At 56.3% G+C, this 193,678-nt stretch carries 173 protein-coding genes, 1 tRNA gene and 3 pseudogenes; 113 read left to right on the top strand and 64 right to left on the bottom strand.

Going from position 1 to position 193,678, the window contains the following annotated elements; translation table 11 throughout:
• The 6 genes and pseudogenes from B347_RS25325 to B347_RS0122895 form a co-directional block, all read left to right on the top strand.
• The coding region (locus B347_RS25325) for a DUF637 domain-containing protein (protein ID WP_192812406.1) at positions 1 to 1,946 on the top strand (1,946 nt) is incomplete at its 5' end.
• Positions 1,943 to 2,200, top strand: a complete 258-nt coding sequence (locus tag B347_RS0122915; protein ID WP_019412033.1) for a hypothetical protein — start codon at positions 1,943 to 1,945, stop codon at positions 2,198 to 2,200. The genes B347_RS25325 and B347_RS0122915, both read left to right, overlap by 4 nt.
• A 71-nt stretch (positions 2,201 to 2,271) precedes the next feature.
• Positions 2,272 to 3,039, top strand: a pseudogene (locus B347_RS25485) (IS30 family transposase); the annotation flags it as partial.
• A gap of 215 nt (positions 3,040 to 3,254) precedes the next feature.
• Positions 3,255 to 3,920 (top strand): annotated as a pseudogene (locus B347_RS25480) (CsgG/HfaB family protein).
• A 28-nt stretch (positions 3,921 to 3,948) separates the two neighbouring features.
• Positions 3,949 to 4,308 carry a DUF4810 domain-containing protein gene (locus B347_RS0122900; protein WP_019412030.1) on the top strand — a complete coding sequence of 120 codons (360 nt, stop codon included), beginning with the start codon at positions 3,949 to 3,951 and terminating at the stop codon, positions 4,306 to 4,308.
• The gene (locus tag B347_RS0122895) at positions 4,305 to 4,955 is read left to right on the top strand and encodes a DUF799 domain-containing protein (protein WP_019412029.1); all 651 of its coding nucleotides are present in this window, start codon (positions 4,305 to 4,307) and stop codon (positions 4,953 to 4,955) included. Before B347_RS0122900 ends, B347_RS0122895 begins: the two co-directional genes overlap by 4 nt.
• 103 nt (positions 4,956 to 5,058) lie before the next feature.
• On the opposite strand, the gene B347_RS0122890 is transcribed toward B347_RS0122895, so the two are convergent.
• The 5 genes from B347_RS0122890 to B347_RS0122870 all read right to left on the bottom strand — a co-directional run bounded on the left by B347_RS0122890 (position 5,059) and on the right by B347_RS0122870 (position 11,882).
• On the bottom strand, positions 5,059 to 5,409 hold the full coding sequence (locus B347_RS0122890) for a DUF6124 family protein (RefSeq protein ID WP_019412028.1): 351 nt from the start codon (positions 5,407 to 5,409) through the stop codon (positions 5,059 to 5,061).
• A 547-nt stretch (positions 5,410 to 5,956) separates the two neighbouring features.
• The gene (locus B347_RS0122885; RefSeq protein WP_019412027.1) at positions 5,957 to 7,549 is read right to left on the bottom strand and encodes a CapA family protein; all 1,593 of its coding nucleotides are present in this window, start codon (positions 7,547 to 7,549) and stop codon (positions 5,957 to 5,959) included.
• Positions 7,546 to 8,679, bottom strand: coding sequence for a M14 family metallopeptidase (locus B347_RS0122880; RefSeq protein WP_019412026.1), 1,134 nt, complete (start codon positions 8,677 to 8,679; stop codon positions 7,546 to 7,548). Before B347_RS0122880 ends, B347_RS0122885 begins: the two co-directional genes overlap by 4 nt.
• Positions 8,680 to 8,733: 54 nt before the next feature.
• Positions 8,734 to 10,026 (bottom strand): MFS transporter, encoded by a 1,293-nt coding sequence (locus B347_RS0122875; protein ID WP_019412025.1) that lies wholly within the window; start codon positions 10,024 to 10,026, stop codon positions 8,734 to 8,736.
• A 26-nt stretch (positions 10,027 to 10,052) separates the two neighbouring features.
• Positions 10,053 to 11,882 (bottom strand): DUF1302 domain-containing protein, encoded by a 1,830-nt coding sequence (locus tag B347_RS0122870; protein WP_019412024.1) that lies wholly within the window; start codon positions 11,880 to 11,882, stop codon positions 10,053 to 10,055.
• A 317-nt stretch (positions 11,883 to 12,199) separates the two neighbouring features.
• On the opposite strand from B347_RS0122870, the gene B347_RS0122865 reads away from it, so the two are divergent.
• Together B347_RS0122865 and B347_RS0122860 are read left to right on the top strand one after the other, a co-directional pair.
• Positions 12,200 to 13,303 carry a GlxA family transcriptional regulator gene (locus tag B347_RS0122865; protein WP_019412023.1) on the top strand — a complete coding sequence of 368 codons (1,104 nt, stop codon included), beginning with the start codon at positions 12,200 to 12,202 and terminating at the stop codon, positions 13,301 to 13,303.
• Positions 13,304 to 13,515: 212 nt separating this feature from the next.
• Positions 13,516 to 14,544, top strand: coding sequence for a branched-chain amino acid aminotransferase (locus B347_RS0122860; RefSeq protein ID WP_026014366.1), 1,029 nt, complete (start codon positions 13,516 to 13,518; stop codon positions 14,542 to 14,544).
• A gap of 393 nt (positions 14,545 to 14,937) precedes the next feature.
• Here the strand turns inward: B347_RS0122860 and B347_RS0122850 are convergent, their stop codons facing one another.
• The 8 genes from B347_RS0122850 to exaC form a co-directional block, all read right to left on the bottom strand.
• Positions 14,938 to 15,696 carry a LexA family transcriptional regulator gene (locus B347_RS0122850; protein ID WP_081498342.1) on the bottom strand — a complete coding sequence of 253 codons (759 nt, stop codon included), beginning with the start codon at positions 15,694 to 15,696 and terminating at the stop codon, positions 14,938 to 14,940.
• Positions 15,697 to 15,930: 234 nt separating this feature from the next.
• Complete coding sequence (gene ppa / locus B347_RS0122845; protein ID WP_016779241.1) at positions 15,931 to 16,458, bottom strand: inorganic diphosphatase; 528 nt, start codon at positions 16,456 to 16,458, stop codon at positions 15,931 to 15,933.
• Between the two features lie 101 nt (positions 16,459 to 16,559).
• Positions 16,560 to 17,372: a zinc-dependent peptidase gene (locus tag B347_RS0122840; RefSeq protein WP_019412020.1), complete on the bottom strand. Its 813-nt coding sequence runs from the start codon at positions 17,370 to 17,372 to the stop codon at positions 16,560 to 16,562.
• A 14-nt stretch (positions 17,373 to 17,386) separates the two neighbouring features.
• On the bottom strand, positions 17,387 to 18,034 hold the full coding sequence (locus B347_RS0122835) for a DedA family protein (protein ID WP_019412019.1): 648 nt from the start codon (positions 18,032 to 18,034) through the stop codon (positions 17,387 to 17,389).
• 267 nt (positions 18,035 to 18,301) lie between these two features.
• Positions 18,302 to 19,111 (bottom strand): ethanolamine ammonia-lyase subunit EutC, encoded by an 810-nt coding sequence (gene eutC / locus B347_RS0122830; RefSeq protein ID WP_019412018.1) that lies wholly within the window; start codon positions 19,109 to 19,111, stop codon positions 18,302 to 18,304.
• A gap of 2 nt (positions 19,112 to 19,113) precedes the next feature.
• Positions 19,114 to 20,514 (bottom strand): ethanolamine ammonia-lyase subunit EutB, encoded by a 1,401-nt coding sequence (locus tag B347_RS0122825; protein ID WP_019412017.1) that lies wholly within the window; start codon positions 20,512 to 20,514, stop codon positions 19,114 to 19,116.
• 52 nt (positions 20,515 to 20,566) lie between these two features.
• Positions 20,567 to 22,015: an ethanolamine permease gene (gene eat / locus B347_RS0122820; protein ID WP_019412016.1), complete on the bottom strand. Its 1,449-nt coding sequence runs from the start codon at positions 22,013 to 22,015 to the stop codon at positions 20,567 to 20,569.
• Positions 22,016 to 22,162: 147 nt separating this feature from the next.
• Positions 22,163 to 23,683, bottom strand: coding sequence for an acetaldehyde dehydrogenase ExaC (gene exaC / locus B347_RS0122815; RefSeq protein ID WP_019412015.1), 1,521 nt, complete (start codon positions 23,681 to 23,683; stop codon positions 22,163 to 22,165).
• Positions 23,684 to 24,024: 341 nt separating this feature from the next.
• Here exaC and B347_RS0122810 point away from each other — a divergent pair, with 341 nt between their 5' ends.
• From B347_RS0122810 to B347_RS0122750, 13 genes are all read left to right on the top strand, one after another.
• Complete coding sequence (locus B347_RS0122810; RefSeq protein WP_019412014.1) at positions 24,025 to 25,947, top strand: sigma-54-dependent Fis family transcriptional regulator; 1,923 nt, start codon at positions 24,025 to 24,027, stop codon at positions 25,945 to 25,947.
• A gap of 131 nt (positions 25,948 to 26,078) precedes the next feature.
• Positions 26,079 to 27,428, top strand: coding sequence for a UDP-N-acetylmuramate:L-alanyl-gamma-D-glutamyl-meso-diaminopimelate ligase (gene mpl / locus B347_RS0122805; protein WP_019412013.1), 1,350 nt, complete (start codon positions 26,079 to 26,081; stop codon positions 27,426 to 27,428).
• Positions 27,425 to 28,054 carry a flavin prenyltransferase UbiX gene (ubiX, locus tag B347_RS0122800; protein ID WP_019412012.1) on the top strand — a complete coding sequence of 210 codons (630 nt, stop codon included), beginning with the start codon at positions 27,425 to 27,427 and terminating at the stop codon, positions 28,052 to 28,054. The genes mpl and ubiX overlap by 4 nt, the downstream gene beginning before the upstream one ends.
• Positions 28,047 to 28,337 carry a YceK/YidQ family lipoprotein gene (locus B347_RS0122795; RefSeq protein ID WP_026014365.1) on the top strand — a complete coding sequence of 97 codons (291 nt, stop codon included), beginning with the start codon at positions 28,047 to 28,049 and terminating at the stop codon, positions 28,335 to 28,337. The genes ubiX and B347_RS0122795 overlap by 8 nt, the downstream gene beginning before the upstream one ends.
• Before the next feature lie 355 nt (positions 28,338 to 28,692).
• Positions 28,693 to 29,892 (top strand): pyridoxal phosphate-dependent aminotransferase, encoded by a 1,200-nt coding sequence (locus B347_RS25645; RefSeq protein ID WP_019412010.1) that lies wholly within the window; start codon positions 28,693 to 28,695, stop codon positions 29,890 to 29,892.
• Entirely contained in the window at positions 29,889 to 30,845 is a 957-nt protein-coding gene (locus B347_RS0122785) for a 2-hydroxyacid dehydrogenase (RefSeq protein ID WP_019412009.1), read from the top strand. The genes B347_RS25645 and B347_RS0122785 overlap by 4 nt, the downstream gene beginning before the upstream one ends.
• A 331-nt stretch (positions 30,846 to 31,176) precedes the next feature.
• Positions 31,177 to 32,430, top strand: coding sequence for an FAD-dependent oxidoreductase (locus B347_RS0122780; RefSeq protein ID WP_100218059.1), 1,254 nt, complete (start codon positions 31,177 to 31,179; stop codon positions 32,428 to 32,430).
• A 287-nt stretch (positions 32,431 to 32,717) separates the two neighbouring features.
• The gene (locus tag B347_RS25305) at positions 32,718 to 33,728 is read left to right on the top strand and encodes an ATP-binding cassette domain-containing protein (protein ID WP_157786900.1); all 1,011 of its coding nucleotides are present in this window, start codon (positions 32,718 to 32,720) and stop codon (positions 33,726 to 33,728) included.
• A 73-nt stretch (positions 33,729 to 33,801) separates the two neighbouring features.
• Complete coding sequence (locus tag B347_RS0122770) at positions 33,802 to 34,524, top strand: ABC-2 family transporter protein (RefSeq protein ID WP_019412006.1); 723 nt, start codon at positions 33,802 to 33,804, stop codon at positions 34,522 to 34,524.
• Positions 34,525 to 35,295: an ABC-2 family transporter protein gene (locus tag B347_RS0122765; protein ID WP_019412005.1), complete on the top strand. Its 771-nt coding sequence runs from the start codon at positions 34,525 to 34,527 to the stop codon at positions 35,293 to 35,295.
• Between the two features lie 58 nt (positions 35,296 to 35,353).
• On the top strand, positions 35,354 to 36,976 hold the full coding sequence (locus B347_RS25300) for a PLP-dependent transferase (RefSeq protein ID WP_019412004.1): 1,623 nt from the start codon (positions 35,354 to 35,356) through the stop codon (positions 36,974 to 36,976).
• A 146-nt stretch (positions 36,977 to 37,122) separates the two neighbouring features.
• The gene (locus tag B347_RS0122755; RefSeq protein WP_019412003.1) at positions 37,123 to 38,547 is read left to right on the top strand and encodes a phenylacetate--CoA ligase family protein; all 1,425 of its coding nucleotides are present in this window, start codon (positions 37,123 to 37,125) and stop codon (positions 38,545 to 38,547) included.
• Entirely contained in the window at positions 38,538 to 40,004 is a 1,467-nt protein-coding gene (locus B347_RS0122750) for an ABC-F family ATP-binding cassette domain-containing protein (RefSeq protein ID WP_019412002.1), read from the top strand. The genes B347_RS0122755 and B347_RS0122750 overlap by 10 nt, the downstream gene beginning before the upstream one ends.
• A 144-nt stretch (positions 40,005 to 40,148) precedes the next feature.
• Here B347_RS0122750 and B347_RS0122745 read toward each other — a convergent pair whose 3' ends face one another.
• Together B347_RS0122745 and B347_RS0122740 are read right to left on the bottom strand one after the other, a co-directional pair.
• On the bottom strand, positions 40,149 to 40,790 hold the full coding sequence (locus tag B347_RS0122745) for an oxidoreductase (RefSeq protein WP_019412001.1): 642 nt from the start codon (positions 40,788 to 40,790) through the stop codon (positions 40,149 to 40,151).
• A gap of 26 nt (positions 40,791 to 40,816) precedes the next feature.
• Positions 40,817 to 42,533: pseudogene (locus B347_RS0122740) on the bottom strand (C13 family peptidase).
• Positions 42,534 to 42,718: 185 nt separating this feature from the next.
• Here B347_RS0122740 and B347_RS0122735 point away from each other — a divergent pair.
• Genes B347_RS0122735 through B347_RS0122725 form a run of 3 tightly spaced genes read left to right on the top strand, consistent with a single transcriptional unit; the run spans position 42,719 to position 44,395 of the window.
• A complete protein-coding gene (locus B347_RS0122735) occupies positions 42,719 to 43,081 on the top strand; it encodes a CidA/LrgA family protein (RefSeq protein WP_019411999.1) in 363 nt (120 codons plus the stop codon).
• Between the two features lie 2 nt (positions 43,082 to 43,083).
• Entirely contained in the window at positions 43,084 to 43,794 is a 711-nt protein-coding gene (locus B347_RS0122730) for an LrgB family protein (protein WP_192812411.1), read from the top strand.
• Between the two features lie 10 nt (positions 43,795 to 43,804).
• A complete protein-coding gene (locus tag B347_RS0122725) occupies positions 43,805 to 44,395 on the top strand; it encodes an LON peptidase substrate-binding domain-containing protein (RefSeq protein ID WP_019411997.1) in 591 nt (196 codons plus the stop codon).
• A gap of 36 nt (positions 44,396 to 44,431) precedes the next feature.
• Here the strand turns inward: B347_RS0122725 and B347_RS0122720 are convergent, their stop codons facing one another.
• Positions 44,432 to 45,748 carry a bifunctional DedA family/phosphatase PAP2 family protein gene (locus tag B347_RS0122720; RefSeq protein ID WP_019411996.1) on the bottom strand — a complete coding sequence of 439 codons (1,317 nt, stop codon included), beginning with the start codon at positions 45,746 to 45,748 and terminating at the stop codon, positions 44,432 to 44,434.
• Between the two features lie 122 nt (positions 45,749 to 45,870).
• Positions 45,871 to 46,554 (bottom strand): DNA-3-methyladenine glycosylase, encoded by a 684-nt coding sequence (locus tag B347_RS0122715; protein WP_019411995.1) that lies wholly within the window; start codon positions 46,552 to 46,554, stop codon positions 45,871 to 45,873.
• Between the two features lie 161 nt (positions 46,555 to 46,715).
• Between B347_RS0122715 and B347_RS0122710 the strand changes: the two genes are divergently transcribed.
• From B347_RS0122710 to B347_RS0122650, 13 genes are all read left to right on the top strand, one after another.
• Positions 46,716 to 47,987: a glutamate-5-semialdehyde dehydrogenase gene (locus tag B347_RS0122710; RefSeq protein ID WP_019411994.1), complete on the top strand. Its 1,272-nt coding sequence runs from the start codon at positions 46,716 to 46,718 to the stop codon at positions 47,985 to 47,987.
• Complete coding sequence (gene nadD / locus B347_RS0122705; RefSeq protein ID WP_081498339.1) at positions 47,956 to 48,678, top strand: nicotinate-nucleotide adenylyltransferase; 723 nt, start codon at positions 47,956 to 47,958, stop codon at positions 48,676 to 48,678. Before B347_RS0122710 ends, nadD begins: the two co-directional genes overlap by 32 nt.
• 70 nt (positions 48,679 to 48,748) lie before the next feature.
• Complete coding sequence (gene rsfS / locus B347_RS0122700) at positions 48,749 to 49,243, top strand: ribosome silencing factor (RefSeq protein ID WP_019411992.1); 495 nt, start codon at positions 48,749 to 48,751, stop codon at positions 49,241 to 49,243.
• Positions 49,244 to 49,252: 9 nt separating this feature from the next.
• Positions 49,253 to 49,720 carry a 23S rRNA (pseudouridine(1915)-N(3))-methyltransferase RlmH gene (gene rlmH, locus B347_RS0122695; protein WP_003444191.1) on the top strand — a complete coding sequence of 156 codons (468 nt, stop codon included), beginning with the start codon at positions 49,253 to 49,255 and terminating at the stop codon, positions 49,718 to 49,720.
• 14 nt (positions 49,721 to 49,734) lie between these two features.
• Positions 49,735 to 51,630: a penicillin-binding protein 2 gene (mrdA, locus tag B347_RS0122690; RefSeq protein WP_019411991.1), complete on the top strand. Its 1,896-nt coding sequence runs from the start codon at positions 49,735 to 49,737 to the stop codon at positions 51,628 to 51,630.
• A gap of 31 nt (positions 51,631 to 51,661) precedes the next feature.
• Positions 51,662 to 52,765: a rod shape-determining protein RodA gene (gene rodA, locus B347_RS0122685; RefSeq protein WP_192812409.1), complete on the top strand. Its 1,104-nt coding sequence runs from the start codon at positions 51,662 to 51,664 to the stop codon at positions 52,763 to 52,765.
• 17 nt (positions 52,766 to 52,782) lie between these two features.
• On the top strand, positions 52,783 to 53,793 hold the full coding sequence (mltB, locus tag B347_RS0122680; protein WP_019411989.1) for a lytic murein transglycosylase B: 1,011 nt from the start codon (positions 52,783 to 52,785) through the stop codon (positions 53,791 to 53,793).
• Complete coding sequence (locus B347_RS0122675) at positions 53,793 to 54,782, top strand: septal ring lytic transglycosylase RlpA family protein (RefSeq protein WP_019411988.1); 990 nt, start codon at positions 53,793 to 53,795, stop codon at positions 54,780 to 54,782. The genes mltB and B347_RS0122675 overlap by 1 nt, the downstream gene beginning before the upstream one ends.
• A gap of 175 nt (positions 54,783 to 54,957) precedes the next feature.
• Entirely contained in the window at positions 54,958 to 56,115 is a 1,158-nt protein-coding gene (locus B347_RS0122670; RefSeq protein ID WP_019411987.1) for a D-alanyl-D-alanine carboxypeptidase family protein, read from the top strand.
• Positions 56,116 to 56,193: 78 nt separating this feature from the next.
• A complete protein-coding gene (locus B347_RS0122665) occupies positions 56,194 to 56,469 on the top strand; it encodes a DUF493 domain-containing protein (RefSeq protein WP_019411986.1) in 276 nt (91 codons plus the stop codon).
• Positions 56,469 to 57,122, top strand: coding sequence for a lipoyl(octanoyl) transferase LipB (gene lipB / locus B347_RS0122660; RefSeq protein ID WP_019411985.1), 654 nt, complete (start codon positions 56,469 to 56,471; stop codon positions 57,120 to 57,122). Before B347_RS0122665 ends, lipB begins: the two co-directional genes overlap by 1 nt.
• Before the next feature lies 1 nt (position 57,123).
• Entirely contained in the window at positions 57,124 to 58,164 is a 1,041-nt protein-coding gene (lipA, locus tag B347_RS0122655; protein ID WP_019411984.1) for a lipoyl synthase, read from the top strand.
• 4 nt (positions 58,165 to 58,168) lie between these two features.
• Positions 58,169 to 59,122, top strand: coding sequence for a S66 peptidase family protein (locus B347_RS0122650; RefSeq protein WP_019411983.1), 954 nt, complete (start codon positions 58,169 to 58,171; stop codon positions 59,120 to 59,122).
• Positions 59,123 to 59,215: 93 nt separating this feature from the next.
• On the opposite strand, the gene B347_RS0122645 is transcribed toward B347_RS0122650, so the two are convergent.
• The 5 genes from B347_RS0122645 to leuS form a co-directional block, all read right to left on the bottom strand.
• Positions 59,216 to 60,529: a lytic murein transglycosylase gene (locus B347_RS0122645; protein WP_019411982.1), complete on the bottom strand. Its 1,314-nt coding sequence runs from the start codon at positions 60,527 to 60,529 to the stop codon at positions 59,216 to 59,218.
• A 50-nt stretch (positions 60,530 to 60,579) separates the two neighbouring features.
• A complete protein-coding gene (gene arfA, locus B347_RS0122640; protein ID WP_019411981.1) occupies positions 60,580 to 60,729 on the bottom strand; it encodes an alternative ribosome rescue factor ArfA in 150 nt (49 codons plus the stop codon).
• A gap of 172 nt (positions 60,730 to 60,901) precedes the next feature.
• Entirely contained in the window at positions 60,902 to 61,939 is a 1,038-nt protein-coding gene (holA, locus tag B347_RS0122635; RefSeq protein ID WP_019411980.1) for a DNA polymerase III subunit delta, read from the bottom strand.
• Between the two features lie 43 nt (positions 61,940 to 61,982).
• Positions 61,983 to 62,588 carry an LPS assembly lipoprotein LptE gene (gene lptE, locus B347_RS0122630; RefSeq protein WP_019411979.1) on the bottom strand — a complete coding sequence of 202 codons (606 nt, stop codon included), beginning with the start codon at positions 62,586 to 62,588 and terminating at the stop codon, positions 61,983 to 61,985.
• An 89-nt stretch (positions 62,589 to 62,677) separates the two neighbouring features.
• Positions 62,678 to 65,284, bottom strand: coding sequence for a leucine--tRNA ligase (gene leuS, locus B347_RS0122625; protein ID WP_019411978.1), 2,607 nt, complete (start codon positions 65,282 to 65,284; stop codon positions 62,678 to 62,680).
• 232 nt (positions 65,285 to 65,516) lie between these two features.
• On the opposite strand from leuS, the gene B347_RS0122620 reads away from it, so the two are divergent.
• Both B347_RS0122620 and B347_RS0122615 read left to right on the top strand, forming a co-directional pair.
• Positions 65,517 to 65,795 carry a hypothetical protein gene (locus B347_RS0122620; protein ID WP_019411977.1) on the top strand — a complete coding sequence of 93 codons (279 nt, stop codon included), beginning with the start codon at positions 65,517 to 65,519 and terminating at the stop codon, positions 65,793 to 65,795.
• A gap of 154 nt (positions 65,796 to 65,949) precedes the next feature.
• Positions 65,950 to 66,711: a YdcF family protein gene (locus B347_RS0122615; protein WP_019411976.1), complete on the top strand. Its 762-nt coding sequence runs from the start codon at positions 65,950 to 65,952 to the stop codon at positions 66,709 to 66,711.
• A gap of 49 nt (positions 66,712 to 66,760) precedes the next feature.
• Here B347_RS0122615 and lnt read toward each other — a convergent pair whose 3' ends face one another.
• The 5 genes from lnt to miaB all read right to left on the bottom strand — a co-directional run bounded on the left by lnt (position 66,761) and on the right by miaB (position 72,190).
• Positions 66,761 to 68,284 carry an apolipoprotein N-acyltransferase gene (gene lnt, locus B347_RS0122610; RefSeq protein WP_019411975.1) on the bottom strand — a complete coding sequence of 508 codons (1,524 nt, stop codon included), beginning with the start codon at positions 68,282 to 68,284 and terminating at the stop codon, positions 66,761 to 66,763.
• Between the two features lie 21 nt (positions 68,285 to 68,305).
• Entirely contained in the window at positions 68,306 to 69,145 is an 840-nt protein-coding gene (locus B347_RS0122605; RefSeq protein WP_019411974.1) for an HlyC/CorC family transporter, read from the bottom strand.
• Between the two features lie 39 nt (positions 69,146 to 69,184).
• Complete coding sequence (ybeY, locus tag B347_RS0122600) at positions 69,185 to 69,646, bottom strand: rRNA maturation RNase YbeY (protein ID WP_019411973.1); 462 nt, start codon at positions 69,644 to 69,646, stop codon at positions 69,185 to 69,187.
• Positions 69,639 to 70,658, bottom strand: a complete 1,020-nt coding sequence (locus B347_RS0122595) for a PhoH family protein (RefSeq protein ID WP_019411972.1) — start codon at positions 70,656 to 70,658, stop codon at positions 69,639 to 69,641. The genes ybeY and B347_RS0122595 overlap by 8 nt, the downstream gene beginning before the upstream one ends.
• A gap of 203 nt (positions 70,659 to 70,861) precedes the next feature.
• Entirely contained in the window at positions 70,862 to 72,190 is a 1,329-nt protein-coding gene (gene miaB / locus B347_RS0122590; protein WP_019411971.1) for a tRNA (N6-isopentenyl adenosine(37)-C2)-methylthiotransferase MiaB, read from the bottom strand.
• Positions 72,191 to 72,321: 131 nt separating this feature from the next.
• Between miaB and B347_RS0122585 the strand changes: the two genes are divergently transcribed.
• Positions 72,322 to 72,648: a DUF1820 family protein gene (locus B347_RS0122585; RefSeq protein WP_019411970.1), complete on the top strand. Its 327-nt coding sequence runs from the start codon at positions 72,322 to 72,324 to the stop codon at positions 72,646 to 72,648.
• A gap of 53 nt (positions 72,649 to 72,701) precedes the next feature.
• On the opposite strand, the gene B347_RS0122580 is transcribed toward B347_RS0122585, so the two are convergent.
• The 4 genes from B347_RS0122580 to B347_RS0122565 all read right to left on the bottom strand — a co-directional run bounded on the left by B347_RS0122580 (position 72,702) and on the right by B347_RS0122565 (position 76,229).
• On the bottom strand, positions 72,702 to 73,250 hold the full coding sequence (locus B347_RS0122580) for a tetratricopeptide repeat protein (RefSeq protein WP_019411969.1): 549 nt from the start codon (positions 73,248 to 73,250) through the stop codon (positions 72,702 to 72,704).
• Positions 73,251 to 73,475: 225 nt separating this feature from the next.
• Positions 73,476 to 74,759 carry a glutamate-1-semialdehyde 2,1-aminomutase gene (gene hemL / locus B347_RS0122575; RefSeq protein ID WP_019411968.1) on the bottom strand — a complete coding sequence of 428 codons (1,284 nt, stop codon included), beginning with the start codon at positions 74,757 to 74,759 and terminating at the stop codon, positions 73,476 to 73,478.
• A gap of 31 nt (positions 74,760 to 74,790) precedes the next feature.
• Positions 74,791 to 75,414, bottom strand: coding sequence for a thiamine phosphate synthase (thiE, locus tag B347_RS0122570; protein ID WP_019411967.1), 624 nt, complete (start codon positions 75,412 to 75,414; stop codon positions 74,791 to 74,793).
• Positions 75,415 to 75,431: 17 nt separating this feature from the next.
• Positions 75,432 to 76,229 (bottom strand): hydroxymethylpyrimidine/phosphomethylpyrimidine kinase, encoded by a 798-nt coding sequence (locus B347_RS0122565; protein WP_026014362.1) that lies wholly within the window; start codon positions 76,227 to 76,229, stop codon positions 75,432 to 75,434.
• 288 nt (positions 76,230 to 76,517) lie between these two features.
• Here B347_RS0122565 and B347_RS0122560 point away from each other — a divergent pair, with 288 nt between their 5' ends.
• The 4 genes from B347_RS0122560 (at position 76,518) to B347_RS0122545 (ending at position 82,885) form a co-directional block, all read left to right on the top strand.
• Entirely contained in the window at positions 76,518 to 78,866 is a 2,349-nt protein-coding gene (locus B347_RS0122560; protein ID WP_019411965.1) for a hybrid sensor histidine kinase/response regulator, read from the top strand.
• Between the two features lie 96 nt (positions 78,867 to 78,962).
• A complete protein-coding gene (locus tag B347_RS0122555) occupies positions 78,963 to 80,612 on the top strand; it encodes an acyl-CoA dehydrogenase family protein (RefSeq protein ID WP_019411964.1) in 1,650 nt (549 codons plus the stop codon).
• A 90-nt stretch (positions 80,613 to 80,702) separates the two neighbouring features.
• Entirely contained in the window at positions 80,703 to 82,175 is a 1,473-nt protein-coding gene (amn, locus tag B347_RS0122550; protein WP_019411963.1) for an AMP nucleosidase, read from the top strand.
• A gap of 143 nt (positions 82,176 to 82,318) precedes the next feature.
• Complete coding sequence (locus B347_RS0122545; RefSeq protein WP_192812407.1) at positions 82,319 to 82,885, top strand: pseudouridine synthase; 567 nt, start codon at positions 82,319 to 82,321, stop codon at positions 82,883 to 82,885.
• On the opposite strand, the gene B347_RS0122540 is transcribed toward B347_RS0122545, so the two are convergent.
• Both B347_RS0122540 and B347_RS0122535 read right to left on the bottom strand, forming a co-directional pair.
• Positions 82,880 to 83,089: a DUF2788 domain-containing protein gene (locus B347_RS0122540; RefSeq protein ID WP_019411961.1), complete on the bottom strand. Its 210-nt coding sequence runs from the start codon at positions 83,087 to 83,089 to the stop codon at positions 82,880 to 82,882. The genes B347_RS0122545 and B347_RS0122540 overlap by 6 nt on opposite strands.
• Positions 83,090 to 83,176: 87 nt before the next feature.
• Positions 83,177 to 83,674 (bottom strand): Lrp/AsnC family transcriptional regulator, encoded by a 498-nt coding sequence (locus B347_RS0122535; protein ID WP_019411960.1) that lies wholly within the window; start codon positions 83,672 to 83,674, stop codon positions 83,177 to 83,179.
• Between the two features lie 855 nt (positions 83,675 to 84,529).
• Here B347_RS0122535 and B347_RS25640 point away from each other — a divergent pair.
• The 4 genes from B347_RS25640 (at position 84,530) to B347_RS0122525 (ending at position 88,692) form a co-directional block, all read left to right on the top strand.
• A complete protein-coding gene (locus B347_RS25640; protein WP_237719154.1) occupies positions 84,530 to 86,863 on the top strand; it encodes an S-type pyocin domain-containing protein in 2,334 nt (777 codons plus the stop codon).
• Positions 86,864 to 86,867: 4 nt separating this feature from the next.
• Positions 86,868 to 87,131, top strand: coding sequence for a bacteriocin immunity protein (locus B347_RS26200; RefSeq protein ID WP_081498338.1), 264 nt, complete (start codon positions 86,868 to 86,870; stop codon positions 87,129 to 87,131).
• A gap of 117 nt (positions 87,132 to 87,248) precedes the next feature.
• On the top strand, positions 87,249 to 87,323 hold the full coding sequence (locus B347_RS27100; protein ID WP_337459912.1) for a hypothetical protein: 75 nt from the start codon (positions 87,249 to 87,251) through the stop codon (positions 87,321 to 87,323).
• A gap of 277 nt (positions 87,324 to 87,600) precedes the next feature.
• Positions 87,601 to 88,692 (top strand): DUF6515 family protein, encoded by a 1,092-nt coding sequence (locus B347_RS0122525; RefSeq protein WP_019411958.1) that lies wholly within the window; start codon positions 87,601 to 87,603, stop codon positions 88,690 to 88,692.
• 56 nt (positions 88,693 to 88,748) lie between these two features.
• Here B347_RS0122525 and B347_RS0122520 read toward each other — a convergent pair whose 3' ends face one another.
• On the bottom strand, positions 88,749 to 89,654 hold the full coding sequence (locus tag B347_RS0122520) for a cation diffusion facilitator family transporter (protein WP_019411957.1): 906 nt from the start codon (positions 89,652 to 89,654) through the stop codon (positions 88,749 to 88,751).
• A 12-nt stretch (positions 89,655 to 89,666) separates the two neighbouring features.
• On the bottom strand, positions 89,667 to 90,086 hold the full coding sequence (locus tag B347_RS0122515) for a hypothetical protein (RefSeq protein WP_019411956.1): 420 nt from the start codon (positions 90,084 to 90,086) through the stop codon (positions 89,667 to 89,669).
• A 90-nt stretch (positions 90,087 to 90,176) separates the two neighbouring features.
• Between B347_RS0122515 and hrpB the strand changes: the two genes are divergently transcribed.
• Entirely contained in the window at positions 90,177 to 92,711 is a 2,535-nt protein-coding gene (hrpB, locus tag B347_RS0122510) for an ATP-dependent helicase HrpB (protein WP_019411955.1), read from the top strand.
• A 150-nt stretch (positions 92,712 to 92,861) separates the two neighbouring features.
• Here the strand turns inward: hrpB and B347_RS0122505 are convergent, their stop codons facing one another.
• A complete protein-coding gene (locus tag B347_RS0122505; RefSeq protein ID WP_019411954.1) occupies positions 92,862 to 93,944 on the bottom strand; it encodes an endonuclease/exonuclease/phosphatase family protein in 1,083 nt (360 codons plus the stop codon).
• A gap of 92 nt (positions 93,945 to 94,036) precedes the next feature.
• Entirely contained in the window at positions 94,037 to 94,696 is a 660-nt protein-coding gene (locus B347_RS0122500) for a YciC family protein (protein ID WP_019411953.1), read from the bottom strand.
• 175 nt (positions 94,697 to 94,871) lie between these two features.
• Here B347_RS0122500 and B347_RS0122495 point away from each other — a divergent pair, with 175 nt between their 5' ends.
• The 5 genes from B347_RS0122495 to B347_RS0122475 all read left to right on the top strand — a co-directional run bounded on the left by B347_RS0122495 (position 94,872) and on the right by B347_RS0122475 (position 99,255).
• Complete coding sequence (locus tag B347_RS0122495) at positions 94,872 to 95,588, top strand: DUF2076 domain-containing protein (RefSeq protein ID WP_019411952.1); 717 nt, start codon at positions 94,872 to 94,874, stop codon at positions 95,586 to 95,588.
• Between the two features lie 127 nt (positions 95,589 to 95,715).
• Positions 95,716 to 96,192, top strand: coding sequence for an NYN domain-containing protein (locus B347_RS0122490; RefSeq protein WP_019411951.1), 477 nt, complete (start codon positions 95,716 to 95,718; stop codon positions 96,190 to 96,192).
• 29 nt (positions 96,193 to 96,221) lie between these two features.
• Positions 96,222 to 96,833: a 3'-5' exonuclease gene (locus B347_RS0122485; RefSeq protein WP_019411950.1), complete on the top strand. Its 612-nt coding sequence runs from the start codon at positions 96,222 to 96,224 to the stop codon at positions 96,831 to 96,833.
• 126 nt (positions 96,834 to 96,959) lie between these two features.
• Entirely contained in the window at positions 96,960 to 97,850 is an 891-nt protein-coding gene (yedA, locus tag B347_RS0122480) for a drug/metabolite exporter YedA (protein WP_019411949.1), read from the top strand.
• A gap of 67 nt (positions 97,851 to 97,917) precedes the next feature.
• Entirely contained in the window at positions 97,918 to 99,255 is a 1,338-nt protein-coding gene (locus B347_RS0122475; RefSeq protein WP_019411948.1) for a DEAD/DEAH box helicase, read from the top strand.
• Positions 99,256 to 99,344: 89 nt separating this feature from the next.
• Here the strand turns inward: B347_RS0122475 and B347_RS0122470 are convergent, their stop codons facing one another.
• A complete protein-coding gene (locus tag B347_RS0122470; protein WP_019411947.1) occupies positions 99,345 to 100,583 on the bottom strand; it encodes a TIGR03862 family flavoprotein in 1,239 nt (412 codons plus the stop codon).
• Positions 100,584 to 100,850: 267 nt separating this feature from the next.
• A complete protein-coding gene (locus tag B347_RS0122465) occupies positions 100,851 to 101,771 on the bottom strand; it encodes a histone deacetylase family protein (RefSeq protein ID WP_026014359.1) in 921 nt (306 codons plus the stop codon).
• Between the two features lie 90 nt (positions 101,772 to 101,861).
• Between B347_RS0122465 and B347_RS0122460 the strand changes: the two genes are divergently transcribed.
• The 3 genes from B347_RS0122460 (at position 101,862) to B347_RS0122450 (ending at position 103,988) form a co-directional block, all read left to right on the top strand.
• A complete protein-coding gene (locus B347_RS0122460; RefSeq protein WP_019411945.1) occupies positions 101,862 to 102,431 on the top strand; it encodes a GNAT family N-acetyltransferase in 570 nt (189 codons plus the stop codon).
• Positions 102,432 to 102,531: 100 nt separating this feature from the next.
• A complete protein-coding gene (tesB, locus tag B347_RS0122455; protein ID WP_019411944.1) occupies positions 102,532 to 103,401 on the top strand; it encodes an acyl-CoA thioesterase II in 870 nt (289 codons plus the stop codon).
• Positions 103,398 to 103,988 (top strand): HAD family hydrolase, encoded by a 591-nt coding sequence (locus B347_RS0122450; RefSeq protein ID WP_019411943.1) that lies wholly within the window; start codon positions 103,398 to 103,400, stop codon positions 103,986 to 103,988. Before tesB ends, B347_RS0122450 begins: the two co-directional genes overlap by 4 nt.
• A gap of 135 nt (positions 103,989 to 104,123) precedes the next feature.
• Here the strand turns inward: B347_RS0122450 and B347_RS0122445 are convergent, their stop codons facing one another.
• Together B347_RS0122445 and ypfJ are read right to left on the bottom strand one after the other, a co-directional pair.
• On the bottom strand, positions 104,124 to 105,107 hold the full coding sequence (locus B347_RS0122445; RefSeq protein WP_019411942.1) for a hypothetical protein: 984 nt from the start codon (positions 105,105 to 105,107) through the stop codon (positions 104,124 to 104,126).
• Positions 105,108 to 105,995: a KPN_02809 family neutral zinc metallopeptidase gene (gene ypfJ / locus B347_RS0122440; protein WP_019411941.1), complete on the bottom strand. Its 888-nt coding sequence runs from the start codon at positions 105,993 to 105,995 to the stop codon at positions 105,108 to 105,110.
• 231 nt (positions 105,996 to 106,226) lie between these two features.
• Here ypfJ and B347_RS0122435 point away from each other — a divergent pair, with 231 nt between their 5' ends.
• The 4 genes from B347_RS0122435 (at position 106,227) to pcaG (ending at position 109,651) form a co-directional block, all read left to right on the top strand.
• On the top strand, positions 106,227 to 107,255 hold the full coding sequence (locus B347_RS0122435; protein ID WP_019411940.1) for a PDDEXK nuclease domain-containing protein: 1,029 nt from the start codon (positions 106,227 to 106,229) through the stop codon (positions 107,253 to 107,255).
• Positions 107,256 to 107,286: 31 nt separating this feature from the next.
• On the top strand, positions 107,287 to 108,216 hold the full coding sequence (gene pcaQ / locus B347_RS0122430) for a pca operon transcription factor PcaQ (protein ID WP_019411939.1): 930 nt from the start codon (positions 107,287 to 107,289) through the stop codon (positions 108,214 to 108,216).
• A gap of 98 nt (positions 108,217 to 108,314) precedes the next feature.
• Entirely contained in the window at positions 108,315 to 109,034 is a 720-nt protein-coding gene (gene pcaH / locus B347_RS0122425; RefSeq protein ID WP_019411938.1) for a protocatechuate 3,4-dioxygenase subunit beta, read from the top strand.
• A gap of 11 nt (positions 109,035 to 109,045) precedes the next feature.
• Complete coding sequence (gene pcaG / locus B347_RS0122420) at positions 109,046 to 109,651, top strand: protocatechuate 3,4-dioxygenase subunit alpha (protein WP_019411937.1); 606 nt, start codon at positions 109,046 to 109,048, stop codon at positions 109,649 to 109,651.
• Between the two features lie 49 nt (positions 109,652 to 109,700).
• Here the strand turns inward: pcaG and B347_RS0122415 are convergent, their stop codons facing one another.
• Positions 109,701 to 111,419, bottom strand: coding sequence for an FAD-dependent oxidoreductase (locus B347_RS0122415; protein WP_019411936.1), 1,719 nt, complete (start codon positions 111,417 to 111,419; stop codon positions 109,701 to 109,703).
• Between the two features lie 152 nt (positions 111,420 to 111,571).
• Here B347_RS0122415 and B347_RS0122410 point away from each other — a divergent pair, with 152 nt between their 5' ends.
• The 4 genes from B347_RS0122410 to B347_RS0122395 all read left to right on the top strand — a co-directional run bounded on the left by B347_RS0122410 (position 111,572) and on the right by B347_RS0122395 (position 115,293).
• Positions 111,572 to 112,351 (top strand): IclR family transcriptional regulator, encoded by a 780-nt coding sequence (locus B347_RS0122410; protein ID WP_019411935.1) that lies wholly within the window; start codon positions 111,572 to 111,574, stop codon positions 112,349 to 112,351.
• 107 nt (positions 112,352 to 112,458) lie between these two features.
• Positions 112,459 to 113,514, top strand: coding sequence for a Gfo/Idh/MocA family protein (locus tag B347_RS0122405; protein ID WP_019411934.1), 1,056 nt, complete (start codon positions 112,459 to 112,461; stop codon positions 113,512 to 113,514).
• A gap of 11 nt (positions 113,515 to 113,525) precedes the next feature.
• Positions 113,526 to 114,341: a sugar phosphate isomerase/epimerase family protein gene (locus B347_RS0122400; protein WP_019411933.1), complete on the top strand. Its 816-nt coding sequence runs from the start codon at positions 113,526 to 113,528 to the stop codon at positions 114,339 to 114,341.
• Positions 114,342 to 114,405: 64 nt separating this feature from the next.
• Positions 114,406 to 115,293, top strand: coding sequence for a DMT family transporter (locus B347_RS0122395; RefSeq protein ID WP_019411932.1), 888 nt, complete (start codon positions 114,406 to 114,408; stop codon positions 115,291 to 115,293).
• Between the two features lie 119 nt (positions 115,294 to 115,412).
• Here the strand turns inward: B347_RS0122395 and B347_RS0122390 are convergent, their stop codons facing one another.
• A complete protein-coding gene (locus tag B347_RS0122390) occupies positions 115,413 to 116,744 on the bottom strand; it encodes an MFS transporter (protein WP_019411931.1) in 1,332 nt (443 codons plus the stop codon).
• An 81-nt stretch (positions 116,745 to 116,825) separates the two neighbouring features.
• Between B347_RS0122390 and B347_RS26630 the strand changes: the two genes are divergently transcribed.
• The 3 genes from B347_RS26630 (at position 116,826) to B347_RS0122380 (ending at position 119,739) form a co-directional block, all read left to right on the top strand.
• The gene (locus B347_RS26630; protein WP_157786899.1) at positions 116,826 to 116,969 is read left to right on the top strand and encodes a hypothetical protein; all 144 of its coding nucleotides are present in this window, start codon (positions 116,826 to 116,828) and stop codon (positions 116,967 to 116,969) included.
• A 93-nt stretch (positions 116,970 to 117,062) separates the two neighbouring features.
• Positions 117,063 to 118,973, top strand: a complete 1,911-nt coding sequence (gene quiC / locus B347_RS0122385) for a 3-dehydroshikimate dehydratase QuiC (protein ID WP_019411930.1) — start codon at positions 117,063 to 117,065, stop codon at positions 118,971 to 118,973.
• 88 nt (positions 118,974 to 119,061) lie between these two features.
• Entirely contained in the window at positions 119,062 to 119,739 is a 678-nt protein-coding gene (locus tag B347_RS0122380; protein WP_019411929.1) for a TetR/AcrR family transcriptional regulator, read from the top strand.
• 36 nt (positions 119,740 to 119,775) lie between these two features.
• Here B347_RS0122380 and B347_RS0122375 read toward each other — a convergent pair whose 3' ends face one another.
• Complete coding sequence (locus B347_RS0122375; RefSeq protein ID WP_019411928.1) at positions 119,776 to 120,636, bottom strand: shikimate dehydrogenase; 861 nt, start codon at positions 120,634 to 120,636, stop codon at positions 119,776 to 119,778.
• A gap of 5 nt (positions 120,637 to 120,641) precedes the next feature.
• A complete protein-coding gene (gene aroQ / locus B347_RS0122370) occupies positions 120,642 to 121,082 on the bottom strand; it encodes a type II 3-dehydroquinate dehydratase (RefSeq protein ID WP_019411927.1) in 441 nt (146 codons plus the stop codon).
• Positions 121,083 to 121,316: 234 nt separating this feature from the next.
• On the opposite strand from aroQ, the gene B347_RS0122360 reads away from it, so the two are divergent.
• The 7 genes from B347_RS0122360 (at position 121,317) to B347_RS0122330 (ending at position 131,073) form a co-directional block, all read left to right on the top strand.
• Positions 121,317 to 121,823 carry an RNA polymerase sigma factor gene (locus tag B347_RS0122360; RefSeq protein WP_026014357.1) on the top strand — a complete coding sequence of 169 codons (507 nt, stop codon included), beginning with the start codon at positions 121,317 to 121,319 and terminating at the stop codon, positions 121,821 to 121,823.
• A gap of 86 nt (positions 121,824 to 121,909) precedes the next feature.
• Positions 121,910 to 122,920 (top strand): FecR family protein, encoded by a 1,011-nt coding sequence (locus tag B347_RS0122355; protein WP_019411924.1) that lies wholly within the window; start codon positions 121,910 to 121,912, stop codon positions 122,918 to 122,920.
• A 142-nt stretch (positions 122,921 to 123,062) separates the two neighbouring features.
• Entirely contained in the window at positions 123,063 to 125,837 is a 2,775-nt protein-coding gene (locus tag B347_RS0122350; protein ID WP_026014356.1) for a TonB-dependent receptor, read from the top strand.
• Positions 125,838 to 125,934: 97 nt separating this feature from the next.
• Positions 125,935 to 126,564, top strand: coding sequence for a heme acquisition protein HasA (locus B347_RS0122345; protein ID WP_019411922.1), 630 nt, complete (start codon positions 125,935 to 125,937; stop codon positions 126,562 to 126,564).
• A gap of 113 nt (positions 126,565 to 126,677) precedes the next feature.
• Positions 126,678 to 128,423, top strand: coding sequence for a type I secretion system permease/ATPase (locus tag B347_RS0122340; RefSeq protein WP_019411921.1), 1,746 nt, complete (start codon positions 126,678 to 126,680; stop codon positions 128,421 to 128,423).
• On the top strand, positions 128,420 to 129,748 hold the full coding sequence (locus B347_RS0122335; protein WP_019411920.1) for an HlyD family type I secretion periplasmic adaptor subunit: 1,329 nt from the start codon (positions 128,420 to 128,422) through the stop codon (positions 129,746 to 129,748). The genes B347_RS0122340 and B347_RS0122335 overlap by 4 nt, the downstream gene beginning before the upstream one ends.
• Positions 129,745 to 131,073 carry a TolC family outer membrane protein gene (locus tag B347_RS0122330; RefSeq protein ID WP_019411919.1) on the top strand — a complete coding sequence of 443 codons (1,329 nt, stop codon included), beginning with the start codon at positions 129,745 to 129,747 and terminating at the stop codon, positions 131,071 to 131,073. Before B347_RS0122335 ends, B347_RS0122330 begins: the two co-directional genes overlap by 4 nt.
• A gap of 97 nt (positions 131,074 to 131,170) precedes the next feature.
• Here the strand turns inward: B347_RS0122330 and trmA are convergent, their stop codons facing one another.
• Both trmA and B347_RS0122320 read right to left on the bottom strand, forming a co-directional pair.
• Positions 131,171 to 132,259, bottom strand: coding sequence for a tRNA (uridine(54)-C5)-methyltransferase TrmA (trmA, locus tag B347_RS0122325; protein WP_019411918.1), 1,089 nt, complete (start codon positions 132,257 to 132,259; stop codon positions 131,171 to 131,173).
• The gene (locus tag B347_RS0122320; RefSeq protein ID WP_019411917.1) at positions 132,256 to 133,551 is read right to left on the bottom strand and encodes an NCS2 family permease; all 1,296 of its coding nucleotides are present in this window, start codon (positions 133,549 to 133,551) and stop codon (positions 132,256 to 132,258) included. The genes trmA and B347_RS0122320 overlap by 4 nt, the downstream gene beginning before the upstream one ends.
• A gap of 200 nt (positions 133,552 to 133,751) precedes the next feature.
• Between B347_RS0122320 and B347_RS0122315 the strand changes: the two genes are divergently transcribed.
• Complete coding sequence (locus tag B347_RS0122315; RefSeq protein WP_026014353.1) at positions 133,752 to 134,189, top strand: DUF4879 domain-containing protein; 438 nt, start codon at positions 133,752 to 133,754, stop codon at positions 134,187 to 134,189.
• 181 nt (positions 134,190 to 134,370) lie between these two features.
• On the opposite strand, the gene B347_RS0122310 is transcribed toward B347_RS0122315, so the two are convergent.
• Positions 134,371 to 135,588 carry an MFS transporter gene (locus B347_RS0122310; RefSeq protein ID WP_019411914.1) on the bottom strand — a complete coding sequence of 406 codons (1,218 nt, stop codon included), beginning with the start codon at positions 135,586 to 135,588 and terminating at the stop codon, positions 134,371 to 134,373.
• Between the two features lie 403 nt (positions 135,589 to 135,991).
• Here B347_RS0122310 and B347_RS0122305 point away from each other — a divergent pair, with 403 nt between their 5' ends.
• Genes B347_RS0122305 through B347_RS0122295 form a run of 3 tightly spaced genes read left to right on the top strand, consistent with a single transcriptional unit; the run spans position 135,992 to position 138,667 of the window.
• Positions 135,992 to 137,431, top strand: coding sequence for a cytochrome ubiquinol oxidase subunit I (locus tag B347_RS0122305; protein WP_019411913.1), 1,440 nt, complete (start codon positions 135,992 to 135,994; stop codon positions 137,429 to 137,431).
• A gap of 3 nt (positions 137,432 to 137,434) precedes the next feature.
• On the top strand, positions 137,435 to 138,442 hold the full coding sequence (cydB, locus tag B347_RS0122300; RefSeq protein ID WP_019411912.1) for a cytochrome d ubiquinol oxidase subunit II: 1,008 nt from the start codon (positions 137,435 to 137,437) through the stop codon (positions 138,440 to 138,442).
• A 57-nt stretch (positions 138,443 to 138,499) separates the two neighbouring features.
• On the top strand, positions 138,500 to 138,667 hold the full coding sequence (locus B347_RS0122295; RefSeq protein WP_026014352.1) for a DUF2474 domain-containing protein: 168 nt from the start codon (positions 138,500 to 138,502) through the stop codon (positions 138,665 to 138,667).
• Between the two features lie 167 nt (positions 138,668 to 138,834).
• Here B347_RS0122295 and B347_RS0122290 read toward each other — a convergent pair whose 3' ends face one another.
• Both B347_RS0122290 and B347_RS0122280 read right to left on the bottom strand, forming a co-directional pair.
• Positions 138,835 to 139,959 (bottom strand): methyltransferase, encoded by a 1,125-nt coding sequence (locus tag B347_RS0122290; protein WP_019411910.1) that lies wholly within the window; start codon positions 139,957 to 139,959, stop codon positions 138,835 to 138,837.
• Between the two features lie 167 nt (positions 139,960 to 140,126).
• Positions 140,127 to 140,840 (bottom strand): autoinducer binding domain-containing protein, encoded by a 714-nt coding sequence (locus B347_RS0122280; protein ID WP_081498337.1) that lies wholly within the window; start codon positions 140,838 to 140,840, stop codon positions 140,127 to 140,129.
• Between the two features lie 358 nt (positions 140,841 to 141,198).
• On the opposite strand from B347_RS0122280, the gene B347_RS0122275 reads away from it, so the two are divergent.
• A complete protein-coding gene (locus tag B347_RS0122275; RefSeq protein WP_019411907.1) occupies positions 141,199 to 141,975 on the top strand; it encodes a ferredoxin--NADP reductase in 777 nt (258 codons plus the stop codon).
• A gap of 62 nt (positions 141,976 to 142,037) precedes the next feature.
• Here the strand turns inward: B347_RS0122275 and mscL are convergent, their stop codons facing one another.
• Positions 142,038 to 142,451, bottom strand: a complete 414-nt coding sequence (gene mscL, locus B347_RS0122270) for a large-conductance mechanosensitive channel protein MscL (protein WP_019411906.1) — start codon at positions 142,449 to 142,451, stop codon at positions 142,038 to 142,040.
• A 271-nt stretch (positions 142,452 to 142,722) separates the two neighbouring features.
• Here mscL and katB point away from each other — a divergent pair, with 271 nt between their 5' ends.
• The 7 genes from katB to B347_RS0122230 all read left to right on the top strand — a co-directional run bounded on the left by katB (position 142,723) and on the right by B347_RS0122230 (position 150,532).
• A complete protein-coding gene (gene katB / locus B347_RS0122265) occupies positions 142,723 to 144,264 on the top strand; it encodes a catalase KatB (RefSeq protein WP_019411905.1) in 1,542 nt (513 codons plus the stop codon).
• Between the two features lie 74 nt (positions 144,265 to 144,338).
• Positions 144,339 to 144,869: an ankyrin repeat domain-containing protein gene (locus B347_RS0122260; RefSeq protein WP_019411904.1), complete on the top strand. Its 531-nt coding sequence runs from the start codon at positions 144,339 to 144,341 to the stop codon at positions 144,867 to 144,869.
• A gap of 45 nt (positions 144,870 to 144,914) precedes the next feature.
• The gene (gene radA, locus B347_RS0122255; protein WP_019411903.1) at positions 144,915 to 146,282 is read left to right on the top strand and encodes a DNA repair protein RadA; all 1,368 of its coding nucleotides are present in this window, start codon (positions 144,915 to 144,917) and stop codon (positions 146,280 to 146,282) included.
• A gap of 217 nt (positions 146,283 to 146,499) precedes the next feature.
• On the top strand, positions 146,500 to 148,566 hold the full coding sequence (locus B347_RS0122250; RefSeq protein ID WP_019411902.1) for a carbon starvation CstA family protein: 2,067 nt from the start codon (positions 146,500 to 146,502) through the stop codon (positions 148,564 to 148,566).
• A gap of 15 nt (positions 148,567 to 148,581) precedes the next feature.
• Entirely contained in the window at positions 148,582 to 148,779 is a 198-nt protein-coding gene (locus B347_RS0122245) for a YbdD/YjiX family protein (protein WP_007937254.1), read from the top strand.
• Positions 148,780 to 148,897: 118 nt separating this feature from the next.
• Positions 148,898 to 149,866, top strand: coding sequence for a GTPase (gene yjiA / locus B347_RS0122240; RefSeq protein ID WP_019411901.1), 969 nt, complete (start codon positions 148,898 to 148,900; stop codon positions 149,864 to 149,866).
• A gap of 396 nt (positions 149,867 to 150,262) precedes the next feature.
• Positions 150,263 to 150,532, top strand: coding sequence for a hypothetical protein (locus B347_RS0122230; RefSeq protein ID WP_019411899.1), 270 nt, complete (start codon positions 150,263 to 150,265; stop codon positions 150,530 to 150,532).
• A gap of 72 nt (positions 150,533 to 150,604) precedes the next feature.
• Here the strand turns inward: B347_RS0122230 and glyA are convergent, their stop codons facing one another.
• Both glyA and B347_RS0122220 read right to left on the bottom strand, forming a co-directional pair.
• Positions 150,605 to 151,858 (bottom strand): serine hydroxymethyltransferase, encoded by a 1,254-nt coding sequence (gene glyA, locus B347_RS0122225; RefSeq protein WP_019411898.1) that lies wholly within the window; start codon positions 151,856 to 151,858, stop codon positions 150,605 to 150,607.
• 90 nt (positions 151,859 to 151,948) lie between these two features.
• On the bottom strand, positions 151,949 to 155,824 hold the full coding sequence (locus B347_RS0122220) for a bifunctional diguanylate cyclase/phosphodiesterase (protein WP_019411897.1): 3,876 nt from the start codon (positions 155,822 to 155,824) through the stop codon (positions 151,949 to 151,951).
• A gap of 278 nt (positions 155,825 to 156,102) precedes the next feature.
• Here B347_RS0122220 and ettA point away from each other — a divergent pair, with 278 nt between their 5' ends.
• A complete protein-coding gene (ettA, locus tag B347_RS0122215; protein WP_019411896.1) occupies positions 156,103 to 157,770 on the top strand; it encodes an energy-dependent translational throttle protein EttA in 1,668 nt (555 codons plus the stop codon).
• Between the two features lie 372 nt (positions 157,771 to 158,142).
• The gene (gene gdhA / locus B347_RS0122210; protein WP_019411895.1) at positions 158,143 to 159,480 is read left to right on the top strand and encodes an NADP-specific glutamate dehydrogenase; all 1,338 of its coding nucleotides are present in this window, start codon (positions 158,143 to 158,145) and stop codon (positions 159,478 to 159,480) included.
• Here the strand turns inward: gdhA and B347_RS0122205 are convergent.
• The 3 genes from B347_RS0122205 to B347_RS0122195 form a co-directional block, all read right to left on the bottom strand.
• The gene (locus tag B347_RS0122205) at positions 159,465 to 159,971 is read right to left on the bottom strand and encodes a GreA/GreB family elongation factor (RefSeq protein ID WP_026014350.1); all 507 of its coding nucleotides are present in this window, start codon (positions 159,969 to 159,971) and stop codon (positions 159,465 to 159,467) included. The genes gdhA and B347_RS0122205 overlap by 16 nt on opposite strands.
• Positions 159,972 to 160,057: 86 nt before the next feature.
• Positions 160,058 to 161,911, bottom strand: coding sequence for a DUF4105 domain-containing protein (locus tag B347_RS0122200; protein ID WP_019411893.1), 1,854 nt, complete (start codon positions 161,909 to 161,911; stop codon positions 160,058 to 160,060).
• Positions 161,912 to 161,989: 78 nt separating this feature from the next.
• Positions 161,990 to 162,478, bottom strand: coding sequence for a DUF3015 domain-containing protein (locus B347_RS0122195; RefSeq protein WP_019411892.1), 489 nt, complete (start codon positions 162,476 to 162,478; stop codon positions 161,990 to 161,992).
• Positions 162,479 to 162,746: 268 nt separating this feature from the next.
• Here B347_RS0122195 and B347_RS0122190 point away from each other — a divergent pair, with 268 nt between their 5' ends.
• Positions 162,747 to 165,185 (top strand): Lon protease family protein, encoded by a 2,439-nt coding sequence (locus B347_RS0122190; protein WP_019411891.1) that lies wholly within the window; start codon positions 162,747 to 162,749, stop codon positions 165,183 to 165,185.
• A gap of 153 nt (positions 165,186 to 165,338) precedes the next feature.
• A complete protein-coding gene (locus B347_RS0122185; protein ID WP_019411890.1) occupies positions 165,339 to 165,650 on the top strand; it encodes a hypothetical protein in 312 nt (103 codons plus the stop codon).
• Between the two features lie 109 nt (positions 165,651 to 165,759).
• On the opposite strand, the gene B347_RS0122180 is transcribed toward B347_RS0122185, so the two are convergent.
• Positions 165,760 to 167,592: a hypothetical protein gene (locus B347_RS0122180; protein WP_026014349.1), complete on the bottom strand. Its 1,833-nt coding sequence runs from the start codon at positions 167,590 to 167,592 to the stop codon at positions 165,760 to 165,762.
• 152 nt (positions 167,593 to 167,744) lie between these two features.
• Between B347_RS0122180 and B347_RS0122175 the strand changes: the two genes are divergently transcribed.
• Together B347_RS0122175 and B347_RS0122170 are read left to right on the top strand one after the other, a co-directional pair.
• Positions 167,745 to 168,233 (top strand): TIGR00645 family protein, encoded by a 489-nt coding sequence (locus B347_RS0122175; RefSeq protein ID WP_019411888.1) that lies wholly within the window; start codon positions 167,745 to 167,747, stop codon positions 168,231 to 168,233.
• A 148-nt stretch (positions 168,234 to 168,381) separates the two neighbouring features.
• The gene (locus B347_RS0122170) at positions 168,382 to 168,999 is read left to right on the top strand and encodes an FKBP-type peptidyl-prolyl cis-trans isomerase (RefSeq protein WP_019411887.1); all 618 of its coding nucleotides are present in this window, start codon (positions 168,382 to 168,384) and stop codon (positions 168,997 to 168,999) included.
• A gap of 96 nt (positions 169,000 to 169,095) precedes the next feature.
• Here B347_RS0122170 and B347_RS0122165 read toward each other — a convergent pair whose 3' ends face one another.
• From B347_RS0122165 to B347_RS0122155, 3 genes are all read right to left on the bottom strand, one after another.
• Complete coding sequence (locus B347_RS0122165) at positions 169,096 to 169,368, bottom strand: hypothetical protein (protein WP_019411886.1); 273 nt, start codon at positions 169,366 to 169,368, stop codon at positions 169,096 to 169,098.
• A gap of 195 nt (positions 169,369 to 169,563) precedes the next feature.
• Complete coding sequence (locus B347_RS0122160; protein ID WP_019411885.1) at positions 169,564 to 169,905, bottom strand: zinc ribbon domain-containing protein YjdM; 342 nt, start codon at positions 169,903 to 169,905, stop codon at positions 169,564 to 169,566.
• A gap of 192 nt (positions 169,906 to 170,097) precedes the next feature.
• A complete protein-coding gene (locus tag B347_RS0122155; RefSeq protein WP_019411884.1) occupies positions 170,098 to 171,066 on the bottom strand; it encodes a polyprenyl synthetase family protein in 969 nt (322 codons plus the stop codon).
• A gap of 241 nt (positions 171,067 to 171,307) precedes the next feature.
• Here B347_RS0122155 and rplU point away from each other — a divergent pair, with 241 nt between their 5' ends.
• The 5 genes from rplU to B347_RS0122130 all read left to right on the top strand — a co-directional run bounded on the left by rplU (position 171,308) and on the right by B347_RS0122130 (position 175,075).
• Positions 171,308 to 171,622 (top strand): 50S ribosomal protein L21, encoded by a 315-nt coding sequence (gene rplU / locus B347_RS0122150; protein WP_026014348.1) that lies wholly within the window; start codon positions 171,308 to 171,310, stop codon positions 171,620 to 171,622.
• 34 nt (positions 171,623 to 171,656) lie between these two features.
• Complete coding sequence (rpmA, locus tag B347_RS0122145; RefSeq protein WP_019411882.1) at positions 171,657 to 171,932, top strand: 50S ribosomal protein L27; 276 nt, start codon at positions 171,657 to 171,659, stop codon at positions 171,930 to 171,932.
• 197 nt (positions 171,933 to 172,129) lie between these two features.
• Positions 172,130 to 173,356: an Obg family GTPase CgtA gene (gene cgtA / locus B347_RS0122140; RefSeq protein WP_019411881.1), complete on the top strand. Its 1,227-nt coding sequence runs from the start codon at positions 172,130 to 172,132 to the stop codon at positions 173,354 to 173,356.
• A 124-nt stretch (positions 173,357 to 173,480) separates the two neighbouring features.
• The gene (proB, locus tag B347_RS0122135) at positions 173,481 to 174,599 is read left to right on the top strand and encodes a glutamate 5-kinase (protein ID WP_026014347.1); all 1,119 of its coding nucleotides are present in this window, start codon (positions 173,481 to 173,483) and stop codon (positions 174,597 to 174,599) included.
• Between the two features lie 14 nt (positions 174,600 to 174,613).
• Positions 174,614 to 175,075, top strand: a complete 462-nt coding sequence (locus tag B347_RS0122130) for a CreA family protein (protein WP_019411879.1) — start codon at positions 174,614 to 174,616, stop codon at positions 175,073 to 175,075.
• 224 nt (positions 175,076 to 175,299) lie between these two features.
• On the opposite strand, the gene rpsT is transcribed toward B347_RS0122130, so the two are convergent.
• Positions 175,300 to 175,578, bottom strand: coding sequence for a 30S ribosomal protein S20 (gene rpsT, locus B347_RS0122125; RefSeq protein ID WP_003443902.1), 279 nt, complete (start codon positions 175,576 to 175,578; stop codon positions 175,300 to 175,302).
• 250 nt (positions 175,579 to 175,828) lie between these two features.
• Here rpsT and murJ point away from each other — a divergent pair, with 250 nt between their 5' ends.
• From murJ to ispH, 6 genes are all read left to right on the top strand, one after another.
• On the top strand, positions 175,829 to 177,367 hold the full coding sequence (murJ, locus tag B347_RS0122120; protein WP_019411878.1) for a murein biosynthesis integral membrane protein MurJ: 1,539 nt from the start codon (positions 175,829 to 175,831) through the stop codon (positions 177,365 to 177,367).
• 118 nt (positions 177,368 to 177,485) lie between these two features.
• On the top strand, positions 177,486 to 178,436 hold the full coding sequence (gene ribF / locus B347_RS0122115) for a bifunctional riboflavin kinase/FAD synthetase (RefSeq protein ID WP_019411877.1): 951 nt from the start codon (positions 177,486 to 177,488) through the stop codon (positions 178,434 to 178,436).
• Entirely contained in the window at positions 178,433 to 181,264 is a 2,832-nt protein-coding gene (ileS, locus tag B347_RS0122110; protein ID WP_019411876.1) for an isoleucine--tRNA ligase, read from the top strand. Before ribF ends, ileS begins: the two co-directional genes overlap by 4 nt.
• Entirely contained in the window at positions 181,257 to 181,775 is a 519-nt protein-coding gene (gene lspA / locus B347_RS0122105) for a signal peptidase II (RefSeq protein WP_019411875.1), read from the top strand. Before ileS ends, lspA begins: the two co-directional genes overlap by 8 nt.
• A complete protein-coding gene (gene fkpB, locus B347_RS0122100) occupies positions 181,768 to 182,205 on the top strand; it encodes an FKBP-type peptidyl-prolyl cis-trans isomerase (protein ID WP_019411874.1) in 438 nt (145 codons plus the stop codon). The genes lspA and fkpB overlap by 8 nt, the downstream gene beginning before the upstream one ends.
• A 64-nt stretch (positions 182,206 to 182,269) precedes the next feature.
• A complete protein-coding gene (ispH, locus tag B347_RS0122095; RefSeq protein WP_019411873.1) occupies positions 182,270 to 183,217 on the top strand; it encodes a 4-hydroxy-3-methylbut-2-enyl diphosphate reductase in 948 nt (315 codons plus the stop codon).
• On the opposite strand, the gene B347_RS0122090 is transcribed toward ispH, so the two are convergent.
• Complete coding sequence (locus B347_RS0122090) at positions 183,214 to 183,759, bottom strand: GspH/FimT family pseudopilin (RefSeq protein ID WP_050997519.1); 546 nt, start codon at positions 183,757 to 183,759, stop codon at positions 183,214 to 183,216. The two genes, ispH and B347_RS0122090, sit on opposite strands and share 4 nt — an antisense overlap.
• Positions 183,760 to 183,986: 227 nt before the next feature.
• On the opposite strand from B347_RS0122090, the gene pilV reads away from it, so the two are divergent.
• From pilV to thiO, 5 genes are read left to right on the top strand one after another with little or no spacing between them, the layout of a single operon-like run.
• Complete coding sequence (gene pilV / locus B347_RS0122085; protein ID WP_026014345.1) at positions 183,987 to 184,439, top strand: type IV pilus modification protein PilV; 453 nt, start codon at positions 183,987 to 183,989, stop codon at positions 184,437 to 184,439.
• Positions 184,436 to 185,131 carry a PilW family protein gene (locus B347_RS0122080; protein ID WP_026014344.1) on the top strand — a complete coding sequence of 232 codons (696 nt, stop codon included), beginning with the start codon at positions 184,436 to 184,438 and terminating at the stop codon, positions 185,129 to 185,131. The genes pilV and B347_RS0122080 overlap by 4 nt, the downstream gene beginning before the upstream one ends.
• A 7-nt stretch (positions 185,132 to 185,138) precedes the next feature.
• Entirely contained in the window at positions 185,139 to 185,681 is a 543-nt protein-coding gene (locus B347_RS0122075; protein WP_019411869.1) for a pilus assembly PilX family protein, read from the top strand.
• A 10-nt stretch (positions 185,682 to 185,691) separates the two neighbouring features.
• On the top strand, positions 185,692 to 186,093 hold the full coding sequence (locus B347_RS0122070; RefSeq protein WP_026014343.1) for a type IV pilin protein: 402 nt from the start codon (positions 185,692 to 185,694) through the stop codon (positions 186,091 to 186,093).
• 33 nt (positions 186,094 to 186,126) lie between these two features.
• On the top strand, positions 186,127 to 187,227 hold the full coding sequence (gene thiO / locus B347_RS0122065) for a glycine oxidase ThiO (RefSeq protein ID WP_019411867.1): 1,101 nt from the start codon (positions 186,127 to 186,129) through the stop codon (positions 187,225 to 187,227).
• Positions 187,228 to 187,350: 123 nt separating this feature from the next.
• Here the strand turns inward: thiO and B347_RS0122060 are convergent, their stop codons facing one another.
• Entirely contained in the window at positions 187,351 to 187,581 is a 231-nt protein-coding gene (locus tag B347_RS0122060; protein WP_019411866.1) for a PP0621 family protein, read from the bottom strand.
• A gap of 118 nt (positions 187,582 to 187,699) precedes the next feature.
• Positions 187,700 to 188,713: an outer membrane protein assembly factor BamD gene (locus tag B347_RS0122055; protein ID WP_019411865.1), complete on the bottom strand. Its 1,014-nt coding sequence runs from the start codon at positions 188,711 to 188,713 to the stop codon at positions 187,700 to 187,702.
• 148 nt (positions 188,714 to 188,861) lie between these two features.
• Here B347_RS0122055 and rluD point away from each other — a divergent pair, with 148 nt between their 5' ends.
• The 4 genes from rluD (at position 188,862) to B347_RS0122035 (ending at position 193,626) form a co-directional block, all read left to right on the top strand.
• Positions 188,862 to 189,824: a 23S rRNA pseudouridine(1911/1915/1917) synthase RluD gene (rluD, locus tag B347_RS0122050; protein WP_026014342.1), complete on the top strand. Its 963-nt coding sequence runs from the start codon at positions 188,862 to 188,864 to the stop codon at positions 189,822 to 189,824.
• The gene (gene pgeF / locus B347_RS0122045) at positions 189,821 to 190,555 is read left to right on the top strand and encodes a peptidoglycan editing factor PgeF (protein WP_019411863.1); all 735 of its coding nucleotides are present in this window, start codon (positions 189,821 to 189,823) and stop codon (positions 190,553 to 190,555) included. Before rluD ends, pgeF begins: the two co-directional genes overlap by 4 nt.
• A 120-nt stretch (positions 190,556 to 190,675) precedes the next feature.
• A complete protein-coding gene (gene clpB, locus B347_RS0122040) occupies positions 190,676 to 193,243 on the top strand; it encodes an ATP-dependent chaperone ClpB (RefSeq protein WP_019411862.1) in 2,568 nt (855 codons plus the stop codon).
• Positions 193,244 to 193,550: 307 nt separating this feature from the next.
• Positions 193,551 to 193,626, top strand: a tRNA-Asn gene (locus tag B347_RS0122035).
• Positions 193,627 to 193,678 lie beyond the last annotated feature (52 nt).

The raw sequence follows: 193,678 nt of genomic DNA, 5'->3' as shown, positions 1-193,678 counted from the left end.
AGAGTGGCAATGACATCGCTATAACCAGCGGAGGCGCGGTGACCCTTGAGGCGGTCAAAGACCTGCACCAGGAAAGTCACGAGAAGAGCAATAACAATGCCTTCTGGGTGTCCTCAAAAGGCAAAGGCAACACCGACGAAACACTGCGCCAGACCCAGATGATTGCCGAGGGCAACGTCGCGATCAAGGCGGTGGAAGGCCTGAAGATCGACGTCAATCAGGTCAATCAACAGACCGTCAGCCAATCGATTGAGGCGATGGTCAAGGCCGATCCGCAACTGGCCTGGATCAAAGACGCAGAGGCGCGCGGGGATGTTGACTGGATGCAGGTTAAGGAAATCCACGACAGCTTTAAATACAACAACTCAGGGCTTGGGCCTGCTTCGCAGATCATTATCGCGATTGTAATGGCCGCAGTAGTTGGGCCAGCAGCAATGGGTGCCATGACGGCAGCAGGAGCTGGGGCCGGAGTTGCTGCCGGAGCAGGTGCCGTTGCAGCTGGTGCAGCGACAAACGCCACTGCGAGTGCTGTGAATAATCGCGGCAACCTTGCTGCGGTGATCAAGGACGTTACGTCATCAGATGCGGTGAAGGGCTACGTGATATCAGGTGTTACAGCTGGTATTACGGTTGGCTACTTTGATGACTTGACGGGTACCCAAACCAATACGGGGACTAGCAAGGTCAGTGCGCCGCTAAGCACTTGGAAAGGTGTTGGGCAATTTGCCGCCAATCAGACCCTGCAGAGTGGTACCTCTCTGGCTTTGAACAAGGCTTTAGGGCAGGGTGGCAATGTTAGCGATGCGTTGAAAATTGCGTTGTTTAACACCTTGGCGGCAGCGAGTTTCAATGCCGTAGGTGATTACACAAAAGGGGTATTTAAGGACGGCTCATCCCAAAAAATCGCGATTCACGCCATGGTGGGTGGTTTGCTAGCGGAAGCGACAGGCGGCGACTTTAAAACTGGAGCTTTGGCTGCTGGCGCTAACGAAGCACTTGTGGGGCAACTGTATAACTTGGTCAAGGGCGATGAAGCGCTGCTGACCATGAGTTCACAGATTGTGGGAGTTTTGACGGCGGCGGTTCAGACGGACAGTGATGCGCCCAAAATAGAGAAAGGTGCTTGGGTCGCGAAGAACGGTACGCAGTACAACTTTCTAAACCATCAAGATGTTGAGGCGCTTCTCAAGGATGCGCGTGAATGCAGTGCGACCAACACTTGCGATGAGGTGAGAAATAAATATGCGGATCTGAATGATGCGAACGACAAGCGTCTTAGTGCTCACTGTGCAGCTGATCCTTCGGGCTGCTACGTGGCCTATCAGGATTTCGTCGCAGAGTCTAACAAGACGCTAGAGCTTCTATCCCAAGCGCGTGTATCTGGCGATATCCCGGACAGCCTGAAGAACCTGTTGGGCGCGGTACAACTGTTCAACACCAACGCCAAACTGCAACTTGTGGAAGGTGGAATCACTTTAGGCACGGCGCAGGCAGTGAGTGACGCTGCTGCTGGTTTGGGCTTTAATGTTGAATCCGAAACGGTGGGTAGCGCTTCTGAATGGTTAGCTATACTGGCTGCGGTTGGGAGGGGGAAAGGTGCAAAAGGAATTCCGTCTATTCCTAACTCAGGAGCGAGCAGTGCAGCAAACGCGGCTAAGCTCAAAATGCAGTTAGTTGCTGAACAGGCAGCAGGAACAAGGGCTCCGACACTGATCAATGGCTATTCAGCTCATGCATTAGAACAATTTGCGGGAAGAGATGGCGGTATTGGCGTTAGCCAGTCTGCTCTCAATAGCGCCTGGTCTAGTCCTCTGAAAATTGAATATGTCCCTTCAAAGTACGGCCCAACATTTAGGTATACTGGGGCGGATGCCGTCATAGTGGTCAATGCTGAGGGTAAAGTGGTAACTGGATGGGGCAAGTCCTCTTCGGGGACAGGAAAATGAGCTGCATTTTAACAAGCGCACAATGGCAGCTTTTAATTGCGTTGTGCTTTCTGGCGGGAGAAGTCCAACTAGCTCTAGCTGAGAAATTATTTTATGGTTCGTTAGCGTCGGGTGAAATTGACGAGCTATGCGAGTTGATTTCCAATGAGTTTTTGATGAGTGGTATAGAAGAGAGCTTTGAGCCGAATAGTTATGGCCTTGAGCTCGAACTGCTTCTGGATGCGGTCAATCGAGGGCGTGGCCAAGAAAGTTAACGGTTTGTAATTTCTCTGCGTTGGGGTTGGTGCAAAAGGCGCAGGTGAGGTTGCCTCTACAGGCGTAAAGCCTAGTGTCTTTAATTGCGTGGTTGATGTCTCCTGACCAAGTCGCGGGCGAGCGGCGTCTTATGAAAATCAATTTTGAAGACGCCTACTTCTGCCGCGAAACGATCTACAACGCCATCTATGCGCTGCTTGTCGGGGAGCTGCGTAAAGAACTTATTCAGTGCCTTCGCCAAGGGGAAAGCACCCGTAGACCTCGCTCTGGCGGCGTTGACCGGCGCGGGCAGATTCCTGAAATGGTCAGTATTCACGTGAGACCTCCAGAAATCGAAGACCGTTTGATGCCCGGCCACTGGGAGGGAGATCTGATTAAGGGTAAGGATAATGGCTCGTGTGTCGGCACCCTTGTGGAGCGCCCGAGCGGCTATCTAATGCTGGTGAAAATGAACGATGCGACGGCGGCTTTGCTGTTCAGGGCTTCAGTGCCGCACTGAATGGCATGCCGCTGGCGGTGCGTAAAAGTATGACCTATGACCAAGGCCGCGAAGTGGGTAAACATGCTGAAATCACACAGAACACTGGGGTGGCGATTTACTTTTGCGACCCGCCCGCATAGTCCTTGTCAGCGCGGTAGTAATGAAAATACTAACGGTTTGATTCGCCAGTACTTGCCCAAGGGCACTGACTTTTCGGTACATCGCCAAGAAGCGTTAGATGCCATTTCGTATCAAATGAATATTCGCCCTCGCAAACGCTTTGGTTATAAATGTCCGGTTGAAGTAATTACGGAGGTGATGGGCATGTATCATGCCGCGCCTGCTTTAAATCAATAGCCGTGTTGCACTCGGCTTTTACAAACGCCGTCCCTAAAGAAACCGTCACCGTCCACTGTCTGCCTATATGGGCGCCGGTTCTATTTTTGGCCAACCAAACCGCGTCTTGTATTGACTGGCGAGTTGATTGCTGGTTGCGCCGATTTTATTGCTGTAAAAACGATCAATGCTGATACTTCTCACTTTAGGAGCAACATGTGAAAAAACCGTCTCAAATTCTGCTGTCGGGCTTTACTGCCTTAGCCCTGCTGACGCTGGCCGGTTGTGCGGCTACAGAAAGCTCCCGCGCGTTACCTGTCGAATAAGTCGCCAGCGCCAATGTTGCCTATTCCGGTGCGCGCGTGCCGATTGCTGTCGGCAAGTTCGACAACCGCTCAAGTTACATGCGCGGAATCTTCTCCGATGGTGTGGATCGTCTTGGCGGTCAGGCCAAAACTATCTTAATCACTCACTTGCAGCAGACCAATCGCTTCAGCGTGTTGGACCGCGACAACATGGGTGAAATCTCCCAAGAAGCCGCGATCAAAGGCACTGTGCAGAAGCTCAAGGGCGCTGATTATGTGGTGACCGGCGACGTGACTGAGTTCGGTCGCAAGGAGACCGGTGATCGCCAATTATTCGGCATCCTCGGCCGTGGCAAGACCCAAGTGGCTTACGCCAAGGTCAACCTGAATATCGTCAACATAAGTACCTCAGAAGTGGTGTATTCCACCCAAGGCGCAGGTGAATATGAGCTGTCCAACCGCGAAGTGATCGGCTTCGGTGGCACTGCCAGCTATGACTCAACCCTCAATGGCAAAGTTCTGGACTTGGCCATGCGTGAAGCGATCAATCGCTTGGTAGACGGCATCAACGCCGGTGCCTGGAACCCACGCGACTAAAAGAAAAATGCCAAGGAGCAGTACACAAATGAGCAAGGCATTGAAATTAGCGCTGATGCTGACAGCAGCCGCTACGGTCGCCGGGTGCCAGACAGCGCCTAAATCCCTCTATCAATGGGAGAGCTACCAGCCGCAGGTTTACGAGTATTTCAAAGGTGAGCCCAAGGAACAGCAGGTCGAGGTAATGGAGCAGGATCTGCAAAAGATCAACGCCAGTGGCCACCAAGCACCACCGGGCTACCACGCCCACTTGGGCATGTTGTATTTGAGCATGGGCAAGGATGACCAGATGGTGCAGGAGTTGCGTACCGAGAAAGCGTTGTTTCCCGAGTCTGCGAGTTATATGGACTTTCTGCTCAAGAATGCCAACGCCGGAGACGTCAAATGAACTTCTTGAAGGTGTCTATAGTCTTGCTTGCCTTGGGGTTGCTGGGCGGCTGTGCGGCACCCAAAACGGTAGATTATTCGGCTTTCAAACAGGCACGGCCCAAATCGATTTTGGTGTTGCCGCCGATTAATGAATCCCCTGAAGTGCAGGCCTCGTACAGTTTGGTATCCCAGGTGACTTACCCGTTGGCTGAAGCGGGTTACTACGTACTGCCGATCGCTTTGGTAGACGAAACCTTTCGTCAGAACGGACTGACAACGGCTACCGACATCCAGGCCGTGGCACCGAACAAATTGTATGAGATCTTTGGTGCGGATTCCGCGCTGTACATCACCGTGACCGAATACGGTACCAAGTACATGCTGATCACCAGCGACACCGCCGTAACAGCGTCGGCCAAACTGGTAGATCTGCGCACTGGCACCACCTTGTGGACGGGTACTGCACGGGCTTCAAGCGAGGAAGGCAACAACAACGGTGGCGGTCTTGTCGGGATGTTGATTACCGCGGCGGTCAAGCAAGTTATCAACAGCTCCACCGATGCAGCTCACCCTATTGCTGGCGTTGCGAGTGCTCGCTTGCTATCGGCAGGCCAACCTACGGGGATCCTCTACGGGCCACGTTCGCCCAAGTACGGTTCGGACTGACTGGCGTGGGGTGATCGCTTTGAGCTGATAGTTACAGCATCCAAGCCGGTCAGCCTATGCCGCTTCATACATGACGCGCCTGCCGTCCCCAGGCGCGTGCTGCTTAGTGCGTCGTTAGACCATCCAGCGATTTATCGACATACGCCTTGGCCAGCTCCACCAGGTGCATGGCCGACAACACAAGATGGCGCGCATGCCCGCTCAACCCATTCCCCGCCTCACAGGCCGAAGCCCCCGCGCAGCGCAACAAGTCTGACGCTTGGGCCAAAGCCGCTTCTAAATTGACGCTGTCCGGGATGGCATACGTGGCCGAATCCACGTGCCGTGGAGGCTTAGAGTCGAGCAGGTAAAAGTCGAGGGCGCGATCAGTGGCGGCGCGGTCCAGCGACAGTGAATCGCACTCAGCAGTAGCGTGCTGGGGGAGAGCCGGTGGGTCTGGAACGATTTTTTTCATGGTTACAACTCCTAATCAATTGAGGAGCTGTCACCTGTCGCGACTAAACGAATAGGTGGCAGCCGTACGCAGGTTAGTCGACCGGTGATCAGGAGAACCGGCGCGCTCGAAGGCGCCCTGCGCACGGCCACCATAAAGCGTAGGCCGAAAAAAAGCGCCTCGCGGAGGTGGCGCCTTGCGCCTGATCACATTGTCGGGCGACTAAACCCAACCGCTGTTTTACAGCGATGGGCCGAGACTATTCCGCGAACTGGACAGGCGCAAGCGAACGGGATTTTCTCGGAAGCTTCGCATGATTGAAAGGGAAACGTCGTACGAAATGGCTGATTATTCGTGGCAAATCGACACCCTGTAGCAGTTGCCGAGCCTTGCGAGGCTACGTCCGATTGCGAAGCGATCGTAAATCCTGCATATCGGATTTAACTGGGGAATCGCGATAGCCGATTGACGACGGCTGCGCCGCCGGACGTAGCCTCGCAAGGCTCGGCAACTGCTACGCGGGAGAGGTGCTTGGCTCCCTGCGCGCAAGCATCTACTGCGCAATGCTCTAAAGCGGCGACAGGATGTCGTTCCACACTTTGTCGCGCAGGTGCGGCAACTGGCTTTTCTCCAGTTCTGTCAGGCCAAAGTCATCCGGTCTTTCTAGCACGTCGAAGAATTTGACGATGCGGCAGTTGAATCGCTGATTCCCCAGGTCTTCATTGACGATGTAGAGAGGCAGCGCTTGCACGTTGAACAGGCTTGTCAAACCCTTGGCCTTGCCGATGTTGAACTTGATGGCGTAGGCCAGTTTGGAGTTGCGGCTTTCGGGGTGGTAACTCACAAAGTCGCCAAAGGCGTAGATGACCAACGCAGCCTGTTTGCCGTCCCGCGGGATGAGTTGCGCAGGCTGACTGACATGCGGGTGGTTGCCCAGAATGGTGTCAACGCCGTACGCAATCACCTTGTGCGCCGCGTCCACAATATTGGCGTGGGGGTACATCTCGAACTCCCAGCCCCAGTGGCAGTACGCGATGATCCAGTCCGCGCCCTTGGCTTTCGCGGTGGCGACCTGTTGTTCGATGAGTGAGTAATCAGGCGGCGGGTTTACATCGTTGAATCGCACTTCGTTGGCGAGCCAAGGCGTGTCAGCAGGAATAGGGTGACCGTTAAGGTCGAAGGTGTAGGCCAGCAGGGCGACTTTAATGCCGTCTTTTTCGAAGATAACCACATCGTCTTGTTCGGCCTGACTAGCGGCTGTCCCGGCATAGAGGGCGCCTGATCGTTTGAGCACGTCGAGGGTGGCCAGTACGCCCGGTTCCTCATAGTCCATCGCGTGGTTGGTCGCGGTGCTGAAGAAGTTGATGTTTGCTTCGTCGCGAAACTTACGGAACATCGCCTCAGAGGTGTTCATGCACGCAGGTTTACCCGGTTCCTGATTGCGCCCAATAGGTTGGTTCTTATCAACGGTGGACTCAAGGTTAGCGCTCACAATGTCTGCGGTGCTGTAGAAGTCGGTGATGTCGTCGAACAGGTGCGGTGTGTTCTCAGGTGTTAGGACATCGACAGCGAGCAAGTCGCCCGCGCATGAAACAGACACCGAGGGCGTGTCCGGTGCGAGTAAGTCCAGTGTTTGCGAGGCGAAATAGTCCTCCAGCGCCGAGCCTTTTTCGGCCACTTCAAGCTGGTTGAACCAGTAGCGATAGACCCACTTGAGTTTTTGAAACGCACTGCCCGAGATGTTGTAAACGCCCGTCTCTGGCTGCGGGTAGTGGAACTGGTCGTAGCAGATGTAGCTCGCCAACAGCACCGCAAATCGGGCTTGGGTGCGCTTGTTTTTTAGCCATTCAAGCTGGGGGAGCAGTTTGCCAAACTCAGGATCAATGAAGATTTCGTCGGGCTTGATATCGCCTTTAGACGCGATAAGGTCGGCCAGCGCGGGCTGTATTTTTGCCCAAACATTGTGTGGCCCGACCTGGGCAACCCAGCCAAACAGTACCCGAACGTGCTCAGTTTCTTCGGGGGTGAGCGTCTCGACCATCGCCAACTCACCGTTAGCTACGCGCTTTAGGATCTCGACGGTCTGGTCGCCGTGCTCATCAAGACAGGTCTTGATCTGCTGCATGACCTGTCTTAGCGCGTTAATAAAATCTGCATTCATCCTGAATATCCTTCTGTGATTGGGGCCTGCGGTGCTGTAACCGATTTCGGGGTTGTGGCGAGCCCTTGCAGGGTCAATATCGTCACGTCCCGCGCTTGCTCCAGCACACGCCGCTTCCACGGGTCGGTATCAATGTAGAAGGCATCGCGCAGTTGGCGTTTTATTTTTACGCGCTGAGCCTCTGGGGTCTGTGGATGGTTCTGCAACCATTGATCAGCACGCAACGCGTTGAGTACCGAGGGGCCGGGTTGGGTGCCGTACTCCAAGGTCAGGCCGTTGTATTGCGCCTGTGGGCACTCTTGCATGACCGCTAAATCCAGGGTGCCGTTAAGCACGGCGGACGAGGAAGTGCCGTCTTCGCTGGTGGTGACCTGTGCGCCCCACCAGCGCCGCGCCCGCGCAATATCATCGGGGTGGGTGCGCCCTTTGTAGATGCGCTCGCCCACGCCATACGGGCCAAGCCCTGTGTGCACATCGATCCAGCCGATGCGTTGGCACTCGCGGCCTAGGCGGCGAATGATCTGGCGCAGTTGTTGGTTGCTCCAACTGGGTTCGGTGCCCGAAAAAAATAGCCCTTGAGGGTCGGTGTGTTGGCCCCGTGTGATGGCCGATTGCAGGGCTTTAGGCCCGTGGCGCAGGGCGTGCCCAGCAAGGCCGAGCGTGCTGAGCAAGGTCGGCGGTTGGCGTTTGGGCAATAACAGTGCAGCGATTGCGCTGTATTCCGGGTTTTCGGGCAGCGGCTGGTTGAAGTCAATGAAGTTGCGATTGAGGTCGACATTGCTTTCGTTAACCCGCCGCACCCACGAGAAGCCGTAAGGGTTGAGCGCATGCAGATAAAGCACCGCCAGATCATGCCGTCGGCAGTGCTCCATCCAGTCGGCGTTGCGCAAGTGATCAATCTGTACTGCTGAGCCGCAGAAGCCTTCGACACCATGCACGCCGCTGCTCACGACCAGCAGGTTAGCGGCTTTGGGTGAGCCTAAAAGTGCCACGTCAATGGCCAGTTTTTCTCCGTCGCGGCCCGGCAGCGGGTGAGGGTGGGATTGCACTTGCAGCCCTGCCTGTGTGCAGGCTTCAAGGAATTTTTGCCGAGCTTCGGCGTAGCTTTGTGAAAAGCAGGTCAGGTCCATCAAGCATTCTCTATTGATAGTCGTGAGTGAGGTGTTGGGAGCACGCGGCGTGGGCTAAGCCACGCTTACCGTCGGCAGTCCCACCGGCGTAGTGCGGGCATTGAGTTCATGTCGGGTGCGTTCGGGGTCGATCAACACAAGACCGAGTGCGGTGAACACTAAAAGGGCAATGCCGAATAGGCCGATGGCCAGCTCGAAACCGTTCACCAGGTCGCCGTTCTGCCAGCCGATGGCCTGCGCCACCAGCAGAGGGGCGAGCATTCCGGCGGTGGTCAGTAAGGCGATATGGATGGCCAGCATGCTCCCGCGTTGGCGGGCCGGGGCGATGTGGGCAACGATGCTAAAGCCAAAGGCTGAGAGCAGGTTGAGCAGGATGCTGCCCACCAGAAATAGACCTAAGGTCACGGTCAGGCTGGTGCTGGTGAACCCCATGAAGATGTAAGCCACGGCTGCGATCAAGCACGCCAGCAGGGGCGGAACAACCATTGCCTTGCGGATGCTGGCGCCACGCTTCATGGCGCGCTGTGCGAGGCTGGACACCAGCAAGTTGATGGCAATAACACCCAGGGTGGTGGCGAACACCAAGTAACCCGACTGCATGGGCGTCATGCCCAACCCTTTTTGCAGGTAGGTGGGCAACCAGCTGTAGAGCAGGGCATTGGGCAGGTAACTGCAAAACGCGACCAAGGTGATGCAGACAAACGTGCGGTTGAGCAGCAAACGGCTGTAGGGCAGCGTGGGCAAAGCGTCGCCATTGCTGCTCTTGGTGTCGTCGTGCTGGCCTTCGCGGCCATAGAGTTGCCACAGCAACAGCCAAATCAACCCCACACCGGCCAACAACACATAACCCGTGCGCCAGCCGTATTGCTCGATCAGCCTTGGCAAGGCCAGCGCGCCCGCGATGGCGCCGAGCATGATCGCGACCTGAATCAACGCCGCTGGCAACACCCGCTCACGCGTGGCGTACCACTTAAAGCAGGCGTGCTGGGTGACGGCGGTGCCGGGGCCGCAACCGGCGCCGAGCGTGACGCGGCTGGCCAGCAAGGTGACGAAGCTGCTGGACATTGCCGCGAGCAGTTGCGCAGTCATCCAGACCAAGGCCATGCCAGAGAGAATCCAGCGGCTGGGCATTCGGTTAGCCAGAAAGCCCACCAGCACGCCGGAGATCGAGTACAGAAAGAAAAACGCGCTGCTGATAAAACCGAATTGCGCGGGTGTCAGTTTCAGTTCGTCAATGATCTGCGGGCCAGCAAAGGCGAAAATGGTTTTGTCCAACACGCTGATAATGACCACTGTCATCAGCAGTGCCACCACGAACGGGCGTCGTTTATCGGTCAAAGAGTGCATGGTTATCGCCTTTTAAAAGGGAGCGGTTAGAAGCGAACGCCGACACTGGCCTCTAACATGCTTCGATCTGCCACCAGGTTGTAATCGCCACCACCGGTATTCAGGTAGCTCAGGTTGAAGGTGTAGCTGCTTTTGTAGTCGCCGCGAACGCCGAGGATTTGCGCATAGCGGCCTTCGGAAAACACGCCGTCATAGGCGTGGCCCTTAACGTCATAGACCAAGGTGAGCGAGGGCGTCAGGTCGAGCCCGGGCAACACATTCTTGTAATTGATTTCGGCTTTGGAGCGGGTGCCCCAAGAAAACGGCGTGACAAACCCATCCATCGAGCATTTTGTGGCGGGGCCTGTGCATTTGGCGCCAGGGCCATAAGGCGCGCTGCCAAAGCCTGGGCGCCCATAGCGGCGGTCGTCGGTGTCGGGCAGGTTGTGCACGTACTTAAAGCCCGCTTCGGCCGAAAGCTTCATTTCGCCACCCAATACGTTGCTGAATGGGTGGCTGGCGCCGAGGTTGAATTGGCTGACCCGAAAACGGTCGTAGCCTGGCGCCAAGTAGCCGGTGGGTGTTTTGGCCAGGTAGGCGAAGGGGCCGTTACCGGCCAGCAGGCCAGTAATAAAGTCGGCGCCGTTCCAGGCAATCGGCTGATTGGGGCGATAGCTGTACTCGGCATAGATACCCGTGCCGCCCGGTAGCCGCGTTTTAAAGTTAAGCGCGTACAGGCGCACATTAGTCGGGAAGGCGCGCAAATAATTGGCGGCAATTCCGGTAGGGACGGCTTGGCCTACGTTGGCCGCCGCGGGCGTCAGAACGCCGGGGCCGGTGCGAACTACTTGGGTAATGGCATCGCGGCTGGTGTAGTCGGCGAAGTAAAAGCCGAACAGCCCGACGTTATCCCACCGATATTGCAGGCTGGCGCCGTATTGGTTGTTGCCGGGGCGGTGGTCCGGGCCACGGGCCACGCTGTCCAGCGGGTTGTTTAGCGCTTGGCCATCAGTGGTGTAAATCGGTCGGCCAGCCACCGCGCTTAGCACGCTGCCGTTCAGCAGGAATTGATCACAGCCCGGCTGCGCATAGTCGCTGGTCGACAGATAGCTGCCGCACCCTGGGTAGGCGTTGGGGCGGAACTCAAATTGATTGAAGGCATCAACGCTCAGGTTGTCGGTCAAGGCCAGCTTGGCGTACAGCGTTGGCATGGCCACGGTACGGGCCTCGGCGATTGAGGTGCTGCGGCGTGCCGCGGCCCAATCAAACGCGTTCACCGCCTGCAAGCCTCCGCTGATCGTGGTCGGCGTGACCCATGGAATGGCCTGATCGCCAAGCCGCACCAGCAAGTCGTGGCCACCCGGCTGGAAGTTGCCGTACACATACGCATCGTTGATCACGGCGTTAGAAAACCGCGCCAGCGAGTCAAAACCGTCATCGCTCAGCGGTTCGCCTGCACGATAGCCATTGGGGACGCTGCCATAGTCGACACCCTGATGTTTTTGGGCGTAGTCGTACCAGCCTTTGGCGCTGACAAAGACGCCAAGGTTGCGATGGCTGAGGTCTGCTTGCAGGTAGGTTTCGAGCGACGTAGACACCGCATCGCCGCGCTTGTAGTTCAGGTCGCCGTCGTTGAACAGGTTCATGCCGTTTTCGGTACTGGTCAGGTGCTGGCTCGGGTTGTCCATGCGTCGCACCGTTCCGAGTGACAAGGCGCCTTTCACGTTTAGGCGTGTGTCGTCTTGTTGCCATTCGATGCCTTTGCCCAACCCGGACTTCAGGTCGCCAAAAACCAGTTCTCCGCCCGTTGCCGGAGCGGTAATGCCAGCGGTGAGCAAGGACGTGGCGAGCCCGGTCACGAGGGGTTTACCGGCCATGCCCCACTTTCTTTTTATTGTTGTTTTCACTGACTCATACCTTCGTTTTGTTTTTTTCTTGAGGATGCCAGGCGTTTTCAGTCTAGCGCCCAAGCAAGCGCCGTAATACGGCGAATACCGACAGCAATAGGGCCAATATCGCCACGAAAAACAGGCGGTGAACACACCGTTGGGTGTTTGTTGGCAACGCTGCTTTAATCAGTTTTCAAAGAGGGGTGACGCGCTGGGCTGTAAGGGCAAAAAGGCTGCTGGCAGACAGCGCACAGGAGAGGGGGCTAGTATCGCCAACAATAAATCCAATATCGCCAGGTGAGCCCATGAACGTGCGTATTGATTTACTCCACGGCCCTCACAGCATGGTCGGTACGCTTTTTAGCGTTATCGACATGTTGCGCACCTTCAACAACCTGTGGCAGATGCGTAACCCGGATAAAAGAGGTGCGTTTTTTCATTGGCGTCTGATCGATGCCTCGGGCAATGAACTGCCGCTGCCGGACTGGATGTCGGGCATGCAGTCGCCTACAGGAGGGCGTAAAACCCTGCGGCCCTCGCAGACGGCGTTATTTGTTCCGGGTGTGCAGATGAAAAGCGTGCCGGACCTGAACCACGTTCTGTATCAGTGCACCGAAGAACTGAGCTGCATCGCGCGGTATCACTCTCAGGGTCGCGCCATTGCGGCCAGTTTCAATGGCCCGGTGATGTTGGCCCGTGCAGGTGTACTCGACGGCCGCCGCGCCACCGTCACCTGGATGATTGCGAACTGGTTTGCGTCCAGCTTCCCTAACGTACAACTGGCGATGGAAGGCCCGGTGGTGGTGGACGGGGCGGTTTTCACCGCTGGCGCTCCGGCGGCGGTCTGCGACCTGGTGGTTGAATTGATCCGCCATTTCGCCGGTGAAGAAATGGCACAAATCGCGACCAATGGGTTGCTCTACCACCCCATGCGGTTTGAGCATTCCAGCCTCAACTTTCCGGGCATCTCGGTGAAAACCCGAGACAGCGTGGTCTTCCGGGCCAAGCACTGGATCCAACAACATATTCAGGCGCCCTACAGCCTTGAGCGCGTAGCCCAAGAAGCGGCTGCCAGCCCGCGCACCTTGTTGCGACACTTCAAAGAAGTAGAAGGCATGACCCCGCTGGACTACTTGCACCGACTGCGTGTCGAGCGGGCCAAGCAGCTACTCGAAGTGACCTTGGTCGACCTGAACGAAGTGATGGAGTATTGCGGCTATCAAGATGCCAGCGCATTTCGGCGTTTGTTTAAACGGGCCACAGGTGTTACGCCGTCCGAATACCGGCGCCGCTATTCCATGCGCATCTCAAGCAGATGGTGGCGGGCCGATGATCCGGGGGCGCAAGCGCGAGAGGGCGATTTGATCACAGGCCTGGGGATTGAGCCTGATCAAAAACCAGCGCAGTGATGAGGTGAACGATCAGAGGCTTCAACTGAGCATTGCGCGGATCCTGGGGACTGACTAAATTGGCGCATCTGACGAGACATTTGTCTTACCCGTTTCTACGTGCAATAAAAATGGGTAGTTTGGATCTATAGTGGCTGGCGCAAAGGCCCGCTGTACGGCATCGACTGATGGCGGTGTCGCTTAATCTGCCAAGAACAGCATTCGAGGTAATCATGTCTGTCCCGAGTATCGACTGGAGCACATTGGGCTTCAGCTACATAAAAACCGACTACCGCTACCTGTCTCACTGGAGCCAAGATCAGTGGGATGCGGGTGTCCTGTCCGAAGATAACGTGCTGCACATCAGTGAAGGCTCCACCGCCTTGCACTATGGGCAACAGTGCTTCGAAGGCCTCAAGGCTTATCGCTGCAAGGACGGTTCGATCAACCTGTTTCGTCCTGACCAGAACGCCCTGCGTATGCAGCGCAGTTGCGATCGTCTGATGATGCCGAGGGTCTCGGTTGAACAGTTCATCGATGCCTGCACCCAAGTGGTCAAAGCGAACGAGCATTTCATTCCGCCGTACGGCTCGGGTGGCGCGCTCTACCTGCGGCCTTTCGTGATTGGCGTGGGTGACAACATCGGCGTACGCACTGCACCTGAGTTCATTTTCAGCGTGTTCTGCATTCCGGTTGGCCCGTACTTCAAAGGCGGCATGAAGCCTTGCGACTTCATGATCTCTGATTACGACCGCGCCGCGCCTAATGGCACCGGTGCTGCCAAAGTGGGCGGCAACTACGCGGCCAGCCTGCTGCCTGGCTCTGAAGCCAAGCGCGCTGGTTTTGCGGACTGCATCTACCTAGACCCGCTGACCCACACCAACATCGAAGAAGTCGGCTCGGCCAACTTCTTTGCAATCACCGAAGACAAACAATTTGTCACCCCGCGTTCGGCGTCGGTACTGCCGGGCATCACCCGCCTGTCATTGATTCAACTGGCCAAAGACCGTCTGGGCTTGACCGTGGTTGAAGGCGATGTGCGGGTAGACGAACTGAGCCGCTTCAGCGAAGCCGGTGCCTGTGGCACCGCTGCCGTGATCACGCCGATTGGCGGCATCCAGTACCGCGACAAACTGCACGTGTTCCACAGCCGCGAGGAAGTGGGGCCGGTGACGCAACAGCTGTACAACCAACTGACCGGCATCCAGTCCGGAGACGTTGAAGCGCCAGAAGGCTGGATCGTGAAGGTTCAAGGGGCGTAAAGACCGGCTTGGCCATTGTCAGGCATTGAATTGCCGGGCAGTGGCCAAGGCTGTTCGTTCAAGCCAAAGCAGACCTTGGCGTGATTGCCTGTGGCACGCGCTGAGTGGCGCTGTGGATGAAATTGGTTTATTTCAAGCATTAAAAAGCCGGCTTGTGGCCGGCTTCTCGGGGGCGGGTTTGGTTTGTTTTTGGCAAACCGCACTCACCTTCAATCGGGACATCCAGCGCGTGGCGTCTGGGTGTGTGGGGCGTGGTGGCTTATCGCTGCTACGCCCTGCAATCCGGCCTGCAGGGAGCAGGGGGATGCGCGAGTGCGGCAGAGCATACTGGGAATTGATCGCGTTTCCCAGCAAAAATCCCACTTCGGTTTCACCTTCTCACGCCTTAACACCCTAACCCTCCAGTTTGTAAGGCACTGGCGGGCGACGTTTATTTAGGGTGGACCACCAAAATACCCAGCCCAGTATTCGCAGGTTTTGCTCTTGTATCTGGAGCGAGCAGAAGAGTTCGTCCGGGTATTCTTCGTGGTTGTGGCTGCGCAAGCGTAAGCCGTTGTTGGGCAGGCGGTAGACGTATTTGATGCGCAACATGCCGTCTTGTTCGAGGGCGTAGATTTCGCCGTCGACGATTTGGGTCAGGCTGCTGTCGATGGCCACGGTTGAGCCCGCTTCAATTCGGGGCACCATGCTGTTGCCGATCATGGGCGCACACAGGGCCTGGTCAGGGCTGACGTCCATGGTGTGCAAGATGGCCGAGGTCAGGCGTATCCGGTGTTCCGGTATCTGGGCCACGTGGGTTTTTCCTGAGCCACTGGCATTCAGCACTTCGTTGAAGAACGGCACGTCTATGTCGCTGGTGTTGTTGGGGGCGGTGTGGGGGTGTGAGGTTCTTAGCTGCTGGTCTGGCGCTGACTGAGGCGCCGTAGGGCTGATGATCGGGGCTCCTGGATGTTTGATGCCTTCACCGGTGCGCAGCCATCGGCTGTTAACGCACAACAGTTCGGCGATTTCGTCCAGTCGGGCCATGGGGATGCCGCGCTTGAACCAGTTGTTGACGTGCTGCGGCGTGACGCGGCGATTGGCGGCGAAGTCCGAAGCGGATAAATGACACTCCCGCAGGAGGGTTCTGAGGCGATCACCGGATGTATTCATGAAGGCGGAGTTTACGGAGAAGACGACACCGTTTAAATAAACTAAACGTTCAAAAAAAACAGGTGAAAAGAGATAAATCCTCGTCTTAAAACGATATTTCCCACTTGATTCCTGCACTCATTCAACTGGCATGAACAGGCTGTGTTTCTGTGTGTTTAGGCAGGCATAAAAAAACCCCGGTGAGCCGGGGTTTTTAGCGCGTTGAGCAAGCTGTTGAAGCCTGCCGGTCTGCACTTAGCCTTTGTAGGCAGCAACCGATTTGGTGATCTCGGCGCGGGCAGCTTCAGCGTCGCCCCAACCTTCGATTTTTACCCATTTGCCTTTTTCGAGGTCTTTGTAGTTCTCGAAGAAGTGCTGGATCTGCTGAATCAGCAGGGGTGGCAGGTCGGTGTACTCTTTCACGTCAACGTACAGCTGGGACAGCTTGTCGTGAGGCACTGCTACTACTTTGGCATCGCCGCCGCCGTCGTCAGTCATGTGCAGGATGCCAACTGGACGTGCACGGATAACCGAACCTGGAGCTACTGGGTAAGGGGTCACTACCAGCACGTCGAGGGGGTCACCGTCGTCGGCCAGCGTGTTCGGGATGAAGCCGTAGTTGGCCGGGTAGAACATCGGGGTAGCCATGAAGCGGTCAACGAACAGGCAATCGCTGTCTTTGTCGATTTCATATTTGATCGGCGCGTGGTTAGCCGGAATCTCGATAGCGACGTAGATGTCATTCGGCAGGTCTTTGCCAGCCGGAATCTTGCTGTAGCTCATTGGGCGGTGCCCCCGTGTGTAGGCCAGTTAGCTTGGCCGATTTGGCCAAAAAGTGGCGGCGATTATAGGCGTATTCCTATAACCGCGTCACGCTTGGCTGTTTAGTGATGTGCGCGATATTCGGGGTGTTCGCTCTGCAGCTTGCGTAGCCGTGCCAGGGTGTCCTGACGATAGAACAGGCTGAGCTGCTGATAAACCAGCGGGTAGACGTGATGCAGCAGGTCTGGCGCGCTGAAGAAGTATTCGCTGGTGACCGCAAAGAACTCAGCCGGGTTTTCGGCTGCATAGGGGTCGATTGGCGCGTGGTCGGGATTGTGGTGATCCAGGTACTGGTTTAGGTGATCGAAGGCTTGTTGCATGTTTTTGGTCCAGTCACTCACCTGCATGTTGCTGTGCAGCGGCGGCATGCCATTGGCGGCGCCATTGAGCATGTCGAGCTTGTGCGCCAGTTCGTGAATCACCAAGTTGTAACCTGCCCAGTGTCCACTGGCCAGTACCCCCGGCCAGGCCAGAATCACCGCGCCGTGCTGCCAGGCTTCACCGCTGTGATGGCCTTCCCAGACGTGTTCAACGCCACTGGAATCACGATGGCGTTGCGGGCTGACGAAGTCATCCGGGTACAGGACGATTTCATGAAAGCCCTGATACCAGTCTAAATCGCCCAGATTGAGCAGCGGCAGTTGTGCCTGAGCGGCCAGCAGGAGCTGGCCTTCTTCCGTGAGTTCGACCCCGGGCATGGGCGTGAGGTGTTTTTCCTTGAGGAACAACACACTGCTTTCACGCAGCCATTTGTCCTGCGCGTCGTCCAGCCCGTCGAGAATACTCAGCTGTTGGCGAACGTCATGCCATACGTCTGCCGCGACCGGGTGTTGCGCCAGAATCCGCTGGCGCCGCCATTCACTCAGAGACCACATAGGGCGCTCCCCAATCAGGCTTTAGACGGGCTGCGGCCCATACGGCTGCGGATCACACCAATAATCATCGGTACCAGCGACAGCACGATGATGCCCACCACCAGCAGCGACAGGTTGGATTTGATAAACGGCACGTTGCCAAAGAAGTAGCCGAGGGTGACCAAGCCGCCGACCCACAGGATGGTGCCGAATACGCTGAACATAAAGAAGCGCGGGTAGAACATGCGTGCCACGCCCGCTACAAAGGGAGCGAAGGTGCGGAAAATCGGCAGGAAGCGCGCCATGGTCACGGTTTTTCCGCCATGACGTTCGTAGAAGTCGTGAGTTTTTTGCAGGTAATCGCGACGGAAAATCTTCGAGTCTGGATTACTGAACAAGCGTTCGCCTGCGGTGCGTCCTATGACGTAGTTGGTGCTGTCACCCAATATCGCCGCCAGCATCAAGAGTCCGCCCAGTAATACAGGGTCCATACCGCCACCAGCCGCTACGGCACCAGCGATAAACAGTAACGAATCACCCGGCAGGAATGGCATGACAACCAAACCGGTTTCACAAAAGATCACCAGAAACAGGATGGCGTAGATCCACACTCCGTAGTCTCTTACCAGCATGTCCAGGTACACATCGAGGTGCAGGATAATGTCGATCGGGTTGAAATCCATGTATGGCACCTGTGTTGATGACCCGGCTCAGCAGGTCTGTGCGGGGGAGGTAGGTATTTAACTACAGGGTATGTAGTTTTTTCGTACATTTTGAACCGAAAGGATTATACGGATTGACGCGGATTCTGCTGCTTGAGTTTGTAGCGAAGCGTGTATTAGTTCTTCTTGACCAAAGGGGTAGGAGCGAGCGTGCTTCGCGATCTTTTGCTTTTAAGGATCAAAAGATCGCGAGGCACGCTCGCTTCTACGCAGGGATTTGGCGCGTGATTATGCGTCTTTTAGCAGGAAATTCTCGTTAGGCGCGGCCACCTCCAGGGTTTGTACTTGCGCCTCGTCCTTCAAGTTAACCCCCGACAATTTCCGACGGCAGGCTTCGCGCATCAGGTACGCCAGCCGATGAGCGGCCATGCCGTAACTTAAACCTTCGAGCCTGACGTTGGAGATGCAGTTGCGATACGCATCGGTCAAACCAACTTTGGGCGCGTAGGTGAAATACAGGCCCAAGCTGTCGGGCGAGCTTAAGCCTGGGCGTTCCCCGATCAGCATCAGCACCATTTTGGCGCCCAATAGTTCGCCAATCTCATCGGCCACCGCGACGCGGCCTTGTTCCACCAAAACCACCGGCGACACACTCCAGCCCTCAGTGGCGAAATGTTCTTCCATGCGCGCCAAAAAGGGCTGCGTGTGGCGATGAACGGCCAGTGCCGATAATCCGTCGGCCACCACCACGACCACGTCAAATCCCCCCGCATTGGCTTGGGCGTAGTCACGTAGTTGCTGCGCCGAGTCTTCGTTGAGCTTGCGCCCCAGATCGGGTCGTTGCAGGTAGCTGTGGCGATCAATGGCAGCGCTGTGCACCAGCAAACTGTCGCGTCCGCGCTCTGCGAACTGGCTGCTCAGCCCCACATGATCAAACGGCAAGTGCACGGCGTCCCGTGCTTGAGCATGGGCGAATTGAAAATCCAACTGCGCTTGGGTCGGCATGCTGGTGCCCGTGCGCCCCAGCGCAATGCGCGCTGGGGTTAGGCGGCGCAGTTCCAGCCAAGGGTTGAGGCTGTCGGTCGGCGTAGTGTCCATGTTCAGCGTCCTCCCAAATGAGCCAGTGCCTGACGAAACGCGGGGGGCAATTGCTGGCCGAATTCGATCCTTCCATCGTTCTGGGTAAAAATTCCGACCTTGCTCAGCCACTGTTCAAACTCGGGCGCGGGCTTTAATCCCAAGGTTTTACGGGCATAGAGTGCGTCATGGAACGACGTCGTCTGGTAGTTGAGCATGATGTCGTCCGACCCCGGAATGCCCATGATGAAGTTGATCCCTGCCACGCCTAACAGCGTCAGCAGGTTGTCCATGTCGTCCTGATCCGCTTCGGCGTGGTTGGTGTAACAAATGTCACAGCCCATTGGCACGCCCAGTAACTTGCCGCAAAAGTGGTCTTCGAGCCCGGCGCGGATGATTTGTTTGCCGTTGTACAGGTACTCGGGGCCGATAAAGCCCACCACGGTGTTGACCAAAAACGGCTTGAAATGCCGCGCCACGGCGTAGGCCCGGGTTTCGCAGGTTTGCTGGTCGACGCCGAAATGCGCGTTTGCTGACAATGCGCTGCCTTGGCCGGTTTCGAAATACATCAGGTTATTGCCCAAGGTGCCACGGTTGAGGCTTAGGCCTGCTTCGTAACCTTCTTGCAGCACGTTCAGATTAATCCCGAAGCTGGCATTGGCCGCTTCGGTGCCGGCAATCGACTGAAACACCAGGTCAAGCGGCACGCCGCGGTTGATCGCCTCAATGGAGGTGGTGACGTGGGTCAGCACGCACGACTGGGTCGGGATTTCATAGCGCTGAATGATCGCGTCGAGCATGTTCAGCAGGTCACAGATCGAGGCAATGCTGTCGGTGGCCGGGTTGATGCCGATCATCGCATCGCCGTTGCCATACAACAGGCCGTCGAGAATGCTCGCCGCAATACCTGCCGGGTCATCGGTGGGGTGGTTGGGTTGCAGGCGGGTCGACAGGCGGCCGCGCAGGCCCATGGTGCCGCGAAACCGGGTGACCACGCGGATCTTCTGCGCCACCAGAATCAAGTCCTGAACGCGCATGATTTTCGACACCGCGGCGACCATTTCCGGGGTCAGTCCGGGCGCCAGTGCGCGCAAGCTGTGTTCATCGGCGGCGTCACTGAGCAGCCAGTCCCGAAAACCGCCCACGGTTAGGTGGCTGACGGGCGCAAAAGCAATAAGGTCGTGGCTGTCGATAATCAGCCGCGTCACTTCGTCTGATTCGTAGGCAATTAGTACTTCTTGCAAAAAATACGAAAGCGGGATGTTGGCCAGCGCCATTTGCGCAGCGACGCGTTCGCCATCATTGAGCGCGGCAACGCCGGCTAGATAGTCCCCGGAACGGGCCGGACTGGCTTTGGCCATGACGTCTTTGAGGCTGTCAAAACGGTAAGTCTGGGTACCCACCGCGTGAGAAAAAGTTGCCATACAAGGTGCTCCTCAACGCCAGACGCGGTGCGCCTGGCGGGTTTCTCAGCGACTAGTGCAGGGATTGCTCAGCCTGTTGAATGGCTGCGAATTCCTCTTCCGGTGTACCGGCCACCAAGTGATGTCGACTGTAAAAAGCAAAGTAGGCAATTAATACGCCATAGATCACCGCCGCGCCAATCACAACGCGTGGATCCACCAAGAAGCCTGCGACCACCGCCACGCACGCCAGCACCAACGCCACGCCCGAGGTGACAATACCGCCCGGCGTGCGATACGGACGCTCCATTTTGGGGCGACGAATGCGCAAGGTAATGTGTGCAGCCATCATCAGCACGTAGGAAATGGTCGCGCCAAATACCGCCACCAGAATCAGCAAGTCGCCCTGACCGGTCAGCGACAGGCCAAAACCGATGATGCCGGGGATGATCAACGCCAGTACGGGGGCTTTGCTTTTGTTGGTCTCTGACAGTTTGCGCGGCAAGTAGCCTGCACGGGACAGGGCAAAGATCTGACGCGAGTAGGCGTAAATGATCGAGAAGAAGCTGGCGATCAAACCCGCCAGACCGACCAGGTTGACGAACCCGCCCATCCACGTTGAGCCGCCATATGCCTTACTCAATGCTTCAACCAGCGGGTTGCCCGATGCCATCAGATGGTGCGCGCCGGCGGCGCCCGGACCGATGATCAGAATCAGCAGGGCAAAGGTCACGAGCACCAGCATGGCGCCAATCAGCCCGCGGGGCAGGTCGCGCTTAGGGTTTTTGGTCTCTTCGGCTGCCAGCGGCACGCCTTCAACGGCGAGGAAAAACCAGATCGCATACGGAATGGCCGCCCATACGCCGACATAACCAAACGGCAGAAACGCGCTGGCGCCTTTGGCCTCTGTGACGGGGATGTCCAGCAGGTTGGCGACGCTGAAGTGCGGCACCATCGAGACCAGAAACACGCCCAAGGCAATGGCGGCCACGGCCGTGATGATGAACATCAGCTTGAGCGCTTCGCCGACGCCGAAAATGTGGATGCCAATAAAGATGATGTAGAAGGCCAGGTAGATCATCCAGCCGCCGATGCCGAAGAGCGACTCGCAATACGCACCAATAAACACCGCGATGGCGGCGGGGGCGATGGCGTACTCAATCAGAATCGCGGTGCCGGTCAGAAACCCGCCCCACGGGCCGAAAGCGCTGCGGGCAAAGCCATACCCGCCGCCTGCGGTGGGAATCATCGAAGACAGCTCGGCCAAGGAGAAACACATGCACAGGTACATGGTGGCCATCAGCAAGGTGGCGATAAACATCCCGCCCCAGCCGCCTTGGGCCAGGCCGAAGTTCCAGCCGGCGTAGTCGCCGGAGATCACGTACGCCACACCCAGGCCTACCAGCAGGACCCAGCCCGCAGCGCCTTTTTTGAGTTCGCGTTGTTGAAAATATTCGGAGCCGACCTTTTCAAAATCGACAGAGGAGGGTGCCGCCGAAGCAGCATTGGGTTCGCTAGGCATGTCAGTTCACCTGTTCTTTTATAGTTTGAAAAAATATGACAGGGAGCAAAGCAAGAGCTGGGCCAAAGGCCCGATGGTATGAACGGGCTTGTCTCGCGATCTTTTGATTTTTAAAAGACCGCGAGCAAGCGCGCCTAAAGAGGGCTTTTAGAAGAAGCCCAGCGGATTGATGTCGTAGCTCACCAGCAGGTTTTTGGTCTGCTGATAGTGGTCGAGCATCATTTTGTGGGTTTCACGGCCAACGCCGGATTTTTTGTAGCCACCGAACGCAGCGTGCGCGGGGTACAGGTGGTAGCAGTTGGTCCACACGCGACCGGCCTTAATGGCGCGGCCCATGCGGTAGGCGCGGTTGATGTCGCGGGTCCACAAGCCAGCGCCGAGACCGAACTCGGTGTCGTTGGCAATCGCCAGTGCTTCGGCTTCGTCTTTGAAGGTGGTGATGCTGACCACCGGGCCAAAGATTTCTTCCTGGAAGACGCGCATTTTGTTGGTGCCCTTGAGCAGCGTCGGCTGGATGTAATAACCCGTCGACAGATCGCCTTCGAGCTTGGCCACCTGGCCGCCGGTCAGCAGCTCGGCGCCTTCGGCCTTGGCGATTTCAAGGTAGGACAAGATCTTGTCGAACTGCTGCTCGGACGCCTGAGCGCCGACCATGGTGTCGGTGTCCAGCGGATCGCCACGTTTGATCGACTCAACCTTTTTCATCACCACTTTCATGAAGTCGTCGTAGATCGACTCTTGAATCAGTGCGCGAGAAGGGCAAGTACACACTTCGCCTTGGTTGAAGAACGCCAGCACCAAGCCTTCGGCGGCCTTTTCAATAAAGGTCGGCTCGGCCTGCATGATGTCTGCGAAGAAGATGTTCGGTGATTTGCCGCCCAGTTCCACGGTCGACGGGATGATGTTCTCGGCAGCACATTTCATGATGTGCGCGCCCACTGGCGTCGAGCCGGTGAAGGCGATTTTGGCGATGCGCTTGCTGGTGGCCAGTGCTTCGCCGGCTTCTTTGCCGAAACCTTGCACCACGTTCAACACGCCCGGTGGCAGCAGGTCGCCAATCAGTTCCATGAACACGGTAATGCTCAGCGGGGTTTGCTCGGCGGGTTTAAGCACGATGCAGTTACCGGCAGCCAGCGCCGGGGCGAGCTTCCAGGCGGCCATCAGCAGCGGGAAGTTCCACGGAATGATCTGCCCGACCACACCCAGCGGCTCGTGGATGTGATAAGCCACGGTGTTGCCATCAATCTCTGCCGCGCTGCCTTCTTGGGCGCGAATGCACCCGGCGTAGTAGCGAAAATGGTCGGCGGCCAGTGGCACGTCAGCGTTCAGGGTTTCGCGTACCGCTTTGCCGTTGTCCCAGGTTTCGGTCACGGCCAGCAGTTCGAGGTTTTGTTCAATACGATCAGCGATTTTCAGCAGTACCAGCGAGCGCGCCTGTACGGAGGTCGCGCCCCAAGCATCGGCTGCGGCGTGGGCGGCATCCAAGGCTTTTTCGATGTCTTCGGCAGTTGAACGAGGGAATTCTGCGATGGGCTTGCCGTTCACAGGCGAGGTATTGGTGAAGTACTGGCCTTTGACGGGTGCCACGAATTCGCCGCCGATGTAGTTACCGTAGCGGCCCTTAAATGTGATGACCGAGCCTTCAGTACCGGGTTGTGCGTAACGCATGGAGTGTCTCCTTGGCTTTATTGTGCTTATGGGAGGACGCGCTGTGGCGCTGCCCAAAGCAGGAGCAAAGGCTGGGCCAAATCGCCGCGGCCCTTGTAAACCGGGGGTTTGCGATTTTTAGAGGGCATTGGGAGTGCAACCGTTGTGACACCCGAGGTACAGCGTGAGTGACACTTTGTGTCAAAAACGACACAGTGGATGACCGATGAGTCAGTTCGAGATTGCAATGCACAGAGCGCAAGAGGATGCTGGGCGTTCGGTTTGGACTGGGTCTCGGTTGTCGCAGAAGGTGAGTTTTTCTGCGCCTTGAGGCCGTCGTGACAGAGCGGAGAACAATAAAAATGCACAGCACCGAATTAAATCGGCATGCCCGGCAAGTCATCAATGTCACTCAGGGTCGCCCTCAAGGGTGTGACCCGTCTATCGTTCGCTCCTGGCAGCGTTGCCTGGAGGATTACCACCTCGACCCCGCGCAGAACATCGCCCCGACAGTACTAGAGCACGGCCGCATTCTCGAAGGCCGCGAGCGCTTGCAGCACGTGCTGCAAATTGCCGGGCACGAAATGAACAGCTTGCATCAGCAGCTTTCAGGGGCGGGGCATGCAGTACTGCTGACCGACGCGCGCGGAGTCATCCTGAACTGCATCACGGCGCCTACTGAGCGCAAAATTTTCGAGCATGCGGGGCTGTGGCTCGGCGCCGACTGGAGTGAGGCCCGCGAGGGCACTAACGGAATCGGCACCTGCTTAGTAGAACGCCAGGCCCTGAGTATTTATCAGGACGAACATTTCCGTGGTCGCCACACCGGCCTGACCTGCTCTGCTAGCCCGGTGTTTGACCCGCACGGTGAGTTGCTGGCGGTGCTGGATGTGTCTTCGGCGCGGCATGAAGCCTCGCGTCAGAGCCAGTTCCACACGATGGCCCTGGTCAACCTCGCGGCCAAAACCATTGAAGGCAGTTACTTTCTGCGCCAATACGAACAGCAATGGTTGCTGCGCTTTCATTTACAGGCCGAGTCGGTGGGGCTGTTCAGTGAGGGCATGCTGGCGTTTGACGGCGACGGGGTGATCTGCGCGATCAATCAAAGCGGCATCAATCTGTTGGGGCATGCGCGTCGCAATCTGCTTGGGCAGACAGTCGACAGCGTGTTTGATTGCCCTCGCGACGTCCTTTTCTCCCGTGCCAGCGCGCAAGCTAGCACCCGTTGGCCGTTGCGCACCCTGGATGGACGATGTTTGTTTGCGGCATTGCGCGGTCAGCCGCGTGCGGTGCCGGTGTTTGTTGCGCCAGCGCCTGAGCCTGTGCGACCGCCCTTGAGTGGCATCTGCTTGGGTGATGAAGCACTGCAAACCGATTTTCGCCGGTCGCTACGGGTGTTTGAGCGAGACGTACCGCTGTTGATCAATGGCGAAACCGGGTCGGGCAAAGAAGCGTTTGCCAAGGCGGTGCATCAGGCCAGTGCGCGTGCTGAAAAACCGTTTGTGGCGCTTAACTGCGCCTCGATTCCAGAGAGCCTGATCGAAAGTGAATTGTTCGGTTATCGCGGCGGCAGTTTTACCGGGGCGCGCAAAGAAGGCATGCAGGGCAAATTGCAGCAGGCAGATGGCGGCACCTTGTTTTTGGATGAAATTGGCGACATGCCGCTGGTGCTACAAACCCGTCTATTAAGAGTGCTCGAAGACCGCGTGGTGGTGCCGATTGGTGGCGAGCCGCAGGCGGTCGACGTACGCATTGTCAGCGCGACCCACCGTAACTTGCAGGAACGGGTGGCCGACGGCAGTTTCCGTGAAGACTTGTACTACCGGCTAAATGGTTTGGAAGTGGGCCTGCCGGCGTTGCGCGATCGCACCGATAAATCGCAGTTGCTGGACTTTTTGCTGGCAGAGGAGGCGGGTGGGCAACCGTTGCGGATTAGCCAGGGCGCGCGCGAGGCGCTGCTGGAGTTTGCCTGGCCGGGCAATGTGCGCCAATTGCGAAATGTCCTGCGCACGCTGGCAGCATTGTGTGACGACGTCATCCAGTTCGACGAGCTCCCTGCCACTATTCGCCTGGCTCCGTCCAGGGCCCCTGAACCTTGTGAACACCCGCTTGAGGATGCCGAAAAGCAGGCCTTGTTGCTGGCACTCGAACTGCACCGTTGGCACATGACCCACACGGCGCTGCAACTGGGGGTTAGCCGCAATACCCTTTATAGAAAGCTGCGCAAGCATGGGATTAAAGCAGCGGAAAGCGGCATGAGGGCAGTTGCAAGCCTCAAGCGTTGAGCGACAAGTAAAAGCAGGGCGAAGCAAAGCCAGAGCGGGCACCTCGACCGCTCTGGCTTTTTCTTGTCGCTTATAGCTTGCCGCTTGCTACTTAAAAACCTACCCTTCGCCGATGATTTACGAGGTCGACTATGCATATTCATATTCTTGGTATTTGCGGCACTTTCATGGGTTCGCTGGCGGTATTGGCCAAAGAACTGGGCCATCACGTTACCGGTTCTGACGCTAACGTCTATCCGCCAATGAGCACCCAACTGCAAGCTCAAGGCATTGAATTGACCCAAGGTTACGACCCGGCGCAGCTCAACCCTGCCCCCGATCTGGTGGTCATCGGCAACGCACTGTCGCGTGGCAACCCGGCGGTTGAATACGTGCTCAATAAAGGCCTGCCTTATGTGTCAGGTCCGCAATGGCTGGCTGATCATGTGCTGCAAGGCCGTTGGGTGCTGGCTGTTGCCGGTACGCATGGCAAAACCACCACTAGCAGCATGCTGGCCTGGGTGCTTGAACACGCGGGCATGGCGCCGGGTTTCCTGATCGGCGGTGTGCCACAAAACTTTGCCGTCTCGGCCCGTTTAGGCGACACGCCATTTTTCGTCGTTGAAGCCGATGAGTACGACAGTGCGTTCTTCGACAAGCGTTCCAAGTTCGTTCACTACCGCCCTCGCACCGCGATCCTCAACAATCTTGAGTTCGATCACGCTGATATCTTCCCCGATCTGCCCGCGATTGAGCGCCAATTTCATCACTTGGTGCGTACCATTCCGAGTGAGGGGCTGGTGATTCATCCCACCACCGAACCTGCCTTGCAACGTGTGATTGAAATGGGCTGCTGGACCCCGGTGCAAACCACCGGCGAAGGTGGCCAATGGCAAGCTCGGCTGCTTAGTGAAGACGGCTCGCGCTTTGAGGTGCTGTTTGAAGGCGCAGTTCAAGGCACGGTCGAGTGGGACATGACTGGTCAGCACAACGTGGCCAACGCCTTGGCTACCTTGGCAGCAGCCCGCCATGTGGGTGTGGTGCCGAGTTTGGCGATTGACGGCCTGAGCGCCTTCAAAAGCGTAAAACGGCGTATGGAAAAAGTTGCTGAAGTGCGCGGTATTACGATCTACGACGACTTTGCTCACCATCCAACCGCTATTGCGACCACGCTCGACGGGCTGCGCAAACGCATTGGCGATGCGCCGCTGATCGCGGTGATCGAGCCTCGCTCTAACTCCATGAAACTTGGCGCGCACCGCGATGGCTTGCCGCAAAGTGTGGTTCAGGCCGATCACGTGGTGTGGTACGCACCGGCCAATCTGGGTTGGGACTTGGCTGCGACCGTGGCATCAAGCCCCGTGCCGACGCTGGTTTGCGATTCGTTGGAGGCCATCATTGCTGACGTTAAAGCGCAGGCTAAACCCGGTACTCACGTGGTGATCATGAGCAACGGCGGCTTCGGCGGCCTGCATGGCAAGTTAGCGGACGCGCTGCAATGAGCGGCCCAGAGCGCATTACGCTGGCCGTGACCGGCGCCTCGGGTATGCCCTATGCATTGCGTCTGCTCGATTGCTTGGTTCGGGAAGACCGCGAAGTCCACTTCCTGATTTCTAAAGCGGCGCAGTTGGTCATGGCGACCGAAACCGATGTCAGCCTGCCACCTAAGCCACAAACCATGCAGGCCTTTCTGACCGAATACACCGGCGCGGCAGCCGGGCAGATTCGTGTGTACGGCAAGGAAGACTGGATGTCGCCGGTGGCGTCAGGCTCTGGAGCACCGGCTGCGATGGTCGTGGTGCCGTGTTCGACGGGCACGCTATCGGCCATTGCCACAGGGGCGTGCAACAACCTGATTGAGCGGGCAGCCGATGTAACGCTTAAAGAGCGTCGGCAGTTGATATTGGTGCCGCGTGAGGCGCCGTACTCCAGTATCCACCTGGAAAACATGCTCAAGCTGTCAAACATGGGCGCTGTAATCTTGCCCGCGTCCCCTGGTTTCTATCACCAGCCGCAAACCATTGATGATCTGGTGGACTTCGTGGTGGCTCGCATTCTTAATCTGCTCAACATCCCGCAAGACATGCTCCCGCGATGGGGCGAGCACCATGTCGGCGGCGATGATTAAATCCCTTCTGTTGGCGCTGCTGCTGGGTATTCAACTCAGTGGCTGCGCCAGTGTAAGCACGCTGAACGCAGCGCAGCCGGGTGCGCCGATTGTCTATTCAGGTACTCGACTGGACTGGTATGCGCTGCAAGGCGGCTGCTGTGCGAAAGATCACTTTGGTGCTGATGCACCTCGTTACCCGGCAGTAGACCTGCCCGCCAGCGCCCTGCTGGACACCCTGCTATTGCCCTTATCGGTGCTGACTGTGCTGGGCGTGGGTTTTCAGGCCACGGGTGGGTTTTAACTGTCTTATTAGCCAAGACTAAAAGCCCTACGTTGTATTGCGTGCGTATTTAATGAATGTATTAGTAAGTTGAAAGTAAGTGTGTATCAAGAAATCGTGATTCTGGAAGGTTAATGCCCTATTCAGAATTAGCGCTAAGTCTAAGTATCCTAGTCCTACAGTGAGTGGTGTTTAAATTACGCTAGATGAAATATTTACTGTGAAGTTGAAATGTTTTGAACGGTGGGTGTTTGAATATCAGGTATACAAACTTGATTGATGGCTATTAGCATGGCGGCGTGAAAGTTATGGTTTTCGTTGGTTATGTGTTGTCGCTTGCTCATTGTGTTGTGGCTATCGATCAGGAATAACAAAAATGGAAAAATCGACGTTGTCCAAAAACAACTGTCTGACTGAGCTGGAAGTGTATGGCTTGTCGGCGCCTTACAATTTGGCAGATGGGCATAGCTACTTATCAGCAACACAGTGTTTCAGTTCGGTAGTCAGTGCGTTGCCTGAGTTGTGGGGGGCTGCTGAGAAAATCCCAGTGCCTGAAATGGAATTACTATTTAAAGATAAATTCTCTGATTACTTCGGGCTTCAAGGTCTTAAAGGGCACACTTTCTTTTCCGTGTGCCCAACAGCGTCGAACAGTATTGATATTGTTGGCGCGTGGGCGCGAGAAATGAATTATACCGTTGGTTTGGTAGAGCCTACTTTTGATAACCTGGCGCAATTGCTGAGGCGTCGTGAAGTTAATTTAAAGCCTGTCGCAGAAGCGGTATTCAGCGATATAGGGTGTTTGCGGGAAATTCTAGCAGCAGAAAAAATTGATGTGCTGTTCTTGGTCAATCCCAACAACCCGACAGGCACGGTCATCAGCGAAGGCATGATGTCGCAAGTCATGGACCTTTGCGTCGAGCAGGGCGTGGTTGTGGTGCTCGATACTTCATTCAGGTTCTGCAATAACAACACGGTTGATGAATACCAGATGCTGTTGGAAAAAAAGGCCTCCTTTATTATTCTTGAGGATACCGGGAAACAATGGCCGAGTTTAGACACTAAGGTTAGCCTCCTTTCGTACAGTGAAGATAATGCTGCCAGTGTCCGTAGCATTTATGAAGAAATTTACCTGTGTAGCTCAAATTTATCCCTGCGCATTCTTATTGAATTTATAGATGCTACGCAGGCCAAAGGTGGAGTTTCCTATATCCAGTCATTGGTGAGAGATAACGCCAGGTACGCCTATAAAGCATTATCGACTACGCAGGTTGTAGTTGAATCACCTTCCAGTGATGCAACCATGAGTGTGGTCTGGTTGAATATAGAGTCTACGGGGCTTGATGATTTGAATTTGACGGCTTATTTGGCTACCTATGGAGTTGCGGTGTTACCGGGTCGTTACTTTTATTGGAACAGCCATCACACAGCAGGACACAACCGGGTGAGAATTGCGGTACTTAAACCGGATCATGTGTTCAAGCACTCGATCGATCAGTTGAAAAAAGCATTAAATGATCTGGCCGAAAGTCAGCAGTTGAAGACGTTTACTATTTCTCATGTGGTACATGCATGAGGACCGTTCTGGTCACGGGAGATTTTGACGTCCCCGCGGGCGCATTCTCTTCCGAGGTTAAGCTAATACACCTGCGCAAACCCGTCAGCGAGCAACATATTCTAGACATATTGCCTTCTGTGCACGGTTATATCGTAGGTGGCCCCGAATATGTATCTGCTCACTGGCTCAGCTGTGCAAGCGAGTTAAAGCACGTGGTGGTGATGGGGACCGGTACAGCCAGTTTTGTGGACATTGAAGCTGCGACGCAAAAAGGTATCAACGTTTCAAATACCCCGGGCTTGAATGTTCTGGCCGTCGCCGAGTTTACGTTAGCGATGATGACAGTGTGCACTGCTGGCATATTTGAAAGCATTGAGTGTGTGAAAGATGGCAGTCGCTGGCCCCAAACCGTACGTCCTTCTGTGGTAGATCAGAGTGTCGGAATTATCGGTATGGGGAATATTGGACAAGAAGTCGCTAAAGCGCTTCGTGAGAAAGGATGTAGAAATTTATATTACTGGTCACGCCATAGAAAGTATGACGCCGAACTGTCGTTAGGTTTGAATTACACCTCTATTCAAGAAATGGTAGAGGCAGTAGATTGTCTATTTATTCACATCGCTGGGTGTGAGGATACTTATGGGTTGGTTGATAGAGCTGTATTAGAAAAGTCAAAATATAACTTGTCAATTTTCAATATGTCTAGCCCGAGAATTGTCTGCGCAGAGAGTCTTAAAAACCATTTGCGGAATAAGCCGGAAGCCTTTTGTTTTATCGATGGTTACTATAATGAGGGGGTAGATAATATCGGTGCCTTAGGCGACCCTTATCAGTTGCTCACATTGCCCTCCAGAAATTTGGTGGTGACTTCGCATCTGGCAGGTCAGAAGAAGGATGCATTGAGAGCAATGTTGTTGCATGCGATAGCCGAGCTAAAAAATAGTGTTGATGTTGTGAAAAATGCCAGGTGATTGAATGTGTTTCCTGAGTGCGTGAATTTGGCAGCTTATAAGCTGTTCTTGTAGTGCGCTGGCTATCGTTTTTTGAGTGATCAATAGATTGGCAAATGTGCTATGGGTTTGACTTTCGTTGCTGGCTGTCTGCTTGGGGATGTGAAGTTCTAATATTGTTTTCTCTTTGGTGTCGATAGCCGTTAGGGTGCTTAGCCGTTTTTAATGCGGGGGATTAATAGTGACAGGCCATAGCAATTTTGGCAGAGAGTTGCTGGATAAGTTCGAGGGTGTCGTTATTATATTTCCGGGTGATCCTGCGTATGAAGAATCCCGGAAAGTGTATAACCGAATGCATGACCTTTATCCGATAATGATAGTTCAGACAATGAGCCGAGCGGTATTAAAGGCCGTTGTGAAGTATGGGGCTCTTCATAATATTGAACTCGCTATCAGAGGCGGTGGGCATCATATTGCGGGGTTCGGTTCTACACACGGAGGAATACTGATTGACTTCTCCCCTTTCACTGATGTGCATGTGGACGCAGAAAATGGAATAGCACGAATACTGCCAGGAGCTCGTTTACGCGACATCGATAATACTCTATGTCAAAGAGGCTATGTCATCCCTGTCGGGACCGTAAGTGACACCGGTATTGCTGGATTGACACTGGGGGGAGGCATAGGCTGGCTTCTGGGTAGCCTTGGCTATACATGTGAAAGCTTAATCGGTGCGGATGTGCTGCTTGCCAATGGAACTATTGTCAACGCGGAAGATCCAGCGCATGAAGAGTTATTGTGGGCACTGCGGGGAGGAGGAGGAAATTTCGGTATTGTGCTCGAGTTCAGGTTTCGACTATCACTACTGCCGACAGTGTATTGCGGAACCATCGAAGTTTTTGATGAAAGCATAGAGGAGATATTCAAGAATTTAATTGTTTATTTGAATGAGTATTGTCCGCCTAATCTTGTAGTTGCTCCTTTACTTAAAGTCGTTAATGGTGGCCGTGTATGTAAGCTTTTCATCGATTTTTGTCTCAGCAACTCCCCGGATAATAGGGAGATACATCAACTTGAGAGCTACCTGGGTGCATCGATAAAGCATGCGTTGATAACGCGTAATTATGCATCTTGGCAATCGTGGTCAGATGAACACTTTTCTACGCCCATGAGAGGTTATTGGAAGTCTGTATGCCCAGATTTTATGGGAGCTGAAATATCAACGTCATTATTAGCATGTGCCAAGAGCATGCCTGGGGAAAACTGCAGTATTACACTAGAGCATTTCAATCCTTCACGAAGAATAAATCAAGCAGTGAGCTGTGCATTACCGCTTGTGAAGATGCATTATGGCATTCTATTTTCGGCACGCTGGTTGGTGCCCGCAGATGACGTGAAATACATAAACTGGGTAAGGTCTTCAGCAGAGTGTATGGCTGATGAGTGGCAAGGAACTTCGTACTCTAATTACACACCCTCAGAAGTGGGTAAGAGAGAATTCGTATGGCGGGGTAGCGAACGCTTATTTCTCGCCAAGAAAAGGTACGATCCTGCTAATTTGTTTAGACGTAATCACAATATATCAGGGGTGAATAGGGACGCTTGAGTAGCTGGGTAAAGCTAGCAGCATACAATGTGTCATGTTGGAGAGTTGATGAGGCTTTGTTGTGATGTAAAACGTGGTCTCTCAGTAGAAGCACTATTTTGATAGAGGGGTGCCTGAGTAACGCTAAAGCATTTGCAAATAGTGCCATGAGTGGATCCATATAAAATGGTGTGCTGATTTTAATAGTGTGCTTGAGTTTCTAACGCATAGATTGTTTTTCTAACAGAGTACGACTGCGCTGAGTTGTATTTTTCTAGCTACGTATCGGTATATTAATGTGGTGGGCGATGGAAACGGTCATAAATGTTTCGTCTGTGTGCAAAAATTATTTTCTCCCAAAAGAAAGTATCAATGCGGCTCAATGGCTTCGCCGTATAGTACGTCCTGAGTACGATATGCACGCCTGTCTAACCGATATCAATTTTTCCCTGCGGCCCGGGTCGGCACTTGGTTTTATTGGGCCTAATGGTGCGGGTAAATCCAGTTTAATTAAAATATTGTGCGGTATACAAAAACCTACTTCTGGATCAGTCCGGGTTTTGGGGTTTGATCCGAGCAAGCGTGACCGACAATTTCTTAAACAAATAGGCGCAGTGTTCGGCCATAAGACCTCATTGTGGTGGGACTTGCCTGTGAAGACCAGTCTCGATACCTACCGTAAAATATATGGTGTTTCTAATATTGATTATTCAGAGCGTTTAAGTGAGTTGGTTGAAGCCCTAAATCTGGCCAATGTACTTAATAGGCCAGTGCGTAACTTGAGCTTGGGCGAGCGAGTTAAATGTGAATTAGCATTAAATTTGATGCATGCTCCCACGCTGATTTTTTTGGATGAGCCAACAGTGGGGCTTGATGTGACATCAAAATATGAGATTCGAAAATATTTAAATTACAAGAGAAAAGTAGAGGGGCTTTCTATATTTTTGACGAGTCATGATTTAGGGGATATTGAGTCCTGTTGTGAGGAGGCGATCATATTAGATCGAGGGCGAATCCGTTTTGATGGAAGTATGCGTGAGCTTAATGATGAACTTAAGGATACGGTGCAGCTCACCGTGACGACGGTAGCGCAAGAGCAATACGAAGCGGTGTTGGAAAAGTTCAAACAAAAAATGCAAGCCTCTCAGCAACTTGACCCGGTCAGTGAGGCTAATGAGCAACTGGTGTACGTAGTCAGCACCTCTAAAATAACAACTGTTTACGAACTGTTTGAGCCCGGAATTTACACGTTAGAGATCAAAGCTTTAGATTTTGAAAATAGTGTCGTAAATTTATTCAATTCATGGGCCAGTGAGTAATTAAACTATGAATTCAATAGCCTGCGTTTCGCTGTTTAAAACGGGTTTGCTTTCAAGCTACCGGGACCGATCCATGCTGATTACGGATTTGGTCATTGCTACAGGTATCCCTTTTTTTATACAGTTCGCAGTATGGACGTTTGTTTATGAGGGGGCGCGTGCTGGCGAGTTGCCTGGGTACTCATTAGATGAAATGTACCTGTATTACATCTGTGTGCTTGCCTTAGGGCGATTTAATAATGCCTATGATTTGGTTATGGATGTTTCGGAGCATGTTAGGCAGGGTCAGTTAGAAAGTTTCTTTGTCAAACCCTTGAGTTATTTAAGTTATCATTTTTATATTTTTCTCGGTGGAGCGTCTCTTTATTTTATTCCGTTAGTGGTTATTGCGGTCTATATGGGCTTCACCGGTACGGGGTGGGTGGGGCCGTTAGGCTTTCTTGGTCTTAGCGTATTGAATTTAGTCTTATGCTTTATCGTGGGATTTTTGATGTCTTTGGCTGCATTTTGGCTGACGAAATCTGACATGATTATCAGTTTTCAGGTGGTTTTATCCAGTGTTGTAGGCGGGACATTACTGCCGCTTTCATACTGGCCGGAAACAATAAAACCCTTTATGCAATATAATCCGTTCAGGTTGTTTATTAGTGGTCCTGCTGAGTTCTTGCTTCGGCCAAGTATGGCGTTGGGCGTTGAATTGTTGTTGCTTTTTATAGTGTGGTTTGTGTTGATATATGGCGCGTGCTCAATATTTTATAAATTGGCCTGTGTGCGTTACTCAAGTGTTGGAGGTTAAGTGCATATATATTTATTGATATTGAATGCGATCAAGGGAGAGCTCCGTTACAAGGCGAATTTACTGGGCGTCATCCTTGCTATTGTATTGGCTTACAGCATTCAGTTCGTGTTTTTTGATGTGATCAATTCTTTGGTTGCATTTGAGGTGGGGGATGGGAATTGGTTGTTGGTTTTTTTTGTCTCCTATGCGATAGGAAGCTTGGTTGTTGGTTTTTTTAAATTTGCAATCACTGATTTTTTCGGCGAGCTGACTCGTGGCAAGGCTGATGTATTGCTTGTGAAGCCTATAAGTTTAATGGTGATCATTTTATTTAGGTGGTGCAAAGCCTATTACATTATTGCGGCAATACTATTTATTGGCGTGTGTTTGATGTTGGAGGTGGTGCGCTTTGAACCATTCTGGAAAAGTACTTTTAATACAGGTGTGTACCTGATAGTCATGGTGCTCGGTGTGTTGGCAAATCTGGTATTTTTGCTGGCACTTAATGCTTTTTCCTTTCTGACACAAAGGCAATTGCCCGTGGACTACATTCATTTGTCCATCTTCAATTTTGCTTTATTACCTTCAACATTTTATTCGCAAGGTCTTTTGCATTTTTTTGTTCTTGTTCTGCCCATGGTCGTGTTTGCCTCCGTTGCACTTGATGCGCTTTATCATGGCCTCACGGGGCTGGTCATTACCTATGGTTTGATTGTTGTAGTGTGTTTTGCTTTAGTGTTGAAAATGATTTATCGATTGTTTGCACGCTTTGACAGCATTGGTGGTTGATTTTCACGGCAGCTAAAATCTGTTCGAGATGAGTACTACCCTCCGAGGAAACTTAATAATGAGTATTGAATGCGCGGGAAAACAACAAGAAAATTCTGAGAATACAGTTCAATCAATGATGGGCAAGCGGACGAATATTTATCGAGTAATAAACGGAAATACCTGTGATGAGCAATACTTACGTCCTGAAGCAATAGCCTTGCAGCATGAGGTGGGTTCAATTTGGTATGAACTACTCGTAGAGCTGGATGTAAAGTTCAAGAAAATTTTGCTCGCGACAGAAAATCATGTGCTGCTTGCCGTAGTCGATAATCTTTTTGTAGACCATGAAAGTGTTAACTATGTTGTCGGGCGCATTGCCAGTGTTCAGTTACGTTTGAAGGAGCTTATAGGGAGGGGACTTGCGCCTGCCTTGGCGTGCAATGCATATCGCTTGATGATTCAAGAATATTCTTTTTTGAAAAATTGCTTAACCTGGTGCAGTGCCAGTAGCGATCAGAGTGGATGCGTTATGTTTTTTGATCCGCGTGAGAATACAAGTTCGGCTGTTAACTATGAGCGCTATGGATCATTATCGTTACGAGAAGCTGAGCAGAGTTTGCTACAAGGAATGGGATTTAATAGTGATACACATGATTTGTTACTTACCTCTTCAGGGCAAGCTGCTTACACGGTCATCGAGAGTTTTTTGCTGGACACTGTTTTGTTCGCGGGCACTAGAGTTGTTACAAGCCCTTATATTTATTTCGAAGCGCAAGAGCAACTTAAAAGACTCAAGCATATTGAGTTGATTTGCGCAGAGTCTTGGGGGTTGGATGAGTTTATAGATGTGGTTAACTCAGCGCGCGCTCGCGTTTTTTTTATTGACCCAATGGCGAATAACATATCTCTTGATATTTGTGATTTCAAGTCTTTGGCTAAGAAGATTGAGTTATTCGATTGGCGAGATAAATGGCTTGTTATTGATGGGACGATGGTATCTGGAGGCATGGATGTATTCTCTGTCTTTAACGCCGAGAACCATCCTTCGATACTTTATTATGAAAGTGGGACAAAATATCTGCAGTTAGGCCTTGATTTGCAGATGCTCGGAGTTGTGGTGGCAAGCAAAAAATACATTTCTCAAATGAGCATCCATCGACGTAATACCGGAACTGTACTTTATCAATCGGGTGTGGGTAAATTTCCAGTGTACAGTCGTGAATTGTATCTGAGACGAATGAGCATACTGAGTGGCAATGCTCAATTTTTTAAAAAGATGCTATTAGCTAACAGTCATATTGCTGCTCATACTGATTTATCTTATCCATCGAATTGGTTCGATCTTGGCTGGAAACATGGAGGGTGTGTCGTAGCGCTTAAAATGAAAAATGAAGCATTCAATGATCGCGTGCTATTGGAACTATTTATTGATGTTTTGTTGCAACGTTGTCGTGAGTGTCGTGTGCCCATTACAAAGGGCGTTAGTTATGGGTTCATAACCACCCGTGTTTCAGCGACCGCTATGGCAGATGACATGCCTTCCTACCTGCGATTCTCTATAGGCGAGGAAGATTCATTACTCATGGAGCGTCTGACGAATATTATTGTCAGTACATTGAGTGATTATCTAGAACAACTTTCATTTGCGCCTGAAGCTCTTTTTATAGATGAACACTCTACGCAGGAACTAGTTTTCTGAGTCGGTGCGTGCATTGAGTTTTTGAACCAGAAATAGGCCCGCCAATAAGTATCACAATGTCCGCAGGTACTTGATGTGTGGCGGGGTTCTGTGTTTGAGGTTATATAAAATAATTTATAATAAAACAATAACGGAAGAGTAATGTAATGGGAAAGTTTTATGTTCTAGAAGGGCTGTATGGCCCACGGCAAGGAATAGGCAAGCTTAAAGTTCTCAAAGAATTGGCAGACCGAGTAGGGAGACGTTCTACTGACTCGTATGATCTTCAAGGGAAGTGTCTGGATGAATGGTCAAAGAAATCCGGGGGGATGGGTGAGTTTTTATTCAGACGAAGCGCTGATATAAAAAAGTATCAACTTATTAAAATTCAGAATCTTGTGAGCAATGCTTTTAAAAACGTTCCTTTTTATCATGACTTGTATAGCGCATGTGGTTACGAAGTAGGTTGTATTGAAAAATTCTCCGATTTTGAGCGGCTTCCTGTTGTAACCAAAGATCATCTCAATAGCGTCGATCCCCGTGACAGGGTTAATGATCCTGATCTTGTTGACATTGCCAATACCTCCAGAACATCGGGTTCAAGTGGAAAACCGTTCACGGTCTATAGCGATGATGACGATATTATTCTAGATCACCTGCAGGTCATGCGTTTTTATAGCACCAGTTTAAAGCGCCCCCTGCAAGAAAACGATTGGGTGTACATGCTTCATCATTCTGGTTTGGCATTTTCGTCATTGCACGGAAAGTACCGCACGTTCCAGTTGCCCGACCTGCTCCCTGACACCCCTTTGGGCGAGCACCTTTTGTTATTACGGCCCCGGCTCATTGTTACTTTGCCCAGTTATCTGCCTTTGATACTCAAGCACAAGGTCGCGGTAAAAATGAGTGGCGTTGAAGCCATTTTGACGAACTCTGAAAGTAGCACGCACGCTGAGCGAAACTATTACTCTATGGCTTTGGGCGTCCCCGTACTCGATGAGTACAGTTCTGAAGAGATTGGCATGATCGCTACGCAATGTGCTCAGGGTCAGTACCATGTTATTGAAGACGGGGTTTATCTTGAAATTGTGGACGCTGATACGCATGGATTTGGAAGTGTGGTGTGTACAGACCTTAATAATGAGCTGATGCCCTTAATACGTTTCGATCATGGGGATGTTGCCAAAAAGAGCAGTCTTAGCACGCTCTGTGCGTGTGGGTGTATGTGTTCGTCCATTGATGAAATAAACGGACGGCGTGACGACGCCTTTCTCACTCGCGATCATGTGGTTGTTCCAAGTGCATCTGTCCTTGCTGCCGTAGATGACATATTAATAACACCAGACCGCACCCTGCGAAAATTTCGAGTGGTACAAAAAAGTTCAGAGTTGGTTGAGTTACTGACTCACTATGTAGGACAGCCTTACAAAAAAATGGCTGACATAGTGGACGATTTCGAACAGAGGCTATCGTGTTTATTTGGCTACCCCATTCAGGTAGTGCATCGTGACGTTGACGTGTTTCCGATGCAAAAGTCGTACAAGCGGCGATGCATTGTTCGTGAATGGGGAGTTAACGCGTTATGCCATTAATTCGTCTTGATAATGTTTCTTTAAGGTTTAACGAAAAGCCGCTTATTTCAAATATAAATATGTCTATCGAGGCTGGAGATCGAATAGGTATTGTGGGAGATAACGGTGTCGGGAAAAGTACGCTTTTACGCTGCATTGTTAAGCAGTTGGAAGATTATGACGGGCGTATAACTCTTGCTAAGGGCTTGCGTTACGAGTATGTGGAGCAAGGGTTCAACAGTTGTTGGAATGAATTAACTCCGGTCAATATGTTGTCGGCGTGTCTGGATGACCCGGTTACGGACCAATGGCGTGTTCATTATGTGCTTGAATTGATGCACTTTCCAATGAGCGATCGGGATTTGCTTTTCGCTCAATTAAGTGGCGGCTGGAAAAAAATGGTAATGATAGCTAAAGCAATCATTATGGAACCTGATGTGTTGTTGTTGGATGAGCCTACTAATCATTTAGATTACTCACATATTGCTCTTGTCTCCTCTTTGCTTCGAGACAGTCAATTGATTACAACGTTTGCGCTGATCAGTCATGATAGGGCTTTTCTTGATGCCATCACCAATGCCACCGTCTTACTGAGTGGCGGACGTGCATCTTGTTTTGACGTGCCTTATACGAAAGCCAAACGGTTGCTATTGGAACAGGAACAGGCTTTGCTGTCTGCGAGGGCTGACGGTGTCAACGAAATTGAAAGGCTCAAAAAAAGTGCCAAGCTTCAGCGCCAGATAGGCGTTAATAATTACAGTGATAGAGCCCTGCAAAAAGCTAAGCAAATTGAAAGAAAAATTAAAAGTTTAGAAATGAGGTTGCCTGAAAAGCAAGTCGTCAAAGATCGTGATATTGCCTTGGCAGTAGACGAATTTGCGGGAAAGAGAATACTTCAAATTAAAGATTTAAACGTGTGCGCGGAGGGCGGTGATTTATTGTTTGTGCTTAAAGAACTTGTGGTTAATCAAGGCGACAGGGTTGTTTTTTGTGGTGCTAATGGGAGTGGTAAAAGTTCTCTAGTCAGAGCTATTTGTGCGAATAATGATCCTTGTATCAAGCTTGGGCCATCTGTCAGGGTCGGTGTGCTTGATCAAGAGCTTTCATTATTGCCTGTTGGGTCTCAGGTTTTAGATTTTATCACTGAAAGTTTTTGTCTTAGCCACCAACAAGCAATAAGTAAGCTGGCCTCTTCAGGGTTTTCATATCTGGAGACTCAGAAGCAAATAGGGAAGCTTAGTTATGGCGAGCGTGCTCGTCTGGCAATTTTGGCGCTTCGATTAATGAAGCCCAATTTTTTAATATTCGACGAACCCACTAACCATTTGGATATTAGTTCTCAAGAAATGCTGGAAAGTGCAGTCCTGCGTCTTAACCCAGCTGCTATCTTGGTTTCTCATGATGCACGGTTTGTTGAGAACGTGGGCACTCGGTATTTTGATATTGCAAATGGCGTGTGCAGCGAACGCCATTCGTAGAGTGACGGACCTAGAAATGACGCTATGAGTACTCATATAGAAAGGCAGAGCGCTGCTGGAGCTCTGTGAAGGTTCTCCAGGCAGCATGCTGTCTTATTAGCTTCCCCATTGGGCCAAAGCCAACAAGACCTTCAGTTTGTAGCATTACTTGCCTAACTTACGTAACTCATCCGACTCAACGACCCGCACACCTTTTTGCTCTTCCAGCGCCAGTCGCCACAAGGCTCGGGCCAGTTCGCACACTTCGATGCCGTGGTACTTACCCGGAATCAATTTGGACAGCGTGCCCGCAATTTTTTCCACGGGGCGTTCTTCCTGGCGCTCGCCAATCAGCAGTGACGGGCGAGCAATGGTCAATTGTGGCCAGCCTTGAGCGCGCAACGATTGCTCCATCTCGCCTTTGACCCGGTTGTAGAACACTGAGGATTTTGGATCGGCGCCGATTGCGCTGATAACGATCAGGTGCTGCGCCCCCATTTCCAGGGCGCGTTTGGCAAAGGCCACGACCATGTCGTGATCCACGGCACGAAACGCTTGTTCTGAGCCTGCCTGTTTGATGGTGGTGCCCAAGCAGCAGAAGGCTACCTCTACCTGGCCGCTCAGTTGCGGCAAAAATACGGCCGGGTCACCCACGGGGTTTTCCAGATGCGGGTGGGCAGCCAGCGGTTTGCGCGAGGGTGCCAGCACGCGCTTGATGGTCGGTTCGTTGAGCAGGCGGTCGAGCAGAAGCTCACCCGTCAAGCCCGTGGCTCCCGCGAGCAGAATGTGCTGAGGCGTCAAGTACATGCGAGTTCTCCCTTCATACATTCAGCTTAGTCCTTCTTTGCGGCCTTGCTGTTCAACCTATTTATGCAATGCCTGTTTGGCTTGTTGCTGACGCAAACGTTGCCAGTGATTTAGAACGCCTTTGGGCGCCCAGATTTGAGGTTCGGAGGCTTCGTAGCCATCCGTTTGCTCGCGCTCGGTGATGAACTGTTGAGCCAGCGTGAAGGCCTTTTGCAAGTCATCGGTCTGATTGAGTGCTTGGGCGAACAAGGCATTGCCGAAATACGTGAAGTCGGCTTCTTCCGAGCAGCCAAACGATACGCGGTCGGCCCGGGAGGCTGTCATGATCAGGGTTCTTTCGTCCTTAAGTGCCGGGATAAAACCGCCCGAGTAGCAGGATGAAATCACAATGACCTTGTCGCGATTCTTTAGGGGGGCCAGCGCGGCGGCTAAGTCGTCGGCGGGCAAATCGGCCAACTCCAGCCGTGGTTGGTCCAGCACCAACTCATGTTCTTGCGTGCCGTGACTGGTCAGGTAGATGAACACCAAGTCTTCCGGGCCGGTACGTTCGGCCAGGGTTTTGGCGGCACGGTGCAGGTTTTCGCGGGTCGCCATGGGGCGATCCATCAGGTGGTCTCGATGGTTGACCAGCGTGATATGGCCGCGGCTGCCGAAACGGCTGGCGAGCATGTCGTTGACGTAGTCGGCCTCGCGCATGAAAACGCTTTGCTTGCCATCGCCAGCCACTACCAAGCTGTACAGCTCAATGGCCGGGGTTGAGGCGGGAACTGCCTCCAGCGCCTGATTGAGCAACTCGCCTTGATTGAGCAAGCCCAATTCAAGCGGGTCGGGCAGCACGCCCCCTTTGGCGTCCCGCACCCGTTGGCCATTGAGCCAGTAGCCGCTTTCGACGGTGCCATCACTTAAGGTCAAGGTGCCGTTGCCCTGATACGTATCGGCTGCAAAATCACCGACATAGGTGCTGCCATCGGCCATGCTCAGGTGGCCGGGGCCATTGAAGCGCCACTCGTTGAACATGCCGCGATAATGGCTGCCATCAATGCCGATCAGTTCACCCTTGCCGGTGAGCGCGCCGTCTTTGAATTCGCCGATCCAGACATCGCCGTCGGCGTTCTCATAACGACCTTTGCCGTTCAGTTGGTTGTTTTTGAACGCCCCGACGTATTGATCGCCGTCGGCGCTGTTGAAAATACCGTTACCTTCCAGTTGACCATTAACAAAGTGGCCGCTGAATTCATTGCCGGTGGCATCGCTGCGTTTGCCTTCGCCATTAGGCTTGCCGTTGGCAAACTGGCCTTGATACTGGCTGCCGTCTTCCAGCTCTAGATGGCCAAGCCCGGAAAACTCGTCATCCTTGAACTCTCCGCGATAGCTCATGCCGCCTTCTTTAAGCGTTCCTTCACCTTCACGCCGACCGTTCTTGAAGCCGCCGACATAACTGCTGTTGTGGGTGCTCAGGCTGCCTTGGCCATTAAACAGGCCCTGCTCGAAATGCCCGACGTAGACCTCGCCATTGCTACCATGCCACTCGCCCTGGCCTTGCCATTGACCATTTTTGAACTGGCCTGCGTACCAACTGCCATTGGGGTAGTCGATGCGGCCCTGACCTTGCAGCAACCCGTTGACCACTTCACCCCGATAGCGGCCGCCATCGGGCAGGCGTGCGTCAGGCGGCAATAGCGATTCGCCATCGCCACAGGCCGTCAGTAGCAGGGTCAAAGCAAGGGGGGCAAGTGGGCGCATAGCGGGATCCGGATAGTTAGGCTGCCGAGTATGCCGCAGCAATGGAGGCTGTCTATAGGAGCAGATGAAACATGCGCACATATTCTTTGTTTGCGCTCAGGTGAACGCAGATCGTGATCCGCTTCGGTGAGGTTTGCCGGGACGTGCTTATAATGCGGCGCAAAAAAAATCGCTGGAGATGAGAGATGCTGTTACGCGGCCTGACATGGTTGGTGCTGTTTCAATTGCTTGGCACCGCCCTCAATCACTTGTTCATTCCCGTGCTGCCCGGGCCGATTATCGGCTTGTTGCTGCTATTGGTGTATCTGTTGGTGTCTGGCCAGGTCAGTGAGCCTTTGAACGAGGCGGCCAAAGGCCTGTTGCGTTATCTGCCTCTTTTACTGGTGCCACCTGCGGTCGGGGTGATGGTCTATGCGGCCGATATTGCCGCCGATTTTTGGGCCATTGCCGGTGCGTTGGTCTTGTCTCTGTTGATCTCAATGGCGTTTGTCGGTGTGTTGATGCAGCGCTTGCTCAAGCCGCACAGCGCGAGTGAGGAGCGGCCATGAGCGTGGAATGGCAAGCTGCTTGGCAGTCCGTGATCCACCATCCGTTGTTTGGTATCGGTATTACCTTGGGTGCCTACCAGTTGGTGCTCGCGGCGTATGAAAAAACCCGGTTGATCTTTTTACAGCCGGTGCTGGCCAGCATGTTGCTGGTGATCGGGGTGCTTGTCAGTTGCGGCCTGACCTATGCCGAATACCGCAAGAGCACTGAAATCCTAAGTATTTTGCTGGGCCCGGCGACCGTGGCGTTGGCGGTACCGCTGTACCTCAACCTGCGACGAATTCGTCAGCTGTTCTGGCCCATTTTTACTACGCTGGTGATTGGCGGGGTGTTGGCCACCGGGTTGGTGGTGCTGCTGGCGTGGTGGTTTGGTGCCGAGCACATGATGCTGATGACCTTGGCGCCCAAGTCGGTGACCTCGCCGATTGCGATGCTGGTGGCCGAACAAATTGGCGGTGTAGCAGCGCTGGCCGCGGTATTTGTGCTGATTACCGGGGTGATTGGGGCGATTTTTGGCCCGGGCCTGTTGAACCTGCTAGGCGTGCACAGCCCAGAAGCACGTGGCATGGCGCTGGGCATGACCGCTCACGCAGTGGGCACCTCGGTGGCTTTGCATGAGGGCGAGGAGTGCGGCGCTTTTGCAGCGTTGGCGATGAGTTTAATGGGCGTGGGCACGGCGGTGTTTTTACCGCTGGCCGTGACGCTCGTGGTGTAAGGAGGGTGTTATGACGTTGCCGCTGTTCCCGTTGAGTACTGTGCTTTTTCCGGGCTGTGTGCTGGATTTGCAGATTTTCGAAGCACGCTACCTCGACATGATCGCCCGCTGCATGAAGCAAGGCACCGGCTTTGGTGTGGTGTGCATTCTTGAGGGCAGTGAAGTTGGTGAAGCTGCGCAAGACATTGCCGTGGTTGGCTGTGAGGCGTTGGTTCGTGATTTCCAGAAGCAGGAAAACGGCTTGCTGGGGATTCGAGTCGAAGGTGGACGTCGGTTTGAGGTGCTGAGCACCGAGTTACAGCGCGACCAGTTGCTGATAGCCGAAGTTGAATGGCTGGATGAGATCCCGGAGCAGCCGCTCCAGGATGAGGACCAAGACCTTTTGGCGTTGCTCAAGGCCTTGGCAGAACACCCGATGGTTGCTGCGCTGAACATGAGCACCGAGGTGGCAGGTCAGCAATCACTGGCTAACCAATTGGCCTATCTGCTGCCCTTTGCTGAAGAAGACAAGATCGACTTGCTGCAGGTTGATGACCCGCAGCAACGTCTGGACGGGATCCAGGCCCTGCTCGATGAAATGCAGGGCGACATGCTCAACTAATATTCACGCCCCCTGTACGAGCGGGCTTTTGATCTTCTAATAGGCGTAGCGCAGCATCTCTTTGGATAAATGGCCAAGCATGAAAAAGCCATACAGCGCCGCACACGAAGGCAAAATCATCCACCACACTTTCACCGGAACCGGTGTCAGCACTAGGTAGCGCTGGGTCAGCGCTAGGGCAAAAGCGTTGACGGTGATGGCGAGCAGAGCGCCGGCCATGATGTCAGTCGGCCAATGAGCCCCCAGGTACACCCGCGACATGGCGACGGTCATCGCCAGCAGGCAACCCATCAGCACGCAGGTAATGCGCATGCGTTTCGGTTTTTCGCGGCCAGCCAGAATCGCCAATGCCAAAAAGAAGGCAAACGCCCCTGAACTGTGGCCGCTGGGCATGCTGTAGCTGGTTAGCGGGTCCACCAGTACTTCAGGGCGCATGCGTGCAAAGAAGTGTTTGGTGGCGGTATTGGCCACGGCGGTAAACAGCGTGACCCCGCCGAAGAAGATCAGCGCCCGCCACTGTTTGTTGAAAAACAGCAACGCACACACCAGCGCTGCGGCCAACAGTTGAGTACGGAAGTTGCCGATTTGCGTCACTAGCACAGCGGCCAAGTCCATGGCGCTGCTGCGGTGCTCTTGCACCAAGGCGTTGATACCTTGGTCGAATGCGCTCATGTGTGTGTAGCCGAAAAACGCCGCGATCAGCAGGGCCAGGCTCAGTGCACCGATCAGTACGGTCGCTTTAGGCTGCCGGCGGATATTGGCGTGGATACACAGCCCCAACAGCGCCGCGATACTTACGGCAACAATGGCGGCTTGTGACCAGAAACCTTCTGGTAGCGGCAAACGAATGGCTGCGCCGGTCGCCCAGCCAGGCAATAGGTAGGCGACCGACCAACCCGCACCAGCCAGCAGGCTGACGATGATGAAGCGCGGGATAGGCATGTCGCACATCCCAGCGACCATTGGCAGCATCGGGCGCAGCGGGCCAATGAATCGGCCGACCAGCAGGCTGACGATGCCGTAGCGATGAAAGTAACTCTCGGCCCCGGCTATCCATTCTGGGTGGTTACGCAACAAGGGCAGGCGCCGAATATTTTGATGGAAACGTCTGCCTAGAGCGTAAGACAGCACGTCACCCAGCAAACCGCCGAGGAAACCCAGCAGTAGTGTTTCGCCTAAGGAAAGGGCACCGCTACCGGCCATGACTGCGATTGCAAACAGTAATACCGTGCCAGGAACAATGATCCCGGCAATGGCCAGGCACTCTGTGCACGCCACAATAAATACCGCCAGGCCCAGCCATTGCGGGTTGGCAGTCAGCCAACTGGTCACGCTATCGAGCCATGGGCCCATACTTCAACTTCCTTATTCAGAACTTTTAGAGATTGTTGTCTTCATCGCACCCTTGTAGGAGCGAGCTTTTGATCTTAAAGATCGCGAGGCAATCGAGCGTCGACCGGCTGCTCCTACAAGGGTTAGGTGTTGTTCAAACTGATGTAATCCTGCCCCTCAACCTGCCCGCGTCGCAGCGGGTTGCGGGTGCAGTACGCTGCGTAATCAGCGTCGACAAAGCGGTACATCAACTGTTCGTCGCGACCGTGCGGGATCCCCAGGCGGGTGGTCTGCACGATTCGTGACGGTCGTTCTCTGACGTCATCGACCCTTAATCGTTCGGGGTCGAAACATTTGGCATCCCATTCCGGGACTTTCAGGCCGAGGGATTTGCACAGCAATGTCTGCCCCGCACATAGCCTGTGCTCGTCGCGGGGCAGGCCTTTAGCATCGGGATTGTTGAGTTGCATCTGCGCTAGGCTCGCGGGGCCGGACAGTTTGTCCAGCCACGGGTGGGCTGATTTAATCAGGACCGCATTGCCAGGCCCGTGGGCGCTGAAGTTCAGCGAGTCACCACCGCGCGCGTAGTACATGTAGATATGCCCGCCATCCAGAAACAAAGCCTTACGTTTTTCTGTGTACCCGAGTGAGGCGTGACTGCCTTTTTCGGCGCAGTAATACGCTTCGGTTTCGATAATGCGGGCGCTGAGCCAAAGTCCGTTGACCTTATGGCGTATGACCTTTCCCAACAGTTCGCGCGCGAGCAGTTGGGCGTCGCGGTTGAAAAAGGCGTCTGGCAGCATAGTTGGCATCGTCAGAGCGGTCATTGGAGGGCTCAAAAGCAAGAAAGCATAGCAAGTCATGCTTAATTGGGGCTGAACGAGGGCTATTTGCAGCCCATTTTGACCATCCGCCTGTCACCGCTGTGCGTGAGGCGGCTTGATCGCTATAATCGGCCGCTTTCCCCTCTGCCAAGACCATTGAGACCATGACTGAGTCCGTTCTTGACTACATGACCCGCTTGGGTCGCGCTGCGCGTGAAGCCTCCCGAGTGATCGGCCGTGCCAGCACTGCGCAGAAAAACCGTGCCTTGCAAGGCGCTGCGTCCGCATTGGATGCGGCCCGTGCCGAGTTGACTGCCGCCAACGAACTGGACCTGGCCGCTGGCCGGGCCAACGGCCTAGAGCCCGCGATGCTGGAGCGTCTGGCACTGACCCCGGCACGTATCGACAGCATGATTGTCGGTTTGCGCCAGGTGGCCAGTCTGCCGGACCCCATCGGGGCAATTCGTGACATGAGCTACCGTCCATCGGGTATTCAGGTCGGCAAGATGCGTGTTCCGTTGGGCGTGGTCGGGATTATCTATGAGTCGCGCCCGAACGTGACCATCGACGCTGCCAGCCTGTGCTTGAAGTCGGGTAATGCGACCATTTTGCGGGGTGGCTCTGAAGCCATTCACTCCAACCGTGCCATTGCGACCTGCATCCAGCGAGGTCTGGCCGAGGCCGGGCTGCCGCCGGCTGTGGTGCAAGTGGTTGAGGTGACTGACCGTGCTGCCGTTGGCGCGCTGATCACCATGCCCGAGTACGTTGATGTGATCGTGCCGCGCGGTGGTAAAGGCCTAATCGAGCGTGTGAGCCGCGATGCCAAGGTCCCGGTCATCAAGCATTTGGACGGTATTTGCCATGTGTACGTCAGTGCCCATGCTGATCTGGCCAAGGCTCAGCGTATCGCCTTCAATGCCAAAACCTACCGCTATGGCATTTGCGGTGCGATGGAAACCTTGCTGGTTGATCAGTCTGTTGCGGCGCAGTTTTTACCGGCCATGGCCGAACAATTTCGTGCCAAGGGCGTCGAATTGCGCGGGTGTGAACGCACTCAGGCGCTGATCGACGTGGCACCCGCGACCGAAGAAGACTGGAACACTGAATACTTGGCCGCGATTTTGTCGATTCGTATCGTTGATGGACTGGATCAGGCGATTGAGCACATCAATCACTATGGCTCCCATCACACGGACTCGATCGTGACCGAGCATCAGGGCGAAGGCCGCCGTTTTATGGCCGAAGTCGATTCCAGTTCAGTGATGCTGAACACCCCAACCTGCTTCGCTGATGGATTTGAATACGGATTGGGTGCGGAGATTGGCATTTCTACTGATAAGCTGCACGCCCGCGGCCCGGTCGGTCTCGAAGGGTTGACCTGCGAGAAGTACATCGTGGTCGGTGATGGCCAGTTGCGCGGTCAGGAGCCGAGCTGACTTGGTCGACCTTAGCCCGTTAGTGGTGGTGCCGGTCATTGATGTGTTACCCCGGCGCATTGGTGTGCTGGGGGGCACTTTCGACCCGGTGCATATCGGGCATTTGCGGGGCGCGCTTGAAGTGGCGGAAATGATGGCACTCGATGAGTTGCGTCTTACCCCCAACGCCAGGCCGCCACACCGCGACACGCCTCAGGTGTCAGCGCTCGACCGTTTGGCGATGGTTGAGTGTGCTGTTGCCGGAGTAGCTACGCTGGTGGTGGACCCTCGGGAACTGCAACGGAACAAGCCGTCCTACACCATTGATACCCTGGAACTGATGCGGGCCGAGTTGGCCGCTGATGACCAGTTGTTTTTATTGCTGGGCTGGGACGCTTTTTGCGGCCTGCCCATGTGGCACCGCTGGGAAGAGTTACTCCAGCATTGCCATATCCTGGTGCTACAGCGCCCGGATGCCGACAGCGAACCGCCGGATGCCTTGCGCAACCTGCTGGCAGCGCGCTCGGTAAGCGACCCGCTAGCCCTGAAGGGGCCCGGCGGACAGATTGCATTCGTCTGGCAGACGCCGCTCGCGGTATCCGCCACCCAGATCCGTCAACTGCTGGCCAGCGGTAAGTCGGTACGTTATCTGGTGCCCGACGCGGTCCTGGCCTACATCGATGCGCACGGGCTTTACCGTGCGTCGAACTGAAAAGGCGTGTTTCAAGGCACGATTCAACGTGTATTGAAGTACCCGAACATACGAGCAAAACGAGTTTTATATGACTGACAAAGATGTAAGCAAAGTAAAGCGCAAAGGCACATTCAAAAGCGCCCCGCTGCCAGTTGCCGCTCACACGGGCGTAGTACTGGCTGGTGAAGAACTGGCGAAAGTAGCTGTTGCCGCTCTGGAAGACGTAAAAGCCCAAGACATCCTGGTTATCGACGTTCGTGACAAGCACAGCATCACTGATTTCATGATCATCGCGACCGGTACCTCCAACCGCCAAATCGGCGCGATGCTGGACAAGGTCCGCGAAGCTGTTAAAGCACAGGGCGTAAAGCCGCTGGGCGAAGAAGGCAAGGGCGACAGCGACTGGGTACTGCTGGATATGGACGACGTGATCGTACACATGATGACCGCCAGCGCACGTCAGTTCTACGACCTCGAACGTCTGTGGCAAGGTGCTGAACAGAGCCGTGCCCTGAGCGCTGCTCACCACAGCCCGGAAAACACCCACGAGCATTTCATCAAGCTCAACAAAGACCAGGAATAAGGGTTAGCTGTGCGCCTGCGTTTGATCGCTGTCGGTTCGCGGATGCCCAAGTGGGTGGAGGAAGGTTGGCATGAATATGCCAAGCGTCTGCCATCCGAGTTGGCCCTTGAACTGGTAGAAATACCGCTCAATACCCGTGGCAAAAATGCTGACGTGGCCCGATTCATCCGTCAGGAAGGCGAGGCCATGCTGGCCAAAGTCGGCCCGGGGGAGCGAATTGTCACCCTCGAAGTGCACGGCAAGCCCTGGAGTACCGAGCAACTGGCGGTTGAGCTGGACCGCTGGCGCCTCGACTCGCGTACGGTGAACTTTATGGTGGGCGGCCCAGAAGGGTTGGCGCCAGAAGTCTGCGCCCGCGCCGATCAGCGCTGGTCGCTGTCGCCGTTGACGTTGCCGCACCCGTTGGTAAGGATTCTGATCGGTGAGCAGTTGTATCGCGCCTGGACGGTATTGTCCGGGCACCCTTATCACAAATAGCTCAGCGCCCCAGAATGACCCAGCCGATTCGCCTCAAAGACCACGAAAAGGACGCACGCCTTGTGCGCAGACGCGTCGTGGTCGGCGCATTCGTGGTGGTGGCTCTCATATGCGTACTGATTGCTCGTTTGTACTACTTGCAAGTGGTGCAGTACGACTATCACTCCACGCTGTCTGAAAACAACCGGGTGCATGTGCAGCCGATTCCCCCGACTCGCGGTCTGATTTTTGACCGTAATGGTGTGGTGATCGCAGACAACCGACCCAGCTTCAGCCTGACCATGACCCGTGAGCGCTCGGGCGACTGGGCGCAAGTGCTCGACGCCATCGTCGAGGTGCTGCAACTCACGCCTGAAGACCGCGCCTTGTTTGAAAAGCGCATGAAGCAGGGGCGTCGGCCGTTTGAGCCGGTGCCGATTCTGTTCGAGCTCAATGAAGAGCAAATCGCCCGGATTGCCGTCAACCAGTTCCGTTTGCCCGGGGTTGAGGTGGTTGCACAGTTGGTACGCCACTACCCGCAAGGTGCGCATTTTGCGCACTCGGTGGGGTACATGGGGCGCATCAACGAGAAAGAGATTAAAACCCTCGATCCGGTCAACTACAGCGGCACCCATCACATCGGCAAAACCGGTATCGAACGCTTCTATGAAGCCGAGCTGCATGGTCAGGTGGGTTACGAGGAAGTTGAGACCAACGCGCGTGGCCGTGTGTTACGGGTGCTTAAGCGAACAGACCCGATTCCGGGTAAAGACATCGTTCTAAGCCTGGATATCAAGTTACAAGAGGCGGCTGAAGAGGCGCTGGCCGGTCGACGTGGCGCCGTGGTCGCATTGAACCCCATGACGGGTGAAGTGCTGGCCATGGTCAGCCAGCCGAGCTTTGACCCTAACCTGTTTGTAACCGGCATCAGCTTCAAGGCCTACGCTGAGCTGCGGGACTCGATTGACCGTCCGCTGTTCAACCGGATCTTGCGTGGCCTGTACCCGCCGGGTTCGACCATCAAGCCTGCGGTTGCGATTGCGGGCTTGGACAGCGGTGTCGTGACCGGCACTTCTCGGGTCTATGACCCCGGCTATTACCAGTTGCCCAATTACGATCACAAATACCGTAACTGGAACCGCACGGGTGATGGCTATGTCGATTTGGACACCGCGATCATGCGCTCCAACGACACCTACTTCTATGACCTGGCGCACAAGCTGGGCATCGACCGTTTGTCGACGTATATGAATCAGTTCGGCATTGGTCAAAAAGTCTCGCTCGACATGTTTGAAGAATCGGCCGGTCTTATGCCGTCCCGTGAGTGGAAGCGTGCGACCCGGCGTCAGGCGTGGTTCCCGGGCGAAACGCTGATTCTGGGGATTGGTCAGGGCTACATGCAGTCCACCCCTTTGCAACTGGCCCAAGCGACCGCGCTGATTGCCAGCAAAGGCAAGTGGAACCGCCCGCACCTGGCTAAAACCATTGAAGGTGTACCGCCAGTAGACCCCAATCCAATGCCCGATATTGTGCTGCGCGACCCGTCCAACTGGGCCAAGGTCACCCACGGCATGCAGCAAGTGGTACATGGCGCGCGCGGTACAGCGCGGGTTGCTGGCGTTGGGGCGCAGTATCTGATTGCCGGTAAGAGCGGTACGGCACAGGTGGTGGCAATTAAGCAGGGCGAAAAATACGACCGCTCCAAGGTCCAGGAACGTCACCGTGACCACGCCTTGTTCGTCGGCTTTGCACCGGCTAACAACCCGCAAATTGCGGTCTCGGTCATGATTGAGAACGGCGAAGCCGGCAGCCGTGTGGCCTCACCCGTGGTGCGCTCGGTCATGGATGCCTGGCTGTTGGATGCAGACGGCAAGCTCAAACCTGAGTACGCCAGTGCTTCAAAGGCGGAGGTTACGGCCAATGATGAGTAATTTTGACCGCATCCTCTCCAGTGAGGATGTGATGCGTCGCCGTGCCACGCTGCTTCAGCGTTTGCACATCGACGGCCCTTTGCTGATTTTGTTGCTGACACTCGCAGCGGGCAGTTTGTTTGTGTTGTATTCGGCCAGCGGCAAAAGCTGGGACCTGTTGAGCAAACAGGCGACCTCGTTTGGTATCGGTCTGGTCTCGATGTTCATCATTGCCCAACTGGAGCCACGTTTTATGGCGCGTTGGGTGCCGATCGGTTATCTGGCCGGGGTCATGTTGCTGGTGGTGGTGGACGTCATGGGCCACAACGCCATGGGCGCTACGCGCTGGATCAACATTCCGGGGGTCATTCGCTTCCAGCCTTCTGAATTCATGAAAATCCTGATGCCCGCGACCATCGCCTGGTATCTCTCCAAACGCACCTTGCCGCCGCAGCTCAAGCACGTGGCGGTCAGCTTGTTGCTGATTGGAATTCCCTTTGGCTTGATCGTGCGTCAGCCCGACCTCGGGACTGCGCTGCTGGTACTGGCTGGCGGTGCATTTGTGCTTTTTATGGGCGGTTTGCGCTGGCGCTGGATTATCAGCGTGCTGGCGGCCGCCATACCGGTGGCGATTGCCATGTGGTTTTTCATCATGCACGACTACCAGAAGCAGCGAATCCTGACCTTCCTTGACCCCGAGAGCGATCCGCTGGGTACCGGCTGGAACATCATTCAGTCCAAGGCGGCCATTGGTTCAGGCGGCGTATTTGGTAAAGGCTGGCTGCTGGGCACCCAGTCGCACCTGGACTTTCTGCCCGAGAGCCATACCGACTTCATCATCGCGGTGATGGGGGAGGAGTTCGGCTTGGTGGGCATTTGCGCGTTGCTGTTGATCTACCTGCTGTTGATTGGTCGCGGTCTGGTGATTACCGCACAGGCACAGACGCTGTTCGGCAAGTTGCTGGCTGGCAGTTTGACCATGACTTTTTTTGTTTACGTTTTCGTCAACATCGGTATGGTCAGTGGCCTGTTGCCGGTGGTGGGTGTGCCATTGCCGTTTATTAGTTACGGCGGAACTTCGCTCGTGACGCTGCTGTCAGCGTTTGGAGTTTTGATGTCGATCCACACGCATCGAAAGTGGATCGCACAAGTTTGATTAAGGTGAACAATTCAATGCAAGCAATGCGTGGCTGGGCCGCTCGATACGCGTCATGGGTAGGCCTGCTGGGTCTGTTCGGTGCCGCGCATAACGCGGTGGCCGGCGACTATGAAGGTTCGCCCCAAGTGGCTGAATTCGTTGCGCAGATGACCCGTGACTACGGGTTCGCCGGTGAACAGCTGATGGGTGTTTTTCGTGAGGCTGAGCGCAAGCAGGCCATTCTCGACGCTATTTCTCGCCCGGCCGAGCGCGTCAAACAGTGGAAAGAATACCGCCCGATGTTTCTGACCGACGCGCGGGTCGCGCGCGGTGTCGACTTCTGGCGTGAGCACGAAGCCGTATTGGCCCGTGCCGAGCAGGAGTATGGCGTCCCGGCGCAGGTGATTGTGTCGATCATCGGCGTCGAAACCTTCTACGGTCGCAACACCGGCAATTACCGGGTCATTGATGCGCTGTCGACCCTGGGCTTTGATTACCCGCCACGCGCCGAGTTTTTCCGTAAGGAATTGCGCGAATTCCTGTTGCTGGCCCGCGAAGAACAAGTCGACCCGTTGAGCCTTAAAGGCTCTTACGCCGGGGCGATGGGGTTGCCGCAGTTTATGCCGAGCAGCTTTCGCGCCTATGCGGTGGACTTTGACAACGATGGCCACATTAATATCTGGAGCAACCCGGACGATGCCATTGGCAGCGTTGCCAGTTACTTCAAGCGCCATGGTTGGGTCGCGGGCGAGCCGGTGGTGGCGCGTGCCGATGTGCAGGGCGATCGGGTCGATGAAGGTTTGACCCAAGGCATTGAACCGGTCAAGACGGTCGGGGAGTTGCGAGCGCTAGGCTGGTCGAGTCATGATGCGCTGCGCGACGACATGCCCGTAACGGCGTTCCGTCTGGAAGGCGAAAATGGTCCTGAATACTGGATGGGCCTGAAGAATTTTTATGCGATCACACGCTATAACCGTAGCGTGATGTACGCCATGGCAGTGCATCAACTGTCCGACCTGCTGGTTCAAGCTCGGGGCAACAAGTAATGGCGTTTCCTGCTATCCGCACACCGTTGAAACTCGCTGCCTGCGCCGCGATGGCGCTGCTGGTGGTGAGCTGTTCGAACAGTCGTTCGAGCAGCCCGCAAACCTCGACTGCCATCAGCTCTAAGCCGGGGCTCGACATCAACCGTGCTCACAAAGACGGCGCGCCGTGGTGGGATGTGGATGTCTCGCGCATCCCGGATGCCACGCCGACCCTGCATACCGGACCCTACAAGGCCAACCCTTACACGGTGTTGGGCAAAACCTACTTTCCGATGCAAGAGTCCAAAACTTATGTGGCCTCGGGCACTGCGTCTTGGTACGGCACCAAGTTCCACGGCCAGAACACCGCCAATGGCGAGGTGTATGACCTGTACGGTATGAGCGCCGCGCATAAAACACTGCCCTTGCCCAGCTACGTCAAAGTGACCAACCTAGACAACGGCAAGACTGTGCTTTTGCGGGTTAATGACCGTGGCCCGTTCTATTCGGACCGCATCATCGACTTGTCGTACGCAGCGGCCAAAAAACTCGGCTATGCCGAAACCGGCACCGCGCGGGTCAAGGTTGAAGGGATTGACCCGCAAGCCTGGTGGGCCCAGCGTGGTCGCCCGGCGCCGTTGATGCTCAACGAGCCTAAAGTCGCTCAGGCGGCACCTGGTTTGACGGTTTCGACCGGCAAGGTGGAGCAGTGGACACCGCCGCCCCAGCAACACGCTTCGGATGTGATCCCGCCCATGGTTGCGCAAAAGGGCCAGGGTACTTACTTGCAAGTCGGCGCATTTGCAAATCCGGACGCTGCCGAGTTGCTTCGATCCAAACTCAGTGGCATGGTCAGCGCACCCGTCTTTATTAGCTCGGTAGTACGCAATCAGCAAACCTTGCACCGCGTTCGCCTAGGGCCGATTGCGTCGGCCGGTGAAGTGCAGCAAATGCAAAACAGCGTGCGATTGGCCAATTTGGGCCAACCGAGCGTTGTGACGGATCAGTAACACTGATTAAAGCGTTGGGCCTTGAACCCTGGAGGCCCACACGCAGTTGCAAGGATCAACAATAAAAGCCTACCCAGAGGCTGGCTTGCAACTGAATACGCGACAGCCCGTTAAACGGCTGCCACAAAAGTTTTGCCCGCAAGGGTAAGTTTTGATTAACAAATTCGAGAGACGGATGAACATCACCACCTTTGCCAAACGCCTGTGCCTGCTTGTCCCGCTGATCATCACCCCGGCTGCCTGGGCAGTCGAGATGATGCCGTCGCCGCCACAACTGGCCGCCAAAGCCTACGTTCTGATGGATGCCAATAGCGGTAACGTGCTGGTTGAAAACAATGGCGACCAGCGTCTGCCGCCAGCCAGCCTGACCAAGCTGATGACCGCTTACATCGCGACCCTCGAAATCCGTCGCGGCCAGATTGGCGAGAACGACCCGGTGACTGTCAGCGAGAACGCTTGGCGCACAGGTGGTTCGCGCATGTTCATCAAGGTCGGCACCCAAGTTTCGGTCAGCGACCTGCTGCACGGGATCATCATTCAGTCGGGTAACGACGCCAGCGTAGCGCTCTCTGAGCACATCGCCGGCAGCGAAGACGCATTCGCGGACATGATGAACAAAACCGCTGGCGACCTGGGCATGACCAACAGCCACTTCATGAACCCGACCGGGCTGCCGAACCCAGAGCACTACTCGTCGGCTCACGACATGTCGTTGTTGGCTCGTGCAATCATCCACGAAGACCCGACTCACTACGCGATCTACTCGCAGAAAGAGTTCTTCTGGAACGGTATCAAACAGCCTAACCGCAACTTGTTGCTGTGGCGTGACAAGACCGTCGATGGTCTGAAAACCGGTCACACCGACGAAGCCGGCTACTGCATGGTGTCTTCGGCTGTACGTGATGGCATGCGCCTAATCGCCGTGGTCTTCGGTACTAACAGCGAAGCGGCCCGTGCGGCTGAAACTCAGAAGCTGTTGACCTACGGCTTCCGCTTCTTCGAAACCCAAACCTTCTACCAGAAAGGCACTGAGCTGGCTCAGGCTCCGGTCTGGAAAGGCACCACTCATCAGGTTAAAGCCGGTTTGGCCGATGACCTGACCATGACGTTGCCTAAAGGCCAATTGAAAAAGCTGGCCGCCAGCATGACCATGAACCCACAACTGATGGCGCCTATCGCCAAAGGTGATGTGATCGGTAAGGTTGAGGTCAAGCTGGACGACAAGGTTGTGCACAGCGCCGACCTGATCGCCCTTGAGCCGGTTGAGGAAGGTGGTATTTTCCGCCGCGTGTGGGATAGCATCCGTCTATTCTTCTATGGGATGTTCAACTGATAGCACTTCCCTGCATGACCCCGTGCTTACCGTGCACGGGGTCATTCTGTAGTCCTGGGCTTACGAGGCCGATACGCCATGACCGACACCGAAGTAAAGGCGCCAAAGATCGAATTTCCTCAAACTGATTATCCGGTTAAGGTGATCAGCGACACGGGTGTGGGCAACAAAGACAAGATCATTGAGATCGTGCTCAAGCACGCGAAGATCAATGATCAGCGCATTGATGAGCGCCAAAGCACCAACGGCAAATACACCACGATCCAGTTGCACATTGTTGCGACCGATCAAGACCAGCTGTACAACATCAACAGCGAATTGCGGGCCACCGGCTTCGTACACATGGTGCTGTGATGTCGCAGGTCTTGGGTGTCCGCGAGCTGGGTCAGCTCGACTACGAGCGTACGTGGCTGGCGATGCAGCGTTTCACTGATGAGCGCAAGCATAAGCCGGACACGCAAGACGAAGTTTGGCTGGTGCAGCATCCGCCCGTGTTTACCCAAGGCCAGGCAGGCAAGGCCGAACATCTGTTATTGCCGGGTGATATTCCGGTGGTTAAGTCGGACCGCGGCGGGCAAGTGACCTATCACGGGCCCGGCCAGTTGGTCGCTTACCTGTTGCTTGACGTGCGCCGTCTGGGTTTTGGCGTACGAGAACTGGTGAGCCGCATGGAGCATTGCTTGATCGACCTGCTGGACACTTACGGTGTGACCGCAGCGGCCAAAGCTGATGCCCCGGGCGTTTACGTTGACGGCGCGAAAATCGCCTCATTGGGTCTGCGTATTCGCAATGGCTGCTCTTTTCACGGTCTGGCCCTGAATGTGGACATGGACCTGGAACCGTTTCGACGGATTAACCCCTGTGGTTATGCGGGGCTGGCGATGACCCAGTTGTGTGACCGTGCAGGGCCGATTGAATTTGCCGAGGTGAGTGCCCGGCTGCGCGCGCAGCTCGTCAAACACCTCGACTATGCTGAGCAGACGACCCTAACGGGCGGAATCGATTGATATGACTACTGCGCAAGACGCTGTTCAAACCCTGATCCCGACGCTGGATATCTCCGAACGTGTGGCCCGTGCGCAAGAGGCCCGTTCCAAGGTTGAGACCGGCGTTAAATTGCGCGGTGCCGAAAAGGTTGCGCGTATCCCGGTAAAGATCATCCCGACCACCGAGTTGCCAAAGAAGCCGGACTGGATCCGCGTTCGCATCCCGGTGTCGCCGGAAGTCGACCGCATCAAGGCCTTGCTGCGTAAGCACAAGTTGCACAGCGTGTGCGAAGAAGCGTCCTGCCCGAACTTGGGCGAGTGCTTCTCGGGTGGCACGGCGACGTTCATGATCATGGGCGACATCTGCACCCGTCGCTGCCCGTTCTGCGACGTGGGCCACGGCCGTCCGAAGCCACTGGACGTCAACGAGCCGGAAAGCCTGGCAATTGCCATTGCTGACCTGCGTTTGAAGTACGTGGTGATCACCTCGGTTGACCGTGACGATTTGCGTGACGGTGGCGCTCAGCACTTTGCCGATTGCATCCGTGAAATCCGCCGACTGTCGCCGAACGTGCTGCTCGAAACCCTGGTTCCGGATTACCGTGGCCGCATGGATATCGCCCTGGAAATTACCGCAGCCGAGCCGCCAGACGTGTTCAACCACAACCTAGAAACCGTGCCACGCCTGTACAAGGCTGCGCGCCCGGGTTCTGACTACCAGTGGTCGCTGACTTTGCTGCAACGCTTCAAGCAAATGATGCCGCACATCCCGACTAAATCCGGCCTGATGCTGGGCTTGGGCGAGACCGATGACGAAGTCATCGAAGTGATGAAACGCATGCGCGAGCACGACATCGACATGCTGACCTTGGGCCAGTACCTGCAACCGTCGCGCAGCCACTTGCCGGTGCAACGTTTTGTTCACCCGGATACCTTTGCTTGGTTCGCCGAAGAAGGTTACAAAATGGGCTTCAAAAACGTAGCGTCGGGGCCACTGGTGCGTTCTTCGTACCACGCTGACGAACAAGCCAAGCTGGTTAAAAACATGCTGGTGGGTGCCTGAAACGATGAATAGCCGGCTCACCGCGCCCGTGTCTTTCAAGACTCACAGCGCGGTGCCCGCGCTGCCTGCTGGCGGGGTGATCGGCCTGATCGCCCCGGCCGGTCCTGCCGAACTTGATCTGAAACACGCAACTCAATGGATGCATGCCCGTGGCTATCAGCTCAGGGTGTTTGCAGGTGTCTGGGAAAAAGACGGTTACCTGGCCGGTTCAGATGCCGTTCGCTTGCGTGACTTTCATGATGCGTTCGCGGACGACAGCATTGATGCGATTTTTTGTTTGCGCGGGGGTTATGGTTGCTCACGCTTTCTTGAAAGCATCGATTTTGAGTTATTGCGACGCCATCCTAAGCCGTTTGTGGGCTATAGCGACATTACTGCGCTGCATTTGGCGATCACCCGCTATGCAGGCTTTGTGACCTTTCACGGAGGCATGCTTAACGCGGACTTGTTGGCTAATAAACAGCAGCCAACCGAATCTTCTTTATTTCGCATGCTGAGTGGTCAGCAACCGGTGTTGCTTGAGCACCCTGCGGCTTATCCATTGACCACGCTCGCGCCTGGTAGCGCCAGTGGCCGTTTGTTGGGCGGCAATCTGTCGATGATCTGCGCTGCCATGGGCACCGCGTTTGAGTTGGATGAGCAAGGGATCATCCTGTTCATCGAAGACGTCAACGAACCTCTGTATCGGGTCGACCGTTTGCTGACTCACCTGCGACTGGCAGGCAAGCTCGGTCAACTGCGCGGGGTGCTCGTGGGGGATTTTGCAGGGGTTGATGTGCAGGCGCTGGAGCGGTTGCTCAAGCAAGAGCTAGGGCCGTTGAACATCCCAGTGCTGGCTGGCTGGCGCAGTGGGCATTGCGACCCGAACATCACCTTGCCGATGGGCGCACAGGTGCGTCTGGATGCCGACAAGCAGCAGGTAGTGCTTGAGCAGGCGGTGGTGACTGTTCGAACCTGACCCTGCAGGAGCGAGCTTGTTCGCGATCTTTTGATCTTTTAAAAGATCGCGAGGCAATCGAGCGTCGACCGGCTGCTCCTACAGGGTAATCGGTTATTGGCTACGTAAACGCTCAAGCAATTTATGCGAAGGATAGCCATCCGCTGGCCAGCCAAACGCCTGTTGCGCACTGCGGATCGCTTTGCGGGTGTTTGCGCCAATAATCCCGTCAGGATTACCCGCATCGTAATTGCGCTGCGTGAGCAGGGTTTGCAACTCGATTCGCTCGGATCGGCTCAATGGCAGGTCATCTTTTGGCCAATCACCCAAAATGGTTCCGCCACCGTTGAAACGCTGTGACAGCAAACCAACGGCCAGTGCGTACGACGATGAGTTGTTGTAACGCAAAATGGCGCGGAAATTGTCCAGCACCAAAAACGCCGGGCCACGGTAGCCGGCAGGCAGTAACAAGGTTGCGCTCAATTCTTGCGTGCCAGTCGGGGCTTGGGCTCCGGCGGGCAGTGTAACGCCCAACTTCTGCCACTCACTGACGCTTTTTCGTACCGATCCATCGGCCAATGCGTAGTCAAACCCGGTAGGCAATTGAACCTCAAACCCCCACGGCTGACCTTGCTTCCAGCCTGAGCTTTGTAGGTAGTGCGCAGTCGACGCCAGGGCGTCAGCCGAGCTGTTCCAGATGTCGCGGCGGCCGTCACCATCGAAATCCACGGCGTGGGTTTCATAGGTCGTCGGGATGAACTGAGTCTGGCCCATGGCACCGGCCCAGGAGCCGAGCATTTTTTCAGCGGTGATATCGCCTTCTTGGATGATCTTCAGCGCAGCGATCAGTTGGCTTTGAGCGAACTCAGGGCGGCGGCCTTCGTAGGCGAGGGTTGCCAGTGAGCGGATCACCGACTTGTTGCCCTGGAAAGAGCCGAAGTTGCTTTCCATGCCCCAGACCGACACCAGAGCCTGGCGATCGACGCCGTAGCGTTGCTCGATGCGGGTCAGCAACTCGGCGTTTTGCTCCAGCAAGCGTTGGCCGTTACGAACGCGTAAAGGCGACAGAGCGCCGTCGAGGTACTCCCAGACCGGGCGGCTGAACTCAGGTTGGCTGCGGTCCGCCTTGATCACGCTCATATCGGGCGTAACGCCAGCAAAGGCGTTGTCGAAGACTTGCGGTGAGACGCCAGCGTTCAGGGCTTGAACACGGAAATTGGCCTGCCACTCGCTGAAGCTCTGAGCGGGCTGAATGGTTGGCATATCGGTGCTGACAGCGCTGGTGGTGATCACGGGCGCAGCGGGCGTGACGGGCAGAGGTTGAGCATCGGCTGCGGTCGGTTTTTCTGCGCAGGCGACTAACAAAATGACGCTGGAAGCAGCAATCAGTTGGCGCATTGGCCAACGACGTGAATAACTTAAGGGCATGCGCAGGTCCAGGTAATGCAAATCAGATGCAAACCTTATCATCCCCGCTGTCAGGCAGCCAGAAAGTAAAAAGCCTCCCGGTCTCTCGACTGGAAGGCTTCGCGGCGGTAGCTGCCTTTGCCTTTGGCGGGGCGTTCTTGGCGGCTGCGGAACAAGGGTTGGGATACGATGGATTTGGCCTTGTTGGGGCGCTTGCTCATGGCATGTGCTCTCACTGGATTTAAACAAGCACAAATCATCGGCCAGTTTTTTGCAGATGTCCAGTGTCGACCCGTTCCCCCCGTAGCCGCTGCCGAGGGCTGCGATAAGGACCGAAAGCCGGGTCGCTGCGCACCTCATAGCAGCCTTCGCCAACGGCTACAGAGTTTGCGTCTACTCCGATGGCAAATTCAGACGTTGCCCACACATCAGTAGCGTTAATCGACTAAGGCTGCTCCACGCAGAACCCGCCGCCTGCCCTTTGATTTGGGCATCGATGCGCTGTGCATCCATCAGCAATCGAGCCCAGCGTTGCGCCGAATAACGTTGCAAGGCTTTGCTCATCAGCGGTTTGCGTTTGTCCCATATCGGTGGGCGGGCCTGGCTAAACGCCTTGTCCAGCGGGACTCCCTGGCTGTATTGCAAGGCAATGTTGGCGAGTACCCGCAACTCTCGGGCCAGCGCCCACAAAATCACCGGCGGCTCAACGCCCTCACCACGCAGACCTTCAAGCATGCGTAAGGCGTGCGCCGCTTCGCCGTTGAGTACCGCATCAACCAGTCCGAAAACGTCGAAGCGCGCACTGTCAGCCACCGCAGCCTGCACGGTCTCGACAGTAATCTGGCCGTCTTCGGCCATCAGTTTGAGCTTTTCGACTTCTTGGGCGGCTGCCAGCAGATTACCTTCTACCCGCGCTGCAATCAGTTCGACAGCGTCCTGACTGGCAGACAGCCCCGCCTGGGACAAGCGCTGGCGAATCCATTGCGGCAACTGGCTGGCGTCTACCGGCCAGATTTGTACGAATTGGGTCTGCGGGCCTTCAACCAGTGCTTTGCCCCACTTGGTTTTTTGCGCACTGCCATCGAGCTTGGGCAAACTGATCAGCAGCAAGGTGTCTTCGGCAGGGCGTGAACAGTATTCGAGCAGCGCCGCAGCCCCTTTGTCACCCGGCTTGCCGGAGGGCAGCCGCAGCTCCAGCAGGCGCTTTTCAGCGAACAGAGACATGCTGGCACCCGCTTGCAGCAGCGAGCCCCAGTCAAAACTGGCGTCGGCGCTGAATACTTGGCGCTCATCAAAGCCTTGTTTGCGGGCGGCACTGCGGATGGAGTCGGCGGCTTCCTGGCACAGCAGCGGGTCATCGCCGCTGATGATGTAGATGGGCGAGAGGCTGCCTTGCAGGTGTTTGGCGAGTTGAGCGGGGGCGAGTTTCATAGGGGCTTGATAGATAACGGGGCGCCTGAGCGCCCCGTATGCCTTACTGGTTTGGCAGTTCGAGTGGCGACTGCTGCGGTGTTTCGGCTTCAGCCTTGCGTGCAGCTTCGAGCGCTTGTGCTTCTGCACGTGCCTTCTCGTCCGCCACTGTTTGCAACTCGGCCAGGCGCGCCGGTGTCAGTTGCGACAGACGCAACAGCATTTGTTGAACCAGGTCACGGGTCATTTCTTTACGGGTCATCGACGCTTCCTGAGTGGAACCGCTCAGGTTGTTGCCGTCCTGCAGGTAGACCTTGTGCGCTTCCAGCTTGCTGTCGAGCAAAGGCAAGTTGTTTTCGCCGATGATCTCGTATTTCCAGATTTTGGTTAGCTCGTACTCGACCGACGAGTTGGTGCCGACATAGCTGGCAGCGCGCGAGCTTTCTTGCTCGTTGGTCAATACCAGCTTGTAGGGCGCGTTGTCAGTGACTTTGACGCCGCTGCTTTCAAGCGCTTGGCGCAATTCGCGAACCGAATCGCCATATGCGTTACGGGCGCTGAGACCCAGCTCGGTCATGGTCAGCTGATTGGTGCCGGTGCCGCGCAGTTGGAAACCGCAGGCACTCAACAGAACAGCGAGACCCATCACCAGCAAGTTGCGTTTGATCATGTGTTGCTCCCCTTGAAACCAGGAAGGCCGACGTGGCGGCCCGAAAGGTTTTGTTGGGCGCCCGCACGCAGTACGGGCGCCTGTTCCAATTAGCTGGCGACGATGTTGACCAGTTTGCCAGGCACTACGATCACTTTGCGGATCGTCAGGCCTTCGGTGAAGCGCAGCACGTTTTCGTTGATCCGGGCAGCCGCTTCAACGTCTTCGCGGCTGGCGCTTGCTGGCATGTCGATCTGACCGCGCAGTTTGCCGTTAACCTGAATAACCAGTTGCAGGGTGTCTTGCACCAGCGCGCTTTCGTCCAGGGTTGGCCACGGCGCGTCGATGATTGCACCGGCGTGCCCCAATTGATTCCACAGCTCATGGCTGATGTGTGGAGTGATCGGCGCCAGGATCAACGCAACAGTCTCAAGGCCTTCTTGCAGCAAGGCACGATCTTGCTCGGTGGTTTGCGGTGCTTTCTCAAGCACGTTCATCACGGTCATCACCTGGGCGACGGCGGTGTTGAATTTGTGGTGCAGGCCGACGTCTTGGCTGGCTTGCTTGATCGCCTGGTGGATGGCACGGCGAATGACTTTCTGCTCGTCGTTCAGGCTGGCGATGTCCAGCGCGCCCGGCAGGCCTTGGCCAACGTGAGCGTGGGCCAAGCGCCATACGCGCTTGAGGAAACGGTGCGAGCCTTCAACACCCGAGTCCGACCATTCCAGGCTTGCGTCAGGCGGCGAGGCAAACATCATGAACAGGCGGCAGGTATCTGCGCCGTATTGTTCGATCATGTATTGCGGGTCCACACCGTTGTTCAGCGATTTAGACATCTTCTGCGTGCCGCCGATTTCCACCGGCAGGCCGTCAGTCTTCAGCGTGGCGCCGATGATCTTGGCCTTGGCATCACGTTCGATTTCGACGTCGTCCGGGTTGAAGAAGTCCTTGCCACCGTTGTCCAGCTTACGGTAGTAGGTCTCGGCGATTACCATGCCTTGAGTCAGCAGGTTTTTGAACGGCTCGTTGGAGCTGACCAGGCCTTCGTCACGCATCAGTTTGTGGAAGAAACGGGCGTAAAGCAGGTGCAGGATCGCGTGCTCGATGCCGCCGATGTATTGGTCTACCGGCAGCCAGTGATCGGCTGCCTTGCGATCAACCAGACCGCCTTCGAAGTGCGGCGAGGCGTAGCGAGCGTAATACCACGACGATTCGACAAAGGTGTCCATCGTGTCGGTTTCGCGCTTGGCCGGTGCGCCGCATTTAGGGCAGATGCACTCGTAGAACTCAGGCATGCGCGCCAATGGTGAGCCGGCGCCGTCGGGTACGACGTCTTCTGGCAGTACGACTGGCAGTTGGTCTTCCGGGACCGGCACGTCACCGCAGGTGTCGCAATGCACGATTGGAATCGGGCAGCCCCAGTAGCGTTGACGGCTGATGCCCCAGTCACGCAGGCGGAACTGGGTACGTGATTGGCCCAGTCCTTTGGCGGTCAAGGCGGCTTCGATGGCGTCGAAGGCAGCCTGGAAGTCCAAGCCGTCGAATTCGCCGGAGTTGATCAGTGTTCCGTGCTCGTTATAAGCGTCCTGCCAAGGTGCAGGTGTTTCGTCGCCAGCGCTGGTACGCACGACTGCCTTGATGGGCAGGTCGTATTTAGTGGCGAATTCGAAATCACGCTCATCGTGTGCCGGTACCGCCATGACAGCGCCATCGCCGTAGTGCATCAGTACGTAGTTGGCGACCCATACCGGGAGTTTCTCCCCGGTCAGTGGGTGTTCAACCAGCAGCGAGGTTTGCAGGCCTTTTTTCTCTTGGGTCGCCATGTCGGCTTCGGCAACACTGCCGCCCTTGCATTCAGCGATAAACGCTTGCAGCTCAGGGTTGCCTTGCGCAGCCAAGGTAGCCAATGGGTGTTCGGCGGCGACGGCCACGTAGGTGGCGCCCATCAAGGTGTCTGGACGGGTGGTGAATACTTTGAGTGCGCCCGCTTCGCCGATGGACTCGACGTTGTAAGGGAACTGCACTTCCATGCCACGGGATTTGCCAATCCAGTTGCGTTGCATGGTTTTGACCTGCTCCGGCCAGCCGGGCATGTCGTCAAGGCTTTCAAGCAGCTCATCCGCGTAAGCGGTGATCTTGAAGTAGTACATCGGGATTTCGCGCTTTTCGATCACCGCGCCCGAACGCCAGCCGCGGCCGTCGATCACTTGCTCGTTGGCCAGAACGGTCTGGTCGACCGGGTCCCAGTTCACGGTGCCGTTTTTACGGTAGATCACCCCTTTTTCGAACAGGCGAGTGAACAGCCATTGTTCCCAGCGGTAGTAATCAGGCTTGCATGTGGTGATTTCGCGGGACCAGTCAACAGCCAGACCGAGGCTGCGCAACTGGGTTTTCATGTAGGCGATGTTTTCGTAGGTCCATTTGGCCGGGGCGACTTTGTTTTTCATCGCGGCGTTTTCGGCTGGCATGCCGAACGCGTCCCAACCCATCGGTTGCAGAACATTTTTGCCCAGCATGCGCTGGTAACGGGAAATCACGTCACCGATGGTGTAGTTGCGCACGTGGCCCATGTGTAGCTTGCCGCTTGGGTACGGGAACATCGATAGGCAGTAGTAGGTTTCCTTGCCTAGATCTTCGCTGACTTCGAAGGACTTTTGGTTGTCCCAGAATGATTGGGCGGCGGCTTCTATTTCACGGGGCTGATATTGTTCGTGCATGGCTACTTGTACTAATAAAGGGTGGCCTAATCCTCTTCAACTTACACAGGCGTTTGTGTTGCCCGGTCAGGTTGGAGCAGGGGTTACAGGAAGTTCCGTAGCATACATGACCCCACTCTATCGAGGGAAACCCTGATTGCCTCATCATTCCGTTGGTCGCTGCGGCGCGCTGGTTTTACAAGCGCAGCTAAGCTGTCTGTGGGGGGAGAAACTTCCTTAATGAGGTGTACGGATGGCTGAGTCGCAACGCAAAGAAAGAAAAGCGGAGGTGTACGAGCGGCTGATTGATCGTTTGAGTGTGGCTCTTGATTCAGCAAAGACGGCAGTGCGATTACGAGATGAGTGCCCTGTTGAGTTGGAATTGCGTGGTTTGAGTCGTGCCGAGTTAGAGTTGATCAACGTTTATTTAAACCGGATCGGGCGTGAGGCTGATGAACGCTCGCAAGGCAGCGTGAATATGCAAAAAGTCCCTCGAAAGGCCAAGGTCATCTGGCTCAAAGACAGGGCGTAGGGAGCGTAGGGCTGTGCGACGATTCACGCCGGGCCCACGATGAAACGGTGAGTACCCAGGGTTGATGTATCAGGGCTTGAGTTTGAATGTCGACTGGCCCTGTTGATGCCACCCTTCAACCCCCTTAGGCTTCGGGCATCTCTGGAGATGCTCGATGCCTATTCGATATTTCGTTAAACAACTTCTATTGCCTCCGGGCATTCTTTTTTTGCTCCTGCTGCTGGCTTGGTGGTTGCGGCGCTCGCGTCCGCGTCTGGCGGGTGCGCTATTTGCCTTGGGGCTTGGCGGCTTATGGTTAATGAGCTTGCCCATTGTTGTGGAGTGGGGCGCGCGCGTCGTTGAGCGCGAGCCTGCGCTAGCCCAAAGCGAATGGTCGACGCTGGCTGAGCGCGCGGATGCGATTGTGCTGCTGGGCTCCGGGCGCGAGCGGGGTGACCCGGCTTGGGGCGGTGATCAGCCAACCATGATCGGGCTAGAGCGTCAGCGGTATGCGGCACGACTGGCCAAGGCTTCGGGCTTGCCGGTGCTAACCACGGGCGGTTTGCACTACGGCACGCCGCCGAGTGAGGCGCAGATAATGGCCGATTCGCTGCGCGATGATTCGGGTGTTGAGGTGCGCTGGAAAGAAGAACAAAGCCGTACCACATGGGAAAACGCCCAAATGACCGCCGATATTTTATTGGCGCAGGGTATTAAGCGTGTCGTCGTAGTCACGCAGGCATGGCACATGCCGCGTTCAGTGTGGTGTTTTGAACAGGCCGGATTTGAAGTGGTGCCAGCGCCGGTCGGCTTTTTAAGCGCCGACAACGCACGACCGTTTGGAGGCTGGATGCCCGAGTACAAGTCGATCTGGCAGTCCGGATTATTGCTCAACGAAGCCGTGGGGCAGATTGCCTACTCGTTGTTTTATCGTTAAGTGGGCCTTGTAGGGCGATCTTGCTCGCTCCTACAAGGCCCTTCCGGTGTTAAACCGTCTTGGCAATCCGGCTGGTGATCAGCGCCCAGCCGATGAGCAGTACGCACAGAATCGCCAGCGGCCATGAGCGCCATTGCAGATACGGCGTCAGGTTGTGCATCGGTACGACTTCGCCGTACATGATGCCGCGCTCGAATTGCGGGATCTGGGTGGTGATTTGGCCGTACGGGTTAATTAGCGCGGTGACGCCGTTGTTGGTCGCGCGGATCATCCAGCGGCCTGCTTCAAGGGCGCGCATTTGTGCCATCTGCAAATGTTGCAGCGGACCAATCGAGGTGCCGAACCAGGTGTCGTTGCTGATGGTCAGCAAAATATCGCTTTGGGCAGCAAGCTCCGCGACAAAGTCCGGGTACACCACTTCGTAGCAAATCAGCGGAGCAATCTGATAACCCTTGGCTTGCAACATAGGTTGATCGGAAGGGCCGCGGGCAAAGTCCGACATTGGCAGGTCAAAGAACGCGATCACGCCGCGTAATACGTCCTGCAACGGTACGTACTCTCCAAAGGGCACCAGTTTTTGCTTCAGGTAAATGCCATCGCCTTCACCGACCGCTGTGATGCCGTTGAAGTAGCGCGATTCGTGGCGTACTTCCTGACGGATCGGTACGCCGGTAATCAGCGCGGAATTTCGCTCAGCGGCAAACCGCCCCATCATTGTCAAATAACCTTCGGCGTTCTCTTTAAGCACCGGAATGGCCGTTTCGGGCCACACAATCAGGTCGGCACGTTTGGAGCTGAGAGTCAGGTCGCGGTACAGCGCCAACTGCGCGTTGAGCTGCGCAGGGTCCCACTTCATGCTCTGCTCAATGTTGCCCTGAATGGCGGCCACGCTCAGCGGGTTGCCCGATGGGCTGGTCCAAGCGTGATGCTTGAGTGCAATGCCGATGCACCACGGGCCGATCAACAGCACAACGGCTGCGCCAATAAAGGCTTTGCGTTTGATCTTGATCAGGCGCGGCAAGTTGCACAGCAGGGCTGCTGTTAGGGCCAGAGTGAACGAGATTAGCCACATGCCACCCAATGGCGCGAGCCCTGCCAGTGGGCCGTCAAGCTGGCTGTAGCCTGAGTAAAGCCACGGAAAACCGGTTAGGAACCAGCCGCGAAACGTCTCTTGAACCACCCACAGTGCAGCAAATGCCAGGGTATCAGCCAGTGGCGCTTCGTTGCGCCGAATCCAACGCGCCCACAGCCAGGCGGGCAGGGCAAAGAACCAAGCGATAGCGGCCGTGAAGGCCAGCATCAGCAAGCCGGCCAAGAGCACCGAGGCGCCACCGAAGTGGTGAATGCTGTAGTAGATCCAACTGGTGCCTGCGCCAAACAGGCCGAAGCCGTAACACCAGCCACGGCCCAGCGCCTGTTTAGGTGAGAGGTCGCGCAAGCCAAGATAGAAAATGGCCAAGGCGACGAGTGCCAAAGGCCATATATCGAAAGGAGCCAGCGCTAGGGTTGTCAGTGCGCCGGCTACCACGGCCAGCAAGTTACCGGGCCAGCCGGGGGAGGTTATCCAGCGCATTTCAATCCTTAGCGTGAAGGTTTAGCGGGCAATAGGCGTTAAGCGAATCAAATGAATCCGGCGGCTGTCAGCATTCAGAATGCGGAACCGATAGGGGCCGATTTCGGTGATTTCATTGCGTTTTGGCAAGTGACCGAACGCGCTCATGACCAAGCCGCCAACGGTGTCGAACTCGTCGTCAGAGAAGTCGCTGTCAAAGAACTCGTTGAAGTTTTCGATGGGCGTCAGGGCTTTGATCAGGAAGTCGCCGCTAGGCAGCGGCTTGATGTAGCTGTCTTCTTCGACATCGTGCTCGTCTTCGATATCGCCGACGATTTGCTCCAGAACGTCTTCAATGGTGACCAGACCGGCCACGCCGCCGTATTCGTCAATGACGATGGCCATGTGGTTATGGTTGGCACGGAACTCACGCAGCAACACGTTAAGGCGCTTGGACTCAGGGACAAATGTCGCCGGACGCAGCAAATCCTTGATGTTGTACTTGTCGCCGTTCTCTTGAAGGATCAGCGGCAGCAGGTCTTTGGCCAGTAGGACGCCGAGGACGTCATCGTGGCTTTCGCCGATCACCGGATAGCGCGAGTGCGCCGCATCGATGATCGCCGGGAGAAATTCGCGGGGTGTCTGGGTCGCTTTGATGCTGATCATCTGCGAGCGCGGAACCATGATGTCCCGGACCTGCAGGTCAGCCACTTGAATGGCGCCTTCGACGATGGCCAGCGCTTCGCTGTCCAACAGTTTGTTCTGATGTGCTTCGCGCAGCAGCTCAAGCAGCTCCTGGCGGTTTTTCGGCTCATGGGCAAAGGCCTGGGTCAGCTTACCTAACCATGACTTTTGCCCGTTGCTCGATCGGTCTTCGCTCATAGCGATTTACTCGTATCCCTTGGTCGTTTCAGTGGGTTGTTAATCAGTTTCGTCGTCTGCATACGGATCAGGATGACCCAGTTCTGCAAGCAACGTTCGTTCCAGTGCTTCCATTTCTTCTGCTTCGTCGTCTTCTATATGGTCGTAACCCAGAAGATGCAAGCAGCCGTGCATGACTAAGTGAGCCCAGTGGGCCTCAAGCGCCTTGCCTTGCTCAGCGGCTTCGCGTTCGACAACGGCCACACAAATCACCAGATCGCCCAGTAACGGGATGTCGAGAAACTCGTCGGGCACGTCAGCCGGAAAGGACAGCACGTTGGTTGCGTAGTCTTTTTGGCGCCAAGTGTGATTAAGCTCACGGCCTTCGGCCTCGTCGACCAAGCGAATGGTCATTTCCGAGTCGGCGGTGCGCTGGCGCAGCGCCAGCTCGCACCATTGGCGGAACTGGGCTTCGCTGGGGGCTGCGGCTTCGGTCGCCAGTTGCAGGTCAAGCTCAAGCATCGTGGCGGTAGTCCTTGGCGGCGGGCAGGGCGGCCAACTTGTCGGCGGCTTCCTGTTCGTAGCGCCCGTAGGCCTCAACGATGCGTTGCACCAACGGGTGGCGCACCACGTCCTTGGACTGGAAGTGAGTAAAGCTGATGCCCGGCACATCTTTGAGCACTTCGATGACGTGATTCAGACCCGACTTGGTGCCTTTTGGCAGGTCGATCTGAGTGATGTCACCGGTGATCACGGCAGTTGAGCCGAAACCGATACGGGTCAAGAACATTTTCATCTGCTCAACGGTGGTGTTCTGGCTTTCGTCGAGAATGATGAAGCTGTTGTTCAGTGTGCGGCCGCGCATGTAAGCCAGCGGTGCCACTTCAATAATCTGGCGTTCGATCAGTTTGGCTACGTATTCAAAACCGAGCATTTCGTACAGCGCGTCATACAGCGGGCGCAGATACGGGTCGATCTTCTGCGACAGGTCACCTGGCAGGAAGCCGAGCTTTTCACCCGCTTCAACGGCTGGACGCACCAACAAGATGCGGCGGATTTGCTCGCGCTCCAAGGCGTCAACTGCGCAGGCCACGGCCAGGTAGGTTTTACCTGTACCCGCTGGGCCAATGCCAAAGTTGATATCGTTGCCCAGGATTTCCTTCACGTAGCGCTGCTGATTGATGCCGCGAGGGCGAATCATGCCCTTTTTGGTGCGCAGTGAAACGCTGGCTTCGGCCACGGGGTTGTTTGCGAGATCTTGCACGTCAGATTCCTGTAGGAACAGATGCACTAGATCCGGCGAAAGCTCGGTGGCTTTAGTTTCGCGGTACAGGCGACGCAGCAGGTTTTCTGCGGAAGACGTGAGTTTTGGGTCGCCGATGAGCTCGAATTGATTACCGCGATTGCGGATTTCGATCGTGAGACGTTGTTCGATCAGGCGCAAATGCTCGTCGAATTGTCCGCACAGATTGGCGAAGCGGCGGGCCTCAAAAGGCTCGAGGAGAAAACGATGTGGTTCGATGGGTGCGTTCAAGGTCGTTTTTAGCCGCCCTAAGGCAATTGAGATGAATTGAAGGATAACGCTAGCAGGTCATGCGCGAAAGGACTTACTGATGCGACGTAAAACCTGTAGCAGCTGCCGTAGGCTGCGATCGCTCACGAAGTGGGCGCATGCTCTAAAAGCTTGAAGATCCTTCGGATCTTATCGCAGCCTTCGGCAGCGGCTACAGGCCCGCGTTAATTCAGCAGCGAGCCCCGCAGGGAGTGCGGCTGGGCGGCGTCGATATGCACATCGGCAAATTGTCCGATCAACTGCGGATTGTCGCAGCGGAAGTTTACAATTCGGTTGTTTTCGGTGCGGCCTTGCAACTCGCCAGGGTCTTTTTTCGAGTAATCGGTGACCAGAATCCGCTGAGTGGAGCCCACCATTTGTCGGCTGATCTCGAAACCTTGCTGATTGAGGCGATGCTGCAACGCGTTCAGGCGCTCCTTTTTACGTTCTTCTGGCGTGTCGTCGGCCAAGTCGGCGGCAGGGGTGCCGGGACGCTGGCTGTACACAAAGGAGTAGGAGAAGTCGAAGCCGACGTCTTCAATCAGCTTCATGGTTTGTTCGAAGTCTTTCTCGGTTTCACCGGGGAAGCCGACGATGAAGTCTGAGCTGATGCAGATGCCCGGCACCGCCGCGCGCAATTTGCGCAGCTTGGACTTGTATTCCAGGGCGGTGTGGTTGCGCTTCATCGCTGACAGGATGCGGTCCGAACCCGATTGCACGGGCAAGTGCAGGTGCTTCACCAGCTCAGGCACGTCGGCGTGTGCTTGGATCAGGCTGTCGGAGAACTCCAGCGGATGCGACGTGGTGTAGCGGATGCGCTCGATCCCGTCGATAGCCGCGACCACGCGAATCAATTCGGCCAGGTCTGCCAGGCGACCGTCTTCGGTCAAGCCGCGGTAGCCGTTAACGTTCTGCCCCAGCAACGTCACTTCGCGCACGCCGTTATCAGCCAAATGAATCACTTCAGCCAGCACGTCGTCGAACGGACGGCTGACTTCTTCGCCGCGGGTGTAAGGCACCACACAGAACGTGCAGTACTTGCTGCACCCTTCCATCACCGACACGTAGGCACTCGGGCCGTCGATACGCGGTTCGGGCAGGTGATCAAATTTTTCGATTTCGGGGAACGACACATCAACCTGCGGCAGCTTGGTGATGCGTGCGGCGTCGATCATTTCAGGCAGGCGGTGCAGGGTTTGCGGGCCGAATACCACATCAACATAAGGGGCGCGGTCGCGGATCGCTGCGCCTTCCTGGCTGGCTACACAGCCACCCACTGCAATCACCATTTCGGGGTTGGCCAGTTTCAGTTCACGCCAGCGGCCCAGTTGCGAGTAGACACGGTCTTGGGCACGTTCACGGATCGAGCAGGTATTAAGCAGGATGACATCAGCGTCTTCGGCGCGCGCTGTGACTTCCAGGGCCTGATGTTCACCCAGCAGGTCGACCATGCGCGAGCTGTCGTACTCATTCATCTGGCAACCGTGGGTTTCGATGTAAAGCTTCTTGGCCATGGGTGTTCATCAAGTGGTTCAAAGAACCGCGCATTATAGGGGGCATGGCCGTTGGTTCCTAGCGCTTAGCGTCCAGTGGCTATGCTATAGTTCGCGCCCTCTTTTATATCCTCAGATGTCACCCGCCCACCATGACCAAACGTGAAGCTCCAATCTACAAGGTGATTTTCCTCAACCAGGGCCAGGTGTTCGAAATGTACGCCAAGCAGATCTATCAAAGTGATCTGTGGGGCTTCCTGGAAGTCGAGGAATTCGTCTTCGGTGAGCGCACGCAAATGGTCGTCGACCCGAGCGAAGAAAAGCTCAAAGCCCAATTTGAAGGCGTGGTGCGCAGCTTTGTGCCGATGCATTCGATTGTGCGTATCGATGAGGTCGAACGTCTGGGTACCCCGAAAATCAGTGAAGCGCGTGGCGTTAGCAACGTGATGCCGTTTCCGTTTCCGATGCCGGAGAAGTAACACTGCGCAGGCAGTCGTTTTCAGTTGTCAGCGTGAAGGGCTGTAGAAGGGACTCAAGGCAGTGGCGAAAACGGCGAGCGACCATCGGCTGACTGCAATTCGAGCAAGTATTTGCGGAAGATCTGACCCAGGATCTGGGTCGCAGTTTCGAGTTGGTCACGGGGCATTTGTTCGGCCACCAGGTCGGCGGTGTCGAGCGCGTCTTCGGCGCCATTGACCGCGGCCATTTTTAGCACGATGTACGCCTGAATGTTGTTGGCCGGCACACCTTCGCCCTTGAAGAACATGGTGCCGAGCTTGAACTGGGCCATGGCGTGACCCTGCAGCGATGCCTGCTCGAAGTAGCTCAGTGCTTTATTGAGGTCTTGTGGGGCATTTTTACCGTCGTAATAGAACTCGCCTAACTCGTATTCAGCTTCTGCATCCCCGGCTTTAGCCGCTTCAACACAGGCAGCGAGTGCCTCCTGAAGGTCTTCTGGCTGAGTATTGAGGGTGCAGCGACCCATCGCTGGGATCAACAACGAGTTACCGCCTGCCTGGGCAAGCAGCGGTTGTAGGAGCAACAGGCAGCCCAGTGCAAGGGCGCGGCCGGTGCGGTTCATGGGAATCGACGTACCTCTGAAAGGCGGGCATACCCGACCAAGGGATGAGTAGGCGCGCATTATGAAATAAGCGGAGGCAACCTTACAAAGTCTTTACTCGTTTTTCTGCTGCGTGACCGCCATATCGATTGATTTAAGACGATTCTGGACGGGTGGCGTCAAAAATTACCGTACAACGGGCATAAAAAAGCCGAGAAGGGGCTAACCCCTTATCGGCTCTGAGGATTACTTCAGTGCAGCGAAAGCGCGCTCGGCAGCATCGAGGGTCAGTTGCAACTCGGCTTCGCCATGGGCAATTGACGTGAAACCGGCTTCGAAAGCACTCGGTGCCAAGTAAACGCCGCCTTCCAGCATCAGGTGGAAGAAGCGTTTAAACAGGTCGGCGTCGCTGGCCATCACGTCGTCAAAGGTCACGATGTCATCAGCACCGCTGAAATACAGGCCAAACATGCCGCCCGCCTGAGTGGTCACAAACGGGATACCCGCGGCGTCCGCACGCTGTTGCAAGCCTTCGAGCAAGCGCGTTGTGTAGTCGGTCAGCTCAGCATGAAAGTCTGGGCGGCTGATAAGGCGCAAGGTGGTCAGGCCAGCGGCCATGGCCAGAGGGTTGCCGGACAACGTGCCCGCCTGATAGACCGGGCCCAGCGGGGCGATGTGCTGCATGATCTCGCGTTTGCCGCCAAAGCAGCCAACAGGCATGCCGCCGCCGATGATTTTGCCGAAGGTGCTCAGGTCCGGGGTAACGCCGTAGTGGGCTTGAGCGCCGCCGAGGGCAACACGGAAACCGGTCATCACTTCGTCAAAAATCAGTACCACGCCATGGGTGTCGCACAGGCTGCGCAGGCCTTGCAGAAAGCCCGGAGCAGGCGGAACGCAGTTCATGTTGCCGGCGACCGGCTCGACGATGATGCACGCCACGGTGTCGCCCACTTCGGCCAGCAGTTTTTCAACCGCGTCGAGGTCGTTGAACGTAGTGGTCAGGGTGTGTTTGGCGAAATCGGCAGGTACGCCACCCGAGCTAGGAACGCCTTGGGTTAGCGCGCCGGAGCCAGCCTTGACCAGCAGGCTGTCAGAGTGGCCGTGGTAGCAGCCTTCGAACTTAAGAATGTTGTCGCGGCCAGTGAAGCCGCGTGCGAGACGGATGGCGCTCATGGTCGCTTCTGTGCCGGAACTCACCATGCGTACCATTTCCATTGACGGCACAATTGAGCACACCAGGTCGGCCATTTCGGTTTCCATGGCGGTCGGCGCGCCATACGACAAACCGTGTTCGAGCTGTGCTCGCACCGCGTCCAGTACCTCTGGGTGGCTGTGGCCCAGAATCATCGGGCCCCATGAACCCACGTAGTCGACATAACGTTTATCGTCTTCGTCTGTGACATAGGCGCCTTCGGCATGTTTAAAGAACAACGGCGTGCCGCCTACGCTCTTGAATGCGCGGACAGGCGAGTTCACGCCGCCGGGGATGTGTTTTTGGGCATTGGCAAACAGGGTTTCGGAACGAGACATGATGGGCTCTCTCTGAATCAGTATTCGGTATTTAAATAGACAGCAGGGCGTTGAACGCACGGGCGCGTCGAGTCACTTCTTGAGTGCTGTCAGCGCCAAATAGGCCGTGCACTACCGCCAGCAAATCAGCCCCGCGCTCGACCAGCGGCGCAGCGTTATCCAGGGTAATGCCGCCTATCACGCAAATGGGCAGGTTAAGCCGGGTGCGCGCCTGATCAATCACATCCAGAGCCGCCGGGGCTGCACCAGGTTTGGTGCTGGAGGTGAAAAAGCGGCCAAAGGCTACATACGTTGCACCTTCTTTGGCTGCCTGCTCCGCCAGGTCGATTTGGTCGTGGCAGGTTGAACCAATAATGGCTTGTCGACCAAGAAGTGCCCGCGCCGGAGTCAGTGGGCCGTCGGTTTGGCCTAGATGCACCCCTACGCCCAGGCGTGCTGCCAACTCAGCGTCATCATTGATGATCAAGTGAGCTTTATAACGGTCGCATAACGTCTTCAACGTTTCAGCTTCGCGCAGGCGGCGGTTTTCGTCGTTGCTCTTGTCGCGGTATTGCAACAGGGTCAGGCCGCCATCCAGCGCCGCCTCGACATACTGCAAAAATTTGCCGGCTAGCAGCTGGCTATCAGTGATTGCGTAAAGACCACGCAGCTTCATTGGTCGAGCCTCATTCGTTACGAACAAAAGTCCAGCGGCAAACGGCGAGGCACAAATTGGCCTTGGCCCAGTTGCTCTGCATCACGCAGGGTGCGCCACGTGTAATTGAGTGCGGTCTCTACCGCGCTGACCAGGTTTTCGCCAATCGCCAAGCGCCCGGCCAAGGTACTGGCCAAGGTGCAGCCCGAGCCATGATAGCTGCCCGGCAGGCGGTAACAGGTGAAGGTGTGACGGCTGCCGTCGCGGCTGTACAAGCGGTTATGGACTTCGTGTTCATCGCCGTGTCCGCCGGTGATGAGCAGGTGTTTGCAAAAAGGCAGGAGTTTTTCGGCGCATTCATCGGCGCTGCCTTCAGGCAGTTCGGCCAGAATGCGGGCCTCAGGTAGGTTCGGGGTGGCAATGACCGCCAGCGGCAGCAAGCGCTCGCGCATCGCGTAGCCGACTTCGTCTTTGCCCAGTCGCCCGCCACCCCCTGCGCGCAACACCGGGTCGCAGACCATCGGCAGATGCGGGTGGGCTTGAAGCAGTTCGACCACGGTGTCGACCATTTCCAGTGAGCCGAGCATGCCCAACTTGACGGCCGCCACCGTGGAGTCGCTGAGCACGGCATTGGCTTGCGCCAGCACCCACTCTCGATCCAGCACGCGGAAATCGCTGACATTCACGGTGTTCTGCACCGTCAGGGCTGTTACCACAGGAGCGGCGTGGCAGCCTTGAGCCAGCAGGGCTTCAATATCTGCCTGCAAGCCGGCACCCCCACTGGGGTCATGGCCGGAGAGACAGAGGACAACGGGGCGAGAACTGTAGATATTCATGGTGCGCGAGCTTACCACCAAACGCTTTTTTGCGGCGCCTTGCTCCGCGTTGAATGATCGGTCGCCTATCAGTCTTTAATTGTCCTGCAAACGAGTGCGTAAAATCTGACATAAATGCTCTGAGATGCCCGTTTTAGAGCCTTCTCTTTGATTGTGTATGGGGTGTGTATTTGCCCTTAGTGGCTATGCTAAAGTTGGCCCCCAATTAATAACAGGTCAGCCGGTGAACGTAGTCTCGAAAAGAATGGGGGATTGTGCACGTTTGCGGATGCGCCACGCTGGGGCTGTATGCGCTATTTGGTGATCATGTTATTGGGCTGGCTACCGATGCTGGTCAGCGCAGTTGAGTTCGACGAAACCACACAGAGCCTGCCCCTGGGCCAAGTGATGCAGGTCTTCGAGGATATACAAGGCTTGGCGACGCTGAGCGATGTCACTGCACACGATGGCCTGTTTAAAGCTCACGACAAAGCCACGCTCAACGCGGGCTATTCGCACTCGGTCTTTTGGCTGAAAGTCGATTTACGCTACCAGCCCAAAAATCCGCAAACCCAGCGCACTTGGTTGCTGGAGCTGGCTTATCCGCCGCTCGATAACATTGATTTGTACTTGGCCGATGCCGCAGGCAACTACCACCTAGTTGAACGAACCGGCGATGCGCTGCCCTTTAACAGTCGCCAGATCAAAGAAAACAATTACCTGTTTGAACTCAACTTCAGCCCTGGGCAAAGCCGGACCGTGTACTTGCGTTTGGCCAGCCAAGGCTCGATTCAGGCCCCGCTAACTCTGTGGTCTGCGCAGTCATACCTCGAAGAACAGCCGATACGAATCTACATCCTGGGCCTGATTTACGGCGTGCTACTGGGCATGCTGGTGTACAACCTGTTTATCTATATCAGCGTGCGCGACACCAGCTACCTCTATTACATCTTCTATATTGGCTCGTTCGGTCTGTACCAGCTCTCGGTCAATGGCGCCGCTGTGCAGTATTTCTGGCCGAACAACCCGTGGTGGGCCAACGCTGCTACCCCGTTCTTGATCGGTTCTGCCGCGTTTTTCGGTTGCCAGTTTGCGCGCTCCTTTTTACACACCGCCTCCCACAGCCGCTGGCTCGACCGCATATTGATGTTCCTGATGGGCGTTGGCGTACTGGTGATGGTGCTGTCGCTGGTCACCAGCTATGCGGTGGCACTGCGCCTCGCAACGGGGCTCGCGTTGGCGTTTATTGTTGCCATCTTTGTTTCTGGGGTGGTGGCTTGGGCCCGTGGTTTAAGGGTGGCGCGTTATTTTGTGATCGCTTGGTCGGCTTTTTTACTCGGAGGCTTGGTCAATACGCTGATGGTATTGGGCTACCTGCCGAATGTGTTCCTGACCATGTACGCCAGCCAGATTGGCTCGGCGATCGAGGTAGGCCTGCTGTCGCTGGCGCTTGCAGACCGGATCAATGCCATGCGCGACTTGCAGGCTCGCACGTTACAAGAGACCGGGCAAAAATTGGCGGCGATGAACCAGCAACTGGCCCGTACTAACCAGTTGAAAGACGAATTTCTGTCGACGGTCACCCATGAACTGCGCACACCCATGAACGGCGTGATTGGCTCTCTGGAACTGATCAAAACCCTGCGCATGAATCCCGAGCTTGAGCTCTACACCCAGACTGCCGAAGGCTCGGCGCGAGAAATGATGGGCATGGTCAACGGTATCTTGTCCCTGACAGAGTTACAGGCTGGTCGGCTTAAAGCTAATCCACGGCCTTTTAGCCTGAATGAACTGCTCAAGGGCCTGAACAATCAGTTTGGGCCGAAGGCGCGGGACAAAGGATTATCGTTTTCCTATGACGTGGCCCAAGACATTCCCGATCAATGGGATGGAGATGCCGAGAAAATTCGTCAGTGCCTTGAGTGCCTGTTGGACAACGCCATCAAGTTCACCCATGAAGGTGGGGTAATTTTACGTGTCACCGGCAAGGCTACAGGCCATGGGCGATGGGCATTGGCCTTTAATGTGATCGACAGCGGCATTGGTTTTGTCCATCAGGAGGAAGCCGAGTTGTATCAAAACTTCTTCCAAGTGGATGGTTCCATGACCCGCAGCTATGGCGGGTTGGGCATCGGTCTGGCCATTTGCCGGCGTTTGGTTGAGCTACTGGGTGGGCGTTTGACCCACCATTCGCAACCGGGCCAAGGCTCACAGTTCCAGATGTCGCTGGAGCTTGAATCGTTGGTTTCGCCTGCGTCTGCACCTGCGTTGCACCCGCAAAAAAGCCCTGAGGAATGCACGGTGCTGCTCGTTGAAGACGACAGCGCGGCACCTCTGCGCGCCATGTTGCTCAAACTGGGGTATCGCGTACTCAGTGTCGACAACGGCCTGGCGGCCATTGACGTTTTGCGTAAAGAGCGGGTGGATGCGGTGTTGCTGTGCTGCCCGTTGATTCTGGTAACGGGTGCCTCGATGAGCACTCAACTGCTGACCTTGGCCGCGTGCTCGCAGTTGCCAGTGCTGGTGCTGTTTGAATCCCAAGCCGAGGCTCAAGCGGCGCGTGAGCAGGTCGATGGAATCACCGACTACTTAATCAAACCGTTGCGTATTGAAGACCTGCGGCAGGCGCTGTCACAGCGCCTGTCGACCCTCTCGTAAAGGCAAAAGCGCCGAAGTTTAGGCGCTTATGCCACTTGTGATGGTGGCTGTGCGTGCTTCACTGGGTCCATTGGATTGATCCTTGGAGCCCGCGCAATGAACTTGCATCAATACGCCGAAACCCACCAAGTCACCAACCAGCCGCCACCCTTGGACGGCGTCAATCTCTACCGCATTGATCTACCATTGCAGCACTGGAGCCAACACTTTGGTGCGGGCTGGGCGCAATCGCGGGTTGATCAGTACGGTGCACTGGCGGGTGGCCCGTTGATGGCGGCGGGCTTTCTGGCCAATGAAAACAAACCCCTGTTTGTCAGCCATGACCGTTTTGGCCATCGGATTGATCTGGTGGAGTTTCACCCGGCCTATCACCAACTGATGCGTACGGCGGTTGAGCACGGTTTGCCGTCCTTGCCTTGGACCGACCCGCAGCCAGGCGCGCATGTTGCCCGCGCGTCTATGACCTATCTGCACAGCCAAGCCGAGGCGGGCAGCGGTTGCCCGTTGACCATGACCTTCGCCAGCGTCCCGGCCTTGCGACTGCAACCGGATATTGCCGAGATTTGGCTGCCCAAAGTACTGGCCACTGAATACGATTCGCGTAACGTCGACATCAGTCAAAAGGCGGGTGTGACCCTGGGCATGGCCATGACCGAAAAACAGGGCGGCACCGACGTGCGCGCCAATACCACGCGGGCTTATCCGGTAGGCGCGGGTGGGCCTGGGCAAGCTTACGAATTGTTGGGGCATAAATGGTTTTGCTCGGCGCCCATGTGCGACGGCTTCCTGACCTTGGCACAAACCGACAAAGGCCTGACGTGCTTCCTGCTGCCACGCCATCGCCCGGACGGCAGTCGCAACGAGTTCTACATCCAGCGTCTTAAAAACAAACTGGGCAATAGCTCAAATGCCTCCAGTGAAGTTGAGTTTCGTGGCGCATTGGCCTGGATGATTGGCGAAGAAGGGCGCGGCGTGCCGACGATTATCGAAATGGTCGCCATGACCCGTTTCGATTGCATGGTCGGCTCCAGCGCGTTGATGCGTCAGGCGTTGACCCAAGCCAGTCATCATTGTGCCCATCGTTTGGTAGGCGGTCGGGTATTGGCCGAACACCCCCTGATGCAAAACGTACTGGCCGACCTAGCGTTGGAAAGCGAAGCGGCACTGGCATTGAGCCTGCGCATGGGCCGTGCGCTGGACCATCTGGATGACCCGCAAGAAGCCAAATTCTCACGGCTGGTTACGGCGGTTGGCAAATACTGGATCTGCAAGCGGGCCCCCGCAATGATTAACGAGGCGGCCGAATGCATGGGCGGCGCGGGGTATGTTGAAGACAGCATCTTGCCGCGCCTTTATCGCGAAGCGCCGGTCAACTCCACCTGGGAAGGCTCCGGCAATGTCCAATGCCTGGACGTTTTGCGCGCATTGTCCAAAGAGCCTGGGGTGCTCGATGCACTGTTTTCCGAGCTGGGTGACGGGCATGGCGATGTGCGATTGGCACAGCACATAAGGCAGTTGAAAAAGGCCTTTAAAGACACCGACGACATCCAATACCGGGCGCGGCAACTGACCGAAGATATTGCCTTGGGCCTACAGGCAAAACTGCTGTTGGAGGCGGGTAACAGCGACGTGAGCGACGCCTTTATAGCCAGTCGGCTACATGGCAGCAGCCGGGCCTACGGCAACTTGCCACGCGGCTTGAATGTGGCAGCCATCGTTGAGCGCTCAACCCCGCAGATTCTCTGAACATTCCCTACTACGGGGTTTTGTGGTGCGCCCGGTATGCTTTGCCCATCGATGCAGGCAAGATAAAGGCCTGCCAGTTCAGAAGACAGGATGCTTACCGTGACCGAAGCTTTTATTGTCGTTTCAACCGCAGCCGAGGCTGTCGATCGTCTCGCTGCCCTGCATGAACGCGCCACCACGGCATTGAGCCAGGCTCTCAAGCGCTACCTGAAGGATCGGGTTGAGCCCACTCCAGAAGAACGTGCACTGTTTCGCTACCCGGAATTGCGCTTGACCTACCGCATTAACGGTGAAGTCCCAACCACAACGCGTGCGTATGCCAAGGTGCAACTGCCAGGCACCTACAGCGTCACCGTCACTCATCCGGCCTCGTTCCGTAACTATTTGCTGGAACAGTTAGTGCCGTTGATGCGTGACTTCACGGTAGAGGTTGAAGTCGGGGTCAGCCAACAAGACATTCCGTATCCGTATGTGGTCGAGCAGGGCGATGAACTCGCCGGTTCCGGCGTGACCGCTGCCGCCTTAGCTCGCGTGTTTCCAAGTACGGATCTGTCGGCGGCCACCGATGGCATCGCTGATGGTCTTTACGATTGGGAAAACACCGATCCGCTGCCACTCGCGCTGTTTGACGCCGCCCGCGTCGACTTCTCGCTACGTCGTCTGGTGCACTACACCGGCAGCGACTGGCGCCACGTACAGCCTTGGATTCTGCTGACCAACTACCATCGCTACGTCGACCAGTTCATCCTGCATGGCCTTGAGCAACTGCGCGATAACCCGCGCTTTGTGCGCATGGTGATGCCTGGCAACGTGATCATCGAAAAGTCCATGGACTACGGTGAAGCCCAGGCCATTGCCGCAGGCGTGGTGTGGCACCGCTACCAGATGCCGGCCTATCACTTGCAGGCCAACGACGGCCACGGCGTCACGCTGGTCAATATAGGCGTAGGCCCATCCAACGCTAAAAACATCACGGACCATCTGGCGGTGCTGCGCCCGCATTGCTGGCTGATGATTGGTCACTGCGGCGGCTTGCGCCAATCGCAGACCATTGGCGACTACGTGTTGGCACACGCTTACATGCGCCGTGACGGGATTCTCGACCGGGTCGTGCCGCCCAATATCCCGATCCCGGCCTTGGCCGAAGTGCAATTGGCGTTGCAGGAAGCGGCGGCCCAAGTCACTGGTGAGCGTGGCGACGAACTCAAAAAACGCCTGCGTACCGGTACTGTCCTGACCTACGACGACCGCAACTGGGAGCTGCGTTGGGCGCAAGAGCGTCCGCTGATCAACCTGTCTCGCGCGGTGGCCGTGGACATGGAGAGCGGCACCATCGCGGCACAAGGTTATCGTCTCCGCGTTCCGTACGGCACCTTGCTGTGCGTCTCGGACAAACCCCTGCACAGTGAAATCAAGCTGCCGGGCTCGGCCAACGCGTTCTATGAACGGGCCGTTAGCCAGCATCTGAAAATCGGCATTGCGGCCGTGGACTTGATGCGCAGCCAGCTCAATTCGCTGCACTCACGCAAACTGCGCAGCTTTGACGAGCCGCCGTTCCGTTGATTCAAGTGGTCATTTAGCGATCAGGGCACTAGCATTACCAGTCCTGATCGCTAGATGTCCTTTTTGTCATGTCACGTCCTGCTCGTCCCGCCCCACGCCGTCCGGCGCCTAAAAGTACCAGCACCGGTGCTGCCAATCGCCGTGTGGCCAAGGCCCCGCCGTCCGATCCCAAGTTGTACGTGTTCAATAAACCGTTCGATGTACTGACCCAGTTCAGTGACGAAGGCGGGCGGGCGACGCTCAAGGACTTTATCCCCATCCCCGGCATTTACCCCGCCGGGCGTCTGGACCGCGACAGTGAAGGCTTGTTGCTGCTGACCAATGACGGCCAGTTACAGGCGCGGATTGCCGACCCTAAACACAAACTCCCCAAAACCTACTGGGTGCAAGTGGAAGGCGAGCCAACACCCGAGCAGTTGCAGCAGTTACGTGATGGCGTGCAATTGAATGACGGCAAAACCCTTCCCGCGCAAGCACGCGGCCTGGAAGAGCCCGAGTTGTGGCCGCGCAACCCGCCGGTACGGTTTCGCAAAAGCGTACCCACCTCGTGGCTTGAGTTGGTGATTCGCGAAGGGCGTAATCGTCAGGTGCGGCGCATGACGGCGGCCGTAGGCTTGCCGACCCTGCGTCTGGTTCGGGTGCGCATTGGTGACTGGAGTATTGAGGGGCTGGATCAGGGGCAATACAAAGAAGTGCCGGCGCGGCTATAGCGCGCCTGACTCGATCAGGCCGATCACCACACTTTTGATGATGAACGCAGCGACACCGAGCCCCAGCACAAAAAATAGAATCATCGACCCGAAGCGCCCGGCTTTGGACTTCTTCGCGAGGTCCCAGACGATAAAGCCCATGAACAAGATCAAGACGCTGACTAGAATCGTCATCATCCATTCTTCAAGTACGGCAGGATCCATCGGTGTTCTCCAGCGGCCACGGGGTCAAAAAACCGTTGAAGTATACGCCAGGATGCCGCGGTTAAAATTGATCTGCGGCTACAGGGGTTACGTTCGCAAATGCGTCAACGGCAACTCGGTGCTGTTTAGCACTTGGTTCAGCACAAAGCTTGAGCGCACGCTGGTCACACCGTCGATACGGGTCAGATGGCCCAACAGCAGTTTTTGATAGTGATCCATGTCGGGCACGACGACCTTCAATTGGTAATCGGCGTCCATCCCCGTCACCAGGCTGCATTCCAGCACCTGTGGCAGGCTGCGGATCGCGGCCTCAAAGTTCTCGAAGCGCTCAGGCGTGTGCCGGTCCATTCCGATTAGCACGTAGGCTGTGAGGCTCAACCCCAGTAGCTTTCGGTCCAGCAAGGCAACCTGGCGCGAGATGTAGCCGTCATCTTCGAGTTGTTTGACCCGTCTGGAGCACGGCGAAGGCGACAGCCCAATACGTTCGGCCAATTCCTGATTGGAAATGCGCGCATCACGTTGTAATTCCGCCAAAATGCTCAGGTCATACCGGTCGAGTTTGCTCACGAAGACACCCTTTGTCATAACTATTGCGTGAAAGTATCCATCTGAAGGCAAAAATTGCGCAAGTCATATTTTATTCAGCAATCTTCGCAATCCTGTGTCGCGACCACAGGCCTATTCTTAACACCAGAATCACTGCCCGGACATAGAGTCCACTGCGGCCCGCCAAATCAGGCCAGCCGCGGCCGCCAACCCAACAGGGTTGCCCCGGCCCCCGGGCTACGCACTGTCCAGAAGACGGCGCGAGGTGAGCCAACATCACACGTGTTGAGCCAGGACGGAAAAATTCAAAGGGCGACCGACGGGTCGCCCTTTTTTATTGGGCGCGCAACGCCTTTGTGTACGAAATACGTCGACGTACACAGTGATAAAACGGCGTATTAGTCGAAAGGTTAAAAAATCCCCTCCTTAACCCAGCAAGATGAGCGCGTTCTAATTTATATCTGCATAAGTAAATACTCATGGGTGGGTACTGTGTAAGAAGTATCTTTCATGATTTAAAGAAGTGTATTTCTATTTTTAAGTATCGGTCTTTTGATGTTTGTTTCTATTTCTGAAAATGCGTCGAATTTACGTAAAATATGGTGATGTGAGCTAATTTTTAATGGATGTTGTAGGAGGTGTTTTCAAATAATCAGAATGGCAAGGATGAAGTTTTTATGGGAAATGAGATAGATAAATATTTGGGGCCTCATAAAAAAATTAGGCCCTAGCTCATATGAGATAGAGCCGATATCAATTAGAGTGAATGAACGGCCTCAGACTCAATTTGGATCGAATCAAATCCCTTGGGGGCTAAATGATAGCCAGCGTAGAGGGCTGGGTGGGCTTAGCAGTATTCATGAAGTCGCAATGCCAAACGTCATAGTTGAGTTAATGAGTGACCAAGTTGGAAGTCAACAAGAGATCGATCGTGAGTACAGCGCACGATTTAATTCGCTTCTCGTTGATACCTTGCGTGAGTGGGAGGAGGGAAAACAAGTCGCCAAAGGTGTGAAAAATTCAGCCCCTTTAGAAATCGCTGCTGTTGAGCATAAAGTCACGCTAGATCTTATTGGTTCGAAGAAAAATAGATATATAAGCGTTGCTCCCAATATTTATGGACTTTATGGACTGAGTCCTTATTTTCTGATGGAGGTGTTACCACGTCAGAAATTGCATGAACTTATAAACTCTAAGACTAACGACCCTGTTGTTGCCCTGGCAGGGCTGTATGCCCAGTTCGATAATGTCTATAAATCAGCAATGGAAATTAAGGTGCTTTCGCTTTCTATGGCTGTTCTTGCCGGGAAACTTGCAGAACAGGCGCAAAAAATAGATTGGGCACAGATGGCTGACAATAATCCCGCACCGTATAAACGATTAGAAATCATCATTCAGGAGCGAGATATTCACGCTCATCAATTGCCGGAAAACCTCTATTCGGAGTTTATTTCGGCAGCGGGTTCGATGGACGGTATGTCGCCTGCTAAAGCATTGGCGCATTACAAGGTAACTTTGGAGCATATGGCGGCGTCTAAAATGGCTGCTGTTAGCCCTGCTTACGCGCCGCCGTCTTTCAGTAGTGGCGGCGTTACGGTCCACTTTCCCGTGGAAAATCCGAAGATCAAAGCACCGTTAAGCAAGCCGGAACTGGAAGCACTCCACGAACTGGTTTACTTGCAAGCCCATACTCATATAGGGACTAAGTGGCAGAGTTACCACGATGCGTTACTTAAGGTTGAATCTGCCAGGCATCTGACAGTCACCGCGAATGCACTTGGCGCCCTAGCCGAGCGGGCCAAGCAAGCTGAGCAAATGATTGAAGCGAAGCTTCTTGCCGATGAACAAGTCCGTCTTGCAGTTGAGGCAGAGGCCAAGCGAGTAGCAGATGAACAAGCTCGCCTTGCGGCTGAAGCACAAGCACAACGGCTCGCTGAAGAAGCAGCCGAACAAGCCCGTCTTGCAACTGAGGCAGAGGCCAGGCGCGTAGCAGATGAACAAGCTCGCCTTGCGGCCGAAGCACAAGCACAACGGCTCGCTGCAGAAGCCGCCGAGCAGGCCCGTCAGGCAGCTGAGGCAGAGGCAAAGCGCGTGGCCGATGAACAAGTGCGCGCTGCAGAGGCTATCCGTATAGCCAATGCGTTTCATGCTCCCGGTCCTGCATCAGCGACAAGTCCGCTGTTTATGACCTCCGCAGGAACTGCTGCGGTTATTGATGCGGCGTCAGTGACTTTACAAGCGGCTATTCGCTCTTCAATAGCCGCATTAACCGGCTTGGCGGCGGGCACGGTGTCGGGGTTTTTTGTGGGTGTGTCGGCTTTGGTCTATTCGTCCAAGCTGGCCAATGGCGAACTGCCTGAACGTTATGCTTTCAGTACGCCGCTATCGGATTTGGTTTCGCACGATGGGCCGGATTTATGGGCGATTGCCGCTTCGGGTGGCTCTGTTGATATGCCCGTACGCATCAGTTCTAAAACAGCAGCCGACGGACAGTCTGAAGTCTTCGTCGCCAAGACTGACGGGAGAGTCGTACCGTCGAGCGTAAAGGTAGTAGCTGCTACCTTTAACGCTGAGCAGAATGTTTACAGCGTCACGACTGGAGACGTGCCGCCCCGAACGTTGACATGGACACCCATCGTTAACCCAGGCAATAGCTCGACCACATCACCTGCTGAACCCACTGCGCCACCAGTCTACACGGGGGTGACGGTAACGCCTGTTGAAGGAAGAATTGACACCTTTCCTGGGCTTGCTGAAGCCGGGTTTGACGACTTCATTACCGTGTTCCCGGTGGATTCTGGTTTACCCCCGCTGTATGTAATGTTCAAGGATCGTCGCGAGGATTCGGGGGTTGCAACAGGTGTCGGGCAGGTGGTGACGGGTACTTGGTTAGGTGCAGCATCGCAAGGCGAAGGGGCCCCGATTCCATCGCAGATTGCAGACCAGCTTCGGGGGCGTGAGTTTAGGAACTTTAGGGCGTTTCGAGAGGCGTTTTGGAAGGCTGTGGCTAATGACTCAGAGCTTGTTAGGCAGTTCAATCCGGGTAGTCTGGCTTTAATGAGAAATGGGAACGCACCTTACGTACAAGAGTCGGATCAAGCAGGTGGGCGCGTAAAAATTGAGATTCATCATAAAAGCCGGATTACTGATGGTGGTGATGTTTATGATGTTGATAACTTGGCTGCAATAACACCAAAGCGGCATATTGAAATTCATAGCGAGGGCTAGTGAGATGACTTGTAATATTTCTGATTACACGGAGGCAGAGTTTCTTGATTTTGTAAGTAATATATATAATTGCAATAATGAGTTATATCCAACTGAGGAATCACATATTGCTGCTGTTTTTGAATTTAAGAGATTGACGGAGCATCCAGATGGGTCTGATCTTATTTATTATCCAAGAGAGGGTAGAGAGGATAGCCCCGAAGGGATTGTGAAAGAAGTTAAAGAGTGGCGAGAATCCAACGGTAAACATGGTTTTAAAATCGTGTGATTGATTAAGCGCATGCTCAGTCACCGCGAGTGGTGACTGAGATTTAAATTTGGCTTGTGTTGTGGCCAAGGGGGAATTGTTTGTCTCTACCTTATGTGATGCTTGTGAGCAGGACCGATAGTAACTGGTATCTGGCTAGGCGCAGCATCGCAAGGCGAAGGGGCCCCGATTCCATCGCAGATTGCTGACTAGCTTCGGGGCGTTGAGTTTAGGAACTTTAGGTCGTTTCGAGAGACGTTTTGTTCAGGAATTAAAGCTCAAGCCCACTCAGGATAATGGAGTGTGATTGCATCTGCATTAGGTCGGATGCCCTCACCCAGAGGTCGAATTAAGACGGCGCGGCGTCGTGCAAAAACGCCGTCTGCGACTCGATCTTAAAATTAAACTGAGCAACTGATAGCCTGTCGTCGAACCGCCCCCCGCTTTTCCAGTCTTATGGTTACGCCCTATCCCCTTAGTGAGGAACATCATGAAATCGCACCTCTGGCGCTTGGCGACAGTTGGCTTGCTCTGTGTGAGTGTCAGCGGCCAGGTGTTGGCTGATGAGCGAGGGGAGGGTGGCGCTCAAGAAGCTCGACCTAATGGTGGGCAGCACGAAGGGCAAGCACTAGGCGGTAATAATCAGCCGCGTCCGGAACACAGCCAGGAGCGACCGGAAGGCGGGCAGGGCAATCAGCCGCGAGTTGAGCGCGGCCAGCCCAACGAGGGCCGTGGCCAGCCCCAAAATGGCCAGTGGCAAGGTCGCCCGCATCAAGAGTTCAATGGCCAGCAAGGTCACCCGGCTCAGCCCGGTAATCAGCCACATTTCGAAGGCAGGCCACCGCAAGCCATTGCGCCTCAACCGGGCAATAACCTGCAAATTCAGCCGCGGCCCAACGCCGTTCAACAAACCCAGGCCCCTAACCGGGGCGGTAATCAAAACTGGCAGCAGGGCGGTGGTTCAAATTCAAGGCCAGGCTTCAACCCCGCAGGCCCAGCGCACCCCAATGATGTGCGCTGGACCGGGCGTCCAGATGGGCATGGCAATGGCTGGGGGCCTGGCCCGCAATACCGGCCGGGTTATGTCGTCGACCGATTCCAAGGTCAACATTGGCAAGTACCTTATCGCGGCCAGAACTACTTCTTTTCGGGCGGCTACTGGTATCGCCCACAAGGCCCGCGTTACATCGTGGTTCAGCCGCCGTACGGGATTCGCGTAGGCTATTTGCCGGAGTTTTCGCGAGAAGTCTGGGTTGGCAGCACCTTGTTGTTCCTGGCGGCTGGCGCGTACTACGCCTACCAACCGGCTACTCAGGATTACATCGTGGTGCAGCCTCCGGCCACTATCCTGCAACCAGCGCCACAGCCTGTGAGCAATGGTTATGACGTCGTGGCTTACCCTGCCAATGGTCAAACCCCAGCGCAGATTGATCAGGACCGCTACGACTGCTACCGCTGGGCTGTGGACCAAAGTGGTTTCGACCCGGCCAAAGTCACCTACGCGCCTGCACCGGCAGTGGTGCAGACCTACCGGCAAGCGCAAGGTAACTGCTTGAGCAGTCGGGGCTATCAGGTGCAGTAGAGCAGCTGCAAGTTTCAAGCGGCACGCTACAAGTAAAGGCAGTCTGCGTAGTACTTTTAACTTGCCGATTGTGGCTTGCTGCTTACGGCTGATCCGACAGGATCCGCATGCACCAGCACCTCTGCCTTCGGGTAGGATTTTTCGATCGCTTCGGCAGCCCTATCGCTGATGGTGTGGGCCTCGGACAAGCTGAGTTGTCCAGGTAACTCAAGGTGTAACTGTACAAACCAGACGTTGCCTGAGATGCGGGTGCGCAAATCGTGCGCGCCCAACACTCCTGGAACAGCGCAGGCCAACGCCAGCATGTTTTCGCTGACATCGGTGGGTAACTCTTCGTCCATCAGCACAGCGAAACTCTCACGTGCGATCTGGATTGCGCTCCACAGAATGTACACGGCAATCCCCAGACCAAACCATGCATCCAGTTGCGGGAAGCCCACGCTGGCCAATACCAGCGCTACCAAAATGCTGCCATTGAGCATCAAGTCAGAGCGATAGTGCAGCGAGTCCGCGCGCACCGCGTTCGAACCCGTGGCCTTGATGACCCGGTGTTGCAGGGTCAGCAGTGCCATGGTCATGACCAGCGAAAAAATAATCACGCCAATCCCGATCCACGGCGCACCGACCGGCTCGGGGTTTTTCAGCCGTTCGAAGGCCTGAAAGGCAATTAGCACGGCACTCACACTGATAAACAGCGCTTGCGCCATGCCCGCCAACGACTCGGCCTTGCCGTGCCCATAACGGTGATCGTCATCCGCCGGGCGTAACGCGTAATGCACCGCCAGCAAGTTGAGAAACGATGTCACGCCATCGAGCAGCGAGTCTGTCAGCCCGGCGAGCATGCTGATCGAACCACTGAGCCACCAGGCGATGGCTTTGGTGATGATCAGCAGGCTGGCCACCGCGACCGATGCGCGGGTGGCTAGGCGTAATAGACGAGCGTGTTCCGGGCTGCTGGACATAGCCATTCCTTATCAGGCTGCGGGTTTCAAGCCATACATCGCCAATTGCTGGGTGCTGCCCTTGTGCTGGATCAGGCGCGGGTCGTTCAGCGGGAAGCTGCGACCTAGCTCACTTTCAAGAATCGCCTGAAGCTTACTGTTATCCACCTTGCCGTCGGCACCAATGGCTTCACGCAGTTTTTCGGGAGCGATTTGCGCGGTTTTGCCCGGCGGTAGATAAATCGCCCCGGTGGCAAAGTCGACACCAAACGCAATCAAGCCCGGGATGACATAAAACAGCAGGCCGACCGCATCCAGTACCACCACCACGGGATCGATCTTGCCGTCGATCTGGCCACGCCGATCGGGGAAGAAAATACTGCCGCAGGCAGTCATTTGGGTGAGTAGCGCCGCAACCACGACACCGCCAACCACGCGGGAAAACTTACGCATATAGAAACCTCGAAGACACTTGAAGGGTTAAGACCACGCTTAATGCACAACCGTTCGCCGTTATACTCGCCGCTCTGTTCTGGAGCCACCATGATTTCTTTGCCGATTGATGAAGTTTTACCTGCGTTGCGCCTGGCCTTGCGCGAACGTCACGAAGCCGTGCTCGAAGCACCGCCCGGCGCCGGTAAAACCACCCGCGTGCCGCTGGCCCTGTTAAATGAGCCGTGGCTGGCCGGTCAACGCATCGTAATGCTTGAACCCAGGCGTCTGGCGGCGCGTGCAGCCGCTGAGCGTTTGGCCAGCGAACTGGGTGAGAAAGTCGGCGAAACAGTCGGTTATCGGATTCGCCTCGACAGCAAGGTCGGTCCCACTACTCGCATTGAAGTGGTGACCGAAGGCATTTTGACTCGCCGCCTCCAAGAAGACCCTGCCCTGGAAGGCGTCGGGTTGCTGATTTTCGATGAGTTCCACGAGCGTAGTCTGGATGCCGATCTTGCGTTGGCGTTGAGCCTCAATGGTCGTGAGCTGTTTCGTGATGAGCAGCCACTGAAAATCCTGCTGATGTCGGCCACCCTTGAAGGTGACCGGCTGGCCAGCCTGCTTGATGACGCGCCGGTGTTGCGCAGTGAAGGCCGCATGTACCCGGTGGCGATGCGCTGGGGGCGGCCTTTTGTGCCGGGCGAATTTATCGAGCCCCGCGTGGTGCAAACGGTGCTGGATGCAATCAGCGACCAATCAGGCAGCCTGCTGGTGTTTTTGCCCGGCCAGGCCGAGATCCGCCGGGTCAATCAACAGTTGGCTGACGCGTTGGGCCAACGCAGCGACATTCTGCTTTGCCCGTTGCATGGCGAGTTGGATCTGGCTGCACAGCGTGCGGCCATCGAACCGGCCCCCAGCGGTACGCGCAAAGTGGTGCTGGCGACCAATATTGCCGAAACCAGTCTGACAATCGACGGCGTTCGCGTGGTGATTGACGCCGGTTTGGCGCGGGTCCCGCGTTTCGATCCGGGCAGCGGCATGACCCGCCTCGATACCCAGCGCATCTCGCGCGCCAGCGCCACCCAACGTGCGGGCCGGGCCGGGCGACTGGAGCCGGGCGTGTGTTATCGGTTGTGGTCCGAAGATCAGCACGCCCAGTTGGCCGCGTATGGCAGCGCTGAAATTCTCCAAGCCGATCTGGCCGGGTTGGCATTGCAACTGGCGCGCTGGGGCGTCACGCCTCAGCAATTGATCTGGCTCGACGTGCCGCCTGCCGCGAGTTATGCACAGGCCCAGCAGTTACTGGAGCGGCTGGGCGCTTTGCATGCACAGGCTGGGCAGGACTGGAAACTCACACCCCACGGCGAAGCCATGGCGCAACTGCCCGCGCATCCGCGCATTGCTCATCTGCTGCTGCGCGGCCACGATCTGGGTCTGGCAGACATGGCTTGTGACGTGGCTGCGCTGCTTGGCGAACGCGATATTTTGCGCGGTGCCGGGGCTGATGTGCACAGTCGCCTGGCCTTGCTCTCGGGGGAAAGCCGCGCGGCTCGTGGCGAGCAAGGCGGGGTGCAACGCGCTAAACAACTGGCTCGGCAATATAAGGGGTACTTGCGTGGCAAGGCGTCCCACGCGGTGGCTGACCCTGATCATCCGCGCTGGCTGGGCGCGTTGCTGGCATTGGCCTATCCCGACCGCATCGCCCAACAGCGCAAACCGGGTGGCGCCGAGTACCGGCTTGCGAATGGTCGCGCTGCGTTATTCAGCGAGGTTGATGGGTTGATGAAACAGCCGTGGCTGGTCATCGCTGATTTGGGCAGCCGGCAAGGCCAGCGCGAAGAGCGCATCTACTTGGCGGCCGAGTTTGACCCCGCGCTGTTGGATGACGTGCTGAGTGAGAACGTCAGTGTCGTCGATCAGCTTGATTGGGACGAGCGTGAAGGCGTGCTGCGTGCTGAGCGTCAACGCAAAGTCGGTGAGCTGGTGCTGAGCCGCGAACCGCTGACCGGTCTGGACGAAGCGGCGCGCACGCAGGCGTTGGTCAATCTGGTGCGGCGCAAAGGTCTGGAGTTACTGCCTTGGACCCCTGAACTGCGTCAGTGGCAGGCGCGAGTGGCGTTGCTGCGTCAGCTGGAGGTGAAAGCTCAAGACCACAGCGAATGGCCGGACGTCAGCGATGCGGCATTGCTGGCAGGGTTGGAAGACTGGCTGGGGCCATACCTGGGGCGTGTTTCGCGGCTCAGCCATTTTGCCAACCTCGACCTGTCGAGCATTGTGCATAACGTGCTGAAATGGCCCTTGCCCCAACGCCTTGATGAACTGGCGCCGCAGCACATCAAAGTGCCGTCGGGCTCTTCGGTACGGCTGGACTACAGTGAGCAACCGCCGATCCTTGCGGTGCGCCTGCAAGAACTGTTCGGCCTGGCCGATACCCCACGTATTGCGGGTGGGCGGCAAGTGGTCAAACTGCACCTACTGTCGCCCGCCCGACGGCCCGTGCAAGTGACGCAAGACTTGGCCAACTTTTGGCGCAGCACCTATGCCGAGGTGAAGAAGGACTTGAAAGGGCGTTACCCCAAACACTATTGGCCCGACGACCCGCTGGTGGCCGAAGCCACAGCACGCATCAAACCGCGTAAGACCTGAGGTATTGGGGCTGGCACGACACCCTGTAGCAGTTGCCGAGCTGCGCGAGGCTACGTCTGATTGCTGAGAGCCCGTTTTGAATGAGGGACGGCGATAGCCTATTTACGACTGCTGCGCAGCCGGACGTAGCCTCGCGCAGCTCGGCAACTGCTACGGTGCCGGTAGCAAGAACCGTCCGACAACAGGCAGGTGGTCAGAAATGGCCTGTGTGTCTTCCTGGCGTACATAGCCTTCAACGCGTTGCAGTTTAGGGCTGTAGAACAGGTAGTCGAGGGTGCGATCAGGGCCTTCGGCGTTTGCACCGTTCGGGACGTGGGTCAGCCACAGTTCGCGGTCGATGCCGGTCGCTTCTGGGTTGCTAGGAATCATTGGGTATTTCTCCCACAGCAAATGCAGCTCACTGTCCCGCGAATAACCCACTCGCAACGCTGCCGGTAAGCGCAAAAACTGGCCAATCGGCAGCAGGTTAAAATTGCCGCCAATGACCCATGGCGTGCCTTGGCTTTCATATTTGTCGACCACGGCAGCGGTCGCCTGCATTTGCTGGCGCAGGTTGCTGTTGTTGAGGGTCGGTGCATCGAGCTGGGTGTTAATGGCAACCAGTTGCCCACCATCATTGAGTGGCAAGTAGCTGACCAGCATGGCAGGCTTGGGTTGGAACTGACGGCTGATTAAGTTGCTTTCGGCCACCGGCAGTTGCAGACGCTCGGCATGCTCGATCTGAAAACGGCTGAGGGTGACAATCTTGCGGCCCACGCTGCCCACTATATGGCGGTCTGGGACGAAGTCGGATTTCCAGGTGAAGGCCTCGGTGCTGCAGGGATAAAGGTCGACCAGACGCTCTTGCAATAACGCCAGTTGGTTTTGATAGTCGCTGGACTTGGCCTCTTCATCGAGGTCTTGCAGTAGCAATAAATCAGGCTGCTCATCGCGAATCACCCGCGCCACTTCGTCCAGGCTGAATGCCATGTCTTCACGGGTTGGACGGTCATCCGGGCCGCTGCCATCAATCAGGTTGTACCAGAACACATAGCGCTTGCCGGCCAGGTATTGCACGTTCCACGTCATGATTTTGATCGCTTGCCCCGCCACCAGTGTGGGAGCCGCGACCGGGCAACTGACGGCCAATACCTCTTTGGGCTCCGGGCGCCAGGTAATGCTGAGAATCAAGCCCGCCACAACCGCCGAGATCATCAGCAAACCTAATACAGTGGGGCGCAGAATACGTGACATGGGCTCAGCTTATGAGGGGGGGTAAGGAGTTGCCGAGCATACCTGACGGCAGCACGGCACCCCAAGGCTCTCCGAGTAGGAACTTTTCCCAGTTATGAGTCGGACTTCTCGTTAATCAACATAAAGAGTCGGAATAGGACGACAGAGAGAAACAACTGCAGAAAACTGTTGGCGCTCTCTAGTGCGATGGATATCACTGCGCTCTCGTCTTTGGACGTCAGCGATAAGCTCAATTCCTTGAGCACCATCAGTGGTCCCATGACGGCCAAGATGCAGACAAAAATTCGCCAGAAATGGCCTCTGCTCATCGCCATGCTCGATTTGATCGCCATGAGCGGCGGCTGGCGGCGCAGTACCAAGTTGTATTCAGAAAATGCGAGCACCACCGTCAGATAAATACCCGGAATAATGAACATCGAAAGTCCCAGCACAATCAGTAACGTGCTAATGGCCGCGAGCAAGGCGAATGTGGGCCACAGGCGGAGTGCGCGCGCCAGTACCTCACTGTTGGCTGGGCTTTCGCCACGGCTGCGGGCATCAAGAAACAAAATCAATGCCCCGGTGTACAACGGATACACCAGTAAACCCACAATCAGGTCATAACCTTGTGAGGCATCAGGCCCCACAGCACTGTCGACAACGTGCTGCAACACGGCTTCAAGAATCACCAGCGGCAAGCACAGCGTTATGATCTGGCCCAAGTTGAGCCGGAAAAAATACAAAGAGTCACGAAGAACGGTGAGCGGATTCATTGTTGGGTATCAGCAGTCAAAAAGCGGTGCGCCACTTTAACCGATGACACGCGATGCTTAGCAAATGTAAACGATCGGTAAGGTCTGTTGAAACTTCTCGTAACGTCCCCATAACGTTTGAGCGCCTACTGTATTGCGCAGTGAGCAGTTTTTTCGACAAGCGAACGAGGTTGTCATGCACAGCGAAGAGCAAACCCTGATTGATGGGCTATTTACCCGGTTGCAGCAGGCTGAGAGAGAGGCCGCCCCGCGAGACGCTCAAGCGCAGACGCTGATCAACGAACACATTGCGCGCCAGCCCTCGGCGCCTTACTTCATGACCCAGGCGATTCTGGTGCAAGAAGCGGCCATCAAGCAGCTCGATCAGCAAAACAAACAGTTACAAGCCGAACTGGAACAAGCCCGCGCCGCAGCCGCGCCGGCACCTGCCGCTACGGGCGGTAGCTTCTTGTCGAGCATGTTTGGTGGCGGCAACCGCGCGCCTGCCCCGGCCCCCGCACAATCATTCAGCGCCCCGCCAAGCTCGGGCGGCTGGCGCGATGGCCCGTCCGCTCCGCCGCCAGCCCCCGCGCCTGCATACGCGGCGCCGCAAGCAGTTGCTCCTGCGGCAGCGGGCAGCGGGTTTCTCGGTGGCGCCTTAAAAACGGCAGCCGGTGTGGCCGGTGGCGTGATGCTGGCGCAAGGCATCAGCAGCCTGTTTAGCCATCATCAACAGCCGCAAGTGGTTGAAGAAATCATCGAAGAGCCTACGCCCACCAGCAACAATGGCTGGGGCAATGACAGTGGTAACCCGCAGTTTGCCAACAACACGATGTCTGGCTCTGGCATTGAAGATGTCGGCTATGACGATGACAACAGCTTCTTCTCTGATGACGACGACTCCTTCGTCTAACCCCTCATCGCCTGGCGTGTAACGGCACGCTGGGCGGTTTATCCGCGCAAACCCTCGGCGGGCTGGCATACTGCGGCCTTGTTTTTCAGCCACGTGCCCGCTTGCCTGGGCATCATGAGGTTTGCCGGTGAAAAGAATTGCGGTCTTCGCGGATGTGCAGAACCTCTATTACACGGTTCGCCAAGCCTATGGCTGCCACTTCAATTACGCCGCGTTGTGGGCTGATATCAGCAAGCGCGGGGAAATTGTCGAGGCCTACGCCTATGCGATTGACCGGGGCGACAGCAAGCAGCAGCAGTTTCAGCAGATCCTGCGCAACTTAGGTTTCACGGTAAAACTCAAACCCTACATCCAGCGCAGCGATGGCTCGGCCAAAGGCGATTGGGACGTGGGCATCACCATCGACATCATGGATTCGGCCGCCAATGTGGACGAAGTGGTGCTGGCCTCGGGTGACGGTGACTTTGACTTGCTGCTTGAGCGCATTGCCAGCAAGCACGGGGTTGAAACCGTGGCCTACGGCGTGCCTGGCCTGACCGCCAACTCATTGATCCGCGCGGCCACTCGCTACGTGCCGATTGAAGGCAGTTTGCTGCTCAAGTAACTCCCCACTTTTTACAGGATTGATCAGGTTTGGAACGCATCGCGGTAATTGACTTTGAAACCACCGGACTTTCCCCGAGCAGCAGTTGCCGGGCCACTGAAATTGCGGTGGTGATCCTTGAGCAGGGACGCATCGTCGAGCGTTACCAAAGCCTGATGAACGCGGGTGTGCGGGTGCCTGGGTTTATCGAACAACTGACCGGCATCAGCAATGCCATGCTGCGCACCGCGCCGTCTGCGGAGCAGGTGATGAACGAGGTCAACGAATTTGTGGGCATCACCCCGCTGGTGGCGCATAACGCCTCCTTTGACCAAAAGTTTTGGGATTACGAGATGGGCCGCATCAAGCGCACCCGTTTGCAGAACTTTGCCTGTTCGTTGCTGCTGGCGCGACGTCTGATGCCGGCTGCGCCTAACCACAAACTCGGCACCCTCACCACCTTTGCCGATTTGCCCCACACGGGTCAGGCTCACCGGGCCATGGCCGATGCTGAAATGGCGGCCAACCTCACCGCCTATCTGGCCCAGCAATTGCGGCAAAAACACGGTTTGAAAGCGCTCAATCACGATCTGCTGTGCAGCTTGCAGAAAGTCCCTGCGGCGAAGATCAACGAACACCTGAAGCGTTATCGCGGTTTCTAGAGCGTTTATTCCAGGATGACCTGCACCAAAGTGTACGGTCACTTTTGGTGCGTTCTGTTACTTATTATTTCGCTACCTTTTGTCTAGTATTCCCAGTCCCCTGCCTTTGCCTTTCGAGCTGCCCCCATGTCTGCCGCACGTCGTTTCCCGTTGCAACTGATCGGTGCTTTTTTTGCGTTGTACGTGATTTGGGGTTCGACCTATCTGGTGATCCGAATTGGCATTGAGTCGTGGCCACCGCTGATGATGGCCGGGGTGCGGTTCCTCGTGGCAGGCATTTTGATGTATGGCTTTATGCGCTGGCGTGGGGCGCCGGCACCGACCCCGGTACAGTGGCGATCTGCCGCGATGATCGGTTTTCTGTTGCTGGCCTGCGGTAATGGCGGCGTGACGCTGGCCGAGCACTCGGGTGTGGCGTCGGGCGTTGCCGCGCTGGCCGTGGCCACTGTGCCGTTGTTTACCTTGCTGTTTGGCTACTTCTGGGGCGCGCGCAATACCCGTCTGGAATGGGCCGGGATCGTCCTCGGCCTGATCGGTATTGGCATGCTTAACCTCGGCTCCAACTTGCAAGCCAGCCCGCTGGGCGCGGCGATGATTCTATTTGCCGCTGCGGCCTGGGCCTTTGGTTCGGTGTGGAGCCGCCATTTACCGTTGCCCGCCGGGCCAATGGCCAGCGCTGCTGAAATGCTCTGTGCTGGCGTGATGCTGCTGCTGGGTAGCCTTTTAAGTGGCGAGCGCATGACCCAACTGCCAACCGCTGCCGGTTGGGGCGCGCTGCTGTATCTGGTGTTCTTCGGCTCGATCATCGCTTTCAGCGCCTACATGTACCTGCTCAAAAACGTGCGCCCAGCCGCCGCCACCAGCTATGCCTACGTCAACCCGGCTGTGGCGGTGATGTTGGGCATCGCTTTTGCGGGCGAAACCATTGGCGTTGAAGAGTGCGCGGCGATGGCCGTCATCATCAGCGCTGTGGTGTTGATCGGGTTGCCGCAGTGGCGCAAGCAGAAAACCGATTGAATTAGGGTAAACTGCGCGCCATTGCAACCTATGCACACCCGCGCTGACCTTTTTCGACGGTATTCCCATGACATTCGCCACCCTTGGCCTGATCGAACCCTTGCTGCGCGCCCTTGAGACGCTTGGCTACAAGACCCCAACCCCGGTTCAGGCCCAAGCGATTCCCGCAGTGCTGGCTGGCCGCGACCTGATGGCGGCGGCCCAAACCGGCACCGGCAAAACCGGCGGCTTTGCCCTGCCGTTGTTGCAATCGCTGACCATGGAAGGCCCGACAGTTGCCAGCAACTCGGTGCGCGCGCTGGTTTTGGTGCCGACCCGCGAGTTGGCCGAACAGGTTCACGAGAGCATTCGCCAGTACGCCGAGCACCTGCCGTTGAGCACGTATGCGGTGTACGGCGGCGTTAGCATCAACCCGCAAATGATGAAAATGCGCAAAGGTGTTGATGTACTGGTTGCCACGCCAGGCCGTTTGCTCGATCTGTATCGCCAGAAGGCGATCAAGTTCAACCAACTGCAAACCCTGATTCTGGACGAAGCTGACCGCATGCTCGACCTCGGTTTTTCCGAAGAGCTGCGCGACATTTATCGTGCATTGCCAAAAAAACGTCAGACCCTGCTGTTCTCGGCTACGTTCTCCGACGCGATCCGCCTGTTGGCCGAGCAGATGCTCGACAACCCGCTGAGTATCGAAGTCAGCCCGCGCAACGTGGCGGCCAGCAGTGTTAAGCAATGGGTTATCCCGGTCGATAAAAAGCGCAAGCCAGAGCTGTTTTTGCACCTGTTACGCACCCAGCACTGGAAACAAGTTCTGGTGTTCGCCAAAACCCGTAACGGTGTGGATGAGTTGGTGGGCAAGCTGCAAGGTCTGGGCGTTAACGCTGACGGCATTCATGGCGACAAGCCACAAGCTACGCGCCAACGTGCGCTGGATCGTTTCAAGGCCAGCGAAGTGCAGATTTTGGTCGCCACCGACGTAGCGGCACGCGGGCTGGACATTGAAGACCTGCCTTTGGTAGTCAACTTCGATTTGCCAATCGTGGCTGAAGACTACATTCACCGCATTGGTCGTACCGGCCGTGCAGGTCAGAAAGGCGAAGCCATTTCGCTGGTCTGTGCCGATGAAGTGAACATGCTGTCGGCGATTGAGATGCTCACGCGTCAGACCTTGCCGCGCCACGAAGAGCAAGACTTCGAACCCGAGCACCGCGTGCCGGAAACTGATGCATCGGGTCAGGTGATCAAAAAGCCGAAGAAACCGAAAAAGCCTAAAACCTCAGGCGGTGGCGGCAAGCGCAACCTCGGTAAGTGGGTGGACAGCGGCGAAGCGGCTCCGGCAGAGCCGTCGGTTAAGCCAGTGCGCAAGGTTCCGGTTTTCAACACCGGCCCGCGCAAGCGCAAGCCTTAATACAAAGCCTTCAATGGTGGGAGCAGGCTTGCTCGCGGTCTTTTAAAAGATCAAAAGATCGCGAGCAATCGAGCGTCGACCGGCTGCTCCTACAGAGTTTGAAGCCAGCTTAAGATACCCAGCCCGGCCGCCCGGCCGCTGGCAAAACAGCCCGTGAGCAAATAGCCGCCGGTGGGGGCTTCCCAATCCAGCATCTCGCCTGCGCAGAACACCCCCGGCAACGCCTTTAGCATTAGGTTTTCATCCAACGCCTCAAATCGCACACCGCCCGCGCTGCTGATGGCTTCGTCCAAGGGACGCGCTTGGGTCAGTGTCAGTGGCAACGCTTTGATCGCTTTGGCCAACTGCGTCGGGTCATTGAAGTCTTCTGCCGGGGCCAGTTCGCGCAACAACGCCGCTTTTACGCCGTCCAGACCCAGTTGGCTGTGCAAATGTTTGCTCATGGAGCGTGAGCCGCGTGGCTTGGCCAGCGCTGCGGCGACTTTATCCACAGCCTTGTTCGGCAACAGGTCGATCAGAATCGTGGCCGCGCCGTGCTGGTTGATCGTTTCGCGAATCGGTGCAGACCAGGCATAAATCAAACTGCCTTCAATGCCGCTGGCGGTGATCACGCATTCGCCTAAACGCGGCGTGCGGTGCTCAAGTGCTATAGCGATGTTCTTGAGCGGTGCTCCCGCAAATTTGCTGCGCAGTACGTCGCTCCAGCTTGTGACATCAAACCCGCAATTGCTCGGTTGCAACGGCGCCAGTTCGACCCCGCGCTCTGCCAGCAAGGGCATCCATGCACCATCAGACCCCAACCGTGCCCAACTGCCGCCGCCCAATGCCAACAACACCGCGTCGGGCTTGAGCTGCTTTGCGCCTTCGGGGCTGTCGATGCGCAACTGACCTTCCGCTTGCCAACCCAACCAGCGATGGCGGGTGTGGATAACGACACCCGCTTCGCGCAAGCGCTTTAGCCAAGCGCGCAGCAAGGGGGCGGCTTTCATGTCGGTGGGGAACACCCGACCGGAGCTGCCGACGAAGGTTTCGATGCCCAGTTCATGAATCCACTGGCACAAAGCGTCGGCATCAAACGCCCGCAGCAGCGGTGCCATGTTCGGTGCCCGTTCGGCGTAGCGTGACAAAAATGCCGGGTACGCTTCGGAGTGGGTGATGTTCATACCGCCGACGCCGGCCAGCAAAAACTTGCGCCCCACCGACGGCATGCCGTCATACAGATCAACCTGCACACCCGCTTGGCTCAGCACTTCGGCGGCCATCAAACCGGCGGGGCCACCGCCAATAATGGCGACGTGCGGGGAAGGGGAGGTCGTGGGCTGAGTCATGGCAAGGCTGCAAATCGGCGAAATAAGTCGCGCATTCTACCTGAGGAACACCCAATACCCTGTGTAGGCGCGAGCTTGCCTGGCGATCTTTTGATCTTTTTAAAGATCACAAGGCAATCGAGCGTCGACCGGCTGCTCCTACACAGGCAAGGGTTGTATGAAAAACGTACAGCTTCTTGCAGGCCATGTGCGCTGTGGCCTGCAAGGGCTTTCGCTCAGGTTATCCACAGGCAGTTCCACAGGCATTGTGGGTAAAAAGCTCACACGTTAATGACAACCGGATGACAGCCAGACCTTTTGTGCGCTGTGGTGCAAGATCCCATGCCGACGCGCCAAGGCTTTGCGGTCTTTGCTGTAGCCGCCGCCAATTACGCCGACCACCGGTATATCGCGGCCCAGACAATGACGCATCACGCTTTCGTCCCGCGCGGCTACACCAGCATCGGTCAGCTTTAAATAGCCGAGCGCGTCGTCTTTGTGCACATCGACGCCTGCGTCGTACAGCACCAAGTCCGGTTGATACAGCGGCAATAGATAGTTCAGTGCCTCGTCGACGACCTGTAAATACTCGCTATCTCCCATGCCCATGGGCAGGCCTATGTCCCAGTCGCTTTGTGCTTTACGCGCCGGAAAATTCTTTTCGCAGTGCAGGGAGACGGTAATCGCGTCCGGTGTATGTTCAAGAATCCGCGCTGTGCCGTCGCCTTGGTGCACATCGCAGTCGAAAATCAATACACGGTTCACCCGGCCACTTTCCAGCAAGTAGCGGCTGATGACGGCCAAGTCGTTAAAGATGCAAAAACCGGCCGGGTGATCGTAGTGCGCGTGATGGGTGCCGCCGGCCAAGTGGCAGGCCAGCCCATGTTCCAGCGCCTGCTCGGCGGCGAGCAACGAGCCGCCTACTGCGCGAATGGTCCGCCGCGCAAGGGCTTCGCTCCAAGGCAGGCCTAGACGACGTTGATCTTCACGGGCCAGTTCGCCCGCCATGTAGCGCTCGATATAGGCACGATCATGGGCCAGCGCGAGGATATCCACAGGGCACAGTTCGGGGCGCAACAAGTCGGCGTCACGGGTCAACCCGCTCTCGACCAAGTGATCGCGCAACAGACGAAACTTGTCCATAGGGAAGCGATGCTCCGGCGGGAATTCCGGGCTGTAGTCTTCGTGGTAAATCAGCGGTACTGGCATATGGATTTAACGTAGGAGCGAGCGCTGGATATTAACAGCGCTGTACACTGCTCGACATGCGAAAAGCTCGGTAACACATGGAGAGGCCCGATGGATCCGATTCAAGAGCTGGAAAGCCCTCGGTTGCGCATGCGTCCTTGGCGCGACACCGACCTGCCGGAATTCGCGGCCATGTGCGCCAACCCGCAGGTGATGCGTTATTTTCCTGCGCTCTTGAGCCGTCTTGAAAGTGCTGCAGCGATTGGCCGGGTTCGTGGTCATTTTGCGGAATACGGCTACGGGATGTGGGCGGTCGAACGCAAGGACACTGGCGCTTTTATTGGCTTTACCGGGCTAATGAATGTCAGTTTTGCCGCTGCATTCACCCCAGCGGTTGAAATAGGCTGGCGACTGGCTCCAGAACATTGGGGCTTCGGATACGCCAGTGAAGCGGCCTGGACGGCGTTGCGCTGTGCTTTTGATCGCTTGGCGCTGGATCAAGTGGTGTCGTTTACCAGCCAGTCGAATCTACCTTCGCAAAAGGTCATGCAAGCGATCGGCATGCATCGAGACCTCGAAGGGGATTTCGAGCATCCCGAGCTGGTTGAAGGCCATCCACTAAGGCCGCATGTGCTGTATCGCATTTCGCGGGCACAGTGGCTGGAAACGTTACACGGTTAAATCGGCCGCTTTCGAACCTTGCGTTTGTGGCGATGCCAAAATTTTGTTGGCCGACGTAGCGAAGATTACGACGGCATTGCTCTGTGTGAGGAGAGTCTGAATGAGCCAAGTGTTGGATGATCTGGTCAATTTGCTGACCCTGGAACCGATTGAAGAAAACCTCTTTCGTGGCAGCAGCCAGGATTTAGGCTTTCGTCAGTTGTTCGGCGGTCAGGTGCTTGGGCAGTCATTGTCGGCCATGAGCCAGACCGTTGAAGATGCTCGCCACGTGCACTCGATGCACGGCTATTTTTTGCGGCCGGGCGATGCCAGCCTGCCAGTGGTTTACCAGGTTGACCGGGTGCGTGACGGCGGCAGTTTCAGCACGCGCCGGGTGACCGCGATCCAGAAGGGCCAGCCGATTTTCACCAGCAGCGCCTCGTTTCAATACGATGAGGGCGGCTTTGAGCATCAAACGGCGATGCCTGACGTGGTGGGCCCGGAGAACCTGCCATCCGAACTGGATATGATTCGCCAGAGTGCGCACCTTATCCCTGAGTCGATGCGTGAAAAATTGCTGTGCGCCAAGCCCATCGAAGTGCGTCCTGTGGTGAGCGAAGATCCGTTCAACCCTGCGGTCAGCGACCCCATCAAGTATGTGTGGTTCCGCGCTGACGGTACGTTGCCCGACAACTTGGCCCTGCACAAATACCTGCTGGCGTACGCGTCGGACTTCGGCTTGTTGACCACCTCGATGCTGCCCCATGGCAAGGGTGTGTGGCAAAAGGATATGCAGGTGGCCAGCTTGGACCACGCGCTGTGGTTCCACGGTGAGCTGCGCACCGACGAGTGGCTGCTCTATGCCATGGACAGCCCATGGGCCGGTAATTCTCGCGGGTTCTCCCGTGGCAGTATTTTCAACCGTGCCGGCAAACTGGTCGCCTCGGTGACTCAGGAAGGTTTGATCCGCCACCGCAAGGACTGGGCATGACACTCAAGGACATCAATCACTGGGTATTCGACATGGACGGCACCCTGACCATCGCCGTACATGACTTCGCCGCGATTCGTCAGGCGCTGGGTATTGCGGCCGAAGACGACATCTTGACCCACCTCAACGGCTTGCCTGCTGATGAAGCGGCCGCCAAGCATGCTTGGTTGCTGGAGCACGAACGCGAGCTGGCGTTGGCTTCTACGCCTGCGCCGGGTGCTGTCGAGTTGGTGCGTGACTTGGCCGCTCGGGGTTATCGCTTGGGCGTGCTGACCCGCAATGCCCAAGCGTTGGCGCATATCACGCTAAAGGCCATTGGTTTGGGGGAATGCTTTGCCCCGCAGGACGTCTTGGGCCGCGACAATGCTGTGCACAAACCCGACCCAGACGGCTTGTTGCAACTGGCGCAGGCGTGGGGTGTGGCCCCGGCGAACATGGTGATGGTGGGTGATTACCGCTTTGACCTGGAATGTGGCCGGGCGGCAGGCAGCAAGACCGTGCTGGTCAACGTCCCGGAAAACCCGTGGCCTGAATTGACCGACTGGCACGTCAAAGATTGCCGCGAACTGCATCGCATGCTCGACTAAAAAACCGCTGTAGGAGCAGCCGGTCGACGCTCGGTTGCCTCGCGATCTTTTAAAGATCAAAAGATCGCGAGCAAGCTCGTTCCGACAGAGGCAGAAATCGCTTAAGTGAACAACATTGCGCTCCTACAGGGGCCATTATTTGCCGAAAAGTGCCTTTTGCCCCTCTGGCGAGGTGAACATCTGATCGCCGTTGTGCCCAACGCCTGGCACTTCAACCAACCGCTGATTAAGCCCTTGCGGATGACGTTGGCTTAAGTAGTCAAAATAGTTATGCCCGCGTATCAAGCGGTATGCGCCTTGAGCCTCGGCTTCGCAGCTTTTGTCCAATGCCGGGTGGTTGGGGTCAGTGTCTTTGGCGCCCAGCAGATAGGTAATGTCACGGCTCGTGTAGGCCTGCTCAAGCAGGTGGTGTTTTTGCCCTTCTGCGTAGGTCGGTAAGTCCTTGAGCCCATATTTCCACGTGTTGAAACCAGGGCAGGTTGCTGGGTCAAAACCTACAACCGGACGTTGCGCATTGAAATACGCGTAGGACGATGGGTTGGCGATCACGTAGCGGACTTTGATGCCTTCGCTTTCCAGTGATTTGTCTGCCTCAGTGGTCAAGGCGTAGCGCTGCACCACTTGAGCACCGCCGGAGTGCCCGGCAATCACCACTTCGCGCAAATCAGGGAAGCGTTTGCGGTCGCCGAGACGCTGAAGAATCTGATCCAGCGCGGCATACGAACTCACGGGTGTCGGGCTCACGGCGGGCTCGCCGGCCATCCAGTCATTGGCGTGCCAGCGCAGCACATTGTCCTGCAGTGCATGGCGGCCGCCATCGCTCTCATTCAGAAACTGCGGCGCGATGATCAGCGTTGTGGATAACTGTCCGGCCTGTGTCGCGGCCTGCTCGGCACTGTGCAAATAGGTTTGGGCATTGCGCAAGCGCCCGTGAATCACAATCAGCGCACGTTGCACGTTGGGTTGTGGATGATTCCAGTCTTGACTCAACCCGACACTCAACTCGGCGGGGCCAATTTTTAGATGATCGGGGCTCAACTCCTTAACCCCATGTTCTGCTGCCTGTAGAGCGGTGCACGCCGCCAATAATCCCAACAATGCAATCAAACGTTTCGCCATTTAGAGCCTCGTTGCCGCAAAAGTGTCGCATTGATTGACGTTTCCTTGTTCAAACCCGGTCTTGAACCAGCGCACACGCTGTTCAGACGTGCCGTGGGTAAACGAGTCCGGTACTACTCGCCCCTGACTTTGCTGCTGCAAGCGGTCATCGCCAATGGCGTTAGCCGCTGTTAGTGCGGATTCGATGTCACCGGGTTCCAGCCAATTCAAGCGTTTTTGTGCATTGTTCGCCCACACGCCGGCGTAACAGTCAGCTTGCAACTCTTGGCGTACCAGCAGACCGCCATCGCCTTCCATGCGCCTGCCTTGTTGGCGTGCCATCTGCATTTTTGACGAAAGCCCCAACAGGGTCTGCACGTGATGCCCCACTTCATGGGCGATCACATAGGCTTGGGCGAACTCGCCTGAGGCTCTGAAGCGTTGTGCCATTTCTTGGAAAAACGACATGTCCAGGTAAACCTTTTGGTCGGCGGGGCAATAAAACGGCCCGCTGGCGGCCGTGGCAGAGCCGCAGGCTGAATTCACTTGGCCGCGAAACAACACCAGCGTGGGGTCTTTATAGGTGCGGCCGGACTGCTGAAAAATCTGACGCCACGTGTCCTCGGTGTCCCCCAAAATCGCGCGTACAAATTCCGCTTGTTGGTCGGCGGCTGGAATTGGGTGCCCGGTTCGCTGAGTGGTTTGCTGTGCCGGTTGATCCGTGAGCTGGCTCCCGAGTTGCTCGAGGATCTGCATGGGCTCCTGCCCGGTCAACAGACCAATACCCACAATCACCACCACCGCCATCAGGCTTAAGCCTTTGCCGCCGCCAAAGCGCATTCCTCCACCACCGCTTTGATCGCGCACGTCTTCCACGTTGTCGCTACGTCGGCCTTTTTTCCACTGCATGGAAGAATCCTCTGATAAGTCTTGTTTATAAGTGTTGCTGGTCAGTCGGTAGAGCGCCATACCGGCCGTCAGACGCTTATTGAATGGGCAGGCAGTGTGGCAGTTAGCCGGGCGAGTTCACAGAAGTGGCTTACACGCTGCATCGGCTACTTGTAGGCGGGGGCTGACTTACGAAGAGGGGATTGGGACGTAGGGTGGGCATTGCTTTTACATCACGTTCTGGAGTGTGTCATGAGTAAAAAACAATCTTCCCCGTCTGTTGAGACGCCCAGCGAGCCCTTGTTTCATGAGGTCGTCGGGTTTATTGAGAAAGCCCGTGAGCACGCAAACCGGAGTGTTAATACAGCACTTATCGAGCTTTATTGGCGAGTCGGAGAGTACGTCAGCCTGAAAACGCAGAGTGCAGGTTGGGGGAAGGGGACAGTGCGTGAGCTAGCGGCTTACATCCAATGCAGGCAGCCTGGAGTCCGAGGTTTTTCGGCGCAGAATATTTGGCGTATGCAGCAGTTTTTCGGCGCCTATCGCCATGATCCAAAACTCTCAACGCTGTTGAGAGAATTACCGTGGTCATCAAATCTGCACATCTTGACGCGTGCCAAGCACCCGGAGGAACGAGAGTTTTACTTGCGAATGGCGGTTGAACAGCGGTGGTCGGTGCGTGAAGTGGTACGCCAAATGGATAGCCATTTATTCGTGCGCACCGAGTTGACTCCTGCAAAAGTCTCAGCATCGTTGAGAGATATTCATCCGCAGGCCTCCGAGTTTCTTAAAGACAGTTATTTCCTTGAGTTCCTAGGGTTGGCGCAAAACCATTCGGAGGCCGAACTGCAGCACAGTTTGATTAACAACCTAGGGCGGTTTCTGACTGAACTCGGCAGCGATTTTTGTTATGTCGGTTCTCAATATCCCTTGCAGGTAGGGGACCAAGACTTCGCGCTAGATTTGCTTTTTTTCCATCGGGGCCTTAATTGCCTCTTAGCCATAGAACTGAAGGTCGGGCGTTTTGAACCCGAACATCTGGGTAAACTCAATTTCTATCTGGAAGCCCTCGATCGAGATCACCGCAAGTCCCACGAAAATCCGGCCATTGGTGTTTTACTGTGCGCCAGTAAAAATGATGAAGTGGTTGAATACGCGCTCAATCGCTCGTTGTCCCCAGCAATGATTGCCGAGTACCAGACGCGTTTGCCGGACAAGAAACTGCTGCTCGCCAAGCTGCACGAGTTTTACCTACAAAACGTCCCCGTCGACGACGCGTGACGTCCTCATCCGTCTTGGAGCTGTGACCCCTGTGAATATCGATACCCGCATCAAATACCGTCACTTGGTGTGCTTTTTGGAAATGGCACGTCAGGGCAGTTTGGCGCGGGCGGCGGATGTGTTGGCGGTCAGCCAGCCGGCTATGTCCAAAACCCTTAAAGAGTTGGAAGAACTGCTCACGGTCAGTCTGTTTGTGCGCAGTAAAAGCGGGATCAGCCTGACCGAAGCGGGGATGGCTTTCCTGCGTTACGCAACGCCTTCGGTGCAGGCATTGCGTGAAGGCGTCAATGCATTGCGTGGTGGGGAGTATTCAGGCGGCACAGTCCGGTTGGGGGTGTTGTCCACCGTAGAAAGTCTGTTAGTGCCCGAGTTGGTGAGCCGCCTGCACGCGCGGCATTCGGCGTTGGTGGTGAGTATCGTCACCGGCCCGAGTGCGTATTTGTTGTCTCAGTTGCGGGTGGGCGACGTCGACTTGGTGGTAGGGCGCATGACTGACAGCCCGGAAATTCAGGGTATGAATTTTGAACATCTGTACAGCGAATCGATGACGCTGGTCGTGCGTCCGGGGCATCCATTGCTGCAGGGGGCGCTAGATCGCAGCCAGCTGGAACGCTATCCGCTGGTGCTGCCGCTGGCCAACACCACCATCCGAACGTTTGCCGACAGTTTGTTTGTGCAGTGCGGCATCAGTCAGTCACGCCAACGTCTTGAAACCTTGTCAGTGACGGTCAGTCGGCGCTATGTGTTGCGCAACAATGCCGTCTGGATCGCACCTCTGGATGCGGTGCGCCTGGATCTGGCAAGCGGCGAACTGCTAGAGATCGACCTCGGCCAGCGCGAGCCAGGCGGCTCAATTGGTATTTGCAGCAACGCACATGTGCCGATGTCGGTGGCGGCCCAAGGCTGCGTTGAAGTATTACGTGAGTTAGGGCAAGCGTACGGCGAAAGTGTTTATCCATAACCATATGGTTATGCTTGGAGTCGTCCTTTTCACTAGTGCTCGACCTGCTGTTGTCTGAAACTGGCGTCTAGCCTTCATAAAAACAACAGGAGATCGACATGTCTGATGCAGACAGCCGGCGCTTTATCATTCGTGATCGCAACTGGCACCCTAAAGCCTTCACCCCTGACTATAAAACCTCGATTGCCCGTTCTCCGCGCCAAGCGCTGGTGAGCATCCCGCAATCGGTCAGCGAAACCAGCGGTCCCGATTTTTCTCACCTTCGACTTGGCAAGTTCGACAACGACCTGTTGCTGAACTTCAATAACGGTGGCTTGCCGGTGGGCGAGCGGATTCTGGTTTCGGGGCGCGTGTGCGACCAATATGGCAAACCAATCCCGCACACCTTGGTCGAGATGTGGCAAGCCAACGCCGGTGGCCGTTATCGCCACAAGAATGACCGTTACCTGGCGCCGCTGGACCCCAACTTTGGTGGTGTGGGCCGTACGCTCACCGACAGCCAAGGCTATTACAGCTTTCGCACCGTAAGACCGGGCCCTTACCCGTGGCGAAACGGCCCCAATGACTGGCGTCCGGCGCATATTCACGTGTCCATCAGTGGCCCTTCGATTGCCACGCGCCTGATCACCCAGTTGTATTTCGAAGGTGATCCGTTGATTCCGATGTGCCCGATCGTCAAATCGATTGCCAACCCAGACGCTGTGCAAAGCCTGATTGCACGCTTGGACATGGGCGCTGCCAATCCGATGGATTGCTTAGCGTATCGCTTTGACATCGTGCTGCGCGGTCAGCGCAAGACTCACTTCGAAAACTGCTGAGGAGCCTCGTCATGCCTATCGAACTGCTACCGGAAACTCCATCGCAAACGGCCGGTCCTTACGTGCATATCGGGCTGGCGCTGGACGCCGCCGGTAACCCAACGCGCCCAGTGGAAATCTGGAGCGAGATGGCCAAGCCTGGCGCCGAGGGCGAGCATATTCTGCTGCTCGGCAATGTCTATGACGGTAATGGCCACTTGGTGCGCGATTCCTTCCTGGAGCTGTGGCAAGCCAACCATGAAGGTGTCTACGACGAAGACTTTGATAGCGAGAAGGCTTTCAACAGTTTTGGCCGTACGGCGACCACGTTTGATGCGGGTGAGTGGACACTCAACACCATCAAGCCCGGGGTGGTGAAAAACGCCGCGGGTGTGCCGATGGCGCCGCATATCAACGTGTCGCTGTTTGCCCGAGGCATCAACATTCACCTGCAGACTCGCCTGTATTTCAGCGACGAGCCGCAAGCCAATGCCCAATGCCCCGTGCTCAACCTGATCGAGCAACCGCAACGTCGCGAAACGTTGATTGCCCATCGCTGCGAAGTGAACGGCAAGCCGGCATACCGCTTTGATATTTACATTCAAGGCCCGAACGAAACGGTGTTCTTCGACTTTTAAGTGCCGTGTGTGGGAGCAGGCAAGCCTGCCTGGCTCCCACCGCTGTGACTTACTCGTACTGCGTGACCCCCGCAATATGCCGCCCGGCAATGTAGCCAAATGTCAGGGCTGGCCCAAGATTTATGCCTCCCGCCGGATAGTACCCGCCCATGATGCTGGCCATGTCTGTTCCAGCGGCATACAACCCTTTGATCGCCTGACCTGCTGTGTTCAGCACTTGTGCGTGCTCGTTGGTTTTGAGCCCGGCAAAGGTGCCGAAACAGCCAGGTTCGACCTTAACTGCGTAAAACGGGCCTTTTGTGATGGGCGCCACGCAAGGGTTGGGCTGATGCAACGGGTCGCCTTGTTTGCGGTTGTACGGGGTGGAGCCGCGTCCGAATTGCGGGTCCATGCCTGTTTGAGCATGGCGATTGTAATCGTCGACGGTCATTCGCAAGGCAACGGCATCAATGCCGCAGGCTTGTGCCAGGCCTTCAATGGTGTCCGCACTTTTCAGATAGCCAGACTTGATGAACGGCGTCACGGGGATTGGAAAGGGTCGTGAAATGCCCAGTCCGTAACGGCGCTGGAAGGCGTGACTGCAAATCAGCCACGACGCCACCGGTTTGTCGGCAGGTGCTTTTTCAACCATGGCTGTGACGTAGTCGTAATAGCCATTGGCTTCATTGACGAAACGCTGCCCATTGCTCAGTACGCCAATGATTCCTGGCTTACCACGCTCAATGATGTGCGGGAAATGCCCGATGCTGCCGTCGCTGTGTGGGACGCGAGACACCGGCGCCCAAGCCACAGTCGACTGCATGTCGCTGTTGACCCATCCCCCCGCACTTTCTCCCAGTCTTAGACCATCACCGCTGGCGCCCAGCGGCGGTAGGGCCAGATGCTCATGCCCGGTCGGCGTACGTGGAAACAGCGCCTTGCGCCGTTCAATGTCATTGGCAAACCCGCCAGCAGCCAGCACCACGGCCTTGCGTGCGCGGATCTGTATTTCGCCCCGCGCAGTCTTGACCACGGCGCCTGTGACGCCCGTTGCGTCTTGGGTTAACTGCGTTACCGGAGCTGATTCCCATAGCAGCACGCCCAGGTCCTCAGCGGATTTGGCCAGCCGCGCGACCAATGCGACGCCATTCACCAAATGCAGAGCCCGACCCTGCAAAGCGAGGTCTAGGAGGTGGCGAGTAAAACGTTTGGTCACGTGCCAGGCCGCAGGCAGCGAGCGGGTGAGATTGAGAAAAGCGGCCAGGTCAGGGCCTGCCATGATCGGCATGCCCATAAATGAGGTTTCGCGCATCGTCTTGCGCAAACGCTTGAGTAGCTTGCCTGCTTCACGTCCGTTGTACGGTGCGGCGATCACTGAGCGCCCTCCGGTACCGGCCCCCGGAGTGTCGCCGTGGATGTCGGCAATCGCGTTGCCATCGGCAAACTGCAAGCGGGTGTGCTGTTCGAAGAAGGCCACCATCTGCGGTCCGGCCTCAAGAAAAGCATCAATCATGGCCGGCTCGTAGCGTTCACCCAATTCGTGCTTGAGGTAGGTGCGCGGCAATTCCACGTCTTCAACGATCCCGGCGCGTTTGGCCAGAGGGTTGCAGGGCACCCACGCCCAGCCGCCGGACCAGGCAGTGGCGCCACCGAATACCGGGTCTTTTTCGACCACGATGACTTTTTGCCCATGCCAGGCGGCCGTGACGGCTGCGGATAAACCGGCCGCGCCAGAGCCGACAATCAGCACATCACAGTCGATAACGTCGGGTTGAGAGGCAGCGGTCATGGGGCAGGCTCCGTGTAGAGTGGTTTTTGGAATATGGTTCCAAAATATAAAGATTTGCGGCTAAAACAACAACCCTGAACGTGTTTATTCAGTTCCATATTTTGCGTTTTAGCGTTTACCTTTTAGAATCCATTCATTTTCGAGGGCTTTGTATGGCTGGCAGTCAGATCGAACGTGTGTTCAGTGTGCTTGAAAGTCTCACCCAGGAGCCTCGCGGTGTGCCGATGCAGACGCTCGCCGAGCAATTAGGCATTCCAAAAAGTGCGACCCACCGCTTGCTCGCCGAGTTGGTACGGCTGGGCTATGTGCGGCAAAACAGCGAGAACAGTCGCTACCATCTGTCGACCAAGTTGGTCGCCATGGGCTTTCAATACTTGGCCAGCAGCGGGGCCGACATTGTGCAGCCGATTCTTGATCGTCTCGCCCAGGAAACCGGTGAACTGGTGCGCCTGGGAGTGGTGGACGGTGAGCGCCTGACCTGGATCGCCAAGTCTCAGGGCGCCCGCTCCGGGTTGCGCTATGACCCGGACATGGGGCGCGACGCGCCTCTTTATTTCACTGCGTCCGGGCATGCCTGGCTGGCCACCATGAGTGATGCCATGGCGTTGGCGCAGGTTGAGCGCCAGGGTGTTGTGCCCCCCGAAGACGTGGGGCCGAATGCGCCCCACTCTAATGTGCAATTGCTGGAATGCTTGCGCGTCGCCCGCGAGCAGGGCTATGCCTGCGTAGAGGAGAGTTCGGCCATTGGCACCAGCGCCATTGCGGCCGTGGTGCGCAGCCCGTTGGGGCAGCATGTGGTCGGCGTATTGAGTGTGGCCGGGCCTAGCGCACGCTTGCCTCAAGCCCGATTGCACGAGCTGGCGCCGCTGTTGCTTGCGTTCGCTGACGAGTTATCCGTGGCCTGTCAGGCGTCTGAATTGTTCGACGCCTGACGGTTAAATTGGACGAAGTAGTTAATTTAACTTGCAAGAAAGTGGAACTGGATTCTAAATTAATCTGAATTCTGTGGTTCCATAATTCTTACAAGAGGATCAACACTTTGAATGCTCCATTGCGAATCGCTTTGGTGGGGGCTGGCATCATGGGTCGCCAGCACCTGCATCACTTAAAGCAGCTCGACAGCGCTGTACTCTGCGCGGTGGCAGACCCAGCACCGCAGTCGGCCGAGTTTGCGGCTGAGTGCGGGGTCGAATGGTTTGAAGACACGGCGCAGATGCTGGCGGCGGTCAAGCCTGACGGCGTGATCATCGCGAACCCCAACACGTTGCACGTGAGCACGGCGCTGACCTGCTTGGCCGCGGGTGTACCGGTGCTGCTAGAAAAACCGGTGGGCGTGGACCTGGCCGAGGTGCGTACGCTGGTCGCCGCATCCCGGGACAGCGGTGTGCCCGTTTTGGTGGGCCATCATCGGCGCCACAACCCGCTGATTGTGCGGGCTCATGAACTGGTGAAAAGCGGGGCGTTGGGGCGTTTGAGTACCGTGACCGCGCTGTGGCAACTGCAAAAGCCCGAGAGTTACTTCGACATTCCGTGGCGGCGCGAAGCCGGTGCGGGGATGTTGCTGACCAACCTCATCCATGATCTGGATTTACTGCGGCATCTGTGTGGCGAAGTCCGTCAGGTGCAGGCCATCACCAGCAATGCTGTGCGCGCTTATGGCAATGAAGACTGTGCGGCGGTCTTGCTGCAATTTGAAAACGGTGCACTCGGCACGTTGACGGGCTCCGATGCCGTAGCCGCGCCTTGGAGCTGGGAACTGAGCTCTGGGGAAAACCCGGTGTATCCGCGTCAAAGCGATCAGCCCTGCTATTTGCTTGCGGGTACTGGCGGGGCGTTGAGCATTCCGCAGCTCAAACGCTGGCATTACGCCGAGGACGGCGCTGGCTGGCACGAGTCATTGCTGGTCGAGCAAGAGCGCTTCAACCCGGATGAAGCCCTGCGCCTGCAACTGGAGCATTTTGTTCGGGTGATTCGACGCGAAGTTGCGCCGTTGGTAAGCGCGGCAGATGCCGCCCGCACCTTGGCGCTGATCGAAGCCATTCGTGAAGCCGCAGCAACTGGCCGCGCCTGTGCCCCTGACCTTATTGACGCCTGAGACACTCCAACATGAACGCTCGTCCTTTATCCCTTGCTGCCCTGACCGTGCTGGAAGTTTCGCCGGTCGACATGATCGAAATCGCCGCCCGTACAGGTTACAGCCATGTTGGCTTACGCCTAGAGCCGGCCACGCCGGAGGAATATCACTTTCCGTTGGTCAGTGATGCAGGTCTGCGTCAGCAGACACTTAAACGTTTGCGTGATACCGGCATCAAAGCCCTCGATATCGAGATTCTTCGCCTGAAGCCGCAGACCCGCGTCTCTGATTTCGCGACGATCCTTGCGGTGGGGGCCGAATTCGGTGCCACAGAGTTGCTGGTGGCTGGCAATGACCCCGATGAACAACGCATGAGCGATAACTTTGCGGCATTGTGTGACTTGAGTCGCCCTTACGGGATCTATCCTCATCTGGAGTTCATGCCGTGGACCGATGCCAAGAACTTGCAGCAGGCTGTGCGGGTGGTTGAGCAAGCAGGTCGTGACAATGGCTGTGTACTGGTTGATGCATTCCACTTCAACCGTTCTGGCTCGCGGTTTGAAGATTTGGCCAAGGTTGATCCGTCGCGCATGCGCTATATGCAGTTATGCGATGTGGCGGGTCCAACGCCTGATGACATGCAGGAAATTTTGCGTCAGGCGCGTAACGAGCGACGTTTTCCAGGCGACGGTGACTGTGATTTGCTCGGCCTGCTAAGGCAGTTGCCAAAAGACATACCACTGAGCCTTGAAATTCCCTGTGTTGAGCTTCAAGCGCGGGGCGTCAGTGCTGAACAACGGGCGCAATGGGCGATTGATAAAACCCGGGCGCTTTTGCAACAGCTGTAGTGCGTAGCGCCCGGATTCGGGTGACTGAGTGCTGTGAGTCCATTGCTCCACGATGAGGTGTTCGATGTCATTGCCTACGCCACTCTCGGGCGTTAACCAGCCCATCAAGGGCATTCTGCTGATAGTGATCGCAACGGCGTTGTTTTCCAGCCATGACGCGTTGTCCAAGTACTTGAGCGGTTTGTACCCCGTGGTCATGGTGGTGTGGGCGCGCTATATGGTGCACACCTTGTTGATGGCCAGCTACTTCTTGCCGCAATCGGGGCTCCGGGTGCTACGCAGCAGGCGCCCGATGCTACAGGTGTATCGGGCGATTTGTTTGCTGGGCTCCGGGCTGTTTTTTACCTTTGGCCTGCTGTACATCCCGTTAGCGGAAAACACCGCGGTTAACTTTTTAGCACCGTTATTGGTGGCGGCCCTGTCCGGGCCGTTGCTTGGCGAAAAAGTCACGCGGGGGCAGTGGATTGCGGTGAGCTGCGGATTTATCGGGGTGGTGGTGATCATCCATCCGGGGGGCGACTTGTTTACCCCGGCGGTGTTGCTGCCGATGTCGGCGGCGCTGTGTTTTAGCTGCTACCAAATCCTCACACGCAAACTCAGCCTGTACGACACGCCGACCACCAGTAACTTTTTTGCGGGCTTGTTCAATGCACTGGTGCTGAGTGCGCTGGTGCCGTTCTTCTGGCAGACGCCCACGTGGGTGCACGGTCTTGAAATGCTCGCGCTTGGCTCCCTGGGCATGACCGCGCATTTGCTCCTGACACAGTCGTTCCGCCTAGCGGCCCCGGCTTTGCTGGCGCCTTTCAGTTACTGCCAGATCGTGTTTTCTGGGTTGCTGGGCTGGCTGCTGTTTAATCACACGCCTGACCTCACGTCACGGATCGGCATTGCGATTGTCTGCATCAGTGGGTTGGCGGCGGCTTGGCAACAGCGCAGGAAAAAGGCTGTTTGAGGCGGTGATAGAGGGTGGTCTTGCGGTAGCGATACACCCGGCAGGTGCGCGCTTTTGATCTTGCTGAAGGCGCCCCTCTCCCGAAGGAAGAGGGGCTATTTGAGCGTTCTAGACTGAACTCAAACCTGCGGGATTTTACGCGGAGCCATGAAGTACAACCATGTCAGTGCAATGAAGTACATCGCCGGAATCATGGTGAACAATATGGTGTAGTTGTTGTTGGTAACAGTCAGCACGTAGCCCACGATTTGCGTCATGAACATACCGCCGATGGCTGCACACATGCCGCCAAAACCGAACACGGTGGCCATCATGTGCTTAGGTGTGAAGTCCATCACCATACTCCACACGTTGGCGGTCCAGGCTTGGTGGGCACCAAGGGCCAGGGAGATAGCCGCTACGGCGAGCCACAATTCGCTGGTACCTGCAGCCAACACCACGCCGATGATGCACATGGCACACAGCAACATCGACACGAGCCGCGCCTTGACGGCGGCCATGCCACGGTTGATCAGCATCGAAGACAGAATCCCGCCACCCACGCTGCCGAAGTCAGCGGTGATGTAGATGATGATCAACGGGATGCCCATTTGCGTCACGCTGATACCCAAGTTGTATTGCTGGTTCAGAAATGGCGGCAGCCAGTACAGATAGAACCAGAACACTGGCGCAGTGAGGGAGTACGCCAAAGCAAACGCCCACGTACCGCGCATCTTGAGGATGGTGGAGAAGGTCACCGGCTTGTCTTCGGGTTCCTTTTCCTGCTGGATGTAGGCAATTTCTTCTTTGCTAACGGTTGGGTGCTCTTCAGGGTTGTAGTATTTCAGGCCCCAGAAAAGCAGCCAGATACCGCCCAGCGCCGCCATACCCAAGAACGCAGCCTGCCAGCCCCACACATGCAGCACTAACGGCAGCAGCATTGGTGTGAACATCGCGCCAACGTTAGTACCGGCGTTGAAAATACCGGTGGCTACCGCACGCTCTTTGGCGGGGAACCATAGACGTGTCGTTTTCACGCACGCCGGGTAGTTGGCAGCCTCGGTTAAACCGAGAATAAAGCGGCACACCATAAAGCCAACGGCTGAGGTTGCCAGGCCGTGTGCGCCAGTTGCCAAGCTCCACAGCAAGACCGCGCAGAAGAACACGCGTTTTACGCCAACTCGGTCGATCAGACGACCTTGCAGGACGAAACCAATGGCGTAGCCCACCTGAAACCAAAAGTTGATGTTGGCGTAGTCCATCGCCGTCCAGCTCATTTCCTTGGCTAGAATCGGTTGCATCACGCCTAAAGCTGCGCGGTCGATGTAGTTCAGTGTGGTTGCGAAAAACACGAGGGCAAGCATGCCCCAGCGGGTTTTACCAATGGCCATTGCCCCACGAAACCTGTCGCCGAACCCGGCTTGTGGAGTATTTTGGGCCTTGTTGATGCGTGTCGATTGAGAAGGGGTCATGGCTATTTACCCGTCCATTTAGAGGTCGGGAAACACACTGGCGGCATCGTAAAGCAGGGCGTCATATCAATAAGAGCAAGCATGAGCGGTTACCCGTTTTTTGGAATTGTTATGTGGTGTTGTGCAGTATTTGGTGCAAAAGGTACGGGTTGGATGGTGGCGATTGGACAAAAAGTCGTCAATTCAACAAAGGGCATAGTGTTCGATAATCGCACGCAAAACTAACCGGTTGGTACAGACTGGTTGCTCAATGATAGGGTGCCCTTAATAATCAATCCATATAAGAAATGCCATCGGTTGCCGGCCCAGGAGTTAAAAATGAAGCGTTCGATCGCCACTGTTTCTTTGAGCGGCACCTTGCCGGAGAAGCTTGACGCCATTGCGGCGGCCGGTTTTGACGGGGTCGAGATCTTTGAAAATGACCTGCTCTATTACGACGGCAGCCCGCGTGAAGTGCGCCAGATCTGCTCAGACCTTGGTTTAGAGATCAGTCTGTTCCAGCCTTTTCGCGACTTTGAAGGCTGCCGCCGTGACCGGTTAGCCCGCAACCTGGACCGTGCCGAACGCAAGTTCGACTTGATGCAAGAGCTGGGCACCGACCTGGTCCTGGTGTGCAGTAACGCTGCCCCCGACTCCGTGGGTGACCGGCAGATTCTGCTCGACGACCTGAGCCTGCTCGCTGAGCGGGCCGGGGCGCGGAATTTGCGCATCGGCTACGAAGCCCTGGCATGGGGGCGGCACGTGAACACGTGGCAACAGGTCTGGGATCTGGTTCGCCACATCGACCACCCGAGCCTCGGCGTGCTGCTCGACAGCTTCCACACCTTGTCGCTCAAAGGCGACCCGAGCGGCATTGCGCAGATTCCTGGCGACAAAATCTTCTTTGTGCAAATGGCCGACGCGCCGATCCTGGCTATGGACGTGTTGGAGTGGAGCCGTCACTTCCGCTGCTTCCCGGGGCAGGGCGAGTTCGATTTGCCGGGCTTTTTGGCGCCAATCATTCAGAGCGGCTACACCGGGCCGTTGTCGCTGGAAATCTTCAATGACGGTTTCCGCGCTGCGCCAACCCGCGCCAATGCCGCCGATGGCTTGCGCTCGTTGCTGTTCCTCGAAGAGAAAACCCGCGAGCGCCTGGCCCAACAGGCCACGCCCGCAGCGACTCTGGAGCCGCTGTTTTCGCCGCCTGAAGCCAGCCAATACAATGGCATCGAGTTTCTTGAGTTTGCCGTCGATGACAATCAGGGCGCGCAACTGACGCACTGGCTCGAACGGTTGGGGTTCAGCAAGGCCGGGCAACATCGCTCGAAAAATGTGAGCTTGCTGCGCCAAGGCGATATCAACCTAATTCTCAACGCGGAACCGTATTCGTTCGCGCACAACTTTTTTGAGGCACATGGCCCTTCGCTGTGCGCCACTGCGATCCGAGTGCAAGACAGCGCCAGCGCGCTGGCCCGTGCCGTGGCCTATAAAGGTCAGCCCTATCGCGGTTTGGTCGGACCTAATGAGCTGGAACTGGCCGCCGTTCGAGCACCCGATGGCAGCCTGATTTATCTGGTAGATCAAGATGAAGCAGGCAAACCACTGTACGAATCTGACTTCAACCTCGCGTCCTCCTCGGCAACCCAAGGTGGGCTTAAACGCATTGACCACATGGCCATGGCGCTGCCAGCAGACAGCCTCGACAGTTGGGTGCTGTTCTACAAGAGCCTGCTGGACTTTGAAGCGGACGACGAAGTGGTGTTGCCGGACCCATACGGCTTGGTAAAAAGCCGCGCATTGCGTAGCCGATGCAGCACGATTCGTTTACCGCTGAACATTTCTGAAAACAGAAACACCGCCATCTCACACGCGTTGTCGAGTTATCGCGGTTCAGGCGTGCATCACATTGCGTTTGAGTGTGATGACCTGTTCGCTGAGGTCAGCCGCGCCAAAGCCGCCGGTGTCCCGCTGTTGGATATTCCCCTGAACTACTACGACGACCTGGCTGCGCGCTTTGATTTTGACGATGAGTTTTTGAGCGAACTGGCCTACTTCAACGTGCTTTACGACCGAGATGCACAGGGCGGCGAGTTGTTCCATGTGTACACAGAGCCGTTTGCAGGGCGCTTCTTTTTTGAGCTGTTACAACGCAAAAACGGTTATGCCGGTTACGGTGCGGCCAACGTTGCGGTTCGCCTCGCGGCGATGGCCAAGTCACGGACGGGCGCGGTGCGTCAGGCAAAGCTGTAAGACGGTTTGTCGAATACGATTGTCGACTTCCTTCGTTTAACCGGGCGGCCCATAATCGCGGCCATCCTCAGATGGCCGTGAGCCTTTAATGACCCAGATTCCAGACGTCGACACCGTCGCCATGGCGCCGGTAGTTGAACCGCGTAAGAGCCGGAAAAACAACCCGGAGAAGACTCGCGAGAACATCCTGCAAGAAGCCCTTGTCGAGTTTGTGGAACAGGGGCTCACGGGCGCGCGGGTGGATGCAATTGCGGAGCGTACCCATACCTCCAAGCGCATGATTTATTACTACTTCACCAGCAAAGAACAGCTGTATATCGAAGTGCTGGAGAAGCTCTATGGCGAGATTCGTAGCACTGAGAGCCTGCTGCACCTCGATGAGCTTGAGCCTCGCGAAGCGATTCATCGGCTAGTTGAGTTCACCTTTGATCACCATGATATGAACGCTGATTTCGTACGCATGGTCAGCGTCGAAAATATTCACAAGGGTGAATACATCAAGCGCTCAGAGGGCATCAAAGCCATGAACCTCACGATTGTTCATGCGCTTGAAAACATTTTGCGGCGCGGCGTAGAACAGCAGGTCTTTCGCCCCGGCTTGAACCCGTTGGACGTTCACCTGCTGGTCAGTTCATTCTGTTTTTATCGCGTGTCGAATCGCTACACAGTCGGCGAAATATTCCAAATCGACATGTCCGACACGCAGGTCAAACAGCGGCAACGTGAAATGATCTGCGACTCGGTGTTGCGTTACTTGCAGGTGTGAGGTTGCCGCCATCCTGTAGAGGGTGGCGGCATGCGTTTACCCATTCATTTCCTGGAAGTGCGCCAGCATGCGATCTGCATCAGCAGTCGCATCGCTGATCAATTCAAACGCTTTGACCGCTTGAAACACCGCCATGTTGCCGCCGTCCAGTGTGCGGCAGCCTAGGGCACGGGCGTGTCGCAGCAACTCGGTTTCTAGCGGGAAGTACACAATTTCGGCCACCCACAATGCGCTATGCAGCCACTGCGCGGGCACCGGCATGCCAGGCAGCTTGGCCATGCCCATCGGCGTGGTATTGACCAGTCCATCGGCGCGGGCTAGTGCTCTTTGAAGGTCACCTCCCGCTTTGGCCCGGGCGCCGGGGAAATGCTGATTCAGGTTGTCCGCTAGGCTTTGCGCGCGTTCGGTGTCGACATCAAAAATCTCTAACTGTTGAACGCCTTCACTGAGCAGCGCGTAGGCCACGGCTGATCCTGCACCCCCTGCGCCCATTTGGACCACCTGTTGCACGGCAACACCGCTCAGACCGCGTCGAAACCCTTGCGCAAAGCCCAAGCAGTCAGTGTTGTGCCCGATGCGTTTGCCGTCCTTCAACACCACGGTGTTCACTGCGCCGATCCCGCGAGCTTCATCAGACAACTCGTCGAGCCACGGCATGATTGCCTGCTTGCACGGGTAGGTGATGTTCAATCCGCTCAGCCCCATGCGCTCTGCGGCGATCAGCAGGTCGGGCAGGGCGTTGTTATCAAGTTGCAACACCTCTAGATCAATCAATTTATAAACGTAACGCAGCCCTTGCGCCGCGCCTTCGCGCTCATGCATCGCAGGTGTGCGTGAAGCCTGAATCCCCGCACCGATTAGCCCGGCGACCATCGACTTTGACGTGTGGATCGACATGCGGCTTACCCCTTCAACTGCTGGCTGAGATGTTGCAGCGCCAGGCGATAGCCATTGCTGCCAAAGCCGCACAACACCGCTTGGGCAATGCCCGAGACAAAGGAGTGATGACGGAAAGCTTCACGTGTGTGGACATTGGACAAATGAACTTCGATCACGGGCAGTTCGCTGGCGACCAAGGCATCGCGAATGGCCACTGAGGTGTGGGTCCAGGCGGCCGGGTTGATCACAATGGCTGCGCAGCGCTTACGGGCTGCGTGAATCCAGTCGAGCAATTCACCCTCGTGGTTGGTTTGACGAAATTCGACTTTCAGGCCTTCTTCGCTGGCCGTTCGGCCGCACAAGTCGGCAATGTCAGCCAGCGTCTCATGGCCATAAATACCGGGTTCACGGCTGCCAAGCAGATTTAGATTGGGGCCATTGAGCACCAAAACGATAGGGGACATATAAGGCAACTCTACTTTGTTTTTATGAGGTCGCCTGAGCACGGCTCAGTCGGTGGGTTTAAATTGTACCAGCTGGTTAATAAGGTCAATTGCGCCGTAAATGCCGGGCCGGCTTTCCCCCAATAAGTGGGCGTTTATCGAACGCTGCGTTCTGCAAGTTAATATCAATTGAAAATCATTCTCGACAAAAAGTAAGATAGCCACCCCCTTTTCCTTCTCGCGTAGGGAGCCGGTTTGTCGGATATGGACCTCAAGGGCTTGTTCCTCAAGCATGCCAGTACCCTGCGTGGGTATTTGGCGCGCAAGGTACGAGACCCACAGTTGGCCGCGGATCTGGTGCAGGAAAGCTTCCTGCGCATGGCCGAGCGCGGGCGCAAAGAGCACATCGACAATTCCCCCGGCTACCTTTACCGCGTGGCGGGCAACCTGCTGGTCGATCACATCCGCCAAGAAAACCGCCGCAAGACCGACTCAGTGACGCACGAGGCATTGGCCGACATCGAGGACGAAATGGCAGGGCTGGAGGCTCAGGCGATGGCTGAACAACAGCGCATGGCGTTAAAAAAGGCACTGGCAGAACTGCCCGAGCGCACACAGGAAATCTTCCGGCTTAACCGCATCGAAGGCATGACCCATGCTGAAGTTGCGCGTCACCTTGAAATTTCTGACAGTTCAGTGCAAAAACATCTGTCGAAAGCGTTGGCGTATGTCATGCAACGCCTACAAGCACCTGAGAAATAACCTGCCAGTCTTTTGATAAACGGCTTACTGATAATTGCTCGGTAAGACGTCACTGCTTATATATAACGAGAAATTGAGATTCACACGTGAATAGCCAAGGCCCCGAACAACAGATCATCACTGAGACGGCCGCCGAGTGGGCGGTGCGCCTGCACGCGGGTGACTTGGACGAGGCGGCGCAGGCACAACTCGAACAATGGTTGGCCGCTGATGAACGCCATGCGCCCGCCTTGGCGTTTGCCGAACAGACCTGGGCGGCCTTGGGAGCATTGGCGCTGGACCCGCAAATGGCCAGGCCAGCCCCACACCGTCAGCGCCAGGAAGCGCCGCGCCCCGCGCCAGTGACTCGGCGCAGGCGCCCGCTGCGCTGGGTCGGGCGTGCTGCGGTACTGTCCTTGGTGTTAGCAGTGGGCTGGATCAGCGGCCCGACGGCGCTGATTAATATGCAGTCCGACTACCGCACCGGCGCAGGAGAAATCCGTACCGTGCAGCTTGATGACGGCAGCTCGGTGGAGCTGGATGCGTCGAGCGCCATCCGCATCGACTACGACACCTACGAACGTCGAATCAGCCTGCTGGCGGGCTCGGCAGTGTTTGACGTGGCGCCGATGGGCGAGGCAGAAGTCCGGCCCTTTGTGGTGCAAAGCGCAGGCGGGCAAACCAAAGCCTTGGGCACACAATTTGTCGTCGGTCGCCAAAGCAGCGACCAGGCCTGGGTCGGGGTGTTGCAACACAGCGTCGCTGTGAGCCTGCAAAGCCCGCCGGTTCAAGGCGCGGCCCGACAAACCCTGCAAGAGGGGCAAAGTGCGCGTTACAGCGCGCGCAATGGCGTGCAACCCTTGCCCGGTTATGACCTGAGTGCGGCCACCAGTTGGCGACGCGGCGTGCTGATTTTTGATCGCCAGCCGTTGGCCCGCGTGATCGAGCAACTCAACCGCTATCGCCCCGGGAAAATCGTTTTGGCCAACCGAGCCTTGGCTGATCGGCAAGTCAGCGGCGTCTTCCGCCTCGAAATGCTCGACAGCGCCTTGCACACCCTCACCCAGGAACTGCACGTAAAACGTGTGGAGCTGGCGGGCGTCAGCCTGATTTACTAAACCGCTCCTACGCGGGTTTCACCAGCCAAACCGGGCTTCTGAAAATTATTCGCAAAAACCGTTACTGACTTTCCCCCGCCCGCACGTCTTGCTATTGAGATTCATTCTCATAAAAAAGCACGTAAGCCTGGGGATAACAAAAATGGTCGTTAGTCAGCGCAAAGGGAAGCAGCCCGCAAGCCGGTTAGCCTTTGCTGTACATGTGGGAATATTGGCCGTGTTGGCGGCGCACGCACCGGTGCACGCCGTTGAAAAAGTCAGCAGCGCCATTGCGCAAGAATTCATCGCCTTCCACATCCCGGCGCAGCCGCTGGACAAAGCGGTGCTGGTGTTTGCTGAGCAAGCCGGTTTGCAGGTGCTGTTCGACAGCCAGATGCTGCGTGGCCTGACTTCGCAGCCCCTTAACGGTGACTTCGGTGTGCAGGAAGGCCTGGCGCGCCTGCTGGGCAGCAATCCGGTGGAATACCGCTTTACGGGTGAACGCCAAGTGACCCTGACCCGTGTGAGCGGTGAGGCCAAAGGTGCGCTGGCGCTGGGCACCACCTCGGTGACCGCCAGTGAGAACAGCAACGGCGCAGACTGGGTGTACCAAACACCTCAGGCAGTTGCGGTGATTACCCGCGAGCAAATCAACAAGCGTGCTCCGCGCCATGCCGCCGACATGCTCGAAGAAACCCCCGGCGTGTACACGGCCGTCGACCAGCGGGACCCAGGTTTGTCGATCAATATTCGTGGGGTTCAGGACTATGGCCGGGTCAACATGAACGTTGATGGCATGCGCCAGAACTTCAACGTCAACGGCCACCAGCACCGCAATGGCGTGATGTTGATCGACCCGGAAATGGTCTCCAGCATCGAAATCGACAAAGGCTCGCAGTCCACCCTGGGCGGTGCCGGCGTTATCGGGGGGATCGCCACATTCAGAACCCTCGAAGCCAGTGACTTCTTGAAAGACGGCAAAGAATACGGCGGGCGCATTCGTGCCGGCAGCGGTATCGGCAACATGGGCAACGGCACCTATTTCAACGGTGGCGGGGTGTTCGCGTTTGGCAACGATATCGGTGATGCCCTGTTTGCCGTGAGCGAGCGGCACTTCGGCAACTACCGCAGCGGGCGCCAGCATGCGGGCAATTTAGGGTCTCAGATGCGGCTCAAGGATGTACGCCCTGAAGCCTGGAAAAGCTGGCTGAAAAGTGAAGTCGGTGACGCAGGCAGCGTGACTCGCTCGCAAATGGCCAAGTTCGGTCTTAACCTGCCGAACGATCAGCGTGTGCAGTTGAGCTACCTGAACACCGACAGCGACAGCAATGATGCCTGGACATATGCCAAGGCAGATGGGTCGGGTTATGACTACGTCCGGCACAGCAAAAACAATCTGAGCACCGCCAACTACGCCATGGATTACAGCTGGAACCCGGACAACGAACTGATCGATCTGAAGGCCAAGCTGTATTACGTCGATACGCAACTGGACCGTGCCAATGCCCGGCATGACGCCACGGCTAACAACGCCTTTGGTGCTTATAAAGACCGTTTCCAGACGGAGACCTGGGGCGGGTTGGTGCAAAACACTTCACTGTTTAACTTCGACACCTATGGTCAGTTGAGCGTGAATTACGGCCTGGAGATGTATCAGGACACATTCACGCCGCGCACCAACAAAGTGGCCGCCGTCAACGAACAATCGCTGCCTTATGTAGAGGGCGCGAACCCCTCTGGCAAGCGCACCATGGCCAGTCTGTTCAGTAATCTGGAGTATGACTACAACGGTTGGTTGAACCTGAGCGGTGGTCTGCGCTATGACCGCTATCGCCTGGAAGGTAAAACAGGCATAACGCTCTACGAGAAAAATATTGTCCGTTATGAAAACGGCGTGCCTGTGATCAATCTCGATCCGGCCAAACGTGTAGAAAAAATGTATGACGTCGACAATGAGAGCGGTCGTTTTTCGCCAACGTTCGGCATCGCTATCAAGCCCGGAGTGGATTGGCTGCAACTGTACTCGCACGTCGGTAAAGGCTGGCGTCCACCGGCAGTGACGGAAGTATTCATGACCGGGCGTCCCCATGGTGGCGAAGCACCTGAGCGGGTCTTCCCAAACCCTTTCCTCAAGGCTGAAGAGTCCAAAGACTGGGAGGTAGGTTTCAATATCTTCAAGGAGTCGTTGTTTTTCAATAATGACCGGCTGGGGATGAAAGTCTCGTACTTTGATAATCGGATTAAGAACTTCTCATTTATGCAGTACGGTATTTCATTGCCGGAGACGACAACCGGTAATTTTGGCGATCTGGCGTACGTTAATAATTTGAGTGATACACGCTTCCGGGGGGTTGAGTACCAAGCCAATTATGATATGGGACGTGTTTATACAAACTTTAGCTATACCCATATGATTGGTAGTAACGATTTTTGCTCCAAGCGCTACTACATGGGGGGAGCAAAAAAATATGGGAAAAAACTTAAGAGTTATATTGAGCGTTATACCCGGCCAGATGGAAAAATAGGTCTTCGTCCTGTCAGCGAAAGTGAATGGCTGGATGATGAAGTGAACAACAACGCAGTCGATTGTGGCGGAATAATGGGCAATGCAACCTATATGCCTGCGGATCGAGGTTCATTAACAGTTGGTGCGCGCTTCCTGGAGCGGCGTCTGGATGCAGGCGTTCGCCTGCGTTACAGCCCAGGTAACGGCAAGGATCTAAATGCACATAGCTATAAGTCCATTGAACAGGCGATGTGGCCAAAATACAGTGTGTATGACCTGTATGCCAGTTATTGGATGACTGATGATTTTAATATTTCGTTGGTGATGGAAAACGCTACGGACGAAGCCTACTTTGTTGCCATGGGTGATGTTAATAACTTGAGTCTGGCGCGCGGACGAACACTGAGCGGTATGCTCGAATATAAGTTTTAAGGAATAAGCGATATTTCTTAACAAGGAATTTGCCCTGTCGGGTAAATGCACACTTGGGTGTGCGCTCACTAAAACTTTCCAAGGAAGAGGTTACGGTATGACTGTTTCAATTACATACAGCTCCGCATTCGGTGATATTTCCATTAAAGACGTGCTCAGTGTCTGGTCCACAGGCTTCAAAACAGCCGGCCATGGTACAGGCAATACCGGTGGGTTTAACACGGGTGATGGTAAATATGATGGCGAGCAATACGCTACTTCTGGTGCCAATAACTCTGAATATGCTTACATCGCCGGTAGCGATACGGATAATGGTTTGCACTATGTGTATAACCCACTTGTGTCGCCCGGCGACAATATGAATCACTATTTGTGGGGTGAGTTGGACAGCGTCCAATTGGGCACTGGATTGACCGGTGGTAAAGGCAGCGATTTTGCACTTCAAGACTATTTTGTCTCCTTCAACGGCCTCGACCTGTCCGCCGCCAGCGATGCTGGCCGTGCAGGCAACGCCGTTCAGGACGTGATCTACGGCCTGATGCGCGGCAACGTGGCGGGCCTGGATGGCGTGCTCAACACCCTGCTGAGCGAGTTCAACCTGAGCACCGATTCGACCTTCGACCAACTGGCGGCTGCCGGTCTGGCGCACGCCGACACCGCGTTTGCGGCTGATATCGGTCTGGTCGGTGTGCAAGACGCTGCCCAAGACTGGGCGCTGGCGGCTTAACGCGCTCTCTCAGCCTTGAACCCAATCCTGTGGGAGCGGGCTTGCTCGCGATGACCTCGCTGGCGAGGCAGCTCCCGCAGTTTGATCGGTGATTTTTCCACGGAACCCTCTTCATGACCCGGCCCAAAGCCCACGTCGCCAACGAGATGCTGGCTGCCTTGACGGCCTACAAACGTGCTTTTTTCAACATTGGCCTGTTCTCGGCCGTGATCAATTTACTGATGCTGGCCCCCGCGCTGTACATGTTGCAGGTGTACGACCGGGTGTTGGCCTCGGGCAATGAAATGACCCTGTTGATGCTGACGCTGATGATCCTCGGTCTGTTTGGCCTGATGGGCGCGTTGGAATGGGTGCGCAGCCAGGTGGTGATCCGCCTCGGTACGCAAATGGACATGCGCTTGAATCAGCGGGTCTACGACGCCGCCTTTGAGGCGCAGTTAAACACCGGTAGCCCGGCGGCCGGGCAGGCGCTGAATGACCTGACCAGCCTGCGCCAGTTCGCGACCGGCAATGCGTTGTTCGCGTTTTTCGATGCGCCGTGGTTTCCGGTGTACCTGTGTGTGATCTTTATGTTCAGCCCGTGGTTGGGGCTGCTGGCTCTCGGTGGGGCGGTGCTGTTGATGCTGCTGGCGTGGCTTAATCAGCGGGTGTCGCAGGGGCCGCTCAAGGCCGCCAGCGAGTTATCGGTTGAGGCCACCCAGCAGGCCAGCGCGCATTTGCGCAATGCCGAAGCCATTGAGGCGATGGGCATGCTCGCGACCTTGCGTGGCCGTTGGCTGGCGCAGCACACGGCATTTTTGGCGCAGCAGAACCTGGCCAGTGAAAAAACCGCCAGTGTCGGTGCCTGGTCCAAAGGCGTACGTCTGGCCCTGCAATCACTGGTGCTGGGGCTGGGCGCATTGCTGGCGGTGCAAGGGCAAATCACCGCCGGGATGATGATCGCCGGGTCCATTCTGATGGGCCGGGTGCTGAGCCCTATCGATCAGTTGATTGGCGTGTGGAAGCAATGGACTTCAGCGCGCCTGGCCTATCAACGCCTCGAATCACTGCTGCAGGCGCATCCGGCCCGCCCGCAGCGTATGGCGCTGCCCATTCCACGCGGCGAGCTGGCGGTCGAGCAACTCAGCGCCAGCGCACCCGGAACGCGGCGTGCCACGTTGAGCAACCTGAGTTTTACCCTGCCCGCCGGGCAGGTGCTCGGTGTGATCGGCCCGTCAGGCTGCGGCAAGTCGACGTTGGCCCGCTTGCTGATTGGGGTCTGGCAGCCGCTGGCTGGCAAGGTTCGGTTGGATGGTGCGCAACTGTCGCAATGGGACAAACAGCAACTCGGCCCGCATCTGGGGTATTTGCCTCAGGACATTCAGCTGTTTGCCGGGACCATCGCGCAAAACATCGCACGCTTTGCGCAGGTTGATGCCGACAAGGTGTTGGCGGCGGCGCAGATGGCAGGTGTGCATTCACTGATTTTGCAAATGCCCGAAGGCTACGAAACCCGTCTGGGCGACGGCGGCGCCGGGTTGTCGGGCGGGCAGAAGCAACGCATCGGCCTGGCCCGTGCGTTGTACGGCTTGCCCGCATTGATCGTGCTCGATGAACCCAACGCCAACCTTGATGAAGCCGGGGAGCAAGCCTTGTTACAGGCCATTGCCCAACTCAAACAGCTCAAGCGCACGCTGATCCTGATTACCCACAAACCCAACGTGCTGACCCTCACGGATCAACTGTTGATCCTGCGTGAGGGCCAGTTACAAGCCTTTGGCCCCACCGCCAAGGTGCTCGCCGCGCCCAAGCCAGCGGCGCCCAAACCGGCCATGAATGTGAGCTACCGACTGGGCACCGTAGAGGCGAACAAAGCATGAGTGTCGCAAACGCCAAACCACCCTATGAGCGTAACGTCCTGCAACTGGACGACCGTCGCCATGCGCGCCTGGGTTGGCTGCTGATGCTCGGCGGGTTTCTCGGATTTCTTGCTTGGGCTGCTTTGGCGCCGCTGGACAAAGGCGTCGCGGTGTCGGGCAAGGTCATGGTGTCGGGTAATCGCAAAGTGGTTCAGCATCCCAGTGGCGGGATTGTTGAGCGCATCGACGTACGTGATGGCGACCGTGTGCAAGCGGGACAAGTGCTGATCCGGCTTAAGGAAACGCCATTGCTGGGCCAGGCGCAGTCACTGCGCAGCCAGTTTTATGGCTCGTTGGCCAGCGAGGCCCGGCTCAATGCCGAGGTTGAGGGTGCTGCGGGTGTGAGTTTTCCTGCTGAGCTGATGGCGCTGCATCACGAGCCCGAAGTGGCGTCGAACCTGGCATTGCAACAGCAGTTGTTCGCCAGCCGGCGTCAGGCGTTGCTGCTCGATCAGCAAGGCATCGGCGAAAGCATCGCCGGAGCCGAGGCGCAATTGCGCGGGGTGCGTGACTCGCAAGCTAATAAAGTGCTGCAACGCATGGCATTGGACGAGCAACTGCAAGGCCTGCGCGAATTGGCCCGCGAAGGGTACATACCGCGTAATCGACTGCTGGACAGCGAGCGGGTGTACGCCCAAGTGCTGGGCTCGATCAGCGAAGACTATGGTCGTATCGGGCAATTGCAGCGTCAGGTGCAGGAGATGCGCCTGAAAATTCGCCAACTGAGCGAGGAATATCAGAAAGAAGTCCGTACGCAATTAGCAGACACCCGCATACGCAGCGAAGACTTGCGCAACCGCCTGGCGTCTGCGGAGTTTGAACTGGCCAACAGCCAGTTACGCGCTCCGGTGGCGGGGATTGTGGTCGGGCTCGATGTGTTTACCGAAGGCGGGGTGATCCGGCCGGGCCAGGCCCTGATGGAAATCGTCCCGCAGGGCGAGCCGTTACTGGTCGAGGCGCGGGTGCCGGTGGAACTGGCGGACAAGGTTCACGCCGGGTTGCCGGTGCAACTGATGTTCTCGGCCTTTAGTCAAAGCACCACGCCACGGGTGGCGGGCGAAGTGACGCTGGTGTCGGCAGACCGTCAGGTCGATGAGCGCACCGATGAACCGTATTACACGCTGCGGGCGCAGGTCAGCGCCGAGGGCATGGCGCAACTGGCCGGTTTGCAGATTCGCCCCGGCATGCCGGTCGAGGCCTTTGTGCGCACCGGCGAGCGCTCGATGCTTAATTACCTGTTTAAACCCTTACTGGACCGCACGCACATGGCGTTGGTGGAGGAATGAGTGTGCGTGGATTGTGCAGCGGGGTGTTGATGCTGGTCGCGCTATTCGCCAGCCCGGTACAGGCATTGGGTTTGCTTGAAGCCTATGACTTGGCGGTGCGCAACGATCCGACCTTTCAGGCGGCGATAGAAGAGCGGGCTGCGGGCCAGGAAAACCGTGTCCTCGGGCGTTCAGCCCTGTTGCCGACGCTGGCGTGGAATTACAGCAACTCGCGCAATGAGTCTGAAGTCACGCAATCGCACACAAAGACCGACCGCGATTACCGCAGTTATGCGGCAACGCTGACCCTGCAACAACCGCTGCTGGACTACGAGGCCTATGCGCGCTTCAAACAAGGCGCGGCGCAGGCGTTGTTGGCCGACGAGCGTTTTCGCAGTAAAAGCCAGTATTTGGCGGTGCGGGTTTTAAGTGCGTATAGCCAGGCCTTGTTGGCACAGGAGCGGATTGAGCTCAGCCGTGCGCAGAAACGGGCGTACAGCGAACGCCTGCAACTCAATCAACGGCTGTTAAAAGGCGGCGAGGGCACTCGCACCGATGTACTGGAAACCCAGGCACGCCTGAGTCTGGCGGTCGCCCAGGACATCGAAGCCCAAGACACACTGGATGCCGCCTTGCACGAACTGGAGGCCATGCTCGGTGAGCCGTTGCAGGTGGAGCAGCTTGACCCGTTATTGCCGCACTTCAGCATTCAGCCCTTGGAGCCGCAGCGCTTTGAAAGCTGGCGCGAGCTGGCCCTGGCCAATAACCCGGACCTGGCGTCGCAACAGCACGCCCTGACCTCGGCCGAGTATGAAGTGCAGCGCAAGCGGGCCGGGCATTTGCCCAAGCTCAGTGTGTACGCGAGCAGTCGGCAAACCAGCTCGGACTCTGAGAGCACCTACCATCAGAAGTACGACACCAACAGCGTCGGCATCCAGCTCAGCGTGCCGTTGTTTGCCGGGGGCTCGGTGTCGGCATCGACACGACAGGCGGCGCGGCAACTGTCGCAGGCGCAGCACGAACTGGACGCGCAAACAGCCGCGACGTTGCTGGACTTGCGCAAGCAGTACAACCTCAACAGCAGCGCGGCGGCCAAGGTGCGGGCTTACGAAATGGCCGTGCAGTCAGCCAGTGCGTTGGTCAATGCAACGCGCAAAAGCGTGAGTGGCGGGGAGCGGGTCAATCTGGATGTACTGGATGCCGAGCAGCAACTGTATAGCGCCAAGCGGGATTTGGCCGAGGCAAAGTACGCGTATTTACTGGCGCGGGTGCAACTCAAGTACTACGCGGGCTTATTGAATGACGCGGATTTGTTGCAGGTGGCGGGGTATTTCAGCAGGGCTTGACCACGTAGGAGCTGCCGCAGGCTGCGATCTTTTGATCTTTAAAATCGAAAGATCACAGCCTGCGGCAGCGCCTACATAACGTACGCAGCTAAACGCTTTAGCGACGAACCAGCAACACACCCGATTCCATGTGGTGAGTCCACGGGAACTGGTCAAACACGGCGCAACGCTCAATACGATGGGTATCGTGCAGTTGGGCGATGTTTTCGGCCAAGGTCAGCGGGTTGCACGAGATGTACAGGATGTTGTCGAAACGACGCGTCAGCTCGCAGGTGTCTGGGTCCATGCCTGCGCGCGGCGGGTCTACAAAGACGCTGCCGAATTCGTAGCTTTTCAGGTCAATGCCCTGCAAGCGGCGGAACGGGCGGACTTCGTTCAGGGCTTCGGTCAGTTCTTCGGCTGACAAACGCACCAGCTTGACGTTATCCACAGCGTTGTCGCTAAGGTTGTTCAAGGCGGCGTTGACCGAGGTCTTGCTGATTTCAGTGGCCAGCACGTTGCGTACGCGGGTCGCCAACGGCAGGGTGAAATTGCCGTTGCCGCAGTACAGTTCGAGCAAGTCGTCTGAACGCTCGCCCAACGCTTCGTATGCCCAATTGAGCATCTTCTGGTTGACCGTGCCGTTTGGCTGGGTGAACGCGCCTTCTGGCTGTTGATACGTGAAGGTGCGCCCTGCAACCTCCAGTTTCTCAACAACATAGTCGCGACCAATCACCACGCGCTTGCCCTTTGAGCGGCCAATTACGCTGACTTCAAGGTCTTTGGCCAACTGCTCGGCAGCGTTTTGCCAATGCTCGTCCAGCGGGCGGTGATAGCACAAGGTGACCATCGCATCGCCTGCCAAGGTGGTCTGGAACTCCACCTGGAACAACTTATGGCTCAGGGCCGAACTGGCTTGCCAAGCGGCCTTGAGCTGCGGCATCAGTTGATTGATGCGCTGGCTGGCAATCGGGAACTCTTCGATCAGAATCGGCGTGCGTTTGTCATCTTGGGCGAACATCGCGTAATGACGCTCGCCGCCTTCGCGCCACAGGCGGAATTCGGCGCGCAGGCGAAAATGCTTCAGCGGCGAGTCAAACACCTGAGGCTCTGGCGCGTCGAATGGCGCTAACAGCTCGCGCAGACGATTGGCCTTGGCCTCAAGCTCAATGGCGTAGGTAGCAGAATCAAACGGCAATGCACTCATGCGTTAAACCAACCCAGCTTGACCACAAACAGAACCGACAAAATGATCAGCGGTGCATTCAGCTCGCGAACGCGGCCCGACAGCAGCTTGATCACCGTCCATGAAATAAAGCCGAAGGCGATGCCGTTGGCAATGGAGTAGGTGAACGGCATGGCCAGTGCGGTGATGACCACCGGGGCGGCAACGGTTACGTCGTCCCACTCGATTTCGGCCAGGCCGCTCATCATCAATACCGCGACGAACATCAACGCAGGCGCGGTGGCAAATGCCGGAACGCTGGCCGCCAAAGGCGAGAAGAACAACGCCAGCAAGAACATGATGCCGACCACGATGGCGGTCAAACCGGTGCGGCCACCAGCGCTCACGCCAGCTGCCGACTCAATGTAGCTGGTGGTGGTCGAGGTGCCCAACAGCGAACCGGCCATGGCCGCGGTGCTGTCGGCGATCAGGGCGCGGCCCATTTTCGGCATGTGCCCGTCTTTGCCCATCAGGCCTGCGCGCTTGGCCACGCCGATCAGGGTGCCGGAGTTGTCGAACAAGTCGACGAACAGGAAGGCGAAGATCACGCTCACCAGACCAATGTCCAGTGCGCCTTTAATGTCCAGTTGCAGGAAGGTTGGGGCCAAGGATGGCGGCATCGACATCACGCCACCGAACTCAGTCACGCCCATTGCGATGGACGCAAGGGTCACGGCCAGAATGCCGATCAATACCGCGCCGCGCATTTTCAGTGCTTCAAGAGCCACAATCAGGGCAAAGCCCAAGGATGCCAAGATGACTTTTGGCTGAGTCAGGTCGCCCATGCCCACCAGAGTAGCCTTGTTGGCAACCACGATACCGGCGTTACCCAGCGCGATCAGCGCCAGAAACAGGCCGATACCGGCAGCAATGGCCGAGCGCAACGGCAGCGGGATGCTGTTGATGATCCATTCGCGGATGCGAAAGATCGACAACAGAAAGAACAGCACCGCTGAGATGAATACCGCACCCAGCGCCACTTGCCAGGTGTGGCCCATGTGCAGCACCACGGTGTAGGTGAAGAAGGCGTTCAAACCCATGCCCGGCGCCAGCGCGATCGGGTAGTTGGCGATGATGCCCATGGTCGCCGAGCCGATGGCCGCTGCCAGGCAGGTCGCGACAAACACCGCGCCTTTGTCCATCCCCGTTTCGCCGAGGATGCTCGGGTTTACGAAGAGGATGTAGGCCATCGCCAAGAAGGTGGTGATACCCGCAAGAATCTCGGTTCGCACATTTGTGTTGTGTGCTTTGAGTTGAAACAGCCTTTCCAGCATGCCAGTCCCCGTGGCGCCACTGGCGCCGTGATTAAATCGTTTTCAACAGCAAAGCACAGACTGCTAAGGCCTGAAGATTTTCTGTCTGTCGGAAAAAGCCGCGCATCATACCAGCAGCTCGGACGTCTGGCTGCTTGCTGGGCCATGTTTTGTAACGTCGTGGGGACAGGCATACTGCGTGCCACTTATCAGGGGGAATTATGAAGCGCACCATTACTGCTTTCTCGGCCTGTTTGAGCCTCTTTATAAGCATGGGCATGAGTGCAGCACCGGCGATGCCGCTGAGCCAGGTCGAAATCCTCAAGGTAGCGTCTACGTCAGGTGCTGTAGAGGATGTGTCAGATGGCCGCGAGCAAACCAAGGCTCATCATCGCGCCCCTAATATCAAGGTTTTTGTGCTGGAGCGCGGCTACGGGCGCGAGCCCACGGCGACATTCGACGGCCAAGCCGTAGACGGTGTTCGCACGCCAGTCTGCAATAAAGGCGCAGGGATGGTGACCTGTGATGGTGCAGGTACCACGGTGGGCTACCTGTACACCTTCGATTTGGGTAACAAAGAGGACGGCTGGTTCCAGTTCAGTAACACTTCACTGGTCCCGCCCTACACCCGTCTACAGACGCAGCTTTATATACGTTAGGCCACACTACGTAGCAGTTGAGGAGCGTAGCGAGGCTACGTTCGGTGGCGCAGCCGCCGTAAGGTCAGGCACTTGGGTATGTCAGTCGAATCTTTTACTTCGCATTTACGATCGCTTCGCAATCGGACGTAGCCTCGCACTACTCGTCAACTGCTACGCAATGGTGTGCGGCGCTCTAGCGTTAATCCTCCACCAGTCGGTCACGCTTGGCCAACCCCGGGAACATTTTTATCCACAGCCCGGTGACGAGCAGCGTCCCGACCCCGCCCAGCACCACGGCTGGTACTGTGCCCAGCCAGTGCGCCGTCACCCCAGACTCAAACTCGCCCAGTTGATTGGACGCGCCGATAAACAGGCCATTGACCGCACTGACCCGGCCGCGCATTTCATCCGGGGTTTCCAACTGCACGAACGAGGCGCGGATCACCATGCTGATCATGTCGGCCGCGCCAAGCACCACCAGCACCGCCATCGAAAACCAGAACGAGGTCGACAGCCCGAACGCGATGGTCGCTACTCCAAACACGCCTACCGCAGTAAACATGGTGCGTCCCACCTTGCGTTCAAACGGGAACCGCGCCAGCCACAGTGACATCAACAACGCGCCCACCGCTGGGGCGGAGCGCAGCATGCCCAAGCCCCAAGGCCCGGTTAGCAGAATGTCTTTGGCAAAGACCGGCAGCAACGCCGTGGCGCCACCCAGCAATACCGCAAACAAATCCAGAGAGATGGCGCCCAGAATGTCCGGGCGGCTGCGGATAAAGCGAATGCCGGCCAGCAGTGAGTCCAGGGTGGCTTTAGCCTTATTCAGCGGGACCTGCCGCGCAGGCAGGTTGCTCATTAATAGGGCCGCAATCAGATACAGCACCACGCTGGGGCCATACACCCAGACGCTGCCAAACGCATAGAGCAAACCCCCAACCGCTGGCGCAACGATGGTTGCCGATTGCTGTGCCGCTTGAGCCGCGGCCACGGCGCGGGGAAAAAGCGCCACCGGCACGATAGAGGGGAGCAGTGCTTGGGTGGTGGGCATCTCGAATGAACGGGCCGCGCCCAACAAAAACGCCAGCACAAAAATCAGCTCCCGCGTGATGTGCCCGTTGGTGCTGCTGATAGCCAGCGTCAGGGCAATCATCGCCTGCAACGATTGGCACAATGCGGCCACTCGGCGCCGGTCATAGCGGTCCGCCACATGCCCGGTGTGCAGCATAAACAGCACGCGCGGGGCGAATTCGATCAACCCCACCCAACCCAGGTCCATCACATTGCCGGTGAGTTGGTAGATGTTCCAACCAATGGCCACGGTCAGCATTTGAAAGGCGCTGGCGGTGAAAATACGGGCAAACCAAAAGGCCACAAAGGGCCGGTGATGACGTAACAGGAGGGGCTGGCTGGTCATTTAGAGGTCGTGGCGGAGGGTGGGAGAGGTCGAGATTATCATTTTTCTGTAACAAATAATGACTCGGCAGCGAGCCTTCATAAACGTGCCGGGCGGTCAGCGCAAACGCCGCGTTTTTGCATTGCATACGGTTCCTGCAACGGTCTATTTCAAGCCCTGGGACAACCTGTCACGCGACAACGAACCACATTAGCCACATGGCAAGAATGGACTACTCTTTCAGCAATGTTTGATCCAGGTCAAAACCCTCGGCGGTTTATCTGGAGTGGCCAGACGGCCAGATCCCCTAGAGTCGTGGTTAAAAGAGCGAGCGCTGATTCGCGATGGCCATTGCCGCGGGGCTGTTGGACACCGGCGTCCTGCCTGTGTCCTGAACGACCTGATACCTGATAGAGGAAGACTTATGTTCGGTTTGGAGGCTCTCGATCTCGCCCGAATTCAGTTCGCGTTCACTGTATCGTTTCACATCCTATTTCCAGCCATCACCATCGGTCTCGCCAGTTATCTGATGGTGCTCGAAGGTATGTGGCTGAAAACCCGTGACGATACATACCGTGACCTGTATCACTTTTGGTCGAAGATATTTGCAGTCAACTTTGGTATGGGTGTGGTTTCGGGTTTGGTCATGGCCTATCAGTTCGGCACGAACTGGTCGCGGTTCTCTGACTTCGCAGGCGCGGTCACCGGCCCCTTGCTGACCTATGAAGTGCTCACCGCGTTCTTCCTCGAAGCCGGTTTTCTGGGCGTCATGCTCTTCGGCTGGAACCGCGTCGGTCGCGGCATGCACTTCTTCTCAACCGCGATGGTGGCCCTCGGCACACTGGTCTCGACCTTCTGGATCTTGGCATCCAACAGCTGGATGCAAACCCCGCAAGGCTTCGAAATCATTGATGGTCGCGTGATTCCGGTTGATTGGCTGGCCGTGATCTTTAACCCGTCGTTCCCTTACCGTCTGGCCCACATGGCCACGGCAGCTTTTGTGGCCACGGCGTTCTTCGTTGGTGCCTCGGCTGCTTGGCACCTGCTACGCGGGCGTAATACGCCAGCCATCCGCCGCATGTTCTCGATGGCCATGTGGATGGCGTTGGTCGTTGCGCCGGTGCAAGCGTTTATTGGCGATGCCCACGGTTTGAACACGCTGAAATATCAGCCGGTGAAAATCGCGGCCATTGAAGGTCACTGGGAAAACAAGCCCGGCGAGCCGACACCACTGATTCTGTTCGGCATTCCGAACATGAAAACAGAGACCACCGACTACAAAATTGAAGTGCCGTACTTGGGCAGCCTGATCCTGACCCATAGCCTGGATAAACAGATCCCGGCCATGAAGGACTACCCGGCAGCCGATCGTCCAAACTCGACCATTGTGTTCTTCACGTTCCGCATCATGGTTGCGCTGGGCATGCTGATGATCTTCATCGGTCTGTGGAGCGTATGGCTGCGCAAACGCGGCACTTTGTATGAAAGTCGCTGGTTCCTGCGTTTGGTGCTGTGGATGGGGCCGTCCGGCTTGATCGCGATTCTTGCGGGCTGGTTCACCACTGAAATCGGCCGTCAGCCGTGGGTGGTCTATGGGCTGATGCGTACCGCAGATGCCTCCTCCAACCACAGCGTGACGCAGATGAGCATCACCCTGATCCTGTTTGTGCTGGTGTACTTCTCACTGTTTGGTGTCGGCATCGGCTACATGATGCGACTGGTACGCAAAGGCCCGATTGCCCATGAGGGCGATGGTCACACCACGGGTGGACCGGGTCAGCAACGCACGCCTGCTCGTCCTTTGTCGGCTGCTGTTGAAGGCACTGACGACGGTCACAGCGACAGCCTGAAGAAGGGGAACTGAGTCATGGGTATTGATCTGCCACTTATCTGGGCAATCATCATCATTTTCGGGGTCATGATGTACGTGATCATGGATGGCTTCGACCTCGGCATCGGCATCCTCTTCCCCTTTATCAAGGGCGAAAAAGACCGCGATGTGATGATGAACACCGTTGCACCTGTCTGGGACGGCAACGAAACCTGGCTGGTACTGGGCGGCGCTGCGCTGTTCGGGGCCTTTCCGCTGGCTTACTCGGTGGTGTTGTCGGCGCTGTACCTGCCGTTGATCCTGATGCTGGTCGGCTTGATCTTTCGCGGAGTGGCTTTTGAGTTCCGCTTCAAGGCCACGGCCGATAAGCGTCATATCTGGGACAAGGCCTTCATCGGTGGTTCGATTGTCGCGACCTTCTTTCAGGGCGTAGCGCTGGGGGCCTTCATTGATGGTATCCCGGTGGTCAATCGCGAATATGCGGGCGGCGGTCTGGACTGGTTGTCACCGTTTACCGTGTTCTGCGGCATCGCACTGATCGTGGCCTATGCCTTGCTCGGTTGCACGTGGCTGATCATGAAAACCGAAGGCCATTTGCAAGAGCGCATGCATAAGCTGGGTCGGCCATTGGCGTTGGTGCTGTTGGTGGTGATGGGCATTGTCAGCCTGTGGACGCCGCTGGCGCACTCCGACATTGCCGCGCGCTGGTTCACCTTGCCAAACCTGTTCTGGTTCTTGCCGGTGCCGGTGCTGGTGTTGGTCACGATGTACGGCTTACTCAAAGCGATTGCCCGCAATGCCCATTACACGCCGTTTCTGCTGACCCTGGTGCTGATCTTTCTGGGCTATAGCGGTTTGGGCATCAGCCTGTGGCCGAACATCATCCCACCGGCGATTTCGATCTACGAGGCCGCCGCACCGCCACAAAGCCAGGGCTTTATGCTGGTCGGCACTTTGTTCATCATTCCGTTCATCCTGGGTTACACCTACTGGAGCTACTACGTGTTCCGCGGCAAGGTGACCCACGAAGACGGTTACCACTAGTCGCAAATGCCGCTGCGCCCGCCGGGCGCAGCCTTTTCCCCAGAGGAGTGCCTGAACATGGCTGGCAAGGATTATCTGAACGATGTGCAAGAGTGCGAGAAAAAGCCGCTGTGGCAACGCATTGGCTGGTTGGTGCTGATTTGGACCGCCAGCGTCGCAAGCCTGGCGGTGTTCGCCATGCTGATCCGCCTGTTCATGACCGCTGCGGGCATGAAAAGCCATTGATCGTAAAACGCGTAGCAGTTGCCGAGCTTTGCGAGGCTACGTCCGGCGGCGTAGCCGTCGCAAATCGGCAGGTTCGGTTGTTAAGTCAAACCTGAGTGTGGGCCTTAACGATTGCTGCGCAATCGGACGCAGCCTCGCGGAACTCGGCAGCTGCTACAGGTTTACGCTTACTTACGCGCCTTGAGAATGACGAACTTGGGCGTGGCGGCGACTTGTTCAACGCCTCGGAACAGCTTGGCCAGCTTGCTGTGATAGCCCAAGTGGCGATTGCCCACGATGTACAGCGCGCCACCGACCACCAACGCCTCGCGGGCTTGCTGGAACATGCGCCATGCCAGAAAGTCCCCCACAACTTGCTGCTGGTGAAACGGTGGGTTGCACAACACCACATCCAATGAGTCCGGCGCCTGACCGGCCAGACCGTCGCCTGCCCGCACGATCACTTCGCGATCACCCAGTGCTGCCTGCCAGTTTTCACGCGCAGACTGCACCGCCATAAAAGACTCATCGACCAACGTGTACTGCGCCTCTGGATTGCTGAGGGCGCTGGCGATGGCCAATACCCCATTTCCGCAACCCACATCTGCGACCCGGGCCGAGCCCAAGTTCTTCGGTAGGTGGGGCAGAAACGCACGAGTGCCGATGTCCAGCCCTTCGCGACAGAACACGTTGGCGTGGTTGAGCAGCTCAATGGCAGGCTCATTCAGCGAATAGCGCGTTGGGTAGGGCGAGGTAAACGGTGCTTTGGCTTCGGGGGTGGCGATCAGCAGGCGGGCTTTTTTGACTGCCAGCGAAGCTTGCACCGGGCCGATATAGCGCTCCAGCAAGTCGCCTGCCGCGCGTGGCAGGTGCTTGACCATTGCCCCTGCAATCACTTGCGCGCCGGGTGCCAACTGGCCTTGTAGGCGAATAAGCTGCTCTTCTAACAGTGCCAGGGTTTTAGGCACGCGCACCAACACGCAATCGAATGGACCTACCAAGGGTTGGCTGGCCGGAATGATTGCGACCCCGTCAAATGAATGGCCATTGCGCACCAAATTCTTTTCCAGCGCTTGGATGGCCAAGAATGAGTCACTGCTGCTGGTGACCTGCATGGTACTGACCAAGCTGATGGCCAACGCTCCAAAACTGTCGTTGAGCACCAGTACCCGACTGTTAGCGGGTAGCGCCAATTCGGCCAAGTGGTTAAGCACGTACTCATCGGCAGCATCGAAGGCCTGCAGTGGCTCGTTCTGCTGTTCAGGTTGGCGGATCAAGCGGAGTTGGGCAAAAGGGCTTTCGAGCACAGGCATTTATACAAACTCTTGGGACTCTACAGATGCTGGAATTGACGGCTAGGGTCGTCCAGGCAGCAATGGCGTCCGTGGTGATTTCAAGTGACCGCGATTTTACGTTTATTTACCAGATTTTGCCCGACGGTTTTGTGCGCTACACAAAGCTGACAGGGTTCATGGCCTGATTAGAGAAGCCCGGATTTAGCTGCAATGACGACCGCAGACGTTTTATTGCTGGCGCCCATTTTGCGGATCGCACTGCTGATGTGAAAATTCACCGTGCGGGTCGTCAGGCTCAGGATCATGGCAATGTCCGAAGCGGTTTTACCCTTGGCTGTCCATTTAAGAGCCTCGGATTCGCGTAGCGATAAGCGGCCGATGGTCTCGCTTGCCTTCACGTAGACCTGAGCAGTGTCGTGCAAAGCGCTGTGTAATTCATGGCATAGCCACAGCAAGTGAGCGACATTGTCATTGGACTCCTGTGGCGTAATAGGCGAGCTGCGCCGTGTCATGCTGAGGATACTCACCACACCTTTACAGTCGTGGATCGAGAATGACCAGCCATAGTTCAAACCATGCAGTTGCGAAGATTCCCAAAGACTGGGCGTTTCACTGAACAGCGTTTGATCCCAAATAAGGGGATTAATAGACGTCCTACAGTGATTCTCTATAGGGTTTTCATGAGCGAGACTACTCGATTCAAACGTATTTATAAACTCCCTTGGATAGTTTGTTAAGAAGGAACTATCCATATGAGTATTTCCGTAAGGAAGTATCATTCGAAATAAAAATTGCTCAAAGCCGAAGAATTCTATTCGATTGAGGGTGTGAGCAAATAAATTTAATTCGACTTTATGGGTAAGTGTTTGTTTTGTATAAAAAGGATGTGCTGTGCCCATGATATGCAGGTGTCCCGCAGGTGGATCCAATATGAAATTTCAGGTTAGTTGAATAAGTGGATGCGTGTAGGAAGTTTCAGTATTTTTAATATATAAGAGTAATTGCTCTATAGTTGTGCGTTGCGCAGAATCTATACAGGTTGTAGTGATGTGTGGGTGTTTTATTTTTTGACGTCAGAATTACTGAGTGTGTTTAGGGTTGGTTTAATGTTTATTGAACGTGCTGTGGTTTTAGAGGTGTAGTTGTTTATTTGTGGAGTGTATTAATGGTTGAAGAAAACAATGCCATCACAATCCGTCGGTGTTCCTGACGGCCTGTTTGCGCGACACTAGGCCCATTACCCTTCTGGAGCGCACCATGACTGCCAGCGCAGAAAAATTCACCCGCCAAACACTGCTCAGTGTCCAGCCACTCACCCCCAGTCTTTTTTCCTTGCGGACCACGCGTGATCAAGGGTTTCGCTTTCGTGCGGGGCAATTCGCTAGGCTCGGCGTGACCAAGGCCGATGGCAGCACGGTATGGCGTGCGTACTCCATGGTGTCATCGCCCCATGACGACTTTTTGGAGTTTTTCTCAATTGTGGTTCCGGGAGGAGAATTCACCAGTGAATTGAGCCGCTTGGAGGTCGGTGACACCTTGATGGTTGAGCGTCAGGCGTTTGGATATTTGACCCTTGATCGTTTTATCGATGGTCGCGATCTGTGGCTGTTAGCAACGGGAACCGGAATCGCACCGTTCGTCTCTATCTTGCAAGACTTTGAGGTGTGGGAAAAGTTTGAGCGTATTGTCCTGGTTTATAGTGCCCGGGAAGCGCAAGAGTTGGCCTATCAAGATTTAATTGCTGGGCTGAGTCAGCGCGATTACCTGGCGGAGTACGCACATAAACTTATATATATTCCGATTGTCACGCGTGAAGTTATTCCCGGAGCGCTCAACGGGCGCATTACCACACTGATTGAGAACGGAGAACTTGAGCGTGTGGCAGGAGTTGAGCTAATACCGGAATACTCGCGCGTTATGCTGTGTGGTAACCCGCAAATGATTGATGACACGCGTAAGTTGCTGAAGGAGAGAAATCTTCAGCTGAGTTTGACTCGTCGGCCCGGTCAAGTAGCCGTAGAGAACTATTGGTAGTTGTTAAATATAGTGTTCAATAAACAACGGCGCCCTAAGGCGCCGTTGTTTTAACTTAAGCCTTAGGGCTGGTTATGTTGTGCTTTAAGGAGATCACGAATCTCACCCAGCAGTTCTTCTTCTTTTGATGGCAGTGGCGGAGCGCTGGGCGCAACCGCTTCTTCGCGTTTCAGGCGGTTGATTGCTTTAACACCCATAAAAATGGCAAACGCCACAATCAGGAAGTCAATCACTGTCTGAATGAACTTGCCGTACGCCAATACGACCGCCGGAGCCCCATCGGCCGCTGCTTTGAGCGTAACGGCCAGATCGCTGAAGTCCACACCTCCGATCAATAGACCCAGTGGTGGCATGACCACATCTCCGACGAAGGATGAAACGATCTTGCCGAACGCCGCGCCGATGATGATACCGACGGCCATATCGACCACGTTCCCTTTGACCGCGAAGGCCTTGAACTCACTTATCACGCTCATTGGTTATTCCTTGTTACAGATGAGGTTGGTAGGTGCAGTGTAAATCAGCCATGCAAATCTCGCCTGCCAAGCTATTTACAAACTCAGTGGTTGACCTGTGCAGGCCGTAGAAGTTTAAACGTGCCCGCGTATAACGCGTCTTGCCCCCTCACTACCAGCCTTTTTTGTTAATCGACCCGTTCAGCCCTTTCAATTTAGAGAACCCCATGTGTGCCCTCTAGCCTTGGTGCAACGCATTGATATGCCGACCAAAAAACCAGAGGACATGTAAATGACCAGCCCCTTCTCCCTTAGAGCCCGTGCCCCGCGCCGCCTGTTTTGCGCGCTGAGTATCAGCTTGCTATCGGTGTCTGTGCACGCAGCAACCTTGACCCGTGATAACGGCGCTGCTGTCGGCGACAACCAAAACTCCCAAACGGCAGGGGCAAATGGCCCGGTGTTGTTGCAAGACGTGCAGTTGCTGCAAAAACTTCAGCGTTTTGACCGTGAACGCATTCCTGAGCGCGTGGTGCATGCCCGTGGCACGGGTGCACACGGTACCTTCACCGTCACCAACGACCTGAGTGACCTGACCAAAGCCCGCGTATTTGCCGCCGGTGAAACCACACCGGTATTTGTGCGTTTCTCGGCCGTAGTCCATGGCACCCACTCGCCAGAAACACTGCGCGATCCGCGCGGTTTTGCCACTAAGTTCTATACCTCTGAAGGTAACTGGGACTTGGTAGGCAACAACTTCCCGACGTTCTTTATTCGAGATGCCATCAAGTTCCCGGACATGGTTCACGCGTTCAAACCTGATCCGCGTACCAACCTTGATGATGACTCGCGCCGCTTTGATTTCTTCTCCCATGTTCCAGAAGCCACCCGTACCCTGACCGAGCTTTACTCCGATTCGGGCACTCCGGCCAGCTACCGCGAAATGGACGGCAATGGTGTACACGCCTACAAACTGGTAAATGCCAAAGGTGAAGTACGCTATGTGAAGTTCCACTGGAAGAGCCTTCAAGGCATTCGCAACCTTGACCCTAAAGAAGTGACCCAAGTCCAAGGCCGTGACTACAGCCACATGACTCATGACTTGGTGACGCACATCAACAAGGGCGACTTCCCCAAGTGGGATTTGTACGTGCAAGTGCTTAAGCCTGAGGACCTGAAGTCATTCGACTTTGATCCGCTGGACGCAACCAAAATTTGGCCAAACGTGCCAGAGCGTAAAGTGGGGCAGATGGTGCTGGACCGCAACCCGGCCAACGTCTTCCAAGAAACCGAACAAGTCGCCATGGCCCCGGCCAACCTGGTGCCGGGCATTGAGCCCTCCGAAGACCGCTTGCTGCAAGGGCGAGTGTTCTCGTACGCCGACACGCAGATGTACCGTTTGGGTGCCAATGCCCTTAAATTGCCAATCAACGCCCCTCGGGTGAAGGTCAGCAATGGCAACCAGGACGGTGCGATGAACCTGGGGCACACCACCACCGGTGTGAACTACCAGCCAAGCCGTTTGAACCCGCGTGAAGAGCCGCAAGCTGCGCGCTACAGCGAAATGCCCCTGTCGGGCACCACCCAGCAGGCGAAGATTCAGCGTGAGCAGAACTTTAAACAGGCGGGCGATCTTTACCGTTCATACAGCAAGAAAGAGCGTCAGGACCTGATTGAAAACTTCGGCGGCTCGCTGGCGACCACCGATGATGAAAGCAAGCACATCATCCTGTCGTTCCTCTACAAGGCCGACCCGGAATACGGCACCGGCGTGACCAAAGTAGCCAAAGGTGATTTGGCACGGGTCAAGGCGCTGGCTGCCAAGTTGGCGGATTAACCCCAAGGCCTCGCGATTTTTTCACGATCAAAAGATCGCGAGGCCCGCTCGCTCTTACAGTAGGCATTGCACATATGCGTATTTTTCTTTCCCTGACGTTGTTGCTGATCAGCGCCATCGCGCACGCTGATCAGCCTGACACCCAAACCCAACTCCAGAATTATTACTTCGACGCCGCCCGCCGTGGCGACGTAGCCATGCTCGATACCTTTATCGAGTCGCAATACACCCTCGACGTCCAAGACAGCAAAGGCTACACGGCATTGATTCTCGCGGCCTATAACGGTCAGGGCGAGGCGGTCGAGCACTTACTCAACGCTGGCGCCAATGCCTGTGTGCAAGATCTGCGCGGCAACACGGCCCTCATGGGCGCTATTTTCAAGGGCGAGCTTAAAATCGCGCGGCGCTTAATGGCCACCGACTGCAACCCCGATCAACGTAACGGTGCCGGACAGACGGCAGCCATGTACGCAGGGCTCTTCAAACGGGTCGAGATATTGAAGGACTTATCCAGCAAGGGTGCAGACCTGAACGCCGAAGACGCACAGGGCAATAGCGCCGCTCGGCTGGCCAAGGGCGAAATCCGCATGCCTGTGTCGCACTGACCGCTGCCTTGTGGGCTATCATCGCGGTTTTTCCGTGGAGTTCAGATGGCCAAGCCTAAGCGCATATTCGGCTGCACCGAGTGCGGTGCAACTTTTCCCAAGTGGGCCGGGCAGTGCGCAGAATGCGGCGTCTGGAACACCTTGGTCGAAACCATTGTTGAAAGTGGCTCAGCCGCGCCACCCAGTGGCCGCACCGGCTGGACCGGGCAACAGGCTCAGATCAAAACCTTGGCCGAAGTCAGCATCGAAGAAATCCCGCGCTTCTCCACCGCCTCCGGTGAACTGGACCGGGTACTCGGCGGCGGTCTGGTCGACGGTTCCGTGGTGCTGATCGGCGGCGACCCCGGCATCGGCAAATCCACCATCCTGCTGCAAACCTTGTGTCAGATGGCCACGCGCATGCCCGCGCTGTACGTCACCGGCGAAGAATCCCAACAGCAAGTGGCCATGCGTGCCCGGCGTTTGGGCTTGCCGCAAGACCAGCTCAAGGTCATGACCGAAACCTGCATCGAAAACATCATCGCCACCGCCAAGCTCGAAAAGCCCAAAGTCATGGTGATCGACTCGATCCAGACCATCTTCACCGAACAACTGCAATCGGCCCCGGGCGGCGTCTCGCAAGTCCGCGAAAGCGCGGCATTGCTGGTGCGCTACGCCAAGTCGAGCGGCACGGCGATCTTTCTGGTCGGGCACGTCACCAAAGAGGGCGCACTCGCCGGGCCGCGTGTGTTGGAACACATGGTCGACACCGTGCTGTATTTCGAGGGCGAGTCCGACGGACGTTTACGCTTGCTGCGCGCAGTCAAAAACCGCTTTGGCGCCGTCAACGAATTGGGCGTGTTCGGCATGACCGACAAAGGCCTGAAAGAAGTCTCCAACCCTTCCGCGATTTTCCTTACCCGTGCACAAGAAGAAGTCCCGGGCAGCGTGGTCATGGCCACGTGGGAAGGCACACGGCCCATGCTCGTCGAGGTGCAAGCGCTGGTTGACGATAGCCATATGTCCAACCCGCGCCGCGTGACCTTAGGCCTAGACCAAAACCGATTGGCCATGTTGCTGGCGGTCTTGCATCGCCATGGCGGCATTCCGACCCACGACCAGGACGTGTTCCTCAACGTGGTGGGCGGGGTCAAAGTGCTGGAAACCGCCTCCGACCTCGCCCTGATGGCTGCTGTCATGTCCAGCTTGCGCAACCGTCCGCTGCCCCACGACCTGCTGGTGTTTGGTGAAGTGGGCTTGTCGGGCGAAGTTCGCCCGGTGCCCAGCGGTCAGGAACGCTTGAAAGAAGCCGCTAAACATGGCTTCAAACGCGCCATCGTGCCTAAGGGCAACGCGCCCAAAGAGTCCCCTCCGGGTCTTAAAGTGATCGGTGTGACCCGTTTGGAGCAGGCACTGGATGCGCTGTTTGAATAGCGCTGTATATCTGTAAGAAAGATGTGCGCTGCCAGGACGTCGATCACCCTGGCAGTTGCGCAGAAGTCAGCGGCCTTGGCGGGGTGCAAATGTGCAAGACCGCCCAGCACAAATCCGCAAAAGAAGGCTCTAGACCAAGGTAAGGGGCTGGTCTTTAGGGCCAAGAGCGCTAAACTCCGCTAGCTGTCCTTCTTGTCCAACTGGCCGGAATATAAAAATGAATAATAAAAACAGCCTGCTACGCCACCTCCCGTGGCTGTTGCTGGCAATTGTAGGAGCCTGCGCACTTGGCGTAGTGGCATTACGCCGGGGTGAGGCGATTAACGCGTTGTGGATTGTGGTCGCTGCGGTGGCTATCTATCTGGTCGCTTATCGTTATTACAGTCTGTTTATCGCTAACCATGTGATGCAACTGGACCCGCGGCGGGCAACCCCTGCGGTAATCAACAACGACGGTCTGGACTACGTTCCGACCAACAAACACATTCTTTTCGGACACCACTTTGCCGCTATTGCTGGCGCTGGCCCTCTGGTCGGTCCAGTCCTGGCTGCGCAAATGGGCTACCTGCCCGGCACACTGTGGCTTATTGCCGGTGTGGTACTGGCGGGCGCGGTTCAAGACTTCATGGTCTTGTTCTTGTCCACACGTCGCAACGGTCGCTCTTTGGGCGACATGGTGCGCGAGGAAATGGGCAAGGTGCCTGGCACCATCGCGCTGTTTGGCTGCTTCCTGATCATGATCATCATCCTCGCGGTGCTGGCGCTGATCGTGGTCAAAGCCTTGGCCGAGAGCCCGTGGGGCATGTTCACGGTGATGGCGACCATCCCGATTGCGATGTTCATGGGCGTTTACATGCGCTACATCCGCCCGGGCCGTATCGGTGAAATCTCGGTCATCGGTGTACTGCTATTGCTCGGTTCGATCTGGCTGGGCGGTCAAATTGCAGCGAGCCCTGAGTGGGCGCCAGTGTTCACCTTCACCGGTGTGCAAATTACCTGGATGCTGATCGGCTACGGCTTTGTGGCCGCAGTACTGCCGGTGTGGCTGGTACTGGCACCGCGTGACTACCTGTCTACTTTCCTGAAAATCGGCACCATCATTGCGCTGGCTATCGGCATTCTGATCACCATGCCTGAGCTGAAAATGCCGGCTGTGACTCAGTTTATCGACGGTAATGGGCCCGTCTGGAAAGGCGGTCTGTTCCCCTTCCTGTTCATCACCATTGCTTGCGGCGCGGTCTCGGGTTTCCACGCACTGATCTCCTCGGGTACCACCCCTAAACTGTTGGACAACGAAGCTAACGCCCGTTACATCGGCTACGGCGGCATGCTGATGGAGTCCTTCGTGGCCATCATGGCAATGGTTGCCGCGTCGGTGATCGAGCCAGGCGTGTACTTCGCCATGAACAGCCCGGCGGCAATCGTCGGCGGTGACGTGGTGACGGTTGCGCAGACCGTCACCAGTTGGGGCTTTGCCATTACCCCGGACCAACTGACGGCCTTGGCTAAAGACATCGGTGAAACCACCGTATTGGCCCGTGCTGGCGGCGCACCAACGCTGGCGGTGGGTATCGCACAGATCCTGCACCACGTGCTGCCGGGCGAAAACACCATGGCGTTCTGGTACCACTTCGCCATTTTGTTTGAAGCCCTGTTCATTCTGACCGCTGTAGACGCCGGTACCCGTGCCGGTCGCTTCATGCTGCAAGACCTGCTGGGCAGCTTCGTGCCTGCGCTCAAGCGCACTGAGTCGTGGCCTGCCAACCTGATCGCAACCGCAGGCTGCGTGGCGATGTGGGGTTACTTGCTGTACCAAGGCGTGATCGACCCACTGGGCGGCATCAACACCTTGTGGCCGCTGTTCGGTATCTCTAACCAGATGCTGGCGGGTATCGCGCTGATGCTGGCGACCGTTGTGCTGATCAAAATGAAGCGTCAACGCTACATTTGGGTGACCATGCTGCCAGCCGTCTGGTTGCTGATTTGCACCACCACCGCAGGTTTCATCAAGTTGTTCGATGCCAACCCAGCGATAGGCTTCTTGGCCTTGGCCAAAAAATACAGCACGGCGCTGGATGCGGGCCAAGTGATTGCCCCGGCTAAAAACATCGACCAAATGCAACACGTGATCATCAACGCCTACACCAACGCGGGGCTGACCGTGCTGTTCCTGTTCGTGGTGTTCAGCATCCTGTTCTATGCGCTCAAAGTCGGCGTTGCTGCTTGGGGTAAAAAAGAACGTACGGACAAAGAATCACCGTACCAAGCCATGCCGGATGCGTGATAGAGGATTGCAACCATGTTCAATGACCTGAGTCGCCTCGGTAAATACCTCGGTCAGGCTGCGCGCCTGATGGTCGGCATGCCCGACTACGACAACTACGTCGAGCATATGCAAACCAAACACCCGGACAAGCCAGTGATGAGCTACGAGGCGTTCTTTCGAGAGCGCCAAGAAGCCCGTTATGGCGGCAAGGGCGGTCCTAAGTGCTGTTAAATAGCTAGTCCTCTGTAGGGGCGAGCGTGTCTCGCGATCTTTTGAACCTTGAAAAGATCGCGAGGCGAGCTCGCTCCTACAGTTGTTTTTGCGCTCCCTCTTTCAAGGAGACCTGTGCATGTCATCTCCCATCCCCGTCACCATCCTTAGCGGATTTCTGGGTGCCGGTAAAACCACGTTGTTGCGTTACCTGCTTAAAGCCGAACACGGGCTGAAAATTGCCGTGATCGAAAACGAATTCAGCGATGCCGGTATCGACACCCAATTGCTGGGCGACGAGCCGGTACAAGTCATGACCCTGGCCAATGGCTGCGTGTGCTGTACCATCCACACCGACCTGACCAAAGCCCTGTACCTGCTGCTCGAGCGGCTGGACAGCGGCGAAATTGCCTTTGATCGTCTGGTGATCGAATGCACTGGCCTGGCCGACCCGGCCCCCGTAGCGCAAACCTTCTTTATTGATGAAGAGCTGCGCGAGCGCTACTTGCTCGACGGCATTATCACCCTGGTCGACGCCGCCCATGCCGACGTGCACCTGAGCCAAACCATCGCCCAGGCGCAGATCGGCTTTGCCGACCGCTTGCTGGTGAGCAAGCGTGATCTGGTTGACGACGCCGCGTTTGATGCGCTGTGCGAGCGCCTGACCCGGATCAACCGGCGTGCCCCGATTCGCGTGGTTGAGCACGGCAAAATCGACCTGGCTGAACTGCTCGATGTGCGCGGGTTTAACCTGAACGCCGACCTGGGCGGCGGCTTGAGCTTGCGTCCGGTGCAGCCTGTGGCCTCGATTGACCGTATCTCCAGCCTAGTCCTGCGTACCGGCAAACCGCTGGACATAGACAGCCTCAGCGCGTTTATGAACGACCTGCTCGAAGACCACGGCAAACAACTGCTGCGGTACAAAGGCGTGCTGAGCATTGCCGGTGAAGACCGGCGGTTGGTGTTCCAGGGCGTTCTCAAGTTGTACGGCTTTGATTGGGACACCGAATGGCGCGAGGACGAAGCGCGCGAAAGCGTGATGGTGTTTATTGCCGATGATTTGCCCGAGGCCAAGATTCGCGAAGGGTTTGCGCAACTGACCCTGTAGGAGCTGCCGAAGGCTGCGATCTGTTTATCTTAAACATCAAAAGATCGCAGCCTGCGGCAGCTCCTACAGAGGGTGTGTACGCCCACGAAATTGCGGGATGTTTCGCACAGCTTTGCCAATTGCTGCGCTAATGATGTGGCGCCTATAGTCAGCGCTCGCCCAAATGGGTGACCGGGTTTGGCGACTTGGATCAATAATTTACGCAGCAGAGTTGTTGAATTTGGCTAAGCGTGTATTTTGCTCGCAATGCTTTATGGCAGCTGTGCGTGGGAGATCTTCGGGTCTGCCGGGTTTTGCTTAAATTTACCGGTTCGCCAACCCGCGTGCAGCGGCCACCTGTTTTCGTTTGGCGACGAAAACAGATGGCTTAAATCGCGAAATTTAAGAGATTCACCCATGACTAATTCAGCGTACATCCCGCTTACCTCCATCGACAGTTTGATCCCCGCCTTACTCATCGACCGCAATGCTCCGCTTGACGTCTTGCACGCCAACGCCACCGCCCGTGTACTGGCGGTGACCCAACTGATGGAAACCTTCTCTAGCCGCGACGTACAGCACGCCGACGCCATCGACCTCAAACAACTCGCCACCACCGCCATGATCTTGCTGCGCGACGGTTGCGACCTGCTCAACGTATTGGGTTGGCGCTTACAGCCAACCTGACCGGCTGTTCCTACATGGCGGCCACAAAAAAGCCCGGCTCAAGAGCCGGGCTTCTTATTCAGCTATTAGCAATCAGTTGCCGTAAACAGGCAGCTTTTTGCAGATGGCTTTTACTTTCTCGCGAACAGCATCAATCACAGCTTCGTTGTTGATGTCGGCCAAGATGTCGCAGATCCAGCCCGCCAGTTCACGGCATTCTTCAACTTTGAAGCCGCGAGTGGTAACGGCTGGTGTACCGAAACGCAGGCCCGAGGTGACGAACGGGGAGCGAGGGTCGTTAGGCACGGAGTTTTTGTTCACGGTGATGAAGGCTTTGCCCAGGGCGGCGTCCGCATCTTTACCGGAGATGTCTTGCTTGATCAGCGACAGCAGGAACAGGTGGTTTTCAGTACCGCCCGATACCACGTCAAAACCACGCTCGATGAACACCGATGCCATGGCCTGGGCGTTTTTCACCACTTGTTGCTGGTAAGCCTTGAACTCAGGTTGCAGGGCTTCTTTGAAGCAAACAGCCTTGCCAGCGATGACGTGTTCCAGCGGGCCGCCTTGCGAGCCTGGGAAAACAGCCGAGTTCAGCTTTTTCTCGATGTCAGCGTTGGCTTTGGCCAGGATCAGGCCGCCGCGTGGGCCGCGCAGGGTTTTGTGCGTGGTGGTGGTCACAACGTCAGCAAATGGAACCGGGTTCGGGTAAACGCCCGCCGCTACCAGACCGGCTACGTGAGCCATGTCGACGAACAGGTAAGCGCCCACTTTGTCGGCGATAGCGCGGAAACGTGGGAAGTCCAGGATCTGCGAGTAGGCAGAGAAACCGGCCACGATCATTTTTGGCTTGTGCTCAACCGCCAGGCGCTCAACTTCGTCGTAGTCGATCAGGCCGTTGGCGTCGATGCCGTATTGAATCGCGTTGTACAGTTTGCCCGAGGACGAAACGCTGGCGCCGTGGGTCAAGTGACCGCCGTGGGCTAGGCTCATGCCCAGAATGGTATCGCCAGCCGACAGCAGGGCCAGGTAAACGGCGCTGTTGGCTTGCGAACCTGCGTGCGGCTGAACGTTGGCGTAATCGGCGCCGAACAGTTCTTTTGCACGGTCGATAGCCAGTTGCTCAACCACATCGACGTATTCGCAGCCGCCGTAGTAACGCTTGCCTGGGTAGCCTTCCGCGTATTTGTTGGTCAGTACCGAGCCTTGAGCTTCCATCACCGCAGGGCTGGTGTAGTTTTCCGAAGCGATCAGCTCAATGTGTTCTTCCTGGCGCTGAGCTTCTTGCTCCATGGCGGCAAAAAGGTCGGCGTCGAACTTGGCAAGTGTCAAATCACGGCTGAACATGGCGGTCCTCAAGGATCGGGGCAGAAAAGGAGGGCATTCTAACCCAATGGGTTTTATCTGGCATATGAAAGCGATTCACGGCGCTCGTGATTAAGTTGCAAGCTTGAATCCATAGGCCTGCAATTGCTTGACCAGCAAGTGCGCAGGCATGGGGCGGCCGAACAGATAACCCTGTACTTCGTCGCAATCGTGCTCGCGCAAGAACTCAAGCTGCTCGTGCGTCTCTACACCTTCGGCGATGACCGCCAAGTTCAGGCTATGGGCCATCGCAATTATGGCGCGGACAATTTGCGCGTCTTGCTCGCCAGCGGGCAGGCCGTCGACAAACGTGCGGTCGATTTTGAGCACGTCAATCGGGAACTGTTTGAGGTAGTTGAGCGACGAATAACCGGTGCCAAAGTCGTCGACGGCAATGCTCAGGCCCAGGTTTTTCAGGCTGGCTAGAATTTGCAGCGCTTCGCTGACTTCGCGCATCAGGATGCTTTCGGTCAGTTCCAATTCAAGACAGGCCGGGGACAGCTCGGTTTCCTTGAGGATATTGGCGATCCGGGTGCCGAGTTGGCCGTCCGAGAACTGCCGCGCCGAAATGTTGACCGATACCTTGGGTACGCGCACTTTCTCCAGATGCCAGCGCTTGAGTTGGCGGCAAGACTCGGCGAGCACCCAGTCGCCCACATCCACCACCAGCCCCAATTCTTCGAGTACCGGGATGAAGTCGCCGGGCGGCACCAGCCCGCGACGCGGATGGTTCCAGCGCAGCAGCGCTTCAACGCCTGTTAGGCGTTTGCCGTCGCCACTGAATTGCGGTTGGTAATAAAGAATGAACTCTTGCTGTTCCAGGGCGTGGCGCAGGTCGCTTTCGAGCTCCAGACGCTCCAGCGCGCTGGCGTTCATGTCGGCCTGATAGAACTGGAAGTTGTTTTTGCCGCGTTCTTTGGCGTGATACATCGCGGTGTCGGCGTTTTTCATCAGTTGGCTGAGTTCGTTGCCGTCTTGCGGGCTCAGGGCGATGCCGATACTGGCGGTGACGAAAAACTCGCGGTTTTCGAGGACGAACGGCTGCACCAGACTGGCCAGGATTTGCTCCGCTACGCCGATCGCCTGGTTCAGCGCCAAGACGCGGGAGGCACGTGGCTGCAAGAGCAGGGTGAATTCGTCGCCGCCCATGCGCGCCACGGTGTCGTCGTCATCGACGCAGGCCAGCAGGCGTATGGCCATGTCTTTGAGCATGCGGTCGCCCGCTGCGTGGCCCAATGAGTCGTTTATCGGCTTGAAGCGGTCAAGGTCGAGAAACATCAGCACCACCCACGACTTGTTCCGCTCACCTTGTTGCAGCGCGGTGTGCAGGCGGTCCTGGAACAATGTCCGGTTGGGCAGGTGGGTCAGGGCATCGTAGTAAGCCAGGCGGTGGATTCTCTGTTCGCTGGCCTTGCGTTCGCTGATGTCGCTGAAGAAGCACACGTAGCTGGCCAGATCACCTTCGTCATCGAACACAGCCGTAATGCCGACCCACGCCGGATAGTGCTCGCCATTGCGTCGCTTGAGCCAGACTTCGCCTTCCCACGAGTTGTGATGGTTGAGTTGTTTGATCACGTACTGCAAGTGCGCTTGCTGTTGCTCATCCACCGTCAGCAGGCTCGGCAATTGGTCGAGCACCTGTGACACGGCGTATCCGCTGACCCGAGTAAAGGCTTCGTTGGCTTGCACGATGTAACCGGCCGGGTCGGTGATCAAAATCGCTGATGTGGAGTGTTCAAACACGGTGGCGGCCATGCGCAAGTCTTTCTCGGCGCTGCGCTGCTGGCTGATATCGCGGGCAACGCCGAGAATGCCTTCGAATTTATCGTGTTCATCCCACACCAGTATCAAGCGCAGCTCGATCGGGATTTTGCGCCCATCAGCGCGCAAACAATCGATCAAGAACAAGTGGGTTTTCACTTGGGCGCGCAGTACCGCCAGTTGCTGGGGGTTCGCCAGTGCGGCACTGACTTGATCCATCAGGTTGTAGATGCCTGTCAGTTGCAGCGGGTTGGCAATGGTTGAACGCCAGCCATTGTTGAACACCCAGGTCGGGTCGTAACCCAGAACTGTTTGCACCGAGGGGCTGACGTAGTTGAGCTGCAAGTCGCTGGAGGTGGAGAAAATCACGTCGCTGATGCTTTCGGCCAGCATCCGGTAGCGGTGTTCGCTGTCGCGTAACGATTCGCTGGCTTCGATTTGGTCGGTGATGTCTTTGGCCACCCCGACAATCCGCGTGACCTGATCGCCCGTGCCGTGGGCCAAGGCTTGTTCGCGAATATCAAAGCGGCGCCACAAGCCACTGTGATGCCGGAAACGCAGTTGGCATTCAAGCCCTTGCGCGTAACCGCTGTTGAGCTGTTGCTTGCGCAGGTGGTGATAGTGCTCGGCGTCTTCAGGGTGAAGCAGGAGTTCCCAGAAGTAGGGGCCCATTTGCTTCACTTCGGTGATGTTGTAGCCCAGGGTTTGCCCCAGATGGTGGTTGCTGAAAATCATCCGCTGGCTGATCACATCTTGCACATAGAGGTGGTCGGGCACGGTGCGTACTACATCCGACCAAAAGCTTTCGCGCTCTTGCAGCGACAGCTCGATCAGCTTGCGGCTGGTGATGTCGGTGATGCTCAAAATGACGGCGTGATAGTCCTGCAGATCATCGGGTAGACGTAACACCAGCCATAAATGCTGGTCATGACCCTGGGTGTCGGTGAGCTTTATTTCCAGTTCGAGCTGTTGCTGCTGATTAAGTACGGCTTCGACCAGTTGATAGCCAATGGCCGAGCTATTGGTCGGGCAGCCGTTGATCAGCTTTTGCCAGGCTTCTTCACCTCTGCTGACGCCCAGCAGTTGCAAGGCCACTTGATTCACTTCTGTGACATGCAGCTGTTCAAGTAATGCGCGGCGCTGCTCGGGGTTGTTGTCCAACCAGTGTTTGAGTGTGTCGCTGTCTTGCAGTTTTTCGCGCTCAAGAAACGCTGGCAGGCTGGAGAGATCAAGCACGCACAACGCGACCCCAGTGCCTTCGAAAATGTCGTGATAGCGGCGACGCCCTTCATGCAACTGGCGCTGACGTTGGCGCATGTTGAACAGCGCGAGGATAGGCAATAGCGAGAACAACAAGCCCAGCAAGCATTTGCCAATCAACCCGGGCAGCAGGCGCTCCATCGCTTTGTGGCGATTAAACAGGCCGCGTACTTGCCAGTCGCTATGGCTCAAGGGCGCCAGCAGCACTGTATCGTCTGCGTCGGCCGGACTGAGTGTGCTGGCTGACGTTGAGGTGCCATCAATGCGGCTCAGCACTTTTGCGGTTTGACTGTTTTCGACCAGCCATTGCGGACGGTTACTGCCCGCCGCCTGGCGCGTCAGGTTTTGCAGCACTTCGGGGCTTAAGCGCAGCAGCCAAAACCCTTTGACTGTGCCAATGGGCGGACGCAGCAGCAGGTAGAGGGTGTTGGAGTCATTGCTATTGCCGTAGTAATAGACATCGGCACGACCTTGCGTTGGAATGTTTTCGACCCAGCTTTTAACAAATGCGGCATCTGGGCTGATGCCAGTGCTGTCCAGCAGCACGTCACCTGAAAGATTCAATAAAGCCAAGCTTTGCAGCGCAGGCAAGGTTGGGCGCAATTGATCGACCAAGGCCTGTTGTTGCTGCTGGTTTTCCGGTGGTTCGTAGACGGGGAGTTGGTTGAGCGCAGTTTCGGCCCTAAGGGCCAAACTCAGACTGATGTGATCTGCCAGGTCGGCACTGTAATTAACGCTGGCTTGGTGTTCTTGCTTAAGGGTTTCTTGGAACTGTTCAATTAATAACCAGAGCAACATCGCCAGCAGCAACAGAACAAGCGCTGCAAGTGCGCCTTTTAACGTGCCGCGCACAGGTGTGCCAAGGGTTTGGCCTGGCACATGAGTGGGAGTTTGCGGGTTTACGTTAAGCAAGCTGAGATCCTGCATTTTGGCTTCTATGGTGCTACGCCTAAAGTGAGCTGGACACCCATAGGTCGGCTAGCATGCCTTGGGCTGTGGCAAAGTGCCAGCCCTGTGGCTTGCACTGGTTTGCCCTGTACCGCGCATTCAGGTAGCTTTGCCAGCTACGCGAGGGCATTTTAGCTCCTACACTCAGGCTTTTTCTGCGAGCAGGCATTGATTGAAATCAATTTCTGTCTTTTTGCTATGGCCTGATCCGGGTATCGCTCGCGCCTTAATCATCAGTCACTGACGCTAGGTTATCCATGGCTCAATACGTTTTCACCATGCATCGGCTGAGTAAGGTTGTTCCGCCGAAGCGGGAAATCCTGAAAAACATCTCCCTGTCGTTTTTCCCGGGCGCCAAAATTGGCGTACTGGGCCTTAACGGTTCGGGTAAATCTACTTTGCTGAAAATCATGGCGGGCGTCGACACCGAGTTCGATGGCGAAGCCCGTCCAATGCCGGACTTGAACATCGGCTACTTGCCGCAAGAGCCGCAACTGGACCCAAGCAAAACCGTTCGTGAAGTGGTCGAAGAAGCGGTGAGCGTAATCAAGGATGCCCAAGCGCGTCTGGACCAGGTTTACGCTGAATATGCTGAGCCGGATGCCGACTTCGACAAGCTGGCCGCCGAACAGGCCAAGCTCGAAGCCATCTTGCAAGCCGGTGACGGTCACAACCTTGAGCGCCAACTGGAAGTGGCGGCCGACGCCCTGCGCCTGCCAGCCTGGGATGCCAAGGTTGAACACCTGTCGGGTGGTGAGAAGCGCCGTGTGGCTTTGTGCCGCCTGCTGCTGTCGGCCCCGGACATGCTGCTCCTCGACGAACCAACCAACCACTTGGACGCCGATTCGGTGGCCTGGCTTGAGCACTTCCTGCACGACTTCCCGGGTACCGTGGTTGCGATTACGCACGACCGTTACTTCCTGGACAACGTAGCGGGCTGGATTCTGGAACTCGACCGCGGCGCCGGTATTCCTTACGAGGGTAACTACTCTGGCTGGCTTGAAGCCAAGTCCGATCGTCTGGCCCAAGAGTCCAAGCAGCAGTCGGCCCATGAAAAGGCCATGAAAGACGAGTTGGAATGGGTTCGTAAAGGTGCCAAGGCACGTCAGTCCAAGTCCAAGGCGCGTCTGCAACGCTTCGAAGAACTGCAATCGCAGGAATTCCAGAAGCGTAGCGAAACCAACGAAATCTACATCCCAGCGGGTCCGCGCCTGGGTGACAAGGTTATTGAATTCAAAAACGTGTCCAAGGGTTACGGCGATCGCGTGCTGATCGACAACCTGTCGTTCGCCATGCCTAAAGGCGCCATCGTCGGCGTGATCGGTGGTAACGGTGCCGGTAAGTCGACTCTGTTCCGCATGCTGATGGGCAAAGAGCAGCCGGATTCGGGCAGCATCGAAATCGGTGAAACCGTGCAACTGGCCTGTGTTGATCAGAGCCGTGATGACCTGGATGGCAGCAAGACTGTGTTCCAGGCCATTTCCGATGGTTCCGATGTGATCCGCATTGGTAACTACGAAATCCCGTCGCGTACTTATGTAGGGCGTTTCAACTTTAAAGGTGGCGATCAACAGAAGTTCGTCAAGGACCTGTCCGGTGGTGAGCGTGGTCGCTTGCACCTGGCCTTGACCTTGAAAGAGGGCGCCAACGTGCTGCTGCTCGACGAACCGTCCAACGACCTTGACGTTGAGACCCTGCGTTCGCTCGAAGAAGCGCTGTTGGATTTCCCGGGCGCTGCCATTGTGATCTCTCACGATCGGTGGTTCCTTGACCGCGTCGCGACTCACATCTTGGCGTATGAAGACGACTCGCAAGCGGTCTTCTTTGAAGGCAACTACACCGAGTACGAAGCGGATCGTAAAAAACGCCTCGGCGAAGCAGCCACTCAGCCGCACCGTGTGCGTCACAAAAAACTGGCCCAGTAAGGCCGGTTTGCAAGGCAAGACGGAGCCCCTCGGGGCTCCGTTTTTTTTGGGGCTGCCAAATTATCCTTGTGGGAGCGGGCTTGCTCGCGATGCGGCGACACGGTGCATCTGCAACTGCGCAGTGATTTCATCGCGAGCAAGCCCGCTCCCACAGGAGGTTTCAGGTGTGTCCAGTGTGTAAAACGTTGGTGCAAAACTGGGTACAAGAATCACTTTTTTGGTGCGCAAATCCGCTTAAAAACCAGCGCTATTTATATAAAAGCACCATTTAAATTCATAACTGCGACATTTTGCGCTGTCGCGGTGCGGCATGAATTGATAAAGTTCCGGCCAATCTCCGTTTAACGACAACAAATTTGCCGAGACTTTCCTATGATCGAATCTGTCGACCACTTCCTCGCCCGCCTGAAAAAACGTGACCCGGACCAGCCTGAATTCCACCAAGCTGTGGAAGAAGTCCTGCGCAGTCTGTGGCCATTTCTTGAAGCCAATCCGCACTACCTGACTTCAGGCATTCTTGAGCGCATATGCGAACCGGAGCGCGCAATTGTGTTCCGCGTGTCGTGGGTCGACGACGAAGGTAAAGTCCGCGTTAACCGTGGCTTCCGTATCCAGATGAACAGCGCCATTGGCCCCTACAAAGGCGGCCTGCGTTTCCACCCGTCGGTGAACCTGGGCGTTCTGAAGTTCCTAGCGTTCGAGCAAACCTTTAAAAACTCCCTGACGTCGCTGCCTATGGGCGGCGGTAAGGGCGGCTCCGACTTCAACCCCAAAGGTAAGAGCGACGCCGAGGTCATGCGTTTCTGTCAGGCCTTTATGAGCGAGCTGTATCGCCACATCGGTTCCGACGTTGACGTGCCGGCAGGCGATATTGGTGTAGGAGCACGCGAAATCGGCTTCTTGTTTGGTCAGTACAAGCGCCTGAGCAATCAGTTCACTTCTGTCCTCACCGGCAAAGGCATGAGCTACGGCGGCAGCCTGATTCGCCCGGAAGCCACCGGTTTTGGTTGCGTGTACTTCGCCCAAGAGATGCTCAAGCGCAGCGGCCAGCGCATTGATGGCAAGCGTGTGGCTATTTCCGGTTCGGGTAACGTGGCGCAATACGCGGCGCGCAAGGTCATGGACCTAGGCGGCAAAGTGATCTCGCTGTCGGACTCCGAAGGCACGCTGTACTGCGAAGCTGGCTTAAACGATGCGCAGTGGGACGCGCTAATGGACCTCAAAAACGTCAAGCGTGGCCGTATCAGCGAACTGGCCAGCGCGTTTGGCTTGGAGTTCTTGGCCGGCGAGCACCCGTGGAATCTGGCGTGCGATATCGCGTTGCCGTGTGCCACGCAAAATGAACTGGACGCTGACGCAGCGCGTACGTTGCTTGCCAATGGCTGCGTGTGCGTGGCTGAAGGCGCGAACATGCCGACGACTCTTGAGGCCGTTGACCTGTTTATCGAAGCGGGTATTTTGTTTGCGCCGGGCAAGGCCTCGAACGCGGGCGGCGTAGCGGTGAGCGGTCTGGAAATGTCGCAAAACGCGATGCGTTTGCTGTGGACAGCGGGTGAGGTGGACAGCAAGTTGCACAACATCATGCAATCCATCCACCACGCGTGCGTGCACTACGGTGAAGAAAACGGCCGTATCAACTACGTGAAAGGCGCCAACATTGCAGGCTTCGTGAAAGTGGCTGACGCCATGCTGGCTCAGGGCGTGGTGTAAGCCGGTTCAATTGCCAAGATCTCGATCTGCAGATCGCCTGCGGGTCGTAGCCACAACACTTCATCGCCCAGTTGCGCGCCCAACAGCGCGCGACCCAGCGGCGAGCCCCAGTTGATCAAGCCCTGCGCCGCATCAGCTTGATCTTCCCCAACGAGTTGAACGCGCCGTTGTTTGTCGTGTTCGTCGACATACGTGACCCAACTGCCAATCTGTACCTTCGTCGTAGACGAGGCACGGGCGACCACGTGAGCGCTTAGTAGGCGTTGATTGAAGTAACGCAGGTCGCGTTCCATATCCGCTAGGTGCTGCGGGTCGGCCGAATCCTTGAGGGCCGCTTCAGCGCTGTGCTGGCGTTGCAATTCAGTGACTTTGGCGTGTAATTGCGCATGGCCTGCTTCAGTCACGTAATTGGGTTGTTCACTGACTTGGCGTTCAATCGGCACATTGCTTTGATTGGCGGCACTGTCTTCGTTTACAAACGCACGGCTCATGGTGGTTGTCCCGTTGATCATGACTTCAGCGTAGCAGTGGGTGCGGTATCTCTCGACCTGTGCTCGCTCCTACAGGGCTGGTGGGCTTAGTAGTGATACCACTTGAGTTCTAGCATTACTTCGTTAACTGGGGAGCTAAGGTGGCTGAACTCACGCTGTGCGGTCAATCGCAGGCCCAGATTACGGGAGACTTCCCATTGCTGATTCAGACTCAAGCTACGGCGCACTTCGCCGTTGGTGAAGTAATCACTCTTGGCCTCCAGGCTCAGGTTACCCACCGGGTTCCGCCACAGCACGCCGGTGTTGTATCCCGCCGCCGGTGAAACAAATGCAGCGAAGTCGTTGTTGTGTTCCACACGCACGGTACCTAAGGCAAAGCCAAGCAGGTTGTCGCTTAGCTGCCAGGTGCCGCCCGCGCCGCCGTTGACGTGGGTGACGAGTCTTTCATCGCCATGTTTGCCCAGCACCCGCTCAAGCCCGCCACCGACTTGCCATGACCAGGGTTGCAGCAGGTCGTTGCGCGGGGTTAGGGAGCGAATGTTGGCCAAGTCCAACTGCTGAACTTGCCAGTGATTACCTTCATATTGGCGCAGCTTGAGTTGCAAGATTTCAATCTGCGCCCCCAGCGGGAAGCCCGCCGCGTTGTCGTTGAGGTCGTGATAGGCCATGCGCAGGCCGTATTCGGCAAACGCCTTGTCGTCGCGGCTGCCCGCGCCCAGTTGCCAAGTGCGCGATTCGTGGCCGTTTTCTGGCAGTTCGGGTTTCTCTATTTGCAGTTCTGGCGCCGGGTTTTGATTGATGGCGCGCAACAATTCGTAGCTGCGCTGTGAGCGTTCGGTATCGCGCTCAAGGCCATTGGCCCGGTAGCGTTCAAGGCGATAGGCCGCATCAACAATCAGTGCCTGACGCGCTTTTGGCAGCGCCTTGAACGTCGGGTTTTGCAGTTGCGATTGATCAGCGCTGACCTGCAACACCCACTGCTGCTCTTCGGGGTCGAGGACTTTGGCACGGTCCAGCAGCTCGCGCTCGCGAGACGGGCGGTATTCGATGCTCTCTACCAGACCTGCTTCCTTGACCGCTTTAACGGTGTCGGTCGGGATCGCGGTCAGGGGGAATTGGGTGGTCAGTTGCAGTCCTGGGCGCGCCACTTGCAACAGTTCGAGCAGGCGGTAGGAACAGTTTTCATCGAAGAAGAAATAGTCGAACTGAACTTGTTTCAATTCCCAGACATGTTCAACCATGCGCTGAGTTTCTTCGGGCGTCAGGTTGAGTCGGTATTCCCACAGGTCACGGTTTTCGAGGCTGCGGTATTCCGAGAGTTTTTCCTGGTAGGGCACCAGTGCGAACAGGCCGGGATACCCTCCGGCCAAGCCTTTCCACGCGTACAGAATGCTGTTGTCGGAGCCTTCGATGTAAGCACCAAAGTTGATCGCATAGCTGAGCAGCGCGGTTTTGTTGCTTTGCACGTCTGCCTGGTCAATGCGCAACAGGGTGTGACCGAACATAGACGACGGGCTGTTGAGGTACGCCGCTGGGAAGATCATCACCGTGCTGTGGGGGGCGACGTCTTTAAACCATTGCGTGAACTCTGCGCACTCAGCCTTGGGCAAGTCGGTCAGGTTCAGTTGGGCCTTGAGCCAGCGGGTGCGGGCCGGGTAAACACATTGCGGGTGTTTGTCGCCCAGGTTCAAGGGCGCATACAACGCCTCGACGGTGGCACGCAGTTCGGCGTCCGGGTGGTGAGCGCCGTCGGGGGCGAGAAAGAATTTAGTGTCGCTGACATAGCTTCGCCAGCCGCCCAGCTTGCGGGCTTCGTAATGCCCCAAAGAGATCCAGAACGGATCGTTGGCTAACTGCTGCAAACGTTGATTGTCGATATTCGGCGCGGCGTACAGCGGGGCGCAGGCACAGAGCGCCAGATAGGCAAGGCGTTTGAGCATGGTGGGCAACTGTTGTCAGACCAATAGAAATGAAGCAGGTAAATGCCCGCTCCGAAAGGAACGGGCAGGTCTTATGTGTTACGCAGCTGTTGCGTACTTGGACAGACGCGCATCGCTTTTGAGAACAGCCAGTGTGTTGTTATGCACATCGTCAGCGGTTACGTCAGCTTTGCTGAAAATTTGCTGGAAGTGCTCGTGGGTGACAGCGGCAAAATGCTCGCGGTCTTCAGGGGCGACACCCAGGACCACCGCGTAGGTGGTGAGGGCTTCGCCATTGCCTTTGGCCATGTCTTCGGACAGCTCGTTCATCATGCCATTCATGGCAATCCACGATTTGCCGCCGTAGGTCAGGGCGTCTTTGGTCGTACAGCCGTTGGTCCCGGATGTCATGCCGAATGTCGCGTTGCCGGAGGTGCCGTTTGTGGTTGAGGCCAGGAAGTGGGCGGGTGTGCCGCGCTGACCTTCAAACAGCATGTTGCCCCAACCGCAGTTCGGGCCGCCCGGCGCTTGCGCCATGGCATTGAGGGAAACAACAGTAAAGAGAGTACCGAGAAGAATCCGTTTCATAATCTTTGTTCTCTATGTATGCAACCAATGGACAAGGGTCTGGCTCTGAAGCGCCAGTACGGGTTGGTTATTAATCCAGCCTCGTAACAGGTAGGAGTCTAGGCGCGATCCAGTGGTTCCGTGACTTTTTGTAAAACAATCCTGTAATGAGGACATTTTTTGCCCGTAAACATTGGGTCTCGAGAATTCGCGCGCTGCGCGCCTTGCCAGTGGTGTACGGCCAGCGCCAGAATGCTGCCATCTGCCCTGCCTGATGTAAGGAAGCCCGATGCCTGATTCTGTTGCTGCCAGCTTGCGTCTAGCGCCTGACGCGCTAACCCGTCCGTTCTCCGCTGAACAGTTCAGCTTCTCGACCACCAATGATTTAGAGCCCTTTCGCGGCATTCTCGGCCAGGAGCGTGCGGTCGAAGCCTTGCAGTTTGGTGTGGCCATGCCACGTCCGGGTTACAACGTATTTGTGATGGGTGAGCCGGGTACGGGGCGCTTCTCATTTGTTAAGCGTTACCTCAAGGCCGAGGGCAAGCGCCTTAAGTCGCCCAGCGACTGGGTGTACGTCAATAACTACGACGACCCGCGTGAGCCGCGCGCGCTGGAGTTGCCTGCGAGCACTGCAGGCGCCTTTATAGCGGACATCAACGGCCTGATCGATAACCTGCTGGCGACGTTCCCGGCGGTGTTTGAACACCCGACGTATCAGCAACGCAAAAGTGCGATCGACCGCGGCTTCAATCAACGCTACGACCGTGCGCTGGATGTGATCGAGCGCCTGGCGCTGGAAAAAGGTGTGGCGCTGTACCGCGACAGCAGCAACGTTGCGTTTACCCCGATGAGCGATGGCAAGGCGCTGGATGAGGCCGAGTTTTCGCAGTTGCCCGAAGAAGAGCGTGAGCGTTTTCACGAAGATATTTCGGGGCTAGAAGAGCGCCTCAACGAAGAGCTGGCGAGCCTGCCCCAGTGGAAGCGCGAGTCAAACAATCAACTGCGCCAACTGAACGAAGAAACCATCACCCTGGCATTGCAACCGCTGTTGTCGCCGTTGTCGCAGAAATACGCTGAAAACGGTGCTGTGTGCGGGTATTTGCAGGCCATGCAGGTTTACCTGCTCAAAACCCTGGTCGAGCAACTGGTCGACGACAGCAAGACCGACGCTCAGGCGCGCAAGTTGCTCGAAGAGCAGTACCTGCCGAGCCTGGTGGTGGGTCAACCGATGAGCGGCGGCGCGCCAGTGGTGTTTGAGCCGCATCCGACCTACGACAACCTGTTCGGTCGCATCGAATACAGCACTGACCAAGGTGCGCTGTACACCACCTATCGCCAGTTACGCCCCGGCGCGCTGCACCGTGCCAATGGCGGTTTTTTGATTCTCGAAGCCGAGAAGATGCTCAGCGAGCCCTTTGTTTGGGATGCGCTTAAGCGAGCGTTGCAATCGCGCAAGCTGAAAATGGAATCACCGCTGGGCGAGTTGGGGCGCATGGCCACGGTGACCCTGAGCCCGCAAGTCATCCCCCTGCACGTCAAAGTCATCATCATTGGTGCGCGTCAGTTGTACTACACGTTGCAAGACCTTGATCCGGACTTCCAAGAGATGTTCCGGGTGTTGGTGGACTTTGATGAAGACATCCCGATGGTCGACGAGAGCCTTGAGCAGTTCGCGCAGTTGCTGACCACGCGCACATCGGAGGAAGGCATGGCGCCGCTGACGGCGGATGCCGTCGCGCGCCTAGCGACCTACAGCGCGCGGCTGGCCGAGCATCAGGGACGTTTGTCGGCGCGCATTGGCGACCTGTTTCAGTTGGTCAGCGAGGCGGACTTTATCCGTCATTTGGCCAACGATGAAATGACCGACGCAGGCCACATCGAGCGTGCGCTTAAGGCCAAGGCAACCCGCACCGGGCGTGTATCGGCGCGGATTCTTGACGACATGCTGGCGGGGATCATTCTGATCGACACCGACGGCGCGGCAGTCGGTAAATGCAACGGGTTGACGGTGCTGGAAGTCGGTGACTCGGCGTTCGGTGTGCCGGCGCGTATTTCTGCCACGGTGTATCCGGGCGGCAGTGGCATTGTGGATATTGAGCGTGAAGTTAACCTCGGACAGCCGATTCACTCCAAGGGCGTGATGATTCTGACGGGCTATCTGGGCAGTCGATACGCGCAGGAGTTTCCGCTGGCTATTTCGGCAAGCATTGCGTTGGAGCAATCGTACGGCTACGTCGATGGCGACAGCGCTTCGCTGGGTGAAGCCTGTACGTTGATTTCGGCCCTGTCGAAAACGCCGCTCAAACAATGTTTTGCCATCACCGGCTCGATCAACCAGTTCGGTGAAGTGCAGGCTGTAGGTGGGGTTAACGAGAAGATCGAGGGCTTCTTCCGACTGTGTGAAGCACGCGGTCTGACAGGCGAGCAGGGGGCGATTATCCCGCAAGCCAACGTTGCGACCTTGATGCTCGATGAAAAAGTGCTACAGGCGGTGCGTGAAGGCAAGTTCCATGTGTATGCCGTGCGCCAGGCCGATGAAGCCTTGAGCTTACTGGTGGGCGAGCCTGCGGGTGAGCCGGATGAAGAGGGTCAGTTCCCGGAGGGCAGCGTTAACGCGCGCGTGGTCGAGCGGTTGCGGGTGATTGCAGAAATGATCAGCGAAGACGACCTCAAAGAAGCCGAAAAAGAGTTGCTGGCGCAAGCCCTGGCAGCGAAAAACCCGGCCTGATACAACGACACGTGTATAGCCGCTCCGTTGGTCTTGACCGCGTCACGGGGCGGTTTTTTCTTCTATGCTTTTGCTCAGGAACTCTACTGTCGTCACTGGAACGATGCAGCCTGTCTTGTCTGGCTGATACAGGATCTACCGAGGGTCGCCGCCATGTCGCGCAACCTTTGCCTTACCCGTCAGTGCCTAGGCCTTGAAACACGCATTGAATGCAGTATTCGCCCCTTGGCAGGCAACACCGGGATGTGGACGCTGCTATTTGCTGCAGGGCTATCCGGTGAGCAACCGACCACTATCAAGTCTCAAGGGCCATTCCCCGGCCCGTTCGTAGCTGAAACTATTCTGCAATCCATTGTTGAAAGCCTGACCTTGCATGGCTATCGGCTTGCCGATGTCCCGCAGATCTGGTGCCTGCATGTGCAGGCACAGTTGCGTCAGATCAATGGTCAGCGTTGCCACTCGTAAGCAAAATCAGACCCTGTTGGAGCGAGCGTTTCTCGCGATCTTTTGATCGTTTAAACGCTCGCTCCTACAGCTCAATCCTAGGCAGCGCTTAAGTGAACAGCAGGCGTGTTTAGCGCGGCGGCGTCACTTCCGGAACTTTGTCCAGTTTGACTTCAAAACCGTACTCGACAGGCTCCAATGACGTGCGGGCATAGCTTTCGAGACGCGTCGGCTGCCCATAAAAGTAGTGCACGTCGAACAGCACCGGGCCATTCGGTTCGGCGCTGTGGCTGACGGCGAGCACTTCTTTGAGGTAGTTGCCGGTGTCGTCCTTGGCATAAAAGCGCCATGCCTCGGATGGGAACAGTTTTTGATCAACGATCAGAGCGTTGCCTTTGAGCTCCAGCCCCTTGGGCAGATGAGCCACGTCCAAGGCCTGTTTATCAATACTGGCCAGGTACAACGGCATTGAGCCAATGGCGTACACCGGTGTTTCCGGAAACAGGTTGAGGTCATAGGTGATGACACCGGTTTTGGAGTTGGCGTCGAAGGCTTCGGCAGGCAGTTCCAGCGGCTCACCGCGTTTGCCGTTCTCATCCTCGGCAAAGAAGGTCACGGGCGTATCAGCGGTCTCAGGCAGGGCACCCAGCAGTTCGTCATTAAAAGTAGGTGGATGGCTGAACTCAAGCGTGGCGGCGCTGGCATCGTCCACGGACTGGCTGATCACCACACTCTTTTTCAGTTGTTCAGGGTCAAGTGTGGCGTCTTTCAGGTAATTGGCGGCCTGATCGTCATACACCACGATGGACAGCGGCAGCGGCTGAATGTCTTTACCCACTACGTTTTTGTCGAGCCGGCGCACGGGCAGGTCGAGGGTTTTGCGGGTGACGTTGGCCGTCGAGAAGTCGAGCACGCTGATGTCGATGTTTTCAATTGTGCCGTTGAAGTACACCTTGCTGTAGTGGTGCGGGTGTTTTTGCTCAAAGGCTTTTTGTGCGTTGTCCAACTGCTGTCCGAACGCTTCGCTCCAGGCCGTTTGCTTGAGCATTTCGGCCAGTTGCTGTTGGTAAAACGCCAATTGCTCGGCATTTTCGTTGATCGAGCCCGCGCGTGACAGGAACTGCCCGCTCTGGTCACGGGCTTGAATGATCAAGGGATTGAGTTCGGTGTCGCGCACTTCTTCGGCCAACGGGGCGCTGTTGTTGATGTCGACTTCGGCGAAGTTTTTACCCAATGCCAGCAGCGTCACACTGATAGTGCCGTCGGTGCGGGTTTTGCCCACGTCCTTACGGGTCAGGGTGAGGTTGACCACGTTACCCGGCGCGATGACTTCGGCCTCGCCGTGCAGCAGCACGGGTTGCGGTTGCTGAATGTTTTCGGTCTCGACCCCATCGATATAGGGGTAGGTGATGGTCAGGTCGTCCGGGTTGCTCAAATTGGCGCTGGTGGGGCTAAGTTGGATGCCGGAGTCCGTTTCTGACCATTCGGCCTGAAAGGGCACCACTTGTTTGTTGCTCAGTGTCACGGACTGCCATTCCAGGGCGTGCGGGAAGGGAAAATCGGCGGCATTGGTCTGGGAGAACGGGAAAATGGGCTCAAGGTCGGTCAGGTAATCGGAGCTGGAGTTCTTGCGCACCACAAACAGGCCATTGATATAGGCATCGCTCAGCGCCTGGCTGGTGGGGTAGTGCTTAAGCTGCGCCAGCTCGTCAGTGCCGTATTCGGTTTCAACGGCTTTGTCTTGCAGCTTGATACGGGCGCGTTCCAACAGCAGCAACGAGCCGCCAAGGTCGGCCACTGCGTCTTTAAGCTGTTGGTCCTGAATGGTATCGAGGTTCTTTTCGAACGCTGCGGTCCTTTCTTCAAGGCTGGCTTGCTGGTGTTTGTCGTCAGGTGAGCAGCCGCCCGCCATGAGAAAAGCCGTTGTAAGCCCGAGACACGCCAAGGGGAGTCGCAGATCCATTGTTCAGTTTTCCTGTCCGTAAACGATGCTGAAACGATGCTGATAAAGAGGACACTATCAGAAAATGTTTTTACCGGGTGTGTCCGGCGCTTTATCTCTGTTGTTTTGTGGCTGATATACTCGCGCCCATTTTTGACTGCCTGTGAGATTCAATGGAACGTTTTATCGAGAACGCAATGTACGCCTCGCGCTGGATTTTGGCGCCGATTTACTTCGGCCTATCGCTGGGTTTGTTGGCTTTGGCGTTGAAATTCTTCCAGGAAGTGTTTCACGTTATCCCCAACGTGTTCGCGTTAACTGAATCGGACTTGATCCTGGTCATCCTGTCGCTGATCGATATGGCGCTGGTTGGCGGCTTGCTGGTGATGGTGATGATTTCGGGTTACGAGAACTTCGTTTCGCAGTTGGACATTGGTGGGGACAAAGAGAAGCTTAGCTGGCTGGGCACGATGGACTCTACGTCGTTGAAGATGAAAGTCGCTGCTTCGATTGTGGCCATCTCTTCGATTCACCTGCTGCGGGTGTTTATGGACGCGCGCAACATCGAAACCCAATACCTGATGTGGTACGTGATTATTCACATGACCTTCGTGGTGTCGGCGTTTGCGATGGGCTATCTCGACAAGCTGACCAAGCACTGATGATTGTCGTGACATGCAGCACACGAACCCGGGCTGCGAACGCTTTGGGGGCTGTGGTAGTCTGCTCGCCCTTTTTTGGATCTGAGCGATTGGGGAATAGCGGCTGCAAGGTGGCTGTTTTTTGATCGCCCTACAACGGAGCAGTGTTATGTCCGAAGTAAATCTGTCGACCGACGAAACCCGCGTTAGCTATGGCATTGGCCGTCAACTGGGCGACCAACTGCGCGACAACCCGCCGCCGGGCGTTAGCCTGGATGCGATCCTGGCTGGCCTGACCGACGCTTTCGCAGGTAAGGAAAGCCGTGTTGGTCAAGAAGAGCTGTCTGCCAGCTTCAAAGTGATCCGCGAGATCATGCAAGCTGAAGCGGCTGCCAAAGCAGAAGCTGCAGCAGGCGAAGGCAAGGCTTTCCTGGCTGAAAACGCCAAGAAAGACGGCATCACCACGTTGGCTTCGGGTCTGCAATTTGAAGTTGTGACCGCAGGCGAAGGCGCCAAGCCAACGCGTGAAGATACCGTGCGTGTTCACTACCACGGCACCTTGATTGACGGTTCTGTGTTCGACAGCTCCTACGATCGTGGTCAGCCAGCTGAGTTTCCGGTAGGTGGCGTGATCGCTGGCTGGACCGAAGCCCTGCAACTGATGAACGCTGGCAGCAAATGGCGCATCTACGTGCCGAGCGAATTGGCCTACGGCGCCCAAGGCGTTGGCAGCATCGCTCCGCACAGCGTGTTGGTATTCGACGTTGAGCTGCTAGACGTTCTGTAAGAACACTGCGCTTTAGCTGTAGGAGCGAGCTTGCCTCGCGATCTTTTGATCGTTCAAAAGCTCGCTCCTACAGGGCTGTTTAGCTGCATCGTGCGGTCATATTTCTATTTTGGCGTGATGCTCGTGAGTGTCAGCCGTGCCACTGGGGCGCAATGCCCGGGCATAGCAAAAAAGAAACAGATTACGCACCAACTCCTTGAGCACCACCGGCTCGCTTGAGTTGAGGCCGTTGAAATCCAGGTCGCCCTGATCCTGTAGTTCGTTGAGCGCTTCTTCTTCCAGCACGGCACACACTTCTCCGGTTTCCCGGTGCAGGATTCGCAGATAGGGGTGTGGACGGTCCAGCCAAGCATCAATTAAATAAGTCATGGTCGTCATCTCCTCGATGAATGACAATGAGAATAATTCTTATTCATTTAATAGCAAGTGCCTATTGGCGGATTTCTTTTTTTCTAGGAAAAAACTGCCGTGGGTCAAAGTCGCTGGCTTTTTGATATTGCGGGGGTGTTTAGCGGGGGGAAGTCGCCCCTTCCTGCGTGAAACGCAGGAAGGAAGGCAGCAGAATCAGACCTTGCGCACGAACTCAGATTTGAGCTTCATTGGGCCGATACCGTCGATTTTGCAGTCGATATCGTGGTCGCCATCGCACAGACGGATGTTTTTAACCTTGGTGCCAACTTTGACGACCAGGGAAGTGCCTTTGATTTTCAGGTCTTTGATCACGGTGATGGTGTCGCCGTCGTTCAGGACAGTGCCTGCGGAGTCTTTGTAGACTTTTTCATCGCTGGCTTCTTCAGCGTCGCCGCTGGCGGACCACTCATGGGCGCATTCCGGGCAGATCAGCTGAGCGCCGTCTTCGTAGGTGTACTCGGAATTGCATTTTGGGCAGGGTGGCAACGTGCTCACTAAAGCTCCTTAAGTGTCAGGGTGGCTAAAAGGCACGCATTATATAGGGTTTTAGCGGTAAAGGGGGTGAAGCACAGCGAACTCTGTAGTCGCTGCCGTCAGGCTGCGATGGGTTGTGCAGTGACCCTCACGTGGTGAAGGTCCTGCTACCCTTATCGCAGCCTGCGCCAGCGGCTACAAGGTGTTATGCCATCAGTGCGTACGCGCGACTGCAAACTCGCTCAGTTCAACCAGTGCATCGCGGTATTCGCTTGGCGGCAAGACTTCAAGGCAGGCAATGGCGCGGGCGACGAAATCGCGCGCCAGTTGTGCGGTGTAGTCCAGCGAGCCCGAAGCTTCAACGGCGGCGCGGATGCTTTCGAGGTCCTCGATACCACCTTTTTGAATGGCTGTGCGTACCAAGGCGGCTTGCTCTGGCGTGCCTTCGCGCATGGTGTAGATCAGTGGCAAGGTCGGCTTGCCTTCTGCTAGGTCATCGCCAACGTTTTTGCCCAGCGATTCTGCGTCGCCACGGTAGTCGAGCAGGTCGTCTACCAACTGGAACGCCACGCCCAAGTGGTCGCCAAAGGTGCGCAGCGCTTCGCTTTGCTCAGGCGTTGCGCCGGCCAATGCCGCAGCACTGTGGGTCGAAGCCTCGAACAGCATCGCGGTTTTGCCGCGAATGACTTCCATATAGGTTTCTTCGGTGGTACTGGCGTCCCGTACTTTGGACAGTTGCAACACTTCGCCTTCAGCAATGATGCGCGTGGCTTTCGACAGGATTTTCATCACTGGCATCGAGCCCAGCTCAACCATCATTTCGAAAGAGCGTGAGTACAAGAAGTCGCCGACCAAAACGCTGGGTGCGTTACCCCACGTTGCGTTCGCGGTCTTGCGGCCACGGCGCATGCCGGACATATCGACCACGTCGTCGTGCAGCAGGGTCGCGGTATGCAGAAACTCAATAGTGGCGGCGAGCAGGCGCATGTCATCGCCTTCGCGACCCAAGGCCTTGCCACACAGCAACACTAATAAAGGACGAAGGCGTTTGCCGCCGGCCGAGGTAATGTAGTCGCCGATTTTTGAGACCAGCGGTACACGAGAAGTCAGCTGCTTCTTGATGATGCCGTCGACGGCGCTAAAATCGTCCGCCACCGCGCGGTAGAAAGCTTGGGGTTGCATCAGCGACAGGTGCTCCAGAAGGGTTGCGCGGCATGCTAGGTCGGGGGGCTGGGACTGTCAAGGCGCGATGGGCGGCCACTTGCAACCCGAACGCACCTTGCGTACAATCGCGCACCCTGAACTTCCTGGGCAGCACCTGCCTTACGCAATTGCACTTGGGCCGTTCCAGCCCCATGCAGCCATGCCAGCCAATACCTTTACCTATAAAGCGCTGGGTGAGCAGGATTATCGGAGAAATACCATGTCGTACGCAGTAATCGTTACTGGTGGCAAGCAATACAAAGTAGCACCAGGTGAATACCTGAAGATCGAGAAACTGGAAGTCGCTACTGGCGAATCCGTAACTTTTGATCGCGTTCTGTTGGTCGCCAATGGCGATGACGTAAACATCGGCGCTCCAGTTGTTGCTGGCGCCACTGTTGTTGCTGAAGTGATTTCCCAAGGTCGTCACGACAAAATCCGCATCATCAAGTTCCGTCGTCGTAAGCACCACATGAAGCGTATGGGCCACCGCCAGTGGTACACCGAGATCAAAATCACCGGTATTCAGGCTTAATTTCAGCCTAATTCCTCACTAGGAGAATTGACTCATGGCACACAAAAAAGCTGGTGGTAGTACCCGTAACGGTCGCGACTCAGAAGCCAAACGCCTTGGCGTGAAGATGTATGGCGGCCAGGCTATCATTCCGGGCAACATCATCGTGCGTCAGCGCGGCACCCAATTCCACGCTGGCTACGGCGTTGGTATGGGCAAAGATCACACCCTGTTCGCGAAAGTGGAAGGCGTGATCAAGTTCCAAGTTAAGGGCGCCTTCGGTCGCCGCTACGTAAGCATCGTTCCGAAGACTGAAGTCGTCGCAGCGTAAAAGCTTGGTAGCTGGAAGAGCCCTGTCTTGCGACGGGGCTTTTTCGTTTGTGGGGTGAGTCTCTTGCAAAACTGTTTGTATGGGCTGTTGGCGCTGGATTTAACGGTCGTTGATTGAGGTCGCTGCGCTCATTTTTGCAAGAGTCTTATGTCTTGGTTTTTATCGGCTCGTCCTGATGACGAGAGGCGTGTTTTGTTATGAAGTTTGTAGATGAAGTATCGATCAAAGTAAAAGCAGGCGACGGTGGTAACGGTTGCATGAGTTTCCGTCGTGAGAAGTTCATCGAAAATGGTGGTCCGAACGGTGGTGATGGTGGTGATGGCGGCTCGATCTACATGATCGCCGACGAAAACCTCAATACCCTGGTTGATTACCGCTACACCCGTCACTTTGACGCGCAGCGTGGCTCTAATGGTGGCAGCACTGATTGCACGGGCCGCAAGGGTGAAGACCTGGTTCTGCGGGTGCCGGTCGGTACTACGGTGATTGATGCCGGTACTCAAGAAATCATTGGTGACTTGACCAAAGCTGGCCAGCGTTTACTGGTCGTGCATGGTGGTTGGCACGGTTTGGGTAACACTCGCTTCAAATCCAGTACCAACCGTGCTCCGCGTCAGACTACTCCGGGTAAGCCGGGTGAGCAGCGCGATCTCAAGCTGGAATTGAAAGTGCTGGCTGACGTGGGTTTGCTGGGCTTGCCGAACGCAGGCAAAAGTACCTTTATTCGTGCGGTGTCTGCGGCCAAGCCAAAAGTGGCGGATTACCCGTTCACTACCTTGGTGCCTAACTTGGGTGTGGTCAGTGTCGATCGCTGGAAGAGCTTCGTGATTGCCGATATTCCAGGCTTGATCGAGGGTGCTTCGGATGGCGCAGGCCTGGGGATTCGCTTCCTCAAGCACTTGGCGCGTACTCGCTTGCTCTTGCACCTCGTAGACATGGCGCCTGTAGAGGGCACCGAAAGCGCTGCAGATACCGCTGAAGTCATCGTTAACGAGCTGACCAAATTCAGCCCTGCGTTGGCGGATCGTGATCGTTGGTTGGTGTTGAACAAGTGCGATTCTTTGCCTCAGGAAGAGCACGACGCTCGCGTTAAAGAAGTGGTCGATCGTCTTGAGTGGACCGGTCCTGTGTACGTGATTTCGGCGATTGCCAAAATCGGTACCGACAAGCTGTGCCACGACATCATGCGCTATCTTGAAGATCGTGCTGACCGTCTGGCCAATGATCCCGCTTACAAAGAAGAGTTGGCCGAGCTTGATCAGCGCATCGAAGACGAGGCGCGTGCTCAGTTGCAAGCGCTGGATGATCAGCGTGCCCTGCGTCGCAGCGGCGTGAAGAGCGTCCATGACATCGGTGATGATGATTGGGATGAAGAAGATGTTGAAGACGAAGATGGTCCGGAAATCATTTACGTCCGCGACTGATTCGTTGCAGTAAACTACAGCGCCGCTCAATTGAGCGGCGTTTTGGTATCTGTGAAACTGTAATCAAGAATAATTCCATGGGTGGCGCTCGGTCGCGCTGCTCTCAGGCATAGGTTGGATGATGATGCGGAGCAAGGTGACAGGTGCGCAGCGTTGGGTCGTTAAGATCGGCAGCGCATTGCTGACAGCGGATGGCAAGGGCCTGGATCGCGCAGCAATGGGCGTTTGGGTTGAGCAGATGGTGGCCTTGCATGAGGCGGGCGTCGAGTTGGTGCTGGTCTCTTCGGGTGCGGTTGCAGCCGGGATGAGCCGCTTGGGCTGGTCGGTTCGACCCAGTGCGATGCACGAGCTGCAGGCTGCTGCTGCCATCGGCCAGATGGGCTTGGTGCAGGCTTGGGAGTCGAGCTTTGCCGAGCACTCGCTGCACACGGCGCAAATTCTGCTGACTCATGACGACCTGTCTGACCGTAAGCGTTACCTGAATGCCCGCAGTACATTGCGTACGCTGGTTGAGCTGGGTGTGATCCCGGTCATCAATGAGAACGACACCGTTGTCACCGATGAGATTCGTTTTGGTGACAACGACACGTTGGCGGCGCTGGTCGCTAATCTGGTCGAAGCTGACTTGCTGGTGATCCTGACGGATCGTGACGGCATGTTTGATGCTGATCCGCGTAATAATCCTGATGCCAAGATGATTTACGAAGCGCGTGCCGATGACCCGGCGCTGGATGCAGTCGCGGGCGGTACGGGCGGTGCGCTCGGTCGTGGCGGCATGCAGACCAAGTTGCGTGCGGCGCGCCTGGCGGCACGTTCGGGGGCGCACACGATTATCGTGGGTGGTCGTCTGGAGCGTGTGCTTGATCGCCTAAAAGCGGGTGAGCGTCTGGGGACGTTGCTGTCGCCTGAGCGTGGCATGTTGGCTGCGCGCAAGCAGTGGCTGGCGGGGCACCTGCAGACTCGTGGCACCTTGGTGTTGGATGATGGCGCTGTACTGGCATTGTCTCAGGGGCATAAAAGCTTGCTGCCCGTCGGTGTTAAGGCGGTGCAGGGCGGGTTCCGCCGTGGCGAGATGGTGGTATGTGTGGCACCAGACGGGCGGGAGATTGCCCGTGGTCTGGCCAACTACAGTGCTGCTGAGGCGCAAAAAATTATTGGGCAATCGTCAGAAGCGATTGTCAGTTTGTTGGGTTACATGGCGGAGCCTGAGCTGGTTCATCGCGATAATCTGATTCTGGTTTGAAAGTGAGGTGTTGCATGCGCTTGATGAGCGGTCTGTTAGGTTTGATCTTGGCGGTGCCATTACTGGCCTCTGCCGAGGAAATTGGCACGGTTTCTACCGTGTTCAAATTTGTTGGGCCAAACGACCGCATTGTGGTCGAGGCGTTCGATGATCCTAAGGTTGATGGCGTGACCTGTTACCTGTCGCGGGCTAAGACAGGCGGCATGAAAGGGGGCTTGGGGTTGGCTGAAGACCGTGCGGAGGCCTCTCTGGCGTGCCGTCAGACCGGGCCTATCAGCTTTAAGGGTGACTTGAAGGATGGTGAGGAAGTGTTCAAGGAGCGCACCTCGCTAGTCTTCAAAACCATGCAAGTCGTGCGATTCCTCGACAAAAAGCGCAATACGCTGGTGTACTTGGTGTACAGCGACCGCCTGATCGAAGGTAGTCCGCAGAATGCGGTGACCGCCATTCCGATTCTGCCGTGGCCGCAGCGCTGATAGAGGCTGTAGATGATCTGTGGGAGCGGGCTTGCTCGCGATGGTCGTTAACGATGGCGCATATTTACCGAGTAAATGAGGCGTTCTGAAGACTATCGCGAGCAAGCCCGCTCCCACCTTTGAGTTGTGTTCTCAAGCTGACAGCATTGTGCTCCTACAAGGTTTTACTAAATCGCAGGCAATAAAAAACCGACCCTGAGGTCGGTTTTTTAAAAGCTTATCGCTTAAGCAGCAGTCGCAAGGTTCAACGCCTTGACGTGGCCATTCAGGCGGCTCTTATGGCGAGCGGCTTTGTTCTTGTGGATGATGCCTTTATCGGCCATACGGTCGATAACAGGGACAGCCAGAACATAAGCAGCTTGCGCTTTAGCAGCGTCTTTTGCGTCGATGGCTTTAACTACATTCTTGATGTAGGTACGAACCATGGAACGCAGGCTGGCGTTGTGGCTGCGACGCTTCTCAGCCTGTTTTGCACGTTTTTTGGCGGAAGGTGTGTTGGCCACCGTCGAGCTCCTCGAAAGACTTTTGGGAATTAACAAACAAAATAGGCCGCGAATCATGCCGATGACGACAACTCTTGTCAAGGGCGATTGATACGATCCGCTGAGTGGTTGATCGAGGGAGACGGGAGATTTATTTCCGGCGCTTGACCTGTAAACTCGCGAGCTTGGCTCTGTGCTGTTGCGGCGCGCAGTATCGCATAAGTGGGCGCTTTGTTCGCCTGCTCTTTCTCTAAAGGCAAAAACTCTTTCAATGAATTTGCTCAAATCGTTGGCTGCCGTCAGCTCTATCACCATGATTTCAAGGGTTCTGGGCTTTGTCCGAGACACCATAATTGCGCGCACGTTTGGCGCTGGAATGGCCACGGATGCGTTCTTTATTGCCTTTAAATTACCTAATCTGCTGCGCCGGATTTTCGCCGAGGGAGCCTTTTCCCAAGCGTTTGTACCGATTTTGGCCGAATACAAAAGCCAGCAAGGTGAAGAGGCGACGCGCACGTTTGTGGCTTATGTTGCCGGGCTGCTGACCTTGGTGCTGGCAATCGTGACGATTTTGGGGATGCTTGCTGCCCCTTGGGTTATTTGGGCCACAGCGCCGGGGTTTGCCACCACGCCGGAGAAGTTTCAGCTCACCTCCGACATGCTGCGGGTGACCTTTCCTTATATATTGCTGATCTCCTTGTCATCGCTGGCGGGGGCCATCCTCAATACCTGGAACCGCTTCTCGGTACCTGCGTTTGTGCCGACGCTACTCAACGTCAGCATGATTATTTTTGCTTTGTTCCTGACGCCCTACTTTGACCCGCCTGTCATGGCGTTGGGGTGGGCGGTGCTGGCGGGTGGTTTGGCCCAATTGCTGTTTCAGCTGCCACACCTGAAAAAAATTGGGATGCTGGTGTTGCCGCGTCTCAATCTGCGTGACACCGGCGTATGGCGGGTGATGAAGCAGATGCTGCCGGCTATTCTGGGGGTCTCGGTCAGTCAGATTTCCCTGATCATCAACACTATTTTTGCTTCTTTTCTGGTCGCCGGATCCGTGTCGTGGATGTACTACGCAGACCGTTTGATGGAGTTGCCATCGGGCGTGCTGGGCGTGGCGCTGGGCACAATTTTGCTGCCGACGCTGTCCAAAACCTACGCCAGTAAAGACCGCCAAGAGTACTCCAGGATCCTCGATTGGGGCCTGCGTCTGTGCTTTGTACTGGTACTGCCGTGTGCGCTGGCCTTGGCGATTCTGGCTGAACCGCTGACTGTGTCGCTGTTTCAGTACGGTGAGTTCAGCGCGCTGGATGCGGCCATGACCCAGCGCGCGCTGGTAGCGTACTCGGTGGGGTTGCTCGGGCTTATTCTGATCAAAGTGCTGGCCCCCGGCTTCTATGCACAGCAAAACATCCGCACTCCCGTAAAAATTGCAGTCTTCACCTTGGTGGTCACGCAACTGCTCAACCTAGTCTTCATTGTGCCGTTGCAACACGCAGGCCTTGCTTTGGCCATTAGTGTCGGCGCGTGTATCAATGCCGGTCTGTTGTTTTGGCAGTTGCGCAAGCAAAAGTTGTATATCGCCCAGCCGGGCTGGACCAAGTACCTGTTTAAGCTGGTACTGGCGGTCGCAGTGATGTCGGCGGTATTGATTGGGTTGATGCACCTGATGCCCGCGTGGGATCAGGGCCATATGCTTGAGCGCTTCATGCGTCTTGGTGGTTTGGTTGTCGCTGGGGTGCTGGCTTATTTCGGCATGTTATTGCTGTTGGGCTTGCGTTTGAAAGATTTCGCCCGCAAGTCTCTGATGTAAGGAAAATTGCGGTCTATCGTCGATTTTGTCGATTTGACCTGATTTGCCTTGCGCTGTTGCCTGTCGTCACGGGCTGGGTGTGGTTATAATCGGCCACTTTATGAGCAAGAAGCGCGTTATGCAGCTGGTTCGAGGCCTTCACAATCTGCGGCCCCAACATCGGGGCTGTGTCGCCACTATTGGCAACTTTGACGGTGTGCACCGTGGTCACCAGGCAATTCTGGAGCGACTGCGTGAACGTGCGCTGGAGTTGGGCGTGCCCAGCTGCGTGGTGATTTTTGAGCCGCAGCCGCGCGAATTTTTTGCCCCCGAGACTGCCCCGGCGCGTTTGGCTCGCCTGCGCGACAAGCTGCAGCTGTTGGCTGACGCAGGGGTTGATCGGGTGCTGTGCCTGGCGTTCAATCAACGCCTGTGCAAGCTCAGCGCTGCTGAATTTGTCGACACGATTCTGGTCGACGGTCTCGGTGTGCAGCACTTGGAAGTGGGTGACGATTTCCGTTTTGGTTGCGATCGGGTGGGTGACTTTGACTTCCTGCAACAAGCGGGCGTCATGCAGAACTTTACCGTCGAAGCCGCGCAAACCGTTGAACTTGATGGCGTGCGAATCAGCAGCACCAAGGTACGCGATGCCCTGGCTAGCGCTGACTTCTCCTTGGCAGAACGTTTGCTGGGGCGTCCGTTTAAAATTGCGGGCAGGGTGTTGCACGGCCAGAAACTGGCGCGCCAATTAGGCACGCCAACGGCCAATATCCAGCTAAAGCGACGTCGTGTTCCACTGACCGGGGTGTATCTGGTCAGCGTTGAGATCGACGGAAAAACCTGGCCCGGTGTCGCTAATATTGGCGTCCGGCCGACCGTAGCAGGGGATGGCAGCGCCCATCTTGAAGTACATCTATTGGATTTCGCTGGCGATTTGTATGGCCAGCGTTTGACTGTGGCATTCCACCACAAGCTGCGTGATGAGCAGCGTTTTGCCTCCTTGGAGGCGCTCAAGACGGCGATCAATGCGGACGTCGCCGCCGCCCGAGCCTTTTGGCTGGGTCAACCGCTTAAAAAGAGCCTGAAATGACCGACTACAAAGCCACGCTAAACCTTCCGGACACAGCCTTCCCAATGAAGGCCGGCCTGCCACAGCGCGAACCGCAAATTTTGCAGCGCTGGGACAGCATTGGCCTGTACGGGAAGTTGCGCGAGATTGGCAAGGATCGTCCGAAGTTCGTACTTCACGACGGTCCTCCGTACGCCAACGGCACGATTCACATCGGTCATGCGCTCAACAAAATTCTGAAAGACATGATCGTGCGTTCGAAAACCCTGTCGGGTTTCGATGCGCCGTACGTGCCGGGCTGGGACTGCCACGGCCTGCCGATTGAGCACAAGGTTGAAGTGACCCACGGTAAAAACCTGCCTGCGGATAAAACCCGCGAGCTGTGTCGTGCGTACGCGACCGAGCAGATCGAAGGCCAGAAGTCCGAGTTCATCCGTCTGGGTGTACTGGGCGACTTTGCCAACCCCTACAAAACCATGGACTTCAAAAACGAAGCCGGTGAAATCCGCGCCTTGGCCGAAATCGTCAAAGGCGGTTTCGTGTTTAAAGGCCTGAAGCCTGTGAACTGGTGCTTTGACTGCGGCTCGGCCTTGGCTGAAGCAGAAGTTGAATACCAGGACAAAAAGTCTGCGGCCATCGACGTTGCCTTCCCGGTTGCTGATGAAGCCAAGCTGGCCGAAGCTTTTGGTTTGGCAGCGCTGAGCAAACCGGCGTCGATTGTGATCTGGACCACTACTCCGTGGACCATCCCGGCTAACCAAGCGCTTAACGTGCACCCGGAATTCACCTACGCGCTGGTCGACGTGGGCGACAAACTGTTGGTGTTGGCTGAAGAGCTGGTCGAATCCAGTCTGGCCCGTTACAACCTGCAAGGTTCAGTGATCGCGACCACCACCGGTTCGGCACTGGAACTGATCAACTTCCGTCACCCGTTCTACGACCGTCTGTCGCCCGTTTATCTGGCTGACTACGTTGAACTGGGCGCGGGCACCGGCGTGGTTCACTCCGCACCGGCTTACGGCGTAGACGACTTCGTGACCTGCAAAGCCTATGGCATGGTCAACGACGACATCATCAACCCGGTTCAAAGCAACGGCGTGTATGTGCCGTCGCTGGAATTCTTCGGTGGCCAGTTCATCTGGAAGGCCAACCAAAACATCATCGACAAGCTGATCGAAGTCGGCGCGCTGATGTTCACCGAAACTATCAGCCACAGCTACATGCACTGCTGGCGCCATAAAACGCCGCTGATCTACCGCGCAACCGCGCAGTGGTTTATCGGTATGGACAAAGAGCCGACGACTGGCGATACCCTGCGTACTCGCGCACTTCAGGCCATCGAGGACACTCAGTTCGTTCCGGCCTGGGGCCAAGCGCGCCTGCACTCGATGATCGCTAATCGTCCTGACTGGTGCATCTCGCGTCAGCGCAACTGGGGCGTGCCAATTCCGTTCTTCCTGCACAAGGAAAGCGGCGAATTGCACCCACGTACCGTCGAAATGATGGAAGAAGTGGCCAAGCGCGTTGAAGTCGAAGGCATCGAAGCCTGGTTCAAAATGGACGCGGCCGAGTTGCTGGGCGACGAAGCGCCGCTGTACGACAAAATCAGCGACACCCTGGACGTGTGGTTCGACTCCGGCACTACGCATTGGCACGTGCTGCGCGGTTCGCACCCTATGGGTCACGAGACCGGCCCGCGTGCCGATCTGTACCTAGAGGGTTCTGACCAACACCGTGGCTGGTTCCACTCTTCGTTGCTGACGGGTTGTGCCATCGACAACCACGCGCCGTACCGCGAACTGCTGACTCACGGTTTCACTGTGGACGAAGCCGGTCGCAAAATGTCCAAATCGCTGGGCAACGTGATTGCGCCGCAAAAAGTCAACGACACCCTGGGCGCTGACATCATGCGTCTGTGGGTGGCTTCGACCGACTACTCGGGCGAAATCGCGGTGTCTGACCAGATCCTGCAGCGCAGTGCGGACGCCTACCGGCGTATCCGTAACACCGCGCGCTTCCTGCTTTCCAACCTGACCGGCTTCAACCCGGCCACTGACCTGCTGCCTGCGGATGAAATGTTGGCACTGGACCGTTGGGCTGTAGACCGCGCGTTGCTGCTGCAGCGCGAGTTGGAACTGCATTACGGCGAATACCGCTTCTGGAACGTGTACTCCAAAGTGCACAACTTCTGCGTGCAGGAGCTGGGTGGTTTCTACCTCGACATCATCAAGGACCGTCAGTACACCACTGGCGCCGACAGCAAGGCCCGTCGCTCGTGCCAGACCGCGCTGTTCCATATCTCCGAAGCGCTGGTGCGCTGGATCGCTCCGATCCTGGCTTTCACCGCCGACGAACTTTGGCAATACCTGCCGGGCGAGCGTAACGAATCGGTCATGCTCAACACCTGGTACGAAGGCCTGAGCGAGTTGCCGGAAGGCACCGAACTAGACCGCGCCTACTGGGAGCGGATCATGGCGGTCAAGGTTGCGGTTAACAAAGAGATGGAAAACTTGCGCGCGGCCAAAGCCATTGGCGGCAACTTGCAGGCTGAAGTCACCTTGTTCGCCGATGATGACCTGGCAACCGACCTGTCCAAGCTGAGCAATGAACTGCGCTTTGTACTGATCACCTCTACGGCCAGCGTCGCGCCATTCGCGCAAGCGCCAGCTGATGCCGTGGCCACCGAAGTAGCGGGTCTTAAACTCAAAGTGGTCAAATCGGTGCACGCCAAGTGCGCGCGCTGCTGGCATTGCCGTGAAGACGTCGGCGTGAACCCGGAGCATCCGGAAATCTGCGGCCGTTGTGTCGACAACATCAGCGGCGCTGGCGAGGTACGTCACTATGCCTAACACCAGCACTGCCGGGCGCTTCGGGCGCCTGGGCTGGCTCTGGTTGACTGTGCTGGTTCTGGTCATTGACCTGACCAGCAAGGTCTATTTCGACAACACCTTGCAGATGTACCAGCAGATCGTGATCATCCCCGATCTGTTCAGTTGGACGCTGGCTTACAACACGGGTGCAGCCTTCAGCTTCTTGGCTGACAGTGCTGGCTGGCAGCGTTGGCTTTTCGCCGTGATCGCGATAGTGGTCAGTACGGTGCTGGTTGTCTGGCTCAAGCGTCTTGGACGTAATGACACGTGGTTGGCAATTGCGTTGGCGCTGATTTTGGGCGGCGCATTGGGCAACCTGTATGACCGCATTGTTTACGGCCATGTCGTCGATTTCATTCTGGTGCATTGGCAAAATCGCTGGTATTTCCCTGCTTTCAACTTCGCCGACAGCGCGATTTGTGTAGGCGCCGTGATGCTGGCACTGGATATGTTTAAAAGTAAAAAGTCTGGAGAACCGGCTCATGACTGAGCAACGTATTGGCCAGAACACGGAAGTCACTCTGCATTTCGCTTTGCGCTTGGAAAATGGGGACACCGTCGACAGCACGTTCGACAAATCCCCGGCTACCTTCAAGGTGGGTGATGGCAGCCTGCTGCCAGGTTTTGAAGCTGCTTTGTTCGGCTTCAAGGCGGGCGACAAACGCACGCTGGAGATCCTTCCAGAAAACGCGTTCGGCCAGCCTAACCCGCAAAACGTGCAGATCATTCCTCGTTCGCAGTTCAAAGACATGGACCTGTCCGAAGGCTTACTGGTGATCTTCAATGACGCGGCCAACACCGAGCTGCCGGGTGTGGTCAAAGCGTTTGACGATGAACAAGTGACCATCGATTTCAACCACCCGTTGTCAGGTAAAACCCTGACCTTCGACGTGGAAATCAAAGACGTTAAAGCGCTGTAATTCAGTGCCCGGCGCGTGCCGGGCCTGATTGGCATTATTTTCTGCGCGACCCACGAGGCCTAGCATGCACATCAAACTCGCCAACCCCCGTGGCTTTTGCGCTGGGGTGGACCGAGCGATTGAAATCGTCAATCGCGCTCTGGAAGTGTTCGGTCCGCCTATCTATGTTCGCCACGAAGTGGTGCACAACAAATTTGTCGTCGAAGACCTGCGCTCCCGTGGCGCGATCTTTGTCGAAGAGCTTGATCAAGTGCCGGATGACGTCATCGTGATCTTCAGTGCTCACGGCGTTTCCCAGGCCGTACGTACAGAAGCTTCTGGGCGCGGGCTCAAAGTATTCGATGCCACTTGCCCACTGGTAACCAAGGTGCACATCGAAGTCGCGCGCTACAGCCGTGACGGTCGTGAGTGCATCTTGATCGGCCACGCTGGTCACCCGGAAGTGGAAGGCACCATGGGCCAGTACGACGCCAGTAATGGCGGGGCCATTTACCTGGTCGAAGACGAAAAAGATGTCGCTAATCTGCACGTTATCAACCCGGAGAAATTGGCGTTTGTGACCCAGACCACCTTGTCGATGGACGACACCAGTCGTGTGATCGACGCTTTGCGCTCGCGCTTCCCAGCTATTGGTGGCCCGCGCAAAGACGACATTTGCTACGCCACGCAAAACCGCCAGGACGCGGTCAAACAACTGGCCGACGAGTGCGATGTTGTGTTGGTCGTGGGCAGCCCGAACAGCTCCAACTCCAACCGTTTACGTGAACTGGCCGAGCGCATGGCAACGCCTGCTTACTTAATTGATGGTGCCGAAGACCTGCAAAAAAGCTGGTTTGACGGTGTAGAGCGCATTGGTATTACGGCAGGGGCCTCGGCGCCTGAAGTGCTGGTGCGTGGTGTAATTCAGCAGTTGCATGCTTGGGGCGCAACCGGTGCAGACGAACTGGCTGGCCGCGAAGAGAACATCACGTTCTCGATGCCTAAAGAGCTGCGCGTTCGCTCCCTGATCTAAGCCAGACCGCACAGCGCCTGCGCAGCCTGATCGCTACGCAGGCTAATGCGGCCACTCTTGGCGAGCACCACTTGGTAGTGGCTCAGCGTGGTTTCGGCTTGGCAAATATGCAGTGTCCCCGCCTGAAATGCCCCAGCGTTTAACAACGGCTCGCCCAGCGGGTTGAACCGAACGTAATGTTTGACCGGCGTATTACCGGCAATCGGTATATGCGTGTTGCCTTGCCTTTCGGCTAGCACTGGGTTGCTCTGATCGAGATGGCCCTTGCCACTCACGTCCAGAATAATCCGCCACCCTTTACCCCAGTCCTCTCCCAATGCATGCACCACCACATACTGATGCCGTATCAGCGCCTCGGTGCGCGCGGTGCGCAGGCTGTTGGTCAATTGCTCTGCCGTTACCTGGCGCCGTTGCTGCTCAATAAGAGCGCTGTAAGCGGGGCCTGCAAATTGAGCGGTGATCGCAACAATCGCTAGCGTAAATAGCAATTGGATAAGGCTCATGCCTTCTTGATACACGGCGTTCTCCCTTGACGTATTCATGCGCAATCCTTGCGCTTCAATAGGTATAGCGCATCAATTGGGTGGCCATCCACAGCAACCGTTTCATCATGTTTAGGCTGTAATGCGGCGTTTTAGCGGACTCAATCAAGTGACAAATCCATCATTTTCGCCAGCCTGTTCCTACAGGTGTGACGTGTTGGGAGCGCTAGGCTTTTGGCATGGCGACACAGGACGTGTCGGTAAATGAATGCTGGGGAGTGGCGCGCATGATTCGATCTGATAAAAGCCTGCAAAGTGGAATGACCTTGATCGAGGTGCTGGTCGCGATGGTCATTCTGGCGAGTGGCGTGTTAGGCGCCGCAGCGGTCCAACTGAATGCACTCAAACACACTGACAGTGCATTGATGACCACTCAGGCCAGCTTTATTGCCTATGCCATGCTGGACCGTATTCGCGCCAATGCCGCCGCCGATTACAGCTTTTCCGGCAGTGGCGGTAGTGGCCTTAACAGTGCACTGGGCCAGGACCTGAGTGATTTCAAGCGCAACATTCGCCAGTTCGGAGGCGAAAGTGCCAGTGGCAGCATCGCTATCAGTGGTCATCAGGTTGCCATCACCTTGGAATGGGACGACTCGCGCGCCAGCAAAGAGGCGGGCTTTCTTCAAACCTTCACTTTGACTAGCCAGCTCTCGGCTGACGCTATACAAAGGGCGTCATGAGGCGCTTGGATGCGGGGTTTGGCCTTACAGAGTTAATGCTCGCGTTGGCGTTAGGGTTGTTATTGGTGCTGGGTGCTACTCAGGTTTTCTTGAGCGCGCGGCAGACTTACGTGGCGCAGTCTTCTGCTGCGGTTGCGCAAGAAGACGCGCGTTTTGTATTGAGCAAAATCGCCCAAGAAATTCGAATGATTGGCATGTTCGGTTGCATCGCGACCGACAGCATTATCAATGTGCCCTCGGTATTTCAAACGCCCATCTCCTGGCAAGGGGCGGCTGGCTCAAGGTCGTGGAGGTTTATCAGTGCGGATGTCGGGCTACCGGGGGCGAAGCCCGACTGGACCGTTGTATCTGACTGCAAACGTACTGCGCAGGTATACGCGGGGCAGTATTTGCCTTTGGCGCCTGGCGAGACAGGTTTTGCACTGCGCCACATCATTTACTGGTTCGAGAACGGACAGTTAAAAGTCGGGCCTGGCAAAACGGTGCTTCTGGACAACGTAGCGGCGTTTGATATGAGCTTCGGTATGGCCAATTCAGCAACGGGGCAGTCAGTCCAACGTTACGAAGACAGTCCTGTCAGTTTGGCCAATATTCGTAGCGTGAAAATTGCCCTGACGTTGCAAGACCCTAAAGCGCGAATCAAAGACCAGTCCTATCACTTGGCTGTCGCGCTGCGCAATCGGCTGGAGTAGGTGGCTGATGAATCCTTTTTCGCGCAAACAATCCGGCATGGCGCTGCTGGTTTGTCTGACTTTTCTGCTGTTGCTCAGCTTGATCGGACTGTCTTCTCTGCAAAGCGCCGCTCAACAACAAAAAATGACCGGCAGCGTCTGGCAAGCCAATCAGTCACTACAAGCGAGTGAAACAGCGCTGCGACTGGGCGAGTCTCAGGTCAAGATCGAATGGCCGGGGCTGCATGCCTGCAACACTGTAGCCCGGTGCATGCCGCCGTTATCTGCCCGCAGTCAAACTTCGCCAGGGGTTGACCCGGTCTCGGGAGTGCTCTGGCTTGCTACTCCAGACGGGTTGTACGGCATTCAGAGTCTGGGTGTAGGTATAACGCCCGCGCACTTGCCGGGTATTGCGTCTGCCCATTTATACCGAATCACCGCTGTTGGTCTGCGTGGACCATCGCGCACCGTGCTGGAGAGCGTCTATGCGCGCTATCAGCCACTGAGCAGCGAAACGGGAGAGCCCACACGACAGCAGTTTCGAAGAGTCTTGTGGCGGCAAATACAGTAAGGACGGCTGAATGTATCGATATGGAGCAGGGTTCACGTTGATGGAGCTCATGATCGTGGTTTCGATCATCGGTATTCTTGGCGCATTCGTGTATCCGGTGTATAGCGACTCGATGAAGCGCAGCCATCGCGCCCAAATCACCGTGTTGTTGTCGGAGCAATCCCAAAGTCTAGAGCGTTTTTATACGAAAAAAGGTTTATACAGTGGGGCGGAAAATATCAGCCCGGGTAATCAGCATTACCTGATTACCCATGCGCTCGCCGATCAGGCCTTTTTGTTAACGGCCACACGTAAAGAAGACTCGACAATGGCCGGCGACGCTTGTGGTAACTACACGTTGAGCCACACAGGCCTGGCAGCCAATACAGACGCCGCTCCGGACCTGACAGTGCAGCAGTGTTGGGGGCGCTAACGATTAATGTTCATTTTTGAGCTGAGTTGATAGATGGCTAAGCAACAACGAGTGGTGATTGTAGGCGGTGGTGTTATTGGTTTGCTGACCGCATTTAACCTCGCGGCTGAGGTTGAGCACGTGGTGCTGCTGGATCGCCGTGGGGTTGGGCAGGAGTCCTCATGGGCGGGCGGCGGGATTGTTTCGCCACTCTACCCTTGGCGTTACAGCCCAGCAGTCACCGCGCTGGCCCATTGGTCGCAGGATTTTTATCCACAGTTGGCTGAGCAACTGTTCGCCACTACCGATGTTGACCCAGAGGTGCATACCACCGGTTTGTACTGGCTAGACCTTGAAGACAAAGAGCAGGCGCTGGCGTGGGCTCTGCGCGAAGGTCGACCACTGAGTTCTGTTGAGATTTCGGCAGTTGAGCGTGCTGTGCCGGTATTGGGCGGCGGCTATTCGCAGGCCATCTATATGGCTGATGTAGCCAACGTGCGTAATCCGCGCCTTGTGAAATCGTTGAAAGCAGCGCTGCAAGCCATGCCGAATGTGACGATCCATGAGCAATGCGAAGTTCAGGGGTTTATCCGCGAGAGTAATAAAATTGCCGGTGTGAATACTGCACAAGGCGAGATTCGCGGTGATCATGTGGTGTTGTCGGCTGGCGCCTGGAGTGGTGAGTTGCTGGGCGGTCTAGGAATTGAACTGCCGGTGGAGCCTGTTAAAGGGCAGATGATTTTGTACAAGTGCGCGTCTGACTTCTTGTCCAGCATGGTTTTGGCAAAAGGCCGCTACGCAATACCGCGACGCGACGGGCATATCTTGATTGGCAGCACGCTTGAGCACGAAGGCTTCGACAAAACTCCAACAGATATAGCCTTGGAGAGTCTTAAGGCCTCGGCGATAGAACTGATCCCGGCACTGGCAGATGCCGAAGTGGTGGGGCATTGGGCGGGTTTGCGGCCGGGCTCCCCGGAAGGTATTCCGTACATTGGGCGGGTTTCAGGCTTTGACGGGTTGTGGCTCAACTGCGGGCATTACCGTAACGGGCTGGTGCTGGCTCCGGCGTCTTGCCAATTACTTGCTGACTTACTGCTGGGGCGAGAACCGATCATTGACCCAACGCCTTATGCCCCCGCCGGGCGGATTTAATTGCTGGCCATCAACACTGGCAGAGAGGTGCATGGAGTCCCGACGCCTGTTGGAGCAAGCACGCTCCAACAGGGGGGTGTTCGCTTAAAAAGGCTGTCGAGCCTGTACCTGGCAAGAGGGACCTTAAGCTCGAGGCTTTGGCCCTTGTTCCAAATGCTCTTGAGTGCAAAACCATTCCTGCTGTCTGCTGAGCGCACGATCACGCGGCAAGTGCACGCCACAGTTGGCGCAACGCACCATTGGCTGCGCGCCAGGATCAACTGGTTTTTTGGTTGCCTGAATGCTTGCTTTGTATTTGCGCCAAAACCACACCCCCGCAGCAATCAGTGCAGCCCAGATCAGTAAACGAAACATGGTTATCCGCTATTCAAGAAAAGATGAGCCAGTTTAGCCAAGGACTTGCCGGGCGCACAGCAACAAATCACAGACAAAAAAAGAGCTCCGAAGAGCTCTTTTTTACTGGGCTGAACAATCAGTCGAACAGGCCCAGGGTCATGTAGCTGAACCAGGAGCGGCTTTTGCCTTCTGCTTCAGGTGCTTCGATGATGTTGCCATCAGCATCTTTAGGCTTCAGCTCTGCTGGAATTGCATCCTTGGCATCCTGGTACTGCTTTTGGATGTCCATGTTGGCGCGGGTTTCACCCGGTGGCAGCGGTGTGCTGGATTCGATCAGGCCCAGGGTGGCCTTGCTCAACCACGAGCGGTTGTCCGCATTGGAAACCTGTGGCACGAACTGACCGTCAACTAGGCTTGGGTGGTTCGGGTAGTTGTCCTTGAGCACTTCAAGGCTGGTGGCAGCCAGTTGGTCGAGGTGCATGCGCTGGTAAGACTCAACCATCACCGCCAGGCCGTCGCCGACCGAAGGGGTTTCCTGGAAGTTTTCGACCACATAACGACCACGGTTGGCCGCGGCTACGTAAGCCTGACGCGTCAGGTAGTAATCGGCTACGTGGATTTCATACGATGCCAGCAGGTTACGCAGGTAAATCATGCGCTGCTTGGCATCAGGTGCGTAACGGCTATTAGGGAAGCGGCTGGTGAGCTGGGCGAACTCGTTGTACGAGTCGCGTGCAGCACCAGGGTCACGCTTGGTCATGTCCAGCGGCAGGAAACGCGCCAGCAGGCCAACATCCTGGTCAAACGAGGTCAGGCCCTTGAGGTAGTAGGCGTAGTCGACGTTTGGATGCTGTGGGTGCAGACGAATAAAACGCTCGGCCGCGGACTTGGCAGCTTCTGGTTCGGAGTTCTTGTAGTAGGCGTAGATCAGTTCGAGCTGAGCCTGATCGGCATAGCGACCGAACGGATAGCGCGACTCTAGAGCCTTCAGTTTGGCGGTAGCACTGGTATAGCTGTGGTTATCCAGGTCGGCCTGCGCCTGCTGGTACAGCTCGACTTCGCTCAAGTTTTCGTCAACGACTTCTTTTGTCGACGAGCAAGCGGCGGTCAATGCGAGGATGGCGATCAGCAGCAGGTGTCTCACTTGCATGGCGGCTTGCGTCCCTATGACGGCCGCTGTCTTGGGCGGGTCCGTCCTGTTATGATGAGCGCCCCGTGAAAAGCCTCGGGGCAAAAGACGCCGTATTTAACCACAAGCGCGCAGCCGAAACCAAAGGCTTGGCGCGGTCCTGATGAGCATGTCCGAGAAAATTCAACTTCGCGAAGAGGTGCCGTCCGAACTGGGTGGCCAACGCCTCGATCAAGTCGCTGCACAATTATTCGCTGAGCACTCGCGCTCGCGCCTTTCCGCCTGGATCAAAGACGGCCGCCTAACAGTGGACGGAGCCGTCATCCGCCCCCGTGACATCGTGCACGGTGGTGCCATCCTGGAGCTAACTGCAGAGCAGGAAGCCCAGGGTGAATGGGTCGCCCAAGACATTCCCCTGGATATCGTCTATGAAGACGATGAGATCCTGGTGATCAACAAGCCCGCAGGCTTGGTGGTTCACCCGGCTGCCGGGCATGCTGACGGTACTTTGCTCAATGCCCTGCTGCACCACGTGCCGGACATCGTCAATGTGCCGCGTGCGGGGATCGTGCACCGCCTCGACAAAGACACCACGGGCCTGATGGTAGTCGCCAAGACCATCCAGGCGCAGACACAACTGGTTACTCAGTTGCAGAGCCGCAGTGTCAGCCGTATCTATGAATGCATTGTTATCGGTGTCGTTACCGCCGGGGGCAAAATCAACGCGCCCATCGGCCGTCACGGCCAGCAACGCCAACGCATGGCGGTCATGGAAGGCGGTAAGCAGGCGGTGAGTCATTACCGTGTGCTTGAGCGTTTCCGTTCCCACACCCACGTGCGGGTCAAGCTGGAAACCGGGCGTACTCACCAAATTCGTGTGCATATGTCGCACATTAACTTCCCGTTGGTCGGAGACCCTGCCTACGGCGGTCGCTTCCGTATCCCGCCGGCAGCCAGTGTGACCATGGTCGAATCCCTTAAAAACTTCCCGCGTCAGGCTCTGCATGCGCGCTTCCTTGAATTGGATCATCCGACGACCGGTAAGCGCATGAGCTGGGAATCGCCACTTCCGGACGATTTTGTCTGGTTGCTGACGTTACTTAAGCAAGACCGTGAGGCTTTCATCGGATGAACACCTTCCTGATTCCTGACTGGCCAGCGCCGGCAGGCGTCAGGGCCTGTGTGACCACCCGTGCGGGCGGCGTCAGTAAGGCGCCGTTCGACAGCTTCAATCTGGGCGACCATGTGGCCGACGACCCCGTCGCCGTTGCACATAACCGCCAACGCTTGACCCATATTTTTGACGTGCAGCCCGCTTGGCTTAGCCAGGTTCACGGGGTTGTGGTCGCACCTGCTAATCCTCAACACATCGCCGAGGCTGACGCGAGCTGGACGGCAACGCCCGGTATTGCCTGTACGGTGATGACCGCCGACTGTTTGCCAGCGCTGTTTTGCGATCGCGCGGGCACCCGTGTCGCGGCCGCCCATGCCGGTTGGCGTGGGCTCGCGGCTGGCGTGCTTGAAGCGGCCGCGCAAAGCCTCAATGTAGAGCCTCAAGACCTACTGGTCTGGCTTGGCCCGGCCATTGGCCCCGCTGCTTTTGAAGTGGGGGGCGAGGTGCGGGACGTCTTCATTGAAGACCTACCCGAAGCCGCTGCGGCGTTTGTACCCAGTGTTAATGAGGGCCGCTACATGGCCGACATCTATGAGCTGGCGCGCCTACGTCTGGCCCGTTTTGGCATCACTGCTGTTTATGGCGGTGGTTTTTGCACGGTCACCGACCCACGGTTCTTCTCCTACCGGCGCAGTCCTTGTACTGGCCGTTTTGCATCACTGATCTGGATCGAAACGTCAGTCAGTTGACTTGCATCATTTTCTACACGCTTGAAACTGTCGAAGTCGCCCGCATCTACTAAGGTATCTGGCAGGTTTCTTCATTCAGGAGTTTCCATCCCTCCGGCCTGCTCATAAGGAAGGTGACGAATGCGTATAGATAGATTAACCAGCAAGTTGCAATTGGCGTTGTCCGATGCTCAGTCATTGGCCGTTGGCCTTGACCATCCGGCTATTGAGCCTGCGCACTTGATGCAGGCATTGCTGGAACAGCAGGGCGGTTCGATCAAGCCTCTGCTGATGCAAGTCGGTTTTGATGTAAACAGCCTGCGTAAAGAGCTGACCAAAGAGCTGGACCAACTGCCTAAAATTCAGAATCCGACCGGCGACGTGAATATGTCGCAGGATTTGGCGCGTCTGTTGAACCAAGCGGATCGCCTGGCGCAGCAAAAAGGCGACCAGTACATCACCAGCGAAGTAGTACTGCTGGCCGCGATGGACGACAACAGCAAACTGGGCAAATTGTTGCTGGGGCAGGGCGTGAGCAAAAAAGCCCTGGAAAATGCCATCAATAACTTGCGCGGTGGCGAAGCTGTCAACGACCCGAACGTCGAAGAGTCGCGTCAGGCGCTGGATAAATACACCATCGACCTGACCAAACGCGCCGAAGAAGGCAAGCTCGATCCGGTGATTGGCCGTGACGATGAGATTCGTCGCACCATTCAGGTCTTGCAACGCCGGACCAAAAACAACCCGGTACTGATCGGTGAGCCTGGCGTCGGTAAAACCGCGATTGCTGAAGGTTTGGCGCAGCGGATCATCAATGGCGAAGTGCCTGATGGCCTTAAAGGCAAACGCCTGCTGTCGCTGGACATCGGTGCACTGATTGCTGGTGCCAAGTTCCGTGGCGAGTTCGAAGAGCGTCTGAAAGCAGTGCTCAACGAGCTGTCGAAACAGGAAGGGCAAGTCATCCTGTTTATCGACGAACTGCACGTCATGGTCGGTGCCGGTAAAGGCGAGGGCGCCATGGATGCAGGCAACATGCTCAAGCCAGCGCTGGCCCGGGGCGAGCTGCATTGCGTCGGTGCGACCACGCTCAACGAGTACCGCCAATATATAGAGAAGGACGCAGCGCTTGAGCGCCGCTTCCAGAAAGTACTGGTCGATGAGCCGAGCGAAGAAGACACCATCGCGATTCTGCGGGGTTTGAAAGAGCGCTATGAAGTGCACCACAAAGTGGCGATCACCGACGGTGCGATCATTGCGGCGGTCAAACTCAGCCATCGCTACATCACTGATCGGCAGTTGCCTGACAAGGCGATCGACCTGATGGACGAAGCGGCCAGCCGCATCCGCATGGAGATCGACTCCAAGCCCGAAGTGCTGGACCGTCTTGAGCGCCGGCTGATTCAACTGAAGGTTGAAGCGCAGGCGCTGAAGAAAGAAGAAGATGAGGCGGCAAAAAAACGTCTCGAGAAATTGCAGGAAGAAATCGAGCGCCATGAGCGCGAGTATTCCGACCTGGAAGAAATCTGGACTTCGGAAAAAGCTGAAGTACAGGGTTCTGCCCAGATCCAGCAAAAGATCGAGCAGGCTCGCCAAGAGCTTGAAGTGGCACGCCGCAGCGGCAACCTCAACCGCATGGCCGAGTTGCAGTACGGGGTTATTCCCGATCTGGAGCGCAGCCTGCAAATGGTTGACGAGCACAGCAATAAAACCGAGAACCAGTTGTTGCGCAGTAAAGTGACCGAAGAGGAAATCGCTGAAGTCGTTTCGAAGTGGACCGGTATCCCGGTGTCGAAAATGCTCGAAGGCGAGCGCGACAAGCTAATGAAGATGGAAAGCTTGCTGCATGACCGCGTTATTGGTCAGGACGAGGCCGTGGTGGCCGTGTCTAATGCCGTTCGCCGTTCGCGTGCAGGTTTGAGTGACCCGAATCGCCCAAGTGGCTCGTTCATGTTCCTGGGCCCAACCGGTGTCGGTAAAACCGAGTTGTGCAAGGCGCTGGCCGAGTTCCTCTTTGATACTGAAGAGGCGATGGTGCGGATCGATATGTCCGAGTTCATGGAGAAACATTCCGTGGCTCGACTGATTGGTGCGCCACCAGGCTATGTGGGCTACGAAGAAGGCGGTTATTTAACCGAAGCAGTACGGCGCAAGCCTTATTCGGTGATTCTGCTGGACGAAGTCGAAAAGGCTCATCCAGATGTGTTCAACGTGTTGCTGCAAGTGCTTGAAGACGGTCGTCTGACTGACAGCCATGGCCGTACGGTGGATTTCCGCAACACAGTGATTGTGATGACCTCCAACCTGGGTTCTGCACAGATTCAGGAATTGGTCGGTGATCGTGAAGCACAACGTGCTGCGGTCATGGATGCGGTGAGTACGCACTTCCGTCCGGAGTTTGTGAACCGGATCGATGAAGTCGTGATCTTCGAGCCTCTGGCCCGTGATCAGATTGCTGGTATTGCCGAGATTCAGTTGGGCCGTCTGCGCAGCCGTTTGGCTGAACGTGACTTGAGCCTTGAATTGAGTCAGGAGGCGTTGGACAAGTTGATCGCAGTGGGTTACGACCCAGTCTATGGCGCACGTCCACTCAAACGTGCGATCCAGCGCTGGATCGAAAACCCTCTGGCACAACTGATTCTGTCGGGTCAGTTCTTGCCAGGCACAGCGGTTGTAGCCACTGTGAAAGACGACGAAATCGTCTTCGCATAAGGCTCAACTACCGTGTTTTAAGGAAGGCCTCGCTTTGCGAGGCCTTTTTTTATTTAGGGTGTTGATCTATAAGGAAAACGCTTGTAAGATGCGCCCCGCAGTAAGTCACCCGGAACGGTAACTTGGCCCAAACCAAGAAGCCCGTTAGAAGAGCTAAATCATTGTCTTCTAACGAAAAATAAGGGTTGACAAGGGTTTTAAAGGTTGTAAAATGGCCCGCCTCAGAGACGCCAACGCAGCGATGCGATGAAGTCAAAGAGGATTGCAAAGATGTAAGGCAACATTGTTTCAGATTGAAATATGTAGTTCCGCGATAGCTCAGTTGGTAGAGCAAATGACTGTTAATCATTGGGTCCCTGGTTCGAGTCCAGGTCGTGGAGCCATTTTCAAGCCGGGGTATAGCGCAGTCCGGTAGCGCGCCTGCTTTGGGAGCAG

This window comes from Pseudomonas psychrophila HA-4, from assembly GCF_000282975.1.
Lineage (GTDB): Bacteria > Pseudomonadota > Gammaproteobacteria > Pseudomonadales > Pseudomonadaceae > Aquipseudomonas > Aquipseudomonas psychrophila_A.
The sequence above is the reverse complement of the archived record's forward strand: the minus strand, read 5'-3'. Positions and strand labels throughout refer to the sequence as shown.

What these genes read in the sequence shown, in the direction of transcription:
- B347_RS0122915 (WP_019412033.1), top strand. Translation starts at nt 1,943, where the DNA reads ATGAGCTGCATTTTAACAAGCGCACAATGGCAGCTTTTAATTGCGTTG.
- B347_RS0122900 (WP_019412030.1), top strand. Translation starts at nt 3,949, where the DNA reads ATGAGCAAGGCATTGAAATTAGCGCTGATGCTGACAGCAGCCGCTACG.
- B347_RS0122895 (WP_019412029.1), top strand. Translation starts at nt 4,305, where the DNA reads ATGAACTTCTTGAAGGTGTCTATAGTCTTGCTTGCCTTGGGGTTGCTG.
- B347_RS0122890 (WP_019412028.1), bottom strand. Translation starts at nt 5,409, where the DNA reads ATGAAAAAAATCGTTCCAGACCCACCGGCTCTCCCCCAGCACGCTACT.
- B347_RS0122885 (WP_019412027.1), bottom strand. Translation starts at nt 7,549, where the DNA reads ATGAATGCAGATTTTATTAACGCGCTAAGACAGGTCATGCAGCAGATC.
- B347_RS0122880 (WP_019412026.1), bottom strand. Translation starts at nt 8,679, where the DNA reads ATGGACCTGACCTGCTTTTCACAAAGCTACGCCGAAGCTCGGCAAAAA.
- B347_RS0122875 (WP_019412025.1), bottom strand. Translation starts at nt 10,026, where the DNA reads ATGCACTCTTTGACCGATAAACGACGCCCGTTCGTGGTGGCACTGCTG.
- B347_RS0122870 (WP_019412024.1), bottom strand. Translation starts at nt 11,882, where the DNA reads ATGGCCGGTAAACCCCTCGTGACCGGGCTCGCCACGTCCTTGCTCACC.
- B347_RS0122865 (WP_019412023.1), top strand. Translation starts at nt 12,200, where the DNA reads ATGAACGTGCGTATTGATTTACTCCACGGCCCTCACAGCATGGTCGGT.
- B347_RS0122860 (WP_026014366.1), top strand. Translation starts at nt 13,516, where the DNA reads ATGTCTGTCCCGAGTATCGACTGGAGCACATTGGGCTTCAGCTACATA.
- B347_RS0122850 (WP_081498342.1), bottom strand. Translation starts at nt 15,696, where the DNA reads ATGAATACATCCGGTGATCGCCTCAGAACCCTCCTGCGGGAGTGTCAT.
- ppa (WP_016779241.1), bottom strand. Translation starts at nt 16,458, where the DNA reads ATGAGCTACAGCAAGATTCCGGCTGGCAAAGACCTGCCGAATGACATC.
- B347_RS0122840 (WP_019412020.1), bottom strand. Translation starts at nt 17,372, where the DNA reads ATGTGGTCTCTGAGTGAATGGCGGCGCCAGCGGATTCTGGCGCAACAC.
- B347_RS0122835 (WP_019412019.1), bottom strand. Translation starts at nt 18,034, where the DNA reads ATGGATTTCAACCCGATCGACATTATCCTGCACCTCGATGTGTACCTG.
- eutC (WP_019412018.1), bottom strand. Translation starts at nt 19,111, where the DNA reads ATGGACACTACGCCGACCGACAGCCTCAACCCTTGGCTGGAACTGCGC.
- B347_RS0122825 (WP_019412017.1), bottom strand. Translation starts at nt 20,514, where the DNA reads ATGGCAACTTTTTCTCACGCGGTGGGTACCCAGACTTACCGTTTTGAC.
- eat (WP_019412016.1), bottom strand. Translation starts at nt 22,015, where the DNA reads ATGCCTAGCGAACCCAATGCTGCTTCGGCGGCACCCTCCTCTGTCGAT.
- exaC (WP_019412015.1), bottom strand. Translation starts at nt 23,683, where the DNA reads ATGCGTTACGCACAACCCGGTACTGAAGGCTCGGTCATCACATTTAAG.
- B347_RS0122810 (WP_019412014.1), top strand. Translation starts at nt 24,025, where the DNA reads ATGCACAGCACCGAATTAAATCGGCATGCCCGGCAAGTCATCAATGTC.
- mpl (WP_019412013.1), top strand. Translation starts at nt 26,079, where the DNA reads ATGCATATTCATATTCTTGGTATTTGCGGCACTTTCATGGGTTCGCTG.
- ubiX (WP_019412012.1), top strand. Translation starts at nt 27,425, where the DNA reads ATGAGCGGCCCAGAGCGCATTACGCTGGCCGTGACCGGCGCCTCGGGT.
- B347_RS0122795 (WP_026014365.1), top strand. Translation starts at nt 28,047, where the DNA reads ATGATTAAATCCCTTCTGTTGGCGCTGCTGCTGGGTATTCAACTCAGT.
- B347_RS25645 (WP_019412010.1), top strand. Translation starts at nt 28,693, where the DNA reads ATGGAAAAATCGACGTTGTCCAAAAACAACTGTCTGACTGAGCTGGAA.
- B347_RS0122785 (WP_019412009.1), top strand. Translation starts at nt 29,889, where the DNA reads ATGAGGACCGTTCTGGTCACGGGAGATTTTGACGTCCCCGCGGGCGCA.
- B347_RS0122780 (WP_100218059.1), top strand. Translation starts at nt 31,177, where the DNA reads ATGCATGACCTTTATCCGATAATGATAGTTCAGACAATGAGCCGAGCG.
- B347_RS25305 (WP_157786900.1), top strand. Translation starts at nt 32,718, where the DNA reads ATGGAAACGGTCATAAATGTTTCGTCTGTGTGCAAAAATTATTTTCTC.
- B347_RS0122770 (WP_019412006.1), top strand. Translation starts at nt 33,802, where the DNA reads ATGCTGATTACGGATTTGGTCATTGCTACAGGTATCCCTTTTTTTATA.
- B347_RS25300 (WP_019412004.1), top strand. Translation starts at nt 35,354, where the DNA reads ATGAGTATTGAATGCGCGGGAAAACAACAAGAAAATTCTGAGAATACA.
- B347_RS0122755 (WP_019412003.1), top strand. Translation starts at nt 37,123, where the DNA reads ATGGGAAAGTTTTATGTTCTAGAAGGGCTGTATGGCCCACGGCAAGGA.
- B347_RS0122750 (WP_019412002.1), top strand. Translation starts at nt 38,538, where the DNA reads ATGCCATTAATTCGTCTTGATAATGTTTCTTTAAGGTTTAACGAAAAG.
- B347_RS0122745 (WP_019412001.1), bottom strand. Translation starts at nt 40,790, where the DNA reads ATGTACTTGACGCCTCAGCACATTCTGCTCGCGGGAGCCACGGGCTTG.
- B347_RS0122735 (WP_019411999.1), top strand. Translation starts at nt 42,719, where the DNA reads ATGCTGTTACGCGGCCTGACATGGTTGGTGCTGTTTCAATTGCTTGGC.
- B347_RS0122725 (WP_019411997.1), top strand. Translation starts at nt 43,805, where the DNA reads ATGACGTTGCCGCTGTTCCCGTTGAGTACTGTGCTTTTTCCGGGCTGT.
- B347_RS0122720 (WP_019411996.1), bottom strand. Translation starts at nt 45,748, where the DNA reads ATGGGCCCATGGCTCGATAGCGTGACCAGTTGGCTGACTGCCAACCCG.
- B347_RS0122715 (WP_019411995.1), bottom strand. Translation starts at nt 46,554, where the DNA reads ATGACCGCTCTGACGATGCCAACTATGCTGCCAGACGCCTTTTTCAAC.
- B347_RS0122710 (WP_019411994.1), top strand. Translation starts at nt 46,716, where the DNA reads ATGACTGAGTCCGTTCTTGACTACATGACCCGCTTGGGTCGCGCTGCG.
- nadD (WP_081498339.1), top strand. Translation starts at nt 47,956, where the DNA reads ATGGCCAGTTGCGCGGTCAGGAGCCGAGCTGACTTGGTCGACCTTAGC.
- rsfS (WP_019411992.1), top strand. Translation starts at nt 48,749, where the DNA reads ATGACTGACAAAGATGTAAGCAAAGTAAAGCGCAAAGGCACATTCAAA.
- mrdA (WP_019411991.1), top strand. Translation starts at nt 49,735, where the DNA reads ATGACCCAGCCGATTCGCCTCAAAGACCACGAAAAGGACGCACGCCTT.
- rodA (WP_192812409.1), top strand. Translation starts at nt 51,662, where the DNA reads ATGCGTCGCCGTGCCACGCTGCTTCAGCGTTTGCACATCGACGGCCCT.
- mltB (WP_019411989.1), top strand. Translation starts at nt 52,783, where the DNA reads ATGCAAGCAATGCGTGGCTGGGCCGCTCGATACGCGTCATGGGTAGGC.
- B347_RS0122675 (WP_019411988.1), top strand. Translation starts at nt 53,793, where the DNA reads ATGGCGTTTCCTGCTATCCGCACACCGTTGAAACTCGCTGCCTGCGCC.
- B347_RS0122670 (WP_019411987.1), top strand. Translation starts at nt 54,958, where the DNA reads ATGAACATCACCACCTTTGCCAAACGCCTGTGCCTGCTTGTCCCGCTG.
- B347_RS0122665 (WP_019411986.1), top strand. Translation starts at nt 56,194, where the DNA reads ATGACCGACACCGAAGTAAAGGCGCCAAAGATCGAATTTCCTCAAACT.
- lipB (WP_019411985.1), top strand. Translation starts at nt 56,469, where the DNA reads ATGTCGCAGGTCTTGGGTGTCCGCGAGCTGGGTCAGCTCGACTACGAG.
- lipA (WP_019411984.1), top strand. Translation starts at nt 57,124, where the DNA reads ATGACTACTGCGCAAGACGCTGTTCAAACCCTGATCCCGACGCTGGAT.
- B347_RS0122650 (WP_019411983.1), top strand. Translation starts at nt 58,169, where the DNA reads ATGAATAGCCGGCTCACCGCGCCCGTGTCTTTCAAGACTCACAGCGCG.
- B347_RS0122645 (WP_019411982.1), bottom strand. Translation starts at nt 60,529, where the DNA reads ATGCCCTTAAGTTATTCACGTCGTTGGCCAATGCGCCAACTGATTGCT.
- arfA (WP_019411981.1), bottom strand. Translation starts at nt 60,729, where the DNA reads ATGAGCAAGCGCCCCAACAAGGCCAAATCCATCGTATCCCAACCCTTG.
- holA (WP_019411980.1), bottom strand. Translation starts at nt 61,939, where the DNA reads ATGAAACTCGCCCCCGCTCAACTCGCCAAACACCTGCAAGGCAGCCTC.
- lptE (WP_019411979.1), bottom strand. Translation starts at nt 62,588, where the DNA reads ATGATCAAACGCAACTTGCTGGTGATGGGTCTCGCTGTTCTGTTGAGT.
- leuS (WP_019411978.1), bottom strand. Translation starts at nt 65,284, where the DNA reads ATGCACGAACAATATCAGCCCCGTGAAATAGAAGCCGCCGCCCAATCA.
- B347_RS0122620 (WP_019411977.1), top strand. Translation starts at nt 65,517, where the DNA reads ATGGCTGAGTCGCAACGCAAAGAAAGAAAAGCGGAGGTGTACGAGCGG.
- B347_RS0122615 (WP_019411976.1), top strand. Translation starts at nt 65,950, where the DNA reads ATGCCTATTCGATATTTCGTTAAACAACTTCTATTGCCTCCGGGCATT.
- lnt (WP_019411975.1), bottom strand. Translation starts at nt 68,284, where the DNA reads ATGCGCTGGATAACCTCCCCCGGCTGGCCCGGTAACTTGCTGGCCGTG.
- B347_RS0122605 (WP_019411974.1), bottom strand. Translation starts at nt 69,145, where the DNA reads ATGAGCGAAGACCGATCGAGCAACGGGCAAAAGTCATGGTTAGGTAAG.
- ybeY (WP_019411973.1), bottom strand. Translation starts at nt 69,646, where the DNA reads ATGCTTGAGCTTGACCTGCAACTGGCGACCGAAGCCGCAGCCCCCAGC.
- miaB (WP_019411971.1), bottom strand. Translation starts at nt 72,190, where the DNA reads ATGGCCAAGAAGCTTTACATCGAAACCCACGGTTGCCAGATGAATGAG.
- B347_RS0122585 (WP_019411970.1), top strand. Translation starts at nt 72,322, where the DNA reads ATGACCAAACGTGAAGCTCCAATCTACAAGGTGATTTTCCTCAACCAG.
- B347_RS0122580 (WP_019411969.1), bottom strand. Translation starts at nt 73,250, where the DNA reads ATGAACCGCACCGGCCGCGCCCTTGCACTGGGCTGCCTGTTGCTCCTA.
- hemL (WP_019411968.1), bottom strand. Translation starts at nt 74,759, where the DNA reads ATGTCTCGTTCCGAAACCCTGTTTGCCAATGCCCAAAAACACATCCCC.
- thiE (WP_019411967.1), bottom strand. Translation starts at nt 75,414, where the DNA reads ATGAAGCTGCGTGGTCTTTACGCAATCACTGATAGCCAGCTGCTAGCC.
- B347_RS0122565 (WP_026014362.1), bottom strand. Translation starts at nt 76,229, where the DNA reads ATGAATATCTACAGTTCTCGCCCCGTTGTCCTCTGTCTCTCCGGCCAT.
- B347_RS0122560 (WP_019411965.1), top strand. Translation starts at nt 76,518, where the DNA reads ATGCGCTATTTGGTGATCATGTTATTGGGCTGGCTACCGATGCTGGTC.
- B347_RS0122555 (WP_019411964.1), top strand. Translation starts at nt 78,963, where the DNA reads ATGAACTTGCATCAATACGCCGAAACCCACCAAGTCACCAACCAGCCG.
- amn (WP_019411963.1), top strand. Translation starts at nt 80,703, where the DNA reads ATGCTTACCGTGACCGAAGCTTTTATTGTCGTTTCAACCGCAGCCGAG.
- B347_RS0122540 (WP_019411961.1), bottom strand. Translation starts at nt 83,089, where the DNA reads ATGGATCCTGCCGTACTTGAAGAATGGATGATGACGATTCTAGTCAGC.
- B347_RS0122535 (WP_019411960.1), bottom strand. Translation starts at nt 83,674, where the DNA reads ATGACAAAGGGTGTCTTCGTGAGCAAACTCGACCGGTATGACCTGAGC.
- B347_RS25640 (WP_237719154.1), top strand. Translation starts at nt 84,530, where the DNA reads ATGAGTGACCAAGTTGGAAGTCAACAAGAGATCGATCGTGAGTACAGC.
- B347_RS26200 (WP_081498338.1), top strand. Translation starts at nt 86,868, where the DNA reads ATGACTTGTAATATTTCTGATTACACGGAGGCAGAGTTTCTTGATTTT.
- B347_RS0122525 (WP_019411958.1), top strand. Translation starts at nt 87,601, where the DNA reads ATGAAATCGCACCTCTGGCGCTTGGCGACAGTTGGCTTGCTCTGTGTG.
- B347_RS0122520 (WP_019411957.1), bottom strand. Translation starts at nt 89,654, where the DNA reads ATGTCCAGCAGCCCGGAACACGCTCGTCTATTACGCCTAGCCACCCGC.
- B347_RS0122515 (WP_019411956.1), bottom strand. Translation starts at nt 90,086, where the DNA reads ATGCGTAAGTTTTCCCGCGTGGTTGGCGGTGTCGTGGTTGCGGCGCTA.
- hrpB (WP_019411955.1), top strand. Translation starts at nt 90,177, where the DNA reads ATGATTTCTTTGCCGATTGATGAAGTTTTACCTGCGTTGCGCCTGGCC.
- B347_RS0122505 (WP_019411954.1), bottom strand. Translation starts at nt 93,944, where the DNA reads ATGTCACGTATTCTGCGCCCCACTGTATTAGGTTTGCTGATGATCTCG.
- B347_RS0122500 (WP_019411953.1), bottom strand. Translation starts at nt 94,696, where the DNA reads ATGAATCCGCTCACCGTTCTTCGTGACTCTTTGTATTTTTTCCGGCTC.
- B347_RS0122495 (WP_019411952.1), top strand. Translation starts at nt 94,872, where the DNA reads ATGCACAGCGAAGAGCAAACCCTGATTGATGGGCTATTTACCCGGTTG.
- yedA (WP_019411949.1), top strand. Translation starts at nt 96,960, where the DNA reads ATGTCTGCCGCACGTCGTTTCCCGTTGCAACTGATCGGTGCTTTTTTT.
- B347_RS0122475 (WP_019411948.1), top strand. Translation starts at nt 97,918, where the DNA reads ATGACATTCGCCACCCTTGGCCTGATCGAACCCTTGCTGCGCGCCCTT.
- B347_RS0122470 (WP_019411947.1), bottom strand. Translation starts at nt 100,583, where the DNA reads ATGACTCAGCCCACGACCTCCCCTTCCCCGCACGTCGCCATTATTGGC.
- B347_RS0122465 (WP_026014359.1), bottom strand. Translation starts at nt 101,771, where the DNA reads ATGCCAGTACCGCTGATTTACCACGAAGACTACAGCCCGGAATTCCCG.
- B347_RS0122460 (WP_019411945.1), top strand. Translation starts at nt 101,862, where the DNA reads ATGGATCCGATTCAAGAGCTGGAAAGCCCTCGGTTGCGCATGCGTCCT.
- tesB (WP_019411944.1), top strand. Translation starts at nt 102,532, where the DNA reads ATGAGCCAAGTGTTGGATGATCTGGTCAATTTGCTGACCCTGGAACCG.
- B347_RS0122450 (WP_019411943.1), top strand. Translation starts at nt 103,398, where the DNA reads ATGACACTCAAGGACATCAATCACTGGGTATTCGACATGGACGGCACC.
- B347_RS0122445 (WP_019411942.1), bottom strand. Translation starts at nt 105,107, where the DNA reads ATGGCGAAACGTTTGATTGCATTGTTGGGATTATTGGCGGCGTGCACC.
- ypfJ (WP_019411941.1), bottom strand. Translation starts at nt 105,995, where the DNA reads ATGCAGTGGAAAAAAGGCCGACGTAGCGACAACGTGGAAGACGTGCGC.
- B347_RS0122435 (WP_019411940.1), top strand. Translation starts at nt 106,227, where the DNA reads ATGAGTAAAAAACAATCTTCCCCGTCTGTTGAGACGCCCAGCGAGCCC.
- pcaH (WP_019411938.1), top strand. Translation starts at nt 108,315, where the DNA reads ATGTCTGATGCAGACAGCCGGCGCTTTATCATTCGTGATCGCAACTGG.
- pcaG (WP_019411937.1), top strand. Translation starts at nt 109,046, where the DNA reads ATGCCTATCGAACTGCTACCGGAAACTCCATCGCAAACGGCCGGTCCT.
- B347_RS0122415 (WP_019411936.1), bottom strand. Translation starts at nt 111,419, where the DNA reads ATGACCGCTGCCTCTCAACCCGACGTTATCGACTGTGATGTGCTGATT.
- B347_RS0122410 (WP_019411935.1), top strand. Translation starts at nt 111,572, where the DNA reads ATGGCTGGCAGTCAGATCGAACGTGTGTTCAGTGTGCTTGAAAGTCTC.
- B347_RS0122400 (WP_019411933.1), top strand. Translation starts at nt 113,526, where the DNA reads ATGAACGCTCGTCCTTTATCCCTTGCTGCCCTGACCGTGCTGGAAGTT.
- B347_RS0122395 (WP_019411932.1), top strand. Translation starts at nt 114,406, where the DNA reads ATGTCATTGCCTACGCCACTCTCGGGCGTTAACCAGCCCATCAAGGGC.
- B347_RS0122390 (WP_019411931.1), bottom strand. Translation starts at nt 116,744, where the DNA reads ATGACCCCTTCTCAATCGACACGCATCAACAAGGCCCAAAATACTCCA.
- B347_RS26630 (WP_157786899.1), top strand. Translation starts at nt 116,826, where the DNA reads ATGAGCGGTTACCCGTTTTTTGGAATTGTTATGTGGTGTTGTGCAGTA.
- quiC (WP_019411930.1), top strand. Translation starts at nt 117,063, where the DNA reads ATGAAGCGTTCGATCGCCACTGTTTCTTTGAGCGGCACCTTGCCGGAG.
- B347_RS0122380 (WP_019411929.1), top strand. Translation starts at nt 119,062, where the DNA reads ATGACCCAGATTCCAGACGTCGACACCGTCGCCATGGCGCCGGTAGTT.
- B347_RS0122375 (WP_019411928.1), bottom strand. Translation starts at nt 120,636, where the DNA reads ATGTCGATCCACACGTCAAAGTCGATGGTCGCCGGGCTAATCGGTGCG.
- aroQ (WP_019411927.1), bottom strand. Translation starts at nt 121,082, where the DNA reads ATGTCCCCTATCGTTTTGGTGCTCAATGGCCCCAATCTAAATCTGCTT.
- B347_RS0122350 (WP_026014356.1), top strand. Translation starts at nt 123,063, where the DNA reads ATGGTCGTTAGTCAGCGCAAAGGGAAGCAGCCCGCAAGCCGGTTAGCC.
- B347_RS0122345 (WP_019411922.1), top strand. Translation starts at nt 125,935, where the DNA reads ATGACTGTTTCAATTACATACAGCTCCGCATTCGGTGATATTTCCATT.
- B347_RS0122340 (WP_019411921.1), top strand. Translation starts at nt 126,678, where the DNA reads ATGACCCGGCCCAAAGCCCACGTCGCCAACGAGATGCTGGCTGCCTTG.
- B347_RS0122335 (WP_019411920.1), top strand. Translation starts at nt 128,420, where the DNA reads ATGAGTGTCGCAAACGCCAAACCACCCTATGAGCGTAACGTCCTGCAA.
- B347_RS0122330 (WP_019411919.1), top strand. Translation starts at nt 129,745, where the DNA reads ATGAGTGTGCGTGGATTGTGCAGCGGGGTGTTGATGCTGGTCGCGCTA.
- trmA (WP_019411918.1), bottom strand. Translation starts at nt 132,259, where the DNA reads ATGAGTGCATTGCCGTTTGATTCTGCTACCTACGCCATTGAGCTTGAG.
- B347_RS0122320 (WP_019411917.1), bottom strand. Translation starts at nt 133,551, where the DNA reads ATGCTGGAAAGGCTGTTTCAACTCAAAGCACACAACACAAATGTGCGA.
- B347_RS0122315 (WP_026014353.1), top strand. Translation starts at nt 133,752, where the DNA reads ATGAAGCGCACCATTACTGCTTTCTCGGCCTGTTTGAGCCTCTTTATA.
- B347_RS0122310 (WP_019411914.1), bottom strand. Translation starts at nt 135,588, where the DNA reads ATGACCAGCCAGCCCCTCCTGTTACGTCATCACCGGCCCTTTGTGGCC.
- B347_RS0122305 (WP_019411913.1), top strand. Translation starts at nt 135,992, where the DNA reads ATGTTCGGTTTGGAGGCTCTCGATCTCGCCCGAATTCAGTTCGCGTTC.
- cydB (WP_019411912.1), top strand. Translation starts at nt 137,435, where the DNA reads ATGGGTATTGATCTGCCACTTATCTGGGCAATCATCATCATTTTCGGG.
- B347_RS0122295 (WP_026014352.1), top strand. Translation starts at nt 138,500, where the DNA reads ATGGCTGGCAAGGATTATCTGAACGATGTGCAAGAGTGCGAGAAAAAG.
- B347_RS0122290 (WP_019411910.1), bottom strand. Translation starts at nt 139,959, where the DNA reads ATGCCTGTGCTCGAAAGCCCTTTTGCCCAACTCCGCTTGATCCGCCAA.
- B347_RS0122280 (WP_081498337.1), bottom strand. Translation starts at nt 140,840, where the DNA reads ATGGGCACAGCACATCCTTTTTATACAAAACAAACACTTACCCATAAA.
- B347_RS0122275 (WP_019411907.1), top strand. Translation starts at nt 141,199, where the DNA reads ATGACTGCCAGCGCAGAAAAATTCACCCGCCAAACACTGCTCAGTGTC.
- mscL (WP_019411906.1), bottom strand. Translation starts at nt 142,451, where the DNA reads ATGAGCGTGATAAGTGAGTTCAAGGCCTTCGCGGTCAAAGGGAACGTG.
- katB (WP_019411905.1), top strand. Translation starts at nt 142,723, where the DNA reads ATGACCAGCCCCTTCTCCCTTAGAGCCCGTGCCCCGCGCCGCCTGTTT.
- B347_RS0122260 (WP_019411904.1), top strand. Translation starts at nt 144,339, where the DNA reads ATGCGTATTTTTCTTTCCCTGACGTTGTTGCTGATCAGCGCCATCGCG.
- radA (WP_019411903.1), top strand. Translation starts at nt 144,915, where the DNA reads ATGGCCAAGCCTAAGCGCATATTCGGCTGCACCGAGTGCGGTGCAACT.
- B347_RS0122250 (WP_019411902.1), top strand. Translation starts at nt 146,500, where the DNA reads ATGAATAATAAAAACAGCCTGCTACGCCACCTCCCGTGGCTGTTGCTG.
- B347_RS0122245 (WP_007937254.1), top strand. Translation starts at nt 148,582, where the DNA reads ATGTTCAATGACCTGAGTCGCCTCGGTAAATACCTCGGTCAGGCTGCG.
- yjiA (WP_019411901.1), top strand. Translation starts at nt 148,898, where the DNA reads ATGTCATCTCCCATCCCCGTCACCATCCTTAGCGGATTTCTGGGTGCC.
- B347_RS0122230 (WP_019411899.1), top strand. Translation starts at nt 150,263, where the DNA reads ATGACTAATTCAGCGTACATCCCGCTTACCTCCATCGACAGTTTGATC.
- glyA (WP_019411898.1), bottom strand. Translation starts at nt 151,858, where the DNA reads ATGTTCAGCCGTGATTTGACACTTGCCAAGTTCGACGCCGACCTTTTT.
- B347_RS0122220 (WP_019411897.1), bottom strand. Translation starts at nt 155,824, where the DNA reads ATGCAGGATCTCAGCTTGCTTAACGTAAACCCGCAAACTCCCACTCAT.
- ettA (WP_019411896.1), top strand. Translation starts at nt 156,103, where the DNA reads ATGGCTCAATACGTTTTCACCATGCATCGGCTGAGTAAGGTTGTTCCG.
- gdhA (WP_019411895.1), top strand. Translation starts at nt 158,143, where the DNA reads ATGATCGAATCTGTCGACCACTTCCTCGCCCGCCTGAAAAAACGTGAC.
- B347_RS0122205 (WP_026014350.1), bottom strand. Translation starts at nt 159,971, where the DNA reads ATGAGCCGTGCGTTTGTAAACGAAGACAGTGCCGCCAATCAAAGCAAT.
- B347_RS0122200 (WP_019411893.1), bottom strand. Translation starts at nt 161,911, where the DNA reads ATGCTCAAACGCCTTGCCTATCTGGCGCTCTGTGCCTGCGCCCCGCTG.
- B347_RS0122195 (WP_019411892.1), bottom strand. Translation starts at nt 162,478, where the DNA reads ATGAAACGGATTCTTCTCGGTACTCTCTTTACTGTTGTTTCCCTCAAT.
- B347_RS0122190 (WP_019411891.1), top strand. Translation starts at nt 162,747, where the DNA reads ATGCCTGATTCTGTTGCTGCCAGCTTGCGTCTAGCGCCTGACGCGCTA.
- B347_RS0122185 (WP_019411890.1), top strand. Translation starts at nt 165,339, where the DNA reads ATGTCGCGCAACCTTTGCCTTACCCGTCAGTGCCTAGGCCTTGAAACA.
- B347_RS0122180 (WP_026014349.1), bottom strand. Translation starts at nt 167,592, where the DNA reads ATGGATCTGCGACTCCCCTTGGCGTGTCTCGGGCTTACAACGGCTTTT.
- B347_RS0122175 (WP_019411888.1), top strand. Translation starts at nt 167,745, where the DNA reads ATGGAACGTTTTATCGAGAACGCAATGTACGCCTCGCGCTGGATTTTG.
- B347_RS0122170 (WP_019411887.1), top strand. Translation starts at nt 168,382, where the DNA reads ATGTCCGAAGTAAATCTGTCGACCGACGAAACCCGCGTTAGCTATGGC.
- B347_RS0122165 (WP_019411886.1), bottom strand. Translation starts at nt 169,368, where the DNA reads ATGACTTATTTAATTGATGCTTGGCTGGACCGTCCACACCCCTATCTG.
- B347_RS0122155 (WP_019411884.1), bottom strand. Translation starts at nt 171,066, where the DNA reads ATGCAACCCCAAGCTTTCTACCGCGCGGTGGCGGACGATTTTAGCGCC.
- rplU (WP_026014348.1), top strand. Translation starts at nt 171,308, where the DNA reads ATGTCGTACGCAGTAATCGTTACTGGTGGCAAGCAATACAAAGTAGCA.
- rpmA (WP_019411882.1), top strand. Translation starts at nt 171,657, where the DNA reads ATGGCACACAAAAAAGCTGGTGGTAGTACCCGTAACGGTCGCGACTCA.
- cgtA (WP_019411881.1), top strand. Translation starts at nt 172,130, where the DNA reads ATGAAGTTTGTAGATGAAGTATCGATCAAAGTAAAAGCAGGCGACGGT.
- proB (WP_026014347.1), top strand. Translation starts at nt 173,481, where the DNA reads ATGCGGAGCAAGGTGACAGGTGCGCAGCGTTGGGTCGTTAAGATCGGC.
- B347_RS0122130 (WP_019411879.1), top strand. Translation starts at nt 174,614, where the DNA reads ATGCGCTTGATGAGCGGTCTGTTAGGTTTGATCTTGGCGGTGCCATTA.
- murJ (WP_019411878.1), top strand. Translation starts at nt 175,829, where the DNA reads ATGAATTTGCTCAAATCGTTGGCTGCCGTCAGCTCTATCACCATGATT.
- ribF (WP_019411877.1), top strand. Translation starts at nt 177,486, where the DNA reads ATGCAGCTGGTTCGAGGCCTTCACAATCTGCGGCCCCAACATCGGGGC.
- ileS (WP_019411876.1), top strand. Translation starts at nt 178,433, where the DNA reads ATGACCGACTACAAAGCCACGCTAAACCTTCCGGACACAGCCTTCCCA.
- lspA (WP_019411875.1), top strand. Translation starts at nt 181,257, where the DNA reads ATGCCTAACACCAGCACTGCCGGGCGCTTCGGGCGCCTGGGCTGGCTC.
- fkpB (WP_019411874.1), top strand. Translation starts at nt 181,768, where the DNA reads ATGACTGAGCAACGTATTGGCCAGAACACGGAAGTCACTCTGCATTTC.
- ispH (WP_019411873.1), top strand. Translation starts at nt 182,270, where the DNA reads ATGCACATCAAACTCGCCAACCCCCGTGGCTTTTGCGCTGGGGTGGAC.
- B347_RS0122090 (WP_050997519.1), bottom strand. Translation starts at nt 183,759, where the DNA reads ATGAATACGTCAAGGGAGAACGCCGTGTATCAAGAAGGCATGAGCCTT.
- pilV (WP_026014345.1), top strand. Translation starts at nt 183,987, where the DNA reads ATGATTCGATCTGATAAAAGCCTGCAAAGTGGAATGACCTTGATCGAG.
- B347_RS0122080 (WP_026014344.1), top strand. Translation starts at nt 184,436, where the DNA reads ATGAGGCGCTTGGATGCGGGGTTTGGCCTTACAGAGTTAATGCTCGCG.
- B347_RS0122075 (WP_019411869.1), top strand. Translation starts at nt 185,139, where the DNA reads ATGAATCCTTTTTCGCGCAAACAATCCGGCATGGCGCTGCTGGTTTGT.
- B347_RS0122070 (WP_026014343.1), top strand. Translation starts at nt 185,692, where the DNA reads ATGTATCGATATGGAGCAGGGTTCACGTTGATGGAGCTCATGATCGTG.
- thiO (WP_019411867.1), top strand. Translation starts at nt 186,127, where the DNA reads ATGGCTAAGCAACAACGAGTGGTGATTGTAGGCGGTGGTGTTATTGGT.
- B347_RS0122060 (WP_019411866.1), bottom strand. Translation starts at nt 187,581, where the DNA reads ATGTTTCGTTTACTGATCTGGGCTGCACTGATTGCTGCGGGGGTGTGG.
- B347_RS0122055 (WP_019411865.1), bottom strand. Translation starts at nt 188,713, where the DNA reads ATGCAAGTGAGACACCTGCTGCTGATCGCCATCCTCGCATTGACCGCC.
- rluD (WP_026014342.1), top strand. Translation starts at nt 188,862, where the DNA reads ATGTCCGAGAAAATTCAACTTCGCGAAGAGGTGCCGTCCGAACTGGGT.
- pgeF (WP_019411863.1), top strand. Translation starts at nt 189,821, where the DNA reads ATGAACACCTTCCTGATTCCTGACTGGCCAGCGCCGGCAGGCGTCAGG.
- clpB (WP_019411862.1), top strand. Translation starts at nt 190,676, where the DNA reads ATGCGTATAGATAGATTAACCAGCAAGTTGCAATTGGCGTTGTCCGAT.